The following is a 207,756-nucleotide window of genomic DNA, read 5'->3' on the forward strand; positions in this document are numbered from 1 at the left end:
GGTCGGCGTAGAAGAACGGGCGTCCGTGTTCGGGCCTGAGGTAGAGGATCTTCACGGCGGGGCGAGGACTCCTGGGGGCCGCCGGGCGTCGACGATCCCTTGAGGAATAGGACGCCCCAAGGCTCCAGGATAGCGGCGAATCCTCCCCGGCGCGAAGGCGGCGGGCCGGATCAGGGGGTCTTCGGGGATCGTCCGGTCCGATCGGGGACCAGTCCGAACCGGAGTTCGATGACCTCCGCCTTCTCGTCGACCCGACCGGCGGCGTAGACCGCCTCGAACGGCTCGGCCAGGTCGAGGATCTGGTCGAGGTCGTGGGCGACCTCGGCCGCGGAGCGGTCTTTCCGCCGGGCGGCGGCGGCGACGAGCCGGTCCTTATGACGGGCCGCGAGGGAACGGAGCTTGAGGAGATCGGCGAAGGCGTAGGATGAGAGATCCGAGATCGCCGCCTCGCGCAGCCTGAGGAAACGGGCTCCGGCGTCCGCGCGGAGCCCGGCCTCCAGGTAACGGGCGACGGCCGCACGCGACGAACCCACGACCAACCGCCGCGCCTGGGCGCCGATCGCGAAGGCGAACGGGAACGGAACGTCCAGCGAGACGACGCCTTCGCGGGCGAGGACCTGGGCGTTCGCCGGCGCCCACTTGGACTCAAGGGCCAGCGCGGCCAACGCGGCCTTCAGGGCGTTCTCCAGCGCGGCGGCCGTCGGCGGTCGCTGGTCGCCGGATCGGTCGTTGAGGCCCGCCTCGTCGTTGATCTCGATGGCGGCGACGATCGGGAAGAGCGGGCCGACGCCGTTCGGTTCGGGAGCGTCCGCGTACACGACGGTCCGCGGACCCAGCGCCGGCAGGATCCGGTCGTGCAGATTCTGACCCAGCAACAGAGCGCTCGCGATGGCCTCCAGCTTGGCGAGTCGTCCCCGCTCGGCGTCCGGGACCAGTGCGGTCAGGAGCTTGTAGAGCGTCGGGAAATCGATGTTCATCGCCGCCGCCGCCACGGCGGTCGACGGCGGCGTCATGAGCTGTGGCCCCGGTCCGAGCCGTTCGTCCTGCAAACGGAACGGGGCGAACGCGGCGTCGTCCATGCGCTCGAACGAGCCTGTCTGGAACGCCTGCACGATCTGGAGCTGAATCTTGGTCTCGCCGACGGTCAATCCGGCCGCCGTCATGTCCATCGCGCCGAAGTAGGTCCGCAGCCCTTTGAGCAGTTTCCTGGCCGCGGGATCTGGATTCGGGGGAAGAGCCTGGAGCGTTCGAACCAGCAAGGCGGGCGAGATGAACGCCCGCGCGATCGGCCGATCCGCCAGCAACTGGGAGGCTTCCACGAACCCCGCGGCTTCGGCGAACGACGGCCCTCGGCCGGCGTCGCCGGCCTTGCGGTCGATCGCCTCCTGAATCGGCGATTCGGCGTTCGAGAAGGCGAAAACGCCGTCCGGGAAGAGGACGTAAAACTCCGTCAACCTCCCCGAGCCGTCGGGAAACCGCCTCGTGAAATAGCTGACGGCGCCCCGGCGGGTTTCCACGATCTCCGCCAACTCGCCGCTCTCGCGCTGGGCCTGGTTGATCCGGTTCACCAGAACTCCAAGGAGGTCCGGCCGGCGAGCCTTCAACGCCAGCAGACCGCGTGCGTGCGAGGCGTCGAGGGTCGGCTCGTCGGGGACGAGGATGGCCAGGATCACGGCGTCGCCCAGCAGGTCGTCGCGGACCTCGGCCGGAGTCGTCCCCAGGAAGCCGAGGATCCGGTCGCGGGCCTGGAAGAAATCGCGGGCGTTGCGCGAGTTGAGCCAGGCCTGGATCGAGGGCCTTTCGAGGAGCGATTTCGTCAGTTGCAAGCCGGTGATCTCGCCCCAACGGCCCCGGAGGTCGTCAAGCGCCAGGACCGCCCCGGCGTCCGCGGGGACCAGCTTCAGCAGGGCGTCGCTGGGGGCTTCGCCGCCGCGGAGGTTGGGGACGAGCCAGAGCGTCGCGAGCAGGGCGAAAGTCGCGGATCGGGAGGCGAGCGGCGTGGCGGTCATCAGTCTCAGGCTCCCTTCGGTGCGGCGGACGGCGCGGGGGCGTTGCGGTCGGGCGCTTCCAGGGCCGGCGAGCGGAGGAATCCGAACGCCTGACGCGCGGCGTCGGAGAGAGGCCGGGCGCCGGCGGCGGCGTATCCTCCCACCCGGTCGAGCAGCGTGGAAGAGTCGAGTTCCGTCGACGCCGTCGGCTCGGCTTCAGCGACGGGCTGCTCGTCGGCGAACGAGGCGTCGAGCATGAGTCTCGCCGCCGGTTCCGAGGCGGTTTGAGCCAGCCGCCATGAGGCGTCGCGGGCGTCGGCCACGGCGAGGCTCAGCGAGACGGGCTGCGGCGCGTCCAGCGGCTGGGGCGGCTCGTTCGTGGCAGGTCGGATCGCCAGGAGAACCGCCGCGGCGGCGAGTGAACCCGCGGCCAGGGCGGCGATCCCCGCCCCGGGGCCGAAACGCCGGGGCGCGGGCAGGACCAACGGTTCGACGGCGGCCTGGAGGATCCGATCGGCGATCTCCGGTTCCGGGGTCGGTCGGGCCGACCAGGCCCGCATCGCGGTGCGGAGAGTCTCGAACTGGTTCTGACTCAGGCGGCATGCGGGGCATTCGGCGGCGTGCTCGCGGAGGCTTGACTCAAAGGCGAGACGCGCGGCCGTCGCTTTCGGACCGTCGTCGCGGCGGGGGCCGGACTCGGCGTCCAGCAGCCGGTTCCAGATCTGGTCGAAGTCGCGGCAGTTCATGGGGTTCGTCCGGTTCGACGGCCTCCGGTTCGGGTCAACATTGGACGCCTCGGCTCGCCAGATGGGCGGCCAGTTCGGCTCGGGCGCGGTGGAGCCAGGTCTTGATCGTCCCCACGGGACGCCCGAGCGCGGCGGCGACCTCCTCGTAAGACAGGCCCTGCTCGTGGAACAGCGTGAAGACCCGGCGGTATTCGGGACGGAGCCGAGAAAGGGCCAGCTCCAACTCCCCGGCCAGGTCGTCGGGATCCGAAACGGCGGGGCGGGCGTCGGGGCGGTCGACGATGTAGGCGGGCCCGGCCGGAGCGGGCCGCTTCGCCCGCGCGGCGAGCGCCGTGCGGCAGCGGTTGGCGGCGATCTCCAGGAGCCAGGGCCGGATGGGCCGGTCGGCGTCGAAACCGAAGATGCCGCGAAGCGCCCGGACGAACGTCTCCTGCATCGCGTCTTCGGCGTCGTGCCGATGGTCGAGCATCCGGAAGCAGAGACCGAACACCACGCCCTGGAATCTCGCGATCAGCTCGCGAGGGGCCTGGGGGTCTCCCGCCCGGATCGCCTCGACCAGAAGGCGGTCGTCCATCGTCGCCCTTGCCCGCCCGACGTTCCGGCCCGTCGTTTCCCCCGGTTCCGCCGAGTCCGCGCCGGTCGAGGGGTGATACCCGGGGGATGGGGCCTTCGTTTCAACGTCTCGATCATTCTCGCCGAAATGACGGCTCGGGGTCGATCGGAGAACCGCGGAAACGCCGATCGGCGGCGTCCCACCCCCAGAGGGGCGAGGCGTCGCCGATCGAGAGGCGCAGGTTTTGGGAGGGGCGGAGTCGGATCAGGATCCGACGACCGCGCCGGTCCCTTCGAGGTCGAGAAGCGCGGCCAGCTCTTCGGCCGAAAGGTCGAGGAATTCTCTCCCCTGGCGTTCCAGGCCTTCCTCCATCCGGACGGCGAGCTCGTGCAGTTCGGGGAGATCGACCCGGAAGGCCAGGTCGGCCAGGTCCTGGGGATTCAGGTCGCTGAGCCGCCGTTGCATCGTTTCCAGCTCGAGCTCGATACGGGTCATGGCCTCGCGCATCTCGGCGTGGGTCTCCGCGGAGCCGCCGACGACCAGGCACTGAGCGCTTCGCGTCAGACGCTGGAGGTCGTCGCCGCCGTCAAGCCCGATGCCGATGACGGCGGCGCGGAGACGGCGGGTGGGCGGCGTCGAGGTTTGGGTCGTGCTCATCGCGCAAGGGGCCTTTCGCGTGGGGTCGCCGATGTGCAGAGGGACGTCGAACGGGGGCGAATCCCTCGGGCGTCATCGGCCAGGTTCGTCACGCTTGTTATCGGCTCCCGCGCGGCGGTCGAACAGGGCCGGGGTTCGGAATCCCGGCCCGCTCGGGATGCGACCGGCAACGGTCTTACGACCCGCTCAGGCATTCCTTCGCGACGTTGCGGGCGACCCGGTAGGCGATTTTGATCGTCAGGCCGCGACCCTCGATCTGGTCTTCGGTGAACGGCCGGCCCTCGCTCGTGTGCAGCCCCGCCAGAGCGATGGTCAGTGGGAGCAAATCGAGAAATTGGCGGTACTTCTGCTGAAGATCGGGCGAGGCGGGGATGGGTTCGGCCACGGCAGGCTCCTTTCGCGAAGTCGGGGGTCGCGACCGCCCGAGGGGCGGGCCGTCCGGCCCGTTCCGTGCGCCCCGCGGCGTCGCCGCCGGGCCGGTCGCAAGTCCCTCGATTCTCTCCCCGCCGACCTGCACCGGGCAAGCGCGTACACCGTCAGAACGACGCTTTTCGTGGCCGGGTCGAGCGCGACTTGAGGGAAAACGAGTCCTTTCCTCGAGAAACTTTGTTCTCCTTGGGCCGCGACCTCGCTACAGTAAGGCACCCCCCTCTCCGGTTCCTTTAAACCAAGAGATTCTGAAGTCCCGCTCTCCTCTCTGGGACTTTCTGATGATGCGTGATCGGGTGTTTCTCTCGGCCCGGTGTACGTTCCAGACGGAGTATCACACGATGACGCGCCGATTCCATCCATGCGTCCGCATGGGGTTGGTTCTGACGTTGGCGTTTCTGATCCCCGTCGGATGCAGCGAGGGGGATGGGCTCCCTCGTCAGGAGATCACGGGCAGCGTGCTCTTTGACGGGAAACCCCTGGCGACGGGCTCGATCCAGTTCCAGCCTGGCGGCGGCCCCGGAGAGGGTTCCGTCGGCGCCGGCGCCGTCATCCAGGACGGCAAATATCAGATCGATCGCGAGAAAGGGCTGACTCCCGGCTCGTACAGGGTCGTCATCCTCTCGCACGACTCGTCCATCCAGCCCGTCCAGGAAGACGTCCCTGGCGGCGGGGTTCGTCTCGCTCCCGAGTTGATTCCTCCCCAGTACAACGTCAAGACGACGCTCACCGCCGAAGTCGTCGCCGAAAAGCCGAACGTCTTCGACTACGACCTTCAGAAGAAGTGAGCCAGACGACCTCGCCTCGCCATTCCCACCCCCCCCAATTCCGCCCGCTTTCTTTTCAAGGGAGGTATTTCACCGATGAAACGTCGCCGTGGATTCACCCTGATCGAACTGCTGGTCGTCATCGCCATCATCGCCGTGCTGATCGCTCTGCTCTTGCCCGCTGTGCAGGCGGCCCGCGAGGCCGCTCGTCGGATCCAGTGCACCAACAACCTGAAGCAAATCGCACTGGGGATGCACAATTACCACGAGACGATGGGATCGCTCCCGCCCGGGATTAAGGGATGCTGCTACGGGACCTGGATGGTCTACAGCCTGCCGTTCGTCGAACAGGGGGCGATGTACAATTCCTGGAACTCGCTGGGGAACAGCAACCCGGCGGGGAACGCCTTCGACACTCTCCTCCGATACGGAGGGGCGGTGAACCTCACCGTCACCCGCAGCCACATCAGCGCTTACAAGTGCCCGTCCGATCCGAGCGCCTGGACGATCACGAACACTGCGAACAATATCACGTCGCACAACTACGTCGTGAACTTCGGCAACACGAACACGAGCCAGGCCACAACCTACTTCGGCGTGACGTTCGGCGGGGCGCCGTTCAGCGACATCGGCTCGCCGACGGGAAATCAGAACGTCGTCCAGAACGGGGCGATCACCCCCAGCGCGATCCTTGGGACGTTCAACTTCAGCGCGATCCCCGACGGCCTGAGCAACACGCTGCTCGTCTCCGAGATTCTCATCGGCACCGGCGGCGACCTCCGGGGGTTCTCCTGGTGGGCCAACGGCTCGACTTTCAGCGCCTGGGGCGGGCCGAACAGCTCCGTGTTGGACATCCTCCCCAGCGGCAGCTACTGCAAGCCGGCGATCGCCACCAACCCCCCGTGCGACCCCAACGGCCAGTCGTCCACCTCGGGGCTGATCACGACGGCCCGCAGCAAGCATCCCGGCGGCGTCAACACGGCGATGGCCGACGGCAGCGTGAGGTTCTTCAAGAACTCCATCAGCCTGCAAACCTGGCGGGCCCTCTCCACCAGCAAGGGGGGCGAGGTCATCAGTGCGGATTCGTTCTGACCGCCGTTCTTCGCGACTCGCCCCGTCCGGCCTCGCGTCGGGCGGGGCGATCGTTGCTCTTGCAGCGAGCCCTCAGGAGACGACGCGCATCATGATTCTCTTCAGACCCGCGGCGGTGATCGCGGCCCTTCTGGCTCTGATCGCCGCAGCGCCGACCGCCGTCGCCGACGATCGGATGAACGTCCTGTTCATCATCTCCGACGATCTCACCGCGACGGCTCTGAGCTGCTACGGCAACCCCGTCTGCAAGACGCCCAACATCGACCGCCTGGCGGCGCAGGGCGTTCGGTTCAGCCGGGCCTACTGTCAGGCGACCTTCTGCGGGCCTTCGCGGGCGTCGTTCCTCTCGGGGTATTACCCGCACGCCTCGAAGGTCTTCGGCTATGTCAGCGGGCGGCAGGCCATCGGCGACGCTCGCGCCACCTGGCCGCAGCACTTCAAGAACGCCGGCTACCACACGGCGAGGGTCGGCAAGATCTTCCACATGGGCGTCCCGGGGGATGTTGAGAAGGGCGTCGACAGCGCCGACGACCCGGCCTCGTGGTCAGAGAAGCACAATTGCCAGGGCCCGGAGTGGAAGGCCCCCGGCGCGGGCGAGACGCTGGAGGGAAATCCTGACGGCAAGAAGCCCGTGGTCGGCGGCAACACGTTCGTGGTCGTCGCGGCCGACGGCGACGACCTCGTCCACGCTGACGGCAAGGCGGCGGCGAAGGCCGTGGAACTCATCGACGATTTCAAGGGGCGTGCCGACCCCTTCTTCCTGGCCGTCGGGTTCGTCCGTCCCCACGTCCCGTTCGTCGCCCCCAAGAAGTATTTCGACCTCTATCCCTGGGAAACGATCGAGCTGCCGCCGGGCGCTGAGAGCGACCAGGACGACATCCCGAAGGCCGGCATCAACTACAAGACCGGCGCGAACATGAAGTTCGACGACGTTCGCCGTAGGAAGTCGATCGCCGGTTATTACGCGGCAGTCAGCTTCATGGACGCCCAGGTCGGCAAGGTGCTTGACGCGCTGGAGCGATCCGGCAAGGCCGATCGGACGATCGTGATCTTCACCTCGGACCACGGCTACCACCTGGGCGAGCACGACTTCTGGGCCAAGGTCAGTCTGCACGAGGAGTCGGCGGCCGTCCCGCTTATCATCCGTAAGCCGGGAGGCAAGCCGGGCGTCAGCCGCTCGCTCGTCGGCCTGATCGATCTCTACCCGACCGTCTCGCGCCTCTGCGGCCTGGAAGTCCCAACCCGGATCCAGGGGCTCGACCTCGGGCCGGTCCTCGACGACCCTGCGCGGACCGTCCGCGACGCGGCGTTCTCGATCAACGGCCCCGATTTTCACAACGGACTTCTGCTCCGCGAGGACCGCTGGGCCTACATCCAGTATGGCGAGGACGCCAGGGACGGCGTGGAGCTGTACGACATGGAGGCCGACCCGGGCCAGCACCGCAACCTGGCCGTCGAGCCCGGCCGTCGAGAGCAGCTTGAGGCATTCCGGCAGAAGGTCGCCGACCGACTCCGCGAGGTCCGCGCCTGCGACCTGCATCCCCGTTGACCACCTGCGCCATGAGGTCCGAAATGCCTCGACGTCTCCGATGCGCGGCGATGATTCCGGCTGTGTTCGCTTTCCTCCTGGCGATCGCGGCCCCGTCGACGGCGCTCGGAGTGGACGAGCGGCCCAACGTCCTGTTCATCATCGCCGACGACCTGACGAGGACGGCGCTGGGGTGTTACGGCAACCCGATCTGCAAGACGCCCAACATCGATCGCCTGGCCTCGCAGGGCGTTCGGTTCAGCCGGGCGTACTGTCAGGCGACCTACTGCGGGCCATCGAGGGCGTCGTTCCTCTCGGGATACTACCCGCACGCGACGAAGGTCTTCGGCTACGTCAGCGGGCGGCAGGCCATCGGCGACGCTCGCGCCACCTGGCCGCAGCATTTCAAGAACGCCGGCTACCACTCCGCGCGGGTTGGCAAGATCTTCCACATGGGCCTGGCCGACGTCGAAAACGGGACCGACGGCGCCGACGACCCGGCGACGTGGTCCGAGCGTCACAACAGCAAGGGGCTCGAGTGGAAGGCTCCCGGGACCGGGGCGACGCTGGAGAACAACCCCGACGGCAAGAAGCCCGTGATCGGCGGCAACAACTTCGTCGTGCTTGCGACCGAAGGCGACGATCAGGTCCTCGCCGACACCCAGACGGCCTCCACGGCGGTGCAGTTGATCGAGAAGTTCAAGGATCGCGCCGACCCCTTTTTCCTGGCCGTGGGTTTCATGCGTCCCCACGTCCCGTTCGTCGCCCCGAAAGCGTACTACGACCTCTACCCGTATGAGTCGATCGAACTCCCTCCCGATGCCGAGGCGGATCAGGAGAACATCCCCCCGGCCGGCATCAACTACCGGACCGGCTCCGGGATGCAGTTCAACGACGACCGCCGGAAGAAGGCGATCGCCGGCTATTACGCTTCGGTTACTTACATGGACGCCCAGGTCGGGCGTGTGCTCGATGCGCTGGAACGATCAGGTCGGGCTGGGAATACGATCGTGATCCTCACGTCCGACCACGGGTTCCACCTGGGCGAGCACGACTTCTGGGCGAAGGTGAGCCTGCACGAGGAATCGGCGACGGTCCCGCTCATCATCCGCAAGCCGGGAGGCAAGCCGGGTGTCAGCCGCTCGATCGTGGGCTTGATCGATCTCTACCCGACCGTCTCTCGCCTCTGCGGACTGGAGGTCCCCTCGCGACTTCAGGGGCTCGATATCGGACCGATTCTCGACGACCCCTCTCGGTCGGTCCGCGACGCAATGCTCTCGATCAACACGCCCTCGTATCACAACGGCTTCCTCTGGCGCGACGATCGTTGGGCCTTCATTCAATACTCCGAGGACGCATCGAAGGGCATCGAACTCTACGACATGGAAGCCGACCCGTTGCAACGTCGAAACCTGGCCCGCGACCCGGCCCATCGCGAACAGGTCGATTCCTTCAAGGCGAAGATCGCCGCCCGGCTGCGCGAGATCCGGACCAACGATCTGGGGCTGAATTGAGAAGGTGGATGCCCGGCTTGGCGCGACGTCGGCGTCCAATCACTCTTGGCTTTGACGACCGCGCTCGGATCTGATAGATTGGATCTTGAAGAATTGAATAGAAACGGAACGATGGTCGGAGCGGATCGGCCGCCCGGCGCACGCATTCGTCATTTGAACCAAGTCGCATTCGCAGGAATTTTTCGGAGGACTGTTTGATTCGCCCAGTTAAGGAGGAACCCGCCTCGGGCTTCCGCTCGATGGGCCTGAGCCCGACCATGCTGAAGGCCCTGGCGCTCGCCAGGTATCACACCCCCTCGCCGATCCAAGCCGAGTTCATCCCCCACGCCCTTGACGGTTCCGACGTCCTGGGTCAGGCCCAAACGGGGACCGGCAAGACGGCCGCCTTCGGTATCCCTCTCATCGAGATGCTTGAAGCACGAGGCCGCGGGCCCCAGGCCATCATCCTGGCGCCGACCCGCGAACTCACCCAGCAGATCGTCGTCGAGCTGAAGAAGCTGTGCGCCAATCGCGCCGACGTCTCTGTCTGCGGACTCTACGGCGGCGAGCCCATCGAGCGTCAGATCCGCGCGCTGAGCCGCGGGATCGACATCGCCGTTGGGACGCCCGGCCGGGTGCTCGACCATATGGAGCGCCACACGCTGTACCTTGGGGACATCTTCCACCTGGTCCTCGACGAGGCCGACCGGATGCTCGACATCGGGTTCCGGCCGGACATCGAGCGGATCATGAAGAAGCTTCCCGTCCCCCACCAGACGCTGCTCCTCTCCGCGACCATCAGCCCGGAGATTCGCACGCTCACCCACCGCTACATGCACGACCCGGTCGAGCTGAACCTGTCGACGGACGAGCCTTCGGTCGAGAAGATCCAGCAGTTTTATATCTCGGTCAACCACGACCGGAAGATGGAGCTGCTCGTCCACCTGCTGAAGCGTGACAAGCCCCGCCAGTGCATCGTCTTCACCCGCACCAAGCGCGGCGCCGACCGGCTGGCCGAGCGGTTGCGGCGGACGGTTCCCGGCGTGGCGGCCATCCACGGCGACCTCGCCCAGACGGCCCGCGACCGCGTCATGTCCGGCTTCCGCGCGGGGACGATCCCGATCCTGGTCGCCACCGACGTCGTCGGCCGCGGCATCGACGTCGCCGGTATCAGCCACGTCGTCAACTACGACATCCCCGACGACCCGGAGAACTACGTCCACCGCATCGGCCGCACCGGCCGCATGGGTAAGGACGGCGTCGCCTACCTGTTCGTCGGCCCCGATCAGGGCGATCCCTTGACCGAGATCGAGGCGCTCATCAACAAGGTGATCCCGGCTCACAACGTCGAGGGTTTCGAGGTCGTTCGGCCTTCGGCCGGCGCCCCCAAGGCTCGCGAACTGTTCAACACCGTGACCAACCGCTCGTTCGCCGGTCGCTGAGCTTCCTCGCTTCGTTCATTCCCACCATCGGCCGCCGGAGCGCCCGAGGGCTTCAAACAGCTCCCGGGCGTCGTCTTGCAGGCGGCCCGCCTCCTCTGGTTTCTCGCCGCCGGCCGTTCCTGGGGCGGCGAAGAGGGCGTGATCGCAACGCGCGGCCATCACCGCCGCGCGGCGAGCCATCTCGTCCGACCTGCTGACGCGCGCCACCGCCTCGGCCGCCTCCCTGGGCGTCAAGGCCCCCGGCGGCCGGCCGACGCCGATCCGTGCGTATTCCGCAATCGCGTCGAGCGTTTCACGCGCCACATTTTCCTCAGACGCTTCCCCCAGCTTTCGCGCCGCTTCGACGGCGAACCGTCTCGCGCCACGGCGATGACCGGGGAACGACTTCCGCAGGACATCGGCCACTCGACGGCGCAAGACGATCGCCGTCAGGATCATGGCCGCCATCGCAGCCGCCGTTGAGATCGTCGCGATCCGGCCGGCCGACATCCCCGGCGCAGGGGGGCGGTAGTCGATCCCCTCGGGATTGAAGGCCGGCGCGGCGACGACCTTGAACGGAACGCCCCCCGAGACGTGGGTGACGTATCGTCCGACGCGAGGATCGTACGACGCGATCGAGACCGGCGGCAGGACGACCTCGCCCGCCTGCATGGCGCGGATGCGATAGACGAACGCCCGCGACGGAGGCTCGTCGACGGTCTCGTCCGGCAGGTCGCCGACGCGGGGCTCGATCGCCAGCGCGCGGAGCCGGTCGAGATCCGGGCGCGTGGTCATCCCCCACGCGCCGGGGCCTTCGACGCGGATCCGATAGAGAGCTTCCTGACCGACGCGGACCTGCGCCGGTTGGACCTCGGCGGAGGCCTTGAAATCGCCGACGCCCCCGAGGAACCCGGGCGGTCGGCCGGCGATCGGGGGAGGGTCGATGGTCAGGCGGATCGGCGCGCTGCGACCCGTGCGATCGCCCAGCCGAGCGGTGATCGGCGGGACGTCGAGCCGGCCGGGGGCGGTCGCGACCAGTCGCAGCCGAGTCGTGAACAGGTTGTCGCTGGCCACGGCGCCGCCGATGGCGGTCACGCTGGTGGGCCGGAACGTCTCCTCCACGACCCACATCCGCGCGTCTTTGAGCGCGGGCCACTCTAGCTTCGGCCGCTTGTCCTGCGCCGGGACGTCGACGAAAACGTCCGCCCCCTGCCCCGCCAGCACGCGGTCGGAACGGACCCGGACGCGGACGAGCAGGTCTTCCCCGAGGCAGCTAGGGGCGAGGGCAAGGAATGCGAACACCGCAAGCACCAGGCTGTGGCCCGGCGTCGGCGAGAACCAAACGCCGCCGGCAGGTCTGCGGCCGGCGGGCGTCGTGTTCACTTGTCGCCAGGCTTGGCCTTGCCCCCCTTCTTGGGAGGCGCGGGAGCCGGAGCGGGAGCGGGAGGGTGGGCTTTCTTGGCATTGGCCGGCGGAGCCTTTTCGGGCTCCTTGGCCTTGGGAGCGGCCTTGGGCTTCTCCTCGGCCGGGGCCGCCGTCTTGGCCGCCTTGGGGGCGGGCTCGTCCTTGGCGGGGGCGGATTTGGCCGGCTTCCCCGTGTGGATCCATCGGGGGGCCTTGGGGTCGTTGGCGATGGCCGGATCGTGGGCCATCTCTTCGAGGAGGTCGACGAACTCGGCGCCGCGGTTCTTGGGGATGGCTCGTTCGACGAGCCCACGGAGTGCGGCGACGTCCTCCTCGTGGAGGCCGAGACTCTCCAGCGCCTGGCGGGCGGCGTTGTCGATGGGGATGGCGTGGCCGCCCAGGGCCTGCTGGATGACGGTGGCGACGACGTAGTCCGAGCCGAACGCCTCGTAGACCTGAAGCGTCTTGAGGGCCTCCTTCAGAGGCTTCTTGGCGAGCGCTTCCAGCGAGGTGAAGCTGTAGGTCTTCTCGAAGAGCTGGCGGAGGAACTTCCGGATGCGATGGGCGCGGCCGGTCGGGTCGGGGACGTCGGCGAGGGTTTCCTGGACTTCCTCGATCGGGCTGACGCGGACCTCGTTCCAGTCGAAGAACTGGTCCTTGAAGCGCGAGAGGGCCTGGTTGGCCTGCTCGCGAGTGGTCCCTTCGTGGCAGATCCCATAGACGACCGCGTCGATCACCGGGAGCCGGCTCGGCGCGGGGCCGGCCTTGGGCTTGTACCGCTTCTTGAGATAAGCCTGGAGATCGGCGAGATACTGGGTCTTGCTTTGAGTCGCCATGAACCTGTCGGGGGTTGAATGCGCTTGCTTCGAGATGTCTCGTCAGTGAGCGGCCGGTCGGAGGGGCGGTGCGATCAGGAGTGGTCGTCCTGATCGTCGTCTTCCGATCCGTCGTCGGCCTCGGGAGGCTCCACGGCCTCATCGGAGTCGTCGTCGTGGTCGTGGGACTCGGGTCCGGCGCGGGCGTCGGAGGCCACGGCCTCCTCGATCAGTCGGCCCATCTCAACGGATTTCTTGACGCTCTCGTCGAGCTTGAAGCTGAGGATCGGAGTGTATCGGATCTGGAGCCGTGCGGCGACCTTCGCCTGGAGGAATCCCGAGGCGCTTTTGAGGCCTTTCATGGCTGTGCTGCGTTCGCCCGGCGTCCCCATGACGGTGACGTAGACGGTCGCGTTGCGAAGGTCGTGGGAGACCTCGACGCGCAGGATCGTGACGCCCTGCACGCGTGGGTCGGACACCTCGAACAGGACGGCCGAGGCGACCACCTCGCGAATGGCTTCGGCGATGCGGAGGCTGCGGTGGGAGGGCATCGGGATGGAATTCCTGGGTCGGTCGATCAATCGGCGGCGCGCGGGGCGCGGCCCCCGCGCGCCGATCGGGCCGGCCGGTGAGAAACCGGCGGGCTCGGTCGGCGGCGGGGGCCGCAACCGTGGGCGTTACAGGGTGCGACGGATCACGTCGACGCGATAGGCCTCGATGACGTCGTCGAGCTTCACGTCGTCGAAGTTGGCGATCTTGATGCCGCACTCGAAGTTCTGCTGGACTTCCTTGGCATCGTCCTTGTGCCGCTTGAGGGCCTCGACGGCACCCTTGTAGATTTCGCGACCCTCGCGGATCAGGCGAACCTTGGCCGAGCGTTCGATGACGCCCTGGGTGACGAAGCAGCCGGCGACGACGCCGACCTTGGAGATCCGGAAGACCTGACGGACGACCGCCCGGCCCAGGTGGACCTCCTTGATCTCGGGCACGAGCATGCCCTCGACGGCCTTCTTCACGTCGTCGGTGACCTGATAGATGATGTCGTAGCGGCGGATCTCGATGTCCTTCTCGTCCGCCATGGCGATCGCCCGGTCTTCGGGAGCGACGCGGTAGCCGATGATGATCGCCTGCGAGGCGTCGGCCAGGATGACGTCGCTTTCCGTGATCCCGCCCACGCCCCTCAGGAGGATGCGGATGGGGACCTCGGCGTTTTCCAGCTTGTCCAGCTCCTTGACGATCGCCTCGATGGAGCCCTGGACGTCCGCCTTGATGATGAGGTTGAGCGACTTGACCTTCCGCTCGGCCATCTTGTTGTAGAGGTTTTCGAGCGTGACGGTCTGACGTTCAGCCTGGGCGGCGTCGCGGGTGCGGAGGCGGCGGGCCTCGGCGACCTCGCGTGCGCGGGTGACGTCGTCGACGACGGCGAAGTTCTCGCCGGCGACGGGGACGACGTCGAGGCCGGAGATCTCGACGGGGAACGACGGCGGGGCCTCGGTGACTGAGCGGCCGGCGTCGTCGAAGAGGGCCCGAATGCGGCCGTAGCCGTCGCCGCAGACGACGACGTCGCCGACCTTGAGCGTCCCTTCGCGGACCAGCACGGTGGCGATGACGCCGCGGCCCTCGGAGATCGAGGCTTCAAGGCAGGTGCCGGCGGCCGGACGGTTGGGGTCGGCCTTCAGCTCGTGCAGCTCGGCGATGGTTTCGAGCGTGGCGAGCAGGTCGGAGACGCCCAGGCCGGTGGAGGCGGACGTCTTGACGACCTCGACGTCGCCGCCCCATTCCACGGGGTTGAGCCCCTGCTGGGAGAGCTCGCCGTAGATCTTGCTGATGTTGGAGACGTTGTCGACGTTGGGCAGGTCGATCTTGTTGAGGGCCACGACGATCGGGACCTCGGCCGCCTTGGCGTGGGCGATGGCCTCGACCGTCTGGGGCATGACGCCGTCGTCGGCGGCGACCACCAGGACGACGATGTCGGTGACGTTGGCGCCGCGGGCCCGCATGGCGGTGAACGCCTCGTGGCCCGGGGTGTCGACGAAGGTGATCGGCTTGTCGTTGTACTCGACCTGGTAGGCGCCGATGTGCTGGGTGATGCCGCCGCTTTCGCTCTCGACGACCTTGGACTTGCGGATCCGGTCCAGCAGCGAGGTCTTGCCGTGGTCGACGTGGCCCAGGATCGTGATGACCGGGGGCCGGGGCTGAAGCTCAACCCCTTCGACGGCGCCTTCGTAGGCCTCGTTGAAGTCGTCTTCCGCCGTGCGGGCGTAGACGACCTCCAGGGTGATGCCGTACTCCATCGCCAGCATGGTCGCCAACTCTTCGTCGAGGTTGGCGTTGATGGTGGCCATGTGGCCCATGGCCATCAGCTTGCGGAGGATGTCGTTGGCCTTGACGCCCAGGGCCTCGGAGAGGGTCCGGACGTTGATCGGGGCCTCGATCTCGGCGTGCGATTTCCGCGGTTGGATCGCGGACGCGTGACGGCCGCCCCCCTTGTGGTGGGACCTGCGTCCGCCCCGCCCGCGACGCGCTTCGTCGTCGTCGTTGAGCAGCGCGGCGGCCGGCATGGGGGAGCTCACGCGGCGGTCGGTGGCGCGCTCGTTGCGGCGGGCGCGGCGGCCGGCGCGGTCGGCGGAGGAGCCGACGCCCTTCTTCTTGCGATCGTCGTCGTCGTCGGTCTGCGGCGGGGCGACCGGGGCCGGAGCGTGGCCGAGCGGGCCGGGGACGGGCCCCCGGGCGACGGGGCCGCGGTTGGGACCGCTGGGAGGGACTCCGGGACGGCCTGGAGCGGGACGGGCGGCGAGCCCGCCAGGGCCGCCCGGGCGAGGAGCGCCAGGGCGAGGAGCCGCCGCCGGGGCGTTGGGGCCGATCTGGCCGGAACGCATCAGCGCGAGCATGTCCTCGCGAGTCATCCGCTTCTCAGGGCGCTGAATCTTGCCCTCGGGAGCGCTCGGCTGAGGTCGCGTGGGGCCGCCCTGCGGGCGGGGCCCCTGGGACTGCGAGGGGGCCACGGGGGGGAGCGGCCGGCGCGGGCCGGCGGCGTCTCGGCGCGGGCCCTCGCCCGCCTCGTCGCCCGGCCGTCGGGCTTCATCGCCGGGGCGGCGGCCCGAGGCCGGGGGGCCTTGGTTGGCCCCGGTCCTGTGGACCGGGGGGCGGATTCCCGCCGAACTCATGTATTCGCTCCGCTTGAGAGGTTGGAAGGAGGGCGAGCCGCCCCCGGGGGTCGAGGGGGGGGGCGTGACTGGGCCTTGGTGAGTCGAGGTGGGGTGCTGCGGCCGGACCGCCGGGTGGGGTTCGCCCGGGCGGGACGTCGGCGGGGGGCCGCTGGGGCGGCTAGAGCCGGCGCCGCCGACTCCGCTGCCGCCGCGATGCGGCGTATGACCAGAGAGCGGCCCGCCCGATCGCGACAACGGCGCAGCCCCGCCGGGGGCGGGAGCATGAGCGGGGCGGCTGTGAATGGGCGCCTGGGCCGGCTGCGACGTCGGCGTCGCAACGGGATTCGGCCGGGGGGACGTCGGGCTCCCGGAGGTCGGCGGAGCCGGGGGCTGCGTCGAGGCCGGGGGCCGAGGCGCGACGGCCGCGGCCTCACTCGGGGCGCGGTGCGTCGGGGTCGGCGAAGGCGTCGCGACCGGGGGCTTGGCGGCCGGGGGCGTCGCCGGCGGCTCGACCCGCCGCGCGGGCTCGGCGGCAGGGGGGGACGTCGGCTTGGCCGCGACGGCGGCCTGGCTTGAATCGCGCGCCACCAAATCCCGGATCTGCTCCACGGTTGGGGGATCGATGACGGCCAAAGCGTTGGCCTTCACGTCCAGGTTCCAGCCCTGGATCCGATCCAGCAGCTCCTGGCTCTTCAATCCTAGTTCTTTCGCCAACTCGTGAACACGCGTGGACAAAGGCAACTCCTCCCGGAACCGGCTCCGGCCGGCCGCGTGGGTTCGCGGCCCGAAACGAATTCGTCGTGTAGTGCGATTGTAGCGGTACAGCCGGCCTCGCCGCGAGCCCGATCGGGGCGTTGCGGCCGCGTTTGCGGGAATTTCACCGTTAGGTGGGGGCGCGGTGACATCCCGTGGCCGGGGGTCAGGGGCCGACGCGGGGGGCGTCGGGTCGTGTGTACGTCGGTTCGGTTCGGGTCGGGGAGTCGGGTGCGGCGGTCCTCGATTCAGATCCTATGGATGGATGTCGGCTCGGTTCGGCCTCGATCAGACGTCCTCGTCGTCGGCCGTCTCGGCGATCTTGGGATCGCGGCCGGGATCGGCGTCGAGGGTCGGGGGCTCCTCCCCGTTGACGACGACGTCGTGGACCAGCCGCATGGTTTCGGACTGGTCGGCGTCGCTGGGCCGGGACGTGACCTCGCGGCCGTTGGACCGGCGGCCGGTCTCCTCGGCCAGGGCGACGTCGCGCGCCTCTTCCTCGTTCTCCTCGGCCGGGTCGGCCTCGGAGTCTTCGTCGTCGGTTTCGATCGCGCCGCGAGGTTCGGCGGGCAAGGCCGACTCGCGTTCGCCGTCCGACTCATAATCTGATTCTTCTTCGGACTCGAGCGGCGGGCCGCCTTCGACCTCGCCTTGATCGACGATCGCTTCGCCTTCGGCGAGCGCCGGAGAGGGTTCCTCGGCCAACGCGGCGGCGTTGCGCCCCGACTTGCGGCGGGGCAGGTCTTCCGACTGCTCCTCGGCCAGTTCCTCGGCGCGGGAGACGACCTCGGTCGCCAGCTCCTCGGTCAGGCCTTCGATCGTGTTGACCAGATCGGCGATCTCCATCACCGACAGGTCGTCGTAGCTGAGGATCCCCTGCTCGACGAGCCGTTCGGCCAGCTCGACGTCGACGCCCTCGATCTTCGAGAACGCGGTGACGGCCTTCTCGATGACCTCGTCCAGCTCCTCGGCCGTCATGATCTCGACGTCCCAGCCGACGAGCTTCGACGCCAGGCGGACGTTCTGACCGCGGCGGCCGATCGCCAGCGAGAGCTGGTCGTCGCGCACCAGGACGATCGCCCGGCCCAGCAGGTGGCAGAGCATGACCTCGTCGATCTCGGCCGGCTGCAAGGCGTTGGGGATGAGCACCTGGAGCGATTCGTTCCAGCGGACGATGTCGATCCGCTCGCCCCCCAGCTCATCCACGATGTTCTTGATGCGGGTCCCTCGGACGCCCACGCAGGCGCCGACGGCGTCGATCTTGGCGTCGATCGAGGTCACGGCCACCTTCGAGCGGTAGCCGGCTTCGCGGGCCAGGGCGCGGATGGCGATCGTCTGGTCGCCGATTTCGGGGATCTCCAGCTCGAAGAGCCGGCGAACGAAATCGGGGTGGGTCCGGCTGAGGATGATCTTCACCCGCTGGCCCACCTTGCGGACGTCCAGGATCACGGCCCGGATCCGCTCGTTGGGGTGGTAGCTCTCGCCGGGGATCTGCTCGCCGCGCGGGAGGATCGCGTCGGTCTTCCCCAGGTTGACGATGACCGCGCCGCCTTCGAACCGCTGGACGGTCCCCGTCATCAGCTCGCCGCGCTGGTCTTCGAACTCGTCGAAGAGGCTGTCGCGCTCGGCCTCGCGGATCTTCTGGATGATGACCTGCTTGGCGGTCTGGGCGGAGATCCGGCCCAGCTCCGCGGGGTCCATCCGCTGTCCGTCCTTGGTGGCCGAGATCGCGCCGCTGTCGCGGTCGATGAGGACCTCGATGTCGGCCGCCTCGGGATAGTGCTTCCGCGCCGCGGTGGCGAGCGCCGACTGGATCCCGTCGAACAAGATCTCCTTGGAGATGTTCTTGTCGCGATGGATGCTGTCGACGATGCGGACCAGATCGACGCTCATTCAATCCTCCGAGGCGTGCTGTCAGGGGGTTCGCTCGACGATGGCGCGGCGGATTGGGGGCGGCCCTCGGCGGAAGGCCCAGCCCTATTTCGAAGGCGAGCCTCACCCGGGGTCGGGCGGGGCTCGGGTTTGTCGCCGCGATACCATCGAGGGGCGAAGCCCCTCTGGGTCGTCCCACCCCGCTGGCCGCACGAGCCGAACGGAGGTGCAGAGACGAACCCCACCCCGCATGGCCTGAGTCCGAATCCACCGAACTACCGAAGACCCCGGCCCGGATGCATCCTATCCGGATGTTGACAGTTCTGTCAAGCGTTCCGACAATGGAGAAGCGTCCCGGCCGAACGGTCAGGACGCGGCGTCGGAGGGCGTCGAGGCGGCCCGACCGCGCGGTCGCTTACGTCGCCCCACGGACCCAATCGTCCCGGAATCGCGATGACCTCGAACCGCCTCACCACTCAGGACCTGCGCGACGCGCTGGAGGCCGCCGGACTGCGGCCGACGCCCCAGCGTCTGGCGGTCTACGACCAGCTTGCGGCGATGCCCAGTCATCCCACCGCCGAGCAGGTCTTTCAGGCGGTGCGCCCGCGCCTCCCCCGCATCAGTCTGGCCACCGTCTATAAGGCGCTTGAGGCTCTGGTGGCCGTGGGCGTGGTCGACCGCCTTGGCGCCGAGTCGGCCGCCGGCTCCGCCCGCTACGACGCACGCGGCGACCGCCACTACCACTTCCGCTGCATCCGCACGGGCGCAATCCACGACCTGCCCACCGAATACGACCCCCGCCTGATCGACCGCCTTGACCCCGCCCTCGCCGACGACCTGCGCAGCCGAGGCTTCCAGGTCACCGGATACCGCCTGGAGCTGCTGGGTTACCGCCTCCCCGGCCGCGACGCCGAACCCCGAGGCGGCCCCGACGAATGAGCCCCGACCCCATGTCGACGTCGAAGCAGACGAGCAAGCCCGGCCCGCCGCCCCCCCTGGAACCCCTGGTCGACACCCACGCCCACCTCGACGACGCCCGTCTTCGTACCGAGTTGGGGGAGATCCTGGGCCGGGCCCGACGAGCGGGAGTGGTTCAGGTCGTCGCGATCGGCACCACGGCGGCTGACTCCGCCGACGTCGTCGCCATCGCCGGCGAGCATCCCGGCGTCTTCGCCGCCGTCGGATTCCAGCCCAACAACGTCGTCGACGCCGTCGACGGCGACTGGGAGCGGATCGTCGGGCTGGCCTCCGCCCCCCGCGTCGTCGCGCTGGGCGAGACGGGCCTCGACCGCCACTGGGACCGCACGCCGTTCCCGCTCCAGCAGGAATGGTTCCAGCGCCACATCGACCTGGCCCGCGAGCGCGACCTGCCGCTGGTGATCCACTGCCGCGAGTGCGAGGCCGACGTCGCCGCCCAGTTGGCTGCGGCGGGAGGGCCGGTCCGCGGGGTGCTGCACTCGTTCACCGGCACCCCCGAACAGGCCGAGACCTTTCTGTCCCTGGGCCTGCACATCTCGTTCGCCGGCATGCTGACCTTCGCCAACAAGGGGCTGGAAGCCCTCCGCGAAGCCGCCGCCGCCGTCCCGCTCGACCGCCTCCTGGTCGAAACCGACAGCCCCTACCTCGCCCCCCACCCTCTCCGAGGCCGGGGCAACGAGCCCGCCTTCGTCACCTGGACGGCGCGCAAGCTCGCCGAACTTCGCGGCATCCCCGAGCGCGACCTCGCCCTGGCCGTCACGGCCAATGCCCGCAGCCTCTTCCGCCTCCCCGAATCCGACGCCCTCGCGCCGACGGCTGCGGGACGCACTCGGTGATTTCACGCGCTACCCAGCCGGCCGGCTTCCTGGGTGGAGAATCCAGCCTCAGGCTCTGAGGTTGGCGTGTCGGATATCTCGCGGTTATCGCCGGTTCGAGACCCGTCGAGTTCCGGACGCCAGGCCGCGCCTTCTATCGATAAGGATCGGAAGTATCGGTCTGGGTCGATCGTCGAGGCGATGAGGATGCCGAGCCCAGCACCCCTCGAAGGGCTTCGATCGTTTCGGGCGACGGCTTGAAATTGCCTGGCCGATTGCCTTCAGCGATGGAGAGCGGCGTCCATCCGTACTTATCCACGCGATTCCACACGTCGACCTTCGCACCCTTCTCGGCGAGGAGTTCGACGACTCTCGGAAGGTTCTTATAGGCTGCGCCGTGCATCGCGGTCTCGCCGTTGTCGTCGACTGCGTTGATGTCGTTTCCGAGTTCGAGCGTGAGTTTGACGGCTTCCAGGGCCTCCTCCTCGGTGCCCGCGTACTCGCTCGGCGCCAGGCAGCCGAGGCCGGCGGCGGCCATTAAAGGCGTGCTCTGCGCGGCGTTGGCGAGCTTGGGGTCCGCGCCGTGCTTGAGGAGGGCCCGCATCAGCGGCACGTCGGCCGTCATTGAAGCGAGGAGGAACGGTGTGGCCCCCGCCCGGCTGAGGACGCCGCGCCCGGAAGGGCCGCGCCGCAGGCGGGCGTTCACGTCAGCACCGTGACTCGCGAGTTCGTCGACGAACTGGAGGCTTGTCAGGTTCCCCGACCCGGCGGGTGCGGGGTCGCCGTCCGCTTCGTCTCCCCGGTTCGGCTTACGGACCCACGTCAGCGTGTGGAGGGGCGTGTAGCCGGAGCGCTGGTCGTTCGGATCGGCGCCCGCCTTCAGTAGGACGACCGCGAGTTCGAAGTGACCGTTTTCGACGGCAAGGATCAGCGGTGCGGTCCCCACGGCGGGGCTGCGGCCCCCGGCCCCCTTCGGCTTCATGGCCTCGTTGACGTCGGCGCCGGCGTCGAGCAGCATCCGGACGACGGACGTCCGGCCCTCGCGCACCGCGAAGGCCAGGGGCGTGAAGCCGGAGGCCAGAGGCGTCCGGAAGTCGGCCCTCGCGTCGAGAAGCGCGCCGACCACGTCGGCGTGGCCCTCGGCCGCGGCCCACATGAGGGCTGTCTGCCCGCGCCGTTCTTTCGCATCGACGTCGGCCCCGCGCGCGATCAGAGCCTTCACCGCCTGGACCTTCCCGGTCCTCGCGGCGATCATCAGCGCCGTCTCGCCGCCCTGGAGCGTGGTGTTCGGGTCGGCCCCGGCCCCGAGCAGGAGCTCGACCATGGCCGCATCGCCGCTCTCGCAGGCGAGCGGCAGCGGTTTGACGCCGAAACGATTGGCGGCCCCAGCGTCCGCCCCGGCTCGGATCAGCAAGGTTGCTGTTTCGAGGTCGTCAAGGTAGGCCGCCCAGTGCAGGGCCGTCATGCCGTCGGGCTGAGCCTGACCCACGTCCTCGCCGCGATCGAGGAGCCTTCGGACCGCAGCCCGGTCCCCTCTCTCGGCGGCGTCGGCCAGGGCCGATCCGGCCTCGGCGGCCGACGAATCGGTCGACAAGAGGACCATGGCCAAGACCGTGACGATCGACCTCATGACGCTCGACCCCATCGCGGACTTCCTTGGCAATCGGTTCATTTCACGTCGTCAGACGGCCAGGGGCTCGAACAACTCGTCGACCTTGCCCTTGCTGTCGGCGAACGAGTCGAGCCGCACGCCGACCCTGTCGAGCAGCGTTAGGTGGAGGTTGGCCAACGGCGTGGGTTCGGCGAATCGGATGTGACGCCCGCCCCGCATTCCTCCCGCCGCGCCGCCGGCCACGAGGATCGGGAGGTTTGTGTGGTCGTGGAGGTTGGGATTGCCCATGCCGCTGCCGTAGAGGTAGAGGCTGTGGTCCAGGAGCGAGCCTTCGCCCTCTCGGGTCGCCGCCAATTTCGCCAGGAATTCGGCGAAGAGCGAGACGTGGAACTGGTTGATCTTGGCCATCTTGGCGATCTTCGCCGGATCGTTGCCGTGGTGTGTGAGCGGGTGGTGCGAGTCGGGGACGCCGATCTCCGGGTACGTTCGACCGCTCGTCTCTCGGGCGAGCTGAAACGTGATGACGCGGGTGACGTCCCCCTGGAGAGCCAGCACCTGGAGGTCGAACATCAGGCGGGCGTGGTCGGCGTACGATGCGGGGACGCCCGCGGGCCGGTCGAGGTCGGGCAAGACGTGGTCCTTGGCGTCCGCCTCGGCCTTCTGGATGCGACGCTCCACCTCGCGGACGGTCTCCAGGTACTGGCCGACCCGGGCGCGGTCGGCGGGGCCGAGCTGGGTTCGCAGCCGAGCCATCTCGTCCGTGACCGCGTCGAGGAGGCTGGCCCGCTTCTTCAGGGCGGCGCGGCGATCGTCTGGGGTGCCGCCCTCGCCGAAGAGGCGTTCGAAGACGATGCGAGGGTGGGCTTCCGACGGCAGGGGCGTCGTGGGTGACGACCAGGAAAGGTTGTTCTGATAGACGCAGGCGTAGCCATTGTCGCACTGGCCGACGGTCGAGAGCAGGTCCATCGACATTTCCAGCGAAGGGAGCTGGGTGTCCCAACCGATCGACTTCGCGGCGATCTGGTCGACGGTGGTGCCGAGGTGGTAGTCGGTGCTCTCCGTCAGCTTCGCCCGGGCCGCGCTCAGGAAGGAGCAATTCGACGTGGCGTGCGTGCCGGGGTACGCGTTCCGCAGCTCCAGGCCCGTGATGGCCGTGACATGCTTCTTGACTGGCGCGAGCGGAGAAAGGATCGGCGAGAGTTCGTCGAGGGAGTCGGCGCCGGGGGGCGTCCACCGTGTGATGTCGCACCCCATGGGCATGTAGACGAACCCCAGACGGCGCAGGCGGGCCGGCGCCGCGACGGTCGCGGCGCTGGCCGTCATGGCCGGGACCATCGCGTCCAGGAGGGGGAGTGCCAGCGTCGTCCCCAGGCCGCGGAGGAACGTCCGGCGCGGCAGGGCCTTCTTCGTGACGATCATTCGGCTCTCCTCATCTGGAACGGCGTGCTGGCGGCGACCGCCTCGACGATCGACGAGAAACGATAGTCTCGCCCGCGGGCTTCGCGGACGATTTTGCGGACGGCCGGCGCGTCGGACGGATCGACTCCCCGACCCAGTGCGAACGTCAAAAGCTTCTCGGTCAGAGTCCCGACGAACAGCTCGGGACGCTTGCGAAGAGCCTGCTCAAGCCCCTCCACTCCCTCGAAACGGCTCCCGTCCGGCAAGCCGCCCGTCGCATCGACGGGCCTCCCCTCCTCCATCGTCCGCCAGCGGCCGACCGCGTCGAAATTCTCAAGGGCGAAGCCGACGGGGTCCATCCGGTCGTGGCAACTGGCGCAGGCCGTATTGGCGCGATGCTCGGCGAGGCGTTCTCGGACCGAGAGCGAGGACGAGATCGAGTTCTCCTTCAGCGCCGGTACGTCCGCCGGCGGGGGCGGCGGGGGCGTCCCGAGCAGGTTCTCCAGGACCCACTTGCCGCGAATCACGGGGGACGTGCGGGTCGCGTAAGACGTGGCCATCAGGACGCTCCCCTGCCGGAGCAAGCCGCCTCGGACGTGGTTTTCGCCGAGGTCGACGCGACGAAATCGACTCCCCTGGACGTGGGGAATGCCGTAGTGCCTGGCCAGCCGCTCGTTCAGGTAGGCGTGATCCGAGGCGATCAGGTCGATCACGCTACGGTCCTCCCTCACGATTTCCTCAAAGAGCAGCTCGGTCTCGCGACGAAACGCCTGCCGCAAGTTGTCGTCGAAGTCGGGGAAAAGGCGCAGGTCAGGGGTGATCGAGTCGAGGTTGCGCAGGTGCAGCCACTGGCCGGCGAAGTTCGTCGTCAGGCTCCGCGATCGCGGGTCGGCCAGCATGCGGCGGACCTGGGCGCGGAGCACCTCGGGACGGCCCAACTCGCCCCGTTCGGCGAGGTCGAGCAATTCGTCGTCCGGTATGCTGCTCCAGAGGAAGAACGAGAGCCGGGAGGCGAGCGGCACGTCGGGGAGGCGAGCCGTCGAACCCGCCGGGGCGCCGGGCGGACTGGTCTCGATGCGGAAGAAGAACTGGGGGTTGACCAGCACGGCGCTCAGCGCGGCCTCGATCCCGGTTTCGAAGTCGCCCGACTCGCGGGCCTCGCGGTAGAGTTCCAGGGGTTTGCGGAGGTCGGCGTCGGCGACGGGTCGCCGATAGGCCCTTCGCGTCAGCGTGGCGAGGATCTCCCGGGCGCACGTCTCCTCATCCTCGGGCCCGCTCGGACGGCGGACGAAGATGAGGCGTCGGCTGGGCGTCTCCCCTCGATCCGAGGCGCCGAGCGGGCCGATGATCGAGATCTGGTAGAGCGCCGGCGTCAGGCGGGGATGCCGGTGCATGTTGTAATGGGCCTGATACGGTTGGCGCTTCGTCTCCATCAGCGACGACGCCTGCTTCACGAACGCCGTCCCCACACGGTGCGTTCCGGCCGAGATGTGGATGCGCGCCTTGAGGTGGGCGTCGGCCGTCTGGTGGTCTGCGTCGGACTTCGGCGGATCCACCGTGAACCTTGCCTTCGATTCACGATCGATCATCAGCTCCAATTCTTGCGGCTCGCGCAGGCCCTCGACGTGCTCGTTGCGGTCTCTCGCCAGGCGGAGCTGCACTTCGTATTCGCCGTCTCGCGGGAAGACGTGGGTGATCAGCGCCCCGCCTCGAGTGCCGAGCGGCAGCCCCTCGACGTGCTCCTCCTGGGTGACGTCGGCCCGGATTCGGATTGTCTCGCCGTCGGCCGAGCCGCCAGGGCTCCCCACGGCCAGCCGGCTGATCTTCTGCGCCGCCGTGAGGTAGCGATCGAGGAGCGTCGGCGACAGGTCGCCGACCGTGATGTTGTCGAATCCTCGGCTGGATTCGTCGGGCGGCAGCAGGGCCGAGGCGTCGATTTCAAGCCCCAGCAAGTCGCGAATGGCGTTCTGGTATTCGGTCCGTGTAAGGCGGCGGAACGTTTCGGCTTTTCCCGGGTTCGGGTGCTCCTCAGCAGCGCGATCGAGGCCGCCGACGAGGGCCGAGAGGACCGAATCGTATTCGCTCTCGGACGGTCGAGGGCGTTTCCCCGGCGGCATCTCACGCGCGGCCAGTCTGCGAACCACTTTTTCCCAGGCGTCGGAATTCCGCGCTACCTCGCCGGAGTCCAACTCATCGAGGTTGAAGTCCGCCGTCCTGAGCCCGGCGTTATGGCAATCGATGCAATAACGCTCGAGGAACCGATCGGCGACCTCGTGCGGGGTCGAAGGAGGCTCGACCGCGCGTCGTTCCTGGCCCGACCCCGTGGACGCGACGACGATCAAGAGGATCGACGCGAGACAGCCGACCCATGTCCTCCGACGTCTCATGAGGCCCGGCTCCATCAGAGAAGAACGTGGACGGCGTGTGGGAGATGCGTGAGGCGACTCCGAGACTCGTGGCTCCCCTGGCAGCCTATGGGTGCCCGCTCGCTCAGGAATCGCGACTCGCCCTTCGTCTCGCGGTTCCATCATAAATCGGCATGCGGCTTATGGGAAACATCCCTCGGAAGAAATACCCCCCTTGGCAGCTCACGAGAGGCCCTGCCCCTCTCGCCCCGGATCGAGCGCCCTCCAGGCGGACAGGGATTGCAAGCACTGGCGTCCAACCGCAAGCGCGACCCTGGAGATGGCGAGCGGGCTGATGTGCTGGACGAACCGGTGGGCCAAATGGGCCGGTTTCCGCGTGTGGGCCCAGCAGATGTCTGTATCCAGAGGAAGTTCATGGAGGACCAGGGTCGGTAGGCTGCTCCCTCTGTCGAGACGCCGTAAGATGGGTGCTTCTCGATGACGTTCCCGCGCTCGGCCCAGACGCTCACCGGAGTCTTCCTCTGATGCGAAGAAGCTGGCCTCTCCTCGTCCTGATGTGCCTGACGTCCGCTCCGCTGTTCGCCGAGGAGCGGCGGCCGAACGTCCTCTTCCTCATCGCCGACGACCTCAACAATTTGCTCGGCGCTTACGGCGACCCGCTCGCGAAGACGCCGAACCTGGACAAGCTCGCGGCGCGGGGCGTGCGGTTCGACCGCGCGTATTGTGCGTTTCCTCTTTGCGGTCCGAGCCGAAACGCCTTCCTCACCGGGCTGTATCCCAACAGCACGGGCATTCTGGCCAACGGACAGCTCTTCCGGCAGACGATCCCCTCGCACCGGAGCCTGCCCCAGGCGTTCCGCAATTCCGGCTACTTCGCCGCGCGGATCGGCAAGCTCTATCACTACAACGTGCCCAACTCGATCGGCACGAACGGCCATGACGACCCTGGGAGTTGGGAGTTGGAGGCGAACCCGGCGGGGGTCGACCGGCTGGAGGAGGAGCCGCGGATCACGACCCTGACTCCCGGCCAGTTCGGGGCGACGCTCAGCTGGTACGCCTCGCCGAAGGGGGACCGCGACCACACCGACGGCCTGATGGCCGACGACGCCGAATGGGTCCTTGAACGGTGCGCCCGGCGGAAGGATCGTCCGTTCTTCCTCGCCGTGGGTTTCTTCCGTCCGCATACGCCTTACGTCGCGCCGAAGCCGTACTTCGACCTCCACCCCGAGTCGGAGATGCCCGTCGTCCAGGGCGTGAAGGAGGACCGTGCCGACATCCCCGCCCCCGCCCTGGCCAGCGGCAAGGCGGAGCAGGACCGGATGGACGACGCGAAGCGCCGCGAGGCTCGGCAAGGCTACAACGCCGCCATCAGTTTCATGGACGCCCAGGTTGGTCGCGTGATCGACGCGCTGGATCGACTCGGGCTCGCCGACGAGACGATCATCGTATTCACCAGCGACCACGGCTATCACATGGGCGAGCACGGTCTCTGGCAGAAGATGAGCCTCTTCGAGGAGAGCGCCCGCGTGCCGCTCCTGATCGCCGCGCCGGGCCTTGCGACCAAGGGACGCGTTGCGAAGACTCCCGTCTCCCTCATCGACCTCTATCCGACCCTCGCGGAACTGAGCCGGGTCGAGCGGCCCGCAAACCTCCAGGGTCAGAGCCTTGTGCCGATCCTCAAGGACCCCGAAGCCGTCGGACGAGGCTGGGCGCTCACCCAGGTCGTCCGCGGGGGCGCTCAGGCGGCGGCCAACCGTTTCTTCGGCTATAGCCTCCGGACGCCTCGCTGGCGCTATACCGAATGGGACGAGGGGCGCAAGGGCCGCGAACTGTACGACCACGACGCGGATCCGCGTGAGCTGACGAACCTCGCCGAGAAGCCGGAGCACGCGAGCACGGTCGACACGCTCTCGCAGCAACTCCATGCCGCCGTGAAGACGACGTTCCCCCCGTCCGGCCAGACGCCCGAAATCCGCCCAGGGATGTGGCCGCCGAACCTGACGAATCCCTGATCGCTCGCGCGTTCGGAAGGTTGGTTTCGTCTGGCTCGACAAGGTGGGGTTTCCCACGTCTGAATGACTTTGCGAACATGGGTGTGAGGAATGGCGGGCGGCGCCTACGCTGCCAGGCTCAGGAGATGTTCTGATATGGGAACGCCGATCGTCGTCGCCTTTCTCGCCGCGTTGATCGTGGCGGCCGATGAACCCGGGTCGAAATCTCCTGCATCGCCCCGGCCGGCGATCGTCACCGCGAACGAGTGGGGCTCGAAGCCCCAGCCGATTCCGGACTCGCGGAAGCACACGCCGAAGTTCGTGACGATCCACCATGCCGGGGTGGTCTGGACGGCCAAGGTTTCGCCGGACGTGTTCGTGCGGAACATGCAGTCCTGGGGGCAGCGGGATAAAGGGTGGCCCGACCTCCCCTACCACTTCCTCATTGCGCCGGACGGTCGGATTTTCGAGGGCCGGCCGTTGACCTATGAGCCCGAGTCGAACACGAAATACGACCTCCAGGGGAACATCGGGGTCGAGATGATGGGCAGCTTCGAATCCCAACGCCCCGACCCGCGGCAGGTCGCGTCCTGCGTCAAACTGACCGCCTGGCTCTGCGATCAGTACGGGATCGACCAGTCGCTGATCCGAGGGCACAAAGACGCGGCCTCAGGTCAGACGACCTGCCCCGGCAAGGACTTCGATCGCTACCTGAAAGACGGCCAGTTCCGCCGCTGGGTCCAGGAGACCCGAGAAGGCAAAACCCCCGTGATCGAACTTGGGCCCCCCCTGCCCGACGGCCCGACCGAGACGATCCCATCGACCGCTCCGAAGGAGTAAGGTCGTTCGGCGACCTGGCTTCTGGTCCAAGACCACGCCCCATTCCCGGACGATGCAGATCCTGTCGTGAGCCGGGGAATGGGCGCCGAATTTTCTGGTCTCGACGGATCGAGCGACTTCGCGTTTAATGCGGAGGCGCGACCTCATGGAATGGCCTCATCGTTACCGCCGCGCAGGACGGCCGGGAGCGTGCCTGAGATGGACCTCAAACAGTTCCTCACCGTCGCCGTCGTGGTGGCGCCGATCCTCTGTCTGCTGTTGGGCGGCGCTTTCATCGCGGCGGGAAGCGGGGTCGAGCGGCTCTCCTCGACTCGCGACTACGTTCAGGTGGCTGGCAACTTTTCCGCGATGCTCCTTCGCGTGGCCGGCTACGTCGTCGTCCTGTTGCTGGTGCAGCACTTCATCGGGCTGCGATCGACGTTCGGCTGGTGAGCGATCAGCCGGTCGGCTTGACGCCCCGGACCAGGAAGCCGGTGTACGAGCAGAAGAAGCGGCCCGAGGCCGAAGCTTCGCGAAGGGCCAGCAACCAGGCGTCGGCGTCCTTCCGGTCGACCGTTCCAGCGGCGACCAGGCGCTCGATCGTCGCGAAGAAAAGGTAGAGTTGGTCCGCCACGCCCAGATCCTGGAGAACCAGGGTTTTCGGCGTCGCCACGACGTCTCGGAGCCCCGCGTCCAGGAACAGCGGGACCAGGTGTCGACCGATCCATCCTGAGGGGAAGCGGTCGCACCAGGCGTTCAGGGCCGTCCGCGTCAGGGGCCGGTCGGGCGAGTCGACGGTGAGGGTTTCCCAGTCGTTGTCAAAGGCGACCATCACGCCGCCGGGCTTCAGGATGCGGGCCATCTCACGGACCACCGGCGCGGGATCGGGGATGTGCTGCAGGACGCGGTCGATCCGGCAGGCGTCGAAGCTCGCGTCGTCGAAGGGGAGCGCGGCCGCGTCGGCGACGCTGAAGGAGAGGCCCGAAACCCCGCCGTGCCGACCCCGGGCCGCCTCGATCATCGCCCGGCTGCCGTCCACGCCGACGACCTTGCCGGTCGGCGCGGCGAGCTTCGCCATCGCCGCGGCGTCGTCCCCCAGGCCGCAGCCGACGTCCAGGATCCGTTTGCCCGGCGCGGCGTTGAGGAGGAAGAAGCTATCGCGCTTGCAGGCCGCGAAGAAGGGGATCGAATCGACGAGGGTGAGGCACTTCGAGAAGACCTCGAAGTCCTCGGCGCGGTCCACGTTTTTGAAGCCTGAAGCCAGGTCGTCGGCCATCGAGGAGGCTCCGTTCAGACGCCTCGCGCCTGGGGATCCCAGAGGATCTTGTGGAGTTGCACTTGCAGGCGGATCGGCAGGCCGGTCTCCAGCACCCAGGCGGCTAGATCGGTCGGGTCGACCCGGCCGAAGACCGCGCTGAAGAGGACCGGGCAACGTCGCGCCAGGTCATAACGGCGGACGACCTCGACGGCCCAGTCAAAGTCGGCGCGGTCGCCGAGGACGAACTTGACCTCGTCGGTCGGCCGGATCCTGTCGAGGTTCTCCCAGACGTTGGCGTCGACCTCGCCCGAGGCCGGCGTCTTGACGTCGAGGATGATCCGGACGCGCGGGTCGACCCGGTCCGTCGCGACCCCGCCGCTCGTCTCCAGCAACACGGTCCAGCCGAGGTCCGCCAGCCTCGACATCAACGGATAGGCCTCTTCCTGAAGCAGCGGCTCGCCGCCGGTCAGTTCCACGAGCCCCCCGCCGAGCTTCTCCACGGCCGCAACGACGTCGTCCAGCCTCATCGTCTCCCCATGGTGGAAGGCGTGGGGCGTGTCGCAGTAGGTGCAGCGGAGGTGGCAGGCGGTCAGTCGGATGAAGACGCAGGGGAGCCCGGCGAACGTGCTCTCCCCCTGGATGCTCCGGTAGACCTCGTGGACGACGAGATCCCCGGCCGCCTTCCCATTCAGGGGCCGCAGCCGACGCGCAAGGGCCTTCTCATCAGGCGCGGGGATGGATCGGGAATCAGCGGGGGGAGCGTCGTTCATGGGGGCGGCGGCGTCTTGGTTGGTCTGAAGGGGGCGAAATCGCTCGTCCCATGGTAGCCGCCCTACGGGCCAGCCGCCCAGAGCAAGAGCTTGGTCGGAAAGGCTGATCAGAGGCGGCGTCTTTATTTTGTGCCTGAAGTCGTTTCAAAAACGTGGGAAATCAATCGAAGTCGGCTTGCGTCTCTTGGGTTTTTTTCGTTCGATGTCGTCTCGAGAGCATTGTGGTCCGCCGCGGGCTCGATGGACGAGGCTTCGGGCGGCTTCACCGACGAAGGGATTGCAACCTATGGATGGGACGAAGCGGTCCGCATGGATCTGGGTGATCGGGTCGGCTCTCATTGCCGGACTGACTCTGGGCGATGAAGCCGTAGCTGGGCCATATACTGGCCTCATTGTCTTCGGAGACAGCCTCTCCGACGTCGGCAACACGTATGCAGCCGCGGGTATGCCCCCGGCGCCGTATTACGGTGGGCGTTACTCGAACGGGCCGATCTGGGTCGAGTACCTGGCTCAAAAACTGGGGATCGCGGCCCCTACCCCGAGCTATCTGGGTGGGACCGACTACGCCTGGGGATTCGCCCAGTCGAGCGGCGGCTTCACCTATCCTCCGGAAGCCGGCGGCGCAGGCGTCCCGAATCTGCTGACCCAGATCGGCGGGTTCGTGCAGGCCGGGGGGACGTTGGATTCGACCAAGCTGGTCTCGATCTGGGCTGGCGCCAACGACTTCCTCAACAACGGCGTGACCGATTACAACCAGGTGGCCGACAACATCGTTACGGCGATCACGAGTCTGGCGGCCGTGGGGGGGACTCAGTTCCTGGTGGGCGGGCTGCCGCTGCTGGGAACGCTGCCTGCGACCCTTAGCCAGCCGCCCCAGGTGCAGGCCCTTCTCAACCAACTCACGCTGGCCTTCAACATGACGTTGGAGGCGAAGCTCCAGGCTCTTGAGATGAGCCATCCGAGCCTGCACATCTTCTTCAACGACGTGAACAGCGAGTTCCAGAAAATCGTCGCCGATCCCTCGGTCTATGGGCTGACCAACGTCACCGGCTCGGCGCTTGCCGACGGCGTGTACGACGGGAAGGGCTACCTGTTCTGGGACGGCGTTCATCCCACGACGGCCGTTCACGAGCTCATCGCCCAGATGGCCTTTCAGGAAGTCGTCCCGGAGCCCTCTTCCCTGGTGCTCGCGGCGATCTCGGGTGTGACGGTCCTCGTCGCCAGCCGGCTTCGACGCGCGGCGTAATACGGTCGAACGACCCGCCTGGGGGCGACTATCGAGGGCAACTCCCCTGGCGGGCTCTGAACGGGATTGATCAGGAATAGGCAAAGCGACTGGATCCGAACGAGAGCGACGCTGAGGGGCTCCGTACGAGACGCCGACGAACGCGAGCCTCGGCCCCCTGGCTCGGTCTAACCGACCGAACCGTCCTCCTTTCGGACGACCCCGACAAGGTTTCCAGTCGGCGACGGCGAGTCGACGGCCGACGACCAGGTCGGCTTCAATCGGCTCTCCTGCGCGTTGTGGGCGTCGATCCTGATGGATCGCCGCATCACGCTGGCGATCCATGCGGGCCTGGGTTATTCTTGGCGATCTTGTTGCGTCATGCTCGGGGACCGTCCGAGGGTCGTCTTCATGAAGCTCGCGAACCTTCTCCGAACGGCCGCTCCCGTGGCGGCGCTGGTCCTCTGCTCGGGAGAGGCGTGGGCTCAGTCCGCCTCCCCCGCGAACTTCGGTCGCACCAGGAGCGGCGTCTCGGCCAACCCGGCCGCGGCGGCGCGATCCGGGCGAGCCCCTGCGGTCGAGCGGACCTCCACGTCGCGACTCGGGGCGGATCCGCTGGCCCCCTACACGTCGAAGCCCCCCATCGGCACCTATACCGCGAAGCCCATCGAGAAGCCCGCTCCGGCCGCTCCCGTCGCTCGGAACTACTTCCCGACGGCGCGAACGGGTCAATACCAGGCCGTGCATCATTGCACCCCGTCGCGGGCGATGGTCTCCGGTCGAGGTCGTTGACCGACCATGCCCACCGACCGCTACAACGACCTCGCCGCCTTCCGTGCCTTCCTCGACGCCAAGCTCGCCGATCCGGGCAACGATCTGTCGCTCGCCGAGGTGCTCGCGCTCAGGGAGGCTGAGAACCAGACCGTCGAGGAACGTGAGCAGGTCCACCTTCGGATCGGCGACGGCCTCTCCGTCGCGGCCTTGCATCGCCGGGCTGAGCCGCCGACCGGGGCGTGAACCTGGTTCCGTCATTCCAGGACCCCGGAGTCGATCGGGGCTTCGAGCGGGTCGGCCGGTTTCTTCGTCTCCCGACGCGTCATGAGGAGGGCCGTCAACGGCCCGGCCAGCGGCGTCAGCGAGACGGCCAGGAAGATCCGCGAATGCCGATGGATCGTTTCCCACGTCCGAAACCCTCCGTCCCCCTCCTGGATCGCGAAGATGACGGCCGTCGTGGCGGTCAGCGCCACGCCCAACCACGTCACCGTCCAGCCCATGCGGTCGGCGAAGGTTCGCGGCTTCTTCCGGGGTTCGCTCCAGATCCGCCAGAGGAAGTAGGGGAGGAACAGCAAGCCGATCATCGTCAGCCAGCAGAGCAGCGACACGGCCATAGTCGCGAGGACGCGAATCCAGAGAGCCGGTTTCGCCCCGCCGGCCTGGAGCGTCGGCCTCCAGATGACGAGGGCGGCGACCCCGAAGATCGGAAGCCCGATCAGGCCGAAGACAGCGAGAAAGCTCTGCATCGTCCGACCTCCTCCAACGCCCTCGACGCGCGATCGGCGGCCTTGCCGACCATGAGTCTATCTGGGTCGTCTGCTCTCGAAATAGGGGGTAAGACCATCGGGACCGGCACGGACCTTGCCTGTTCGAAGAGTGAAAATCCACCCGCCTCAGCGGGATCGACCGATAGATCCAGATCGACGGCTCCGAACCGGTAGGAGAAGGTTCCATGCCTGAACACCCCGTACCCGATGCGATCCCCAATCCCCACGAGCCTTCCCCTGCGCCGGACCCGCCGCCGGAGGTCCCCTACATGCCGAAACCCGAGGAGCCGCGGTCGCCGTTTCCGCCGCATCCGGATCCCTCGCCGTTTCCGCCGCCTCCCGGCCCTCGCAAGCCGAGGCGGTGAACCGAATCGCCGCAGCCGTCTGGGCATCTGAGCCGTCGCGGTCGATAATAGAGAGATTGAGTCGGAGGACTCGCCTCCACGACCGCGATACGCCTCGAAGGCCTGATGGAACACATGGTCAAACTCCAGGAACAAGCCGACGCGTCCCCTCCCCTGGTCGGCGTGGTGATGGGGAGCAAGTCCGACTGGGAGACGATGCGGCACGCCTCCGAGTTGCTGACAGAGCTGAAGATTCCCCACGAGACCCGCGTCGTCTCCGCCCACCGGACTCCCGAACGCCTGTTCGCATACGGTCGTGAGGCCGAGGGGCGGGGGATTGAGCTGATCATCGCCGGGGCTGGGGGTGCTGCGCACCTACCGGGGATGCTGGCGGCGATCTCCATCCTGCCGGTGCTGGGCGTTCCGGTGGAGAGTCGCACTCTCAAGGGGGTCGACTCGCTGCTGTCGATCGTCCAGATGCCGCGCGGGGTGCCTGTCGGGACGCTGGCCATCGGCGCGTCGGGCGCGGCCAACGCCGCGCTGCTGGCGGCGGCGATGCTCGGCCGCAAGTACCCCGAGATTCGCGAGGCCCTCGCCGCATTCCGCGAGGCCCAGACCGACGCCGTGGGGGAATCCCCCCAATGACGGCCGTGGACGATCAGATCCTCTACCCGCCGGCATCGATCGCGGTCGTCGGCAGCGGGCAACTCGGCCGGATGTTCATCCAGGCGGCCCAGAGCATGGGCTACCAGGCGGGCGTCCTGAGCGCCACGGCTGAGACCCCCGCGGCGCAGGTCGCCGACTGGTCGGTCCTCGGCCCGCCCGACCACCTGCCGGCCCTCCGCGCCCTGGCCGAGCGCGCTCAGGCGGTGACGGTAGAGTTCGAGAACGTGTCGGCCCCCGCCCTGCGCTGGCTGGCGAAACGCCGGATCGTCCGTCCTGGCTGGCGGACATTGTGGGTCAGCCAGAACCGGATCCGGGAGAAGTCGTTCCTCACCCGCCACGGCATCCCGCACGCTCCCTGGCGACCCGTCCGCACTCCCGAGGAACTGGCGACGGCCGACCGCGAGCTGGGCCGGCCGATGATCCTGAAGACGGCCGACTCCGGCTACGACGGCAAGGGCCAGGTCCTCGTCGGTCCCGGCGACGACCCGGAAGACGCATGGTCGAGCCTGGGTCGGGCGTCCTGTGTGGCCGAGGGCTGGGTCGAGTTCGCCGCCGAGGCGTCCGTCGTCGTCGCCCGCGGCCGCGATGGTCAGGCCGCGGCGTTTCCGATCGCCCTGAACCACCACGAGCGCCACATCCTGGCGACCTCGGTCGCCCCCGCGCCGGTCGGCCCGATCGTCGCGCAGGAAGCCCGCGACGTGGCCCTCGCAGTGGCCCAGGCCCTCGACGCGGTCGGGGTGCTCTGCGTCGAGTTCTTCGTCACGGCCGACGGCCGCCTGCTGGTCAACGAGATTGCACCCCGGCCCCACAACTCGGGCCATTTGACGATCGAGGGGGCTTACACGAGCCAGTTCGAGCAGCAGGTGCGAGCCCTCTGCGGCCTGCCGCTGGGCTCTTGCGACCTCGTCACGCCGGCGGCGATGGTCAACCTGCTGGGCGACCTCTGGGCCGGCGGCGAGCCCCGGTGGGACAACGCTCTCCGCGACCCCGGCGTGAAGCTCCACCTCTACGGCAAACGGACCGCCAAGCCCGGCCGCAAGATGGGCCACATCACCGTCCTCGACTCCACGGCTGAAGGCGCCCTGGCGCGGGCCCTCGCGGCGAAGCAGGCGTTGACGGAGCGGTGAAACCGTCGGTCGGCTCAGAGTTTGTCCGGTGCCTTGAGGCCATCGGGCAAGGGTTGCGGTTGCTGAGCGGGTCGCGTCTCTGACGAGGGCTTCACGGTCTGATCCATCTTGCCGGGCATCTCCGCCGGGACGTTCTCCAGAGGAGCGATGCGGGTGGGCATGGGGAAGTCGATGTCGTCGATCTCCATGGCCTTCCACACAAGGGCTTCGCCCGGGTCGGTCGGGTCGGGCTCTGGGGTCTCCCACGGGAAGGACGCCGCCCTGCGATACTTCTCCTTGAGCGCCATGTGGTAGGGAACCCGAACGCGATGCGAGGCCTCCGCGTTCGCCCAGGATCGGCTTTTCGCCGGGATCTTCCCTTTGCTCCTGAGCTGCTCGATGATCGCCAGTTGCTGGCGTTCTTCGGCCTCTCTTCGCTCGTGGTAGGCGGCGTCCGCCAGGTAGCTCCGCCGCCGCGCGGGGAGGTCTTTGGCCCAGATCGCGATCAGGACTGCGGCTACAGCCACGGCGATCATTGCGCGTCGAATCGTCATCGTCGGCCGCCGCATCGCGAAGATCCTCCCTGAACAATTCCGAGTTCACGAGGGTGTCGAAGATACTTCTTTCGCGTGGCGTCGCAAGCGGATTCGCCATCTCGTTCGAACGATCAACGAGGTCTGGAGCATTCGCTCGGCTCTGGAGGTTATCATGGACGAGCGGCGCTTCACGAAGCCCACATTGATGGTCGTCCGAGTTTAAGTGCGGGGTGGCTAGGCGACTGCCGTGATGTGACCGCGAGTCCGTCGCCGATCGCATGCCCACGACAAGCGTGGGCATGGCACCCGAAGTATTCGCTGTTCCCGATGCGAGTCCGTCTGCTCTCATGCGATTCTCCCAACCTTTCTGGCTCGCGTTGATCGCCCTGGCGGTGCTGCCGCTGTGGCGAGAGTGGACGCGTGGGCGGATCGCCTGGCCGGATCTCGGGATGTTCCGAGGAGGTCGCGCGGGCGTTTCGCCGTGGGTCTGGGTCTCGCGGTTGCCGGCCCTGTTGCAGGCGCTGGCGATCGCCGCGCTGGCGGTGGCGATGGCCCGGCCGCAGACCGTCGGCGGGGTGGTGCGGATCGCGTCGCAGGGGGTGGCGATCGTTGTGGCCATGGATCAAAGCTCCAGCATGAGTACGGTCGACTTCCCGGCCGATCAAGGCTCGCGACGGATCAGCCGGTTGGAGGCGGCTCGCGAGACCTTCGCCCGGTTCGTGGCCGGCCGTCGGGATGACTCGATCGGGCTGACGACGTTCGCGAACTACCCGGACCTCGCCTGCCCTCCGACGCTCGACCACCGCTTCCTGATCGAGGCCGCCGACGCCGTCCGGCCCGCTCGACCGGGGGACGACGGGACCAACATCGGCGACGCCGTCGCCTGGTCGCTGGACGCTCTCCGCCTCGCCTCGCCGTCGAGGAAGGTGCTGATCCTCCTGACCGACGGCAACAACGCCCCGGCCGTCCCGAACCCGCTCGACCCGATGCGGGCCGCCGAGCTGGCTCGCGACCTGGGTGTGACGCTGCACACGATCGCCATCGGCCGCGAGGGGGGCGTGACGCACGGCGTCGACAAGTCGGGCCGGCTCGTCGCGGCCGAGCGTGAGGGGCCGAACTTCGAGCTGCTCGACAAGCTGGCCGAGACCACCGGGGGCCGATCCTTCCGCGCCACCGACGCCGACGCCCTCGACGACGTCTTCCGCACGATCGACGCAATGGAGAAGTCGCAGATTCATGAAGAAGTCCGCACCCGTTACGACGAGCGGTTCGCCCCCTGGGCGGCCGCGGCCCTCGGCCTTCTGGCGATCGACCGGCTCCTGACCTGCGGACGCCTGCGGCGGCTCCCCTGACGATTGAGAACGCCCCGATGGACTTTGAACACCCCCGCCTCCTCTGGCTGCTGCTCGGCCTGCCGCCGTTGGCCCTCTGGGCCTGGCGAGGCGCCCGGCTCCGCGCCCGAGGGTGGGACGCGCTCGGCCAGTGGGGGGCCGCCCCGAGCGATCGGTCGATCGGCGTCTTGCTGGCGATGGCGCTGGCCGTTCTGGCGCTGGCGAGACCCCGGATCGGCTTCGGGCCGGACGACCAGGTCGGGCCGGGGCGGGACGTCGTGCTGGCTTTTGACGTCAGCCGGAGCATGGCCGCGGAGGACGCCGCGCCCAACCGCCTGGGCCTGGCCGTGGAGACGGCGAAGACCCTCGTCGACGTCCTGGCCCGCGAGTCCTCCAACCGCGCGGGGGTCGTCGCGTTCGCCGGTCGGGGCGTCCTGCGCTGTCCGCTTACGCAGAACATGGGGGCGGTCGTTGATGCGATGAATCGCCTCCGCCCCGGCGACGTCAAGCCCGGCGGGACCGACCTGGCCGCGGCGATCGACGCGGCCGTTGACGCCTTCGACCCCAACGCCCCCGAGGACGAGCCGCGGACGGTCGTGATCTTCTCCGACGGCGAGGACCACGAAGGCCGCTGGGAACAGGCCGTCGATCGGGCTGAGGCGAAGGGGGTGGTGGTCCACACGATCGCCCTTGGCGATGCGAAGGCCGGGGCCAGGCTCTCGTTCACCTACCGGGGGGAACCGGTCGTCTCGAAGCGGATTGACGAGACCCTGGCGGCGATCGCCGAGCGTTCCGGGGGGGCCTCGCTGAAGCTGGGGCTCTCGGCCGCCGACCTGGGCCTGCTCTACCGCGAGCGGATCGAGCCCGTGGCCGAGGCCCGCCGCCGCGCCGCGAGGGCCGCCGACCGCCCCGAGCGTTTCCCCCTGCTCCTGGCGGCCTCGCTGGGCGTGCTGGCCGCGGCGCTTCGTCCGGGCGTCGGCGCCAGGCGGCCGAGGCGAGCCCGGGCCGTCGCGAGGCTCGCCGTGCTGGCTCTGGCCGTGTCTCAGGTCGCCGCCGAGTCTCCCCCCGAAACCGCCCCTCAGGCCGTCGCCCGGGGCCAGTCGCTGTATGAGGCCGGCCGCTTCGAGGACGCCCTCCACGCGTTCCAGGACGCCGCCGCCAGGGCCCCCGGCCGACCGGTCCCGCTCTACAACCTCGGCGCGACGCTCTACCAGCTCGGCCGTTATCCCCAGGCCGTCCTGCGTTACCAGGAAGCCCGCCTCACCGCCGACCCCGCGCTGCGGACGAAGATCGACTACGCCCTGGGGAACGCGATCCTCAGCCTGGGGGACCTCGCCGCGGCGGTGCGGTGCTACGACGCTTGCCTGAGTTCGACGGCCTGGGCTCCAGGGCTGGACGTCATCCGCCGCGACGCCGCCGTCAACAGGGCCTTCGCCCTCCAACGGCTGCGCGAAGCCCTCGCCCAGCAGGACCAGCCGAACCCCGAGGACGGCAACCAGCCGACCCCCCCCGACGCGAATCGCGGCAGCGGCGACGCCAAGCAGGAGGAAGGCCCCGGCGACGGTCCCGACGGCCGGTCCGACGCCCCGCCCCCCGGCCCGGGCGAGACCCGCGAGACCGACTCCTCCAGCCCCCGCAAGCGCGGAGGCGCCGGCGGCGACGCCCCCAACCCGCCGGGCGCCAACCCCGACGACCGCCTCGACGCCGCCCTCGACCGGATCCGAGACGCCCGCCGCCGTCGCCTCCCCGACCAGCCCCCGCCCGACGAATCCCCCCGCGGCGACGGCAAGGACTGGTAAGGCGGCTTCGTCTGCGAGCGAAGCCAACGAAGCCGATGACGCAATCGATTATTCATCAAGGTGTTGCGTTTTAGCCCGTCGGCTTCGTTCGGCGAAAATCAACACGCGGCGCCGCGATGCTTTCTCCGAGATCGACCGGGGGCAGCCAGCCTGGAGTGGCGTTCAATCCGGTCGGCCGGACGGCCCGTCCACACGTTGCGAGCCGATCGTAGGCCCATCGCCGCCGGCTTCCTTTTGGCTTCGGTCGCTGCTGTTCGGGGGCTGTTTTGTTGAGGTTAAGGCCTTGGTGTCATGGTGTTTGCGACGACGACTGAGGTTGGCTTCGTTCGGCGAGATACGACGCGGTTTCTCGCTCGCGTTCTTCGAGTCAGGTCGAATTGAGAAAGATCCGGGGACCATCGTCCTCTATCTTCACGATGGCCCCCGCTGGCTTTCCCAGTCATCGGCCAAACGGGTTTCGAAATAAGCTCCGTTGGTGCAATCGCTTCGATTGCTGCACAGGGTGCAGGCGTTGCGATCGGCCCCTGTCGAGAGCGGTCTCGAACGCCGACCGTTTAAATTGCGCCTGGCGGAGAGGCGTAGGGCCACGCGATTGGTCGGCGTCCAGGGAGGGCCACCCAGGCAACGACCCTCCTCGAAGCCGTCGCATCAATCCTTCTTCTCGGCGGGTTGCCCGGTGTCGGCGTTGAAGGTGCCCAGGTCGACGGGCTTGCCGGGTTCGATCGTGAGGTCCTTTGCCGCGAGGAAGCCGGCGAAGCCGCCGGGGGCTTTCTCGGAACTATATCCCCGCGATCCGTTGGGGCGCTCGTACGTCAGGTTCAGGGCATACAGGACATAGGGACCGCCGACGACGGCCCAGCAGTGGAAGGCGCCGGTTTCGTCGATGTCGTCGGATGTGCTGTAGGACGAGAAGGTCGCGGGATGCTGTTCGGAATCTCGGACGGTCATGTTCACTCCCCCCCGCGCCGGCCTGCCGTCGCCGTGGACGATCTTTCCTGTGACGAGGACTCGCGGATGAAGCGTGACGACGCGGTCGGGCCCGGCCTGGACCTTGACGATCGCTGCGGACGCATCCGAGGCCGAATTGACATAGACCCGTCGCGACTCGCCGGGCGCCAGCTTCTCGACGCGGACCTCGGCCGCTGGCTCGTTGGTCGTGGGATGAAGGCCCGTCCACGACGGCGGCGGCGGCACTCGGCCGATGACGGTCGCCTTGAGAGGTTCGCCCTTCTCATCGACGAACTTCAACAGGACCGAGCCGCCGTGGCTGAGGGACAGGTCGCAGGCGAACGGCGCATCTCCGGCGGGGACGTCCACGGGCCTGGCCGCCTGATAGGCGGTGGAGTCGGTTTGAAAGGCCGTCGGCAAGGGCTTCGGAAACGGGTCTCTCAGCAACGCGGGGGCCCACTTCACGCCGTAGCTCGACAGGTAGGAGGGATCGTCCGTCCGAGCCAGGACGAAGCCGGCCCCGGGGATTCCCAGCACGCGGAACGTCCCGTCCGCGGCGGTCTGGAAGCGGTCTCGGTGCAACCCGTTTCGATAGATCATGCCCGACGGTTGACCGAAATACGCGGCGGCCAGCGGATTGTCTTTCGCCGGCGCGTAGTCGACGACGGCCGCGACAGGTTTGCCTTGGTCCTCGTCGATCAGCTTGCCGACGATCCATCGGCCGCGCCTGAGGTCGAAGTCCCAGGTCGTCGGGCCGCTTGGACCTTTCGCCTTGGTCGGGACGGAGGCGAAGTAGGGCTGATTGACGAGCGGATGGGTTGAGATCCAGGGCCCGGCGCCGTCGTACGCCGAGGGGGCGATGAGGCGATAACGGCCCTGGGCGTCGGTCGTCGCGGTGATCCGCGCGGGCGTCTCCCGGCCGTCGTGCTGGTTTCGCGAGGCCGCCACCACGACCCCGGCGATCGGCTCGCGGGATTCGGCGTCGCGGATGGATCCCTCGATGATCCACGACGGCTCAAGCGTGGTGGTGAAATCCGAGCCGTAGAGGGTCGTCTCGCTCTGGTGAGATCCGAGTTCCGGCCAGAGTTCGGAGCCGCGGAGGGGTTTCTCGTCCGCCTTGTTGAGGAAGTCCGACATCTCGTGCAGGGCCGCCTCCAGGTTGATGTCTCGCCGCTGGTGCGGCTGCATCGGTCTGGCGACGACGCGGACGAGGTGCGGGGCCAGGTCGGGCCGAAGGATCTCGAAGATCGCGAAGCTGTCATAACCCAGGCCCGAGAAGCGGAACCGGCCGTCGGCGTCGGTGGTCAGGTCGCCGAACCCAAGAGCCTCCTGGATTGGTCCGCCGTCATGCCTTCGCCGTCCTCCCGGGATTGGGAGGGAGGCGTCGGCGGGGGGAGTTCCCGGCTGGGGCAAGTAAGCCTGACGCAGCTTGACCCTGGCACCGGCGATTGGCCCCCCTTGCGGGTCGACCACGCGGCCGAGGATCGGCTGATCCTTCTTCGAGAGTTGGATGTCGCCGCTGAGCGAAGGTCCGCGGCTGGAGCTTTTCCAGACCGTTGCACCGGCGACGTACCCCGGCGCGGCGGCGTAGATCCGGGTGTAGCGGGCCTGGTCGTCCCACTCTGGAGCCGGCTCGAAGTCGGGCATCGAATAACGGCCGTCGGCGTCGGTCTTCGCGGACCGTGAGTCGAACCGGCGGTTCGGCAGGTATTCCTGGAGACTGACGGCCGGGACAGGACTTCGCCTCCACCGCCAGGCGACGACCGTCGCGCCGGGGATCGGCTTACCCTGCTCGTCGACCACCCGTCCCTTGATCATGGCCGGCGGCGGCTGCTGGGCCGCTTCGGGATCCTCGATGCGCCGGCCGGCCTCAGCATTGAAGGTTCCCAGGTTGATCGGCTTGCCGGGCTCGATCGTAAGCGCGTTGGTGAGGTAAAAGGCGTCGAGGCCGCCTGGAACCTTCTTCGTGGAGGTGCTTCGGGAGTGGCCGCCGGGATCGCTCGATGTGAGGTTGACGGCGTGCAGGAGATAGGGGCCGCCGACGGGGACCTGGTGTTCGAACCGCCCCTCCTCGTCAAGCTCGAGCACAAGATGCGCTTGACCCGTACTTCCCATCCGCCCGTTCGGGGCGAGGTCCAGTTGCACGTCTCCCTTCGCGGGTTTCCCGTCGGCGAGGAGGAGCCGGCCGACGACTTTCACCGGCCAGTGGAGGGTCACGGTGCGGTCGGAGCCAGCGGTCACCGGGAACGCTGCGCTCAGGAGTCCGCCGTTCCTGGCGCGGATCCAGACCGGGCGGGCTTCGTTCCTGGCGAGCGCCAGGATCCGCACCTCGGTAGCGGGGACGTCGCGAGCATGCCGGACCGGGGCGCCGTAAAACGAGGTGGGAGGGACGCGGCCCGAGACGGTCGCCTCGACGGGTTCACCCTTCTCGTCGACGAACTTCAGGAGGGCTGAGCCGCCGGAATCGATGGCCAGGTCGCATGCGAAGGGGGCGTCGCCCGCCGGGACGTCCACGGACTTCATAACGTGAAAGTCGTTGGGCATGGTCCGGAACGACGTCGCCAGGACCATCGGGGCCTGCGGTTCGCGGGCGACAGTCTCTGCGCCAGTTCCCACCAGGTACAACGGTTCATCCGCGCGGGCCAGAACGACCCCAGGTCCCGTGAGACCCAGGACCCGGTAGGCCCCGTCCGCGGCGGTCCGGAAGCGCTGACCGTGATATCCGTACAGGAACTTCATGTTCCTCAACGGCAATCCAAAGTACTCGGTGGCGAGCGGGTTGGCCGCCATCGGGGCGTAGTCGATCGAGCCCGCGACCGGGCGGCCGTCCGGGTCGAGGAGCTTGCCGACAATCCAGCGGCCCCGCTTCAAGTCGAAGTCATACGTCGCCGAGGCGTTCGGCGGCTTCGTTGCGGCGCCGGGGAGGAAGTAGGGCTGATCGACCTGGGGGTGGACCGAGATCCACGGCGAGCCGCCGTCGAACGCGGGCGGGGAGATGAGTCGGTATCGGCCCTCGGCGTCGGTCGTCGCCGTGATCCGCGCCGGGAGGTCGCGGCCATCGGTCCGACGGCGCGAAGCCGCCACCACGACCCCCGAGATCGGTCGGTGCGTCTCGGCGTCGCGGATGACGCCCTCGAAGATCCGGCCGGGTTCCAGCGTCGTCGTGAACTCGGAGCCGTAGACCAGTTGCTCGGGCCGTTCGGCCGACGTCGTCGATCCACTGGTCGTCCTCGACACCCCATCCCCAGTGATGAAGTCGGGGATGGCTTCCAGGTCTCCCTCCGCCGTTGAGAAGGAGGACTTCACGGGGGTCATCGGTCTGGCGAAGACCCGGATGACGTGCGGCGGCATCCCGGGACGGTCGATCTCGAAGATCGTCTCAGCGTCGTGAGCCAGCCCCGGGAAGCGAAAGCGTCCGTCGGCGTCCGTGGCCAGGCCGTCGAGGCCCAGCGCCTGCTGGATCGGTCCTCCGACCGCACCCTCTCCGGGACGGTTGAGTGAGGCGTCCGGGACGCGACCTGCTGCGACGGGATTGGCGACCTGCGCCAGGCTCATCAGCCTCAGCCGCACGCGCGCACCGGCCACCGGCCGACCCTGGACGTCGAGGACCCGACCGACGATCGGGTGGTCTCCCTTTGCGAGACGGATGTCCCGCCCCATGCTGGCCGGGCCGAACTGGGACCTCCAAACCGACGCACCGACGGCATGACCGGGCGCCGCCGCGCGGAGCAGCGTCAAGCGGGCCTGGTCGTCCCACTCCGGCGCCGGGTCGAAATCCGGCATGGAGTACCGCCCCTCCGCGTCGGTCGTCGTGGTTCTGGAATCGAACCGACGATCCGGCAGGAACTCGCGCAGGCCGACGCCCGCGCCCTGCCCTCGCCTCCACCGCCAGGCGACGACGGTGGCGTCGGCGACCGGCTTGTTCTGCTCGTCGGTGACTCGACCTTGGATCGGACCCGCCGCGGGGGGCTGCGCCTGGGTGGTCTTCGGCTCCTCGATCCGCTGGCCCGTGTCGACGTTGAACGTACCCAGGTCGGCCGTCTGGCCGGGATCGACTTTCAGGTCGCGGCCCAGGGGGAACGATTTGAAGCTCGGGCGGCCGCCTTGGATTGGGGGCGACGCCGTCACGTCGTAGCCGTCGCCGGGGGGCACGTCCTCGATCCGGAAGCGGCCCTGGTCGTCGAGATTCTCGGAACCGACCCCAAACCCTAACGAGGTGCCGTCCTTGAAGGTGGCCGAGTGGCCGAGTCGGACGCGGCCCTGCGTGGGCTTGCCGCCGGAGTCGACGAGCCTGCCGGTGACGACGCCCAGCGGTCGCAACGTCGCGACGACGGGCTGACCCTCGGGGACGGCGTCGGCGTCGAGCAGCACGATCGCCCCCAACTTCCGCGTCGGTTGCCGGATCCGCACCACCCGGCGTTCGCCCGGCGCGAGGCCCCCGATTCGCGTCTCTCCCCGGGCGTCGACGATGAGGGTATTGGACGTCGTGTTCGGCTCGGCGCCGAGGACGACCACGTCTGGGACCGGCCTTCCGGCCTCGTCGACGGCCCGCAGGAGGATCGACCGGCCGTGGTCGACGCCCAACTCGCAGGCGAACGACTCGGCCCCGTCGGGGACGACGACGGCCTTCAAGGTGTTGTAAAATTGCGGCGTGATGCGACCGTAAGTCAGCAATGTGTTTTTGTTGCCGGTCGTCGCGTGGGCGATGCCCTCGGCGCCGACGCCGGTGCGGTAGTCGGTTGCGGGCCTGCACCGGGCCGCGACCACGCCGTCGCCGGGGAGGCCGGGCACGCGGAAGCGACCCTCGGCGTCGGTCGAGTATCGTTCTTGCCAGGGGAGCGTGTAGGCTTTCGGGAATTCGGGCCGGTTCTCGGCGTGGGGGTTCGAGAGCATCGGGTAGTAGTCGATCAGCGCGGAGACGGGCTTGCCGCTCTTCGCGTCCACGACCCGGCCCTCGATCCAGATCCCGCGTCGGAGGGCGATGTCGAACGTCGTCGGGGCGATGCCGGGCGATGGGGGGACGGTCTGACCGTCCCGCGTCAAGAACAAGAAGTAGGGGCGGTCGAGCGGCGGATAGACGGCCAGCCGATGTCCCTTCTCGCCCTCCTTGGGAAGCCCGTCGAGCCGATATCGGCCCTGGGCGTCGGACTGCGCCCAGATGTGGCCGGCCACCAGGGAGCGTGCGTCGGAGATCGATCGAGCCGTCACGATCGCGCCGGGGATCGGTTCGTTCGTCTCCATGTCGCGGATGGTCCCCTCGACGAGCCGCGAGGGCTCGAGGGTGATGGTGCAGGGCGTGCCCTGGAGTTCGCCGTCGTCGAATGCGGGGGCGACGCCGACCCCCGGGGCCGCGGCGATCCTGGGCATCGTCCTCAGGAAGACGGTCGTGGCCTTCCGCACCGTCCCCGGCGCGGAGACTTCCAGGACGGCCGCGTCTTCGCGAGAGAGGCCGTCGATTCGGAAGCGGCCGTCGGCGTCGGTCGTCGCGGGCTCGGGCTGAACCGCCCAGCCGGTGATTCGCGTGGCGAGGGAGAGGTCCGGGAGCATCTTCCCGACCAGGTTGGAACGGTCGATCAGATAGGCGTGGCTGACCCGAACGCGGGCCCCGGCGACCGGGCGGCCCTCATGGTCGACGATCCGGCCCTCGATCGGCGCCGGATCGGCCGTCGACATCCTCACCGGGACGCCTTCGGCGAGCCGTTCGGACAACGGGGCCGCGGGGCGGAATCCCGTCGCCTTGACGACGTACGTGACTTCCTTGCCCAGACCGGCGACGTCGTCGGGCACGCGGAAAAGGCCCTCGGCGTCGGTCGTCATGCGGGCGACCTCGTGGCCGACGGGGAGGAGTTCCGAGCCGTTCCGCTGGAAACCGCGCGCGATCACGGTCGCCCCAGCGAGGGGCTTGCCCTCCGCGTCGACGACGCGGCCGTGGGTGGCGTCGAGCTTCGGCGGAGCCGGCTCCTCGGGATCGGGGGCCTCCGGCGCTTCGGCCCGGGCGGGAGGCTCGGGATGGGGACGATTGCCGATGCTGAGCAGTCCGGCGAGAGCCGTCGAGGCCAGGCCGGCGGTCAGCACGGCGAGGAACGCCAGCCGGCCGGCGCGAGTGGAGAGGGGGCGTGAGGCGTCGAGGATCCGCGCGATCCGGCGCCTCAGCGGGGAGCGTCGGCCGATCATGTGGACGGCGGCCGGCGACGAAGGCGGCAGGGAGCGGCCGGCGATGGTGACGAGGAGTTCGGCGTAGCGCGTCCGGTCGGCGCCAAGGTCCACCGCCACATCGTCGCAGACCTCCTCGGCCGTCGTCTCGACGCGTCGCGAGAGCACCCACGAGAGGGGCTGGAACCAAAGCGCGGCCGTCGCCAGCCGCCTGGCCAGGTTCCACCAGCCGTCGCGGCGGGCCAGGTGCGCCAGCTCGTGGACGAGCGCGTCGCGTGGGTCGTCGTCCATCTCCTCGGGCAGCAGGATCATCGGCCGGATGAGGCCGTCGAGGCAGGGGCTCGACAGGAACGGGCTTCGCCGAGCGGGCGGCGGCGGCACGCCCAGCCGTCCGGCGATCGCGTCGCACGCAGCCTGCACGCCGGGCTCGACGGCGACGGCCTTCGCCCGGACCCGAGACATCCTCGCCTGCTGGACGAGCATCCGGGCCAGCAGGAAGAGCGTGCCGAGGACCCAGAGCGCTACGCCGGCCGTCGGGGCGATCGTTAGGAGATCGTACCCCGGGAGTTCGTCGATCGCAGCGGTGGCCGGCGGCAGCGATGTTTCCGGAGTGACAGGCGACGACGACTCGGAGCTGACGGGGACCGGGCCGGCGGGGATCGCGACCCGCCATTTCACGTCGTTGTAGGCTGGGGGGATGAACACCCCGGCGGATTCGGCATCGACGAACTCTGCCAGGCTCGGCTTCAGAGTTTCTTCTTTGGCCTGGGGCAGCCGGATGGCGAGGCCCTCGACCCCCATCACCGAAAGCAATGTCGATGCGAGCGGGCAGAGCAGCACGGCCGCGAGGGTCGTCCGGTAGACGGCCGATTGCAGGGCCGGGCCTCATCGTCGCGCGGCGCGGCCGGCGATCAGGCCCAGGATCAGGAGGACCGTCGACTGCGCCAGCCAGGTCAGGCCGAATCCGCCGGCGGTCAGGGCGAACCGAGTCAGGGCGTCGCTCATTCCGCACCCCCCTTCCCTTCCTTGCGGGCCGCGTCGATCAGCCGCTTGAGTTCGTCCAGCTCCTGGCGAGAAAGCCCCTCGTCGCGGATCAGGTGCGCGACCAGCCCGCCGACGTCGCCGCCGAAGACGCGGTCCAGCAGGTCTCGGGTGGCCGACCGCTTGACCCGGTCTTCCTTCAGCTTCGCGAAGAAGACGAACGTGCGGCCGTCGGCCTCATGACTGACCGCCCCCTTCGCCTCCAACTGCCGCAAGAGCGTCTGCACCGTGCTGTGGGCCACGTCCTCGCCGCGCTCGTTGAGCGCGTCGGTGACCTCGCGAGCGCCGATCCGACCCCGCTCCCACAGCACCTGCATGATCCGGAACTGCAACCGACCGAGCTGCGCCTCCGCCATCGCCGAGTTCCTCCCTGGGGCCGCCGTTTCGTCTACCAGAGTAGATTTACTCAAGTAGACGATCCTGTCAAGGGGCTGTGATGACGTCTTGGCATGTCTGGGCGGGGACTGCTAGGATGGTCTGGTAATCTCGGTGAAGATCGCGCCGAGAGGGGATGTGGACGAAGGATCGACATCCTGGCAACAACGAGGACGGGGGGTGCACATGGTCGGGCCGATCCGTTGGTCTGCGACGAGTCGGGCGTGCTGTGCGACGATCGCGCTGGCGTGCAGTTCGGCCGGCGTGGGGCGGTCGTGGGCTCAGGCCCCGGCTCCTAACGTGGCCGAGGAGCCCAAGGCGCAGGCTCCGGCCGCCGAGCAGGCCAAGCCGAAGCCGGATCTCTCGGAGTTGTTCGACCGTCCGGGGAACGACCCGCCGAAGCCGTTCGTGCCGATGAACCCGCAGACGGTCGAGGACCGCAACCGGGTGGAGGCCGTCCGGCTGTACTCGGCCGCCCGGGCGCTCGAGGATCGTCGCGCGTTCAACGACGCGGTCGACACGCTGCTGCAGGCGTACAAGCTCGACCCGGAATCGGTGGCGATCGCGCGGCGGCTGAGTCGGCTGTACGTCGGCCCGCTGGCCCGTCCCGACCTGGCCGTCGAGTACGGTCGCAAGGCCCTGGCCGCCGACCCCAGCGACACCGAGACCCTCGACCGCCTCTTCCAGTTCTACGTCCAGCGCGACGAGCTGCGGCAGTGCGAGACGCTCCTGCAAGACGTTCTGAACAACCCCAAGCTGGACGCCCACGCGCCGGGGCGGATCGTCGCCTGGAACGAGCTGGGACGTCTTTATTCGACCGGCCTGAACGACCCAGCCAAGGCGGCCGACGCCTTCGCCAAGGTGATGGCGGAGCTGGACGAACGCCAGTCGATGAAGCTCACCCCGGCCGACGTCACGCGGATCCTCGGCCCCGAGCCGGCCGCCGCATACCTGGCCTTCGGCCTCGTCTTCCTCTCCGCCAAGCGCGACGACCTGGCGATCAAGGCCTTCGAACGCGGCCTGGTCTACGACGATTCCAATCCCCAGATCCCTCTGCTGCTCTCCGAGACCTACCTGAAGGCCAACCAGGGCCCGAAGGCCCTGGCGCTCGTCGACCGCTTCCTCAAGCGGCAGCCCCAGGGGATTGAGGGCTATGAGCTTCTCGCCCGCGTGCTGAAGGCGCTGAACCGAGAGGACGAAATCACCCCCCGGCTGGAGGAAGCCGCCCGGCTCGACTCCAAGAACGTGCCGCTGCAATACGTCCTGGCCGACCGCTACCGTGAGACGGGCCAGGTCGACAAGGCTGACGCCCTCTACAAGGCGCTCCTGGCCAGCCAGCCGACGCCTCAGACCTATCGCGCGCTGGCGGCCTCGCTGGTGAAGCGGAAGAAGGTCGGCGAACTGCTGAAGGTGCTCTGCGAGGCCATCGGCCAGCGCCAGGGCGTGGAGGCCGTCGGCGGCCAGATCGAAGCCGTCGCGTCCGACGATTCACTCGCCGAGGAGATTCTCGACGAGGGGCTCAAACAGCTTTCCGCCGACCCGCCGGGCCTCCCCCAGGCGCCGGCCTTCGCGATCCTCGCCCGGATCGCCATGCCCGACCGTCGCGACCTCAAGCCGAGCCGGCTGGAACGGCTGCTGAAGCTCCAGCGGATGATGCTGGCGAAGTCGCCGAACCCCATGCTCTACCTGGAAGTCATCGACACCGAGCAGCGGCTCAAGAACTACACCGAGGCCGCCGCCACGCTGGAGGAGATGCTCGCCAAGTACCCCGGCGAGCGCAAGGCCCGGACCCTCGCCTTCCTGTCGAGCTTCTACCGCAAGGGCGGCAAGGACGAAAAGGCTCTGGAGGTCGCCCGCGAGGCCCTGAAGCTCAACTCCCCCGAACCCGACGAACGCATCCAGATCGCCAACACCCTCGCCGAGCTGGGCAAGCTTGACGAGGCCGTGCCGGTCTACCAGAAGCTCATCCAGGACGAGCCCGGCAACGCCGCCTATGAGTTCATGCTCGGCGGCCTGCTGACCAAGTACGGCCGCAACGACGAGGCCGTCAAGCTCTTCCGCGAGATGCTCAAGCGCAACGCGGGCAAGGACGAGCTGGCCAAGCTGATCCACTCGAACCTGTCGATCGTCTACGTCAACCAGGGGGACTTCGCCAAGGGCGAGGCCGAGTTGGAGACCGCTCTGGAGCAGTTCCCCGACGACCCAGGCGTCAACAACGATCTTGGCTACCTCTACGCCGACCAGGGCAAGAACCTGGAGAAGGCCGAGGCCATGATCCGCAAGGCCCTCAAGGACGAACCGGACAACTACGCGTATCTCGACAGTCTGGGCTGGGCCCTGTTCAAGCAGGGGAAGTACAAGGACGCCGTCGAGCCGCTCCAGAAGGCCGTCGACCTGCACAAGGAGGCTGAGAAGCGCGGGGCCGCCTCCCCGGACGCCACCCTGCCGGACCACCTCGGCGACGTCTTCCTGAAGCTGCAGGAGATCGAGAAGGCCCGCACCCTGTGGAAGGAGGCCGAGGAGGCCGCCTCCCGCAGCGAGCCCCCCGACAAGAAGCTGGGCGAGATCCGCAAGAAACTCGCCGACCTGGACGCCGTCGAGCAGGCTCCCAAGGCTTCCAACGGCCTCAAGCCCTGACCGACCGCCGACCTTCACCATGATTTCAACCGGGCCGGCGCGCGAGCGCCGGCCCTGGTCGTCGATACTCTGACCCGATTCGATTCGACCCGAGTAGGAGCCGAGACCCGAGATGGCAGGACACTCACACTCCGCGAACATCGCCCACCGTAAGGGTCTGGTCGACGCCAAGCGCGGGAAGCTCTTCAGCAAGCTCTGCCGCGCGATCTACGTCGCCGCCCGCAACGGCGGCCCCGACCCCACCGCCAACCTGCGGCTCCGCTACGCCATCGACAAGGCTCGTTCGGTCTCCTGCCCCAAGGACAACATCGAGCGCTCCATCAAGAAGGCGACCGGCGAACTGGGCGCCGAGAACTTCGAAGAGATCGTCTACGAGGGCTACGGACCCTCCGGCGTGGCCATTCTCTGCGAGGTTCTGACCGACAATCGCAACCGGACGGCCGGCGAGCTGCGGCGGCTCTTCGACAACGCCGGCGGCAACCTGGGCGCGACCGGCTGCGTCAGCTACAGCTTCGCCTTCAAGGGCCTGTTCGTCGTCGACCCCAAGGTCGCGACCGAGGACAAGCTGATGGAGGTCGCCCTGGAAGCCGGCGCCGACGACGTCGAACTGGTCGAGGAATACTACGAGGTCACCTGCGCCCCCCAGCAGTTCGAGGCCGTCCGCAAGGCCCTCGAAGAGGCCAACATCCCCACCGAAAGCGCCGAGACCAGCTACATCCCGTCCACCTACGTCGACCTTGACGTCGAGAACGGGAAGAAGATGCTCAAGCTCCGCGACCTGCTCGAAGAAAACGACGACGTCCAGAACGTCTACGCCAACGACAACATCCCCGAGGAAGTCCTCGCGGGCTGATCGGCCGCCTCCAAGAGATGCGCGGCGATCGGATGGACGGCCTTCCCCCCTCGCGGGGGAAGGTGGCCGCAAAGCGGCCGGATGAGGGGGGATCGGCGTCGCTTCCCAGGTGAACGGTCGGACCCACTCGGGGGGCCGGCGTCCCCATCATCAGAACCCTGCCGAGGGAAAGACGCCGGTCAGACCGACATTCGACCTTCGTGGGACAGACTCTCATCGCGGAGCCGACCTTTGCGTGAGTTCGTCAAGGTCGTCGACGTCGCCGCCTCCCCCGAGCGAGCCTGGGAGGTCCTGGCCGAGTTCTCCCGATGGCCCGAGTGGACGGCGTCGATGACCCGGCTCACGCCGCTCGACGCCGGCCCGCCGGGCGTCGGCTCGCGCGTGCGTGTCGAGCAGCCCAAGCTGCGGCCGATCGTCCTGGAAATCGTCTCGTGGGAACCCGGCCGCGGCTTCGCCTGGCGCGGTCGCCAGCCGGGCGTCACGGTCTTCGCCGACCACCGCCTCGCACCCACGCCCGGCGGCTGCCGGATGACCCTCTCCCTCCGCTACGGCGGCCTCCTCGGCTCAGTCGTCGGCCTCCTCGCCCGCCGTCTGACCGAGCGTTACATGGCCATGGAAGCCGAAGGCCTCAAACGCCGCTCCGAGGGTCGCGGTTGATCTCGTAGCTTGCATCGGCCCTGAAGACGAACCGAACGAGTCTCGGGGTTGGATTCGGCCATCGGGTGCTACCTACGAATGCTCGTCCGCCCCTCACCGTCGCCGGGTTGGAGAGGTGAAAGCCCTGCCTCATAGGTCCGGTTTGCACAGGAGGTTCCGAGGATGCTTAATAAATTCTTCGCACTTTGATTATAGCAAGGTGCTCAGTCGCGTTGTGGCTTCATGCAACACGGGCCCTCCGTGCTTGCGGCGCACAAGCGGCTTGATACGATCTCGATGCCATCCCCCGCGGCGTCGCAGGCGGCTCTCCGCCCTCGTCGAAAGAGGTTCCCGCGAGACGATACATCCGCGCGATTCCGGCCCTCGGCCTCCTCGAACTCGCGACGTGACCGTTGGTCCGCTCGGGTCGTGAAGCGGAAGGTGTCCGAGTGGAAGAAGCAAGGTCTGCAACTCAGACGACTACCACGGCCGACGAGACTCTGCCATGAGTCGTTAGCTCTGCCTATCCAACGGCCATTGGAATTAATCCTGATTCACGACGCTCTGCAGAGCAATGCGTTCGAGGGCCTCGGCGAAGAGGAGTCCAAGGTGTCGCCCGTGAGAGGCCCCAATCTGTCAACCGTCTCTGGAGCCGCCCGTAGTGTCTTGCCGTCGATGGCGATGTGCGCTAGCTCAGCGGTTTCGCGCACTTCCTCTTGCGGCATCGTCTGGGCTTATATCAGGGATAGTTGCGATTGATTAGGTGCGCCGCCTGGAGCGTTTCGAATACGGTACGCTGGCTGATCGAAGGCTTGCCCTTAAAAAAGGCGAGGCTCATCACGTGATAGCCGCTCGCCGAGGCCGCTTCCTCAGCGTCGGGACCGAGGCTATCGACCAGGCCGGCCGCCTTAGCATCGAATGCGAACCGCAGGCTTCGCTTCACATTCGCAGCGGACGCGTGGGCCAGGGCGAAGGTCCGCCCAGGGGTAGTCAAGTGGCAGCTCACGCAGTCCTCGGTCTGAACCGCGGCCATCGTCGGGTTTTCCAGCAGGTCGGAGATGTCCACGCCGGTCTGAAGATCGGCCGGGTTGGCTGGGCTGCGGTCATCGAGGAGCTTCAACAGATCGATATTCTTGATCGTTCCATGCTCGAGGCTCGGGCGTGCACTTAGGGTGGCCCCGGCGCGGCGGTCGCTGTCGGCTGTGAAATTCTGGAAGGTGAGCGGCTTCCCTCCGTCTGCAATTCCGGGGACTGGGGCCAGCATGAGCACGGGGGCCGGGAGCGGCTTGCCGTCCTTTCCGAAACGCACCACAAACGCCTTCTCCCACTCCCAACGTTCCTTGCCCTCGAGTGCTTTCGCGTCGGGCGTGCTCGACGGGTCCACCGTGTACATGATGGCCGTCACGAAGTAGCTCGACTCCAGGGCGTATTTCCGGATGAATCGCTCGAGATCGGCGACGAAGCCGGCCGCCGCTGGACCGTCGAGCGTCTTTCCCGCGAAGGCTGGATGCACGTCTACCGGCACGCCGGCCGTGGACACCCCGCGCTCGAGGTTGCGGGCCTTCATCCGCTTCAGTTCGGCGACCGCGCCGTCACGCACGCCCGGGTCGAACCCGATTCCCTTGAAGATCGCCTCGGGGGCCTGGTCGGTCTTCACCCCTAGTGCGAACACCATGTGCAGCGCCGCCGTAGTGGGCCTACCGTCGACTACCGGCTGGGCAATCAGCCGAAGGTTGGGCTGGGTGCAAAGCGTGTCCTTGATGTCGTAGTTCTCTGGATATCTCGGCCCGCACGGATCGAAGCGCACCGCCGTGATCACCATAGACTCGTACAGGTTCGCGACCTTCGGATGCCCCTTCTGCCGGAAGTCGACGAACATATCGAAGAGCCGTCGGCTGAGAATCGGTAAGAATTCCCCGGGCTTTTCCTTCGACAGAGAGATCGACAGCGGGCCCGGCGGAATCAGGAAGCTCAGGTCGCATACATCCAGGTGGCTCGATGTCGCGGGCGTCGCGGGCGGATCTCCCAAGATTGCGTCAGGGCGGGCCAGCACCAGGCCGGCCGCAGGGGCCGCGAGCAAGAGTGAACCTAGGGTTAGAGTAGGGAGGAATCTCGATCTCATGGTGCCCCCGAAAAAAGATGCTCTCGTAAGAGTAACGCCTCGGAATTTCATCGCCGACAGGTTCGTCCAAGATGATCTAAGATTTGGGGCGATCGCTGCTGGATGGATGTTGCATCCAGTACCTATGCTACGCACATTATGGACAGAACTGATCTACGATGTTCTTCAACGCATTAAACCGAGTCAAGAAATTTCTCGGCGGAACCTTGGATGTTGGATGGTCGCGGCCCCCGTGGACTAACAAGAGACGACGAGTGGCCTCAAGCGGATCGATGATCGATCGAGTCCTTGACTGGCAATACGATCGTACGTATTCTTTCCCGATGGGTCGTGACGACCATTGGTAGAGAGATAGGACCTCTTCACACGCGGGGACTACGATGAGCAAGCTGACGAGCAAGGCGGCGTTGGTCACGGGTGGGTCGCGGGGCATCGGGGCGGCCATCGCCAAGCGGTTGGCCGGCGACGGTGCGCAGGTGGCGATCACCTACACCAAGGGGGCGGACGCCGCGGCGGCGGTCGTCAAGGAGATCGAGTCCGCCGGCGGCAAGGCCGTCGCCATTCAGGCGGACGGCACGGACGTAAAGGCCGTGCAGGCCGCCGTTGAGAAGACGGTCGCGACCTTCGGCCGGCTCGACATCCTGGTGAACAACGCCGGCACAGCGATTCCCAAGCCGTTCGAGGAGACGAGCCTCGAAGAGATCGACCACATGATCGATCTCAACGTCCGGGGCGTGTTCGTGACGACGCAGGCGGCGCTCAAGCACATCCAGGATGGGGGGCGGATCATCAACATCGGCTCGTGCCTCGGCGAGCGCGTCCTGTCTCCCGGCATCGCGGCCTACTCCGCGACGAAGGGGGCCGTGAAGATCTTCACGCAGGCGCTGGCTCGCGAGGTCGGCGAGCGCGGGATCACCGTCAACAACGTCCAGCCGGGGCCGATCGACACCGACCTGAACCCCGCGTCCAGCGATTGGGCTCCCTCCCAGGTCGCGGCCACCTCCCTCAGGCGGTATGGTAAGCCGGACGAGGTCGCCGCTCTGGTCGCCTTCGTCGCGAGCCCTGAGGCGTCTTACATTACGGCTGCGAACCTGACCGTCGACGGCGGCACGAACGCATGACGCTCCGGCCCCGGCGGCACGGCGATCGCCTGATCGTCCGCGCCGCTGGCGGAATCGGCGTCGGATGAGGTGGAGGTTGAATTGCCCAGGCCGTCGCACCGAGAAAAGCTTCTGGAGGAAGGGCTGAGGGTCGTGCTCGAGCACGGCTACAACGGGGCCAGCGTGCGCGACATCGTCCGCGCCGCGGGCGTCCCCCAGGGGTGCTTCACCAACCACTTCCGATCGAAGGAGGCTTTCGCGGAGGAGGTCCTCAACCGCTATTTCGACGCCGCCGCGAGCAAGGTCCATGAGACTCTGCTCAACGATAACCTGCCGCCGCTCGAGAGGCTGCGAGCCTGGGTAGACGCACATATCGAGTCCCTGGCACGATCGAACTTCAGGACTGGCTGCCTCGTCGGGAATTTCACCCTGGAGATCGTCGAGAGCGATTCGATCCGGGCTCGGCTCCGGGAGATGATCGAGAGCATCGAGCAAGCGGTCGGGGAATGCCTGACCGCGGCCGTCCAGGCCGGTGAGCTGCCGCCCTCGACCGACGTCCGCGGCCTGGCGAGCTTCGCCTACTTCTCATGGCAAGGCGCGGTGGGCCAGGCGAAGATCGAACGGTGCGTCAGACCGCTTGAATTATACAAGGACATCCTGTTCGGCCGGGTCCTGAGCGGCGACGGACGGTGAAGCCCCTGGCGGCGACCTCGCGACCTCCTACAATGGGCGTCACGGAGGATCAGCCCATGCCGAACGTCCCTCGCTTTGATCGTCGTACATTCCTCGGCGGGACCGCCGCCGCGCTGGCCGCTTCGCGAATGGGACGCGCAGCGGAGGACGCCCCGCTGCCCCCCGTCCGCGCGGTGACGAAAGGGCCGAAGCATCACTGGTTCGGCTACTACGACAAGCTTGAATTCGACCCCTCCGGGCGCTTCCTGCTCGGGATGGAGGTGGACTTCGAGCATCGTTCGCCGAGGCCCGACGACGAGATCGCCGTGGGCATGGTCGATCTGCAAGACGGCGACCGATGGATCGAATTGGGGCGGTCAAAGGCCTGGTGCTGGCAACAGGGCTGCATGCTCCAGTGGCTCCCGGGCTCGCGGTCGGAAGTCATCTGGAACGACCGCGACGGCGACCGCTTCGTCTCGCACGTTCTGGACGTGAAGACGGGCTCCAAGCGCACGCTCCCCGCGCCGGTCTACGCGATGAGCCCGGACTCGACCTGGGCCGTGGCGCCCGACTTCCGCCGTCTGCACGACACCCGTCCTGGGTACGGCTACGCGGGCGTCCCCGACCCCCGTCCGGACGTCCTCGCACCAGACGACGCCGGGATCTGGAAGACCGACCTCAAGACGGGGAAGACCGACCTCATCCTCTCGTTCCGGCAGGTCGCGAGCCTCCCCTACGACGGTCTGCTCGCCAAACCGGCGACGCCCCCCGAACAGGCGAAGCACTGGTTCAACCATTTGCTGGTCGCGCCTGACGGGGCCCGGTTCGTCTTCCTTCACCGCTGGCGAGGCCCCGGCGACAAGTCGTGGCTGACCCGGATGATCACCTGCAAGCCCGACGGCTCCGACCTGTACGTTCTGAACCCCTCGGGGATGACCTCCCATTTCATCTGGCGCGACCCGAAGCACATCCTCGGTTGGGCGCTTCGCGCCTCGCACGGATCGAAGTTTTATCTCTTCGAGGATCAGACCCAGAACGCCGAGGTCGTCGGCCCCGACGCGATGACCGAGGACGGCCATTGCACCTACCTGCCGGGCCTCGACAACCGCTGGATCCTCTGCGACACCTATCCGGATAAGAACCGGCGGCAGCACCCCTTCCTGTTCGACGCTCGCAAAGGGGTCAAGCATCCGCTCGGCCATTTCGAGTCGCCCAAGGAATACACCGCCGAGTGGCGGGTGGACACCCATCCCCGGTTCAGCCCGGACGGGCGTTCGGTTGTCATTGACTCGCCCCATGGCGGGGACGGCCGTCAGCTGTATCTGATTGATGTGTCTGGAATTACAGCGAGCTGAGGCGGGGGATTTCGGAGCCGGTCTGAGTTTTTCTGAAAAAGCGCCAACCGATCGCCCGCCCAGGGACACTCTCATCACGGCCGGCGCGATTGAAGGCTGTGGAGAGCGCCTGATTTCGTCGTCCGGCCGATCATCAACCGGACGTCGAATCAGGAGGCGCCATGAAACATTTCGGGTTATGGGCGGTCGTTCTCATCATCCTCATCGGCCCCGCCGCCAGGGCCGCGATCATCGTCGATTCGACCATCTCGGCTCAGTTCAACGGGACTTCTTACGATTATACGATCAAGCTGACGAACACCGCGGCCAGCACGGTGAACATCGGAACCTTCTGGTTCGCCTGGATTCCCGGTCAGGATTACCTGAAGACCTCGCCGATCTCGGTCACCTCGCCGACGGGATGGGTTGCGGCGATCACCCACGTCCCGAACGTGGCGACCAACGGTTATGCGATCCAGTGGGTAGCCGGCGGGACAGGGGCGGCGTTCAATCCGGGGCTGGCGATCACCCCGGGGAATTCGCTCACATTCGGATTTCAGTCGACGGATACGCCCGCCGAGGTGTTTGGAAACTCGATCTTCTTCAACAACCCGCCCGTGCTGACCTCGTTCGTCTACCAGGGGGCCCCATTCTCGGGGGAGTCTCTCCAGTTCGTCGTGCGGGCCGTCCCCGAACCTTCGTCGCTGGCCCTGGCCGGCTTCGGGGCCCTGGGAGTCGCCGGCGCGACGTGGCGGAGGAAGCGAAGTCGACGGCCCGTGGAGGGGTGATTCCGAACTTCATTACTATCCCGATCCCGGCGGCGCCATTATCCTGAAAGCCATACGACCGCATCCGGCCGCCGGGATCGACACCTTCAAATTCGGACGCCCCGCCTCGGGTTTCGATCCGAGAGCGGGGCCTTGGCGCTCGGGAGGTAGGCCCATGTCGGCATCGCTCGTCGGAGGAGAGGCCCGCTTCGCGCGGGGGGCGGAACGGCTGGACGACGTCGAGGCGTCGGACGGCGAGTTGCTGAGGCGGTTCCTCGCCCATCGCGATCAGGCGGCCTTTGAACGGTTGGTCGTTCGTCACGGGCCGAAAGTCCTGCGCGTCTGCCGAAGGTGGTCGGGACCCGGTCAGGACGCCGAGGACGCCTATCAGGCGACCTTCCTGCTGCTGGCCACCCGCGCCGAGGCGATTCGACGTCCCGAGCACCTGGGGGCCTGGCTCTGCGGCGTCGCGCGCCGCGTCGCCTCCCGCGCCAAGCGTCGGGCCGATCTGCGGCATCGGCGCGAGGGCGCCTCGATCGACCTTTCCGTCGTCGCCGACCGCTCCCGTCCCTCCCCGCTCGACGACCTTCGCCCCGACCTCCGCGCGACGATCGAGCGCATGCCCGAGAAGTATCGCCGGCCGATCGAGCTGTGCTACTGGGACGGATTGAGCAGCGAACAGGCCGCTGCCCGGCTCCGTTGCCCGACCGGCACGCTGAAATGGCGGCTTTCTCAGGCGAGGGAAGACCTCCGCGATCGTTTGGGCCGCGCCGGAATCGGTCTGGCCGCCCTGCTCGTCTGGCTCGGCCGCCCGTCCGCCGCCCGGGCCGAGTCCATCGCCGAGGCCGAAGAGCACCTCCGGCTTGCCGCCGACGCCGTCGACCTGGCAGTGCGGTTCCACGGCGATGCGTCGCCCGTTCCGACGGCTGAAAATGTTGACCTGTTCGTGCGGCCTATCCACGATGGCCCGCCGCCGACGGCCCGTCCCCGATGGCGCATGCGCCGAATGCGAAAGGCGGTCCCCCTGATCGTCGTGACCGCCGCGGCGCTGGCCTACCTGTCCTGGTCGTCGCCAACCCTCGCACGGGTGGCCGACCTGATCTCCGCGGCACTGACCCCAACCCCGACCCAGGGCTGCCACTGAGCCGGGGGGGGGATGCTCCCTCAACTCGCTTTCGCCGGTTCCGCGGCCTTCTCGACGGCCTCGCGAATCGTCGGTGCGTCCACGATCTTCAACGCCTCATCGCGGAATCGTTCGGCCTCGGCCTTGCGATCGCTCCGGACGAGGATCGTGATGATGCGGACGGCGGTGTTGATGAAACGCGAGTCGGCCGTGCGCGGCGCCGTCCTGCCGTTCGGGAGCGGCCGTTCCTGGAGTTTCCGCTCCATCTCACGGCCCTGCTTCATGATGTCGAGCCGCAGCAAGGGATCGCCGAGGTACTTGCCGCAGAGCCGATACTCGCCCGCGTCGGCGAGCACGTCTTCGGCCATGATGGAGCACTCGGCGGCCCTCTTCGGGTCGTTGGCGTCGAGCCACTTGAAGAGCTCCACGCCCTGGGGCGGCCCCGTCAGGTAGCGGTCGATCCCCACGACGTCGTGGTAGAGGTGGGCGTCGCCCCGACCCGCGCGAAGGGTCGCGACGTCTTTCGCTCGGATCTCGGTCAGCGTCTGGAGAGCCTTGGGATATTGCTTGCCGAGAGCCGCCCAGTCGGACAGGGCGAACGAGAGCCGCACGCCGTATTGCCCCGCCCCGTACTTTAGGGCGTTTTCGTGATACCAGACGTGCTTCTGGAGCGCCTCCTCGAACTTCCCCGCGCGGGCCAGCTTGCGAGCCTCTTGCAGGACCTCGTACGGGTCGGGATGGGAATCCTCGGCGGCCGATGCCGTGGCGCCCAGAGACGCCGATTGCCACCGCGTCAGGCCCCACATCGTCGCCAGGACGCCGAAGAACCGCTTGCGGGATATACGCACGCCACAGCCTCCTCAGTCGGCGAGCGACGGAGGAGCGGCCATCGCCCCTCTCCACTGCGACAGCCTACCGATGGGGTTTAATTTTACCAAATAAAAACAAAAAAATCGGCCGATTAGAGTCCCGCTCCGCCTTGCAGCCGGGCCCGGACGGTGGTCACAGCCTTGCCGGCGATGGCGACGCGGTCGCCCTCGAGGCGGACGCGGATGACGCCGCCGCGGGGCGAGACCTGGCGGGCCTGGAGCGCCTTGCGGCCCAGGCGCTCGGCCCAGAACGGGCCGGAGCAGCAGTGCGCTGAGCCGCAGACCGGATCCTCGTCGATCCCGACGGCCGGCGCGAAGAACCGCGAGACGAAGTCGAAGGACGGGTCGGACGAGCGCGCCGTCGCGATCACGCCGCGGACCGGGATCGCCTTGATTCGGCCGTAGTCTGGGGCCAGCTTGCGGACGGTCTCCTCGTTCGCGAACTCGACGAGCATGTCGAACCGGCTCCGACCGGCCGAGACGATCGGGCTTCCCAGCGCCTCGGCGATCACGGCCAACTCGGCCGGGTCGTCCACCGGGCGTTCGATCGGCTTGGCCGGGAAATCCAGCTCGATCCAGTCGTCAACCCGGCGAGCGGCCAGCAACCCGCTGCGGGTCTCGAACTCGGCCGTCGCGTCGAGGGCCAGTCGACCGTCCTCCCAGAGGACGTGGGATGCGGCGATCGTCGCGTGGCCGCAGAGGTCGACCTCGACCATCGGCGTGAACCACCGCAGCCGCCACCGCGGACCGCCGGCGATCGGGCTGAGAAAAGCCGTCTCGGAGAGGTTCATCTCCCGGGCTACAAGCTGCATCCAGTGCTCGGGGGCGGGGGCGTCGAGCACGCAGACGGCGGCCGGGTTGCCGGCGAACGGACGATCGGTGAAGGCGTCGACGGTGGTGACGGCGGTCTCGTTCAAGGGGGCCTCCTCGCGGGCGGGCGTCAGGCGTTGGCCGGGAGGTCGCGGGTCGCGAACACCAGGAACGCCAGGGCGATGCACGCCGAGCCCAAGGCTAGCAGGATCGCCACGTCGTGGTTGTAATTCGCGGCTTCCGCCGTGACGGCGTCCACCGGATTATAGAGGGTGAACAACGACGCATGTTCGGCCCAGGGCCGCCAGGGCGAGTCCTTGAACACCGGGATTACCGCGATCACTCGCGCGATGAACCCCGCCAGCGTCAGCACAGACCCCGCCGTCATCGGCCGCCAACGGACGATGTCGGCCGAGGAAAAGAGCAGCGTGTAGCCGTACATCGGGAACGCCAGGGCCGCCAGATTGAACGCCGGCTTCGCCAGCAGCCAGGCGCTCGGCGGAGTCTTCAGGAAGTTGTAAAACGTCGCCGCGTAAGCGCCTACGGCCAGCGACCCTGCGATCGCCAGCAGGCCGACGATCGTCGTCAGCACCTGCGAGGCCAGGTACGACGACCGCGAGACGGGCCGCGACATCACCATGTCCAGCGTCCCGCGCTCGATCTCGGCGGAGACCGCGTTCGCCCCTCGGCCGATGGCGAACATCACGATCATCAGGATGATGAACGGATGGTTCCAGAAGGCCATCATGATCTGGATCGACGGAGGGTCCGCTTCCAGGCCGAGCTGGCGGACCCAGTTGAACCCCTTGCCGTCGGTCATGGCCTGGCGGATCCTCGACTCCTGGAGCGACGCCACGTGGACCAGCAGCCACCCCAGCGCGAACAACGCCGTCGACGAGAGGAACAGGCTCCAACGCGCGTCGTGCAGGTTTTTGCGGACCAGGGTCCAGAACGGTTTCATCAGGCCGCGTCCTCGTCGACGGCTTCGGCGCCGTGGTACTCGTTATAAAGGCTGTGCAGATCCTCGGTTCCGATCGCCAGGTCCTCCACGGGGACCGTCCCCAGCCATTGCAGCAAAGGGCCCAGTTCGCCGCGATGCTCCAGCAGGAGCGCCGGGCCTTCGGTTTTTCGAATCGACAGACCCAGCTCCTCGGGGAAGACCGACGGGGTTCGGCCATCGGCGAACCGGATCAGGAGCATTCGCAGCCGGCGGCGGGCGTGCATGTCCTCGACGTGGACCAGCCGGCCGCGACGGAGGATCGCCACTCGGTCGCAGATCGCCTCCACCTCGGAGAGGACGTGGCCTGAGAAGACGACCGTCTGCCCCTGGGCCCGCGCTTCACGCACGAGATTCAGCACGTCCAACCGCGCCGAGGGGTCAAGCGCCGAGGTCGGCTCGTCCAGGATCAGGACGTCGACCGGATCGGCGAACGCCTGGGCCAGGGCCAGCTTCTGCTTCATGCCGGTGGAGTACTTGCGGACCTTCCGCCGGAGATCCAGCTTCATCACCTTCTCGGCGATGGCCGCGGCCCGGTCGAGCCCTTCGCCGTCGCGGAGGCCGCTGAGGAACTTCAGGACCCCCAGCCCCGACAGCGAGCCGGGCATCCGCAACTCGCCGGGGAGATACGAGACCAACCGCCGCACCTGAAGCCCGGACTGCCAGCAGTCAAAACCGAAAATCGTGGCGCGACCGGACGTCGGCCGCATCAATCCGAGCCAGAGTCGGATCGTCGTCGTCTTGCCCGAACCGTTGGGTCCGAGCAGCCCATAAACCTCCCCCTGGCGGATCTCCAGGCTGAGGTCTCGGAGGGCGTAAGTCGGCCCGTATGCCTTTGTTAGGCCGTTCGAGACAATGAGCGACTGTGGTTGCATGGATCGGCCCCAGGGAGCAGAGTATGCGAATGCGGCCACTGAGTCTTAATGGATGCGTTCATGAAAACACGAAAGCTTTGGTGCGACGATTTGCCTCAGAGCCTTATTAAGCGCAGAATTAGTAGGCGTCAGGCGATTCCCTCCCGACCATCACGTCTCCGCCGACGCCCGATCCCGGGACGGCCCCGGGTGGTGAATCAATTCAATCCGCGAGGAAGAGAGCGGTGATGCGCAGGCGAGGCAGCCTGCGCGATTGGGTCTGCGTCGATCCATCGGAAGTGGACAATACCCCGCAGGCGTGCGTCCGGTCAACGAAGCCGGACGCGACAGGAGCCCGACAGTGGATCATAAAGGTCGGTTGGTGGGGTCGGCCTTCACGCGTTTCGACGCGCCGGCGACGACACGGATGAGGCCGATGGCGGGCTGGAAGATCAACGGCTACGCGGCGCGGTTGCTGATCTGGTCGGAGGAAGAATGGGAGCATCTGGAAGTTCGGCCGATCGACGCTCAGTATCACCCGTTCGGGTTTTGGTGCGCTCTGAGGCTTCTGGAGTGAAGGTTCAGGGGGTCGGTTTCGGCTTTGGGGGACGGGCGCTGAAGATGATCTGAACCTCGGAGCCGAGCGGTGGGATGTGCTCTGTGAAGGCGACGAAGGTGCGGTTGGCGTCCTCGGCGGAGCTGGCGATGGGGAGGTCGAGTATGGCCGAGGCGAAGTTGGCGACGGTGATCAGGTCGCCTTCCTCGGCGGCGTAGATGGTTTTTTTAGTGACGGGGTCGTCATAGAGGGTGCTGCCGGCGAAGACCCAGTCGACGTCGAGTTGCTTGCGGGTCTTTTCGTCTCGGATCCAGGATCGGGCGTCGGCCTGTTTGATCTCGTCGCCGTTTTTCCAGCGGAGGGTCACGGCGATCGGAGGGCCGTGAGGCGGTTTGAATTCCGGTCGGAAGCGGACGGGCCCGCCGGGTTCAAGTCCGGCGGCCAGGAGGCCGGCGTGGATGAGGGTGGGGGGAGCGTCCGTGGCGAGGACGGCCTCATGCTCCTTGGTGCCTCGGAGGCACAGGAGATGTTCCAGCGGGCCTTCACGCAGAACGACCCGGGCGCGGAGGATCAGGCGACGGGGTTGGGAGACGGGATCGAGCCAGAGGCTTCGGCCCAGGGGTTTCCAGCCGGCTTCGGGCTTGAAGACGGGAGGGGGCTCGGCCGGCTCTTCGGCGGGAGCCTGCCATCCCAGTGCGGACAGCAGCGTCGTGGTGAGGATCAGGCTGTTCATGCGCGGCTCCTTGGTCGTCGCGGCTCCTGAGGTCGGAGCGCCGTCGACACTCAGCATGATCGGCGGCCGCAAGCGTTGCAAGCGGTCGTGAAACGGCGAGGGGCCGCCGGGAGGTGTTCCCGGCGGCCCCAAGGCCGCGTCAGAGGTCGAGGCTCGCTCGGTCAGTAGGCGACCGAGGGGATGCCGAGCCGTTCCTCCTCTTCCTCAAGGATGATGATCCGCGGGGTGACCATCAACATGAGGCTGTTGGTGGTCCGGCCGATGCCGACGTTGCGGAACAGGCGGTCGATCCAGGGGGTCTTGGAGAGGACGGGGACGCCGTACTCCAGACGCTGTTCCTGGAGCTGCTTGACGCCGCCGAGGAGGACCGTGCCGCCGTCGGGGACGGTGACGGTCGTGCTGACGGTGGTGACGGTCGTGTTCGGCAGCTGGATCGTGCCGTTGATGGCCGCCGAGGCGCCGCCGAGGCCGGCGCCGCCGACCGCGGCCGGGACGGTGATCGAGGTGAAGCCGTTGACGACCTGGAAGAACGGGGCCAGGCTCAGTCGGACGTAGCGGCGGTCAGCCGTGACGACCGGGGTGACCTGGAGCTGCACGCCGTTTTGCAGCGGAGCGACCTGCGGCTGGAAGGCCACCGATCCGGGGCCGAGCACCGGGAACAGCGAGGCCACGTAATACTGGAGCTCGCCGTTGAAGATCGTCGCGGCGGCGCCGTTGAAGGTGGTCACCTTGGGCGCCTGGAGGATGTTGTTACGGACGTCGCCCTGAGCGGCCGTGAGGAAGAAGTAGACTTCCAGGTCGCTGAGGAACGCCATGCCCAGCGAGGCGCCAGCCCCGGCGACAGAGTTGAACGGGGCGATCAGGCTCCCCTGGGTGTTCTGGAAGGGGATCTGCAAGGTCGGCGAGAAGTTGTAGAGACCGCCGCCCGCAGTACCCACCACCACCGGGGACTGGCCGCCGGGGTAGTAGTTGGAGTAGTCGCGGATCGGGTTGATCAGGTAGGCGTTGTTCTGCGTCAGCGTGGTGCCGCCGCCGGTGGTTCCGCCGCCGGTGCCGCCCGCCGAGGTGGCGCCGCCGCCGCCGAGGCCGGCGCCGCCGATGCCGCCCGAGCTACCGCCGAGGGTGCCGCCGGTGGTGCCGCCGGTGGTGCCGCCGGTGGTGCCGCCGGTGGTGCCGCCGGTGGTGCCGCCCGTCGTCCCCGCGGTGGTGGTGCCGCCGCCGGGCGCCGTGATGACGTTCGTCACGGAGTTGTTCTGGTAGGCCCAGGTGCTGTGCTTGCCGACGCTCTTGGAGTTGATGGCGAAGTCGAAGTCGACGCCGATCTGCTCGAAGAACGAGTCGGAGACCGTGATGAACCGGACCTCGATGGAAACCTGGAGGTCCTGGAGCCGGCGGAGCTGGCGGAGCAGGTCGGCGATCTGCTCATGCACCTCGGCCGTGTGGCGGATGATCAGGCTGATGCTGAGGAAGAACGGCGTGATCGAGCCGGGGGGACGACCCTCGTCGATGTCGCCGCCCGCCCCGCCGCCGCCGAAGCCGCCGCCCAGGCCGTAAGCCGTGGAGACGTCCCGGCCGTCGCCGTCGCGGACCTGCCAGGTCCCCGGCGCGATCGACGTGGTGATGAGCTGGATCAGCGGAGACATCGCGGCGTCGTCGATGTTCGGCTTCTGGCCGTCGACGATCTGCACCCCGCCGCCCGGCGTGCCACCGATCGGCACGTTCGGGGCCGTCAGCGACTGACCCTGGGGCGTGAAGTTGGTCGTGGTCATCGGATTGAAGGCCGAGCCGTAGGCCTCTTTGGCCTCCTTGCTCTTCACCTTGATAAGGTCGCCCACGTAGTACGTGTGGAAGTACGTGTCCTGGGCGGCCGTCTGCTTGTTGGTCACCAGCAGAACGTTGTCCTCGATCGTGTAGCTCAGGCCCAGAGGGCTGAGGATCATCTTGAGGACCGTCTTGAGCTGGGTGTTGTTCAACTTCAGGTCGACGGGCGTGGACGAGGTGAGACCCTCGTCGACCATCGCCTTGGGGTCGAGCGCGACGTTCAGGCCGGTGTAGTTGCCGATGAACTGCAGGGCCTCGCTCAGCGGCTGCTTCTCGAAGTTGACGCTGATCGGGTCGCGGAGCTTGGCCTCGACGGACATCACCGCCGCGCTCTTGGGGTGCTCCAGCCGCTTGACCATCTCGCGGCGGCTCTTGGTCAGGTCGGCGAACGTCTTGGGGTAAGAGATGCCGTTGGCCTGGACCTCGGGGTCGGCGATCGCGGCCGCGTCGACGCCCTCGAGGAGCTGGACGACGCCCTCTTCCTTGGCCGCCTTGTTGGCCATGTCGGTCTTGTAGCGACGCTCCGCCTTGGCCTTGAAGACCATCATCGGGGCGGCGACTTCCGTCGGGTCGATCTCCATGGCCTGCTTGGCGTAGGCCTCGGCCTTGAAGAAGTCCTGGTCGCTGTAGGCGGCCTGGGCCTTCTCGAACAGCTCCTTGTAGCGGGCCTTCTTGGCGGAGTCCGCTTCAAGGATCCGCAGCCGCTTCCGCTCGATCTCTTCCTTGTAGCCCTTCTCCTTCATCTTCTCGTCGAAGATCTGCTTGTCCTTCTTGGCCAGCTCAAGGGCCACTTCGAGACGGCGGACCATCGGCTTCTGAAGGTTGGGGGCGACCTCGGAGGCCTTCACGGCCTTGAGGGTGGTGTCGTAGATGGTCAGGGCCTTGTCGGGGTCGACTTCCTGGAGGCGGCGAGCCTCGGCGATCTTGGCGCCGACTTCAGCGTTGAGCTTCTGAGCGGCGATCGACTCGACGTCGCTGGCGCCGTCCATGCCGCCGTTGACCACGGCGCGGCCGGCGGGGTCGGAGATCTGCTGGGTGGTCAGGCTCTTGAGCAGCTCCTGGACCTTGGCCTGGAGGCTCTCATCGAGGACGGGGCCGGCCGAGGCGACCTCGGTCAGCAGCGTCTTGGCCCGATCCCGCTCGCCCTTCCGCATGGCTTCAAGAGCGGACTCGTAGAGGCTGAGGGCGCCCCCCTGCTCGGCCAGGCCGATCTGGGCGGACAGTTCCTCGGCTTCCTCGCTGGCGCCGGCGGCCTTGGCCTTGGCGGCGGCCTGACGGGCGGCCGCGTAGTTCCCCTCTTCGTAGAGCGACTGGGCCTGGGAGAGTTCCTGGACGCCCGGGCCGGCCGGGACCGGAGCCGGAGCCGCCGCGACCGGAGCCGGGGCGGGGTCGAGTTCGAGGCTCGGAGCCTGAGCCGGGGCCGGGGTCGGTTCGACCGGAGCCAGGGCCGGCTGCTCGTCTTCGGCGCCGCTCTTCTGGACGTGGGGGTCCAGCCGAGGGGTCGCAGACGCCAGGGGCGTCAGGCCGGACTCGACGCGGCGGAGCTGCTCGGCTTCGGCGAACTTGGCGGCAGCGGCGTTCTGGTCGCCCTTGGAGAGCAGAGCGTCGGCCTGACGTTCGACGGCGTCGGCGGTCGGGCCTTCGGTCGCGGTCGGGGCCGCGGCGACAGCCGCCGGGGCCTCGGCCTTCTCGCGGACCATGGCGATCTCGTGCAGGACGGCCTCGGCGCGGTCGGCGGTGAGGGCCGGCACGACGTTCATCCGCTGGGCCTGGCGGGCCTTGGCCTCAGCCTCGGCGATCTTGCCGGCCTTCATGAGCTGGCGGGATTCCTGCACCAGGACGTCGTAGACGCCCGGGCTGGCCTGCTCACGAGGCGACGTGGAGCGGATGGTGTCGCGCTTGCGGAGGGCGCGAGCGGCGGACGCCACCTTGTCCGGGTTGTCCTCGAACATGCCGTAGGAGAGGTTCCAGCCCTTGACCTCCAGGGCGATCGCCTCGGCGACCTCGAACTTGCGGTCGGCCAGGGCGGTGCGGGCTTCGGCCAGCTTGGCCTTGGCCGTCTTATGGTCGGGGGCGGCGACGGTCTTCACCGCGGCGGGCGCGGACGCCTTGGGGCGGGCCTTGACGAGCGCCTGGCGGGCCTTGGCCGGCGTGGAGTCGAACAGACCCCACTTGATGTTCAGGGCCTCGGCCTCGGCGATCTTCGCCTCGGCTCCGTCGTAGTCGCCCTTGATCATCATCTCGCCGGACTCCTGGAGGAGCCAGCGGGCCTTCTGCTTCCGGTCGGTCTCGTCGCCCGAGGCCGTCTCCGTCCGCGAGGCGGGCGAGGCGGCGGCGACGCTCGCCACCGGCGTCGGCGCCGGGGCGGAAGCGGAAGCCGGGGCGGCGGCGGGAGCCGCGGCCGGTTCGGCGTTCCCCTTGACCTTGCTCAATTCACGCAGGTACTCGTCCAGCAGCGACTGATGCTCGGGTTCGAGCTGGTCGCGATACATCCGAGCCGCTTCGAGATACTTGGCGGCCAGGTCGAACTGTCCGCTGTTGAAGAGGCGCGAGCCGGCCTCCAGATACTTCACCGGCGGCGCCGGTGCAGGCTTGCGGGCCGCCGAGGACGGCGAAGCGACCGCGTCGTCGAGGGTCGCACCTTCCGTGGACGCTCCCCCCGCACCGAGGATCATGATGACTGTGAGCGTTCTAAGCCTTCTCAACGCGACCTCCTTTCGCCGTCATACGGACGGCCGCCGACATCCCTGAGAGCGGCCTCGTTCGAGTCCTAACGGCGAGACACGGTTCTTCTGCGGCTGCTTGCGCCAAACCCACCCGGCACACCGAGGCGGGGTCTTCAACTCGTTTGGTACCTGCCCCCCCCTACCACGACGCTTTGAGATGCTGCTGGAACGATCGCGAGATCCGCGCCGAGGATGGGGAAAGATGGGGCGGTGTGTACCTCTAACAAGAGTTTCGGTCAAGACGGGGGGTCGACTTTTGCGGAATGTTGGGGCTGTGTCTGTTGTGTGGGCGGCGCAAAGAAAAACGCCTCCCCGCGGGGGGAGGCGTTGAGTTCCGTTAAACAGTTAAGTCCACCGACGCGCGACCGAGGCTCAGCGAGACCCCCCCATCATGCCGGGGCCCATCATGCCAGAGCCCATCATGCCGCCCATCATGTCATAGCCGCTTCCCATCGAGCTGGAGCGGACCTTGTCGGACTCCTTGAGTTCCCGTTTGTAGTTGCTCTCAACGTCCTTGCGGACCTCGTTGGAGCGGTCATCGGCCTCGTCGTGGAGTTCAACAAGGCCGTCAGGCCGCAGCAGGGCGGCGCAACTCGGTTGGACGATGATGTTGCCAAGGAAACCGGCGGGGAGCGGCTTAAAGCCGCCGACCACGTCGAGCACCATGAGCTGACTGCTGAAGTCGACGCCCTTGTTCTTGGTCCCGGTCCCGTCGGATGTCGGGATCTGGGTCGTCCGGACCTCCCCCAACAGCTCGCCGGGGGCGGCCTCGAACTGACGGGGGAGCGTCTGGCCGTCGTCCGGATTGAACTTCACGATCTGGAAGACGCCCTTCATCTCCGACTTGGGAGTCGCCTGAAGGACGCCCATGGCGTACGCCGTGACGTCGGGAGGCATATGGACCTCGTCGGTCGACTCGCTCCAGGGGCCTTGCAGCTCCTCGGACTTGGCGTCGACGCCCGGCGCCACGTCCTCGCGGTTGAAGTTCGGGTTGAAGACGACGATGCGGACGCGGTAGCGGTAGCTCTCGTCGGGCTGGGCGGTGAAGTCCAGGGCTCGGACCATCACGGTCTTTTCCTCAGACCGCCAGAAGTTGTCGAGGGTTTCGGTCCCTCCCATCCCCATCCCCATTCCCATGCCCATCCCGTCCATGCCCATCATGCCCGAGCCTTCACCCATCATCATCATGTTCATCATGCCGCCCCGGCCGCCCATCATGCCGGAGTTCATCATGCCGCCGTCCATCCCGGGCATCATCGAACTGCCTTCCATGCCAGGGCCCATCATCATGCCCCCCATCCCCCCCATCATGGCAGGGTTCTTCGTGGGGTCGGGGATGTTCTTGACCTCGTCAGGGACGAGGCTGGCGATGTGAACCTTCTCCCAGAGGCCGGCGGTGAGGAACGGCAGCGGGTCGTTGAGGTCGGTGGGGCGGACGTTGTCGGGCGTCAGTTCCTCGTCTTCCATGGGGAGGTTGTCGAGGACCGTCAGGTTGCGTTCGGCGTCGACGTCGGCCCAATCGGTCCACGTCCCATCCTGCTGCTTGGTCTGGCGCTGGACGTCCAGGCGACGGTAGTGGGGCTGGGCGATCGCCGAGTTCTTGAGGGCCTGGCGATAGTTCTCCAGCATCTGCTCGTGATTCAGCGTGGCGGTGATGGCGACCCAGCGCAGGCCCTTGGTGACTTCCTTGGGCGGAGGGCCCTGGGGCTTGTTGGCGTCTTCGGGCTTCTCTTTCTTGGGTCCGCTGGGGCCGGCGAGCTTGGCCATCATCTCTCGCTTCTTGCGCTCAAACTCGGCCTTGGCCTGCTTCTCCTGGTCGGGGTTGGGCTGGCCGCCCATCCCCATGCCGGGGCCCATCATGCCGCCCATGCCCATGTCGCTGCCCATCATCATGCCGCCGCGCCGCTTACGGCTGCGGAAGATGTTGGACTTGGGGGGCTCCTTCGTCTCGGTCTCGACGATCCGATTGCCCTCGGAGTCAAGCGCGTAGACCAGGGCTCCGCCGCGGCTGGGATAAGCGAAGACGTTCTCCGGCGCGATCAGGTTGGGCTGGTCGCGGATCAGGCCGGCGCCCGGCTCTGGGGTCACCCACTCGCGCCGGGCCTGGAAGTCGGACGCGGCGAGGACCATCTTGGACGACGTCTCGGCCTCCTTCGCGAAGTCAGACTGCTTGATGCCGCCGTCGACGAGAGTCTGGACGATCTCCTCGGTCGGGACCTTGCGTCGCAGGTTCGAGTCGGACTGCTCGGCGGCCTTCTTAATCTGCTCGGGTTGGACGTCGATCGTCTCCCGCGTCAGGGCCTTGAAGAGGCACAGGGCGAACAGCCCCGCGGCCAGGAGGACGGCGATCTTGTCCCCGAATCTCAAGCCGAAGTTCTTCAGCTTCTCACCGGCGGTGGCCATGCCAGGTTCTCCGTGCGAAGGGACGCCCCCCCTGATCCGGGAGGACGGTGTCTCTCGTCGATGTTGGTTCGCGACGCGATGGATCAGGGGGTCGGATTGCCGCTCGGCGCGGGCGCTGGGGCTTCGGCCTTCGGCTCCTCCGTCTTGGGTTCTTCGGGTTTTGCAGCTTCGGCCTTGGGTTCCTCAGCCTTGGGGGCCTCGGCTTTGGGCTCCTCAGCCTTGGGTTCCTCGGTCTTGGGCATGTCGGCCTTGGGCTCTTCGGCCTTCGGTTCTTCAGCCTTGGGCTCTTCGGCCTTGGGTTCCTCGGTCTTGGGCATGTCGGCCTTGGGGGCCTCCGCGCCCGGCTCCTGCGGGGTTTCGGCAGTGGCTTCGCCCGGGGATTCGGCGGCGGCTTCGGGAGCCGGGGGTTCGTTGTAGAAGCGGGCCTGGCCGTAGACGGTCACCTCGACGATGTTGTAGTAGGCGTCGAAGGGGACGGCGGATTTCTTGGACTCGCGAGCCTTCTCGGCGTCCTCACGGGCCTTCTTGCGGTCGGTGCCGCGCTTGTCGACCCCCGTGTTGCGGTTCATGCCCATTCCCATGCCGGGCATCATCATGCCGGGGCCCATCATGCCGGGGCCCATGCCCATTTCCCCTTCCATCCCTCGCATGCCGCCCATCATTCCGGGGCCCATCATGCCGGGCCCCATCATTCCGGGTCCCATCATGCCGGGGCCCATCATGCCGAACCCATAAGCGCCGGTGAACATTTCGCCCTTCTCGGGCTTGACCACCTTCGCGGTAGGACGCAGCAACTCGAAATCGCGGACTTCGATGGACATCGGCGAGTTCTCGAACTCGACGAGGAGGTCCTGGACGTGGTCCTGGTCGACCAGGACGGTGAGCATGATCGGGAGGATCTTGTACTGGGTGGCGTTTTCCGGCTTGAGATAGAAGACGCTCTCAGCGACGCTGACCTTGCCGCCGGGGCCCATGCCCATGCCCATTCCCATGCCGGGGCCCATACCGGAGCCCATCATGCCGGGGCCCATCATCATGCCCATCTCGCCGCCGGCGTCGGCCGCCTCTTCCTCAGGCTCGTTGGGGGCCTTGATCGCTTCGGCTTCTTCCAGGGCTTCCCCCTTCGCCAGAGAGCGCTGGTCCTGGGCGTAGGAGCTGCCGACTTCCAGGGCCTTGATCTCCTTGACGTAGGCGGAGTTCCAGTCCTTGGCGTTGCGGTTGACGGCGGCGATGACTTCCAGGGCGGTGCGCTGAACCCAGAGTCGCTCCTGGGCCGACCAGACTTCGCCGAGCTTGGGAGGCTGGTTGGGAGAGAAGTCGACGACCTTGAGAAGCTGGTCCTTGGGCAACGAGGCGACGACGCCCTCGCCGGTCTCGTAGTTGAAGGGGCGGAAGACCTTGAAGACCCCGTCGACGTATTCGGGGTAGGCCTCGATGTAGTCGATGATCGCGAGCTGGACGGCGGCGGGGTCGACGTCTTCAGGCCACTTGCGACCCCACTTGCGGAACCGCTCGGAGACGGATTCGGGCCAGGTCAGGAGCGGGGCCTGGCGGTCGTACAGATGCCTCCACGCGGTGTCGACGTCGCGGGTGAGGACGGCCGTCTTTTGCTCGACGATGGGAGCGAAGTCGGCGGTGGGTCCGCCGTTGCTGTACTGCTGGACGTCTTTGTAAGCCGACGTGATCTTGCCGGTCTGGTCGGCGGTCTCTTTCTGCACGGGGCCGGAGCCCAGAACGTAGGCCCCGGTGGCGAACAGAGCGGCGATGCAGACCGAGATCCAGAATCGATAGCGGGCGATCTGGCGGAGGATGTCCTTGACCTGATCCATGATGGGAGCCTCGTGGCGTTCGGGACCGTGGAAGGAGGAAGCCGAGACCGGGCCGCCGACGCCCTCCCGGGAGATGGGAGGGGGGCGGCCTGTCGCGTCAGCTTATGACTTGGGGACGGCGGCTCCAGGGGCGGCCGGAGCTCCGGGAGCCGCCGGAGCGGCCGGGCCCGCCGGTGCGCCGGGGGCGGCGCCAGGAGCTGCGGGGGCGGCTCCCTTGGCGGCCGGAGCTTTCAAAGCGTTGCTGATGGCAGTGTCGATGGCGTCGGACTGCTTGGACGACGCCTTTTCGACGTCGGCCTCGGTTGGGATCGTCATGGACCCGGCCTTCGCCTTCTCGGCCTCGTTCATCTTGCCGATGATGTCCTGAAGCTGGGCCTTGCGAGCTTCCAGGAGTTCCTCGGGAGTCTTGGTCGCGTCTTCCTCGCTGGGGGCCGGGGGTTGCCAGACGAACTGGATCAGGAAGTCCGTACGGGTGAGGGTGCGGATCTTCTTCTTGGCCTCGGCGTCCATCCCACCGGGCATCCCCATGCCGGGGCCCATCATGCCGGAGCCCATCATGCCGGGCCCCATCATCATCCCGCCTTCCATGCCGCCCATCATGCCGGGGCCCATCATGCCCCCCATCTTGCCGCTCATCATGCCGGAGCCCATCATGCCGGGCCCCATCATCATGCCCATCTCACCCCCCATGCCGCCGCCGGACTCATCAGCCGGCGGGGCGGCGCGGTCGAGGAGCGGGACGCTTCGGCTGGCCAGGTTGTTGTTGTTGGCGCCCTTGTCGCTGGTCCAGCTCTTGTCGATGTTCATCCAGGCCAGTGCGACGTGGTTGACGCCGTAGAGCCGCAGCGACGGCGAGTTGAGTTTGCGGAGCACCCTGCGGACGAGGAACTCGTAGGGGCCCAGGTCGATCCGCCGGGGGTCGGTGATCGGCAGGCGGAGTTGCTCGGCGTTCGGATACGGGTTGTAGTGGTGGCCGACGAGCTGAACGACCCAGCCCTCGCCGCTGGGAGGATTGGCAGCGTCGTAGGGGTGGATGAGGTTCTTGTAGATCGGCTGGATGTCGTCGAACCACTCGGTGGCCAGGTCGGTCCGCCAGACCGGCATGATCCGGTCGATATGGACGGTCACCTTCTCGATGTTGTACTCGTCCTTGGGCTCGTTGGGCTTCAGGCCGTAGTCGGCGACGGGGTCGGGGAAGTAGCCGCTGATGGTCTTGAGGAAGGCCGGCCACATCCCCTTGTTGGAGGGGTCGATGATCAGCGCCTTGCCCTCGTCGTACTTGGCCTGCCAGGCACCCTTGGCGGCGTCGAGGCCGCTCTTGATCTGGGCTCCGTTCTTGGAGACGCCGCTCGCCTGGTCGACGGCCGAGTTGTACTGGACCGTCGAGACCTTGGCGAGCGCCCGGTAGTCGCCCAGGACGAACAGGGCGCTGAGGCCCAGCATGATCAGGGCCGAGGCCGCCAGCGCCCAGGGCTTCTTGGCCCGGATCAACCGGACGCGTTCAACTTCGGGCGGCAGCAGGTTGGTCCGCAGGGCCGACTTGCCCACTCCTTGCAGCCCCAGGCCGTAGGCCACGGCGAACGAGGCGAGGTTGTCCTGGAACTGGGGGGCGCCCTTGACTTCCTCGCCTTCCAGCCGCTGGAAGACGTCGACCTTCTCGACCTCGTGGTTGAGGTTCTGCTGGAGGAACTTCTGGAGGCCCGGCAGCTTGAAGCCGTTGCCCAGGCCGACCACCTTGCGGATCTTGGCCTGGCGGTTGATGCTCGAATAGAAGCCGATCGAGCGGTTGATTTCGCTGGCGAAGTCGTTGAACACGCCGCGCATGGCCGTGAAGATGGCCCGAGGGTCGGGGGCCTTGGTGGCGTTCCGCTTCAGGTGCTCGGCCTTGGCGAAGGTGAGCTTCATCTCCTTCGTCAGGGCCCGGGTGAAGTGGTTGCCGCCGATCGGCACGTTGCGCTGCCAGATCCGGGCACCGTCGGTGATGATCAGGTCGGTGTTGTCGGCCCCGATGTCCAGGACGACGACCGAATCCTTCGACCCGCTCCCCTTGATCTGGTCGTAGGTGATGTAGTTGTAGAGGGCGATCGGCGCCATCTGGACGATGTCGACCTCGATCCCGGCCACCGTCAGCGGCAAGATCGCGCGGGCGATCTGGTCCCGCTTCATGGCGAAGAGGCCGACCTCGGCCATGGTGAACTCGTCGTCGCCCGCTTCTTCGTCCTCGTCGCCGATCTGCTGGTAGTCCCAGACGACGTCGTTAAGGTCGAAGGGGATCTGCTGCTTGGCCTCGAACTTGACGATGTCGGGGATCCGCTTCTTCTCGACGGGGGGGAGCTTGATGAACTTCACCAGGCCGGCCTGGCCGGGGACGGCGATGGCGACCTTGCATCCCTTCACATCGTTGCGATCGGTGAACGTCGCGAGGGCCTCACGCACCAACTCCTCGGGCTCAGCGTCCGGCTGGCTGAGGAGCTTGGGATATTCAATGAAGTCGAACGCCTCGGCGGTGACGTGCTCGGCGTCCGCTCCGGGGGTCAGCTTGAGCGCCTTGAGGGCGGCTTGGCCGATGTCGATCGCCCAGACGGACTGGATCTTCGCCATGAGGTGAGACTCCTCTACAGGTCGAGTCGGTCGAATCGGGGACGAACGCCGATCCCGACCGGGGTCGGCCCGCCCTATCGTCGAATTGGGTCTTGGTTTCGGTTCGAGAGATCGGGCGACGGACTGAGCGGATCGAGATGCCCAAGGCCGGCTTTCCACCGGGACGGAAGCCCCATTCCTCGATCCGCACCCTTTTCGATGCGTGGCGAGGGTGAAAAGTTCCGCCGACCTAGGGATTTCGGTCCCCCCGGCCGCCGCGCCCTGGAGGGCGCGGAATGTTGGCAAGTCTAGCACAACGCCGGGACGCTGCTTCGACTTCCAGTTCGAGGGGCAAGCCAGTGCATCATCTCAGAGCCCGGCTGTCAACGACGCAGCGGCGCGCGCCAGGACCCACCCTCTCGAAATGGGCTTCGGATGGGATTGAGCCGGGATGCGGCCCTCTCCCTTTCGAACGTCGACTCCGGTGGATTTGTTCACCTGGGCTGAAAGAACTCTGACGATCGGAGTTTGCAGCAGGCATCTCGAGGTCTTAGAGGTTCAATATGGCCGATCATTGCAGATCGGTTTTTCTATGGCTCGATTCTCGGTTTGAGGGGCCATGGATCTCGACTTGCCCTCCGAGGTTGCATCATGGATCTGTCGAATCGTGCTCGTCGCGGACGTCGGCTTCGTCGATTGACTGGCCCCCAGCGTGGGCGTCGTCCATCCATGGAGTTTCTTGAAGATCGGGCCGTCCCGGCTGTAATCCCAGTCACCGTGGCATTGGATTCCGGCCCGGGTTCGCTGCGAGCGGCGATCGCTACAGCGGCCGGGAACTCCGAGGCCGACACGATCGTCTTCGACTCCAGTCTGGCGGGTCAGACGATCACGTTGACCACGAACAGCTCGGACCTCGCGTTCGGGGCGACGGCCCTGACCATCACGAACGACGACGTGACGATCGACGCGGGCGCGGCGAAGGGGTTGACCATCAGCGGGGACGACGCGCGGCGGATCTTCTCCGTCGGGTCGGGGGCGTCGCTGACTCTCCAGAACGTCACCCTCGCCGACGGTCTGGCCCAGGGAGGCCATGGCGGCGACTCGACGGGCCTCAGCGCCGGCGGCGGCGGCGGCGCGGGGATGGGCGGGGCGATCTACGTCTACCAGGGGACGTTGGTCATCCGGAATTCGACGTTTGTCGAGAACGTGGCCCAAGGCGGCCGCGGCGGCAACATCGCCACGGCCAACGGCTCGCCGAATTATGAAGTTGCGACTGGCGGCGGCAGTGCGTTCGGGGCCGGCGGCTCCTACACGGGGTCTGGCGGATCGTTCATGGGCGGCGGCGGGATTGGCGGGGCGGCTCCGAACTCCGATGATACGGACGCGGGGATGGGCGGCACCGGCGGCACGGCGATCTCCGCGGCCCCGGGCAGCGACGGCGTGGACGGCGGCGGCGGCGGTGCCGGCGGATCATCGGCCCGGGGCATGTCGGGGTTGGCCACGAGCGCTGGAGGGTTCGGCGGCGGCGGCGGCGGTGGAACGACCGCCGACTACAGCAGCCCCGGCGGCGGCGACGGCGGGTTCGGGGCCGGCGGCGGCGGCGGCCTCTACGGTGCCGGCGGCGGCGCGGGGGGCTTCGGCGGCGGCGGCGGCGGCGCCATCGGCAGCAACGGCGGAAGCGAGGGCGGCGCGGGGGGCTTCGGCGGCGGTCACGGCGACAACAGCACCAACCATACCGGGCCCGGCGGCGGCGGCGCGGGGATGGGAGGGGCCGTCTTCAACAACGGCGGCACGGTCACGATCGAGAACTCCACCTTCACCGCTAACCAGGCGATCGGCGGCGCCGGCGGCGTCGGTTGGGGGAGCGGCGGCCAGGCCGGTTCCGGTTACGGCGGTGCAGTCTTCAACTACAACGGCTCCCTGACCATCCTCAGCTCGACCCTCTCCCTGAACACGGCCGACCACGGCCTGGCCGTCGTCAGCATGGCCGACGGCGTCTCGGCGACGGCCTCGGCGGCCATCGCCAACTCGATCCTCGGGGACTCGGGCTCGACCGCGCCGACGGTCGCGGACTTCGAGGGCGGCCTGGACATCAACGGCGGGACGAGCACGTCGACGGGCTCGTACAACCTGATCCGTCTCGCCGTCTCCTTCGATGGGACGTCCACGATCTCCGGCGATCCCATGCTGGGCGCCCTGGCCGACAACACCGGCCCCACGATGACCATGGCACCCCAGTCGGGCAGCCCGGTCCTCGGCGCCGGCGACGTCTCGATCAACATGCTAGGCACCGATCAACGCGGCCGGGCCCGGGTCTACGCCGGCGCGCTCGATCTCGGCGCGCTTCAGACCCAGCCTCTCACGACCTCGCCCTCCATCGCCGGCCCCAGTTCGGCCGTCTTCGCCGTGGGGAGCGCGAACTCCTTGGTGGTCACCCCGTCAGGGACTCCCGATCCCGTAGTTCAGGTCTCCGGGACCTTGCCCGACGGAGTTTCCTACGTCATCGGGAGCGACGGCGCCGTCACGATCTCCGGCACGCCGGCCGTGGGCTCGGAGGGAACGTACTCGATCGTCGTCTCCGCCGCCAACGGCGTCTCTCCCGACGCCTCGAAGACGATCACCCTGACGGTTGGTCAGGCGATCGACACGGCCCCCTCGACTCTGCCGCTGGCGAGGACGGGCGACGCTTACAGCGTCCTGTTCGCGGCCGTCGGCGGGTCGGGGGCGGACTATACCTACTCGGCCACCGGCTTGCCCGACGGCCTGACCGTCGCTTCCGACGGCACCCTCTCGGGTACGCCGTCGGCGTTGGCGACCCCTGGTGGTTACACCGTGTCGCTGACGATCACGGACTCGGCCGGGAACGTCCGGGTCGTCACGCGGACGCTCACTCTCCGCGGGCCGCTGGAGATCGCCGACGACTTCCACGCCGGCGCGATCGGCAGCCATTACTCGCAGCAGATCACGGTCCAGGGCGGATCCGGCTCGGGCTACGTCTACAGCGTCGTGGGGCTGCCCCCCGGCCTCACTGTCGACGAGAACGGACTGATCTCCGGAACCATCGGGGATACGACCAGCGGTCCCCATGACTTGACGATCACGGTGACCGACGACGAGGGGGGCACGGTCACCATCAACCGAGTCCTGAACATCAACGACGAGATCGGCCTGGGGGTGGGGCTGCCCGCGCCGAACCCCGTGGTGGGCGTCCCCTACAGTCATCAGGTCGAGGCGACCGGCGGGGCTGGGTCGGGCTATGGATACTCCTCGACCGACCTGCCCGAAGGGTTGACCATCGACGCCACGTCGGGCCTGATCACCGGGACCGCCGTGGGGCCCGCGGGCGCCTACGTCGCCCATGTCACGGTGATCGATTCGGACGGATCAACGAGGTCGATCGCGGTGCCGATCCAGGTCGAATCCGCCCTGGGGACGAATCTGGGGTCGCTGCCGGCACCCACGGCGGGTGTAGGCTTCGAGACGACCCTGGTCGGTTCCGGCGGTTCAGGGTCGGGGTACACGTTCGGTTCGACCGACCTTCCGGCCTGGGTCACGCTGGGCGCGAACGGAGTGCTGACGGGCACGCCCCCGGCGACCGGGTCGTTCACATTTCATATTCAAGTGACGGACGGGAACGGCGCTTCTTCCCTTATCCCATACACCTGGCAGGTCGGTCGCGCGTCGTCGACGGTCGCGCTGGCGACCTCCTCATCGTCGACGTTGGTCGGCCAAGCGGTGACCTTCACGGCGACGGTCTCCGCGCCCGGCGTGGGCGTCGCGGCGACCGGCGAAGTGCGGTTCTACGACGGGCCGACCCTGCTGGCGACGGTCGCCCTGACCGGCGGGGAGGCGTCATTTACGACGTCGGGCCTGGCCGCCGGCTGGCATTACAACGTACGGGCGTTGTACGTCCCGATCGGCGACTCGGTCTACGACTCGGGGTGGTCGGCGAGCGTCGCTCTGTCGATAAAGATGACGCCGACGGGCGATGTGGTCTTGCCGGCCTTGGAGCCGGACTACGGCGGCGGGGCGACCTACACGGTCGTGGTGGCCCCGCAGGGGGGCAGGACGGCCACGGGGCGAGTCGCGTTCTATGACGGCGCGACGCGGATCGGCGTGGCATCCCTGGACGCTTCCGGCAGGGCGGTCTTCTCGACCTACGGCCTTTCCACGGGATCGCACTCGATCTGGGCGGCCTACGAAGGAGACGCCTACTTCCGTGCCTTCGCGACCGCGCCGACGATCGCGACGATCGGTCGCAACGAGGCCGTCGTGGGTGTCGTGTCGACCTCGTCTCCGAACATCTTCCTGGGCCAGGACGCCTCGGTGGCCGTCACACTGACGGCTCCCTCGTGGGGGGGGGCCGTGATGACGGGCGACGTCTGGTTCTATGAGGGGGACTCGTATCTGGGCAAGGCGGTCGTCCAGCCCGGCCCGGCGGCGCAGGCGGGGGGAGGGACGCCCACGGTGGTCTCGCATGCGACGTTGACGGGCCTGTCGCTCGGCCTCGGCACGCACAGGTTGCGGGTGGTCTACTCGGGAGACGCCAACTACGCGCCGACGGCCTCGACGACCGAGGCGACGGTAGTGGTCCGCGAGGTGGCAACGACCACGAGCCTGACTGCATCAGCCTCGTCCGCCGGCACGACTGTTCTGACGGCGACGTCCGCCGCCGTTGATCCATCGGCTCCGTCGGCGCTGGGGACGGTGACGTTCTACGACGGCGATCAGATCCTGGGCGTCGTGCCGCTGGTCGATGGAGTTGCGACGTTCGACGTGGGCGTTCCGGCTCCTGGAACGCATGCCTATCGTGCGGTCTTTTCCGGCGGTGGGTCTTCCTCAACTGCAGCGATCGAGGTCGCCCTGGCGGGGCCGAAGGTCGTCGGCCTGAGCCGCTACGGCGTGCATGCCGCGGCGACGACGTTGGCTTTGACCTTTGACTCGGCGCTCGATCCAACCTCGGCTGCCCGGGCTGCGAACTATCGGATCTACGATTCGGCCGGCCGCCTGATTTCGGTTTCCCACGCGGTGTATGACTCCGCATCGAACGTGGTCACGATTTATCCGTCACAGCGGCTGAATCTCCATCGATCTTATCGGCTGGTGGTTGACGCCCAGTCGCCGAACGGGGTTGCGGGGGTGACGGGCGTTGCGCTGGATGGTTCGGGCCAGGGCGTTCCGGGGACGGACTTCGTCGCCCGGCTCGACTACCGCAGCCTGGCCGACGCAGGCGATTCGCCGGCCGTGACCTATGCTGCCGGCAAGGCCCAGACGACGTCGCTCCGTTTCCAGGCTTACGTCGAATCCGTGTTGCATCGGGCCAGGCGGACAGTCGCAGTCCGCCTGATCGGACGGCCCCGCGGACGCTGATTGATCTCGCGGTCGACGTCCACGGCGAAGGTCGCCAGCCCTCGGGCGGGCGACCTTCGCGTGTGAGTCGATCAGCGGCGGGGGGAAATCTCGGCGGTGGCGGGGAGCCCCGGATTGGGTAGGCGTGGGACGCGGGCCTCGCGGGGGGCGTCGAGTTCAGGGACGGTCGACTCGGCCGCCGGCTCCGACTCGGGCCTGGCCTCGGGGGCCTGTTCGACGAGGTCGCCCCTGGGGGCGGGGCCCGACTGCTCGACCAGCTCGACGCGGAAGTCGTCGAACCAGGCCGGGCCGTAACCGGCGATGCCCAGGGTGACGGTGAAGTCGCAGTCGACGGGGGCCTTGCGGTAGAGGATCACCCGCGACCAGTTGGCGATCCCGTCGGTGGTCCGGAACTGGAGCTGTTCGCCGCCGATCGAGTCGCGGACGATGATCCCGCCGGCGCCGGCGGCGGAGGCGACCGGCCGCCGGACCTGCACGAACACCTTGATGAGGTTGTTGGCTTTCACCTTCACGACCGGCGATCGGATCGCGACCAGCGGGTGATCGACGAACGGCGGCAGGGTGGTCTCCAACTCCTTGGCGTCGACCGGGGTCGCGTTCATGTAGACGGCCTTGTTGCCCTGGCCGCCGCCGACGTAGTTGTAGTCGGGCGGGATGACGGCCATGTTGGCGGTCACCCGATCGGTCTGATAGCTCATGTCCTGCCAGCCGTCCGCCTTCATCGCTTTGGGATCGTTGAACGATCCGGAGGGGACCCGGTTCGGGCCGAACTTGTATCCGGACTTGCCGCTGATCCAGTCGAGCCAGACGTAGAACTCCGGCAGGGTGGCGAACGTCGTGAGCGGCGGGCAGTTGGTCGGCTCGATGATCGAGCGCGTGCCGGGAGGCGGCGGCGGATCCTTGTCGTCCCGGGGGATGGTCGGGTCGGGCTCGGCGTGGGCCAGGGCGACGGCCTTGGTGAACGCCTTCACGGCGACCTCCCAGTGGGCGGAGGCCAGAATCCGCAGCGGTCGATGGGCGCGCCGGGCCTCTTTCCAGGCCAGCGCGAAGTCCTCGCGGTCTCGGGCGTCGCGAGCCGATTGGATGCTGGCCTGGGCCTGCGTCAGCAGAAGCGAGGCCTGATCGATCGGCTTGTTCAGACCGAGCGCTCGGTGCTGGCGAGCGTTCTCCTCGGTGGTGATGGTGACGCCGTCGGCGGCGAGCCGGCCGTTAACGTCGGCGACTTGCTGGTACATCAACTCGGCCTGTTCGATGGCCAAGGCGACGGCGGTCGGCCGCGCCTGCCTGATGGCCATTTCCAGGCGTTCTTTCAGTTCCATGTCGCCGGTGCAGAGGATCATCGAGGTCCCGCCGAACTCGGGGACGTTGATGAAGGTCCCCCCCGGGACTCGCTTGTGGGCCAGCACATCGACTCCGCCGGGGCTCAGCTCGAACGTCTCCCACCCCTCGCCCAGCGAGGCGCGAACCATCAGGTCGCGCGTCGCGAGCTGCGGCGGCTGGAACTGGACGTCGGGCGAGAAGTCCTGGAGCAGCAGCAGAACGCCGCGCCGCTTGTCGAAGTCGATCCCCGCCGCCTTGTAGTTGGGCTTGGGCGCGTATTCCTTGACCAGCCTCACCTTCGTCCCGGCCGTGGAACCCACCGGGGGCAGCTCGGAGGGGTATGGGTCGAAGACGGGGTAGAGCGGATAGGGATCGACGCCCCGGGCGAAGATCGATTCAGCGAGGTCGATCTCCTCGTTGAGGAACCCCGTCTCGATGAGCTGAGGCCGGCCCGCGGGACGGGTGAGGTCGGCGTCCCCCTGGAAGATGAGGCCGCGGTAACCGGTCGCCAGCGCCATGTAGGCCATCGCCCGGATCTGCTCCGGCAGCGGCCGAGGGACGCCCCACGCGGGGGGCGGAGCTTCGCCCCAGATCGCCTGCTGGAACGCCGGCGAGGCCGCGGTCGGGATCGTCGCCCAGAAGAGCTGGCCGGTGTGGGCCTTGGCGGTCAGGTCGCGGCGTTGGAGGAGGTACCGGTAGAACTCGGTCTGGTCCTGAGCCGCGGCCCAGTGGTTGGTCGGGATCGCGATCCCGTCGATGTTGGAGGGGAGCCGCGCGTAGAGAGGCAGTTCGCCGCGGACCTCGCCGATCGTCAATCGTGAGGCCGTCGGCGGCAGCGAGCGGATGTCGCGAATCAGCTTCTGCGTGCGTTTCCGCTCGGCCTCGCGGACCTTCGATTCGCGGTTCCGTCCCAGATCGCGGCCGAGATCCCAGAAGGCGACGGAGTCGGCGAACGGAAACTCGCGGACTTCGGCCAGGCGACGGTCGTCCTCGTCGTCGGGGCCGAGACGCGAGAGCCTGGGCATCAGGACGAAACCCCGCTCGACGGCCTCCTGCAAGCGATCCTTGTCGGCGTCGAAGGAGTCGGCCAGGACGTCGAAGCCGTAGCGCCTCAACTCGGTGACGTCGGCCCCGGGAGCGTCGACGGCGGTCGGGAACCAGTCGCGCAGGCGGCCGTCCTCGCCAAGGCGGCGGAGACGGTCGCCGTCGAGCCGGATCCGGTCGAACTTCGGTCGCGACTCGGGGTCGGCCGCGGCGGCCGGAGAACTGGCGGGGACGTTCGCAGCAGCGACGGCGGCTCTGGCCGGCGCAGCGCCGGGAGGCTTCCACGAGGCGGCGGTCGCCGGCGAGACCGGCCCGACGGTCATGTCGTCGAGGAAGACCTCGGCCCCCCCCTGCCCGCCCATCAGATTGACCACCACGCAGTCGATGTAGGCCCCTTCGAGGGGCACCGGCCGTCTCGAGGACGCCCGCAGCACTCGGGCCTGGCGCTCCACCAACGGCGGCAGGCTGCCGACCGTCAGCCGCTGCCAGCGGTCGACCTGGTCGAAGCTCGTCCCCGGCACCAGCACGAACGACGGCGCCCGGCTAGCCGGGTCGACGTCCTTGGGCAGCACCACGCGGACGAATAGTTGGACCCCTGCCCGGTTCGACCGAACGTACAGGGCCGCTTCAAGTTCCGGGGTGATCGGCACGTTCGGCAGCGGGTAGCTGACGAAGAACTCGCTGCCGGGCTCGGCCTCGAAGGCGAACCGCTCCGACTTCCCGCCGTCGTGGGCGGCGCGGTCGGACCTTTCCTGGGCCAACAGGTTGATGTTGGTGTCGGTGTGCTCGCGTCGCCAGGCGACGCTCGGCCCTTCGAAATCGTCGTGGAGCGACGCGGCCTCGGGTTTGGCCTCATCGACGAGCGTCCCTTCCTCGATCGTCTGGCCGACCGTCGATTGGACCGACGACCCGAGCAGGAACGCACCCAGGACCAACCCCCACGCCCACCGCGATCCTCGCCGGCTTTCCATCGGGCCGAGACCTCCCTGTACTCGGGCCACCGCCTCCAGACTCCTTGAACCGCGAATCCTATCCGGCCCCCCGAAATCGGAGAAGATCAACCGACGGCGGCTTCGATTGGGTTTGAATGCGAAGGCGATTTCGATGTAACTGATTTCTGAAAAGGATTTTGCGGCGGACGTATTGGCTTCGGTCGTCGCTTTTCGTTGAGCCGACTTGATGGGCTGAGCAGTCGTTAAGGTGGGCAAGGCCAGGTTTGGTCGGTGATGGTCGAGCGGTCCTCCCACGCCGGTCGACGGCCCCGGTTCCGTCGCCAGGCTGTCGGCATCGACGACCGATGCGCCGGCACTCTCCCCGAGCGCGGCTTCGATTGGGTTTGACTGCCAGGAGTGGTTCGTCGTAAAGATCAATGGGGTAAGTCGTTGCGGAATCAATGTCGGCTTCGTTCGTCTGCTTTCGCGAGGCGGCGAGGTTCGCATTCGTGCCTTATCACGCGGTCGAAAGGCGCGGCGGCGTATGTCTCTAAAGAAATATGGTTCCGAACGGCCCAGAAGAAACGCCGATTCCTCGCATGGAGGCGGCGTTGCTTTCGCTTTCTGACGCCTGCGGCTTGTCGGTGGCTATATTGCTAGTGAGCGCGTCTGGGAAAGGCTTCACATCACGCCGGGACCACGCACGATGGCCTGGGTCATGCACCAAACGCCGGGGCTGACGTTCGATCAATACCTCGCGACCTTGCGCCAGTTGAGTCGCAGCAAGGGCGGGATCAGCATCATGGCGATGCTCCGAGCTCGCGAGTTGGGCGATCAGGCAAGGACCTTGCTGCCGGTCGCCGAGCGCCTGGCGGATTTCCTGACCGAGTCTCAGCGACGCGCGCTGGGGCGAGACCGTTGGCCCGAGGCCGAATTTCTGGCGGCTGGGACCGGGACGCGGCTCGAAGTGATGGAAGCCTTGATCGCCGACTTCGACGCGACCCTGGAACTGGTCGACCGCTGGTGTCGTCTCAGGCCCCTGGCGAGGCTCCGACTGCTCTTTCGGAACGACCCCGTCGTCGAATCCGTGAAGCGGCACGGACTCTGGGGGAGCTTTCGCCGCATGTTCAGTCGTCAGGTTCGCCGCATGCGGCCCTGACGGAGCCGATCGGCGACCGCCGCGGTCGAATCGCTCTGGCCAGGTTTGCCGAGCGTGCCGTTGTGACTCCCGGGAGGGACGCGCAGGGCCGCCATGTCCGACAACTCGTCAAAGCGCGGCTCGACCTGGTGGAAGCGGAGGACGCTTCGAGTGCGAGAACCGATCGCGATCAGGCCGTATCCGAGGGAGAAGGTGTTTCACCAATCGGATCTTCGGGCGGCCATCGCGCGTGCTTCCTCTCATCCCCTCCTGCCCGCCGCCCGACGAGACGCGGAACGATTGGCTGGAACTCGTCTGGTCGATGCGTTCTGGACGCTCCGTGAGTGGAGTCTCCTGTTCGACAATGGGATGGAGCTGAGGATATGGCCCGAGGAGCCAGAGGTGCGATGGCGCCTGGCGACTCGGCGTGCCGACTCAATGGGCGAGGTTGCCTCGCCCGACGGGAGTCGGACGGAATCGTGCCGATGGCGGCTCTTCGACAGGGTATGCGAGGTCGATTGCTTTGAGTTGATAGCCGAGCGGCGGGGAGCTTGCTTTCACGACCTGTTCATCAACGACTTCGGCCTGTTCGTCTACTTCCAGGAGCACCTAATCCTCTGCTTTCATGCCATGTGTCGCGAGACTGATGGCATGAGCGTGCTCTATGTCTATGAAGACGATTGACTGGTGACCGTCAAGGCCGCTGCACGCGGCCTTGACGGTCACAAACCAGATCAGTTGCCGGCGGCCGGCGTCGTTGCCGGCGCGGGCGTCGACGGCGACGCGGCGACGATCCGGACGGCCCGCTGGTCGACGTGGGTCTTGCCGAACATGTCGGTGGCGCGGACGTGGACCAGGTAGGTGCCGGGGGTTGGGGCGGCGGTCGCCAGCTTCGCACGCCAGAGGTGGGTCGACTTGTGGGCGGCGGGGAGCTTGCGGCCCGGAGGGGGCGTGGGGCCCTCTTCGAGCTTCTTCATGGCGACGAAGTACGGGTCTTCGCCGCGGGCCTGCTCCATCGTCCGCCATTCGCCCGACTCGCCCAGGCGGTACTCGACCTTCTCGCGTTCGGAGCCGGCGAAGACGTTGACGACCACGTCGGTCGTCGGGACGGCCTCGACGGCGACTTCCTCGGGCGTGTAGATGTTCATCTGGTGATCGGCGGGACGGCGGGCCGCGTGGAACTCGACGTCGTAATTGGGGCCGTTGAAGGTGACGATCGAGTAGCCGTTGGGAGCGCCGTCGGACATGGTGGCGTTGGGGATGCCGTTCTCATCCGGAGCGCCCGACCACCACGAGCCGCAGACCGTGGCGTGGATCAGGTGGTGGTGCTTGCCGCCGCCTGGGAAGCCCTCTTCCGAGCCGAGGAATTTGTGCGCCTGCGTATGCGTGTGGGCCGAGATCGACAGCGAGTGCGGCCGGGCGGCCAGCAGCTTGTAGATCTCGGGCCGTTCCTCGATCTCGGTGATCGGGATGTGCATCGTCAGGACGACGAGCTGGTCGTTGGGGATGCTCGCCAGGTCGTTGCGGAGCCACTCCATCTGCTTCGCGCCCAGGCCGCCATGGTACTTCCCCTTGGCCTTTTTGTCCTTGGGATCAGCGGGGACCCAGATCACGTCGTCGAGGGCGATGAAGTGGACCGGGCCGTGGTTGTACGAGTAGTACGAGGGGCCGAAGTAGTGTTCCCAGGTCTCGTCCGAGTAGCGGTCTTCGGTTCCGTCGAAGTTCATGTCGTGGTTCCCCAGCACGTTGTACCAGGGAAGTCCCAGCAGGCCGACCGACTTGATGAGCGGCGGGTAGACCGAGAGGTCGTTGAAGACGACGTCGCCGAGGGTGATCCCCAGAACGGCCCCGTGCTTGCCGGCGGTGATCAGCGGTTCGATCACGTCGTGGGTGATGTACTCGACCTCCTTCACGTCGCGGGGCTGGGTGTCGCCGAAGAGGAGGAGCTTGAACGAGTCCGGCTCCTCGCGAGGAACGAGCGCGAAGTCGACCGACGCCGGCAGCGGGCCGGTCGGCGCGACGCTGGGGAAGTGGACCTTGGGCGAGCCGGCCGGCTTGTGGTTGTAGTAGAACTTCGGCAGGTTGTCGCCGTCGACGGGGGTCATCCAGTTCCGGGGCTTGACGACGAACAGCATGGTGTCGTCGTCGACCGGGAGCGAGTACTTCCCGGTCGCGTCGGTGGGGACGACGTCGCGGCCGTTGGAGACCCGCACGCCCGGGACGCCGGGCTCGCCCTCGTTCCGTCGGCCGTCGCCGTTCTTGTCGTGGAAGACGAAGCCCGTCGCCGTTTGCAGGGCCTTCTCGGCCGGCGCGGCGGCCGGCTTCGCTTCCGCGGGGACGACGGTTTCCGTCGGGTTCTTCGGAGCGCCGGGGGCGGGGGCGTTCGGCGCTTGCTGGGCGACGGCGGCCTGGATCGCCGCGAGGGCGATCACGGTGAATGCGAGGACGAGGCGGATCGGCATGGTGGAAAGCCTCCTGTCGGGTCGGCGGGGGTCGTCCGGGCGGAAGAAAAGCAGGACCCCATTATGAAGCCGACCCGCGAAGGTTTCACGAGGGCGCCGGGAAAGTTCCGGTGTTCCACGCGTCTCGTCGTCAGGCCACGGACTGAAGCGAGCGGGCTTTCAGTGCCTCCGCCAGTCTTTCGGAAAGGTGGGAGTCGTCGTCGATATTCATCAGGCGGTAGCTGGGGACGCCGTGCGCGTGGGCGAAGAACAGGAAGTAGGGGTTCCACCACGCGGTGCTGAACAATTCGACGACCCGCTTCGGCTTCCAGTAGAGGATGTTGCAGATCGCCGAACCGTGATCGGCGACCACCGTCTCGGCATGCTCGGCCAGCCTGATGTACTCGTCGAGCGACGTCTCGCGCGCCATGACGACGCGTCCGCCGAGGCCGCGGACGATCTCGGCGACCTCACGGCTGGGATAGCGTCTTTCGAAGGAGTCCGAGGCTTCGCCTTCGCGAGAGAGGTAGACGATCGATCCCGGCCTGGGCGTGGGGGCGTCGATCTGGAAGGCGCGCTGGAAGTTGCGCATGTCGGCCGGCGTGAAGGCGTTTTCGGGCCGGGTCCGGGGGAGGACCAGGGCGTGACCGATGCGGAGATCGACGTCCGCCGGGATGACCTCGATGCCGAGCCGTTCCAGGTCTCGACGGACGAAGCTGCGCTCATAGAGGCGGAGCGGCAGGACGAGGGGAGCGGTGAGGGGGTAGCGATTGAGGATGGAGATCAGGAGTTGGCTCGTCCAATCGCCGAAGGTGTAAGGCGTCTCGGATTGGGTCACGACGGCCTCGTCGATCACCCGGGCGCGTCGAGCGGAGGGCTTCCGGACCAGTTCTCGGAGCGACGGCTTGCGGATGCTGTACTTCTCGAACAGCCGGCCGTCCGCCCAGGCCATCCCTTCGGGCGTGTAGAGGAGGTTGTTGACGTGCATTGGGACGCGCGGGACGACGAACCGCCTGGCTTCCTGAGCGTGGACGTGGCCCCAGTCGCTGGGGAGATCGCCCTCGAACGGGACGAGCTCGCGCGGAACCGTCCGAAGCTCGTCGGCCGAGAACGGGACGTATCGACCGATCAGGCGTGACGATCCGATCAATGAGGCTTTCGCCAGATTCTTGACGGTCACGGAGCACCTCGAGTCATTCGAGCGCAGGTTCAATCCCAGACGAGCCAGTGACATCGTCACGACTGCGTTGATGCAACCCTTCCGAGGACGAGGCGAAACCGAGTCCGACGTTGCGAGGAAGCAGCACGGCGGACGATCGGGACAGCCGGACTTTCCCGGCCTTCATTGAACTCGCGAAACATAGGCTTCTCTTGGGGAACATCGTCGCAGGAAAACCTCGCGGCGTCAAACCTTGATGTCTAAACGCCACGGAAGTACGAAGGTTCGTGGAACGAGGCTCGGCGGGCTATTGTGGAGGCGGGACTCGGGGGATCGCCGGACGTCGACTCGTCGAGCCGGCCGGCTCCACGCGTTCGGGGAACGGTCGTGGAAGCGGACGGATCCTTCAATACCGACGGCCCGCCGGCGAACACACGTGCGACAGGGAGAGCTTCGAAACTTCTAGCTGACAAGGGAATCCGACGATGGACGCCGAATGGGAGAGCAAGCCGAAGCCGACGATTCAGATGCGCGAGATGCTGATCGTCCCGAAGTCCGGCGCGGGGATGTTGTCGCTGGGCCTGGGGTTGCTGGGCCTGGCGGTGCTGCTCGTGGTCGTCGCGGCGGCGAGCGGGCAGGGTGGATGGGCCGTTCTCGCCGTGGCGTCCGTCGTGACCGCGATCTTCATCTTCACCGGGCTGTTCACGGTGGGGCCGAACGACGCCAAGGTCCTGCAACTTTTCGGCGACTACCGGGGGACCGTTCGTGAGCCCGGCCTGCGGTGGGTGAATCCGTTCTACACCAAGCGTCGGATCTCGCTGCGGGTGCGGAACTTCGAGAGCGAGCGGTTGAAGGTCAACGACCTGGCGGGCAACCCGATCGAGATCGCGGCGGTGGTCGTCTGGCGGGTCGTCGACACCGCGGAGGCCCTCTTCCACGTCGACGATTTCACCGACTTCGTCCACGTCCAGAGCGAGGCCGCCCTACGCAACCTCGCCCTGAACTATCCCTACGACCCGCACGTCGACGGAGAGATCGCGCTGCGGAGCCACACGGCGGAGGTCGCCGAGCATCTCAAGACCGAGATCCAGGACCGGCTCGTGCAGGCGGGCGTCGACGTGCTGGAGGCCCGGATCAGCCACTTGGCCTACGCGCCGGAGATCGCCCACGCGATGCTCCAGCGCCAGCAGGCGTCGGCGGTGATCGCCGCCCGGCAGAAGATCGTTGAGGGTGCCGTGGGGATGGTCGAGATGGCGCTGGACCGGCTCTCGCACCAGAAGATCGTCGAGTTGGACAACGACAAGAAGGCCGCGATGATCGGCAACCTGCTGGTCGTCCTCTGCTCCGACCGCGGCACGCAGCCGGTCGTCAACGCGAGCAAGAGCTAGAGTTGATTCGTCACGGCCTTACGATCAGGGGGCGGACGTCGGCGTCCGCCCCCGCGCCGTCTTCTGGAGACTCGTGATGTCGGAGCCGCGTCGCGTTCGGTCGTTCGCGTCCAACAGCCCGGAGTATCATCGGGCGTTCCAGGCCTTTCTGGATCACACAGACCAGAAGAACAAGGCCATGGCCTGGCTGAATCGCGAGGTCGATTCGCTTCCCAGCCGATCCGTCGGGATCGACGCCGGCGCAGGCAGCGGGACGCTCACGAGGTGGCTCGTTCCGCAGTTCGAGTCGGTGGTCGCCATCGAGCCGAACCCGTCGCTGGTCGCGGAGCTTCGGGGAGCCTGTCCGGGCGTCCTGGTGATTCCAGACGTGATCACTGCCGCGTCGCCGTCGTCGCGGGCCGACTTCGTGCTGTGCTCTCACGTCTTCTACTACATCCCCCGCGCCCAGTGGGATCCGACGCTGCGGACGATGAAGAACTGGCTGGCCCCGGGGGGCGTGCTGGCCGTCGCGCTTCAGAACCCCGCGACCGACTGCATGCGGATGGTCGACCACTTCATCGGCGGCCGGTTCGACCTCGACGAGCTTCGCCGGGCGACCGAGGCCGAGGGCGACCAGTACGAGACGCGCGTGGAGACGGTCCCGGCCCAGATTCAGGCGCCCAGCCTGGACGTCGCCTGCGAGATCTGCGAGTTCGTCCTGAACTCGCTCCCCATGCCTTCGCCTCCGGCCTGGGACGACCTGGCGGATTACGTCGAAGAGCGTTTCAAACAGCCGGACGGCCGCTATCGGTGGTCGTGCGACCAGGATTTTCTGAAGGTGACGAGAGCCAGTTGAGCCGCGACCGCGCCTGGACGGCCTCCACGATTCGGCGATGCACGCTTGCGGGAGGGAGGTCTTGCGGTTAGCCTCAACGCATCGACACCTCCCGATTCGGGTTCCGGATGACCGACGTTCGGAGGCGTCGATCTCCTCTCCTTGCTTCGGGGGTCGACCATGGGCGGATGCTTCGGTCGCGCGGCGGCCTGGTGCGCGTTGGCGTGGGCGTTGACGGCTTCGACGGCCGCGATCGGAGACGAGCCCGAGCTGCGGACCTGGAAGGACGTCAGCGGTCGCTTCAAGCTCGAAGCCCGCTACGTCGGCGTCGAGGGGGAGAAGGTCGTCCTCCGCAAGCCCGACGGGTCGGAGATGCAGGTCGTACTGGATAAGCTCTGTTCGGCCGATCGAACCTACGTGGCCGACCTGCAGAAGAAACTCGCCGAGGAAGACCCGTTCAAGCCCAAGGCGGCCGAGGACCCGTTCAAGCCGGCGGCCTCCGCTTCCGCCCCCGCCTCTCGCCCCGCAGCCGGCGCGATGAACGGACGCCTGGGCTCACGGGCGGCTGCGCTGCCGAGTCCCTCGCCATCCGCCCGGGCGACTGCAGCTTCCGGGGGCGAGCCCTCGGAGATCCGCGCCGACGTCGCGGCGGCTCCTTTCGCCGCACTGCCGCTTGACGGCGCCTGGAAGGTCGACGTGGCCGCGGCCCCCGCGCCGGCCGCCGACTTCCGCCCCCGTGCCGTGGCCGTGCCGCCGACGAGCGACTTCTTCGAGCGCCGCAAGGGCTTCGTCGTGAACGCCCCGGCGACGCACGCGCTGGTCGGCTACACGATGGACAATCCCAAGCCGGGGACGACGCGCGTGGTGTTGCTCGACCTCAAGTCGGGCAGGCCGTTGGGCTCGGCGAAGACCGAGGGCCTGATGGCGCCGCTCGCCCTGTCAGACTCCGGCGATCAGGTGCTGATGCGTCGGGACGAATTCGGCTTCGGCAACTCCGACCGCCTTGAACTGTGGACTCTGACGTCCGATTCGCTGGTGAAGGCCTGGAAGATGGTCCCCTACAGCGACGTGCAGGGGGGCGAGCGCGACGTGAAGTGGGCGGCCTTCCTTGGTCCGAACCGGTTCGCGACGCTTGGCGGCAAGGGGAGGTTGGTGCTCTGGGATCTGGACGGCGTCCGGCCTACGCTGGCGCTCCACGTCGACGACGCCTGTACGCCGGCCGTCTCGCCCGACGGCAAGTTCCTGGCGTTCGTCGGAGACGGCAAAATCGGCGTGCTGGACGTCGACGGCGGGCAGGTCGCCGCCGTGCAGGCTCTCCCCTCCAAGCACAACCCCTGGCCGGCCCTGGCGTTCAGCCCCTCCGGCAAGCGGCTCGCCTGTCTGGCCGGCTCGACGATGTCCGTCTGGAACACGGCCGACGGATCGCTCCATCGCGACCTGATGCTGACGCCGATCGCCGTCGGCCCCAACACGCCGCCGGCCTGGAGCGACGACGATCACGTGCTGGTCGCCAACAAGTACCTGATCGACGTCGACAGCCAGGTGCGACTCTGGGAGTACGACGGGGCCGACGCGGTCGTCGGCGGTCGCGACGGCCTCTGCTGGTTCCTGCTCCCCTCGCGACCCAACCAGACCGGGGCCGTCGTGCCGGCGAAACTCCCGCAGCCCGGCGCGCTGCAGACGCTCAAGCAGGCGCTGGCCGACCCCAACTTCTTCGTCTTCAACGAAGGCGCGACGGTCGCCATCGACCCCAACGGCATCCCCGACGCCTCTCGACGTCAGCAGGTGGTCGACGCCCTGACGCAGAAACTCGCCCAGATGCAGGTGAAGGTCGCGCCCGGCGCGGCGCTGACGCTGGCCCCCTCGGTCGAGCCCGGCAAGGAGCAGGAGATTTCTTACCGCACCTTCGGCCGAGGCTTCCGAACCGACAACTTCAAGGTCCGCCCGCAGATCAGCAAGATCAAGTTCATGTACCAGGGCAAACCGGCCTGGGAGTCGGCCGCGTCCACGCTGCCGATGATGGACTTCGCCCACCTCGGACCCAATGAATCATTGGCCGACCACGTCAAGAAGTTCGAGCAACCCAACTACGCCTTCTTCGAGCAGATCGCGCTGCCCCGCCTTCTGGCGAGGCCCCGCCCCGATGGTTCGATCGCTTTGGGACGATCGCAGGTGTCGACGTCGGGCGTGCGGTGAGAGGGCCAACGGCCGAGGAGCGTCCAGGTTCCCTCTCCCGCCGGGAGAGGGTGGCCCGAAGGGCCGGGTGAGGGTCGCTGCGCTTCGGATCGAGCGAGTCCCGACCCGATATGCCCCCCGAAATCCAACGACCCTCACCCGCCGCTACGCGGCACCCTCTCCCGGCGGGAGAGGGGACTTCAATCGCCGTCCAACTTCGGCGCGAGCCGATCAATCCTCAATAATCTCCAGCCCCGCCCAGGGGACCGCTTCCAACTGGTCGCGGACGTGCTCGGCGTCGGCCACGACGACGGCGACGAGGGCGTGCGGATCGAGCCGGCGCTGGGAGGCGGCGATGATCGAGGGGAGGTCGACGTCCAGCAGCCGCTCGGGGAAGTTCACCAGGTCGTCCATCGGCAGGTCGTGGATGAACAGGTGGGCGTAGCGCTTCACCAGGGCCGACGGCGTTTCGAAGTGCCGCGCGTGGCCCTCGATTAGGGACCGGCGGGCGTCGTCGATCTCTTCCTTCGTGGGAGGACGATCCGACAGCAGGGCGTCCAACTCGCGGCGGACGTCGTCGAAGGCGATCGTCAGCTTGTCGGCCTGCAGCGAGGCGGAGATCGCGAACGGACCCGCGCCCCGGCGGGCGTCATAACTGCTGCGGACGCCGTAGGTGAACCCGCGCTCCTCGCGGAGCTTCTCGTTGAGCCGCGAGGTGAACTGGCCGCCGAGGACCTGGTTCATCAGCATCAGCCGGTCGTGGTCCTCGTCGTCGCGGGCGATGCCGACGTGGCCGAACCGCACCACGGCCTGAGGCGCTCCAGGGCGGTTGAGCAAAAGGATCCGCGGCCTCTGGCCGAGCGGCGGCGCGGTGATGGTCGGTAGCGTCGTCGGCTCGCCCCGCCAGTCGCCCAGGCGAGCCTCCAGCAGCTTCAGCAGGGCGTCCGGATCGACGTCCCCCGCGGCGATCACCCCCGCCTGCGACGGCCCGAGGTGCTTCTTGTGGAAGGCGACGGCCTCCTCGCGGTCCAGCCCGGCGACGACCTGCTCCACCCCGTCGAGCGGGTGGCGATAGGCGTGGCCCTCGGGATAGAGCGTCTTCATCAGGGCCCGATGGCAACGCGCGTCCGCCGAGTCTCGCTCGGAGCGGAGGGCGTCGACGGTTCGTCCCCGCAGGCGGTCCCACTCCTCGGTCGGGAATGCGGGCTCGCGGAGGATGTCGACGGCCAGGTCGAGCGTCCGGTCGAGGATCGACTTCAGGCAGCGGAGCGAGACGAAGGCTCCATCCCACCCGCAAGAGCCCGACATCGCCGCCCCCATCGACTCGATCTCGGACGCGATCGCCTCAGCCGAGCGCTTCTTCGTCCCCTCATCGAGCATCGACGCCGTCAGATCGGCCAGCCCCGGACGGTCGATCGGCTGAAGGGCGCCGCCGCCGCGCATCGCCACGGTCAGGGAGACCGTCGGCAGGTCGCGTCGCGGCAGGATCCAGACCGGCAGGCCGTTGGAGAGGGTGAAGACCTCGGGCTTCGGCGCCCGGAACGTCGCGGGCTTGCCGGCGGGAGGAGGCGTGGCCCGGTCCACCTTGGAGACCCCGCCGACGGCCGGTTTGCGGCCGAAGACGTTCAGGGCGACGTACGGCTTGCGATGAACGTAGTCGACGGCCGCCTCCTGCACGTCCACCAGCGAGACGTCCAGGAATCGTTGCAGGTCCGTGGTGATCCGCGCAGGGTCGCCGCAGTAGACGTTGTAGGCGTTGAGCCGGTCAGCCACGCCGCCGAATCCGCCGGCGTTCTCCAGCGCGAACAGAAAGGCCGACGCCTTGATCGTCTTGACGCGTTCCAACTCCTCGTCGGTCACGCCCTCGGTCGCGATCGCCTCAACCTCGTCGAACAGCAGCTTGCGGACGTCGGCCATGGAGGCCCCCGGCCGCAGCGTGGCGATCAGCCCGAAGGTCCCAGCGAGTTCTCGTCCTGACTGGTAGGCCGTTACGTCCTGCGCCCATTGACGCTCCAGCACCAGCTTCTTGTAGAGCCGGCTGGACCGGCCGCGGCCCAGGACGTCGCCCAGCAGGCTGAGGGCGGCGTCGCGCTCGTGGAACTGGGGGACGGTGTGCCAGATCAGATAGACGCGGTCCATCTCGACCCGGTCGATCAACTCCAACTCGCGCGAGGCGGCGAGCTTGACGGGCGGCGTCCACGGCCGCAACGCCCTGGCCCCGCCGGGGATCGGGCCGAAGTAACGCTCGGCCATCGCGAAGGCCTCGTCCTCGGGAACGTCTCCCACGATCGCCAGGCTGGCGTTGGCCGGGACGTAGAAGCGGCGGAAAAACGCCGCCACGTCGTCACGCGAGGCCGAGTCCAGATCCTCCATCACCCCGATCGTCATCCACGAATAGGGATGTTGGGGGGGATAGAGAGCTTCGAAAAGGATGCGCCAGGCCTGACCGTAGGGGCGGTTGGCGTGGGTTTGGCGGTACTCGTTTTTGACGACGTCGCGTTGGATGTTCAGCTTCTTCTCGTCGAGGGCCGGGATCAGCCAGCCCATGCGGTCGGATTCCATCGCCAGGACCCGCTCGACGTGGACGGCGGGGAGGTCCACGAAGTAGTTGGTGCGGTCGGTCGAGGTGGAACCGTTGACGCTGCCCCCCAGGGGCTGCAGGTGTTTGAAGAAATCACCCGGGTAGTGCTCGGATCCCTCGAACATGATGTGTTCGAACAGGTGGGCGAACCCGCGTTGATTGCGTTCTTCGTCCTTGGAGCCGACGTGGTACCACAGGTTGACGGCGGCCGTGGGGAGGCCGGGCCGGCGTTTGGCGATGACGTCGAGGCCGTTGGCGAGCGTTTGCTTGCGGAATTCGATTGGCGGGGGCGTGGTCAAATCGCTCATCGGACGGGGGCTCGCTTCGGGTCGTACGGGCCTTGAGAATCGCCGGGACGTTCTTCACCTTATCCACTTCAGCGATTTCCGGGGAGGCCGAGGCTTTCGTGCCGGTCTCACCGCGAAGTTTGGTCACAAGCGGTCTGCGACGGGAGTAATATGGCCGTGCTCGGCGGCGCCGGCTTGTCGGCCCGCGGGCTTTTCTCCTAAGCTGACGGCGTGATCCGCCCCGCGACGGACCCGAAGAAAATCGGGAGGCCGCTGGGGGGCGTTGCGTCTCGGCGGTAGAATTGCCGATAGAAGTCGGCACGACGTCGCGCGCCGTCCGGCTCGCGCGGCGTGGCATTCCATGAATCCCAGGTCGTTCGTCCGGCGGTGGGGCGGGCGCCTTTTCCGATACCCTCTGCGAAGGTCGGGATGTGAACTGGGACGATATCATCATCGACGCCTCGGCCTCCGACACCGGCATGCGTCGCCAGAACAATCAGGACAGCCACACGGCCGTCCGGGCGGCCAACAGCGAGGTCTGGCGGCGGCGCGGGCACCTGTTCATGGTCGCCGACGGCATGGGCGCGCACGCCGCCGGAGAGCTGGCCAGCAAGATGGCCTGCGACCTGATCCCGCACAGCTACATGAAGACGAAGGCGGGCGCGCCGGGAGAGGCCATCGCCAAGGCCTTCCGCGACGTCAGCACCCAGATCCACGTCCGGGCCGCCGCCAACCGCGACTTCGACGGCATGGGGACCACCTGCTCCTCGCTGCTGCTCCTGCCTGAGGGCGCCCTGGTCGCCCACGTGGGTGATTCCCGCGTCTACCGGATTCGCGACCATCGGATCGACCAGCTTTCGTTCGACCACAGCCTGGTCTGGGAGCTGGTCCGCCGCAACCACCTGACGCCCGAGCAGGCCAACGTCTCGATCCCCAAGAACGTCATCACGCGCAGCCTCGGCCCGGCCGAGGTCGAGGTCGACCTGGAAGGCCCCCTGGCCGTCAAGGAGGGGGACGTCTACCTGCTCTGTTCCGACGGCCTCTCTGGACCCGTGACGGACCCCGAGATGGGCGCCTTCGCCGGCTCGTTCCACCCGAGGGACGCCTCGCGGTACCTCGTCCACCTGGCCAACCTCCGCGGCGGCCTGGACAACATCACCGTCGTCATCGTCCGGATCGGCCCGTGGGTCGATCCCGAGTCCGGCGAGATCGACCAGCAAGACCCCGACGCCAAGAAGGGCAAGGCCTCCAATGGCGTCCCCAGGTCGTGGAAGGACCGTCTGCTGGAGCGCTTTACCGGCCCCAAGCCGCTTCAGCCCCTGGCCCCCGAGGACGAGCACCGCTACCGATCGGCCGATTGCACCATCGGCGAAGAACTGATCGAGAAGCTGCACCAGCTTGTCGAGGACGTCCGCGAGACGGCCGTTTCCCAGGCCTGGTCGGTCGACTGGCACCAGCTTTCCGAACACCGTCGCAAGCTCGCCCAGGGTCAGGAGTCTGGCAACTCCTGGGTCGTCCTCCGCGAGATCGGCGAGATGGTCGCTCTGCTCGGCCAGGCCGGACGGTTCCATCGCAAACAGGTCCCGATCTGACCTGATCGACCGGCCGACGGCCTCGCTCCCCCGAACCCGACGGACCCCGCCGATGCCCCACGACGAGCCCGCCTCCGACGCGACCCGCTGCGCCCGTTCTCCGGAGGCGCCCCGGTCGATCACCGAGCCCCTGGCGCCGCCGATCCAACTGGCCTCGGTCTACCAGGTCGCCGGGCTGGACGACGCCGACGCCCTCTTCAGCGGCCGCGCCGAGGGCTTCTTCTACGCCCGCGACGGCCACCCCAACGCCGCCCAGCTTGCGGCCAAGGTCGCCGGTCTGGAAGGAGCGGAGGCCGGCTGGGTCTGCGCCTCGGGCATGGGAGCCATCGCGGCGAGCGTCCTGACCCTGGCCGAGCAAGGGGCCCGCGTCATCCTCTCGGAGGGGCTCTACGGCAAGACGACCACGCTGGTCGCCCGCGAGTTGGCCCGCTTCGGCGTCGGACACGACCTGTTCGATCCGTCCGACCCCGATTCCCTTCGCGACGTTTTGGCCGAGCCCCCCGGCGCGTGCCTCGTCGTGGTCGAGACCCTGTCCAACCCGCTCCTGCGCGTCTGCGACCTCGAGGGCGTGGCCTCGGTCGCGGCCGAGGCCGGCGTACCGCTGCTGGTCGACCACACCTTCGCCCCCCTGCTCTGCAAGCCGATCAAGCTGGGGGCGACGCTGGTCGTCCACTCGCTGACCAAGCTGATCGGCGGCCACGGCGACGTCACCCTGGGCGCGGTGGTCGGCCCTCGGGAGTTGATCTCGCGGATCCGGCCGGTCGCCTCGACGTTCGGCCAGACGGGCAACCCGTTCGACTGCTGGATGGCGATTCGTGGCGCCGTCACGCTCCCCCTGCGAGTCGAGCGGACCTCGCAGACGGCCCTCGAACTGGCCCGTCGGCTGGAGGCTCATCCCAAGGTCGAGCGGACGATGTATCCCGGGCTGGTCTCGCACCCCGACCATGCCCTGGCGCGGCGACTCTTCCCCAAGGGGTTCGGCGCGATGGTCTCGTTCGACGTCGGCAGCCGCGAACTGGCCGATCGCCTCATCCGAGGCCTGCGCGACATCCCCTTCGCCCCCAGCCTGGGCGACGCCCGCACCACCGTCAGCCACCCCTGCTCCACCAGCCACCGCGGCCAGGACCCGGAAGTCCTCGAACGCCTGGGCGTCACCCCGGGCCTCGTCCGCCTTTCCGTGGGGCTTGAGGACGTCGAGGACCTCTGGAACGACTTCGCCCAGGCTTTGGAGTTTGCATGAGTTCGAGCCCTCGGTCAGAGCGCTGCTCGATGCCGATCTCTTCAATCAGGACACGGCGCCGACTGCAAGGCAGGAGTTGTGGCCGCCGAATCCGAAGCTCGTCGACAGGGCGTGGCGGACGCGCATCTCGCGGGCGACGTTCGGGACGTAGTCCAGGTCGCAGGTCGGGTCGGGGTTCTCGTAGTTGATCGTCGGGGGGACGACCCCTTGGACGATGGCCAATGCGGAGGCGATGAGTTCGATGGCACCGCTCGCTCCGCAAAGGTGTCCGGTCATCCCCTTGGTGCTGCTGATCGCCACGCGATAGGCGCGGTCGCCGAACGCTTCCTTGATCGCCTGGGTCTCCACCTGATCGCCCAGGACGGTGCTGGTGGCATGGGCGTTGATGTAGTCGATGGCGTCCGGTTCGAGGCCCGCGTCATGCAGGGCCGCCTGGATCGCGCGGACGGCTCCCCGACCGTCCGGATGCGGGGCGGCGATCCCGTAGGCGTCGTTCGTCCGGCCGCATCCGAGCAGCTCGGCGTAGATCCGTGCCCCTCGCTCTCTGGCGTGCTCGAACTCCTCGAGAATGACCAGGCCCGCCCCTTCGCTTAGCACGAAACCGTCGCGGTCGCGGTCGAACGGTCGGCTCGCCGTCTGCGGATCGTCGTTGCGCGTCGAGAGGGCTCGGGCGGCGACGAACCCGCCAAGCCCCAGGGGCGTGATCGTGGCGTCAGAGCCGCCGGAGAGCATGACGTCGGCCTCGCCCCGCTGGATGGCCCGGAAGGCGTCGTGGACCGCGTCCGCCGCGGAGGCGCAGGCCGAGGCCACGGCGCCGCTCGGCCCCATGAGCCCGAACTGGATGGCGACGCACGCCGGCGCGGCGTTGGGCATCATCTTGGGGATGATGAACGGACTCATCCGCCGAGGCCCCCCCTTGAGATAAGAGGAGTGCCCGTCCTCGAACTCGTTCAGGCCGCCGATGCTGCAGCCCAGGATCACGCCGCGGCGATAGGGGTCGCCGACCGAAAGCTCAAGTCCGCTGTCCCGAACCGCCTCGACGGCCGCGTGGACCGCGAACTGCGAGATCCGGTCCATTCGCTTCGCGGCGCGAGGATCGGGAAGGCTCGTCGGGTCGAATCCCTTCACCTCGCCCGCGAACCGGACCGGGAAGGCGCTCACGTCGAACTGCTCGATGGCTCCGATCCCGCTCCGACCGGCGCACAGACCCTCCCAAGTGGCCCCGACGCTGAGCCCCAGCGGGTTCACCGTCCCCATGCCGGTGATCACGACTCGACGTGGACGCTTCATTGATCGCCCTCCATGACTGTCAATTTGGGAAGCACTTGCCGAACGCGACCAGGAGCCGCAGCGGGCCTCGGACGCGGATCTTCCCGCGGAGCATCGCCCAGACGAGGCTCCGTCGCCTGGCCAGAAAGCCCATCCAGGCGTCGCTGTCGGCCGTGATTCGCATCTGGGCTTCGCCGACCAACCCGTCCTGAACGGTCAGCCTGCGATCCTTGATTACGACGGTCGCCTCGGCAGGTTCTCGCCCCGTGAACGTGAAGTGGTAGGCGGCCGACAACCCCCGCGAGGCCTCGCGCTGGAAGGTGAGCCTCATCCCGAAGAGGAACCCGCGGATGGACGCGGGACGCATCCCGCGCACGCGGCGGATCGTCTTCCGCGGGAACCGTTTCGCGACGTGCGCCTCGGCGTCCGAGCCGGGGACGACGTAGATCGGCTCCTCCTTTTGCTTCAGGGGATCGACGACCTGCTCGAGAAAGGTCTTGCGATCGTCGAGGAACGGCCCGATGACGTCCTCGCCCGCGGGGCAGACGGCCAGGCAGTAGGCGGCCTTGTAGTTCGCCTTGAACGACAGGCTCTGCCACATCGACGCCGACTCGTTCGCCGGGACCCGGCGACGATAATCCTCGCCGTCGCGGCTGTCGGCGATCGTCGCGACCCAGTCGGTGAACCCGTTCATGAACTCGCGGTAGTTGTGCGTCACGCAGGCGGAGAAGTTGAAGTCTCCGTCCGCGCCAATGGCTCCGACCGGGCAGGCCGCCACGCAGAGCTTGCAGCCCAGGCACGGGTTGTAGTCGATCGGGGCAGCCTGGGCGGAGACGTCGGCCGCCACCAGGATGGTCCCCAGGTTGATGAAGCTGCCGAAGACCGGGTGGATGACGCAACGGTGCAGGCCCATCTGACCCAACCCGGCCGCAACGGCGACCGGCTTGTGCGCGACGACCCAGATCCGCCCGGGGAAGCGGTCCATCTCCATCGGAAAGGCGGACGTCGGATTCAGGGCCGGCACGCCCGCCTCGCCGAGCGCCCGCACGACCTTGCGCGTCACCTCGTCGAGATGCTCGTAGTTGGCGTGGAACTCCTGGTTGGCGATCGATCGGGCCGGGCTCCGGATCGGCTCCGGGTTGAGGCGGCAGACCAGGCTGACGAGCGTCCGCGTCGTCGGGAAGGCGGAGAGGATCTCGGATCGCTGATCGTCGAGTTCGGTACGCCCGATCGCCACGAACCCGACGTCGTCGGCCCCGGCGTCGAGGCAGAGTTGCCGCAGCCAGGCGGCGTCCAGCGAATCCGGCGCCTCCGCCCTCGCCCGCTCCCGATGGCGAACCACGCTCGGATGCCGATCCAGCTTCGTCACGAGAACTCCTTCTGTTGTAGCTACAACAAATGCGATCGATTGTTCTCGAAGCCCATGAGCCGCCGGCGTTAATCGGCGGCCGCGCCCCAGCCAAGCCTCGACGCGATCTCACGGATGGCTTCCACGCCAGGGTCGCCGATCAACCGTTTCGCCTCGGCTTGGGCCTTCTCCCAGGCGGGCTGGGTCCGGGCGAGCAGGTCCCGCCCCACGGGCGTGACGCGGAGCAACTGGTTCCGCCCGCCGGTCGGCGGGTCCGACTCCAGCCAGCCCTTCTTCTTCATGACCTCCACGTCCCGGCTGAGCGTCGATTTCTCGATCCGCAGGAGTCGGGCGATCTCGGTAGGCCTGGCCTCACCCCGGCGGGCCACCGCCACCAGGATGTTCCCCTGGCTGACCCGAAGCCCACTGGGCCTGAGCGCCTCGTCGTAGATGGCGGTCACAACCCGGTTGATGAGGCGCACCCGGACTGCGATGCAATCCGTCGCCACCGTCTCGAGCATTTCCGGCTTGAGGGGGTCTCGCTTCATACTAACGTTGTATATACTACGAAAGGTCTGGTCAAGGGGGCTCGTCGAGTGAGGCGCCCTGCTGGAGGTTTGATCGGAGGGAGTCATGTCATCGATACTTGAACGGGGCCTCAAAATCCTGGCCGGCGAACTCCCCGCGCCTCCCGCGATGCAACTCCTGGGGATCGTCGCCAGGGAGTTGGAGCCGGGACGGGCGGTGTTCGAGCTTGCCGCGGACGCGAGGCATCACAACCCCATGGGGACGCTGCACGGCGGCGTCTACTGCGACCTGGCCGACGCGGCGATGGCGATGGCCTACGGGGCGACCCTCGCCGACGGCGAGTCGATGACCACGGTCGAGCTGAAGATGCAGTTCCTCCGCCCGGTGCGGACGGCCCTGCTCACGGCGGAGGCCCGGGTGGTCCAGGCGACGAGTTCGATCGGCTACACCGAGTGCGAGATCCGCGACGCGCGCGGCCGATTGATGGCGAAGGCGTCCAGCACCTGCATGCGCCTCTCCAAGACAGGCCGTCGGAGCGAGGGCCGGCCGAACGCTGCGGAAAGCCCGGACGAACTCCCCAGGAAGCCGGACTGATCAGGAGGACGACACCGGCCCTGACGACCATGGTGCTTTCACGATCAGCGCCGTCGGTCGTTCCGCCGCCTCAGGAGTCCGCCTTGGGGGGCGTGGGGATGGTGGCGAAGTCCGGCCCTTTGCGGGTGAGCGGGCTGCGCGGGGAGAGTCGCAGGGATTCGGGCGAGAGCGACTTCGCCGGAAGCGACGGGGCCTTGCGGTCGACGAAGTCGACGTCGACGACGGGGGCGTCGTCGCGGGCCACGAAGTTGTTGAGCCAGTCCGAACGGGTGTAGCGCTGGGGAGGGACGCCGGTCTGGCCGCCGTCGTCCACGCGGTAGACGGCGATGTCGTGGTAGCCGACGTTTTCGCCCGTCCAGCGGATCCGGTCGGCGAGGTCGCGGGTGCGGCCTCGGCCGTCGACGCGGAACAAGGGGGACGAGCCGTCGCCGCCGGTGCTCAGGACCGAGTCCCGGGCTTCGACCTGGGCGAGTGGCAACTCGGTCTCGTCGATCGAGCCTTCCAGGTGGATCAGGCCTCCCTTCGCCCGGGCCAGGGTGCGGTCGAGGCGGAGGCTCAGCGATGGATCCTCGCGAGTCGGCAAGGTCCCGCCCTGGGCGTGGACCAGCGAGCCGTCGGCGGCGGCGACGACGTTGTCCAGCCGGCACTCGAGCCGCTGGTTCGACCCCACCGCGACGACGTCGCCCGCCGTGCGGAGGAAGCCGTCTCGGATTCGGATGACGGCCGGCCGCGGCGGGATCCCATCGGCGGGGAAGCCTCCGGCGCGTTGGGGGACGACGGCCGCGACGGCAAGCGCCGTGGCCTGGCCGACGAGGCTGATCGTGCAGTCGGTCAGCTCGACGGTCGCCCCGGCCGCCGCCACGAAGGCTGCGAGCCGACCCATCGACTGGCGGTCGAAGTCCTGGACGATCACGTCCACGCCCCGCAGTCTCAACTCGCCCGACGGGACGTGGAAGAGCGCGCTCCAGGAGGCCGGCGAGCCGAACGGCGAGGGGTGGAACCGGAGTCGGGGACGATGGCGACGCTCGCCGGGTTCGGCGGCGATCGTCCATGAGCCGGGCGGGAGGTCCAGCGACGCCAACTCCAGATCGACGCCCGAGCCGAGCCGCAGCTCTCCGCCGCCCGCCGGGGCGTGGTGGGCGATCAGAGCCCGCAGCTGCTCGGCACTTCGGATCACGTCCTCTTCCGGAACCGTCGCCTCTTCGTGGGTGGGGGCCGGGCGCGTGGGCTCGGCGGCGGCCTTCGTCGCGGCGGCGTTCGGGACGCCCATCGCGGGGGTCGCTTCGAAGGGGCGTGCGCCGGAGTCGTCCTCGGCGGCGTCCACCGTCTCCATCGGCGGCATCGTCATCGGTTCCGGAAGGTCCCCCTGGGCGAGATCGCCGGGCAGGGAGGTTTCGGCTCGGGGCTCGTCGGGTGATGCGACGGTCGGGGAACCGGGCTCCGGCTCGTCGAGGTCGGCCGCCGCAAGCGCAGACGCGGCGAGTCGCGGGGGACCAGCCGCGACGATCAGGGCGCCGAACGGGCCCTTGCGCGCGCCGACGTTCGTCGCCGAGGCCAGCCGGAACGCCTTTGAGGGAGCTTCGCGGTTCTGGGTCAGCTCGCGGGTTGGGTCGGGGGATTCCCAGACGGGGGTCGCCGCGAGCGAGGAGCGGGCCTCGCGGAGGTCGGCCCGCCAGCGGTCGAAATCGCGGACCGCCTCGTCGGAGTTCGGTTTCCCAGCAACGTCGAGCAGGACGTCGAACTTGCCGTAGAGGTTGGAGCGTCCGTTCCAGGACAGGTCCCGAGGGGCGTCGACCAGGGCCAGGATCCGAGGGCCGACGACGGTCGAGACGTCCGTCGGGGCCAGCACGCAGTCGTCGACCTGGAACCTCGCCTGGGGGCCGCGGACCCGGAAGACGGGGGCCGCGCCGGCCATGAAGCTGGAGCGGACGATCAGGACGTCGCGCGAGGGGGCGGAGGCGGAGGCGTCGCTGTCGTCGTCAAGGGCGACGGCGGTCCCTCCAGGGCCGAAGGTGCAGTCGTGAAGCTGGACGTCGGCGGGGCCCTCGCAGTCGACGGCGACGGCGCCCGGATCGAAGTGGCACTGGTCGGCGATGATCGGCGGCGGTCGGTCGCCGGACGGCGGATCGGGATGGGAGACCCGGCTGCGGACGGCGACCAAACCCGGTCCGGCCGCCGGATCGCCGGGACGCCGGAAGGAGCACCCTTTGAGGCGCAACTCGGCGTCTTCCAACAGGATCGAGGCGAGCCGATCGTCCAGCGCGCGGCCCTCGGCCTCGAAAACGAGGCCCTCGACGTTCAGCCGGCCGCGAGTGAAGGCGATCAGCGAGGTCGCCGGGGATCGGGCGTCGGCGGCGAAACGGAGCACCGGCCGTTTGCCGGCCTCGGCGCGGATCGTGAGGTCGCGCGGAGCCTGATCGCCCCGGGCTGTCGGCGGTCGGCCGCCGACAAGATAGGGGCCGTCCCCGGTGAGCGTGATCACCGCCTTGTGAGGAGCCGAGGCCAGGATCGCGGTCAGGTCTTCGCCGGGACGAACGTCGATCTTCCGCGGCGTCGTCGAGCCCGTCGCCGAGGCGGATGAGGCCGAGACCGCGCCAGGGGGCCCCAGGGCCGGGCCGGCGACGGCCGCCGTCGATGGGACGGGTGACGAAGACCGCGAGGCGCTCAGCGGCGGATACTCGACGGGGGGCGACGCCGTCGGCGGATCGATCAGGTCGCGTCCCCAGAAGAAGAGGCCGGCGCCCAGCATCAAAAAGCCGGCCAGGGTGAGCAGAGCCAGCGGCCGTTCCCACGCCGGCCGCTCGACGCTCGCCGCGACGGCCGTCTCGACGTGCGGCAGTGTCAGGCCGGTTCGGCCGGCGACGTGCAGCAGGTCGCGGACGAGCTGCTCCGGCGACTGGCAGCGCCGGTCGCGGTCCTTGGCCATCAGCTTGTCGAGCACCTTCGCCAGCGCCGGCGGCACGGCGGGGTTCAACTCGCGGACGTCCGGCGGCGGCTCTTCCTGATGCTGCAAGAGCTTCTGGAGCACGGTGCCGCCTGGAAACGGCGGCTGGCCGGTCAGCATGTGGAAGAGCGTGCAGCCCAACGAGTAAAGGTCGCTGCGGACGTCGACGTCCCTGGGATCGCGGGCCTGTTCAGGGCTGATGTAGTCGAACGTCCCCAGGGTCATGCCGGTCTGGGTCAGGCCGCCGCGCTCGCTCTGGCGCTCGAACCGCCGGGCCAGGCCCATGTCCACCAGCTTCGCCCGCCCCTCGGGGGTCAGGATGATGTTCGACGGCTTGACGTCGCGGTGGACGACGCCCCGGAGCGAGGCGTGGACGAGAGCCTGGGCGATCTGGAGCGTGACGTCCACCGCCTCGGCGACGGGCATCGGCCCGTTCGCGTCGACCCGTTTCCGGACCGTTTCGCCGGCGACGTACTCGAAGACGATGTAGTGGTACGGCCCGTCCTGCCCCAGGCTGTAGACTCGCGCGATGTTCTCATGATCGAGCCGGGCCGCCGATTTCCCCTCTTGATAGAACCGCTGGACGACCTCGGGATCGTCCACCTGGTCAGGGGGGAGGAGCTTCAGGGCGACCTCGCGGTCGAGCGTGGTGTCCTGGGCCCGGAAGACGGCCCCCATCCCGCCGGCGCCGATGGCCTCTTCCAGGACGAACGTCCCCAGGACGTCGCCGGCGCGAGGGAGCGGCGGCGTCGGCGTGGACCGGACGACGGCCGACGATCGCTTCGAGTTCGCGCTCGACCCGCGGAGGACGGTCGGCGAGCCGTCGGCCTCGTCGCCGGGCGTCTGTCCCGCGGCCATTCCGCGCGCCGACGCATGGCTCCGCGAGCCCGGGGAGGGCGCACGACCGCTCCGAGGGTCGGGGGGAGGCGTCGGGGTCTCGTGATCGCTCAAAGGGGCTCATCCCCCAAACAGGACGTCCGTGCGCATCCCTGGCGTTTCGAGACGAGAGACGACTGCTCAACCGCGGGACGTGAGGCCCATACGTGCATGCTGTGACGCGGAGCCTATCCAACTATATAGGCCGGAGCCTTCCGCTGTCAATGAGACCCTTGGCGGGCGGCGGCCCGTGAACCTCTCCTTAAACCGACTCAAGCCGAAAAACCCTGGCGGTCGATACAAAACTTCGGACGCTTCGGCCAAGGCCGGACGTGTCGTGGCAGGCATGGACAGGACTGGCGGCGCCAGGAGGCAGCGTATGTGGCACAGGATCCTTCGGAGGAAGCCGTTTCTTGCGTTCCCGCAAGCAAGCGGAACAGCCTGGCGCTCCGCCGCCCGAGCCAAGCGCCGTCCCGCCTTCGAGCCCCTCGAAGGCCGTGAGTTGATGACCGCCTCGCTGGCCGCGATTCCGGACGTCGCCGCGCCGGCCGGGGAAGGTTACCAGCTAACCCTGGACGGCAGCGCCTCCGGGGCCACGGATCAGACGTTCACGGCGACCTCGGACAACCCGAACATCTCGGTCTCCGTGGCGGACGGCCAGTTCTGGACGATCGACGTCCTGCACCTCTCGGCCGGGGGCTCCGACCCCACGATCATCAACGAGCCGATGACGTTCCAGTTCTTCCCTGAAGTCGCCCCGAACACGGTCCAGCGGATCACGAACTTCAGCAACAACGGCTACTACGTCGACACCGGCCGTTACTTCCCCCGGATCTTCGCCGGATTCGTCGCGCAGGGCGGTTCCGACAGCCCCACCAGCACCTCGTCGAGCAGCGGCGTGACGCCGATCGGCACCGAGGTCACTCCGTCGGTCGACTTCAGCAGCTACGGCCAGCTCGCCATGGCCAATACGGGCTCGGCCAACTCCAGCGACGCACAGTTCTTCATCACCTACGGCCCGCAGTCGTCGCTCAACCAGAAGTACACGATCTTCGGCCAGCAGGTCTCAGGCTACGACACGCTGGAGAAGCTCTCGCAGGTCTCCGTCACCACCAACTCCTCGGGCGAGAATTCGGTCCCGGTCAATCCGGTGACCATCACCAGCTCGACGATCTCCGACACGAACCCCAACGGCGCGCTGCTGATCGACACGACCAAGGCCGCGCCAGGGTCCAAGGCCACGATCACCGTGACGGCGACCGACCCGGCCGACGGCACGACGACCTCGCAGAAGTTCACCGTCTACGTCGCCGGCGACACCCAGGCCGTCCGCCAGATCGGCGACGTGCTGATCGCCACGCCGATCGCCCTGGGCAAGTTCTTCGGCGGCACCAACACGATCGAGGTCAAGCAGGTCGCCGCCCCGACGATCCCTGCCTCGCAGCAGGTCCAGGTGTTCGTCAACGGCGTGCTCGACACGACTCAGCCGTCGCCGGACAGCCTCTCCCAGATCATCGTTCAGGGCTCGAAGGCCAACGACAACATCACGGTCGACAACTCCGTCACCGTCCCCACGACGGCCGACGGCGGCCAGGGGGGCAAGAACAGGGTCACGGCGGGGGGCGGCTACTCGATCTCCCACGGCTGGTTCGGCAAGACCACGCTGGTCGCCGGCGACGGTCAGAACAAGCTGATCGGCCGAGCCGGGCGGGTCCGCTTCCGGGCCAACGCCAACACCGACTACGCCTACGCCGGCGAGGCCCGCGGCCGCGCCAGCAACGGCCAGACGCTCAAGCCGACCGGCACGTACTACCGCTACATCAACGGCCACCTGGTCCCCGTTCTCAAGATCCGAAGCTCAAGTTAACCTGGACGGGACCCGTCGAACGACCGCGAAGCGGGGGCGACCCCGCTTCGTCGCGTTTCGAAGCCCGACCGAGTTCCGCCCGCCATGACGCCGCTCCCCATTGACCCGGCCCTGCCCCGGATCCTCGACGACCTGGACGCCCGAGGCGCTCTGGTTCTGGTCGCCGAGCCGGGCTCCGGCAAGACGACCCGCGTCCCGCCGGCGATCGTCCGTCGCGGGACGCCCGGCCGGGTCGTCGTGCTCCAGCCCAGGCGGGTCGCCGCCCGATCGACGGCCGCTCGGATCGCCGACGAGCAGGGCTGGACTCTCGGCCGTGAAGTCGGCTACCACGTCCGCTTCGATCGCCGCGACTCGGCCGACTCTCGACTCGTCGTCATGACCGAGGGGATCCTCTCCCGCCGGCTCCTGGCCGACCCGTTCCTGGAGGGGGTTGGGACTGTCGTCCTCGACGAGTTCCACGAGCGGAGCCTGCACACCGACCTGGCTCTCGCCCTGCTCCGCGAGGTCCGCCGCGAGGTTCGGCCCGACCTTCGGATCGTCGTGATGTCCGCCACACTCGACGCCGAACCCGTCGCCCGGTTCCTGGACGCGCCGGTGGTCCAGGTCCCGGGTCGGACGCATCCGGTTTCGATCCAGTATCGCGACGCCTCCCGGCCGTCCGACCCGGGCGTGATCGCGGCGGCCGTCTCAGACGCCCTGGCCGACTCTCCCGATCGCGGGCACGTCCTGGTCTTCCTCCCAGGCATGGCCGAGATCCGTCGCGCCCAGGCCGAGCTGTCGCCGATCGCCTCGCGGTACGACGCCCGCGTCCTCCCCCTTCACGGATCGCTGCCGCCCGACGAGCAGGATGCGGCGCTCCGGCCTACAGATCGTCGCAAGATCATCCTTTCCACCAACATCGCCGAGACCTCGCTGACGATCGACGGCGTGACGACGGTGATCGACTCCGGCCTGGCGCGGGTCGCCGGCCACGACGCCGTCCGGGGGCTCGATCGTCTGGACCTACAACCGATCAGCCGGGCCTCCGCCGACCAGCGCGCCGGACGAGCCGGGCGGACTGGCCCCGGGTGCTGCATCCGGCTTTGGTCGGAGCAGCGGCACGCCTTGCTCGAACCGTTCGAGGCTCCCGAGATCCGCCGCGTCGACCTGGGCTCGACGCTTCTGACGCTCCACTCCTGGGGCGTGGCCGAGCCCGCCGACTTCGGCTGGTACGAGGCCCCCGAGCCCGACCGCGTCCGCGCCGCCGAAGCCCTGCTGGCGAGGCTCGGGGCGTTCGATCCGGGCACGCGCCGGATCACCCCGACGGGCGAGCGGATGCTGATGCTCCCCGTCCATCCTCGTCTCTCGCGATTGCTGCTGGCTGCGGCCGAGGAAGGGCTCTTGCACGAAGGCGCGGCGCTCGCCGCGTTGCTCTCCGAGAAGGACGTCGCCTCACGTCGGCGGTCGGGAGGTCATCGCGGCCTCTCCGACATGCTCGGCCGCCTGGACCTGTTGGCTGAGGCAGAGAGGGCTCGGTTCTCTCTGTCTTTGACCGATCGGGGGATTGATCCCGGCGCGGCGCGACAGGCTGCGAAGATCCGCGACGACCTCGTTCGCCTGGGCTCGCGACTGGAGGTCGGCGACGCCCCCGCGCTCGACGAATCGGCCCGCGAGGAGGCCCTGTTGAAGCTCCTGATCCTGGCCTATCCCGACCGCGTGGTGAAGCGTCGGGGGGCCGAGGAGACGGGGGTGATGGTCGGCGGCCGGGGCGTGCGGCTGGCGCCGGAGTCGGTCGTCCGCGACGGGGAGTTCTTCCTGGCGTTGGACCCGCGCGAGGACCGTCGCCGGGGGACGCTCGAGTTGCAGGTCTCGCTGGCGAGCGCCGTGAGGTTGGAATGGCTGGAGGAGTTGGAGCCGCAGTCGATCCGCCGCGAGCGGAGCGTCGAGTACGACCCGAGTCGCGAACGCGTCGCCGCGATGAACCGGCTCTGGTATGAAGACATCCTGATCCGCGAGGACCCGGCGAAGCCCCCCGACGCCCGCGAGGCGTCTGTCGCTCTGTTCGAGGCCCTCCGCCCTCGCGCCGGCGAGGTCTTCCGCGAGGATCCGGCGGCGGCCTCGTGGCTGGCCCGCTACGAGTTCGTCCGCCAGGCCGTCCCCGAACTGGAATGGCCCGAGTTCACCGACGAGGCGCTCGCCGGCCCGCTGGAGATGCTCTGCCATTGCAAGACGCGGACGGACGAGGTCCGCAAGGCCCCGAAGGCCGTCTACCTGGAGGGCCTGCTCACGCCGGCGCAGTCCCGCGAGCTAGACGCCTGCGCCCCCACCTCGATCACGATCCCCAGCGGCCGACACGTCCGGCTCGACTACGAGCCCGGCCGCCAGCCCGTGCTTGCCGCCAAGCTTCAGGAACTGTTCGGCTGGCCCGAAGCCCCTCGCCTCGCCCGGGGCCGCGTTCCGCTGCTGCTGGAACTCCTCGGCCCCAACCACCGCCCCGTCCAGGTGACGTCCGACCTTCGCAGCTTCTGGGCGACGACTTACCACCAGGTCCGCAAGGACCTCCGCGGCCGATACCCCAAACACCCCTGGCCCGAAGACCCCACCACCGCCCAGGCGCCAGTGAGGACGCCCCGGCCGAGGTAGCGGCTGAAATCATGATGGCCTTCCCCCCTCGCGGGGGAAGGCGGCCCTTCGGGCCAATACTGTTCGGCACGACTTGCATATAAGCCATCGGAGGCGATTGCCTCCCTTCTCCCCTGGTGGGAGAAGGTGGCCGAAGGCCGGATGAGGGGGATCCCAACGTCCGCCGACGGTTATGACCCCCCTCATCCGCCCCTACGGGGCACCTTCTCCCACCAGGGGAGAAGGGAGGTTTCCATCGCTTCTTCTGAAGCTCAATTCCCGTGCCGAACAGTATTGGCCCGAAGGGCCGGATGAGGGGGGGCCGGCGCGGACGCTGGACCGACTTGCTTCTTACCCACGCTTCAGCCTTCGGAACTCGTACTTCGATTGTGGATATAATGCTGATGCTGGCAGCATGGACGAACCGCGTCGCGGCAAAGGGAGATCTCGGACGTATGAGCGATCGATCACGAAAGCCGCTCTTCGAGCGTTTGAAGCAGAGCCTGGAAGATGGAATCGCGCATGCCAGGGGCGATATCTTTCTTCGGGAACATAGCCTCGGAATGGAGGAATCAAAATCAAAGGACGATGAGAAGGGCTCCCCGGTCTGAGATGACGTCATCGCCGGCATGGACTCCCTGATCGAGGCTTCGGATTCGGACGAGCCGATGGAGAAGCGGGGCGCATTCCCTCAGGTGCAGTGATGTTCTGGAATTATCGTGTCATGGTCAGGGCCGGTCGATACGCCGTGTACTCGGTCTATTACGACGATGATGGGAGCGTCCAGAGCTGGAGCGCTGAACCTATGGTCCTCAACGGCGGAAGCGTAGAGGATCTTACCGAGGAATTTGAGCGATTTCGTAGGGCCTTGTCCGAGCCCGTCCTCGATTACGACGCGCCCCTCCCAGAGCCCGAAGCGACGCGTGAAGACATCTAGCTGGATGATCAGCGTCCTGCGGCGGTCTTCGCCGGTTTGAGGTGCTCGTCGAAGAAGCCGACGACGAGGTCCGTCAGGTCGCGTTGGCGGGGCTTGAGGGCGAAGCTGTGCGGGGCGCCTTCGACGATGACCAGTTGCGAGGGGACGCCGATCTCCTTGAGCTTGGCGGCCATCTTATTGGAGTGCTCGATGGGCGTGGTCGTGTCGGCCGTGCCGTGGAGCAGGAGCATGGGCGGGTCGTCTTTGGTGACGTGCTCGATGGGGGCGGCGAGGCGGTAAGTCTCGGGGTCGTCCTTGAGCTTGGACTTGAACATGGAGTGGTCGCGGTCGAAGCCGGCGGCCATATGGGCGTACATCGGGACGGCGGCCTGGACGCGGGTGGAGATGCCGGGATCCTCGGCCGGCTCGAAGCCGTCGGATGGGTCTGTCACGGCGAGCATGGCCGTTAGGTGGCCGCCGGCCGAGCCGCCGATTGCGCCGATGTGGTCGGTGTCGACGTGCAGCTCGGCGGCGTTCTTGCGGAGCCAGCGGACGGCCCGCTTGCACTCCTTGAGGTTGTCGGGCCAGGTCGGGCTGCCGGGCTTGGCCAGGACGTAGTTGATGCTGGCGCAGACGTAGCCGTGCTGCGCGAGGGTCGTGCCGATCTGGATCTCGCGCTTGGCCCCCTTGTCGCCCCCCGTCCAGCCGCCGCCGTGGATGATGACCACCGCCGGCCGGGTCTCGCCGGGCTTGGGCTCGGCCGCCGGCAGGTACAGGTCGAGCTTCTCCGCGCGGTCGGGGCCGAGGTACGAGACGTCCTTGCGGACGACCACGTCGTCGGCCCACGCGGAAGCAGCCAGGGCGAGGAGCAGGATCGGGGCGTTCATGGAGAGGAGGCTCCGGCAGAGGTCAGAACAACTCGGCGATGGGCTGGCCGTTGTCGGCGACGATGAAGTGAGGGCGGCCCTCGGTGTCCTCGTAGGTCGCGTCGAGCGGTACGCCCATGTGGCGGTAGATGGTGGCGGCGAGGTCGCTGGGGCGGATCGGGCGGTCCTTGATGTGGCCGCCGTCGGCCTCGGTCGAGCCGATGACCTGGCCATGCTTCAGGCCGCCGCCGGCCAGGCACATCGACATGACGGGGTTCCAGTGGTTGCGGCCGTCGGTGCTTCCCTGCGTCCCCATCTGGGGCGTCCGGCCGAACTCGCCCATCGCCACGACCAACACGTCGTCGAGCATCCCGCGCTCTTCAAGATCGGAGACCAGCGTGGTGATGAGGTGGTCGAACAGGGGGAGCAGCGGCTTGAGCCCCTTGCTGATGCCGCCGTAGGGGGGGATGTTGTCGCCGTGGGTGTCCCAGGTGCCGGAAGCCGTGTGGTAGCTCAGGTCGAGCGTCACGAAGGCCGCGCCGGCTTCGACCAGACGACGGGCCAGCAAGGCCTGCTGACACCAGAGGTGCTTGCCGTAGCGCTCGCGGCTCTCCTTCGGCTCGTTCTCCAGGTCGAAGGCCTGCTGGGCGCGACGGCCGACGAGGAGGTCAACGGCTTCCTGGTTGAAACGGTCCATCGCGGCGACGTCGGGGGAACTGTCCAGAGTGCGGCGGAGGTTGTCGAGGTCTTCCAGCAAGGCGCGGCGGTTCTTCAGGCGTTCGTGGGTCAGGCCGCCGGGGAGGTTGAAGAACCCGGCGGGAGACATCCGGCCGGAGTCGACGCCGACGTTGTTGTAGATCGGCAGCTTGCAGGCCTGGTTGGCGATGAACGGGTCGTACCGCTTGCCGAGATAGCCGGCGTAGGCGACGTGGGTCCGCGAGGTCTGGAAGGCGATGTATGGCGGGATCCCCGGCGCGTTGGAGCCGTGGTGCCTGGCGACGATCGAGCCGATGGACGGATAGAGGTCCTTGCTCGGGCTGACGCGGGGCTCGGCGTCCAGGTTGGCGGTCTGGAAGACCTTGTTGGGCTCGTGGTTGCTGTGCTGGGCGTCGACCGATCGGAGGATGGTGAACTTGTCGAGCATCGCGGCCTGCTTCGGCAGGTGCTCGCAGATCAGGACGCCCGGGAGCTTGGTCTGGATCGTCCCGAACGGTCCGCGGTTCTCCAGCGGTCGGCCGGGCTTGGGGTCCCAGGTGTCGATCTGGCTGGGGCCGCCGGCCATCCAGAGGAGGATGACGGCCTTGCCTCCGGGCGGTCGCGTGCCGGAGGCCGTTGCGCGGAGCCGCAGCAGGTCGGGCATGGAGAGTCCGGCGAGGCCGGCGAGGCTCGCCTTGAGCATGCCTCGGCGGTCGGCGACGACGAGGCCTTCGCGTTCGCGGGCGCGGAGGCCCGTGAAGGCGTGTCCCTGGCCGTGGTCATGGGCGTGGCTGTGAGCCGGCTGGCGGGGGCCCGGTCGGTCCATGAGTCGCGTCCTCCGGGGTTGGGCGGCGTTTTGCAGGTGTTACACACTACACTCTCGTGCGGCGGGATCCCACCCAAACTCGAAGTTTGCGAGGGGTTTCCGCGCAGACGGTTCGATTGACAGGGTCGGGGGGAGCGGTAAAATCCACGAATGGCCGCCTCGGGACGGCCCAGCCAACCGGAAGGAGCCTCGATGTCCCATTTCCGCTCGAAGTTCCTCCGGATGCTGGCTGCGCTTGTCTGCCTCTCCGCGGCCGTCGCGAGGGGACAGGACGCCTCGGCGCCGCCGCCGGCTCCCGCCGCCGGCGGGACGTCAGCGCCGACGGTTGAGGCCAAGCCGGCCGTCGATCGCAACGCGATGCGCCGCATGCTCTTGACGGCCAACCCGATGCTCTGGCCGCTGGCCGCGTGCTCGATCCTCACCGTCGGGTTTGCCTTGGAGCGGTTCCTGGCGCTTCGGCGGAAGCGGATCGCCCCGCCCGACTTCGTCGATCGCTTCCTGGAGCGGTTGGCGTCAGGCAAACTCGACCGCGACCGGGCGTTGGAGCTGTGCAAGGCCCACGACTGCGTCGCCGGCCGCGTCTTCGGCCACGCCGTCCGTGCCTGGGGCCGGCCCGGGGCCGAGATCCGCCAGACGGTCGCCTTCGACTCGGCGGGCGAGGTCGTGGAATTGAAGCGGAACCTCCGGGTCCTCTCCGCGATGGCGACGCTCGGCCCGCTGCTAGGACTGCTGGGGACGGTCGTCGGCATCATCCAGTCGTTCGACGCCCTGGGAGGGAAGGCCGGCCCGCAGCGAGGCGAGATGCTCGCCCAGGGGATCAGCCTGGCGCTCGTGGCCACGGCCTTCGGGCTGGGGATCGCCATCTTCGCCGTCGCCGCGTATTACTTCTTGCTCAACCGCCTGGAGGTCCTGACCCGCGAGGTCGACGAGTACGCGCGGCAGGTCGTGGACATGGTCTCCGGCGACGTCGTCCGGCCCGCGGCGCTCGACCGTCGCGTCCCTCAGGGCTTGCCCGGCGACGTCTCTCGCACCCAGGAGACGCGCGTCGTCTGACGCCGTGATTCCCCGAGGCACCCGCATGCTTTCCAGCCGCCTCCAGGCCCAGGACGAGTCGCCCTTCATCAACATGACGCCCATGGTGGACGTCATCCTCTGCCTGTTGGTGTTCTTCATGGCGGCCACTCGTCTGTATGATTGGGACGAGAGCGAGTTCGCGGTGAAGGTGCCGGAAGTCGCCGACGCCGCCCCGCTGACCGCCGCCCCCGACGATCTGGTGCTGACCGTGGTCGCGCCCGGGAAAGTCGCCGTGGGGGAAGACGTTCACGACCTGGGCTCGCTGACCGCCCTCCTCACCCGGGCCCGCTCGCGATACGCCAACCAGGGCGTGATGATCCGAGGCGAGGCGACCCTAGCCTACCAGGACCTGGCCGACGTCCTCTCGGTCTGCGACACGGCCGGAATCCGCAACGTCCGGCTCCCGGTCCGCTCTCGCGACGAATCGAAGAAAACCGGGGGATCGGAAGCCCCCTGACGCCCGACCGCCCTGCCCGACCGCACCACTTTGGAGTCGACGATGGAGCTCGCCCGACAGCTTTTCGAGTTCGTGATCCACTTCAGCCCGGAGTCGCTCAACCAGATGGCCCAGATGGTCGGGCCCTGGCTCTACGTGATCCTCTTCGCGATCATTTTCGCCGAGACGGGCCTGGTGGTGACCCCCTTCCTGCCGGGCGACTCGCTGCTCTTCGCCGCCGGCGCGGTGGCCGCGCACCCGGAGTCGCCGATCAAGCTCCTGCCGCTGACCGTGCTCCTGATCATTGCGGCGATCCTGGGCGACGCCCTCAACTATGCGATCGGCTGGTACATCGGCCCCAAGGTCTTCTCGCGTGAGGACTCTCGGCTCCTCAACCGCAACCACCTGATGCAGGCCCACGAGTTCTACGAGAAGTACGGCGCGGTCACGATCATCCTGGCCCGGTTCATGCCGATCGTCCGGACGTTCGCCCCGTTCGTGGCGGGCATCGGTCGGATGAACTACGGGCGGTTCGCGCTTTACAACGTCACCGGAGGGGTCGCCTGGGTCGCGATGTTCCTGCTCGGCGGCTGGTGGTTCGCCGGCAGTGAGATCGTCCAGAAGAACTTCAAGCTGGTGATTCTGGCGATCCTGGTCGTCTCGGTCCTCCCCGCGGTCGTGGAGTTCATCCGGGCGCGGAGCAAGGCGAAGAAGGCGGTCGAATCTGCGGCGAAGGATGACGAGCCGGCCGAGAAGGGCGCCGAACGGGAGACGGCCGACGTCGCCGAGTGATCCGGCGAAGCCTCCGAGACTCAGTCGCCGCGCTGGTCGAGGGCCCTCTCCAGGTCGTCGAGAGGCACGGCGCCGAGGTCGCCTCCCAAAAGCGCGGTGAGCTGAAGCCCGACCAGCGCCTCGCTCGACTTCTTGCCGTTGAGGATCATGCTGAGGTACGGTTCGGCGCCGACGAGGACCGCGCGGGGCTTGCCGTGGACGGTGAGGACGTAACGGACCTTGTCGTTCTCCAGCTCCCGGAGAATCCCCGGCAGGTTCTGGTGCAGCTCTCGACTGCCGATGATCCGCACGGGTGAGTCCGACGTCTTCTCCGCCATGAACCAGGCCTCCGCCAATCAAGTTGATGCGACGCCCCCGATCCTCGGAGGTCTTCCGCGCGCCGCACGACCGGACGGACGCTCTGGGCGATCCGGACGGATGCGACGAATTCCGAGATCCCTTTTTGAATATGCGTCTTCGGTGCGGGCGACGATCCGCCCTTATGAGATTCTATTAAGCAGGTCCAGCGCCCGACGGCCCCCTGCTGCTTCGGCCGAGACGTGCATTCCGCGCGACTGCGGTCTCACCATTTTACGAGGACGTCCCGCCCATGCAAGGGTCGAAGCCATGGCCTTAAGGATTTGGGTGGACGATTGAGGGCGTGAAGATCGGGCCTTGGGAGTGGGGTGAAAACCCGGGAGAGAACCGCGTGCGGATCCAAATCAGCCTGGCCGTCTTCGGATTCCTGGTCTCGTTCGCAACGGCCGCCGAACCCGGGGGCGCGTTCCGCGCGGGGTTCGCCGCGTGCGACGTGACCCCTGACGCTCCGGTCCCCATGTGGGGCTACGGAGCCCGCCACGACGTCCTCTCGCAGGGCGTCCACGACCGGCTTTCCGCCCGGGTGGTCGTGGTCGAGGCCGGCGAGATGAGGACGGCGATCGTCGGGATGGACCTGGGCCGAGGGCCGACGACCGCCATGATGGCCGAGATCCGCCGGACGCTCGCCCCGCGACGGTTCGCCGGGATCCTCATCGGCGGCAGCCACACCCATCACGGCCCGGTGATCGAGCTGACCGACGCCCCAGGCCGGGGGCGAGGCAAGTTCGACGCGGCCGTCGCCTACGCCCGCGACCTCCCGGCGAAGCTGGCGGCAGCCATCGCCGAGGCCGACGACCGCCTGGAACCCGTCCAGATCCGGGCGGCGGCGAAGGACGTCTCCCTGAACCGCAACCGGCACTCGAAGCGTTCCCCCCAGTCGACCGACCCCCGGCTGACCGTGATTCGGCTCGACCGTCCCGACGGCTCGCCGCTGGCCCTGCTCGTGAACTTCGCCGCGCATCCAGTGATGCGATCGCCCGAACTCCTGGAGTTCTCGGCCGACTACCCCGGAGCGATGCGGGCGACGATCGAGGCCGACCTGAAAGCCCCGGCCGTCTTTCTTCAGGGGGCCGGCGGGGACATGAGCCCCAACCCTCCCGACGAAGCCTCGAAGGGCCCCGACGAGTTCGGCCGCCTGCTGGGCCTGGCGGCTCTCGAAGCGGCCCGGTCGGCGAAGGAGGCCGATCCGATCCGACCGACGATCGCCGTGGCCGTCGAGTCGCAGCGGTTCGGGCTGAGGCTGGACCTGGCGAACCCGATCAACCGGGTCCTCTACGGCCGGGCTTTCTTCCCGGAACTGGTGGAGAACGTCTCCGCCGAGTTCGACGGCGGCATGACCCTGGAATCGACGACCGTCCTGCTGGGCGACTCGATCGGCCTGATCGGCCTCCCCGGCGAACCCTTCCACGCCCACGCCACGCGGCTCCGAGAGCGAGCCGACCTCCCCTTCCCTCTGATCCTGGGTTACTGCAACGGCCACTTCCTCTACCTGCCGACGATCGAGGCGGCCTCCGAGGGTGGGTACGGGGCCGACCCCCGGATGTCGCCCATCGCCCTGGGGGCCGGCGAAGCCCTGCTTGACCAGGCGTTGATCGCCCTCTACCGGATGCGCGGCAAGTTCCCCGGCGAGCGTTGAACTGGCTTCGAAACGGCTTCGTTCGCGACGGGCGAGGAGTGAAGCCGTCGGCCGCAAGGGCTTGATAGTAAGTTAGTTGCGTTCGAGAGATCGCGGCCTGGAATTGGCTCCGTTCGGTCCGATTTCGACGGGCCGACTGCGGGTTCTCCCTTGCGTCTGAACTACCGACCGTCGAATTGTCAGAGAGCAGTCTCCATAAGGGAATGTGGCCTCGGATTGGGGTTTCTGGTCGAGAATTCCGGAAGAAATCGGGACCTATCGCAGCGGCCGGTGCAGTAGCCTCTCTGGGGGGAGACCGAGAGGGAGGCTGCATGCGACGAGTAGCAACGGCCGAACGGGACGTGGAGCGGCTGCTTCGGGACGGGATCGACCCGCCCGATGCTCGATTGCTGCATCGGTTTCTCCACGATCGCGACGAATCGGCCTTCGAGACTCTCGTCGATCGCCACGGGCCGCTGGTGCTGTCGGTCTGCCGTCGCTATCTCCGCGACCCTCGCGACGTGGAGGACGCCTTCCAGGCGACGTTCCTCGTCCTGGTCCGAAAGGGCGGCGACCTGCGCGATCGGGACGCGCTGGCGAGCTGGCTGTACGGCGTCGCCCGCCGGGTGGCGCTCCGGGCCCGGTCGAACGCATTGACGCGTCGCGACCGTGAAGGAGGCCGGTCGGAGATTCTCGACGAATCCACGGTCGAACCACCGCCGCTGGTCGACGACGCATTGGAGACGTTGGACGAAGAACTCGCCCGGCTGCCCGAGAAGTACCGGGCGCCGTTGATCCTCTGTCACCTGAAGGGTCGGACCTACGACCAGGCGGCGGCCGAGCTGGGCTGGCCGCCGGGGACGGTCCGCAGCCGGACGGCCCGAGCGCGGGCGTTGCTCCGCGGTCGCCTGACGCGCCGGGGCGTCAACGCTTCGGCGACTCTCCCCCTGCTCCGTTTGACGCCGGCCGTCCCCGCGTCGCTCGTCGCGGCGACCGTCGCCGCCGTCGGCCGTTTCCCCGCATCCCCCAATGGGCCGGTCGCGGCCCTGGCCCAGGGAGTCATGACCGCCATGAGCCTGTCATCGTCGAAGCTGCTCAAGATCGCCCTCGGACTCTTCGCCGGGGTTTCCGTCGTCGCCGGCTCGATCGCCTTCGGCGGGTATCTGGCCCAAAACGGGCCCGAAAGGCCGAAGGCCGAACAGACGACAAAGGCGCCCACGGCAGAGGTTCAGGATAAGCCCGCCGTCAAAGCCAACGCGGATGAGCCTCGGGAATTGGAGAAAAAGCTCGACCGGATCGCCGAACTCCTGGCTCGACCGTCAGCGGCTCTTCCGCTGTCGACCATCACCTCGGGGAGCCTTGACGACCTGACGTTCAAGGCTTTTGACACCGGGGATGTGCGGGAGATCGAGGCGGAGCTTCTCAATGCATATCCGGCCTACCAGGCTATCACTGACCGATATGAAGGATTGGGCGCGCTGGTGCGACGTGACACGGACCCTGCGGTGCGAGCAGTCGCACCAAAGGTCAAAGCGGACCTTGAAGTCGCCGTGAAGCCCGTCCGCCTACTGATGGCACGTCTCTTAAGGATGAGGGGCGAGCAGGAAAATCTGAATCGGACGCTCCAACAGGATAAGGATAGATATAATAAGCTGGTTTCTGAATTCTTCACCTTGGTTGATCGCGGTAACATCGATCCCAGTCGCTTGGTTCGAGGCCTGCCTCAGATCGAGAAGCCTGTCGAAGACGCCAGGCTGAGTCTTGGGGAGAGCCTGCGTGTCGATCTGCTGCGTCAGGAGATCTCATTGCTGCTGCCGCATGTCAGGCGGCTTGAGGTTTTGCGCGAGCCGATGGACCGTCGGGCAGTGGACGTCGAGCGACTCATCAAGTGGACCCGCGAGCACTTCAAGGAGATCCCGTTGACGATCGACGATGCAGCAGCGGATGCGAAGTGATTCGGCCGACCGAGTTTGAACCTGGCACTCGCTCAAGACCGATCGGGGCAGGCCGATATCGTTTCGAGATGGAGAGATAGCATTTGGGTGCCGTGGCCGCGCAAGCGTGGCCACGAACCGGCGTGGGACGGTTGCTTGACCATCGCCGATCGCATGCCCACGCTTGCGTGGGCATGGCACCCTGGGTCGTCCTTCATCCCATCGATCGCCCTGGTATCGAGGGCCGGCCCACGAGCTTACCGCGAGGCGACGGCGACGTCCTGGAACAGCTCGTGGCGGAGGCGGTGCATGATGGCGAGGAAGGTCTCGCGCTCGTGCTCCGTCCTGAGGCGAGGGGCGAGGCGTTCGATGCGCTGGGAGATCAGGCCCCAGGCGACGCCCATGGGGACGCCGGCCGCCATCGCGGTGCGGGCGAGGCGTCGACAATGGGCGATGAAGAGTCGCTCGCGTTGGTGGGTCATTCCGGGCAGACTCACGACGAAGACGCGAGCCCGAATGTGATCGATCGGCCGACGATCCTGCGCACCCCTCGACGTCCGCATGAATAACGTCTCCAAATCGGCGACTCCCTCGCCGAACAGAATCCTTCGAGCCGCGATCGCAGGGCGATCGCGACGACCGTGGAGAGCTTGGAGATGCTCAGAGCGGCCGTTCCCAGCCGCGAGCCGGTGAACCTGAATTCATGTGTGCAAGGCGTGAGTCGAACGGAGCGATGCGGCGGGTCGATCTGGGCCGAGAGAGGGTCGACGCGGTCATCGTCGTCGAATCGAGGAGCGGAGGATAGGGGATTCGAACCCCTGACCTTTCGCCGTCCCGTGGGGCGGGAAAAGGTCGCCGGGCGGTTGAGAATCGCAGCGATTCCCAGCCAACCTCCCGTCCTCATTCATATCGGCGAATCCAGCATTTGGCAAGAGTCGTCGCCGATTTCCTACGTCTTCTGTGGAACCGGGATTAGGCCCGGCTTCACGTTGTGCGGGGAGGGGCGTCGGAAGCCACTTCCGCTTGCCCCGGATCCGTCGGTTTTGCTAGGATCAGCCCTTCCCACAACGGGTCCTCCTACGGAGCTTCGCCCGCATCCCGACAAAGGGCAACACCATCTCATCGAGGGGCGCTGCGACGGACGCATGGGCGTTCCTGCCAGGCTCGAAGAGGTCGGTCATCGTGCAACGGCGCCCGTTCATTGTTTCAGGAGACTTTGAACATGTCCGCCGTTAACGTTAAGGATAAGCCCGCGACCTTCACCGATTACCACGTCGCCGACATCAAGCTGGCCGACTGGGGCCGTCGCGAAATCGCCATCGCCGAGACCGAGATGCCCGGCCTGATGGCCATCCGCGAAGAGTACGCCGCGAAGCAGCCCCTGAAGGGCGCCCGCATCACCGGCTCGCTCCACATGACCATCCAGACGGCCGTGCTGATCGAGACGCTCAAGGCGCTCGGCGCCGAGGTCCGCTGGGCGTCGTGCAACATCTTCTCGACCCAGGACCACGCCGCCGCCGCCATCGCCGCCGCGGGCATCCCGGTCTTCGCCTTCAAGGGCGAGTCGCTGGAAGAGTACTGGGAGTACACCCACAAGATCTTCGAGTGGGCCGACGGCGGCTTCTCGAACATGATCCTCGACGACGGCGGCGACGCCACCCTGCTCCTGCACCTGGGCGCCCGCGCCGAGGCCGACGCCTCGGTGCTCGCCAAGCCGGGGAGCGAGGAAGAGCGCGTCCTCTTCGCCGCCATCAAGAAGCGGCTGGCCTCCCAGCCCGGCTGGTACTCCGAGCGGCTCGCCGCGGTCAAGGGCGTGACCGAGGAGACGACCACCGGCGTCCACCGCCTCTACCAGATGCACAAGCGGGGCGAGCTGAAGTTCCCCGGCATCAACGTCAACGACTCCGTCACCAAGTCGAAGTTCGACAACCTGTACGGCTGCCGCGAGTCGCTGGTCGACGGCATCAAGCGCGCCACCGACGTGATGATCGCCGGCAAGATCGCCGTCGTCTGCGGCTATGGGGACGTCGGCAAGGGCTCCGCCCAGGCCCTCCGCGCCCTCTCCGCCCAGGTCTGGATCACCGAGATCGACCCGATTTGCGCCCTTCAGGCCGCGATGGAAGGCTACCGGGTCGTCACCATGGAGTACGCCGCCGACAAGGCGGACATCTTCGTGACGACCACCGGCAACTTCAAGGTCATCACGCATGACCATATGAAGAAGATGAAGGACCAGGCGATCGTCTGCAACATCGGCCACTTCGACAACGAGATCGACGTCGCCGCCCTGGAAGACTACCGCTGGGAAGAGATCAAGCCGCAGGTCGACCACGTCATCTTCCCGGACGGCAAGCGGATCATCCTGCTGGCCAAGGGCCGCCTGGTGAACCTGGGCTGCGCCACCGGCCACCCCTCGTACGTCATGAGCTCCTCGTTCGCCAACCAGACGCTCGCCCAGATCGAGCTGTGGCAGCACAACGAGAAGTACCCGATCGGCGTCTACGTCCTGCCCAAGAAGCTCGACGAGCACGTCGCCCGGCTGCAGCTCAGGAAGCTCAACGTCCAGCTCACCACGCTGACCGACGAGCAGGCCGCCTACATCCACGTCCCCAAGGAAGGCCCCTACAAGACCGATCACTACCGCTATTGATCGGCTGAGCGAAGCGAGACGGTGGGGAGCCAGGCTCCTCGATCGTCAGCAGGATCTCGCTTGAACAACAGGCCGCTCGCACCGCTGGTGTGAGCGGCCTGTTGCGTTAACGACGTCCCTTCCCTCCCCATTTCGACGGACCGGAAAGCTCAACGAGGAGGGGCGCTCATTGAGTCCGTCCCGGGCAAGCTGGAAGCGGGGATTTCTTCAGAACCGTCCAGCAGTACCAGAGCATTCTGGGAAGATGGTACGGTCCCTTCCACATGTTCCCTTTGAGCCGCACCGACTGCCGGCCGTCGCGGTGGAGGTAGCCGTACCATTCGCCGAACTCCGGGTCGGGGAAGTGGCGAAAGCTCCAGTCGTGAACCTGTCGGTGCCAGTGGGCGTATTTCTCGTCGCCGGTCAGTGACCAGGCGAGCAAGGTGGCGATGATCGCCTCGCAGTGCGGCCACCAGAATTTCATGTCGTGCCAGTAGTCTTGCACCGGCAGCCCCCGCAGGTCGCGGAAGTAGAGGATGCCGCCGTGCTCATCATCCCAGCCGCGCTTCCACATCCAGTCGAGGATCGTCAGCCCGAGGCGGATGAGTCGCTGGTCGTTCCGCGCTTTGCCTTCGTGCATGACGAACCAGGCGCACTCGATGGCGTGTCCGGGGTTGAGTTGCCGGCCGTCGAAGTGGTCGAGCACGGAGCCGTCAGGCCCGACGACTTCCATCAGGGCTTCGTGTTCGGGCTTGAGGAAGTCCCGTTCGATTTCGCCGATGCTCCAGTCGATCCACTCCGTGCAGGTCCGGCTTCGGACGGTCACGTCCCCCAGGTGTTCGCGGAGTTCTTGCGCCGTGAGCAGGGAGAACATGAGCGGCCCGACGCCCTTCGTGGGGCGGGTCTCGGGTTCGACCTTGGCCGGCATCCGGCCCGGCGTGAACGAGTGGTCGAGGTAGGCGTCGAAGTAGCGGATCGCGTCCTCGGCGGCTTGCTCGTCGCCCGTCGCCTTCGCGTACACCGCGTTCGCCATCGACGCGAACGCCTCGCTGTAGACGTACCGCCTCATCCGCAGCGGTCGGCCGTCACGGGTGACGGTGAAGTACAACTTGCCGCCTGGGCTCTCTCCATGACGGCGCAGGAACTCGATCCCGCTTCGGGCCGCGTCGAGCCACTCCGGGCTCTTCTCAACGGTGTTGTAAAGCGTGGCGAACGTCCACGCCCCGCGCCCCTGGAACCAGATCGACTTGTCCGTGTCGATCACGGTCCCGTCGTGGTCGAGGGCGGTGAGGTAGCCGCCGTGTTCGCGATCCAGGCCGTGCCTCAGCCAGAACGGGATCACGTCGCCGAGCAGCGCGTCTCGATACTGGATGAGCAGAGCGTCCCGGCCTTCGGGGGTCGTGACTGTCACGGCTGCTTCCCCTCCGTCTCAAGAGCGTCTTGACCCTCCGTCAGCCAGTCGAGGGTGAACCGGGCGAACACGATCTTGCTCGTCCCGTTCGCCTCGTAGAGGCATCCGATGGTCCCGTCCGGCAGTGCCGTCAGGCAGGAGTAGGCGAAGGCGTTCTGGCACAGCACCCGTTTCGTCGGCCACGTCTTGCCCTCGTCGTAGCTGACGAAGACCGTCCCGTTTTCCCGCTTGGTGCTCTGCGGCCCCGAGAACAGGATGCGGCTCCTGGCCCCGTCCGCCGGGTCGGTGTATCGCAGGACCGATCCCATGCAGCCCGGATCGGCGAGGTCCGGGGCGTCGTCCACCTTCGACCACGAGACTCCGCCGTCCTCGCTCACGCAGGTCTTCCGCACCGCCTTGCCCGACCAGCGGCGGACGTTGAACCGGATCGAGCCGTCCTTCAACTCCACGAACTGCGCTTCGTTGACCATGCTGGTCTTCTTCTTGTCGTCGCCGGCGTCGAGCAACCCGCCGGGGGCCGCGTCGCCCATCTTCCAGGTCTTGCCTTTGTCGTCGGAATACACGGCGTAGATGTTCCACACGCCGAACGGCCCCTCGTTGAACGGCATCAGAATGCGGCCGGCGTGCTTGCCATGGCGAAGCTGAATCCCGATCCCCGGGCCGCCCGCGATGGTCGTCACCCTGCTCTCTCGCTTCGTCTCCTTCGTGACGTCTCGGGGCTGCGTCCACGTCAAGCCGTCGTCGTCGCTGGTGATGAGCCAGTTCCGCACGACCAGATCACCCGCGTAGCCCGGCTGAATCTTCCCGCTCCGCTCGTTGACCCCGGCTGGGTACGACTGGTAGAGGAGCAGCACCAGGCCGCTCTCCCGCTCGACCGCCGCGCACGGGTTGTTGAGCGCCTTGTCCCCGTCCTCGGCGATGACCTTCGCCTTCTCCCACGTCCTGCCGCCGTCCTTGCTGCGCTTCAGGATGATCCTGTTCTTGGCCTGGTCCGCGTCGTCGGCTCGCCCCTCGGCAAAGGCCAGGACGGTGCCATTCTTGCCGACGACGACCGAGGGGATGCGGATCGACGCGAACCCGTCGGCTTTGGGCGAGAACACGTCCACCAGTTCGGGGTCGCCGGCGCGAACCAGCGACGGCAGAAGCCATAGCAGCAAGAGAGCGAGTCGACCGCGCGTCATGGAACCGACCTTCGTTGTAGGGCTCGCCGGCGGGGACGATCGGTGAGTGGATGACCGAGGAATCTCGCCGCCAAGACTGGCCGACCTCGATCGTAGCCGTTTGCGGACTGTCCCGGAAATGACAAGAGCCTTCGGACAGCAGTGTGTCCGAAGGCTCTTGTTAGTTGAGTGGAGGATAGGGGATTTGAACCCCTGACCTCTTGCATGCCATGCAAGCGCTCTCCCAGCTGAGCTAATCCCCCGTTGAGGCGTATCTGGGATGACGGTCGTGTTTGGCGTTGTCGGCCGTCTCGCACGTCACAGGGGATATACTACCGACCGGGGGGACCCAGTTCAACGCCGATTCGCCACGTTTTTTCGGGGACTTTCAGGCCGGGGGCTCGACGTCGGGGCCCTGGACGGCGAAGACGCCGTCGTAGCCTCGGCTGGGGGTGCCGGCGACCTCCTCGAAGATGATCTGGCAGATGTGCAGGCCCTTCACCAGGCGGACGGTCAACGGGCCGGCGTTCCAGATCTCGAGCTGGATTGGGTTGCCGACGAAGTTCGGGTCCTCGGCGCGGAAGCCGAAGCCGGCGTGGATCGTCGGCGCGGTGACGTGGACCCCTAGGCCGATCCTCGCCAGGCTGCTCTTCCCCTCGACGCGGGCGGCGATTCGCGAGACGTGCGGGAGTTGGAGCTTCTCGATCGTCCAGCCCAGCAGGAACATCCCCGGGGCGACCTCGAAGCCCTCGGTGCAGTCCTCCTCGACGGCGAACGACGAGGCCAGCTCGGTGGCGCTGAAATTGACGTCGGCCGGATCGACGACCAGGCTCGCGCCGTCGGGAGGCTTCCAGACCTGGAGGCGGGCGTCGAGCCGGAGGTCCAGCGCGGTGGACGACCAGGCGTCGGAGGTGAGGTCGTCCGGGGCCGGCGTGATCCGGACCTGGCCCAGGCGGAGGGCGTCGTGGATCTGCCGGTCCGAGAGGATCATGGCGAGGCCTGGGCCTTGGCCGCCTCCATCTTGTGGAGGTTCGCCAGCCAGACCCACAGGCGGTTGGCGCCGCCGTCGGATTCGTGGGGGAGTTCGACCAGGGCCAGCTTGCGGGCCTCGTCGACGCCGATCAGGCCCACGGGGAGGTAGTGGCGGCCGTCGACCTCGCCGATGAAACCGGCCTCCACTCGCAGGTGGTGCTTGTTGCCGTAGACGTCCGGGACCGCCACCGTCCGCTCCGTCGGCCGCAGCCCGGGTCCCACCTCGCAGAGGGCTTCCCACATGTCCCGAGTCCTCCCGCCCCACCGGCCGTCGACCTGAGTGTATGTTCAATACACTACAGGCCCCGGCGCGGGTTGCCAAGAGTCCGCGCCGGGTTTCCGGGCCGGGGAGTTCGGGTCCTGCCGATCAGGCGCTGATGGAGCGTTTGTCGACCGCCAGGGCGGCTTCCTTGACGGTCTCGCTGAGGGTCGGGTGGGCGTGGCAGGTCCTCGCGACGTCCTCGGACGAGCCGCCGAATTCCATCACGGCCACCAGCTCGGCGATGAGGTCGCTGGCCCGAGGGCCGACGATGTGGGCGCCGAGCAGGCGGTCGGTCTTGGCGTCGGCCAAAAGCTTGACGACGCCCTCGGTTTCGTCCATGGCCTTGGCTCGGCCGTTGGCCAGGAATGGGGACTTGCCGACCTTGTAGGCGATCCCCTGCTCCTTGAGTTGCTCCTCGGTCTTGCCGACGCTCGCCAGCTCGGGCCAGGTGTAGACGACGTTGGGAATCGTGTCGTAGTCGACGTGCCCGGGCTTGCCGGCGAGGATCTCGGCGAAGGCGACGCCCTCGTCCTCGGCCTTGTGGGCGAGCATCGGGCCGGCGATCAGGTCGCCGAGGGCGGAGATCGTCGGGACGTTGGTGCGGAAGTGCTTGTCGACGGGGACCTTCCCCGACTTCGGGTCGGCCTGCACGCCGGCCTTGGCCAGGTCGAGGCCTTCCGAGTACGCCCGACGGCCGACGGAGACCAGCACCTTGTCGCAGGTGAAGGTCAGGGTCTTGTTGTCCTTGTCCTGGGCGGTGACCTTGGCGCCCCCGTTCGGCAGGATCTCCGCGCCCGAGACCTTGGTCTCGGTGAGGATCTCCAGCCCCTGCTTCGCCAGGCTCTTGCGGAGCAGTTCGCCAACCTCGAAGTCGGACGAGGGGACGATCCGGGGGAGGAACTCCACGACCGTGACCTTCGCGCCGAGCCGTCGCCAGACCGAGCCCAGTTCCAGGCCGATCGCGCCGCCGCCGACGACCAAGAGGTGCTGCGGGACCTTGTCGAAGGCGAGGGCCTCCGTGGAGCTGACGATCGTCTTGCCGTCGAACTTCATGAACGGCAGGTTGATGGGCTCGGAGCCGGTGGCCAGCAGGATGTGGCCGGCTTCCAGTTCGACGGTCTTCTTGTCGTTGCCGACGACCTTGACGGTGGTCGGCGAGGTGAGGCTGGCGGCGCCGAAGTACGGGGTGATCTTGTTCTTCTTGAACAGGTAGGCGACGCCGTCGGTGAGCCCCTTGACGACGCCGTCCTTGCGCTTGTGCATCGTGGGCAGGTCGATCTCCAGACCGCCGACCTTGATGCCGTGCTTGGAGAACTTGGCCTCGGCCAGGTGGTAGAACTCGCTGGAGTCCAGCAGGGCCTTGCTGGGGATGCACCCGATCCGCAGACAGGTCCCCCCCAGGGCCGCGGCCTTCTCCACGCAGGCCACCTTCATCCCGAGCTGCGCCGCCCGGATCGCCGCCACGTAACCGCCGGGGCCCGCCCCGATCACGACCAGGTCGTACCGTTCCGCCACCGCGGGTTCCTCATTTCTAACTTGAGAGTCATTCGACTGTGGGCCTGGAAGCGAGACCCCAGTTCCTCCCTTCTCCCCTTGTGGGAGAAGGTGCCGCGCAGCGGCGGATGAGGGGGGCTCGACCAGGAGCCCGCGAAGCCGGGATCCCCCTCATCGGGCCTTCGACCACCTTCTCCCACAAGGTGAAGAGAGAGGTGCGCTCAAGGCTGTCTGAGGGTTGGTTCATCTTGCGCCCATATTATGGAGGCTGGGTCGAGACCCAGCCTACCAGACTGCGGGGTACGTCGAAATCCGGGCTGCCCGACTTACCAGGCGCGGCCTGAGAGCGGTCGGTCTCATCGGCTTCAATTCGGCTTCGTTCGCGCGTCGGGAGAATGCCGCAAGTTCTTCGCCAGACGAGCGTTCGAGTCGGTTTCTGCGTCGGCTTCGTTCGCACGTTGAGACGCCCCGCGCGGCGGTCTCCCCGATCCGACCGAATTGTCAAGGAGCCCGACGCCGTACCGAGGCCTACCCTTCGTCGCTCGACGCGATCGGCTCCGAAATGGCTTCGATCGTCGTAACGGCGGGCATTGTTGCGGCGATGCAAAGGATTTCATTCATTGTTCTTGCGTCGAATCGGACTCTGGCTTCGTTCGGCGATTCTCGCGCGAAGCGCTCGTCGCTCTCGTCGTCGTCACGATCGCCGCCGGGCCGATCACGGGTTCATGAGCGACCCCAGCGCCTCCGCCGGCCGTTCCCGCTCGCACCCTCTATCTATAGAGGACTCCTCGACCGCGAAGACGATCCGGAAAATCGAAGCGCGGCTTGCACCGTGGATTCGGCTCTGACGACCTTGGCGGATATACCGGATTGCTCGTGGGAGGACCGTGCCCATGCCAGGGGACGAAGCCGAATTGATCGAGTAAGCGGGGGGCAAGTCCCACGTTTTCAGACGAGCAGACGAGGTCGTCCACGCGAGGGACCATGTGCCTCCGGGACGTCATCCAGGATCCAGGCAGTTGACGGACACTTCGTCGGGGGAGACCAGTTCCAGGACCTATCGATCAGGAACCGACGGAGGGAAACGTCGACACTCGCCAACCGTCATCATTTCGTTCCGAAGTCGAACACGCCGTCACGCCACGCAACACACGGTTCGTGACGGGTGCGCCAAGGAGTCGGGTTCTGTTCCCTTGCAAACGGGAAAGGTCCTTGCCATCGTGAGGTTGACCTCATTAAGATCTTCAAAGCTTAATGGGTATTTACCTCTCACTGACTTCATCGGCGGCGAGTCGGAAACGACGGACCGGGACTCTGCGGGATCCTGCACCAGGCCGCCGATCACTTCACAAACCATGACGCCGCCGCGCCAAAACGGGCGATCGGCGACTTCCCCGGGATTTCAACTTGATGCGCCTTCATATCCATGCCGCCCTCGGCTTGATGGCTGCCCTTGCTTCCTTTGCCGCCGTCGGTTCGGCCCGCGCCGACCTGGTCATCCACGCGACCTTCGACAGTTCGATCGCCAACGATCCCAACGCCGCCGGGATCGAGGCGACGATCAATCAGGCGATCCAGTTTTATCAGACCCACATCACGACGCCGATCACGGTCAACATTACCTTCTCGTCGATGAGCACCGGTCTCGGATCGAGCAGCACCTCGATTGGAGTCATCACCTACAGCCAGTACCTCGCGGCGCTCCAAAGTCACGCGTCGAGTTCCGACGACGCGACGGCCCTGGCGAATCTGTCCGCCGGTCCGAACAACCCCGTCAACGGCGGTACGCAGATCTACGTGACGACGGCCAATCTCCGGGCCCTGGGTTTCAACGCGGCCGTGGCGACGGACAGCCAGATCGGGCTGAATACATCGCTCATGAACTATCAAGGGGTGGCGTCCGACCCGAACAAATACAGCCTCCTTTCGGTGGTCGAACATGAAATCGATGAAGCCCTGGGCCTTGGCTCGGGCCTCAATTTTGGGTCGGGTTCCGGCGTGGTCCGCCCGGAGGATCTCTTCCGCTATTCCGCTCCTGGCGTTCGGAGTTTCACAGCCACGACCAGCGCGTCCTCCTACTTTTCGATCGACGGCGGGGTGACCAACCTGGCGCAGTTCAATCAGACTGGCGGGGGGTCGGATTACGGCGATTGGGCGCCGACCAGCACCGTACGCGTCCAGGACGCCTACGGAACACCGGGGGCTAACGTTTCTCTCGCGGTCGGCTCGCCGGAAACGGTGGCACTCGACGTGATCGGCTACAATTTCGCCGTAGTGCCCGAGCCCTCTTCCTACATAGGCCTCGCGAGCGGGTTGAGCGCCGTCTTCGGTTGGCGATTCCGATCCCGTCGATCGACCGCGACCCGCGCGGAATCCTGAGCCGCCCTACCGGCGGACCGAGGATGAAACGGAGATCGCGAAGGCCCCGGACGAGCTCGCAGGGGGCTGGTCCGGGGACAGGGCGTGGGTCGTTAGGACAGGTCCTTGGCAGCCAGATAAAACCGGCGGTCGCGCGAGTCCGCGGCGTCCAGGACGGTCTCGACCTGGCTGAGCACGGCGAGCTTCTTCTTGAGGACTTCTTCCGTATACCCGTATGGGTTGCTGCCCTGGGCGAGCCAGCCACGATAGAGGTCGATAAGCCCTCGGATCGTCTTCAGCCCCTTCGCGGCAGGCTGCCACTTGGGCCGCTCGTAGGGAGCGAAGGTGAAATCGCCCAGGGGCGTCAAACCGAGTCGCTCGGCATCGTCGTCGGAGCCAAGCCAGGCGAACTCGACCGGATCGACGGCCTTCAGGTGATTGAGGCCAGGGACCGGATCCTCGAGCATCACGAATAAGCGTTCGCAGCGAAAGTTCGCCATCGATCTGCATCGCTCCACAGGGTTCGTAGGCTGGGTCTCGACCCTACATGGCGACGCCGAAGTTCCATGGGACCCGCCTGCGGGTCTCCTCAATTCCCGAGCAGTCGATCGTACTCCGCGTGCGTGCCGTTACGCCGCGGCGTCGAACTCGGCGAATCAGGCGCGAAACGCGGCCAGTTCCTCGTCCGGGAGCTTGCGGATGGCGTCTTCGATCTCGTCGACGGTGCTCATGATGATAACGTGTCGGGTAGTCTCGAATTGGGGCAAGGCTTTCCATCGCCTTGGTCGCTTCCCCCGCGCGAGGAATCAGGCTCGTCCCGACCAGTAGCCCGTGCGTCGTTTGGAGTGGGCTACCGCGAAGATCGTCGCGGATTCCCCTTCGACGCGGTAGATCAGGCTGTAGGGGAAACGCCTCAAGAGCACGTACCGATGAACCTCGTCGCAGCGAGGGAACATCTCCGGATGAGATCGGATCGCCTGGATTGCCTCGTCGAACGCCGCTTCGAATCGCGCCGCCGCCTGGGAGCTCCGATCGAGATACCAGCCAAGGGCATGCTCGTACTCGGCCTCGGCCTCCGGATGGATCTTCACCTCAGTCACGAGACTGACCTTCAAGCCGCCGACGGACCCGCTCGCGGACGACTTCCCAGGTCTCCGGTTGAACCGCGCCCGACTCGACCTCGGCCGAGCGCCGTCGGGCCTCGTCTAGCCATACGGGGTCGAACGGCAACTCATGCGAAGGGGCGTGAGTGGCCAATAACGCCTCAACGAGTTCCAGTCGTTCCTCTTCAGGCAAGGCCAAGGCTGCCTGGAGCACTTCTTCAGTCGCGGGTCCCATCGAATGCTCTCCCAGGGCGATTGGAAGGTTTGGGAGTTCGAAGGAGAAGAAGTAGGGTGGATATCGCCCGCCGGCCGAACCCATTACGAGATCAAGGTTTGAGAGGTGGGTGGTGCCTACCCTACGGGACTATAGGACTGGACAACGCACGCGTTATAAGCAATAAGCGCGGGCGCGCAAGTCATACTTCCAGACGTGGCCGGTGGTCTCATAATCCCATTGAACGATCAAGGGATATTCCAAGCCGTCGCTCACGTCCAAAAGGAATTCATCAACTGATCGCGTGACTTCGTCTATGTACTCGGTTGGTTCGCCGACTTGTTCGGCTGGCTGACCGTCGATAAGTCGGCTTGCCTCTTCCTCTGCGAAATCGCAACTCGGCTTCAGTCCATCGCGAGAGCCAAAATACATAGGCATAGCCGATCTCCCTGGCTCTGGGCAACGGCACCAATCGCTATCGACTAACTGGGGCCGGATTGAACCCCCCAAAGCCCCGGACGGGCCCACGCGGGGCCGGTCCGGGGCCGGGTGTGGTTGATCGGGCTCGGTCGGGTCAGATCTGGAGGAGCAGGCGCTCGGGGTCTTCGAGGCAGTCCTTGATCCGGACGAGGGAGCTGACGGCTTCGCGGCCGTCGATGAGGCGGTGGTCGTAGGAGAGGGCCAGGTACATCATCGGGCGGATGACGATCTGGTCGTCGACGACGACGGGCCGCTTCTTGATCGCGTGCATCCCCAGGATCGCGCTCTGGGGAGGGTTCAAGATCGGCGTGGAGACCAACGAGCCGAAGACGCCGCCATTGGTGATGGTGAACGTTCCGCCCTGGAGGTCGTCGACGGCGATGGCCCCCTTGCGGGCCTTGTCGGCGTAGTGGCCGATGGCCTTCTCGATGTCGGCGAACGACATCGCGTCGGCGTCGCGGACCACCGGCACCATCAGCCCGCGCTCGGTGCTGACGGCCACGCCGATGTTGTAGAAGTTGTTGTAGACGATCTCGTTCCCCTCGATCCGGGCGTTCACCGCGGGGAACGCCTTGAGGGCCTCGATCGTCGCCTTGATGAAGAACGACATGAAGCCCAGGGAAACCCCGTGGGCCTTCTGGAACGCCTCCTTGTACTTGGCCCGCGTGTCCATGACGCGAGTCAGGTCGACCTCGTTGAAGGTCGTCAGGATGGCGGCCGTGTGCTGGGCCTCGACGAGGCGCTGGGCGATCCGCTGCCGCAGACCGCTCATGCGCTCGCGGCGCTCACGACCCGCCTTGTCAGGGGCCGGCCGTGAAACAGCAGGAGCCGGCGCCGGCGCGGGAGCCTTCGCCTCGGGAGCGGGAGCGGCCTTGGCGGCCGCGCCGGACTCGACGTGGGCGAGGACGTCCCCCTTGGTGAGACGGCCCCCCTTGCCGGTCCCCTCGACCTGCGACGGATCGACGCCTTCCTCGGCGACGACCCGGCGGACGGCCGGGGAGAGGTGCTGAGCGCCCTCGGCGGCGGCCGGCGCTGCGGGAGCGGCGGCCGGGGCCGGGGCTTCCGCCTTCGGGCCGTTGTCCGACGCCGGGGCGGCGGGCTTGGCGGCGGCGGGAGCGCCGGAGGGATCGATGACGCCGACGGTCGCGCCGATGGCGACGGTGTCCCCTTCGGCCGCCTGGACCTTGAGGACGCCCGAGGCCGGGGCGGGGACGACGTTGGTCGCCTTGTCGGTCTCCAGCTCGAACAGCGGGTCGCCGGCCTTGACGGCAGAACCGTCGGCGGCGAGCCACTTGGCGAGGATTCCTTCGGAGATCGACTCACCGACTCCGGGGACGTTGATCGGGACGGCGGACGCGGACATCGTTCAACGGGCTCCTTCCCGCGACCCGGCGGCGGCCAGGGCGCGGACGGGGGTTGCACAGACCAGGTGCGGCACCGCGGCGCCGACGGCTGCTTCGACCAACTCGTTCTGCTCGCGGTCGTGGATCAGCTTCGAACCGGTCGCCGGGCTGGCGCTGGCGTCGCGGCCGACGTACTGGAATGGGAAGCCCATCAGCTCCTCCAGCCTCGGCGCGATGAACGACCAGGCGCCCATGTTCTGGGATTCTTCCTGCGCCCAGACCCAGTCCCGGACCTCGGGATAGCCCAGGAGCGTCTTCTTCAGCTCCTCGGCGGGGAACGGGTAGAGCTGCTCGACGCGGACGATCGCCACGTCCTTGTCCTTGCCGGCCTCCGCCCGCTTGGCGGCCAGGTCGTAATAGACCTTGCCCGAGCAGAGGATGAGCCGACGGGCGGCCCTGGGCTGGGTCGGGTCGTCGAGGACGTCGCGGAAGCTGCCGACGACCAGTTGGTCGACGGGCGAGACGGCCTCCTTGCGGCGGAGCAGGCTCTTGGGCGTCATCACGATCAGAGGCTTGCGGAAGTTCCGCCGGACCTGCCTCCGCAGCATGTGGAAGTACTGCGCGGGGGTCGACGGGACGCAGACCTGGATGTTCTCCTCGGCGCAGAGCTGGAGGTAGCGTTCCAGGCGGGCGCTGGAGTGCTCGGGCCCCTGCCCTTCGTAGCCGTGCGGCAGCAGCATGACGATGCCCGAGCCGCGGCCCCACTTGGACTCGGCGGAGGCGATGAACTGGTCGACGATCACCTGGGCGCCGTTGGCGAAGTCGCCGAACTGGGCCTCCCACATGATCAGCATGTTGGGCTCGTCGAGCGAGTAGCCGTAGTCGAAGCCGAGCACGGCGGCCTCAGACAGGAAGCTGTCGTAGACGCAGAACTGGGCCTGGCCGTCGCCCAGGTTGTTGAGCGGGATCCAGGGCTGGGCGGTGAGCTGGTCGATCAGGACGGCGTGCCGCTGACTGAACGTGCCGCGACGGCTGTCCTGGCCGCTGAGGCGGACGGGGGTCCCCTCCTTCAGCAAGGAGCCGAACGCCAGTGCCTCGGCGTGGGCCCAGTCGAGCGACCCCCGCTCATCGACGGTCTTGACCCGGCCCTGGAAGATCCGGACCAGCTTGTGGTTGGGGGTGAACCCCGGCGGCGTGGCGGCGGCGACGGCCGTGATCTGCTTGATCACGTCGTAGGAGACGCCCGTCTCGATCGGCGTGAACGAGAAGTTGGGGGTCAGGTCGGCCCAGGGGCCCGAGGAATAGCCGGGCGAGATCGTCCGGGGCTCGACGCCCTCGCGCTTGACCTCCGCAAGGACCTGGCCGAGCTTGTCGGCGAAGGTCTCGGCGATGGTCTCCGCCTCCTTGCTCGACAGTTCGCCCGAGGTGACGAGCTGCTCGGTGTACATCTCCCGGACGCTGATCCGGTTCTTGATGTTGTCGTACATCAGGGGCTGGGTGAACCCCGGCTCGTCGCCCTCGTTGTGGCCGTGGCGGCGGTAGCAGACCATGTCGATGACGACGTCGCGGCCGAACTGCTGGCGGAAGTCGGTCGCCAGCTCGCCGACGAAGACGACGGCCTCGGGGTCCTCGCCGTTCACGTGGAAGATCGGGGCCTCGATCATCTTGGCGACGTCGGTGCAGTACCGGGTCGACCGGGCGTCGATCGGGGCGGTGGTGAAGCCGATCTGGTTGTTCACCACGATGTGGATCGTGCCGCCGGTGCGGTAGCCCGGAAGCTGGCTGAGGTTGAGGGTCTCGGCCACCAGGCCCTGGCCGGCGAAGGCGGCGTCGCCGTGGATCAGGATCGGGATGCCGAGCTTGCGCTGGGCGTCCTTGGCCTGCCGCTGCTTGGCCCGCATCCGGCCCTCGACGACCGGGTCGACGGCTTCGAGGTGGCTGGGGTTCGGCGTCAGCGTCAGGTGGACGGTCTGCTTGTCGGCCGTGACGTGGTCGGCGGAGAAGCCCAGGTGGTACTTGACGTCGCCGTCGCCGGCGACCGTCTCGGGCATGTTCCCCTCGAACTCGCTGAAGATCAGGCCGTACGGCTTGTGGAGGATGTTCGCCAGGACGTTGAGCCGCCCGCGGTGGGGCATGCCGATGACGATTTCCTGGACGCCCAGGCTCCCGGACCGCTCGATCACGCCGTCGAGCAGCGGGATCAGCATCTCGCCCCCTTCGAGCGAGAACCGCTTCTGGCCCACGAAGTTCTTGTGCAGGAACGTCTCGAACAGCTCAGCCTCATTGAGCTTGTAGATGATCCGGCGCTTCTGCTTGATGTCGAACTGGGGGTGGTTCCGGACCGGCTCCATCCGCTCGAAGAGCCAGCGGCGGATCTCCAGGTCGCGGATGTGCATGAACTCGACGCCGATCGTCCGGCAGTACGTCTCGCGGAGGACGCCGATGATCTCGCGCAGGGTGCCGTGGCGGTTCTGCCCCAGCTTGCTGTAGAACTCGCGGTCGAGGTCGGTCTCGGAGAGGCCGAAGTTGCCAAGCTCCAGCTGCTCGTCGGTCTGACGACGGGGAGTGAGCTTCAGCGGGTCGAGGTCGGCCAGGTTGTGGCCCATCTCGCGGTAGGCGTCGACCAGCCGGGTGACGGCCTTGACGACCTGCTGGGCGGGAGGCGGAGCGTTCGCGAAGGCCTCGGCCTCTGGGCCGGAGTGGGAAACGCCGAGGTCGTATCCCTCGAAGAAGTTGCGCCAAGACGCGTCGACCGACTCAGGGTCTTCGCGCCATCGCCGCTGATACTCTTCGACCAGGTCCAGGTTCGCCCGGCTCACCGCCGACGTGCGTGTCATCGAAATGGATCTCCTGGCCGGCCCGGCCGGTCGTTCGGCGTTGGGCGAGCCGCGGACTTGACGTTGCGTTGGTTGGCCAAACTCCGACGCGCAGCCCGAGCAAGGGGCCGGACGTCGGGATCCGGGGATTCGAATGTTCGTACGGAAACCGAGGCGCAGGGGTTGGCGCGGGCGAGAAAAACGCCCCGTCGGCCGTCGCGAGTCGGCTTCGTCGCTTCACCGCAGGCGACTCCATCGCCAAACCGTCATAATCGCTCGATCCATGATCGGTCCGAGAACTTCCCGACACACAGAGTTTCGAGCAAAACTTGGGGGACATCCGACGCCGTCGTGAGGAGGGCGGGGTGGGGCCACGCCGAGCGGATTGATTCGATGAGAATTCTACGCCCTAACGGAACATTCATCAAGAAGTCCTCGTGCGTACGACTCTCTCGATACCCCGGCTGGCGCTCTGGAATCCGCAGATACCGGGATATCCGCGAAATTGAAAATTCGTGCAAGATCGTTGCGTGGACGAGCGCCCGCCGCCGCAGCCGACGCTGGGCGCTCCCCGAGAACTTCCTGCCCGCGATCGTCAGATCGCCCGACCCCTTCACCTCCACCGCCGGCCCGCGTGCGCGGATCGCCTCGGCGATGCGACCGAGGATATACGTCTGGGTGCCGTCCACCGTGACCATTTCGGGCGCGTAATCCATCGGCAGGACGACCGTGACGTTCAGCGCGCCCGGCCCGATCACGACGGTCCCCCCGCCGCTGGTCCGTCGGGCGATCGTCACGCCGTCCTCGCGGCAGGCGTCCACGTCGACCTCTTTGTGAAGCCGTCGCGACGAGCCCAGAACCACGGCATAATCCGTCTGCTCCCAGAACCTTAGGAGCGGACCCCGGTCGTTCTCATCGGCGTCGACGAGCATCGCCTCGTCGAACGCGAGGTTCTCATGAACGGTGGGGAGGGTGAGGAGAGATGCGTCGGGAGCCACGCCGGCGGATGCTCCGTCGGAAGCGACCGACAGTGGTCGCGCAGATCGTTTTGCGTTGGATTGAGGCCGTCGCGAATCGTCCTTCCCCCCTCGCGGGGGAAGGTGGCCGAAGGCCGGATGAGGGGGCGGCCGGCTTCGGATGGACGTCTAGCGATTTACTCTCGTGCGCCGCCGATTCCCCCTCATCCGGCCGCTTCGCGGCCACCTTCCCCCGCGAGGGGGGAAGGACGTTATGGTCCGAATTCTCGCGACCGCAGCGTCAGAACCCGCCGTCCGCGGAGTCGACCCGGAAGGCCTGGTGGCATTCGGTGCAGGTCTTGTTGACGGTGTTGAGCTGGTCCTTGGCGTCCTTCTGCTCGGAGTCGGCCTTGCCGGCGATCTCGGCGAGTTTCAGGGATTCCTTCGCCCAGGCGTCCATCAGTTCGTCCCACTTCTTCTGGGGTTCAGGGACGTTCTTGGCGGCTTTGACGGCCTCGTTGTGGGGCTTGGATTCCTTGGCGAGCTTGGCCCACTCCTCGGCCGACTTCTTGACGTCTTCCTGCGACTTCTTGTACGCGGCGACGTTTCGGACGGCCTTGGTGAGGGTCGCCTTGTGCTTCTGGACCTTCTCCATGATCTTGCCCAGCTCGGTCTCGTCGTCGGCCGAGCGAGAGAAGGCCGTCGCGCTGAGGCCGAGGCCGACGGTCAGGCTCGCGGCCAGGATGATCCATTTCCGATTCATGGTCGGTTCTCCTCGGAACGAGTCGCTTGGCGTTCAGGTCGCGCGAAGGCCCGAAACGGCCTTTGGGGGGCCGACGGGGCCGGAAAAAGGGGTGGGTGCGGTAAGCCGGCCGAAACCTCGCCGATCGGCTCGGGGATCCTTAATCTATCCCTCGGGAGCGGTTCGATCAAGCTCGGGGGTCGGCGGTTGCGCCTTGCCGCCGCGGCGGTCGCTCGGCGATGATCCACCCTTGGGCGCGTCGGGCGCGGATCGGCGTCCCCCTCCTTGTATACCAGCTTCCGGACGGACATGAGCGAGCCACTGAATTATCGATCGGCGGGCGTGGACCTGAGCACCTATGACGAGACGATGGCCCGCCTTCCCCCTCTGATGCGGCGGACCTTCACCCCGCGCGTCATGGAGTGGAAGGACGGTTTCGCCGGCCTCTTCCGTCTGGACGCTCACATCGGCCTGCTCTCGCGGACGTATCGCGACCCGATCCTGGTGGCCTCCACCGACGGCGTCGGGACCAAGCTGAAGCTCGCCGTGGCCACCGGCCGGCACGACACCGTCGGCATCGATCTGGTCGCAATGTCGGTCAACGACTGCCTTTGCGCCGGGGCTGAGCCGCTCATCTTTCTCGACTACGTCGCCATGAGCAAGGACGATCCCGAGCTGACCGCCAAGGTCGTCCAGGGGATCAGCGACGGCTGCATCGACGCCGAATGCGCCCTGATCGGCGGCGAAACCGCCATCCTCCCCGAGTTCTACCAGCCCGGCGAGTACGACCTGGCGGGCTTCTGCCTGGGCGTCGTCGAGCGCAAGCATCTCCTCAAGGGGGAGGAAATCCGGGTCGGCGACAAGGTGATCGGCCTGGCGTCCTCCGGGCTGCACTCCAACGGCTACAGCCTCGCTCGCAAGATCGTCCTGGACCACGCCAAGCTCAACCTGGACGATCACGTCGAGGAACTCGGCCGGACCGTGGCCGACGAACTCCTCTCCCCCACCCGGATCTACACCCGCGCCCTCAAGGGGACGTATCGCCACTATCGAGTGAAGCGGGTCATCCACGGGATCGCCCACATCACGGGGGGCGGTTTGATCGACAATCCTCCGCGCATCCTCCCTGAGGGCTGTGGGATGCGTCTCACGAAGGGCTCGTGGGACGTCCCCCCCGTCTTCTCCTGGCTCCAGCGCCTGGGAGGGGTGGCCGAGGAAGAGATGTTCCGCGTCTTCAACATGGGGATCGGGCTTGTGCTGGTGGTCGCCGACTACTACGCCGAGGCCGTCGTCCGCCACCTCGCCCGCGAGGCCGGCGTCCCCTCGTGGATCATCGGCGAGGTCGTCCCCGGCAATCGCGAGGTCGAGTGGGCCTGAGGCCGCCCAAAATGGCCGTGGACTGTCCCAATTTTGCGGAGTCCGCGGAGCAAAATGGGACTGTCCCCCTCTCCGAGGCCATTTCCGCGGCGGAGTCCGAGGCCGCCGAAAAGATTCGGTGAAAGGACGTCGTTCTTTCCGGGCCTCGGACACGTATAATAGACGGACCTTTCGCTCGGCACATCTCCGGGGGGTGGACGTCATGACGGTCGGCGCCCAGACGCGGACGCAAGGCAAGCTCCTGGACTATCAGGAGTTCATCGAGCACCAAATCGCCCTCACCAGGCGGCGGATCAAGTACATCGACCTGGTCACCTCTTGCCTCATTTTGGCGGTGGGGGTGGCGGTCACGCTGCTGGTGGAAGTGGTGCTCGACCACGCCTTCGGCCTCCCCGCCTTCGTGCGCCGGATCATCCTGTTCGGCGGTACGGCCGCGGTTTTGATGTTCGTCGCGCTGCGGATCGTCCGCCCGATGTTGCTCAAAATCAACTCGGTCTACGCCGCCAGGACGATCGAGGGGGCCGACCCCGAGATCAAGAACAGCCTGATCAACTACCTGGAGATCAGCCGCGAGCCGGACAAGGTCTCCAAGCGGGTGCTGGCGGCGCTGGAGGCCCGCGCGGTGGCCGACCTGGCGCACGTCGAGATGGACGACGTGGTCGACCAGCGGCGGGCCATGCAGACGGCCTACGCGCTTTGCGGCGTGATCGTCGCTTTCTGCATTTACGCGGCCGTCACTCCCAAGAGCATCCTTGATTCCGCCAAGCGCGCTTTTTGTCTCCCGGACGTCGTCCGTCCGACGAACACGAAGTTGATGAACATCAAGCCGGGAGACGACGCCGAGGCCTCCCAGGTGATCGCCGGCTCGAACGTCGCTTTCACGGTCGACGTCCAGGGCGTCCGGCCCGAGAAGGTCAAGCTGCACTACAGCGCCGACGGCGGCAAGTTCTACGCGGTCAAGGAGTTCGAGGCGGGCAAGAACTACTACGACCCCTGGGGGACTTCGATCGAGAACGTCCAGCAGAGCCTGGACTACTACGTCACGGCCAACGACGCCGAATCCCTCCACTACGAGCTGAAGGTTGTCCCCGCGCCTCGGGTCGAGTCGGTCTCGATCGACTACGACTTCCCCTCTTACACCGGCGCTCCTCCCCGATTGAACGTCGACGGCGGCAACATCGAGGCGATCGAGGGGACGCTCGTCACCGTCAAGGCTCGGACGAACGAACCGGCCCGCGCGGGGTCGCTGAACCTGACCACCGGCGCGTCGGCCCCGATGACCGTCTCGGATTCCGACGCCCAGGTGCTGACGGGCAAGTTCCGGGTCGAGAAGACGGGGATGTACACGATCAACTTCCGGACGACCGGGGGCCAGCTCAACCCCAGCCCGGTGGTCTACGACATCCAGGCCATCCCCGACCGCGCCCCTTCCGCGCGGTTCATCCGGCCCGAGCGTTCCGGGGTGAAGGTCCCGGCCAACGTTCCCGTCGATCTGGTCGCGACCGGCGACGACGACCACGGCGTCAAGGACGCCACGCTCTACGTCCTCAAGGGGGAGGAATCGCTGCTGACGAAGAACATCCTGGACGGCCGCCCCGTTCAGTCGACGTTCACGGCGAGCGAAACCCTGGACCTGGAGAAGCTTCAGATTCCCCCAGGCACGGTTCTCACCTACTGGCTGGCCGTCCGCGACAACCGCGAGCCGACCACCAATCGCATCGAAACCCCCAGAGCGACGATTGAGGTCGGCGATCCCGTCGGCCAGCCCGAGAAGCAGGCGATCGAGCAGAAGCAGGCCGAGGAGCGCGAGCGCCGGGAACAGGAAGCTCGCGAGGCTCAGCAGAACCAGCCTCAGACTCCCCCCGACCAGCAGAAGCCCGACCAGAGCGACGACCGATCCGGCGGCCAGACCGACGAGAACGCCCAGGGCGGGAATCGCCTCCAGAACGACTCCGCGCCCAACGATTCAGGCCGACAGGCGCCCGAGCGCGGCGATAACAACGGCGGCAAGTCTCAGCCGCAGGATGGTCAGAACCAGCCCGGCGAGCCTCGCCCCAACCAGGAGCCGTCTCAGGCCAACCAGCAGCAAGACCCCGCCCGCGACGCCGAGGCCGACGCCAAGATGAAGCGCCTCGAGGAAGCCCTCAAGCAGAAAGGCCTCCTCAACGAGAACCAGACGAAACCCGGTGAGAAGGGCCAGCCAGGACAGCCTCAGGATTCGCAGCCTCGCGCCGGAGACAACCGTCCCGACGAACGTCAGCGCATGCAGCAGCCCGACGGCGCGAACGGTCAGAATCCGGACCGTCAGCCTCAGGCCAACCCCGCCGGTCAGAACCCCGACAATCAGGTCAACCCGGGCGAACGCGCCCCCAATCAGCAGCCCCAGAACGCCGACCAGCGCGGGCAACAGGACCAGCCGGAGCAGCGGAAGGGCCAGCAGGAGCAGCAACAGGGGCAGCAGGGCCAGCAAGGCCAGCAGAACGGCCAACAGGGGCAGCAGGGTCAACAGAACGCGCAGCAAGGCCAGCAGGGACAGCAGGGGCAACAAGGTCAGCAGGGACAGCAGAACGGCCAGCAGGGACAGCAGGGGCAACAGAACGCGCAGCAAGGCCAGCAAGGCCAGCAGGGGCAGCAAGGCCAAGAGGGCCAGAACGGCCAGCAGGGGCAGCAAGACCAGCAGGCCGGTCAACAGAACTCGCAGCAAAGCGATCAGCGCGGGCAGCAGGGACAGCAGGGTCAACAGAACGCGCAGCAAGGCCAACAGGGCCAACAGAACGGTCAACAGGGCCAGCAAGGTCAGCAGAACGCGCAGCAAAGCGATCAGCGCGGGCAGCAGGGACAGCAGAACGCGCAGCAGGGCCAGCAGGGGCAACAAGGTCAACAGGGCCAGCAGGGTCAGCAAGGTCAGCAGCAAGGACTGCAAAACGGCCAAGGCCAGCAGGGGCAGAAGACGGAACAGAATGATCAGCAGGCTCAGCAAGGCGGCCAGCAGGGACAACAGAGCGAGCGCGATCGGCAGGCTCAGCAAGGCGGTGGCCAGCGTGGGCAGCAAGGGCAACAGAACGCCCAGCAAGGTCAGCAGAACGGCCAGCGTCAGCAGGGCCAGCAAGGCCAGAATGGTCAGAGCGGCCAGCAGCAGGATCAACGAAGCGATCAACGCGGACAGCAGAACGGCCAAGGTCAGCAGAACGCGCAGCAAGGCCAGCAGAACGGCCAACAGGGACAGCAAGGGCAACAGGGCCAGCAGGGCCAACAGAACGGCCAGGGACAGCAGAACGGCCAACAGGGCCAGCAAGGCCAGCAGAACGGCCAACAGGGCCAGCAAGGGCAACAGAACGGCCAACAGGGCCAGCAAGGGCAACAGAACGCGCAGCGAGGCCAGCAGGCTGGCCAGAATGGTCAGAACGGCCAGCAGCAGGCTCCGCAAGCCGGTCAGCAGAACGCCCAGCAAGATCAGCAGGGCGGACAGGGGCAGCAGAACGCCCAGCAAGGCGACCAACGCGGCCAGCAGAATGGTCAGCAAGGCCAGCAGGCTGGTCAGCGGACTCAGCAGAACGGCCAGCAAGGCCAGCAAGCCGGTCAGCAGGGCCAACAAGATCAGCAGGGGCAACCGAACGGCGCCAGGCCGTCGAATGCGAACGATGCTCAGAGGACGGGGCGTCCCGATCAGAACGCCTCACCCGATCAGCAGCTGTCCGACGCTGGGATGAAGAACCCGTCGTCCAACGATTCCAAGGCCCCGTCGCAAGGTCGTGAAGCGCAGGGGGCGGACGGCCGTCCGCTGCCCGACGGCGCGAAGCCGCAGCCGGGGCAGGAACCTCGCGCGGGCTCCGGCGACGCCCAGAGGAAGGACCAGACCGGCGAGGCGTCCAAGGACCAGCGGGAGGGCCAGGCTTCAGGAGAGCCTCGGGCCGACCAGAAGAACGCGATGACGCCCGACGGTCGGAACTCGCAGCAGGGCGAGAACCGCGAAGCCGCCCAGACCAAGGACCAGGCCGACAAATCCGCCGCCGCCGACGCCCAGCGCAAGGAGGGGACGCGGCAGTCGGATCAAAACTCTCGTGACGGTCAGCAGTCGCAAAACACGAACGCCCAGCGCGACGCTTCCAGCAACAAAACGGGCGAGAAGTCCCAGGACGGCCGCACCGACGCCCAGGCCCAGGACGCCGCCCGGAAGGACGCCCAGCAGAAACAGGACGCGACCCGCGATCAGACCAAGTCCGCGCCTGGCCAACGGCCCGACGCCAAGGACGAGGCGACGAAGGACCAGGCCAAGGCCGAGTCCAAGAAGGAGGAAGACGCTGAGCACAAGTCGCCTCCCATGAAGTTCACCCGGAAGGACGAGGAGAAGCCGACCCGTCCCGAAGACCGTCCCACGGACAACCCCGAGGACCAACCCTCCGAGCGTCGGCCCGAAGACCGGCAACAGCCCGGCCAGCCCTCGCGCGCCAACGACCCGTCCATGTCCTCCTCCCCGAACGGTGGCCAGGACCAGCAAAACCAGCAAAACGGTCAGCAAGGCCAACAGAGGCAGCAGGGCCAGCAGGGTCAGCAGAACAATCAGCAAGGCCAGCAAGGGCAACAGAACAATCAGCAAGGCCAGCAGAACAATCAGCAGGGTCAGCAAGGCCAGCAGAACAATCAGCAGGGTCAGCAAGGCCAGCAGAACAATCAGCAGGGTCAGCAAGGTCAGCAGGGGCAGCAGCAAGGACAGGGCCAGCAAGGTCAGCAGCAAGGACAGCAAGGTCAGCAGGGACAAGGCCAGCGGGCTGGCCAACAGGGGCAAGGTCAACAAGGACAGGGTCAGCAGGGTCAAGGTCAGCGGGCTGGCCAACAAGGTCAGGGTCAACAAGGTCAGGGTCAGCAAGGTCAGGGCCAACAAGGACAAGGCCAACAAGGACAAGGCCAACAAGGACAAGGCCAACAAGGACAAGGCCAACAAGGTCAGGGCCAACAAGGACAAGACCAACAGGGTCAGGGTCAGCAAGGCCAAGGCCAACAGGGTCAGGGTCAGCAAGGCCAAGGCCAACAAGGACAAGGTCAGGGCCAGCAGGGACAGGGTCAGCAAGGTGAAGGCCAGCAAGGACAGCAAGGGCAAGGACGGCAGGGTCAGGGCCAGCAAGGACAGCAGGGGCAACAAAGCGGCCAGCAAGGTCAGGGCCAGCAAGGACAGCAAGGCGGCCAGCAGGGGCAACAGAACGGCCAGGATTCCCAGCAGGCCGAGGGTAGTCAGGCGAACGAGGGCCGGCAGGGCGGCGCCACGGGAGCGAAAACGCCGACTGGCGCCGGGCGGCCTGGAGCGGCTGGCAGTCCTCTGCCGAAGGCCGCACCCCAGGACGAAGAGCCGACGGCTCCGGTCTCTCAGCGCGACGACGTGGGCGCTGGCGACGCGGTCGCTCCGCGGAATCAGCCGCAGTCGGATCTGGTCCTCCGGACCATTCGGGACCTCCTCGACAAGAAGGCCGACACGTCCGACCTGGAAGCCGCGACCGGCATGAGCCGCTCTGAGATGGAGCAGTTCGTCAAGCAGTATGAGAAGATCCAGTCAGGCCCCGCCGGCCCCGGTCGCGAGATCGAGGTCAAGCCCGGCTCCGGCGAGTCCGCCCGAGCCACGCCGAACCTGCCGGGCCTCGACCCCCGAGTCTCGTCGACCCAGTCGATCAAGGAACGCGGGGTAGCCGTTCAGGACGAGGTCCGCGACAATCAGGAGGGCGTCCGCTTCGTGCCCCCCGCGGAGTTCCGCGGCAAGCTCGAAGGCTACAAGAACGCCCTGTCGCGTTCCCGCCCGTCTTCCCCGGCTCCCGCGACGAAGCCGGCCTCCGGCGGGTCGCGGTGAGGACGCTCGCTGAATGCGTGGCGTTGACGAGTCCCCTCTCCCGCCGGGAGAGGGCAGCCGCGCAGCGGCGGGTGAGGGTTGTGGGGGTTCGGAGGAGACGTCGGTCTTGCGAGCGGCGAATCCGGGCTATGCCTACAGGTCCAACGACCCTCACCCGGTCCTCCGGGCCACCCTCTCCCGCCGGGAGAGGGGACGTGTGTAGGGCTCGCCGCCTGGAATTTGGTCTCTTCACGAAACTGCGATTGCCCGCTTCCAGCAAACGCTCCTACTCCCGCTCAGGCGATTCTTAGCGATGACGACCCCCCTCCCCTTGCCCCGCCGCTATCTCGTCGGCTTCGATCCCCGCGAGCTTCCCCACCACTTCGCGGACGTTGTGATCGTCGGCGGCGGCATCGCCGGCCTTCGCGCGGCGCTCGGCGCGCCGGCCTCCGCGCGGGTGCTCGTCGTGACCAAGGACGAGGTTCGCGAGAGCAACAGCAGCTACGCCCAGGGAGGCATCGCCGGGGTGATGGACCCCGAGGACCGCGTCGAGGACCACATCGCCGACACCCTCGCCGCCGGCAAGGACCTGTGCGACCCCCACATCGTCGACGTGGTCGTCCGCGAGGCCCCCGAGCGGATCCATGAGCTGATGGAGCTGGGAGCTCGGTTCGACACCGTCGACGGTCACGTCGCGCTGGGGCGTGAGGGGGGCCACTCTCACGCCCGGATCGTTCACGCGATGGGCGACGAGACCGGCCGCGAGATCATGCGGGCGATCATCGCCAACGCCCGCTCGCGCAAGAACGTCCGCATCTGGCAGAACTGCCCGACCGTCGATTTACTGACGCACGAAGGCCGCTGCCGGGGAGTGCTCGTCTGGGACAAGAGGCGCGGGTTCGCCCTGGTCTGGGCGCGGGCCGTCGTGCTGGCCGCCGGCGGCGCGGGGCAGTTGTTCCGCGAGACCACCAACCCTTCGATCGCCACGGCCGACGGCCATGCGATGGCCTATCGCGCCGGGGTCGAGCTGCGCGATATGGAGTTCATGCAGTTCCACCCCACGGTCCTGTACCTCGCCGGCTCAGCCCGATACCTTTTGACCGAGGCCCTCCGCGGCGACGGCGCGTACCTCCGCGACTCCAACGGCCACCGCTTCATGCCCGACTACGACCCCCGCGCCGAGCTTGCTCCGCGCGACGTCGTCTCGCAGTCGATCGCGGCCCAGATGGCGAAGACGCAGCATCCCAACGTCTACCTCGACCTGACCCACCTGGACGGGGAGTACATCCGCAATCGCTTCCCCGGCATCGACCGCGTCTGCCGAGGGTTCGACCTGGACGTCACCCGCGACCTGATCCCCGTCTGCCCTGGCGCCCACTACATGATCGGCGGCGTCACGGTCGACGACCGCGGCCGAAGCTCGCTCGACGGCCTCTGGGCGGCCGGCGAGGTCTCCAGCACCGGCCTCCACGGCGCGAACCGGCTGGCGTCCAACAGCCTGCTGGAGGGGCTCGTTTTCGGCGCCCGCGTGGCCGAGGACGTCGCCGACCGGCTTGAATCGGAAGGCCCCTGGCGGCTGGAAGTCCCGCCGATCGCCGTCGAGGCCCCGCGCGTTCGGCGGCCGTACATCGACCTGGACGACCTCCGCAAGTCGCTCCGCGCCCTGATGTGGCGGCGGATGGGGATCACCCGCGACGCCGCCGGCCTGGCCGACGCCGCCCACCAGGTCGACCGCTGGTGCCGCTACGTCCTGCCTCACGTCTTCGACGACCCCGGCGGTTGGTCGATTCAGAACATGCTCACCACCGCCCGCCTGATGATCGCCGCCGCCGCCGGGCGGACGGAGTCGCGGGGCGTCCACTACCGATCCGACTTCCCGAACACAGACCCAGCCTGGCGTCGGCACATCACGATCCAGGCGGTCGAACCGGAATCGACCGCCCGATGAGGCGGCGCGTTTTGCGGTGTATAATCGCCGCGTCGTCCCCTACGCCCGAAAGGAATCTCCCATGAATGCCGGTCCCCTTCACTTCGTCGCCTGCCCTTCCTGCAAGGCGTTCGCCTGGTATGCCATGTCGTTCTCGGGGAACACCTTTGGGGCGAAGCGCTGGACCGACGGCAAGATGATCGCCCCGATGTGCCCGCAGCCCCCGTCATTCATCCGTTGCCGTTCCTGCACCTCGCTCTACTGGCTGGACGAGGCCCCGCGGCTGGGGACGCTCGATCCTCTGAGCCCGGCCGGGAACGACCCCCGATTTCGTTCCGCCCCCAGCGTTGAGGAACCGTCCGAGGCGGAATACTACGAGGCCCTCGAGAATCCCCCGAAAGACCCGCACCGCGAGCGCGAGCTGCGGACCCTCGCCTGGTGGAAGAGCAACGACGCCCGCCGGGGGACCGAAGGAGGCCAGGCCATCCAGTTCGGCGACGACGCCGCTCCTCTAAAGCAGGACGACGCCGAACCGGCGTCTTCCCAAGAGGGCCGCGTCGCCAACATGGAAGCCCTCGCGGCCATGCTCGACGAGTCCAACGACAGCGCCCTGCTCATGAAGGCCGAACTGCTTCGCGAACTCGGCCGATTCTCCGAGTCCGTCGCCCTCCTGGACCGCATCCAGGATCAGCGGCTTCAGAAGATCGCCGAACTCTTCCGAGGCTACTGCAAGGCCGAGGACGCCAAGCTGCACGTCCTGCTCTAAGGCCTGCGGCCGGCCTCGGCTGGCAACCGTTTCTTCGCGGGAGCCATCGAGGATCGTCGGAAAAAAACATGGGTCCCAGACGACGGCCTGGGACCCAACCCACCGAAAACGAGTCGTTAAGCCTGACCCCAAAGGGACTCGGGGGGCTCCGGCTCAGAGAGCCTCTGAAGAGATTCACGTCCTCGGCAGGGGCAGGCTTTCACGGGCGCTCGGTCGCCGCTCAAGCGGGGAGCGAGATCAGGCCTGCGACCTACGACGACGCAAGACGGCGGCCAGCCCGCCGAGCGAGCCAAGGCCCAGCAGCGCGATCGACGAGGGCTCGGGCACGACCGCCGTGACCTGAACATTGCCCTGGAGGACGCCGTCGAACAGGGAGCCAGGCCCCGTCGAGGGCTTGATGGAGAGCGTGTAGGTGTAGCCCGCCAACGTGAGCGTTTTCGGGGCGACGTCGTAATTGACGATCATGCTGTTGATGCCCCGAGGGGAGCCCTGCGCGCTGCCGGTCACCTGGCCGGTGAAGTTGATCGTGCCGGTGAGCCCGCTGGGGCGGTCGGTGATCGTGAGCTGGTAATTGAAATTGACGGCGTAGCTCACCACCGTGTCGCTGCCCGAGGCGTTGAAGATGATGTTGCCGTAGTTGATGTCGGCTCCACCGGGCAGCCCGCCATTGATGCTCGTGCCCGTGTTGGTCGTGAACGTCAGGGAGTTGCCGGCCCCAATGCTGATGACGGCGGCGCCGAACCCCGGCGGATTCCCAGGCAGCGTCGGGGCCGTGGCCACGTTGACCGTCGAGACGTAGTCGAAGATCGGTCCAGCGACGGTCGCGGGAGCGTGCGTCAGTCCGAGGGCTAGGGCAAAGGCCGAGGCGGCCAGGAATCGGGCGGATAGCTTGATCACGACTGGCTCCGAGGAGGGTGAGTGGGAGGGACGATCGATCCATCCCGGCGAGACTGAGTGCGTCGATTCACGTGTCATGCGGATGGACTGTAGTCAAATCACCCACGATAAACAATCGGTGACGAATAAAATCGGCATGATGCGACGACGCACGAACGCGTTCCGAAGATCGGTTGCGTATGGGAGGTCAGAAGTTAGGTGCAGATTCGTCTGCAAAAAAAGGTGGCGCGATGGTGAGGGGAATTGGGTCTGCGCCGGGAGGGGTCGCTCACCTTACGAAAGTGAGATCCACTCGAAAAGGCCAATCAGCCCTCTGGCGTGACAGGAGTCGGAGAGGTGTCATCCTGGTGAGATGTGTCGTTGGGGCCTTGCTGGCCCCATTGGGGGGCGGGCCTAGTTAGGTAGGTCAGGGAAGGGCAAGACTCAGGCGTCCCTGAGCCCATCGGCGGCCGGTGGTCAGGCTCGAAAGCGAATTGGGGACCTTGCTTCGGGGGGCGGACTTCACGACAGACGAAGGTCGACCTTCAGCTTCACTGGGCTCGAACGACCTGCAACCCGTGCGCCGGTCCGGCCGGCGCGCGTTGCGAATCAATCGACGGGGCGGTCTCATTCGATGCCGAGCACTTCCCCTGACGCCGAAACCTCGACCTCGCGGACCTTGCCCCGCTTATCTTTGCCCCGGATCTCGTAGGCGTCTGCGCCCTCAACCTTCATCTTGTAAACGGTGTCGAACGTGTAACCCGGCAATTCCTTGCGGGCGATCTCCATGATCGACGGCGGAACCTGATCCAGGGGGACGATCTGATCGGCCGTCGGCTCATTCTCGCAGCCGCAGACAAAGACGATGAGAGTTAACGCAAATTGTGCTTTCTTCATTTCAGTAATCTCCCGGAACGGCCTCGCCCCCGGCCCTCGTGGCGAGCGCCCTGAACGTCCGGTAGGGCATCGTGGTTTTCAGGAAGCCGACATGGCCGTCGGCGAAGACGAAGTTCACGCCACCTGGGTGGAGGCTGTGGAACTGGTTGACCTCGCCGTTCGGGTCGCCAGGTCCGAGCCGCCCGCCTGCATGGCCCAGGATCATTCCTGGGCCGCCTTCGGCTCGCGGATAGCCGACGCCGTCGTCGTCGGTTGGGAAGAGGACCGCGTTGGTGACCGAGCCGACCCAGGTCGCCTCACCCAGCCGGTGCGACCGCTCGCCCACGGCGAGCGTTTGGGCGGTGCCGTCGGTGACGTCGCTGACGCCGATCCGGCTGTTTCGGAAGAACATGCCGTCGCCATCGATGCCGGGGTCGCTCGTGCCGTAAACGCCGATGTAGTTGGCCGGGGCGATCTCGCAGATCCGCTGAGTCGGGATGCCGCTCGCGTCTCGGACCATGGCCCACCAGGTTGGTTTCACCGTGTCCGACGGGCAGAGGTATGGCCCGACGAGCGGCAGGCGACACGTCTGGTTGGACGGGGTCTCGATGGCCAGGAGGAAGTTGATGGTGTTGAAGAGGGGGGCCTGCTCCATCTGAGGCAGGAGCATCGCGGCCCATCCCCAGCCGGGGCCGGTGTCCGTGCCGTCGGCCAGGAAGTTTGAGATGTAGCCTGGCGGAAAGACGCGGTGCGCGCCTTCGTAGCTGTGGAGGGCCAGGCCGAGCTGCTTCAGATTGTTGATGCACTGGACGCGACGGGCCGCCTCGCGCGCCGCCTGGACGGCCGGCAGGAGCAAGGCGATCAGGACGGCGATGCAGCTGATCACGACCAGCAGTTCGATCAGCGTGAATCCGCGGGATGAGCCCGTCGTGCAGCGTGAAGCAGGCATGGGATGTCTCCGGCGGATTCGATCCGCGGAGAGCACGGTACCTCGGCGAGATGGCGGCGCCGTGGCTCGAAGATGACAGCTCTGTAATTTTCGGCGCCGAAGGACGGCCGGCCTCTAGAATGGGCCTGATCCCGCGAAACGAGCGCCCCCGGAGGGACGACCGATGCGAGTGCTGGTGGTCGAGGACAATCCGGAGATGGGCGCCCGCCTGGAGCAGGGACTCCGCGAGCAGGGGTTCGCCGTCGACCTCGTCGGGGACGGCGGCGAGGCGTACCGTTATGCGTCGGCCGGGGTTCATGACCTGCTCATTCTCGACCGCATGCTCCCCGGCCGCGATGGGCTCGACGTCCTCCGGGGCCTGCGAAAGGTCGGCGTGACGGCCCCGGCCATCTTCCTCACCGCCCGAGACGCCGTCGCCGACCGCGTGGAGGGCCTGGACGCCGGCGCGGACGATTATCTCGTGAAGCCCTTCTCGTTCGCCGAGCTTCTGGCCCGCATCCGAGTCGTCCTGCGTCGGGGGAGCGAGCCGCTTCCCACGATCCTGCGTGTGGCCGACCTCTCGCTTGACCCGGCGGCTCGCGTCGTCGAGCGCGGGGGCCGGAGGGTCGACCTCTCGCCGAAGCAGTTCGCCCTGCTCCATTACCTGATGCGTCACGTCGGCCAGGTCGTCAGCCGCACCATGATCCAGGAGCACGTCTGGAATTTCGACTTCGACGGTCTCACCAACGTCGTGGACGTTCACATCAACCGGCTCAGGAACAAGGTGGATCGGGAGTACGACCGCCCGCTCATCCACACCCTGCGGGGGGTCGGCTATGTCCTCCGCGAGGAATAGGCCGTTTGGGCTCTGGACGAAGCTGACGCTCTGGTCGAGCCTCGTGCTCGCCGTTTCGCTCGCCGCCGGCTTCGCCTGGGTCCATCACGGCCTCGCCGGCGTCCTGGAGGCGAGGGACGACGCGTTCCTGGAGAGAAAAGCCGACGAGCTGGTCGCCGCGCTGGCGGGCGGCGCGGCCGAGAGCCGGGCCTCGCTCGACGCGGAGATCCGCCGCGAGGTCGCGGCCTATGAGGACGACGGCCTCATCATCGCGGTCCGGGAGCCGGGTCGGATCGCGGCCACGCCCAACGAGTCCACGGCACGGCGACTGGCCGAATCCCCGCCTGCCGTCGGAACTCCGACGACCGTGCAGGTCGTCCCCCAGGGCGGGCGGTTCCGGGTCCTCGCCACCCCGCCGGACGACGAAGGACTGTCGCTCGTGCTCGCCATCTCGCTCGACGAGACCGAGGCGACGCTCGCGGCGTTCGACCGCCGGGCGGCCTGGGGGGCCGTCGCTTTCCTCGCCCTGGCCGTCGTCGGCGGACTGTTCCTCTCGAGGCAGGCCCTGCGCCCCGTGACCGAGAGCATCGCAGCCGCACGACGCCTCGACCCCGCGAACCTGTCGGAACGCCTGCCGCTCACCGGGGCGGGGGACGAACTCGACGAACTGGCGGGGACCATCAACGGGCTCCTCGATCGGCTCGCAGCCTATCACACCCAGGTCATCCGCTTCACGGCCGACGCCTCCCACGAGTTGAGGAGCCCGCTGGCCGCGATGCGGGCCGCCGTCGAGGTCGCCCTCCAGCAGCCGCGAGACGAGGCCGCCTATCGCGACGTGCTCGCGTCGCTGGGCGAACAGTGCGAGCGGCTCACCGCCCTCGTCAACGGCCTGCTCCTGCTGGCCCAGGCGGACGCGGGGGAGGTGGTCGTCGGGCGAGACGTCGTGGATCTGTCGAGCCTGGCCGAGGATGCGGCCGAGATGTACGAACCGCTGGCCGAGGAACGGCGGCTTGCGTTTCGCTGGGAATGCGCCCCGGGGACCCAGGTTGCGGGGGACGCCCTGCGCCTCAGGCAACTCGTCACGAATCTACTCGACAATGCGATGAAGTTCACTCCGCCCGGCGGATCAGTCCGGCTGGCCGTTCGGCGAGACGGCGGCGAGGCGATGCTCTCCGTCGCGGATACGGGGGGCGGGATCTCCTCTGAGCACCTGCCCCACGTCTTCGAGCGATTCTATCGCGCCGACCCCGCCCGCCCTTCGTCCGGCACGGGGTTGGGGCTGAGCATTTGCCGCTGGATCGTCGAGGCTCACGGCGGGACCATCTCAGTTGAGAGCCGGCCGGGTGCCGGGACGACCTTCCGCGTGACGCTCCGATGACGCGCGGTCCCATCCCCATCGTGGCCCGCCTATCCCACAAGGCCGAGGACGACAAGCTGCATATCCTGCTGTGAGACCGGCGTACGGCCCGGCCCGAGGCTCTCGAATCAGAACGAACCGTCGACGTCCTCCACAAGATGGGCCCAAGGTCGAATCAGGGCCCAAAGCTCACTGAGGAGTGATGAACAGGGAAGACGAAGGTCCTCGAACACCCTTTATGTTTCACAGTCTGCTCAGGCGGAAGCGGCTTCTTCGCTCGGCGGGTGAGGATGTGTCGTTTCAAGCCCTGCCGAGTTTCACCGACCGACGGGCCATGAATCGCATCATCGCACTCCACCCTGAATCGCCGAAGAGGCGACGCATCAGAAAGTATTGCCAGGCGATGACCGGGTAGCGGAGTCGACGCGATGGGTCGGTCGCCGCACGGTAGATAGTCGCCGCGACCTTCTCGGGCCCCGGGAGACGCTCCGCCTGGGCCTTGGTCATCGCCTCGAAGCCGTCGGCCAGCTCGCGATAGGCCGGGTGCTCGGCCCGGGTCATGCTGCTGCCGCCGAAGTTGGTCTTCGAGCCGCCCGGCTCGACCAGCTTGAGGCGGATGTCGAACTGGTCCAGTTCGTATTGCAGCGACTCGGTGAGCCCCTCGACGGCGAACTTGCTGGCGTGGTAGGCCGACAGCAGGGGGAAGGTGAGGCGTCCCCCCATCGAGGAGACGTTGACGATGGTTCCGTGCCCGGCCTTCCGCATGACGGGCAGGACTTCCTTGGTGACCTGGGCCAGCCCGATGACGTTGGTGTCGAACTGGCGTCTGAGGTCTTCCTGCGATACGCCTTCGAGCGGCCCCATGACCGCGTACCCGGCGTTGTTGACGAGCACGTCGACGCCGCCGAACTTCTCGACGGTCGCCGCCACGCCCGAGCGGACCGATTCCGGGTCGGTTACGTCGATTCGCGGCGTGAACAACCCCGGCTGGGACCACGATTCCGCCTTCTCGGGGGTCCGCATGCTTGCGGCGACGTTCCACCCCTTCTCGTGGAACAGCAACGCGACGTCCTTGCCGAACCCGCTCGACGCCCCCGTGATGAGCACCGTCTTGGCCATGCTATGATTCTCCCTTTCGATGAACCCACGCACCCGGAGGACTATTGACACTTTTACTCAATTTGTCAATAGTCGGAATATGGCAGACGACAAGAGGGAACGCCTGCTCTCGGCGGCGAAGGACGTGTTCCTCCGCTACGGGTACAAGCGGGTCAGCATGAACGACATCGCCGAGGCGGCCGGCATCTCCCGGCCGAGCCTCTATCTGGTTTTCAAGAGCAAGGAGGACGTCTTCCGGGGCGTCTACCGGCGGTGGGTCGAGGAGACCGTCGACGAAATCGAGCGGGGTGCCTCGGCCTTCCCGACGTTGGAGGAGAAGCTTCGCTTCGCCTTCGACCTCTGGGCGGTGCGTGCGTTCGAGGCGGCCCGGCGGTCGACCGAGGCCGAGGAGCTGATGAGCTGCACCCTGGAGTTCGCCAAGGACGAGGTGAAGGCGAGCGACGAGGCGTTCGGACGATGTCTGGCCGCCCTCATCGCCTCGGCCCGCAAGGGGCGACGCACGAAGGAGGCTCTGCCGCCGGAACGGACGGCCCGCATCCTGGCGGGGAGCGTCCGGGGCTTCAAGCAGACGGCGACCGATGCGGCGGAATTGCGTCGGATGGTCGCCGACCTGCTCACGCTGGTCCTCGATTGAACGCGAAGACGGGACGCGTCACCGCCCGGCGGTCGGGCGGTACGTCACCTTGGCGTCGAGTTGTTTCGCATCCCCCGGGGTTCCGCTCGTGGCGAGCGTGAGCCCCCGATATTCGACCAACGCTTTGGAGCAGTCGTCGATCACGTAATACGACGGTTCCGAGAGGGCCCGGACGATGGGGTTGGGGGACTCCATCTTGAATTCGGCGAGCGTCCGGCCTCCCTGGCTCCAGGTCCGCTCCTTGGTCACCTTGAAGGTGAACGACTGCCGCATCACCGGGACCGGGACGTCGAACTTCACCGCACGGCCAGCTTGCAGTTCGTCCCATCTCGCCGCGATGTGCTCCGGGACAGCGTTGTAGGCCACCATGACGCCCGAGTCGTTCTCGCTGCTCCGCTTCGTCTTGCCTCCCTGGTTGGCGGCGTAGAACGCCTTGCCCTCCTTGAACTCGACGGCCGCCGACTCGCCGGTCTGGGCCTGCTCGTACCGCACGCCCGCGAGGCGGCCTCCCGCGTAGGTCGCTTCGAGCGAGGCGACAACCCGGCCGCCACGGTCTCGGTAGTGTTCGAAGAGCACCCGGCCCCCGCCCACCTCCTTCCAGCCCCGCTCGACGGTGTAGGCGACGCCCCCGCCCGCAGCCGGGACGACGTCGCCCACCGTGGTCGGTTCGGACGCCCGCGTCGCCTCGGCGAGCCCCAGGGACGCGGCCAGCATGAAGCCCATGACCTTCTGCATCGGAATCCTCCCTCGTTTCGGTCGTCCGTGGTCCGGACCGCCGTTCCCCGGCGGGCCTTCGCGACGAGCTAGGACCGGGGACGCGGCGTCCGATTTGTCAATTAGACATTTTGTGTCTCTGTGTCTGTTGTTGACAATATTTGTCTAAATGTCAATACCGGCGAGGGACTACCCCGAACGGCGTCGCCAGCCGCCGGTCAATCGAACGGTTCCATGTACACGAGGTCTTCGGCCGCGTTGAGTACGGCCGAGCGGATGGCTTGCCGCTCATGGACGTGGACATCTCAAGGACGCCACGGGGACGTCAGCAGGCCGAGCAGACTGCCGGGAGGTTTTGTGCAGGATAACCCCCCCTTATCCTTCTCTGCCCTCGTGCCGATTTCCGGACATAACGCCCTTTATATCCGTCAAAGGAATGCTTGGCGTGGTCGCGGATATGCAGTAGCGGTGTCGAACCCTGATCGGCGGTTCGCATGAACTAGGGATAGGTCGGATCCGCGCTCATGCCGTCGGTGCATCGAGCTCGGACAGCCGCCGATAGCCTGTCCCGACTTGAACCGGCGGGTCGATCCGGCGCTGTTTGGGGGCGGTGCGGGGGATGTAACCTTCGGCGTAGGAGGGCTTGAAGCGGCGGATGCGGGCGAGGACGGCGTCGACGTCGGGGAGTTGGGCGGCGTCGAGCTTGGCGAGGACCTTGTCGTCCTCGCTGAGGAGGTCGTCGTCGTTGATGATGCCTTGACGGAAGGCTTCGCGGAGGGCTTCGGCGAACTCGTTGTAGATGTACGCCTCGATCCCGCTGGCCCACCAGTCGCGGTTCATCACGTCGAACAACCGGACGGCCAGGCGGGCGACGGCCGGGTCGGTGAAGACGATCGTGGAATCGACGACGGCGACTGCCCCCAGGATCCGCGCGACGTCGTCGCGGCGGACGACCTGGCAGGCCATGCCGTCGCGGAGGAAGTAGTCCAGCCGATCGGCGCAGAGCCACGGCAAGGGACGCTCCAGCAGCGGGTAGCGGGAGTCGTCGAAGAACTCCTCGGGGGCGAAGCCCAGCCGGTCGAGGGCCGCGACGACGTCGGGCCGGCGCAGGAGGATCGGCTTGAGCGTTTCGTGGTGGTCCTGCTCTTCCGAGGTCACCAGGAAGTCGACCGCGTGCGAGAAGGCCGTATGCGAGACGTCGTGCAACAGGCCGGCGATCTGCTCCTGACGGTCCGCCCCCAGGCTGCGCAGGAGGACGAAGACGCCCAGGCTGTGCTCGAACCGCGAGACGTTTTTGAAGGGGAATGCGATCGCCGACGGCCCCGCCTGGCGGATGCCTCTCAGTCTCTGGAACGTCGGCCCCTCAATCAAGCTCAGGATCGCGGGGTCGTCGATCTCGACGTGCCCGTAGACCCTGTCGTGCCAGTGCATCAGACGTCGACCCTCTCTTCGGTGGCGGGCGTCGTCGACCCGCCGAGAGCGCCCATAACTTCATGATCCGAACCGGGCCGGGGATTGACAAGGGCGCGCAGGGCTGTGGGATGATCGTTGCCGTCGGGATTTCGATGATCCGGTTTCACCATCGCCCCGAATTGGGGCGGGAGGACGACATGCTTCGACGGATCGCGCTTCTGGGACTGGGGATCGCGGCAACGACCACGTTCGCTCAAGCGGCCGAGCCGAAGGTCGGCGACCCCGCGCCGGCGTTCGCGATGCAGGGTTCGGACGGCAAGACCCACGCCCTGGCCGACTACAAGGGCAAGAGCGCCGTGGTGCTGGCCTGGTTCCCCAAGGCGTTCACCGGCGGCTGCACCAAGGAATGCCAGTCGTTCGCGACGGCCGGCGACACGCTCAAGAACCTGAAGGTCGCCTACTTCACGGCGAGCGTCGACGAGGCCGACCAGAACAAGAAGTTCGCCGAGTCCGTCAACGCCGACTACCCGATCCTCAGCGACCCGTCCAAGAAGGTCGCCGAGGCCTACGGCGTCGTGCATGAAGGCCGCCCCGTCCCCGAGCGCTGGACGTTCTACATCGACAAGGAAGGGATCATCCGCGAGATCGACAAGAAGGTCGACGTCGCCAAGGCCGCCGAAGGCGTCGCCGCCAAGGTCAAGGAACTGAAACTGGCTCAGTGAGCATCAAAGACGGCGACCCCGCCGAGCCCCTCTGGTCCCCTCTCCCGCCGGGAGAGGGTGGCCCGAAGGGCCGGGTGAGGGTCGTCGGACTGGAGACATCGCGACGAGACGTCGATCGCCTACAGCCGACATGCCCTCCGCGCTCCCACGACCCTCACCCGCCGCTGCGCGGCTGCCCTCTCCCGGTGGGAGAGGGAACTTCAATCGCGGCCCGATCGCTCCCACCGGCCCCTGATTCCCTGCCTGTCTTCCCCCCTCTCGCCCCACCTCGCATTCAGGTCATTTCCTCGATCGCGCAAAACCTCTCGGGAAAGCTCAAGGCCCGGGAGGAATTCGTCGATAACTGCTCTGGTACTCCTGAATCACCTCTAGTAAAAGGGGCCCACCGCGGTGAACGCGATCCCCTCCGATCGTCGTATACCCTGGGCGGGACGCCCCGGGTTTTCGGACATCAGGGAGGACGCGGACGCTGCGGGACTGCCGGCCGACCTCGACGGGTCGTCGGCCTCGTCTCCGCTTCGACGGAACCACGGGGCCTTGATTTCACGTCGCTCTTCGACTGGTGGGACGCGGACGGCCATGAGGGTCGTTCGTGGGGCCGATTTCGCGAGGCCCGCCGCCCAAGGAAGGTCCGGGGGAAATCCCCGGCACGTCGCTCCACCCCTCGAATTTCATCTTCTTCTTTCGGCCCCCACGCTCTCCTCCGAGAGCGCGGATCGTGCGCGCCGAGGGTCGCCCCGAGCTTCGGGGATGGACCTTGGCGGAACGAGGCGGACCGGACTCTCGCGACAATCAGCCCGGTCGACCTCCTCCTTGGCTGAAGCCGGGGCGGAGAGCGGCAAGCTGGTCCCGGGTCCCGCCCGCGCCCGAGGCGCATCGGCGGACGGACGCCCACGAGGGAAAGGAGTCCTTGCGGCATGAAACTCGCACCTGCGCTGCTCCTGTTCGTCATCGTCGGTCAGGCCGCGGCGGGAGAGTCCCAGCCGCTGATGCTCGACTTCCACGCCGACTGGTGCGGCCCCTGCCGCCAGATGCGCCCAGCCGTCGACGCTCTCGTCGCCAAGGGCTATCCGGTCAAGTCGGTCGACATCGATAAATCCCCCAAGCTGGCGGCGAAGTACAAGGTCGACGGCGTCCCCACGTTCATCGTCGTCGACGAGAACGGCGGCGAGATCGCCCGGACCTCCGGCGCTCAGCCCGTCAAGCAACTGGCCCAGTTCTACCTCGACGCTCGCGAGCAGGCCGTCGCTCACTCCGGTGATCGCGGCGACGCCGACGCCGACGCCGACGAGGAGCCCGCCGCCGATGAGGCCGAGGAAGCTCCCGCCGCGGAAGCCGACCAGTCGGAAGACGCCCTCACCGAAGAGGAGATCGCCGACCGCGCCCGCCAGAAGCCGGTCAATCCCAAGCCCTGGGAGACCGTCGTCCGGATCAAGGTGTACAACGGCAACTCGGTCGGCTTCGGCTCGGGGACGGTGATCTACAGCTCGCAGGAAGAGTCGATCATTCTCACCTGCGCCCACATCTTCAAGGTGGACGGCGAGCGGAAGATCCCGCCGGCGAAGTTCACCAACAAGATCGGCATCGACCTGTTCAACGGCCGGATCAAGGTGGTGGACGGCAAGGCCCAGTTGTCCTGCGTCGAGGAAGGGATCCCCGGCAAGGCGATCGACTACGACTTCGCCTCCGACGTCGGTCTGATCCGGATCCGCCGCGGCAACCTCCCCTACGCCCACGTCGTGCCGTCGCACTGGACTCCGCTGGTGCGGATGAGCATGACGACCGTGGGATGCTCCGAGGGGCACGACGCCACCGCCTGGAGCACCAAGATCACCCGCTCCCCCAGCCGGATGTTCCCCAAGAACCCCGAGCACCTGGCGCTCGAGTGCGAGTTCGCCCCGCTTCAGGGGCGGTCGGGCGGCGGCCTTTTCACCGACGACGGTTTCGTCGCCGGCGTGTGCAACTTCGCCGAGCCGCAGGGCGACAAGGGGCTCTACGCCGCCCCGGAGTCGATCTACAAGATGCTCAACCGCAACAAGCTGGCGGATCTTTACGCTCCGCCGTCGCTGGGCGGCTCGAACACCTTGCTGGCCTCCAACTCCGCCGGCCGACGCGCCGCCGCGGGAACCGTCCGCGGCCAGTCGCCCGACCGCGACGAGGCGCCTCGCAAGCCGGTCCGTCCGGGGCAGGTGACGATCCCCGGGCCGGAGATGCTCCTGGCCGACGAGGATCTGCCGAGCCGGTCGAACTCGCGCAGGCCTCAGGTTCAGCCCGCCAGCAACAAGGTCGGCGACCGCCGCCTCGCCTGGTCGCCGACCCGTTCGGCCGATCCGTCCCCGCGGTCGATGGACGACAACGTCGTCCAGCAGACCGACCTGGACCTCGACCCCGCTGTGGACAACTCGCGGTTCGAGCCTCCGGCCTACGAGGACGACGAACCGGTCGATTCGAGGGTCAACGACGAGGACGTGGTCGCTCCTCGCAAGGAGTCGCGCAAGCCGACCCGAAACGCCCCCGTCCGGTCCTCCTCCGAGGGTTGGCGGCCCGCGGGCTCCGGTCGCTGAGTCGCCGAAAAAGGCCCATCCGAGCCTCCAGGAGGCCGACGCCCTCTCGCACGCGAGGGCGTCGGCCTCTTGTATTTTTGACGCGAGCCTGATCGAGTGGGATTCGCCGGATTTCCCGATCGAGTCCCCCAAAGGCCGACCCGCCATGAACCGCCTGGCCGCTTTCGCGCTCGCCGTCGCGCTTTCCATTCCGATGCTCGCCGCGGCCGACGATTCGCCCGTTCCGCCGGGCAAGGCGCTGGTGTTCACCTCGTTCCGGGGCAACGGCGAGGACGGTCTCCATCTGGCGGTGAGTCGCGACGGCTACACCTGGACGCCCCTCAACGGCGATCGGCCGATTTTTCAGCCCAAGGTGGGGGGCGGACTCGTCCGCGATCCCAACATCGCCCAGGGGCCCGACGGCGTCTACCACATGGTCTGGACGACGGGGTGGACGCGTTCCGGGATCGGCTATGCAAGCTCGCGCGACCTCGTCCACTGGTCCGAGGCGAAGCACATCGACGTCATGAAGGACGAGCCGAAGACCCGCAACGTCTGGGCGCCGGAAATCTTCCACGACGACAAGGACGGGCGGTTCCTCATCTTCTGGGCCTCCACGATTCCGGGGAAATTCCCCGAGACCCAGGAAGGGGGCGACGAGGGCTACAACCACCGGACGTACATGACGTCGACGAAGGACTTCCAGACGTTCACGCCCACGAAGCTGTTCTACGACCCTGGTTTCAACTCGATCGATTCGACGATCATCCGCGACGGCTCGCGCTACGCGATGATCATCAAGGATGAGACTCGCACGCCCCCCGCCAAGAACCTGCGGGTCGCCTTCGCCGAATCGCCCGCCGGCCCGTTCGGCCCCCCTTCTCCGCCGATCACCGGGAAATACTGGGCGGAGGGTCCCTCGGCGATCAAGCTGGGGGATCGCTGGTTCGTTTACTTCGACAAGTACGTCGACCACCGTTACGGGCTGGTCACCTCGCCCGACCTGGCCCACTGGACGGACGAGTCCGATCGGGTCCATTTCCCGAAGGACTTCCGCCACGGCAGCGTCCTGCTTGTCCCTGATTCCATCCTCTCCGGCTTTGAAACGGCCGGCCGCTGAGCCGGTTCCCGCCTCGACACCGCCGAAAAGGACCGTCCATGAAGCGTTCGCTCCTGATGTTCGTCCCCGCCTTGTCGGTTTCGTCCGTCGTCTTTGGGCAGGCTCCCACGGAAACGCCCGATCTTGAACCGCCGGCCGCCGCCGTGCAGTCGATCACCGCGCCGGAGATCGGCGGGCACTTGAACTTCCTGGCGTCGGACGTGATGCGAGGCCGCGAGGCCGGCTCGCCCGAGGCGAAGATCGCGGCCGAGTACCTGGCGTCGCACCTGAAGGCGATCGGGGCCGTGCCGCTCGGTGATCCCGAGCGCGGCAGGCGGTCGTACTTCCAGAAGTTCTGGCTTGAGGCCGCGACGCCCTCCTCGGAGGGGGCCGAGCTGAGCCTGACTCTCGAACTCGACGGCGCGACCCGCAGCATCCCCTGCAAGCTGGGGACGGACTACATGTACGCTCCCCATGGCGTCGTGGCCGGGGAGTTCGACGCCCCTGCCGTGTTCGTCGGCTACGGACGCGTTCAGCCTGATCGGAGCATCGACGACTACGCGGGCCGTCCCGACGTGAAGAACCGCTTCGTCCTGGCCTACCGCGGTCTGCCGGACGGCCGGCCCGGGAACGACTTCTTCTCCTCCCAGGCCAAGAGCCAGACGGCCCGTGAGAAGGGAGCGCTCGGGCTCATCCTGATCGACCCCCCGGGCGCGTCTCCGGCCCGTCCCGCGCTGCCGATGTCGCCCGCGGAAGTCGGCTTCGACCGGCCGCGAGTCACCCTCGGACCGGCCCCGGCCGAGATCCCCGTCATCGCCCTGTCCGATCCCATCCGCGACGTCCTGGTCGCCTCGCTGGGGCTCTCCGGGCCCGACGTCTCCCCGCCGCGAATGGATGCGGTCGGCGACCTGCGCGTTCGGCTCGTCCACGCCGCGACTCGCGAACCCCGCGAAGACCGCAACGTCGTAGGCTACCTCCCCGGCTCCGACCCCGAGAAGAAGAAGGAGCTGATCGTCTTCAGCGCCCACTTCGACCACGAGGGGGTCAAGAACGGCGAGATCTACAACGGCTCGGACGACAACGCCTCCGGGACCAGCGGTGTGCTGGAGGTCGCCCAGGCGTTCGGGGCCGCGGAGCGTCCCGCCCGTAGCATCGCCTTCCTGTGGGTCTCCGGCGAGGAGAAGGGCCTGCTGGGGAGCAAGTGGTTCGCCGACCACCAGGCCCTCCCCAACGGCTGGAAGATCGTCGCCGACATCAACATGGACATGATCAGCCGCAACGACTCCATGAAGATCGGCGCGACGCCCTCGCCCGACCACAAGGAGTACAACACGCTGGTCGTCGACGCCGCCGCCGCCACCAAGGCCGAAGGCCTGGAGATGATCTTCGACTCCGACCCGTATTTCGGCCGGACCGACAGCTACAACTTCGCCGCCAAGGGCGTCCCCGTCATCTTCTTCTTCGCCGGCCTGCACGACGACTACCACAAGCCGACCGACGACGTCGAAAAGGCCGACCTGGAGAAAGCCGCCCGCGTCGCCCGCGCCGCCTTCCGCCTGGGCTGGAAGACCGCCCAGGCCCCCGAGCCGCCGAAGAAGGTGGAAGGCAAGCCCTGACTCAAGAGACACACGAGTAATCAAGTGTGCAAAGTCCCCTCTCCCGCTGGGAGAGGGTGGCCCGAAGGGCCGGGTGAGGGTCGTCGGACCTGTAGGCATAGCCGACTTTTGCGGCTGACCCCACCCGAGACGCCCTCTGAAATCCGACGACCCTCACCCGCCGCTGCGCGGCCGCCCTCTCCCGGCGGGAGAGGGGACGAGGAGAGCCTGCGCCGGCTCGATCAGGATCGTCGTGAAGCCTGCCACGCCCCCATGGCAACCAGCGCAAAAACCAGCCACGCCGCGGGCTCGGGCGTGTTGGTCGCCAGGCCGGAGACGAGCTGGGCGGTCATCTCGATCTCTTGCGGCGAGGAGAGGTCGAGCATCCCCCCCGTCGAGCCGTCGCTGGAGCCCAGCAGGTAGTTCGAGACGCCGTCGTACGTGAAGACGCCGGCGACCTCGCCGGGAGGGTTGTACGGGGCTTCCATCGAGGGGAACGCGCCGAAGGCGTTGTGGAACTGAAGTGAGTCGGGATCCGCGGCGTTGGCGATCAGGGCTCCCTGGATGACGGTGGTGATCGGCGACGCCAGCGCGACGCCGTCCACGGCGTCGATCTGGATGGTGATCGCGTATTCGGCCGCGTGGTAGCCCGACGCGCCGGCCGACGCGGCGCCGATGATCAGCTTCCCGATCGGGAAATCGACCGTCGAACCCTCGGGCAGTTGGTTCGGAAACGCCGCATAGCCAAACGGCGAGGCCGTCTCGATGGTCTGGTCCTGCACGCCCTGGAATGAGATCGACGGAGCCGACACGGACGTCGCCCCGAGGCTCGACTCGTACGTGCTGTACGTGATCGTGTGGGTGGCGCCGGTGATCGGCGAGGCGTCGGCCGAGGGCAAGCCGGCGACGGAGAGGACGACGGCCGCGAGGATCGGCAGGCGGGCGAGTCGACGGTGCGGGCTCATGACTTCCTCCTTGGCGTCCCCGAGGATCTCCGATCCCCGGCCGAGAGTTTGGCCGACTGCGCAAACTCCAGCGTTCAGGAAGTTAGTGACATGTTGCCCGGCCGTCAATGCGTTCCCTCGCCTCCTCGCCGTTTTTATAAAGCCGAAGTCGACTGGGCGTCGGCGGCCGACGCTTGCCCGAGGCCTCGGTCCGTTTCACAATGACGGCCTGCGACGCTTCGCCAACCCTGCTGCCCAGAGGAGCCCGGCCGTGATCGCCACCTCTCGCCTCAGCCGCCCCCGGCCGTCGTTCATCGCCTCCTGCATCGCCCTCGCGCTGGCCGCAACGGCCCATGCTCAAACATCGACGCCGAAGGACAAGGCAACCGATTTGAAGCTCGTCTGGTCCGACGAGTTCGACGTCGACGGCCCTCTCGACCCGGCGAAGTGGACCTATGAGAAGGGCTTCGAGCGCAACGAGGAACTCCAGTGGTATCAGCCCGAGAACGCCCGCTGTGAGAAGGGGCTTCTTGTGATCGAGGCTCGCAAGGAGTCGCGGCCCAACCCGCTGTTCGTGGAGGGGGCGAAGGACTGGCGGAGGTCCCGGCGCGACATCGAATACACCTCGGCGAGCGTCACCACGCGGGGGCTCCATTCGTGGACGTTCGGTCGGTTCGAGATGCGCGGACGGATCGACGTCCGCCCCGGGATCTGGCCCGCCTTCTGGTCGCTGGGGACCTCCGGCCGATGGCCCGCCAACGGCGAGATCGACATCATGGAATATTATCGCGGCATGCTCCTGGCCAACGTCGCCTGGGGCAGCGACAAGCCGTACAAGGCGATCTGGCGCGACCCTCGGATCAAGCTGGAGGACCTCGGCGGCGAGGCCTGGGCGAAGGAGTTCCACGTCTGGCGGATGGACTGGGACGAGAAGGCCATCCGCCTCTCGGTCGACGATCGCCTCCTCAACGAGACGCCCCTCTCCGAGACGGTCAACCAGGACGGCTCCAACAGGAATCCGTTCCTCCACCCGCAATACATCATTCTCAACGTGGCCGTCGGCGGGATGAACGGCGGCGACCCCTCGAAGACGGAGTTCCCCGCGCGGATGGAGGTCGACTACGTCCGGATTTATCAACGGCCGGCGACTCCGTGACCCGGAAGGGTCGGAGAGTATAATAGGTTCAGCGGTTAGGACCCAGAACGACGCACGCGAGGGAAGGGCCAAGCGCCAACGGCGGCGAAGCCCGGGAGGTTGAGTATGTCGGAGCACCAGAGCCACAAGCACGGACACCATCAGCCGGAACAGTATCGCCTGATCGACGCAGACGGTCGCGAGTTGGCCTACGGGGATACCATCCAGTATTTCAAGGGCGTCGTCACCGACCTCAAGCCGGGGAAGTACACGATCCAGGAAGTCATCGCCGATTCGCTGGGGCACGCCCACGAGGTCCGGAACTGGGGCTCGATCCGCCACATGGACGACGGGTCGGTCCTCCTCCATCCCGACGAGCAGAGCGCCTGAAACTCGTCGCCGTCGACCGCCGCGGCGCTCGGGCCGACGTCCACGGCCTGAGGCGCTGCGGCGTTTCTCCTTCCTCGCTGGAACCACCGTCATGAAGTCGCCTCAAGCGGCCGTGCTCGCGCTCGTCCTGGCCTGCTCGTCGGGCTCAATCACCGTCGCTCATGCCGAGGAGGGCGTTCGCGACACGTTCAGCGACACCTGGGTGGCCGTCGACGGCCTGGGCCGGCGGGTCCCCACCGCGGCCGAGGTCGGGCCGCCTCGACCCAACAAGACGGTGGCGATCTTCTACTTCCTCTGGCTGGGCCGCAGCGGCGAGGACGGCCCGTTCGACATCACCAAGATCCTTCAGGCGTCGCCCAACGCCATGAGCGAGCCGAACAACCCGTTGTGGGGGCCCAAGCAATACCCCCACCACTGGGGCGAGTCGATCTTCGGCTATTACCGCAACGACGACCCGGCCGTCCTGCGCAAGCACGCCCAGATGCTCGCCGACGCGGGCGTGGACGCCGTCTTCTTCGACGTCACCAACCAGTTGACGTACCCCGAGAGCTGGAAGGCGCTCGGGGCGACCTTCGACGAGATGCGCAAGCAGGGGCTCCGCGTCCCCAAGATCGCCTTCCTCACCCCATTCTGGGCGCCAAAGAAGGTCGTCCGCGAACTCTATGATCAACTCTACAAGCCCGGCCTGTTCCCCGATCTCTGGTTCCAGTGGAAGGGAAAGCCGTTGATCCTGGCCGACCCCGACCTGCTGCGCGACGTCGTCCTGAAGCGCGAGTCGCATCGGACGTCGGTCCCGCTCGCGGCCGGCGAGAAGCTGGGGACCGCCTTCAAGGTCGATGCGCCGTTCGACTCCGCGGCTTTCTCCACGCCGACCTGGGGCGAGCACGGCTCGTCCGCCCTGCTGACCCTCCGCCGAGGCAGCGCCAACGGCGAGGTCGTGGCGACCCAACGGGTTGAGGACGTCCGCGACAACGCCTGGTCCGGCGTGGTCCTCGACGCCCCCGCGGCGGCGGGCGACTACTACCTGGAGATCTCCGAACCGAAGGGTCGCATCGGCGTTTGGAAGAACGGGAAAGACGAGCCGAACCTGCGGGTGAGCCGGTTCGACGACGCCGACCGCCCCCTGTTCTCCTTCTTCACCTTCCGCCGCCCCCAGCCCGACTATTTCCAGGGCCCGACCGCCCGCGCCCAGTGGAGCTGGCTGGAGGTTTACCCCCAGCACGCCTTCCCCGACGAGGACGGTCGGCCCGAGCAGATTTCCGTGGGCATTGGGCAGAACGCCGTCGACGGCAAGCTCGGCGTCCTGAGCCACCCGCGAGGCCACGGGCGGAGCTTCTCCAACGGCGTCCAGCCGGGGCCGGAAGGATTTGATTACACCGGCAAGAACTTCACCGAGCAGTGGCGGCGGGCCCATGAGGTCGACCCGCCCCTGGTCTTCGTCACCGGCTGGAACGAGTGGATCGCCGGCCGGTTCGACGAGAAGTTCCCCCTCGCCGGCGCGGGGCCGGTCACGTTCGTCGACCAGTTCGACCGCGAGCACAGCCGCGACATCGAGCCCATGAAGGGGGGCCACGGCGACGCCTTCTACTACCAGCTCGTCTCCGAGGTCCGCCGCTACAAGGGGGCTCGTCCCGTCCCGGCGGTCGCTTCGCGTCCGATCGCCGTCGACGGCCGGTTCGACGACTGGGAAGGCGTGGCTCCCGAGTTCCGCGACACGATCGGCGACCCGATGCACCGCGACTATCCCGGCTGGGGCCGGACGCTCCGCTACGTCGATCAGTCCGGCCGCAACGACATCATCGCCGCGAAGGCCAGCCGAGACGCCGACCGCGTCTGCTTCCTGCTGCAATGCGCCGGGCCGATCAGGCAGACGCCCGACATGGGCGGCCCGATGCTTTTCCTGGACGTCGACTCCGACCCCAGGACCGGCTGGCTGGGCTACGACTTCGTCGTCGGCCGCACGCCCGGGCGGAGGATGATCGAGCGGAACGTCGACGGCCGCTACCAGTGGGCCGACCCGCAGCCCGTCGAGGCCGCGATGAACGCCGACCGCCTGGAAATCGCCGTCCCCGCTTCGTCGCTGGGATTGAAGCCGGGCGCGGCCACGATCGACTTCAAGTGGGCCGACGCCGTCGCCGAAACGGGCGACTGGTCCGACTTCACCCTCCACGGCGACGCAGCGCCCAACGACCGGTTCAACTACCGGGCGGTGTTCGGGAGCGGGGACGGACCATCGAAATCGGACCGTTGACGAAAGCCAAGCAGGCAGGCTGGGTCTTGCTCGACACAGCCTGCCTGCTTGTTGTTCTTCCTCGATCGGCGGGTCATTCGTCGTCTTCGGCGCCTCTCAACTCCTCGTCTTCCAGGCCCATCTCCTTGATGACGGCGGAGAGCGTGTCGCGGACCTCGGACATGCCGGCCGGGCGCTTCTCAGGGTTCAGGCTGAGGCAGTCCAGGATCAGCTTGTTGAGCCGGGAGAGGATCCGGGGGTTGATCTGATTGACGGGGACGATCTTGCGCTCGACGCCCGCCCGGGGGATGTCGTTCTGGACGTATCGTCCCGTGAACATGCGGTACATCGTCGCGCCGAAGTTGTAGACGTCGGTCCGTTCGTTGACGATGCGCTCGGCGGCCTGTTCGGGGGCGATGTACTGAGGGGTCCCCTGGACGCGGTTCTTCTCGACGCCGCGGACCCAGGCGGTGCCGAAGTCGATCAGCTTCACCTGGCCGGTCTTGGTGAGCATGATGTTCGACGGCTTGAGGTCGCCGTGGTAGACGCCCCGTCGGTGCATGTGCGCCAATCCTGAGGCCACCTGAGCGAACATCAGGACCAGTTGGTTCAGCTCCGGGGCCTCGATCTCGTCGAGCGTCTTGCCGTCGACAAGCTCCATCAACAGCTCGACGCCCACGGTCTTGACGAACCAGGCCTTCTTAACCCGGATGTCGTAGATCTTGGCGATGGTCCGGTGGTTGAGCTTCTGGGCGGCGTCGTACTCGGTCTTCGCCTGCTCGATGTAGATCTCGTCTTCCGGCTCTTGCTTGCGCACGACCTTGAGCGCATACCGCTTGCCGCCGTTCTTGTCGGCGATCTGGAGGATGGTGCTGCCTGCCCCGGTCCCCAGGGTGCCGACCACCCGGTAATGCAATCCCGAGAACCTGGGCGTTGCCGTGACGCTTGCCATTCTCTGCCTCTTGGATGCTGATGCTTGGTCGGACCGACGGCCCTCTTCACGAGGGCCCGTCTCGGCGCGCACCATCGGAATGGTTGGGGGCCGACCGAATCAGGTCACTTGATTTCCAGGAGTTCGACTTCGAAGATCAGCGTGGAATTGGCGGGGATCTTCTTCTGCTCCTGCGCCCCGTAGCCCATCGTCGGCGGGATGACCAGTTTGCGGAGTTCGCCGACCTTCATGCCCGGGATGCCGTACTCCCAGCCCTTGATGAGTTGGCCGCTTCCCAGAGTGACCTCGAAGGGGGCGCCGCGATCGCGGCTGGAGTCGAACTGACTGCCGTCGCTGAGCGTGCCGACGTAATGGAGCTTCGCCACCCGACCCGACTTGAGCTCCTCGCCGGTTCCCTCTTTCAGCGTCGTGTACTGGATGTCGCCGGTGAGGGTTTTCGTTTCGCCGATCGCCGTGGAAGGGGCCGGCGGGTACGGCTCCGCGCCCTTGACGGCCGCGGTCGAGGACGAGGATCGGGCTCCTTGCTCGCCCAGGGCCTCCGCGGCGTTCTTCTCGTCGACCTTGTGGACCGGGGTCGCCCCCGGCGGCATGACCGGCACGATCTGGCCCGGCTCGCCGCAGCCGGCCAATGCCACGGCCAGCGACAGGAACCCCAGCAACCCTCGCCTCATCGGAAGAATCCCCCAGACAGACCGAGACTAAAGTATAAACGAATCGGACAAAGATGGCGTAAAGAACGGCCAGCGCCCCGCGCACCGATCCATGCTCTAGATTATGCCACGCCCGTAAAGGCTTCGGCCAGACCTCAGCCGTTCGCCGCGCCCGGTTCCGGTTCGAACAGGCGGATGAGGCTGACGGCGATTCGGCCGCCGAAGCAGGCCGCCACGTCGCATCCCTCGCGGCGAGGACGCTGCTGATAGTCGCCTCGGTACAGGGCGCGGTCGCCGTCGACCTCAAAGTGCAGAGGCAGCGGCGAGGGGTCGAGCGGGCAAAAAACAACCTCGGGGTCGGGGGCGTCGGCCGGGGGGTGGGGGAGGTTGACGTTCCAGAGCGTGCCAGGTTGCCAGGGACGCGACAGCAGGTCCACCAGCACGGGCCGAGCCCAGCGCGCCGCGCGGGCCCAGTCGATGGTCCGCCCTCGGGCGATGTAGTGCGACACGGCGATTCCCGGCACGCCGTGCAGGACGGCCTCGCGGACGGCGGCGACGGTCCCGGAGTGGAAGACGTCCACCCCCAGGTTCCCCCCCGCGTTGATCCCGGCGATCACCCACGAAGGCCCCGGCGCCAGATGATGCAGCCCGACACGGACGCAGTCGGCCGGCGTACCGGAGACGGCGACGACGCCTCCTTCGTGGGTCGTGGCGTGGAGGTGCGCATGGGTCGTAACCCGGTGTCCGCAGCCTGATTCGGCCGCCAGCGGCGCGATCGTCTGAAGGGTTCCCAGGCCTGCGGCGGCCTCGCGCAGGGCGGCCAGGCCGGGGGCGTCGTAGCCGTCGTCGTTGGTCAGCAGCAGCGTTCGCGCAGCCTGTTCCGCCATCCTCATCCTCGTTTCAGCAGCCTCGCCCGTCGTCCAGGGGATTGTCGGCCGGGGGGCCGGCGTTGTCAAACCCGCGCGGAGTTCGCATTTTCGCCGATGCGCTCGACGTGATAGAGTGTCGTGGAACCTCGATCTCGCTTCGGACGTCGAACGTCCTGTCGCCGACGTCGGCCGGACTACGAAGAAGACATCGAGGAAGCCCGTCCGTTCGACCGCCTCGTTCCTTCGCCCGCGACTTCCCGAACACGCATGGACCGAAACTCAACCAGCCCCCCTCGCGCCCGCGCGGCCGCACGTAAAAGCGGCGTCGACGGGCTGTCGACGACGACGGAAATCCGCAAGCCGGCGCACCTTCCCAGCCGGTTCGACGTCCCGGTCTCGGCGATCGGCCCGCTCTTCCGGGCCCGCCTGGAGCGGATCTTCCGCTGTCGCGTCGAGTTCGACCTGGACGTCAACGCCCGCGCGACGGTGCGCGTGCTCGGCGGCTATTACCGGACGCGCCGGTTGATCCGCATCTACGCCCACGACCGCGACCAGGGCCGCCGCCCGCTGGAGGAACTGTTCGACACGTTCCTCCACGAGGTCGCCCATCACCTGGAATACACCGAGCCCGGCAGCTTCTCCGCCCGCGCCTGCGGCCGAGTCCCCGGCCGCATGCACAGCCGCCTCTTCTGGCGGATCCTCGGCGAACTGAAATACCGCTGGGCCGACCTGCAACGCCAGGCCGTCGTCCGCGACGACGATTGATGAAGTTCTCAGTCGGGGCCGACCTGGTATCGTCCCTTCTCCCCCCGGGAGAAGGTGGCCCGAAGGGCCGGATGAGAGTCGTCGCGCTTCGGAGACAGCCGCCCGCTCAAGATCAGCTGTCGCTGGACGGGCCGCCGTCCGGGAGGACGCAACTCGACTCGTCTCGACCAAATCCTTCGATGAAAAGCGATCCGTAAAGTTCGCATCCCCGAGAAGTGGTATCGATCGGGTGGGAATAGACCTTGGCGATCGTGATGACGACGCCGGTCAGGTTGATGCCGTAATGGTCGTGCAGCCTCTGCCAGCCAAGGGCTATCCCTTGGCGGACATCTGGAAACCATCGCGTCGTTTCCTCGTCGGCGATCTCACCGATCAAGACCTTCACGGTCTCGACAGAAGGGTCGTGCCGACTCGTGTAATCAAAGCTACACCAAGGTCCGCGACCGCCGTTGTTGATGTGGATACGGCAGCGACCTGTCCGTGGCTCGCGTACCGTCCGTCGTTCCACTCCTCGCCTCCTCTTTCAGCCCGTTTTCGATCAGTCGGCGGTCCTCCGGAAGCGGAGGACCGCCGCACCCATTCAGGGCAATTCCTCGATCTCAACGTCCTTGAACCGGACCTCCATCGGCGGGCCGGCGTGGACCTGGAAGGCGATGATTCCCTCGTCGGGGAACTTCTCGTCCTCGCGATCGATGACGGTGACGCCGTTGAAGACGATGGTCAGGTGCTTGCCCTTGAAGGTGATGACGTAGTCGTTCCAGTCGTCCTTCTTGACGACCGGCGCGGCCTTCTCGATGCCGGTCGTGTCCACCATGCCCCGGCCGCGTTCTTCGTAGAGCAGGCCCCAGTACTTGTCGGCGGCGTCGGCCTGGGGGCCGGAGACGGCGCCGTCGGGAGCGCGCTTGCTGCGGACCTGGATGCCCGAGTTGTGGTTGCGGAGCTTGAGCTTCACCTTGAGGACGAAATTCTTGTAGCTCTTGTCGCTGACCAGGAACTCGTTCTTCTTGAGCTGCTTCTCGGCGGTCCGGCCGACGATCACGCCGTCCTCGACCGAGAAGAGCGACTTGTCGTCGGGCGTGATCCAGCCCGTCAGGTCCTTGCCGTTGAACAGCGGCTTGAAGGCGCTCTGGGCGCGGGCGGTCTGGCCGGCGGCCGTCAGCGCCAGCGATGCGGCGAGCAGGCCCGCCAGTCGGATCGTCGTCGTGCGCATTGGTCATTCCCCTGGATGTTCGAGACCCGCCGCGCGGCCGAAGGATTCGGAGGGAGTTCGGGCCGGCGGCGACGCGCCGATTGTCGATGCGCGGCCGGGCGCGGTCAATGGGCCGGGTGGCGGGAGTCGACCCCGGCCGTTAGAATCGATCGCGACCGACCGTCACGGGATCAGGTGTCGACCGGCTCCGCGATCAGAGCGGCCGCCGGATGCTCGTCCGCCGCCGGTCGTCCCCCTCATCTGACCCTGCGGGGTCTCTCCTCCCCCCCAGGGGAGAAGACGTTTCATCGACCGCGGAGCGATAGGGAATGACGTTCGAGGCGGATCTCCGGCGATTCGGCCCACCGGCCTGCGAGACCCTCGCCCGCCGGGACGCGCTCGACTATTGCGCGAAGTTGACCGCCAGCCACTACGAGAACTTCAGCGTCGTCACCTGCCTCACCCCTCGCGAGCATCGCCCCGCCTTTCAGGCCGTTTACGCCTTCTGCCGATGGTCCGACGACCTGGGCGACGAGGTCGGCGATCCTGAGCGCTCGCGCGAACTCCTCGCCTGGTGGCGCGGCGAGCTGGACGCCATGTACGAGGGCCGCGTCCGACACCCCGTCATGATCGCCCTGGCCGAGACCGTCGAGCGTTACGGCATCCCCCCCGAGCCGTTCCACGCCCTGATCGACGCCTTCGTCCAGGACCAGGACGTCACCGACTACCAGACCTTCGAGCAGCTTCGCGACTACTGCACCCGCTCCGCCGATCCCGTCGGCCGGCTGGTCCTGTACGTCGCCGGAGCGTTCGACGAGGAGAACGCCCGACTTTCCGACTTCACCTGCACGGCCCTGCAACTGGCCAACTTCTGGCAGGACGTGGCCCGCGACCTGGACATCGGCCGGATCTACCTCCCGCGCGAGGATCGCGACCGCTTCGGCGTCCGCGACGACGACCTGCGGGCGAAACGGTTCACGCCGGCCTTTGCCGATTTGCTCCGCTTCGAGGTCGCCCGGACCCGCGAACTCTTCGCCGCCGGCCGCCCGCTGATTCCGCGAATCCCCGGCGAGTTCGCCGTCGACGTGGATCTCTTCTGGCGTGGAGGAATGGCGATCCTCGACCGGATCGAAGCCTGCGGCTACGACGTCCTCACCGCGAGGCCGAAGCTAGGTAAGACGGCGAAGGTTTTCCTGTTGACCCGCGCAGTGGTCGGTCTGGCCCGCGTTCGCCTGCTCGGTCGCAGCCAACGGCCCGAGGCGGCCGCGATCGGGGGGGCCTCGCGGTGACGACCGACGCCCGGCTCGCGGAGAGCTACCGATTCTGCGGCGAGGTCGCTCGCCGCGAGGCTCGCAACTTCTACCTGGCGTTCCGGCTGCTGACGGCGGAACGTCGCCAGGCCATGTGCGCGCTCTACGCCTTCATGCGCCATTCCGACGACCTGGCCGACGATGAGGCCCCGGGCGTTGACAAGGCCGCCGCCCTGGCCGGTTGGCGGGCCGACCTCGACTCCGCCCTGGAAAGCCGCGAGTCGACGTGGCCGGGCCTTCCCGCGCTGGCCGATTCCGTCCACAAATTCGCGATCCCCCCCGCCCTGCTCCACGAGGTCATCGAAGGCGTGGAGATGGATCTGTCGCCCCGTCGGTTCGATCACTTCGACGAGCTGGTGGATTACTGCCGGCACGTTGCGTCGGCCGTCGGCCTCTGCTGTATTCATATCTGGGGATACGACTCCGACGGCGGCCGCGCCGAGCGCCTGGCCGACCGCTGCGGGCTGGCCTTGCAGCTTACCAACATCCTCCGGGACGTCCGCGAGGACGCCGGGCTCGGCCGCGTCTACTTCCCCCGCGACGACATGGAACGCCACGGCGTGACCGACGCCGACCTGCACGCCGACCACGCCGGCCCCGCCCTGCGAAACCTGGCGGCCGACTACGCCGCGCGGGCCTACGCCTGCTACGATGAGGCCGCCGGGCTGGTCCCGCTGGTCGAGCCGATCGGCCGACCGGTCTTGTTGACGATCGCCGGGATTTATCGCGCGGTACTCGACGAGATCGTCCGTCGCGATTACGACGTGCTCGCCGGCCGGGCGTCGATCCCCAAGCGGCGGAAGATCGCGATCGCCCTTCGGTCGCTCTCCTCGCGATTCCGCCGGACGGAGAAGCCCCGGGAGAGGGACCTCGTCTCGTGAGTCGGACGCCCCCTCCCCCGCCCAGCGTCGTGATCGTCGGCGGCGGTCTCGCCGGCCTGGCGACGGCTGCGACGCTCGTCGACCGCGGCCTGCGGATCACCCTGCTGGAGAGCCGCCCGAGGCTCGGCGGCCGGGCCAGCTCATTCAACGATCCCACGACCGGCGAACTGGTCGACAACTGTCAACACGTGAGCATGGTCTGCTGCACGAACCTCGCCGATTTCTGCCGGCGGGTCGGCATCGACGGCCTCTTCCGCCGCGAGCCGGCGATCACGTTCCTCGGCCCCGACGGTCGCACGTCCGAGCTTCGCGCGGGAATCGGCCCTGCGCCGTTCCACCTGTCGGGGAGCTTCCTGCGGGCCAAGTACCTGAACTGGCGGGACAAGATCCGCGTCGGCTACGGCCTGGCCCGGCTGGCGCTCGATGAGCAGGCCGCCGAGTCCAACGAGCCCTTCGCCGATTGGCTGATCCGCAACGGCCAGAACGTTCGGACGATGGTGCTCTTCTGGGGGACGGTCCTCGTCTCCGCGCTCAATGAGCGGCTCGACCAGATGGACGTCGGCCTGGCGCGCCAGGTCTTCGTCGACGGCTTCCTGATGAACCGGGAAGGCTTCCAGATGGAGGTCCCCTCCGCCCCGCTGGGCGAGTTGTACGGGCTTCGGCTGGAGTCCTGGCTGCGCGAGCGCGGAGTCGACGTTCGGTTGACGACGGGCGTCCGCACGATCGACGGCGACGATGGCGCATCGGTGCGCGGCGTCACCCTCCGCAACGGCGAAACCATCCCCGCCGATTTCGTCGTGGCGGCCGTCCCGTTCGATCGCATCCCCGGCCTGCTCGATCCGACCCTTCGGCCCCTCGTCCCGGGGCTCGACAGCCTGGGCCAGATGGAATCCTCGCCGATCACCGGCGTCCACCTCTGGTTCGACAAACCGGTCTGCCCGTTCGACCACGTCGTCGCGCCGGGGCGGTTCGTCCACTGGGTCTTCAACCACACGGCGCTCCAGGGCCGGGGCGGCGACAACGGCGGCCAGTACCTCCAGATCGTCATCAGCGCTTCGTATGATCTCCTGTGGATGAACAAGGAGATGATCCGCGACGCCGTGCTGGCCGACCTGGCCGCGATGTGGCCCGCCGCGAAGGCCGCGACCCTCACGCACTGGCGGGTCGTCACCGAGCACGGCGCGACGTTCGCCGCGAGACCCGGCGTGGACGCGCTCCGCCCCTCGCAGCGGACCCCCGTCGACGGCCTCTTCCTGGCCGGCGATTGGACCGACACCGGCTGGCCCGCCACGATGGAGGGGGCCGTCCGCAGCGGCTATCTGGCCTCGCAGGGGATCCTGGAAGACCTCGACCGCCCTGCCCGGCTCCTCCGTCCTGATCTCCCTCCCGACCGCCTGGCCAGCCGGCTGCTGTCACGCAGGACGGCTCTTCGGTTCGCGCCCGACTTCGAGGAGTGCGCCGTTGAACCGAGCGAGGGGCCCCAGACGTGACCGAGATTGAGGCGAAGGCTGAAGCGCCCTCGGATCGAAGGCGTCGGATCGTTCGACTCGTGACGCTCGTCGCGGCGTGGGGCCTGCTCGCGCTGGACGTTCTGGGGCTCGTCGGTTTCGCGGTTCGGGATCGCACGGTCCTGCTGGCGCTTTTGATGTATTTGCCGCTGATACCCCTCGGGTTGGCGTCGCTGGTTCTGGACCTCCTTCATCGCGGCCGTGCGGTGCGAGGGCCGCGGTGGCTGCTCGCGTTCGTCGGGCTCGCGGGGGCGGCCGCGTCCAGCACGGTGATGATTGGGAGGGGCCCGCAAGCCGTTTCGGCGGTCGACGCAGCCGCGCAGGATGAGGTCGTCGTTCTCCACTGGAACGTTCTGTGGGGAGGCCGACCGTCCGGCGAAGCGACCTGGACGGGGATGGAAGACGCCATCCTCGGGAGAACGCCGGACGTCGTCGTACTGAGCGAGGCTCCTCCCGGCGAACAGCTTGACTCCCTCAAGAAGAGGCTCGGTCCTGAGTGGTCGTCGACGTGGGGCGAGCACGATCAGACGAGCGGCTACTGGTACAGGATTGCGGCGTTCTCGAGATGGCCGGTCGGCGAGGGCCGACGCGTTCCCGTGAGGAACGGCACGGCGCTGGATGTGCGGATCGAGCGCCCCGGTCGGCCGATCCGGCTGCTGGTCGTCGACGGCCAGAGCAAGATCACCCAACTCCGCACGCCGTTCCTGCACGACGTCGCCGAGGCCTGCCGGAAGGCGGCCGACGAGGGAGCGCCCTATGACCTGATCGCCGGCGATTTCAACGCCGTGGGCCGCAGCCTGGGGTTCGACGCCCTCCGCGCGACGGCCGGCGGCTACGAGCCGGCCGCGGCGTCCTCGATCGGTTGGCGCGCGAGCTGGCCAATGCCGCTCCCCGTCTTCGACATCGACCACGTCTGGGTTCACGACGGCTGGCGGATCCGTTCGTGTTCGCTGTTCGCCAGCCTGTCATGCGATCACCGCGGGCAGGTCGTGCGGCTGACGAGCCCGCCCGGTCAGTGATCGCGGGATGGGCCGACGATTCTGAGTCAGGCCCGGGTCGGTTCCGGGGCGGGCCGGCCTTCGGGTTTGGCGGCGGGCTTGCGGTTTTCTTCGGGAAATGCCGCGCGGAGCCAGGTGGCCGCGAGCGCCCGCGACCACGGGTCGCCGAGGACGTCTCGTGAGGCGGCGACGAGGTACTTCTTCGCTTCCTGCTCCTTGCCGTGGTCGAGCAGGAATCGAGCGACCATGAGTCGCTGATAGTCGGGCGACTCGGGGAGGATCGAGTCGATCACCTCGTCGGCCGCCTTGAAGTCGAAGCCCTTGTCGGGCGCGGCCAGGGCGTTGTGGAAGAGGTCGCACAGGGCCTTCGTCTTGGGGCCGACGTTCTCCATGCCGTCGAGCATCTTGTCCAGGAGGGCGTCCCGCTTCGCGTCGGCGCCAATCTGGTCGTAGATGAGCAGCAGCGGAACGCCGAACGCCCCGTTGGGCTTGGCTTCGTTCTGGGGCTCCAGCACGCGGACGGCCTGATCCAGGTCCCCCTCCAGCCAGTGGACGTACGCGACCAGGGTCGGTTCGTTCGCGGCGCCCTGCCCCCGGATGACGGCGGTGGCGAAGTCGCGGGCCTCGTCGAGGTCGCCCCGGCCGGTCCGATGGCAGAACAGGTACCAGTTCGTCCAGGAGTTCGGATACCGGACGGCGTTGCGATGGAGCCAGACCTCCGCCGAGTCCAATTCGCCGAGCCGCTCGTCGACCTCGGCGGCGCAGCTCATGGCCCACTGGGCCCAGGTCTCGGCGGCGGCGTCGGAGTAGGGCTTGGCCAGCTTGGGCTCGTTTCGTTTGAGGTAGTAGTTCGCGAGCTTGACCTGCACCCGAGCATGGCCCAGGCCGGCGTCGTCCGGGTTCTCCAGGTAGGTGTTCAGCGTCTCGAGCCAGCGGTCCTCATCCCCCAGGCCCTCGTAGCAGGCGGCGAGTTGCTCGTAGGCGTAGCGATCGGCCGAGACGGCGATGTACTTCTCCCAGATCGGCAGGGCGTCCTTGAAGCGTTTCTGCTCCAGGAACGTCTTGCCCAACTGCTGAAGGAATGCGGGGGACTCGCCGGCGTCCTTCTTCCATTGCTCAAGCTTCGCCTGCGAATTGGCCCAGTCGTACTTCAACAACAACGCTCGGGCGTAGGGGTTGTAGGGGCTGATCTCGAGGAGAAATTTCGAGTAGGCGAGGCGCTGGGGAGCCACATCGTAAATGGATCGCGAGATGTCGCAGGCGTTTAGCCCGCCGTGCGAAGCGGCCCTCGACCAAAGGAAAGAGTACTCCTGCATCAGGCCCATGCGCGTCAACCGCATGGCGAAATCCAGGTAGGTCGGCAGAATGTCGGTCGGGTCGTAGTTTGCCACCAGCTTGCGGAACTCGGCGGTCTCGTCGGCCTGTCCGGCCACGGTCCCGAGGAAGGAACGCAGGCGATGGGTGGCGACCTGGGGGCGAACTTCTTCCCAGTACTCGTCGACGGGGACGCTCCATTTAACCGTCATGAACATGAGGCGTCGCTCAACCTGGACGAAACGGAATTCACGGGCGAGCAGGCCGAGCACCCCCCAGTCGAGTTCGCCGTCGTCGACCTTGGGGCGGCCGGCGTCTGAGAGGGCCTCGTCGAGGGCCTGATCGTCGGCCTGGCGTTCCAGGGCCTTGCGGACGCGTTCCGGAAGTCCCGGGACGGCTGCCAGCTTGGTGCGGTAGAAGTGCTGAAAGCTCTGCGGCCCCAGGACCGTGGCCCGATGCAGGTCGTTGATGTCGCCGTTGGCGCAGATCACGTCGAAGGCTCGCCCGCAGTCCGGGTCGCGCTTCACAACGTCCTCGGCGGCGTGGACGACCTGGCGCGTGCTGGTCGGATATTCCACGTCGGTCAGCTTGAGGAATGCGGCCAGGCGGTCGTATGGGGCGGCGACGCTTTCCAACCGCTTGACGTCGTACTTCATGCCGGCTTCGATCACATCGACCCATTCGGGAGCCGGGGCGGCGTTCGGCGACTTGGCGTCAATCGCGGCGGCTGTTTCCAGGTCTCGCAGTGCGGCGGCGTGGACGCCTCGGAGGGCTCCGACGAACGCGCGATGGCGGAGGGCCCACGACGAGTTCGGATCCCGCGCAACCATCCGCTGGGCGTAAAGCCAGGCCCTTGCCTCAAAGGCCAAAGGAGCAGCGCTCCAGAGGTGGGACGTGAGGGCGGCGAGCTGCGCGTAAGCCCTCGTGAGGGCACCCAGCCGCGCGGGGGATTCGCCGTCGGTCCGGATGGCCTTGTGCAGCATGCGGACGGCCTCGAAGTGGTCGACCAGGCCGAGGGTTTGCAGCTTCTCCTCAACGCCCGCCGGGACCGGCGCGTCGGCCTTGTAGGTGTTGGGCTTTCCCTTGACGCCCAGGCCGTCGAGCACGGCCGGGATCTTGGTCCGGGACAGCTTCTCAAACCGCGAGACGTGCCGGATCTCGTGGCCGATCAGATGTTCCTCCTGCGAGAGCTTGGCGTCATCGACCTCCAGGTCCTCGTCCAGGAGAGGTTTCGTCTCGGCGACGGGTCGCAACTGCATCTGGGGGTGGTCGCCCATCTCGGGCGTGGCGACGATCAAGCCGGGAGCGTCTTCAGGTGCATCCGGCGGGGCGTCGTCGAGCAGCTCGTCGCGGGTGGCGAGGCCTCGCTCGTCACGCGCCGCAATCAGGACGGCCTGCCGCGCGTACTCGCGGAAAAGGACGTCCTCGCACTCGCCCGACCGCATCCCCACGTTCTGAGGTGCCAGGGGCCGACCCATCATCGCGGTCATCGGACCGGCCTCACCCGATCTCGCCAGGACCAGACGGCTCACCACGGCCGGCTCAATCGTCGGTTGTGGGGCTGCGGGGCCAGAGGCCGGCGGCGCGGCCGCCGTCTGAGGGGGCGTCGGCGGAAACCAGGGCCTCGGCGGCAGGTTCTGGAAGATCACGACCCCGGCGACCGCGATCACGGCCAGAGCCACGCCCGCCGTCGCCCGGCTGCTCCTCGACCGCGCTGGCGTGGGACCGGCCGTCTCGACCTGATTCGTCGTCGAATCACTCGACGCGAGGCTCGACCCTTCTCCTTCGCTCGAAGACATCGCCGCGCCCTCCCGGCCCGCCGCGACGGGCCTCGACCCTGGATTATGAAGCCGCGTTCATGTTTTGCTGTGAAATGCCCCGAGGATCTTAGTTCACCTCTCGGGGCGTTGCAAGCATCATGTGTTGGGGTCGAGAGGACGTCGGATTCAACGGATCTCCACGGCGTCGAGGGCCGCGCGGAGGGCGGCGGCGGCGGCGCGAGGGCGGTCGGCCTTGACGACGGCGGCGCTGACGGCGATCCGGCTCGCGCCGGCTTCCAGCACGCGGTCGACGTTCGTCTCGTCGACGCCGCCGATGGCGAACCAGGGGAGGTTCGTGGCCTCGGAAACGGCTCGGACGTAGGCCAGGCCGGCCAGTTCGGGCTCGGCGAAGTCCTTCGTCGCGCTGGGGAAGACGGGCCCGACTCCGAGATATCCCGCGCCGGCGAGGACGGCGGCGTCGAGCTGGGCGCGTTCGTGGGTCGAGACGCCGATGACGAGGTTCGGCCCGACGATCCGGCGGGCGTCGCGGACGGTCACGTCGTCCTGGCCCAGGTGGACGCCGTCGGCCCCGGCGAGGCGCGCCAGGTCGGGGCGGTCGTTGAGGATGAACCGCGCCTTGGCCTGGGCGGTCATGATGCGGACCTCGCGGGCGCGGCTGAGCAACTCGCGGTCGGAGAGGTTTTTCTCGCGGAGCTGGATCACGTCGGCGCCGCCGGCGAGGGCCTCGCCGACGATCCAGGTCAGGTCGCCGAGCGTCGGCAGGCCGCCGATCAGCACCATCAGGCGGCAGTCGGCCAGCGAGCGATAGGCGTGGACGGCCGTCATCACCAGCTTTTCGAGCGTGTAGACGTCGTAGCGGAGGACCTCGAAGCGGCCGGCGAGCCAGACGTCGACGAGCTTGCAGTACTCCTCCAGCGACCGCAGGGCCTCGCCGGTGCGCTTGAAGTTGGCGGCGAGCACGGCGCGGGGGTTCTCGCGCACCTGCTCGGAGGGGGTCATGATGTGCGTGCCGACGTCTTCGCGGGTGTCGCGGGCGGAGAGGAGGAAGTCGAGGTCGAAGCCCTTCAAGGCGTCGGCCAGGCGGTGACGGGTCTCCTTGAGCCGGCGGGTCAGCCCGGGGTCGTCCAGGACGAACCGGGCGTAGTCTTCGACGACGCGGAGGCCTTCTCGGGCGCGATTGCCCGAGGCGTCGATGACCCGGGCCAGGTCGACCGATCGGGTCGAGTCGGAGAGGTCCAGCGGCGGCCCTTCCAGGGGGGGCAGCGGACTGGCGTCGACCTCCGGGCGGGTGAGCAGTTCGCGGAGGCCCTCCAGGTCGAGGCCGGCGTCGCGGAGGGGCTCCAGCGCGAAGGCCGCCTCGACGACCAACCCGGCCAGCAGGTGCTCGGTGCCGACGCTCTCCTTGCGGCCTCCTTCGCGGGCGCGGGAGGTCGCCTCGGAGACGACGGCCCGCATCGCCTGGGAGCGGAGGGCTTCCTGGGGGATCTCGTCGAGCAGGTCGTAACCGCCTGATTCGGTCTCTTCGAGGGGGACGACGCCGAGGGCTTCGCGCACGCCTCCGGGGGCCAGGCCGAACTCCTCGATCAGTTCCGAGGCGCGGGATTCGGGCTCGTCGACCAGGGCGGCGACGAGGTCTCCAGGCTCGACCGTTGCGGCCCCTCGCGAGCGAGCCCGTGACGCGGCTCTGTCCATCGCGCGCCGGGCGCCCGGAGTCAGCGTTTCATCCATCGTTTCCTCGATCCTCGCGCCCCGGCCGGCCGCCGGGATGTTGAACTGTTGATCGATGTCCCTTGAAAAGACCGTCGCGGGACACCAAGATGAACGGATCGGCCTCGCCTGAATGGCCCTCCGGAAGCCGCCCGCCCGAACGACCCCAGCAGAGGACCCCCACCGTGCCCGGACGCATCCTCATTGCCGCGACGACCCTCCCGATCCTGGCCTTCTTCGCGGCTTTCGCCGTCGGGGCCGACGACAAGAAGCCGACCTCGGTCCTCGACTTCAAGGTCAAGGACATCGACGGCGCCGAGGTGGCGCTGTCGAAGTACCAGGGGAAGGTGCTGCTGATCGTCAACACGGCCAGCCAGTGCGGCCTCACCCCGCAGTACAAGGGGCTCGAAGAGCTCTACAAGAAGTATAAGGACCAGGGCCTGGAAGTGCTCGCCTTCCCGGCCAACGAGTTCGGCAAGCAGGAGCCGGGCACGAATGCAGAGATCAAGGAATTCTGCACCTCCAAGTACAACGTGACGTTCCCCGTCTTCTCCAAGATCGTCGTCAAGGGGCAGGGGATCCACCCGCTCTACTCCTTCCTGACCGGCGAGGCCACCGACCCCAGCTTCGCCGGGCCCATCGGCTGGAACTTCGCCAAATTCCTGGTCAATCGCAAGGGCGAGGTGATCGCCCGCTTCGACCCCAAGACCACCCCCGAGTCGGCCGACGTCGTCAAGGGCGTCGAGAAGGCGCTGGCGGAGAAGTGAGCCGGTAGGCTGTTCGACGGTCTTCCCCCCTCGCGGGGGAAGACAGATCGCGAAGCGATCAGATGAGGGGGACGACCGCCGGCGGACGAGGATTCGACGATCGCCTTTTACGCGAAGCCGATCCCCCCTCATCCGGCCCTTCGGGCCACCTTCCCCCGCGAGGGGGGAAGGCCGTTGTGGTTCGGACCCAAACGATGCGAGGATCTGTCTTCCCCCCTCGCGGGGGAAGACAGATCGCGAAAGCGATCAGATGAGGGGGACGACCGGCGTCGCACGTGCATCCGGTGCATTGCTCTGAGAGCCTCGCTGGTCTCCCTCGTCGGGCCTTTCGGGTCGCCTTCCCTTGCGAGGGAAGGCCGTTGTTGCTGCTGGCGATCCACGCCCACAACCGATCGAACGACCAGAAGATCGAAGTCGCTGCGTTCCCCGCCATGGGGACGGGATTCGGAGGCGTCCCCTTCGACGAGGCGGCCCGCCAGATGGCCGCCGCCTACCGCCACTTCCTCGAGCCGCCCCACCGCATCGACTGGGACTTCGTCGTCGACCGCCAGCGCGCCATCCAGTACGACGGCGACCGTCAGGTCGCACGCTGACGATGGGCGCGATTCATTATCGGGACGATTCGACCGGCCTCACGCCTGGAGGTAGCTTGAAGATGGTTCGATCACGATGGTTCCGACTCGTACTTGGAATTGTCGTTTTGTGGCTGGCGATTACAGGAGGCCAGCCCGGTCGAAAATTCTGGCGGGCGACCTCGAATCTTTTCGTGATGGAGGGGCCGTCGGGGCTCATCGTTCTGACGCCGGTCTATCGGTCATCAAGGGGGGGGCCGTTCTCAGATACCTTCATGGGGCCTGTTGATTATCTGTTCCGGTCCGACGTCGGCCCCGACGGTTTGGTGCTCTCCCGGGAGTATCGCCCGAAACGTTATCTCGCCCTACGGATCGCTGAACCCGGAATCCTAGGCTCCGACCTCTTCCTCATGGAATCGCCAGAAGGTCCGAAAGCGAAGCTCATGAAGTTCGATCCAGGGGGGCAAATCGTCGCCGCGAGCCCCGCCGAGTGCGACGCCTTTCGCGATCCCGGCCCCTCGCCCGAGTGGATTCGCCTCGACGAATACCAATCCACGCGGCATGCGATCGCGATCAACGTGGAGAGAGAAGGCGACCACACGAGGATCGTCGCCGAATCGACCTTGGAGGGAAAGCCCTGGCGGCGCGTGCTGGTCGACGTCGATACCCGCCCCTGGTATGCCCGCAGGCGTTACGATGATCTTGAGGACCGCTGAACTCGGCTCGGGTCTCTGATTCGAATCGCCAGCAACCCTCGCGCCTGACTTCTGGGTGTCGGGATCAGCAAGAACGGGGCGTGCTCGGCATGCGAACGGAGCCGCTCTGATGGAGACTTTGGAACCGAAGCAAGAGCCGATCACGGCCGAGGAGTTCTACTGGTTCCCCGACACGCCGTGCATCGAGGAGTTGGTACGCGGCCGAGTCGTCTCGTGGCCGTTGCCGGGAATGATGCACGGCCTCGTCTGCGTTAACGTCGGGACGGAGCTTTCCCGACACGTTCGTGCCCATGATCTTGGGCGGGTCTTGAGCCGTTCCGGGCTCATCACCGAACGCAATCCCGATACGGTCCGAGGGCCGGACGTTACCTACTACAGCTACGCCCAGTTGCCGCGAGGCAAGATTCCCGACGGCTATTCCTCGACGCCCCCCGAGTTGGTCTGCGAGGTTTTTTCGTGGAACCACCGATGGGTCGAGCATCTGGAAAAGACCGCCGAATACCTGAAAGCCGGCGTCCTCGTCGTTCTCATTCTGGACGCCGACACACGCAAAGCGCACATCTTCGAGGCCGACAAGCCGCCGATCGTGCTGAACGCCGAGGATGTGCTCCGGTTCGAGTCGATCCTGCCGGGCTTCGAGGTCGTCGTCGGCCGGCTGTTCGCGTGACGGGAGCGGCGTTCAGCGTTCAGCCCGGCTTGGGAGGGTCGAGGGCGGGGAGGCCGTCTTCCGGGTCTTCGGGGAGGCTGGGTTTGTCGTAGAGGCGGAGGTAGCGGTAGTAGACCTCCAGCGTGAGGGCGGCGAAGGTGGTGCAGTAGATCCGGCCGCCGCGGGAGCCGTAGACGCTGTCGTCGGGGTCCCAACTGCCGGCCTGGTGGCCGGACGTGCGTTGGAGCGAGACCAGGCGGTCGCGCACGCGGTCGTTCCAGCGGGCCCAGGGGCGGCCGCCGTGCTGGTACATGGCGAGGGTCGCGTAATACCAGTAATACACGTTGGTCGAGCCCTTGTCGGATTCGTGCTTGAGCAGGAACTCGGCCGCCTCCGTGCTGGCCGGGCCGGGGCCGCCCCCGCCCAGGAACTGGCGGCAAACCCAGGCCTCGGCCGTCATCGTGGGGGTGACGTCCTCCCAGGGTTGGTACTTGGCCAAACCCTTGGCGTCGCCGTCGGCGACGCGCTGGAGCCAGGTCGCCGCTCCTTTCTCCAGCGACGCCTGATCGGGGATTGGCACCCCGGTCTCCCGGGCCGACTTGAGGGCCATCACGACCCAGCCCAGGATGCTGGTATCGCCCACCGTCGCCCCGGGGGCGTACCTCCAGGAGAGGCCGTCCTTGGCCCGGGCTTTCGCCAGGAACGCGACGGCTTTCTCGGCCGGTTCGCGGAGGCGAGGGTCGAGCGACAGGGCGTAGGCCTCGCAGAGGGCCAGCGTGGCCATCGCGTGGCAATACATGCCGACGGTCTTGGCGACGCCCCGCAGGTCGCCGTCGGGCTTCTGCTGGCGGAGGAGGAACGTCAGGCCCTTGGCGACGGTCGTCGCGTACTTGCCTTCCTTGTGCGTGTAGCCCGCACCCAGGTAGGTGAGCAGGGCGAGGCCGGTCAGGCCGGTGTCGGCCTCCCAGTAGGCGCACTCGCCGAAGCAGACCTGGCCGGCCGGGCAGTGGACGGTGAAGTCATCGTCCCCATCGACGACCTCGCCGTCGTCGTAGCGGGCGGTGCCGCCGTCCCAGCGGCCGTCGGCGTCCTGATGGCGGGCAAGCCAGTCCAGGGCCCGCTCCACGGCCTGCTCGCTGGCCGGGCTCGCCCCCGATCGCTGGGCGCGGGTCGAGCGGTCGGCGTCGAGGCGGGGGCGGTAGATCTTGGGGACCTCGGTGATCGGCCCGCGAGGCGTGGACGACAGGTCGGCGAGCGGAGGCGCGGCGGGGGCGGTGGGCGTCGGCCGAGGCGTCGCGACGGCCAGCGGCGGCGGCTCGGGCCTGGAGACCGGCTTCTCCGTCCGCTCAGGAGTCGGCCGGGTCGTCGGCCGGCCGGATCGCAGCCTCGTATCGCCTGCGAGGGGGACGTTCCCCGGGCGCGGCTCGGCGTCGGGCGTGATGTCGAGCCTGGGGATCTCGGGGGCGTTCAGGGTTTTGTCGTCGGTTGCGGCGATGGCTTCCGGGGCCGCGGCGGGGACGGCGGGAACGGAGTCCGGGGGCCTCGGGGCCTCCTCCGGAGCGGCCGGCTTCGGAAGCTCGGGCGCGGCGGGAGCGGCCGACTCCAGGGCCAATGGAGGAGCCGGTGAAGCTTCTGGCGCCGCCGCATGAGCCTCCAACTCAGGACGAGTCGGGTCGAGGCGGCTCGCAGCCAGCGCGACGGGAACCTCCAGGCGGTCCACCGGCGAGGGGACGCGACCGGGCCGACCGTCGGTCGAGGCGAACGGCTGGACCTCGGTCGTCGGGCCTCCCGGCTCGACGACCGGCGAGACCCGGATCCGGCGGATATGCTCGCCTTCGTCGTCCGCGGAGCGGCTGGGGTTCAGGGCCCGCATCACGGCCGGAACGCCGCTGCCGCCCAGTAGAAGGGCGGCGTGCGCGGCGATCGAGAGGGCCAGGCAGCGGCGGATCGCCTGGCGCGATCCCCAACTCACCCAGACGAGGATCGCCAGCGCCAGCAGGCCCACCGCCCCCAGCGCCCACGCGCCGAGATCGGCCCTGAGCAGCAGCAGGAACGATTCCAGGTCCAATCCGGTCATCGCGCCCCTCGTCCCCTCGGCCCGTCCGTGCCCCCCCGTTCATCCACATCCCAGCATAGTCGAAACGCCCGGAGACCGCACGCGGTTCACGCGCCGGCCGAGGAGTCGTCCCTGAGCTTGCGCGGGGCCGATTCCCGCACCGGGATCACCATGATCGGCCGTCGCGGGCTGGAGGCGTCGCCGATCCGGATGTGCGGCGTCGAGGGATACGAGGGGGCGATCGGCTGCGGCGACGGGGCGGGCGGCGGCGCGACCGTGAGCGTCGGCGCATGGGCCTTCGTGGTCATGGCGACGGCGTCGATGGTCTCGGCCCCGATCCGGTCGAGCGTCGCGCCCAGGCGTTCGACGCGGGTGGCGAGCAGGTCGTAGAGGACGAGAGCCGCCACGCCCAGCGCCGCACCGGCGATCAGGGGAGCCAGGGCGTCGGCCGTCGCCGGGCCGGTGACGGGGGCGTCGCCTGAGAAGCGGAGCAAGCGATCCGCGGCCAGGAGGGCGCCCAGCAGGCCCAGCAGCGGAGCCAGCACAGCGATCCTCCGCAGCGTCCCGACGTTCCGGCGCAGCCGGTCGGACTCCCAGCGGTGGGCCAGGCCCACGGCGCGTTCCATGTCGACGGCCGGCCGTCCCCAGCGTCGGACGGCCGCCAGGGCCACGCGGGCGGCGGGGCTGGGGTGCATCTCGCAGTAGTCGAGCGCCTTGCCGCCGTCGAGCTTCCCTTCGTGCAGGCGGTCGAGGAACTTGGAGAGGAAGTCCCTGGGGACGACGGCCCGGCGTCGCAGACGGAGGAGCCGTTCCAGCGTCACGCAAACGCCCAGGGCCGCGCAGGCCGCGAGGCCGCCCCAGGTCATGCGCTCGGCGGGGGGCGTCCGCTCGTACCAGGCGAGCGTCTGGGCCCCGGCGCGGGCTGCCAGTCGCTGGGCCTGGGCCGAGAGATCGGCCGCGTTCGGCCCGGCAGCCGTCGCCGACGCCGAGGCGATCACAATCGCGGCCGCCGCTGCGGCGATCCGAGTCATCACGATCATGGACGGGCTCCTTCCCAGAGAACCGTCTTCCCCCCTGGAGGGAGAAGACAGACCCCGCAGGGGTCAGATGAGGGGGAGATCGGCGCGGCGCGGTCGACGATCCGTCGGATGCGAGTCCGACGGCGGTCGTCCCCCTCATCCGGCCCTTCGGGCCACCTTCCCCCTCCAGGGGGGAAGGCCGTTACGATCGCTTCCTTGCGAATCATGGCGGCTATTTCTTTCCGGACGGATGTTCGGCCAGGACCTTGTCGCGGCGGGCTTTCGCCTCGGCGGCGTGGGGGTCGTCGGAGAAATCTTTCGTTAAGCGTTCATACGTCTCGGCGGCTTCGGACCAGCGTCCCATGCGTTCGTAGACCTTGCCGGCTTCCAGCAGGGCGGCGGCTCGACGCCTTGGGGAGTCGTAATTGATATCGACACGGAGGAACTCCCGGAGCGCCTGGAGGAACTTCTCCTCGTGGAAGAAGGTTTCGCCGATCATGAGCTGGGCCTGCGCCGCCAGGTCGCCCTGCTGCCGGCGGGCGTCGATCACCGCCTGGAAGGCCGTGCGGGCGTCTTCCGGGCGGCCCAGGCCGAGCAAGGCACGGCCTCGGGCGAACTCGACGGGGTCACGCTCGGCGGGGACGGTGATCGAGCCCTTGAGCGCGTCGGCCTCGTCGAGCGCCGGCTGCCAGCGCTTGAGGCCGAGGAGGCACTCGATGCGACGCTCCTTCGCCAGTTTCAGGAGGTCCGGCGGATCGTCGGGGGCCGCTGGGGCGGCGATCAGGTCGGCCAGGGTCTTCTCGGCCGTCTCGAACTGGTCCTGTCGTAGTGCGGCCTCGGCGCGGAGGAATTTGGCCTCTCGGATGCGAGGATTGGCCGGGGTTTCGGCGATCAGGCGGTCGAGCGTCGTCGCGGCCTGGGGCCATTCGGCTCGTTCGATGCGGGTGCGGCCCAGGCGGTAAAGGACGTCGGCGGCGAGCCGTTCCGGGAGCTTGGGGGCGTCTGGGCCTGTATCGTCGACGAGCGGTGCGAGCAGCTTCTCGACCTCGGCGAAGTCCTTCCGCGCGTTGGCCGATTCCGCCAGGTTGAACCGGGCGTCGGCCGCGTAGGGGCCGTTCGGGAAGTCGGCGAGCAGGCCGGCGAAAACCTTGTCGGCGTCGTCGAGTTTGCCGTCGTCGACGAGGTCCCAGCCGCGTTCGGCGAGCAGAGCGTCGATGGGCTGGTTGATCGCCTTGAGGCGGTCGCGGGCGGCGTCGCCGTCGAGGAGTTTGCCCAGCAACACGGCGGCCTCGCCGGGCTTGTCCTTCGCCAGCAGCCGAGAACGGGCGAGCGCCGCGAACAGGGCGGCGTCCTGCTTCGGCGCGCGAGTCTCGACCTGCTCGTAGGCGGCGAGGGCCTCGTCGAGCTTGCCGGACGCCTCGACGGCCCTGGCTTTCTCCAACAGGAGGTCGGCGGTCTTCGTTTCATCGGTCGTCCGGGCGAGGAGGGCGTCGAACGCCTTCGCGGCCGAGGCGGCGTCCCCCTGTTTGGCCAGGGAGCGAGCGAGGCCCAATTCGGCCCGGTCGTGGATGTTCGGGTCGGTGGAATCGGCCAGGGTGCGGAATCGCTCGACGGCCTTCGGGAGTTCGCCGGCGTTCACGAACGCCTCGGCCAGCCGGAGTTGGGCGGGGGGCAGTGCGGCGCTCCTCGGAAAGCGCGTTGCCAGGCGGTCGACGGTCTCGGCGGCGTCATCGCGACGGTTCAGCGCCAACAGGGCGGCGGCGCGATTGGCCAGGGCGTGATCGGCGATCGGACCGTCGGGAGCGGCTTCGAGATACTGGGCGAAGGCGGCCTCGGCCTCGGCGAAGCGGCCGGCGTCCAGATGGGAGCGGCCCAGCAGGAAGGCGGCGTCGGCCCCGGCGCCCTTGCGGGAGGACTTCGCCAACTCGGCCAGCATGGCGTCGGCCTGCTCGGTCTTGCCGACGGCCCGGTAGGCCTGAGCCAGCTCATATCGGGCGGCGTCGACGACTTCCGGCGAAGGGGCGAGCGGCTTCGCCCCCTGGCCCAGGATCGCCTCCAGCGCCGGGATCGCGTCGGCGGGACGGCCGTCGGCGACTGCGGCTTTCGCCTGCACGAGCAGGACGTCCGCGTGCAGCTTGCTCTCGGGGAACTTCACGGCGAAGTCCTGGGCGAGCTTTTCCGCCCCGGTCTTGTCGCCGGCCTGGAGCGCGAGCCGGGCGGCTTCAAGCCAGGCGTCGTCGGCCCAGGGGCCGGACGGAGCCGTCTCCGCGACCTTCAGGAACCGCTCCCGCGCGTCGGGAAGCCGCTTCAAGGCCCGCAAGGCCTCGGCCGAGCGGAAGAGCAAGGCCGGCAGCAGCAGCGACTTCTCGGCCCGGGGGATCGCGTCGTCGAGCGTCTTCAACGCGGCTTCGGCCTGGTCGCGGCGGAGATCGGTCGAGGCCAGATCCAGGCTCGCTTCCAACGACGTCGCATCGGCCGGGTCGGCGGCGAGCGGACGCAGCAGGTCGGCCGCCTCGTCGAGCCGGTCGAGCTTGAGCAGCGCCTGAGCGCGGCGAAGCCGGGCCTCGGATCGCAGAGGGCCCGAACCGCCGACGTCCCCCAGCGCCTTCTCCGCGACCTCGTAACGGCCGGCGGCCAGCTCGATCTTGCCGACCTGAAGTCTCGCCTTGTCGATCCATTCGGGCGGATTGCGGCGGATCAGATCGTTCAGGACGTCGAGCGCGGCCTGGGTCTCTCCGGTCGCCGCGAGGGCACGCCCCAGGCCGTAGCGGGCGCGATCGGCGAGCCGTGCGTTGGGGAAACTCTTGAGCGCCTGTTCATAGGCTGAGCGGGCGGCCTTGGGGTCGTCCAGGGCCGACCGCACGTCGCCCAGGTAGGTCCAGGCGGTTTCCAGATTGGGGTGTGCTTCGGGAGCGTCGGTGAACCGTTCGAGCGCCTCGCGCGCAGCGGGGAGATCCCCCAGCATGTACGAGAGTTCCCCCAGCCGATACCAGGCCGTTCGCGCCCGGGCATGCTCAGGGGCCCGGCGGAGGAACTCGCGGAAGGCGTCGCGAGCCTCGCGGTAGTGGCCCTGAAGCAGCTCCGCGCTGGCGAGGCCGAAGCGGGCGTCGTCGCCGTGGGGAGGCTTGGGATCGGTCTCCAGGAACTTGGCGTACTCGTCGGCCGCCAGGTCGTACTTGCGCTGGCGAAAGAGTTCGTGCGCGAATCGGAGGGCCCGGGGCATTGGGCTGGGGGCCTCGGCGTCCTGTCCTGTCGCGACGCTCGCCGCGGCCAGCAGCAGGAGGCCCGCCAGGGCGCGCAAGGGCGCCGGGCCGCGTCGACGACCCGCTCCTCTTCCCTCCCTGTCCCAGCCGAGGCCGATCAATCGCACCTCCCGCTCCGCGGATCCACACCAACAATCGGCGATCGTCGTCGGATCAACCGTCCTGATCTTCGGTTTTCGCCGTCCGCGACAGACGCCCTCTCCGTCAATCTATCGTCGGCCGGACGCGCCGCTCAAGCCTCGGAGGCCGCCGTTCGACCGTCGGAATCGCGCAGGAACATCCCTACCACTGGATCGGCATGTTAGACTTCGGACAACAACAGCAACTTCGGGACCCGCCCAATCCACGCGCGGCGGACCACTCGCCGATTGCCTAGCTCGCTGAAACGCTATAAGTTGGCGCAGTTGTTGCGGTCAGCTCAACCTGCGAGGTCGGCTTAGGCGATTGAGTCCAGAAAAACTGTTGGGTGGATCCTGGACTCGGCGTTAAAGTCGGTATAGTCTGCTGGAAATTCGCAAAACACCCAAAGCTCGCAGTTGGTGAGCTAGTATAGTAGAGCGAACTCTGCCTCCTGTACCGCCTCCGGCGTGTAAGCGAGTCTTCAGCAACTTTTGTTCGGCCCCCGTGGAGATTGCAACAATGCTTCGCTCTTCGTTGTTCGGCGCGGCCGCGCTAGCCTTCGCGGCTTCTCCGGCCTTCGCTCAGGCTCCGTCCAAGCAGGCCCCCGTGCCGGTCGCTCCGGCCAAGGTCGCGCCGGTCCCCGTCGCTCCGACCAAGGTCGCGCCGGTCGCTCAGGCTCCTGTGGCCCCGACCAAGGTCGCGCCGGTCGCCCAGGCTCCTGTCGCTCCGACGAAGGTCGTCCCGGTCGCGCAGGCTCCTGTGGCTCCGACGAAGGTCGTCCCGGTCGCCCAGGCTCCTGTGGCTCCGACGAAGGTCGTCCCGGTCGCCCAGGCCCCTGTGGCCCCGACCAAGGTCGCGCCGGTCGCCCAGGTCCCTGCCGCTCCGGCCAAGGTTGAGCCGACTCCGGTTGCTCCGACGAAGGTCGTGCCGGTCGCCCAGGCCCCGGTTGCTCCGACGAAGGTTGTGCCGGTCGCCCAGGCTCCTGTGGCTCCGACGAAGGTCGTCCCGGTCGCCCAGGCTCCTGTGGCTCCGACGAAGGTCGTCCCGGTCGCCCAGGCTCCTGTGGCCCCGACCAAGGTTGTTCCAGTCGCCCAGGCCCCGGTCGCCCCTGCCAAGGTCGCCCCGGTTGCTCAGGCTCCTGTGGCTCCTGCCAAGGTCGCGCCGGTTGCTCAGGCTCCTGTGGCTCCTGCCAAGGTCGCCCCGGTCGCTCAGATCCCGGCCACGCCTGCCAAGGTCGTCCCGGTCGCTCCGGCTGCCCCGGCTCCTGCCGCTCCGGCTGACGAGCCGCCGCCGGCCCCCGCCCCGGCTCCTGCCGCTCCGTCGATCCCGGCGGCTCCGACGATCCCGGCCGTCCCGCCGGTCCCGACCGCCAAGTGAGTCTGGGTCGAGTCGAGACGCGAAAATCACCGAAGTCCCCGGCCGTTGCTGGTCGGGGACTTTTTTTGCGCGCACGAACGAAGGAAATCGGCGATTCTCAAGACGGGGCCGCGCGAGGCGTCGCCTGAGTATAGGCAGGAAACGCGCTCGGCGCCTGGCGGATTCGCCCGGCGTGCCCCTAGAATGGACGAGCAACCCGGGACGGTGACGCCACCTCGATCCAACCGAGTCCCCCCATGAGGCTCCGCGATCTACCGCAGCGAGTCGTCGACCGCGTAAACCGTTCCAGCGCGGCCTGGGAGGGGCGGGACATCAACCCCCACACCCTTCGCTCCGTGCCTTCGTGGGGCGTCAGCCTGTTGTTGCATGCCTTGTTCCTGCTGTTGATGGCGCTCCTGATCCGTCATGGCGCTGGAGACATCCACGATCGCTCGTTCAGCGGCGAGATTTCCCCCCCCGGCGACCTTGGCGACGTCACGTCGCTCGTCGATGCCGATCGTTCGGGAGATCCGTTTACGAACCTGGATTCGCCCAACCCGCCCTCGATGGGCTTCGGCCAGCCTGACCCCGAGTTGAAGCTCACGAACCAGCCGGAGATCGCCGGCCTGTCGATGTTCGCCGGCGACGCGGCGGGCCCGACGCCCAAGCTGAACGCCACCCCCTCGCTGATGGGGACGGCCCCGATGCCGGGACTCTCCGTGAACATCCAGGCCCCCTTCTCCGGCCGCAGCGGCATCGCCCGCGCGGAGTTGGTTCGTCGCGAGGGGGGGACGGTTCATTCCGAGAAGGCCGTCGAGGACGGCCTGGCCTGGATCGTCCGCCATCAGAAGGCGGACGGGTCGTGGGTGCTGAACGTCAATGAGGTCTGCCAGACCTGCTCGCCCAATGCGTCGATCCTTTCTCAAACCGGGGCGACCGGCCTGGCCCTGCTCCCCTTGCTGGGCGCCGGCTACAGCCACACCGTCAAGAGCCGGCATCAGGCCGCGGTGCGACGGGGGCTGGAATGGCTCGTCGCGCATCAGCAGGAGAACGGCGACTTCTACGTCGGCGGTACGCCCATCGGCTGGCTCTACAGCCACGCGATCGCGTCGATGGCTCTCTGCGAGGCCTACGGCCTTTCGCGCGACCCCCAGCTCAAGGAGCCCGCGCGTCGCGCTGTAGCGTTCATCGTGGAGTGCCAGGATCCCCAGACCGGCGGATGGCGATATCGCCCTGGTCAGGCCGGCGACACCTCGGTCTTCGGCTGGCACATCTTCGCTCTCCGGAGCGCGAATCTCGCCGGATTGACGGTTCCCAAGCAGACGATTCGCGGCTGCACCGACTACCTGAACCTCGCCTCCACGGACGGCAAGAAGATCCTCTACGCCTACCAGCCCGATCGACCGGCGACGCCGGTGATGACCGCCGAGGCGCTCGTCGGCCGGCAGATCCTGGGGTGGCCCCGGGAGCATCCCTCGCTGGTCAAGGGGGCCGGCCGGGTCGCCGCCGACCTGGAGACGAACGAGGATCGGAACATCTATTACTGGTATTACGCCACCCAGCTCCTGCACAACATGCGGAACAAGGACTGGGAGCGCTGGAACCCCCACGTCCGCGAAGCCCTGATCCGCAGCCAGATCCACGCCGACGGCTGCCCCAACGGCAGTTGGGACCCCCAGTTCCCCAGCCCCGACCGCTGGGGCGTCGGCGCCGGCCGGCTCTTCCAGACCTCCCTCTCGATCCTGACCCTGGAAGTCTACTACCGCTACCTCCCCCTCTACCGCACGTCCGACGAAGACGGCATGGAAGGCATCACCCCGCCGCTGACGCCGAACGCCACGCCCAATCCGGTGAAGCAGCCGTGAATTGAAGCTGAAGGCGATCGAGGAGTGCAGGTTACGCCCATGTCTCAGCTACGGCGACCACTCAGTAACCTCTTGACGAGCCTCATGATAGCGATGATGTTCATCGCCTTCCTCCTTGCATTAGCCGACCAGATGAGTTCGGCCGAACTTACGGAGTCGGCCTTGAGGAAGGAGGCGTGGAACTTTCGGCCGAAGGATATCACCCTGGAATTCATGGTCCAAGTTCTGGGCGACCGTGGGATCGACGTCCTCAAGCAGGCGACGGACGTCGAGTTGCTGCGAGTAACCAGGGGTTCAGAGGAGGACAAGGTGGTGCCGACCGGCGTCATGCTGGGTGAAGCCGTTGCCTTGAGGACTGCCTCCCTGCTCATGGATCACAGGAACTACCTGGGCGCGCACCACCATCCCGTTCTGGACGACGCCTCGCTCCGCTTGGTCGGCTTGCGGTTCCGCAACGGTTCCTCAATCCTTGACGTCGTCACAGAGGTGGGAGGTGTGTGGTTCAGATTCGCCCTCCACGATCAGGCCGGAAGGAAGGTGCAATCGTCTGGTGGGCTTCAGTTGATGACCGACCCTGAATTAGTAGAGCTGTCCATGTGGCTTTCCCGCCAGGGATACACCGTCCGGGATGGCTGATCATTCGAAAGTTGTCCATCGGTTGCGATAGTTCGTTCGACCCCCTGGAGGAAAGACAGGCCGCGAAGAGGTCAGATTAGCGGGACGACCGCCGAATCGATTTCAGTTGCCGGTTCTCAGTCGTCAGAGCGGATCGTGGGGTGCCGTGGTTGAGAACTGGAAACTGCCAACCCACAACACCTGAGCGGCCGCCCTTACCTCTGATGATGGATGAAATTATGATGGTATTTTTGTGATTCACATATGAAACTATGTATGAACATCAGTCAAGTCGGAGGGCGATCGAGAGGCAGCGTTCATGTCCCAGCCCCGCGTAAGATTGACGAGCCTCATGATCGCTATGGTGTTCATCGCCTTCAGTCTGGCGCTGTTTAACCAGGTCAGATCGGCCGCGTTTCGAGAGGCGGCCTTGGAGCAGCAGTTGAGGGAGAGTCGGTCGGGAGCCTTCACCCTGGAAGTTATGCACCTCTTATTGAGCGACCGAGGGATCGAAATCCTCAAGCAGGCGTCAGATGTCGAGGTGCTTCGGGTCTCATGGCTCCCAGATGAATACGACGTCGAGGTGGCACCGACTGGAGTCATGCTGGGCGAAGCCATGGCTGCCAAGGTCGCTTGTGCGCTGATGGACCACAGGAACTACAGGCCCGGACACCGGGAGCCATTCATGGACTCGTCGCCACCGCCACCGCCGCTGGTCGGGTTGCGTTTCCGAAGGGGGGGGATCCTCGACGTCCTCGTCGAACCAGGATTCTCTGAGACTGCCTTGGGGGAGGTCCGGTTCAAGATTTATGATCAGGAGGGAAAGATAGTGCATTCATACGAATCGCCAATTGACATATGCAATCCTGAATTGCAACGGGTAATCAAGCGGCTGTCCCGTCAGAAAAACCCGGGTAAATAAGTGCGTCTCGCGCGCTATCGGGCCAACAGCGGCCTGCTATGAGGCCCTTGCCGGTCGAGAGGCAACTTCCATGTTCTGGCCCCGCATCAGTCCGAGAAGCTTCATGATCGGTCTGGCGTTCATTGCTTGCGCCCTGACGCTTCTCGGCGTGAACAGGCTGGCCGAGAGCCGGGAACGGGATTTGAGGATGCAGGTGGCCGAGTCCAGGTCGAGAAAACTTGCCCTGGAGGGGATGACCAGCCTCCTAAGCGACCGTGGGATCGACATCCTTATGCAGGCACCGGACGCCGAGTTGCTCAAGGTTTGTCAAGGCAGGTCGGAAGACGGTACCGCTCTCAACCTGGTCACGCCGACCGGCGTCATGCTGGGCGAGGCCGTCTCGCGGAGGATGACCTGCGTGCTGCTGGATTACCGCAACTACCGGTCAATAAACGCCGATGACCTGCCCGAGCCTGGATTCGGCCTGCGCCTCCGTAGCGGCTTCGGGACGGTCGACGTCCTCATGGACGCAAGCGAAGGATCTTCGCATCAGAATGTTTGGATAAACCGAACTCGGGATGGAGAGTTGATGCATGCGTCCGGTTGGAGATGCATGAACGACCCCGAGCTGCAAAAGCTGGTTGAGTCGATCCTCAGTCGGTGAGTTCCGAGCGGTCGCGAAGGAGACCTCGTTTGGCGAGCCAGCGAATCACAGTCGCAAAGATCGGCGGCGTCGCGGCCGACGTCGTCCTGGTGCGGTTGCGGGGATGGGCCGAGGCTCGCCAAAGCTCCGACCCCGATGAATGGTCGAGCGAGCAATGGCTTGCGAGCGTCCGAGTCGAGGTCGACGCCTTCGCCGAACGGCTGCGTGCCAACTCGCTCGCGCCGCCCGTGATTTTCTTCGTAGAGTGGTCGGACCTGTGGTCGATGGGCGATCTCTTCCGCCGTTGGCTCTCGCCGCCCGGCGGTCCGTCGCCGATCGAGATCCACGCCGATCGCGTCTCGGTCTTCGGCTACTCTCTCCCCGACGGCTACCGCCTGGCGTGCCACCTATCATCGGCCGGTCCGCAGCTATGCGACGAGTCGAACCAGTTCATCGCTCGGCTCCGCGAATCCCTCGAAGCCCGCCGCTCCCTGGCGGAGAAGTCCGCGTTGATCGTGGTCCGCGAGGTCGTCGGCGGCCTGGTCACGGATGAAGAAATGGAGGCTTCCCTGGCCGTCGTTCCGGAGTGGCTCCAAGGGTAGCCCGAACGCCAACCCTTATGGGCTGGGTCGAGACCCAGCTCAAGCAGGCCAGGGATTTTCCAGGCTGGGTCACGACCCAGCCTACGAGAACCGGAACGGCTTTTTACTTCGCGTTCGGGTTGAACTGCCGCAGCGGGATCGACTTGTAGACCACCAACTGGGCGACGCGGAGGCCGCGGAGGCGGGCTTCGATGGGCATGAGGAAGGCGTAGTCCCCCTTGCGGACGTAGTTGGAATTGCCGCGGGTGATCTGGGTGACGCTGACGCCGCTGGCGTCCTCGGGGAGGATCGTGGCGACGTTGTTGCCGGGGATGGCCAGCCGCATCGGTTGGGGCAGCATCAACGCGCCCACGACGTGGAGCCGCGCGGGGTTGCCGGTGATGCCGGGGGGGATCGGGTAGGCCCAGCCGTAGAGGAGGTTCTGGCCGCCGTAGTCCCAGGCGTTCATGAACCGGTTGAAGCCGGGGTCGATCGTGGTCACCGCCATGTTGTTCGGCAGGACCTCGGCGTACGTCGGGGCGACGAGGTTGCGGTCGGCGCCCTCGAAGTAGTCGACGTGGTTCGTTCGGATGATGTTCGAGCCGGGGCTGAAGCCGATCGCCTCCACCAGGGCTTCGTTCGAGATCAGGTCGGCGCGGGAGGGCCAGCGGATCAGGAACTCCTGGATGTCGTCGATCGCGATCGGGAACTGCTGGCCGACGTGGTTCTGGAGGACGATCCAGCGGTCGGTGGCGTTGATGACCTCGCCCCAGGCGCCCTCCGGCGGCGCAGGGGGAAGCCCGGGCGCCCCGCCGCCCATCGGCCGGCCGGCGATCGCGTCCTCCAGAGCCTGGCGGAGCGGATCCGGCTCCTGGGCCTGGAGCGTTCGAGCGTTCGGGCCCCATGAGGCCAGGATCGCGAGGGCCAGGCAGGCGGCGATCGAGATCTGGCGTCGTCCGTCGAAACGTCCCGTTCCGCTCATGGCCTTCGCTCCCCCGCTCTTCCTCTCGATTCATCCGATCGACGTGGCGCGCATGGCTCCAACTCCAAGATAGCGCCTCGGAGTGATTCGATCAACTCGGGAGAGATCGGATTCGGCCTGCACGCGTCGTTCGGATGGACCCTCAAGGGGAGTCGGAAGCCCCGAACAACGTCACCGGGACGACGATCCGAGGCACGCCGGGATTGTTCGTGCCGAGGATCAGGCCGGCGTCCAAGCGTCGATCGAGATCCGAAGGGTGACGGCCGCCGAGCCGCTGGCGCAGTCGCCATCGCCAGCAGAGCCGGCGCGAAGGCCGGCAGGACCCTCCGATTCATGGTGCCATTTCCCCTCAATACTCCGCGGAGGAGACGGCCTCGCCGCCGTTGCGAGTTCCCAAAGCCATCCACGTGCTTCGATGGATGCTGTTGGTGATGAATCGAACCGAGCCGTCGCAGAAGGCGGTCTGGACGCCGCCAGGATGATTGCTCCGGGCACCCACCAGGCCCGCGAGTGGGTGATAGCCGGCCCCGACGCAATCGGGAACGACGTCGTTCGGGATCATCACATGGTTGTAGCAGGTCTGCGAAAGGGTCCCGACCAGCCATGTAACGCCGCCGGACGTCGCGGACGCGGATTGCCGGTTCAAGGACGCGGCGCACTCCTCATACGCTTGAACTGGAAAGTTGGGGAGCCCGATCGGGCCGTAGTACATGTCCCTTCGCGGGTCGGCGGGCATCTTCCCGGAGCCGCGCAGCTTCTCGCCGAACGCCGCCGTGTTGCTCAGGCCGTCCGTCACGGCGGCGATCGGGATCGAGAAGACGTAATCGGAGAAGGGCCCGTTCAGGCCGGCCCCCGATCGCTTCGTCCCCTGGTTGCATCGATAACTATTGCCCCTGTTCCCCGAGGCACCGTCCGAGGGGCACAGGAAAGTCGAAACGACCGCCCCGACGACCGTCAGGTTCGCCTCCTGTCCCACGGGAGGGGGGGCTCCATTCGGTGAGAGCATGAACTCGTCGAGGCCCACTTCGAAGTTCAACGCGGCGAAGAGGTTCGCCTGGTCCAGATGGGGGAGCATCTGGGCGTGCGACGAGTAGGCCCGTATCAACAGGATCGACTTGTCGGGGCGAAAACTGGTGTTCCCCGTGCAAGACGGCATTCGGTTCCACTGCGCGGCGTAGGCACTCAGGGCGAGCCCCAGTTGCTTCAGGTTGTTCGCGCACGTCGCGCGGGACGCGGCCTCCCGCGCGCGGGAGACCGCGGGCAAGAGGATCGCCGCCAGGATGCCGATGACGCCCATCGCCACCAGGGTCTCCACGATCGAATACCCCGGCGAGCGAGAGAAGGGGAGCTTGGTCATGGGATGTAGATCGTTTTGCAGTCGTCCAGGGGGGCGTAGGGAGCCACGTTCTCGATGATTTCGGCGGGCGAGGCCGGCCGCGGCGCCCTGCTAACTCCGTAAGCTCACGCTCGGCGGCGATGCACGAAGATCGAGGCGAGTAAGAGGAGCCCCGAGACCCCCAGGATCGGAACGACGGGCCATTCAGAGGGAGTCCGCTCAGCCCGGAGAGGTTCGAGCGACTTGACGTCGTCCTTCATCGCGCCTGTCTTGGGCTTCGGATAGTATCGTTCCAGGAACGCAAGTCGCGTCCGCGCATTTCCCTCGTGGATCCGTGATTTTCCGGTGTCCTCGTCGTCGATCTGCGTCCCGGCGACGAGGCCCTTCGGCTTGAAGATCCCAGGGTCGAGATCTCCGTTGACCGACACCGAGCGCAAGAGGAACCGGCTCGACGACTCTTTTCCCGATGGGCTTTTGTTGAACACATCGGCTTCGGAGGGGATGAACCGGCCCTCCACCAGCTTGTAGCGAGTGACGTGAATTTGGAGGGCCTTGCGCGGCTTCCCCACCTCGACCACGCGCGGCAGCCAGTCGTGAGCGGGGTCGAGCTCGCATCGGACGGGATTCGATTTGAATCGGAAGGTGAATTCGACGACGTACCTGTCGGAACCGTCGTCGTTTCGGTCGACGGTCAACTCCGCTCCGTCGTCGAGCGAGCGGTTCAGCCGTTTCCCTCCGGGCATGAGGAGCCAGAGGAGCTCGTCCATTCCGCCCACGTAGGTGTCGTTCGTGCATGGAGAGTTGAGGACCGTCACCGTGTCGGCGATGTCGGGCTTTCCAGGTAGGGGGGTGATTCTGAAGGCCTTGTCTCCGTCGGCGCCTTGATTGGTGGCTTGTACTCGCTGGCCATCCCTGCCGATGAAGAAGGAACGGACGAAGTATTTCCCCCCGGAGGCGATCGCCACGCGGTCTTCCTGATACACGCGCTCCGGACCGTCATCGGATCTGGTGAGCTCGAACGTCGCGTCGATCGAATCGGTGGAATCCCACCAACGCGCGATCGCGTCGCGAATCTCTTCTCGGCTCGCCGGCTCTTTCGCGGACGAATGAGGAACGACGGCGAACATGACGACGCCCACCGCCAGGATGACCGCGGAACGCGAAGGGTAACCCACGATGACCTCGCTGGGAGGGAGGATGTCTGGATTACGACTGCCGTTTGGGAGAGTTGGATAGAGACTACCGTGAGAGCGGCCGGCGAGGCATGCGAAAAATCCATAAAAGATTTAAACATTGAGGAAGGACGAGAGGCTTTTTGGCCGGCGTGGCACGGAGGTTCTCGTGAAATCCATCAATAGCAATAGAGCGATCGGGGCGTCCGCGATTCGCGTCATCGAATCTGCAAACAGGATCCGAACGGCTTCCTGCTCCCTGGCGTACCTTCCTGTACTAGAATGGTGGAGGGGGTCGCGGCCGTTGCGTCGGCGGGGCGGATTTACGCCTTCCGCGCTCGCATGCATCTCCCTTAAGCTACACGGGACGCATCCACGGTCGCGGCCGACGGGCCGCGACGATCCACCGGGCCCACGGTCGTCGCGATGAATTCGGATTCCCAGATCGCCAACGAACATACCAGCGACTGGTCGGAATCCCCGGCGAAGTCGGATAAGCCCGCGCCGAGGGACCTCACCGGCCTGGTGCTGGGCGATTTCCGCGTCCAGCGGCTGATCGGCCGCGGGGGGATGGGCGAGGTTTATCTCGCCGAGCAGATCAGCCTGCGCCGGCCGGTCGCGCTGAAGGTGCTGCTGCCCGAGTGGACCTCGCGGCCCGCCTACCTCAGCCGGTTCTCGGTCGAGGCCACGGCCGTCGCCAAGCTCAACCACCCGAACATCGTCCAGGTCTACGCCCTGGGCGAGGCCGACGGGATCCACTACATCGCGATGGAGTACGTCGAGGGGACGAACCTCCGCGAGTACCTGATCCGCAAAGGGTCGCTGGAGATCCCCCTGGCGCTGTCGATCATGCGGCAGTCGGCCTCGGCCATCGGCGCGGCCGGCGAGGTCGGCCTGATCCACCGCGACGTCAAGCCGGAGAACCTCCTCCTCACCCGCAAGGGACGGATCAAGGTGGCCGACTTCGGCCTCTGCCGCGACTCGGAGTCGGACCGGCTCCACGTCACGCAGCAGGGGACGACGATGGGCACTCCCCTGTACATGAGCCCGGAACAGGCCCAGGGGCACTCGCTGGACCCCCGCAGCGACCTTTATTCGCTGGGCGTGACCTACTACCACATGCTGGTGGGCGAGCCCCCGTTCCGGGCGGAAAACGCCCTGGCGCTGGCGATGAAGCACGTCCGCGAGCCCGTCCCCAGCATGAGGATCCGCCGGCCCGACATCCCCGTCGAGCTGGATCGCCTGGTCCTGAAGCTGATGGCCAAGAGGCCCGCCGACCGCTACCAGTCGGCGGCCGAGATGCTGGCCGACCTGGCCAAGATCCGCAGCCAGATGACGACCGTCGCCGGCGCGGCGGCGGCCGACTTCACGATCCCGCCTCCCTCGATGGAGGCCGACGCCGACGAGCCCGCCGTCCCTTCGGGAGCGGCGTCGCGGTCGTCCTCGGCCGTCTCGTCGCGAGGGGTGGACGTCGGGGGGCTGATGCGGGCGCTCTCGGCCGGCGGGGAGGCGTGGTTCCGCCCCGGCGTTCTGGCCGCCCTCTCCGTGGCCGGCCTGACCCTGGGCGGGCTGCTGGGCTGGCGAAGCGTTGCGGACGCCCGGGCCGCCGAGCAAAAGCGGTTCGCCGCGACCGCCCCCGCCCTGGGCCTCGGCCCGCGCTGGACGTCGACGCCCAGGATGGACGACGCCGAGGCTCAGTTCCGCCACGCGCAGCTCGTCGCGCCGCCGAGTCGACTGGCCGCCGCCTGGCTGGCCGTCCCGGGATACTTCCCCGACTCGTACGACTGGTCGTCCGCGGCCTACCTCCAACTCGGCCGGTTCCTCTACCGCGAGCGCGACCCGGAACGGATCGAGACCCTGGCCCAGGAGCTTCGCGGCTGGCGGTCGAAGCAGTCCCGCGACGAACAGCTCGCCGACCTGCTGGAGATCTCCGGGATGCTCCTGCGGGGGGACGTCGACGGCCTGATCAACAGCCTGAACCGGACGGTGGACGTGAAGGACCGGGTCCTGTCCGACCCGGGGCTCATCGACTTCGGCGTGGAAGTCGTGGCCGATGCGCTGTGGACGCTCGACCGCCCGGGCCAGACCGGGGCCGAGGCCCAGCGGCCGAAGCTCCTCCTCCTGCGGCACCGCCTGCTGCTTTTGCGGAATCGCGTTCTGGCGACCGATCTCGCCGTCCGATGACGGCGGCCGACGGGCGTGATACTCTGGGGGGGCGAGTCGCGAAGGGTTCGGTCGCGCGAGAGCCGGGGAGAGGACGGGGATGGCCTTCCTGAAGCGAGCCAACGGCGAATCCGCCGGACAAATCATTGAGTTGAAGCAGGAGCGAACGGTGATCGGCCGTTCGCCCGAGCAGTGCCACGTCGTGCTCGGCCTCAACGGCGTCAGCAGGCTCCACGCCGCGGTCTACCGACGCGGAGACGAGTTTTACGTCTCCGACCTCAAGTCGCGGAACATGACCAAGGTCAATAACGTCAAGCTCGTCCCCGGCTCCGACCGGAGGCTGGCCACGGGCGACCGCATCAACATCTGCGACGTCGAGTTCGTCTTCCACGCCGCCGAGCCCAGCGACGAACGCAGCAACGACGGCGACCTCGTCATCGTCGGCGACGGCGAGGCCTTCGAGGTCCCCCCGCTGCACACGCTCGACGCCTCCCGGTCCAGCTCGGTCGCCAGCATGGTCAAGCCGGAGGTCAAGCTCAAGGCGATCCTGGAGGTCGCCCGCGACCTCTCCAGCGAGCTGAAGATCGATCAGGTCGCCCCTCGCGTGCTGGAATCGCTCTCGCAGCTCTTTCCCCAGGCCGAGCGTCTCTTCCTCGTGCTGGTGGATCCGGAGACCAAGCGCCTGGTCCGCAAGGCGACGAAGCTCCGTCAGACTCGCGGCCGGATCAACTTCAACCCCGCCATCCCGGCCGACGAAGCCCCGATGCAGATGAGCCGGTCGCTCGTCGAGCACGTCCTCGGCCAGAAGAAGGCGGTGCTCAGCCAGGACGCCGGGGCCGACAAGGACCTCCCCACCAGCGCCTCGATCGCCGACCTGAAGATCCGATCGGTGATGTGCGTGCCGATGGTCACCCCCAACGGCCAGGCCGTGGGGATCATCCAGCTCGACACCAGCGACCGCAAGCAGTTCCATCAGGAAGACCTGGACGTCCTGGCCGCGGTCGCCGGTCAGGCCGCGATCGCCATCCAGAACGCCCAGCTTCACGAGTCGCTCCTGGAGCGCGATCGGCTCGACCGCGACCTGAAGCTGGCCGAGCAGGTCCAGAAGCGGTTCCTCCCCCAGGAGGTGCCGGACATCTCCGGCTACGAGTTCTTCGCACACTACGAACCGGCCTACGAGGTCGGCGGCGACTACTACGATTTCGTCCCCCTGCCGGGCGACCGCCTGGCCGTGGCGCTGGGGGACGTCTCGGGCAAGGGAGTCGCCGCCGCCCTGATGATGGCCAAGTTCTCCGGCGACACCCGTTATTGCATGATCACCGAGAACGCCCCCGGCCCCGCCGCGGCCGAGCTCAACGCCCTGCTCTTCTCGGCGGGCATCGAGGAGAAGTTCATCACGTTGAGCCTGAGCGTACTGGACCCCCGCCGCGGGACCTTGCAGATCGCCTCTGCCGGCCACCTGCCGATCCTGATCCGACGCGCTGACGGCCGTGTCGACGAGATCGGCGCCGACGCCGCCGGCTTCCCGCTGGGGATCGTCCCCGGGGCCGAGTACCAGCAGGTCGAGGCCCGCCTGGGGCCCGGCGACGTGGCCGTCGTCTACTCCGACGGCGTCACCGACGCCCGCAACCTCCGCGAGGAGTTGTACGACTGCCGCGACAAGCGGCGGTTGATCGAACGGCTGGCAGAGACCGCCGGCGGCCCCGACTTGATCGGCAAGACGATCCTCCAGGACATCCGCGAGTTCTCCCGAGGCCACGTCCAGGCCGACGACATCACCTTGATTTGCTTCGGCCCGGTCGTCGCCCGCCCGGGCGTCGAATCGACCGATCCCGAGGACTCCTCCTCGCCATGAGTACGTCGCTGCGGCTCAACAACCTCCGGCTCGACCTGGACGACCCCGAGGAGTCCCTCCCCGCCCGCGCGGCGGGGACCCTGGGTCTGGGCCCCGACGCCGTTCTGGGCTGGCGGATCCTCCGTAAATCGCTCGACGCCCGCCGCGTCGACGACCTACATTTCAGTTATGCGATGGAAATCCAGCTCCCCCAGGCCGAGGCCGACCGGGCGCTGGCTCGCACGCCTTCCGGCGGCGCGGGCGTCGAGGTCCGGCCCTTCCAGGCCGAGGCCTTCGAATGGCCCGAGCCGGGATCGAGCCCTCTGGAACATCGTCCGGTGGTGGTTGGGGCCGGCCCCGCGGGGCTGATCGCCGGCTACCTGCTGGCCCTCAACGGCTACCGGCCGCTGGTCCTGGAACGCGGCCGGGCCGTCAAGGACCGCGTCGCCGACGTCCGCCGGTTCGACGCCGGCGGGCCCGTCGACCCCGAAAGCAACTACCTGTTCGGCGAAGGGGGGGCCGGAACCTTCAGCGACGGCAAACTCACCTCGCGCGGCGGCGGCCCGGACGTCCACCGCGTCCTGGAGATCCTGGCCGACTGTCACGGCAAGCCGTCGATTCTGTATGAACATCGCCCGCACCTCGGCTCGAACCGTCTGCCGCTGGTCGTTAGAACCCTTCGCAAGAAGATGGAGGAACTCGGCGGCGAGATCCGCTTCTCCTGCCGGGTCGAGGATCTCGACGTCGTCGACGGTCGGCTCCGAGGCCTGGGGACCAGCTCCGGTTACATCCCGGCCGACGTGGCGGTCCTCGCCGTCGGCCACAGCGCTCGAGACACCTACGACATGCTCCTGCGGCGGGGCGTCCCGCTGCAGGCCAAGCCGTTCCAGTTCGGCGTCCGGATTGAACAGCCCCAGGAGCAGATCAACCGCGCCCAGTACGGTCCCAAACAGGGCCACCCCGCGTTGGGGGCGGCCGACTACGGGCTCTCGGTCCGGGCCGGGGCCTGCGACCTGTTCACCTTCTGCATGTGCGCCGGCGGATACGTCATGCCCAGCGTCAGCGAGCCCGGTTACTTCTGCTCCAACGGCATGAGCGAAAGCCGGCACGACTCGCCGTTCGCCAACAGCGGCCTGGTCGTCACCATCGACCCGGCCGAGTCGAGCCCTCATCCGCTGGCCGGCGTCCACTTCCAGCAGCGCTACGAGCGCGCCGCCTACGTCGCGGGAGGCCGGTCGTACGCCGCCCCGATTCAGTGGGCGCGGGACTTCCTGGCCGGCCGTTCCAGCCGGGGGAAGCTTCCCTCAAGCTACACCCGAAACGCCGTGAAGCCGATGGACCTGGGCATGCTCCTCCCCGACAAGGTGGTGCAAGCCCTGGTGAAAGGGTTGCCGATCATGGACCGGCGGCTCGACCGGGGCTTCCTCCGCGACGCCACTCTGACCGGCCCCGAGTCGCGCGGCAGCTCCCCCGTCCGGATCCCCCGGGACGCCGGCAGCCGTCAGAGCCCGGCCGTGGTCGGCCTCTACCCCTGCGGCGAAGGCGCCGGCTACGCCGGGGGGATCATCAGCGCGGCCGTCGACGGTCTCCGAACCGCCCGCTCCCTGGTCGCCTCCTTCGCCCCCCCCGGTTGAGCCGAGGCGGCCTGCCGCCGTCGATTCTTGCAGGACGCCGAGCGGTTTTTCTTTTGAACTTTGCGGTCAAGTTTTTAACATGACGTTGCTTCGCTGCGTTTCATCTTTCGGGACGTCGATGCGCCCATGATCATCGCATGCCCACAATGCGGCTTCTCGGGCAAGGTCCCTGACCACGCGGCTCTCGCGCCCCACCAGGCGCGTTGCCCGAAGTGCCGTTGCCGGTTCGATATCGGCGATCCCGACGTGCAAATCCCGGAGCCGGTCGGCCGCACGGACCTGCGCCACGACCTGGCCCGCCCTCGTCTGGACCCGAGCGACTCCTCGTACGAGTTGGACCCCATCGTCGACGGCTTCGAGGGGGTGTGGGACGTCCCCCTGGGCGAGGAATTCGAGGACGACGAGCACGTCCCTGCGCCGACCGCGACCTCGCGAGCGGTGATTTCCGAGGTTCCTCCGCCTTCCGGGAAGCGAGTGCCCGAGTGGATGCTCCGGCCGTTTCGCATCTCGATGTGGCGAATCCGCCTGTTCCAGGTCTGGGCGATCCTGCTCCTCGTGTGGGCGGCCTGGATCGTCGTCCGAACGGCGATCGCGTTGTCGCGGATGGACGACGCCCAGTTCCTCTCCAACGACGATCTCCTCCGGCCGATCCTCGCGGTGGTCGTGCTGGTTTCGACGTCCGCCCTCCTCTGTCTCTCCGTCGACGTCAGCCGCCGTCTCATCCGCCTGACCTACGCCCCCACGTCGCCTCCACCCGTGTCGGCGCCGGTGGCACCCCCTTCTTCCGGAACCCTCGGCGCTGTCTCCCGCCGCGTCAATGGGAATGGGGTCGACTTCACGCAACGACGCAACGGCTCTCACGGTTGACCGCCGGCGGCCTGCGGCGGAAGCCCTAAGGCCTCGTCGATCATAGAGATGGGTGCCGTGGCCATTCTTGCGTGGCCATGAACCGCCGTGCGACCGGCACATGCGGATTTGTCGGCCGAAGCGGCGCGTGAAAAGTCTCGGCAATCGGAATCACCTCGCTCGTCGTGCGGATCGTCTCTCCCAGGTGACATTCCCGCCGCGACGATCGAGGAGACTCCGCCATGGCCGCTACCGAGGCTCAGATCCGCGCCAATCGCGCGAACGCGCAGAAATCGACCGGGCCGAAGTCCGACGCCGGCAAGGCGCGGGCTCGGATGAACGCGCTGAAGCACGGGATGAGGTCGAAGAAGCCGCTCGTGCTGCCGCAGGAGGATTCGGCGGAGTTGGAGGCTCGGATCCAGACGTGGGTCGAGGATTGGGAACCCGCGAACGCGATCGAACGGGCGCTGGTCGAGCGCGGGGCGCGGGCTTCGTGGGCGCTGGAGCGTGCGGAGCGTTACGAGGCGGCGCTGCTGGCGAGGCGGGTGCGGAGAGCGATGCTGACCTCGCGGGCGAAGGGGGCGGCGAAGGTCGCCGCGCTGGGGCGGAGGCTGTTCGCGATCGTCGGCAGCTTCGCCTCCGGCAAGGCGGCCCCGCCGTCGGACGACGAGCCGGCGGCGATCGTCGCGACGCTGGAGGATTCAGCCGAGGGCGTGCGCTGGATGCTCGACCGCTGGGGAGAGATCCGCTCATTAATCGACAGCGACCATGTGTTCACGTATTGTGATAAGTACAGGTTCGTCCGGCTTCTGGGGAAGCAGGCGGGCGACGCCGCCGAGGATCCGGCCCTGAACGCGATCTTCCTGGCCTGGGAGGCGCTGGAGGAGGACGGCGGCGTCGGGTTCTGGAAGCGGTTGCGGCGGGACTCGCCGTTCCACGACCCGACCTACAGCCAGTGGCAGCACTGGCGCGAGCTGGCCCCTCCGCCCGCCGACGAGGACGAGGCGCGGGCGACGTTGCGGGCGGTCGTCGACGGCGAGGCCGACCGCCTGGGCGAGCGGTTGGCCGAGTTGGAGGAGGTCGAGGGGGACGACGCTCTGGAGCGAGCGGAAGCGGCCTCGTTCCTGCCCGGCGTCGAGGGCGAGCGGCTTCGGCGATACCAGTCGGCGCGGGCGCGCGAGCTGTTCCGGGCGGTGCAGACGCTGACGAAGATGCGGAAGGACGCGGCCTCCGATCGAGACCATAACGGCCTTCCCCCCTCGCGGGGGG

The 207,756-nt window shown here is 67.5% G+C and carries 153 protein-coding genes, 2 tRNA genes, 1 pseudogene and 1 riboswitch (1 of these 157 cut by a window edge); of the genes and pseudogenes, 80 read left to right on the plus strand and 76 right to left on the minus strand.

Annotated elements, in window-relative coordinates:
• The 6 genes from G5C50_RS13565 to G5C50_RS13590 all read right to left on the minus strand — a co-directional run.
• Nucleotides 1–55 carry the start of a hypothetical protein gene (locus G5C50_RS13565; RefSeq protein WP_165070162.1) on the minus strand. The gene continues 677 nt to the left of window position 1, outside the view, so the window shows 55 of its 732 coding nt (coding positions 1–55); it begins with the start codon at nucleotides 53–55; its stop codon lies beyond the left edge, outside the window.
• A 115-nt stretch (nucleotides 56–170) separates the two neighbouring features.
• Complete coding sequence (locus G5C50_RS13570) at nucleotides 171–2,009, minus strand: hypothetical protein (RefSeq protein WP_165070164.1); 1,839 nt, start codon at nucleotides 2,007–2,009, stop codon at nucleotides 171–173.
• Nucleotides 2,010–2,014: 5 nt separating this feature from the next.
• A complete protein-coding gene (locus G5C50_RS13575; protein ID WP_165070166.1) occupies nucleotides 2,015–2,734 on the minus strand; it encodes a hypothetical protein in 720 nt (239 codons plus the stop codon).
• A gap of 34 nt (nucleotides 2,735–2,768) precedes the next feature.
• Nucleotides 2,769–3,308, minus strand: coding sequence for an RNA polymerase sigma factor (locus tag G5C50_RS13580; RefSeq protein ID WP_165070169.1), 540 nt, complete (start codon nucleotides 3,306–3,308; stop codon nucleotides 2,769–2,771).
• Between the two features lie 243 nt (nucleotides 3,309–3,551).
• On the minus strand, nucleotides 3,552–3,944 hold the full coding sequence (locus tag G5C50_RS13585) for a hypothetical protein (protein ID WP_165070172.1): 393 nt from the start codon (nucleotides 3,942–3,944) through the stop codon (nucleotides 3,552–3,554).
• A gap of 175 nt (nucleotides 3,945–4,119) precedes the next feature.
• A complete protein-coding gene (locus G5C50_RS13590; protein ID WP_165070174.1) occupies nucleotides 4,120–4,329 on the minus strand; it encodes a hypothetical protein in 210 nt (69 codons plus the stop codon).
• 385 nt (nucleotides 4,330–4,714) lie between these two features.
• Here G5C50_RS13590 and G5C50_RS13595 point away from each other — a divergent pair, with 385 nt between their 5' ends.
• The 5 genes from G5C50_RS13595 to G5C50_RS13615 all read left to right on the plus strand — a co-directional run bounded on the left by G5C50_RS13595 (nucleotide 4,715) and on the right by G5C50_RS13615 (nucleotide 10,695).
• Complete coding sequence (locus G5C50_RS13595) at nucleotides 4,715–5,161, plus strand: hypothetical protein (protein WP_165070177.1); 447 nt, start codon at nucleotides 4,715–4,717, stop codon at nucleotides 5,159–5,161.
• Between the two features lie 75 nt (nucleotides 5,162–5,236).
• Nucleotides 5,237–6,232 (plus strand): DUF1559 domain-containing protein, encoded by a 996-nt coding sequence (locus tag G5C50_RS13600; RefSeq protein ID WP_165070180.1) that lies wholly within the window; start codon nucleotides 5,237–5,239, stop codon nucleotides 6,230–6,232.
• A gap of 91 nt (nucleotides 6,233–6,323) precedes the next feature.
• On the plus strand, nucleotides 6,324–7,781 hold the full coding sequence (locus G5C50_RS13605; protein ID WP_165070183.1) for a sulfatase: 1,458 nt from the start codon (nucleotides 6,324–6,326) through the stop codon (nucleotides 7,779–7,781).
• A gap of 23 nt (nucleotides 7,782–7,804) precedes the next feature.
• Nucleotides 7,805–9,274, plus strand: a complete 1,470-nt coding sequence (locus G5C50_RS13610; protein WP_206107694.1) for a sulfatase — start codon at nucleotides 7,805–7,807, stop codon at nucleotides 9,272–9,274.
• Nucleotides 9,275–9,468: 194 nt separating this feature from the next.
• Nucleotides 9,469–10,695 carry a DEAD/DEAH box helicase gene (locus tag G5C50_RS13615; protein ID WP_240907073.1) on the plus strand — a complete coding sequence of 409 codons (1,227 nt, stop codon included), beginning with the start codon at nucleotides 9,469–9,471 and terminating at the stop codon, nucleotides 10,693–10,695.
• A 15-nt stretch (nucleotides 10,696–10,710) separates the two neighbouring features.
• Here G5C50_RS13615 and G5C50_RS13620 read toward each other — a convergent pair whose 3' ends face one another.
• The 5 genes from G5C50_RS13620 to nusA form a co-directional block, all read right to left on the minus strand.
• Nucleotides 10,711–12,057: a BatD family protein gene (locus G5C50_RS13620; RefSeq protein WP_165070185.1), complete on the minus strand. Its 1,347-nt coding sequence runs from the start codon at nucleotides 12,055–12,057 to the stop codon at nucleotides 10,711–10,713.
• Entirely contained in the window at nucleotides 12,054–12,914 is an 861-nt protein-coding gene (locus tag G5C50_RS13625) for an endonuclease (RefSeq protein ID WP_165070188.1), read from the minus strand. Before G5C50_RS13625 ends, G5C50_RS13620 begins: the two co-directional genes overlap by 4 nt.
• A 74-nt stretch (nucleotides 12,915–12,988) precedes the next feature.
• Complete coding sequence (gene rbfA, locus G5C50_RS13630; protein WP_165070191.1) at nucleotides 12,989–13,444, minus strand: 30S ribosome-binding factor RbfA; 456 nt, start codon at nucleotides 13,442–13,444, stop codon at nucleotides 12,989–12,991.
• 126 nt (nucleotides 13,445–13,570) lie between these two features.
• Nucleotides 13,571–16,777 carry a translation initiation factor IF-2 gene (gene infB, locus G5C50_RS13635; RefSeq protein WP_220369758.1) on the minus strand — a complete coding sequence of 1,069 codons (3,207 nt, stop codon included), beginning with the start codon at nucleotides 16,775–16,777 and terminating at the stop codon, nucleotides 13,571–13,573.
• 306 nt (nucleotides 16,778–17,083) lie between these two features.
• Nucleotides 17,084–18,688 (minus strand): transcription termination factor NusA, encoded by a 1,605-nt coding sequence (gene nusA, locus G5C50_RS13640; protein WP_165070193.1) that lies wholly within the window; start codon nucleotides 18,686–18,688, stop codon nucleotides 17,084–17,086.
• 432 nt (nucleotides 18,689–19,120) lie between these two features.
• Here nusA and G5C50_RS13645 point away from each other — a divergent pair, with 432 nt between their 5' ends.
• Nucleotides 19,121–19,606 carry a Fur family transcriptional regulator gene (locus tag G5C50_RS13645; RefSeq protein ID WP_165070196.1) on the plus strand — a complete coding sequence of 162 codons (486 nt, stop codon included), beginning with the start codon at nucleotides 19,121–19,123 and terminating at the stop codon, nucleotides 19,604–19,606.
• 11 nt (nucleotides 19,607–19,617) lie between these two features.
• Nucleotides 19,618–20,481: a TatD family hydrolase gene (locus G5C50_RS13650; RefSeq protein ID WP_165070199.1), complete on the plus strand. Its 864-nt coding sequence runs from the start codon at nucleotides 19,618–19,620 to the stop codon at nucleotides 20,479–20,481.
• Nucleotides 20,482–20,614: 133 nt separating this feature from the next.
• Here G5C50_RS13650 and G5C50_RS13655 read toward each other — a convergent pair whose 3' ends face one another.
• The 3 genes from G5C50_RS13655 to G5C50_RS13665 are packed head-to-tail and all read right to left on the minus strand — an operon-like array spanning nucleotide 20,615 to nucleotide 25,857.
• Nucleotides 20,615–22,105: an ankyrin repeat domain-containing protein gene (locus tag G5C50_RS13655; protein ID WP_240907074.1), complete on the minus strand. Its 1,491-nt coding sequence runs from the start codon at nucleotides 22,103–22,105 to the stop codon at nucleotides 20,615–20,617.
• A 36-nt stretch (nucleotides 22,106–22,141) separates the two neighbouring features.
• A complete protein-coding gene (locus G5C50_RS13660; RefSeq protein ID WP_165070201.1) occupies nucleotides 22,142–23,491 on the minus strand; it encodes a DUF1552 domain-containing protein in 1,350 nt (449 codons plus the stop codon).
• On the minus strand, nucleotides 23,488–25,857 hold the full coding sequence (locus G5C50_RS13665) for a DUF1592 domain-containing protein (RefSeq protein WP_165070204.1): 2,370 nt from the start codon (nucleotides 25,855–25,857) through the stop codon (nucleotides 23,488–23,490). The genes G5C50_RS13660 and G5C50_RS13665 overlap by 4 nt, the downstream gene beginning before the upstream one ends.
• A gap of 503 nt (nucleotides 25,858–26,360) precedes the next feature.
• On the opposite strand from G5C50_RS13665, the gene G5C50_RS13675 reads away from it, so the two are divergent.
• The 3 genes from G5C50_RS13675 (at nucleotide 26,361) to G5C50_RS13685 (ending at nucleotide 29,099) form a co-directional block, all read left to right on the plus strand.
• Nucleotides 26,361–27,848 (plus strand): sulfatase, encoded by a 1,488-nt coding sequence (locus tag G5C50_RS13675; protein ID WP_165070207.1) that lies wholly within the window; start codon nucleotides 26,361–26,363, stop codon nucleotides 27,846–27,848.
• A 135-nt stretch (nucleotides 27,849–27,983) separates the two neighbouring features.
• Nucleotides 27,984–28,667 carry a peptidoglycan recognition protein family protein gene (locus tag G5C50_RS13680; protein ID WP_165070210.1) on the plus strand — a complete coding sequence of 228 codons (684 nt, stop codon included), beginning with the start codon at nucleotides 27,984–27,986 and terminating at the stop codon, nucleotides 28,665–28,667.
• A gap of 198 nt (nucleotides 28,668–28,865) precedes the next feature.
• Nucleotides 28,866–29,099, plus strand: a complete 234-nt coding sequence (locus tag G5C50_RS13685) for a hypothetical protein (RefSeq protein ID WP_165070213.1) — start codon at nucleotides 28,866–28,868, stop codon at nucleotides 29,097–29,099.
• Nucleotides 29,100–29,103: 4 nt separating this feature from the next.
• Here G5C50_RS13685 and G5C50_RS13690 read toward each other — a convergent pair whose 3' ends face one another.
• Both G5C50_RS13690 and G5C50_RS13695 read right to left on the minus strand, forming a co-directional pair.
• Nucleotides 29,104–29,922, minus strand: a complete 819-nt coding sequence (locus G5C50_RS13690) for a methyltransferase domain-containing protein (protein WP_165070216.1) — start codon at nucleotides 29,920–29,922, stop codon at nucleotides 29,104–29,106.
• 14 nt (nucleotides 29,923–29,936) lie between these two features.
• Entirely contained in the window at nucleotides 29,937–30,674 is a 738-nt protein-coding gene (locus G5C50_RS13695) for a radical SAM protein (protein WP_165070218.1), read from the minus strand.
• A 286-nt stretch (nucleotides 30,675–30,960) separates the two neighbouring features.
• On the opposite strand from G5C50_RS13695, the gene G5C50_RS13700 reads away from it, so the two are divergent.
• The 3 genes from G5C50_RS13700 (at nucleotide 30,961) to G5C50_RS13710 (ending at nucleotide 32,916) form a co-directional block, all read left to right on the plus strand.
• Nucleotides 30,961–31,920: an SGNH/GDSL hydrolase family protein gene (locus tag G5C50_RS13700; protein ID WP_165070221.1), complete on the plus strand. Its 960-nt coding sequence runs from the start codon at nucleotides 30,961–30,963 to the stop codon at nucleotides 31,918–31,920.
• 390 nt (nucleotides 31,921–32,310) lie between these two features.
• Nucleotides 32,311–32,691 carry a hypothetical protein gene (locus G5C50_RS13705; protein WP_165070224.1) on the plus strand — a complete coding sequence of 127 codons (381 nt, stop codon included), beginning with the start codon at nucleotides 32,311–32,313 and terminating at the stop codon, nucleotides 32,689–32,691.
• Between the two features lie 6 nt (nucleotides 32,692–32,697).
• Complete coding sequence (locus G5C50_RS13710; protein ID WP_165070226.1) at nucleotides 32,698–32,916, plus strand: hypothetical protein; 219 nt, start codon at nucleotides 32,698–32,700, stop codon at nucleotides 32,914–32,916.
• 11 nt (nucleotides 32,917–32,927) lie between these two features.
• Here G5C50_RS13710 and G5C50_RS13715 read toward each other — a convergent pair whose 3' ends face one another.
• Nucleotides 32,928–33,419, minus strand: a complete 492-nt coding sequence (locus G5C50_RS13715) for a hypothetical protein (RefSeq protein ID WP_165070229.1) — start codon at nucleotides 33,417–33,419, stop codon at nucleotides 32,928–32,930.
• 206 nt (nucleotides 33,420–33,625) lie between these two features.
• On the opposite strand from G5C50_RS13715, the gene G5C50_RS13720 reads away from it, so the two are divergent.
• The 3 genes from G5C50_RS13720 to G5C50_RS13730 all read left to right on the plus strand — a co-directional run bounded on the left by G5C50_RS13720 (nucleotide 33,626) and on the right by G5C50_RS13730 (nucleotide 35,577).
• Nucleotides 33,626–33,805, plus strand: a complete 180-nt coding sequence (locus G5C50_RS13720; RefSeq protein WP_165070231.1) for a hypothetical protein — start codon at nucleotides 33,626–33,628, stop codon at nucleotides 33,803–33,805.
• Nucleotides 33,806–33,910: 105 nt separating this feature from the next.
• On the plus strand, nucleotides 33,911–34,429 hold the full coding sequence (gene purE, locus G5C50_RS13725) for a 5-(carboxyamino)imidazole ribonucleotide mutase (protein ID WP_315852318.1): 519 nt from the start codon (nucleotides 33,911–33,913) through the stop codon (nucleotides 34,427–34,429).
• Entirely contained in the window at nucleotides 34,426–35,577 is a 1,152-nt protein-coding gene (locus G5C50_RS13730; RefSeq protein ID WP_165070233.1) for a 5-(carboxyamino)imidazole ribonucleotide synthase, read from the plus strand. The genes purE and G5C50_RS13730 overlap by 4 nt, the downstream gene beginning before the upstream one ends.
• Before the next feature lie 14 nt (nucleotides 35,578–35,591).
• Here the strand turns inward: G5C50_RS13730 and G5C50_RS13735 are convergent, their stop codons facing one another.
• Nucleotides 35,592–36,125: a hypothetical protein gene (locus G5C50_RS13735; RefSeq protein WP_165070235.1), complete on the minus strand. Its 534-nt coding sequence runs from the start codon at nucleotides 36,123–36,125 to the stop codon at nucleotides 35,592–35,594.
• 314 nt (nucleotides 36,126–36,439) lie between these two features.
• Here G5C50_RS13735 and G5C50_RS13740 point away from each other — a divergent pair, with 314 nt between their 5' ends.
• Nucleotides 36,440–37,444 (plus strand): VWA domain-containing protein, encoded by a 1,005-nt coding sequence (locus tag G5C50_RS13740; protein ID WP_165070237.1) that lies wholly within the window; start codon nucleotides 36,440–36,442, stop codon nucleotides 37,442–37,444.
• A 17-nt stretch (nucleotides 37,445–37,461) separates the two neighbouring features.
• Entirely contained in the window at nucleotides 37,462–39,222 is a 1,761-nt protein-coding gene (locus tag G5C50_RS13745) for a VWA domain-containing protein (protein ID WP_165070239.1), read from the plus strand.
• Nucleotides 39,223–39,870: 648 nt separating this feature from the next.
• Here the strand turns inward: G5C50_RS13745 and G5C50_RS13750 are convergent.
• Both G5C50_RS13750 and G5C50_RS13755 read right to left on the minus strand, forming a co-directional pair.
• Complete coding sequence (locus G5C50_RS13750; RefSeq protein ID WP_165070241.1) at nucleotides 39,871–47,163, minus strand: M56 family metallopeptidase; 7,293 nt, start codon at nucleotides 47,161–47,163, stop codon at nucleotides 39,871–39,873.
• Between the two features lie 161 nt (nucleotides 47,164–47,324).
• Nucleotides 47,325–47,720, minus strand: coding sequence for a BlaI/MecI/CopY family transcriptional regulator (locus G5C50_RS13755; RefSeq protein ID WP_165070243.1), 396 nt, complete (start codon nucleotides 47,718–47,720; stop codon nucleotides 47,325–47,327).
• 205 nt (nucleotides 47,721–47,925) lie between these two features.
• Between G5C50_RS13755 and G5C50_RS13760 the strand changes: the two genes are divergently transcribed.
• The 3 genes from G5C50_RS13760 (at nucleotide 47,926) to G5C50_RS13770 (ending at nucleotide 51,886) form a co-directional block, all read left to right on the plus strand.
• On the plus strand, nucleotides 47,926–50,376 hold the full coding sequence (locus G5C50_RS13760) for a tetratricopeptide repeat protein (RefSeq protein ID WP_240907079.1): 2,451 nt from the start codon (nucleotides 47,926–47,928) through the stop codon (nucleotides 50,374–50,376).
• A 112-nt stretch (nucleotides 50,377–50,488) separates the two neighbouring features.
• The gene (locus G5C50_RS13765; protein ID WP_165070247.1) at nucleotides 50,489–51,229 is read left to right on the plus strand and encodes a YebC/PmpR family DNA-binding transcriptional regulator; all 741 of its coding nucleotides are present in this window, start codon (nucleotides 50,489–50,491) and stop codon (nucleotides 51,227–51,229) included.
• A 231-nt stretch (nucleotides 51,230–51,460) separates the two neighbouring features.
• A complete protein-coding gene (locus G5C50_RS13770) occupies nucleotides 51,461–51,886 on the plus strand; it encodes an SRPBCC family protein (protein WP_206107695.1) in 426 nt (141 codons plus the stop codon).
• Between the two features lie 718 nt (nucleotides 51,887–52,604).
• Here the strand turns inward: G5C50_RS13770 and G5C50_RS13775 are convergent.
• Nucleotides 52,605–53,945, minus strand: a complete 1,341-nt coding sequence (locus tag G5C50_RS13775; protein WP_165070251.1) for a hypothetical protein — start codon at nucleotides 53,943–53,945, stop codon at nucleotides 52,605–52,607.
• Nucleotides 53,946–54,367: 422 nt separating this feature from the next.
• Between G5C50_RS13775 and G5C50_RS13780 the strand changes: the two genes are divergently transcribed.
• The 5 genes from G5C50_RS13780 to G5C50_RS13800 all read left to right on the plus strand — a co-directional run bounded on the left by G5C50_RS13780 (nucleotide 54,368) and on the right by G5C50_RS13800 (nucleotide 59,004).
• Nucleotides 54,368–55,108, plus strand: a complete 741-nt coding sequence (locus G5C50_RS13780; RefSeq protein ID WP_165070253.1) for an SDR family NAD(P)-dependent oxidoreductase — start codon at nucleotides 54,368–54,370, stop codon at nucleotides 55,106–55,108.
• A gap of 81 nt (nucleotides 55,109–55,189) precedes the next feature.
• The gene (locus tag G5C50_RS13785) at nucleotides 55,190–55,780 is read left to right on the plus strand and encodes a TetR/AcrR family transcriptional regulator (protein WP_165070255.1); all 591 of its coding nucleotides are present in this window, start codon (nucleotides 55,190–55,192) and stop codon (nucleotides 55,778–55,780) included.
• 56 nt (nucleotides 55,781–55,836) lie between these two features.
• Entirely contained in the window at nucleotides 55,837–57,114 is a 1,278-nt protein-coding gene (locus tag G5C50_RS13790; RefSeq protein WP_165070258.1) for a TolB-like translocation protein, read from the plus strand.
• A 161-nt stretch (nucleotides 57,115–57,275) separates the two neighbouring features.
• A complete protein-coding gene (locus G5C50_RS13795) occupies nucleotides 57,276–57,881 on the plus strand; it encodes a PEP-CTERM sorting domain-containing protein (protein ID WP_165070260.1) in 606 nt (201 codons plus the stop codon).
• 154 nt (nucleotides 57,882–58,035) lie between these two features.
• Nucleotides 58,036–59,004 carry an RNA polymerase sigma factor gene (locus tag G5C50_RS13800; RefSeq protein ID WP_165070262.1) on the plus strand — a complete coding sequence of 323 codons (969 nt, stop codon included), beginning with the start codon at nucleotides 58,036–58,038 and terminating at the stop codon, nucleotides 59,002–59,004.
• 20 nt (nucleotides 59,005–59,024) lie between these two features.
• Here G5C50_RS13800 and G5C50_RS13805 read toward each other — a convergent pair whose 3' ends face one another.
• From G5C50_RS13805 to G5C50_RS13820, 4 genes are all read right to left on the minus strand, one after another.
• A complete protein-coding gene (locus G5C50_RS13805; protein WP_165070264.1) occupies nucleotides 59,025–59,831 on the minus strand; it encodes a hypothetical protein in 807 nt (268 codons plus the stop codon).
• 113 nt (nucleotides 59,832–59,944) lie between these two features.
• Nucleotides 59,945–60,769, minus strand: a complete 825-nt coding sequence (locus G5C50_RS13810) for a PhzF family phenazine biosynthesis protein (RefSeq protein WP_165070266.1) — start codon at nucleotides 60,767–60,769, stop codon at nucleotides 59,945–59,947.
• Between the two features lie 23 nt (nucleotides 60,770–60,792).
• Entirely contained in the window at nucleotides 60,793–61,623 is an 831-nt protein-coding gene (locus G5C50_RS13815; protein WP_165070267.1) for an ABC transporter permease subunit, read from the minus strand.
• A complete protein-coding gene (locus G5C50_RS13820) occupies nucleotides 61,623–62,534 on the minus strand; it encodes an ABC transporter ATP-binding protein (protein ID WP_165070269.1) in 912 nt (303 codons plus the stop codon). Before G5C50_RS13820 ends, G5C50_RS13815 begins: the two co-directional genes overlap by 1 nt.
• A gap of 415 nt (nucleotides 62,535–62,949) precedes the next feature.
• On the opposite strand from G5C50_RS13820, the gene G5C50_RS13825 reads away from it, so the two are divergent.
• The gene (locus G5C50_RS13825; protein WP_165070271.1) at nucleotides 62,950–63,090 is read left to right on the plus strand and encodes a hypothetical protein; all 141 of its coding nucleotides are present in this window, start codon (nucleotides 62,950–62,952) and stop codon (nucleotides 63,088–63,090) included.
• 4 nt (nucleotides 63,091–63,094) lie between these two features.
• Here the strand turns inward: G5C50_RS13825 and G5C50_RS13830 are convergent, their stop codons facing one another.
• The 5 genes from G5C50_RS13830 to pilM all read right to left on the minus strand — a co-directional run bounded on the left by G5C50_RS13830 (nucleotide 63,095) and on the right by pilM (nucleotide 75,182).
• Nucleotides 63,095–63,802, minus strand: a complete 708-nt coding sequence (locus G5C50_RS13830; RefSeq protein WP_165070273.1) for a YdjY domain-containing protein — start codon at nucleotides 63,800–63,802, stop codon at nucleotides 63,095–63,097.
• A 161-nt stretch (nucleotides 63,803–63,963) separates the two neighbouring features.
• Nucleotides 63,964–68,328 carry a type II secretion system protein GspD gene (locus tag G5C50_RS13835; RefSeq protein WP_165070275.1) on the minus strand — a complete coding sequence of 1,455 codons (4,365 nt, stop codon included), beginning with the start codon at nucleotides 68,326–68,328 and terminating at the stop codon, nucleotides 63,964–63,966.
• 393 nt (nucleotides 68,329–68,721) lie between these two features.
• Nucleotides 68,722–70,752 (minus strand): hypothetical protein, encoded by a 2,031-nt coding sequence (locus tag G5C50_RS13840; RefSeq protein WP_165070277.1) that lies wholly within the window; start codon nucleotides 70,750–70,752, stop codon nucleotides 68,722–68,724.
• An 83-nt stretch (nucleotides 70,753–70,835) separates the two neighbouring features.
• Nucleotides 70,836–72,581 carry a hypothetical protein gene (locus tag G5C50_RS13845; protein WP_165070280.1) on the minus strand — a complete coding sequence of 582 codons (1,746 nt, stop codon included), beginning with the start codon at nucleotides 72,579–72,581 and terminating at the stop codon, nucleotides 70,836–70,838.
• A 102-nt stretch (nucleotides 72,582–72,683) separates the two neighbouring features.
• Nucleotides 72,684–75,182, minus strand: coding sequence for a type IV pilus assembly protein PilM (gene pilM, locus G5C50_RS13850; RefSeq protein ID WP_165070282.1), 2,499 nt, complete (start codon nucleotides 75,180–75,182; stop codon nucleotides 72,684–72,686).
• A 708-nt stretch (nucleotides 75,183–75,890) separates the two neighbouring features.
• Between pilM and G5C50_RS13855 the strand changes: the two genes are divergently transcribed.
• Nucleotides 75,891–80,531, plus strand: a complete 4,641-nt coding sequence (locus tag G5C50_RS13855) for a beta strand repeat-containing protein (protein WP_165070285.1) — start codon at nucleotides 75,891–75,893, stop codon at nucleotides 80,529–80,531.
• Nucleotides 80,532–80,602: 71 nt separating this feature from the next.
• On the opposite strand, the gene G5C50_RS13860 is transcribed toward G5C50_RS13855, so the two are convergent.
• On the minus strand, nucleotides 80,603–83,866 hold the full coding sequence (locus tag G5C50_RS13860; protein ID WP_165070287.1) for a hypothetical protein: 3,264 nt from the start codon (nucleotides 83,864–83,866) through the stop codon (nucleotides 80,603–80,605).
• 679 nt (nucleotides 83,867–84,545) lie between these two features.
• Here G5C50_RS13860 and G5C50_RS13865 point away from each other — a divergent pair.
• Together G5C50_RS13865 and G5C50_RS13870 are read left to right on the plus strand one after the other, a co-directional pair.
• Entirely contained in the window at nucleotides 84,546–84,986 is a 441-nt protein-coding gene (locus tag G5C50_RS13865) for a hypothetical protein (protein ID WP_206107696.1), read from the plus strand.
• A 507-nt stretch (nucleotides 84,987–85,493) separates the two neighbouring features.
• The gene (locus G5C50_RS13870; RefSeq protein WP_165070292.1) at nucleotides 85,494–85,649 is read left to right on the plus strand and encodes a hypothetical protein; all 156 of its coding nucleotides are present in this window, start codon (nucleotides 85,494–85,496) and stop codon (nucleotides 85,647–85,649) included.
• Nucleotides 85,650–85,699: 50 nt separating this feature from the next.
• Here the strand turns inward: G5C50_RS13870 and G5C50_RS13875 are convergent, their stop codons facing one another.
• A complete protein-coding gene (locus G5C50_RS13875) occupies nucleotides 85,700–87,427 on the minus strand; it encodes a calcineurin-like phosphoesterase C-terminal domain-containing protein (protein WP_165070295.1) in 1,728 nt (575 codons plus the stop codon).
• Nucleotides 87,428–87,557: 130 nt separating this feature from the next.
• Entirely contained in the window at nucleotides 87,558–88,586 is a 1,029-nt protein-coding gene (locus G5C50_RS13880) for a glycosyltransferase 61 family protein (protein ID WP_165070298.1), read from the minus strand.
• Between the two features lie 506 nt (nucleotides 88,587–89,092).
• Between G5C50_RS13880 and G5C50_RS13885 the strand changes: the two genes are divergently transcribed.
• The 3 genes from G5C50_RS13885 to G5C50_RS13895 all read left to right on the plus strand — a co-directional run bounded on the left by G5C50_RS13885 (nucleotide 89,093) and on the right by G5C50_RS13895 (nucleotide 92,963).
• Nucleotides 89,093–89,953 (plus strand): SPFH domain-containing protein, encoded by an 861-nt coding sequence (locus tag G5C50_RS13885; protein ID WP_165070522.1) that lies wholly within the window; start codon nucleotides 89,093–89,095, stop codon nucleotides 89,951–89,953.
• Nucleotides 89,954–90,029: 76 nt separating this feature from the next.
• Nucleotides 90,030–90,788, plus strand: a complete 759-nt coding sequence (locus G5C50_RS13890) for a class I SAM-dependent methyltransferase (RefSeq protein WP_165070300.1) — start codon at nucleotides 90,030–90,032, stop codon at nucleotides 90,786–90,788.
• A 159-nt stretch (nucleotides 90,789–90,947) separates the two neighbouring features.
• Entirely contained in the window at nucleotides 90,948–92,963 is a 2,016-nt protein-coding gene (locus G5C50_RS13895) for an SHD1 domain-containing protein (protein WP_165070303.1), read from the plus strand.
• Nucleotides 92,964–93,173: 210 nt separating this feature from the next.
• Here G5C50_RS13895 and G5C50_RS13900 read toward each other — a convergent pair whose 3' ends face one another.
• A complete protein-coding gene (locus G5C50_RS13900; protein WP_165070306.1) occupies nucleotides 93,174–95,831 on the minus strand; it encodes a M16 family metallopeptidase in 2,658 nt (885 codons plus the stop codon).
• A 410-nt stretch (nucleotides 95,832–96,241) separates the two neighbouring features.
• Here G5C50_RS13900 and G5C50_RS13905 point away from each other — a divergent pair, with 410 nt between their 5' ends.
• Complete coding sequence (locus G5C50_RS13905) at nucleotides 96,242–97,402, plus strand: PP2C family protein-serine/threonine phosphatase (protein ID WP_165070309.1); 1,161 nt, start codon at nucleotides 96,242–96,244, stop codon at nucleotides 97,400–97,402.
• A gap of 52 nt (nucleotides 97,403–97,454) precedes the next feature.
• Nucleotides 97,455–98,642: a trans-sulfuration enzyme family protein gene (locus G5C50_RS13910; RefSeq protein WP_165070312.1), complete on the plus strand. Its 1,188-nt coding sequence runs from the start codon at nucleotides 97,455–97,457 to the stop codon at nucleotides 98,640–98,642.
• A gap of 45 nt (nucleotides 98,643–98,687) precedes the next feature.
• Here the strand turns inward: G5C50_RS13910 and fabF are convergent, their stop codons facing one another.
• From fabF to G5C50_RS13925, 3 genes are all read right to left on the minus strand, one after another.
• Complete coding sequence (gene fabF, locus G5C50_RS13915) at nucleotides 98,688–99,932, minus strand: beta-ketoacyl-ACP synthase II (RefSeq protein ID WP_165070314.1); 1,245 nt, start codon at nucleotides 99,930–99,932, stop codon at nucleotides 98,688–98,690.
• Between the two features lie 19 nt (nucleotides 99,933–99,951).
• Complete coding sequence (locus G5C50_RS13920) at nucleotides 99,952–101,280, minus strand: 4Fe-4S binding protein (RefSeq protein WP_165070316.1); 1,329 nt, start codon at nucleotides 101,278–101,280, stop codon at nucleotides 99,952–99,954.
• A 68-nt stretch (nucleotides 101,281–101,348) separates the two neighbouring features.
• On the minus strand, nucleotides 101,349–101,807 hold the full coding sequence (locus tag G5C50_RS13925) for a MarR family winged helix-turn-helix transcriptional regulator (RefSeq protein WP_165070319.1): 459 nt from the start codon (nucleotides 101,805–101,807) through the stop codon (nucleotides 101,349–101,351).
• Nucleotides 101,808–101,892: 85 nt separating this feature from the next.
• Here G5C50_RS13925 and G5C50_RS13930 point away from each other — a divergent pair, with 85 nt between their 5' ends.
• A complete protein-coding gene (locus G5C50_RS13930; RefSeq protein ID WP_165070321.1) occupies nucleotides 101,893–102,381 on the plus strand; it encodes a PaaI family thioesterase in 489 nt (162 codons plus the stop codon).
• A 70-nt stretch (nucleotides 102,382–102,451) separates the two neighbouring features.
• Here G5C50_RS13930 and G5C50_RS13935 read toward each other — a convergent pair whose 3' ends face one another.
• Complete coding sequence (locus G5C50_RS13935) at nucleotides 102,452–106,183, minus strand: serine/threonine-protein kinase (RefSeq protein WP_165070324.1); 3,732 nt, start codon at nucleotides 106,181–106,183, stop codon at nucleotides 102,452–102,454.
• Nucleotides 106,184–106,580: 397 nt separating this feature from the next.
• On the opposite strand from G5C50_RS13935, the gene G5C50_RS13940 reads away from it, so the two are divergent.
• From G5C50_RS13940 to G5C50_RS32335, 3 genes are all read left to right on the plus strand, one after another.
• A complete protein-coding gene (locus tag G5C50_RS13940) occupies nucleotides 106,581–108,068 on the plus strand; it encodes a peptidylprolyl isomerase (RefSeq protein ID WP_165070326.1) in 1,488 nt (495 codons plus the stop codon).
• An 84-nt stretch (nucleotides 108,069–108,152) separates the two neighbouring features.
• The gene (gene hrpB / locus G5C50_RS13945; protein WP_165070329.1) at nucleotides 108,153–110,690 is read left to right on the plus strand and encodes an ATP-dependent helicase HrpB; all 2,538 of its coding nucleotides are present in this window, start codon (nucleotides 108,153–108,155) and stop codon (nucleotides 110,688–110,690) included.
• 377 nt (nucleotides 110,691–111,067) lie between these two features.
• Complete coding sequence (locus tag G5C50_RS32335) at nucleotides 111,068–111,280, plus strand: hypothetical protein (RefSeq protein ID WP_206107698.1); 213 nt, start codon at nucleotides 111,068–111,070, stop codon at nucleotides 111,278–111,280.
• Nucleotides 111,281–111,614: 334 nt separating this feature from the next.
• On the opposite strand, the gene G5C50_RS13950 is transcribed toward G5C50_RS32335, so the two are convergent.
• Together G5C50_RS13950 and G5C50_RS13955 are read right to left on the minus strand one after the other, a co-directional pair.
• Entirely contained in the window at nucleotides 111,615–112,472 is an 858-nt protein-coding gene (locus G5C50_RS13950) for an alpha/beta hydrolase (protein WP_165070332.1), read from the minus strand.
• Between the two features lie 22 nt (nucleotides 112,473–112,494).
• Nucleotides 112,495–113,973 (minus strand): DUF1501 domain-containing protein, encoded by a 1,479-nt coding sequence (locus tag G5C50_RS13955; protein ID WP_165070335.1) that lies wholly within the window; start codon nucleotides 113,971–113,973, stop codon nucleotides 112,495–112,497.
• Nucleotides 113,974–114,165: 192 nt separating this feature from the next.
• Here G5C50_RS13955 and G5C50_RS13960 point away from each other — a divergent pair, with 192 nt between their 5' ends.
• The 3 genes from G5C50_RS13960 to G5C50_RS13970 are packed head-to-tail and all read left to right on the plus strand — an operon-like array spanning nucleotide 114,166 to nucleotide 116,275.
• A complete protein-coding gene (locus tag G5C50_RS13960; protein WP_165070338.1) occupies nucleotides 114,166–115,026 on the plus strand; it encodes a MotA/TolQ/ExbB proton channel family protein in 861 nt (286 codons plus the stop codon).
• A gap of 25 nt (nucleotides 115,027–115,051) precedes the next feature.
• Nucleotides 115,052–115,504, plus strand: coding sequence for an ExbD/TolR family protein (locus tag G5C50_RS13965; protein WP_165070341.1), 453 nt, complete (start codon nucleotides 115,052–115,054; stop codon nucleotides 115,502–115,504).
• 42 nt (nucleotides 115,505–115,546) lie between these two features.
• Nucleotides 115,547–116,275: a DedA family protein gene (locus G5C50_RS13970; RefSeq protein WP_165070343.1), complete on the plus strand. Its 729-nt coding sequence runs from the start codon at nucleotides 115,547–115,549 to the stop codon at nucleotides 116,273–116,275.
• Between the two features lie 20 nt (nucleotides 116,276–116,295).
• Here G5C50_RS13970 and G5C50_RS13975 read toward each other — a convergent pair whose 3' ends face one another.
• Nucleotides 116,296–116,592: a type II toxin-antitoxin system Phd/YefM family antitoxin gene (locus G5C50_RS13975; protein ID WP_165070345.1), complete on the minus strand. Its 297-nt coding sequence runs from the start codon at nucleotides 116,590–116,592 to the stop codon at nucleotides 116,296–116,298.
• A 371-nt stretch (nucleotides 116,593–116,963) separates the two neighbouring features.
• Here G5C50_RS13975 and G5C50_RS13980 point away from each other — a divergent pair, with 371 nt between their 5' ends.
• Both G5C50_RS13980 and G5C50_RS13985 read left to right on the plus strand, forming a co-directional pair.
• Nucleotides 116,964–118,268: a neutral/alkaline non-lysosomal ceramidase N-terminal domain-containing protein gene (locus tag G5C50_RS13980; protein ID WP_165070347.1), complete on the plus strand. Its 1,305-nt coding sequence runs from the start codon at nucleotides 116,964–116,966 to the stop codon at nucleotides 118,266–118,268.
• A gap of 311 nt (nucleotides 118,269–118,579) precedes the next feature.
• Entirely contained in the window at nucleotides 118,580–120,202 is a 1,623-nt protein-coding gene (locus G5C50_RS13985) for an RNA polymerase sigma factor (protein WP_165070349.1), read from the plus strand.
• A gap of 236 nt (nucleotides 120,203–120,438) precedes the next feature.
• Here G5C50_RS13985 and G5C50_RS13990 read toward each other — a convergent pair whose 3' ends face one another.
• On the minus strand, nucleotides 120,439–120,744 hold the full coding sequence (locus tag G5C50_RS13990; RefSeq protein WP_165070351.1) for a hypothetical protein: 306 nt from the start codon (nucleotides 120,742–120,744) through the stop codon (nucleotides 120,439–120,441).
• A gap of 232 nt (nucleotides 120,745–120,976) precedes the next feature.
• A tRNA-Ser gene (locus tag G5C50_RS13995) sits at nucleotides 120,977–121,076 on the minus strand.
• 223 nt (nucleotides 121,077–121,299) lie between these two features.
• Nucleotides 121,300–121,384: riboswitch (S-adenosyl-L-homocysteine riboswitch) on the plus strand.
• A gap of 19 nt (nucleotides 121,385–121,403) precedes the next feature.
• Here G5C50_RS13995 and ahcY point away from each other — a divergent pair.
• Entirely contained in the window at nucleotides 121,404–122,831 is a 1,428-nt protein-coding gene (gene ahcY, locus G5C50_RS14000) for an adenosylhomocysteinase (RefSeq protein ID WP_165070353.1), read from the plus strand.
• Between the two features lie 166 nt (nucleotides 122,832–122,997).
• Here ahcY and G5C50_RS14005 read toward each other — a convergent pair whose 3' ends face one another.
• The 6 genes from G5C50_RS14005 to lpdA form a co-directional block, all read right to left on the minus strand.
• The gene (locus tag G5C50_RS14005; RefSeq protein ID WP_165070355.1) at nucleotides 122,998–124,221 is read right to left on the minus strand and encodes an AGE family epimerase/isomerase; all 1,224 of its coding nucleotides are present in this window, start codon (nucleotides 124,219–124,221) and stop codon (nucleotides 122,998–123,000) included.
• Nucleotides 124,218–125,402 carry a sialidase family protein gene (locus tag G5C50_RS14010; protein ID WP_165070357.1) on the minus strand — a complete coding sequence of 395 codons (1,185 nt, stop codon included), beginning with the start codon at nucleotides 125,400–125,402 and terminating at the stop codon, nucleotides 124,218–124,220. The genes G5C50_RS14005 and G5C50_RS14010 overlap by 4 nt, the downstream gene beginning before the upstream one ends.
• Nucleotides 125,403–125,571: 169 nt before the next feature.
• A tRNA-Ala gene (locus tag G5C50_RS14015) sits at nucleotides 125,572–125,644 on the minus strand.
• Between the two features lie 125 nt (nucleotides 125,645–125,769).
• Nucleotides 125,770–126,372, minus strand: coding sequence for a dCTP deaminase (dcd, locus tag G5C50_RS14020; protein WP_165070359.1), 603 nt, complete (start codon nucleotides 126,370–126,372; stop codon nucleotides 125,770–125,772).
• Nucleotides 126,369–126,656: a hypothetical protein gene (locus tag G5C50_RS14025; RefSeq protein WP_165070361.1), complete on the minus strand. Its 288-nt coding sequence runs from the start codon at nucleotides 126,654–126,656 to the stop codon at nucleotides 126,369–126,371. Before G5C50_RS14025 ends, dcd begins: the two co-directional genes overlap by 4 nt.
• A 124-nt stretch (nucleotides 126,657–126,780) precedes the next feature.
• Entirely contained in the window at nucleotides 126,781–128,190 is a 1,410-nt protein-coding gene (lpdA, locus tag G5C50_RS14030) for a dihydrolipoyl dehydrogenase (protein WP_165070363.1), read from the minus strand.
• A gap of 1,389 nt (nucleotides 128,191–129,579) precedes the next feature.
• On the opposite strand from lpdA, the gene G5C50_RS14035 reads away from it, so the two are divergent.
• Nucleotides 129,580–130,548 (plus strand): NF038122 family metalloprotease, encoded by a 969-nt coding sequence (locus G5C50_RS14035; protein WP_165070366.1) that lies wholly within the window; start codon nucleotides 129,580–129,582, stop codon nucleotides 130,546–130,548.
• A 92-nt stretch (nucleotides 130,549–130,640) separates the two neighbouring features.
• Here G5C50_RS14035 and G5C50_RS14040 read toward each other — a convergent pair whose 3' ends face one another.
• From G5C50_RS14040 to G5C50_RS14070, 7 genes are all read right to left on the minus strand, one after another.
• On the minus strand, nucleotides 130,641–131,027 hold the full coding sequence (locus G5C50_RS14040; RefSeq protein WP_165070368.1) for a hypothetical protein: 387 nt from the start codon (nucleotides 131,025–131,027) through the stop codon (nucleotides 130,641–130,643).
• 306 nt (nucleotides 131,028–131,333) lie between these two features.
• Entirely contained in the window at nucleotides 131,334–131,627 is a 294-nt protein-coding gene (locus G5C50_RS14045; protein WP_165070370.1) for a type II toxin-antitoxin system RelE/ParE family toxin, read from the minus strand.
• Nucleotides 131,620–131,865 carry an addiction module protein gene (locus G5C50_RS14050; RefSeq protein WP_165070372.1) on the minus strand — a complete coding sequence of 82 codons (246 nt, stop codon included), beginning with the start codon at nucleotides 131,863–131,865 and terminating at the stop codon, nucleotides 131,620–131,622. The genes G5C50_RS14045 and G5C50_RS14050 overlap by 8 nt, the downstream gene beginning before the upstream one ends.
• A 553-nt stretch (nucleotides 131,866–132,418) precedes the next feature.
• Nucleotides 132,419–133,687 carry a 2-oxoglutarate dehydrogenase complex dihydrolipoyllysine-residue succinyltransferase gene (gene odhB / locus G5C50_RS14055; RefSeq protein WP_165070374.1) on the minus strand — a complete coding sequence of 423 codons (1,269 nt, stop codon included), beginning with the start codon at nucleotides 133,685–133,687 and terminating at the stop codon, nucleotides 132,419–132,421.
• A 3-nt stretch (nucleotides 133,688–133,690) separates the two neighbouring features.
• Entirely contained in the window at nucleotides 133,691–136,504 is a 2,814-nt protein-coding gene (locus G5C50_RS14060) for a 2-oxoglutarate dehydrogenase E1 component (RefSeq protein ID WP_165070376.1), read from the minus strand.
• A 245-nt stretch (nucleotides 136,505–136,749) separates the two neighbouring features.
• On the minus strand, nucleotides 136,750–137,481 hold the full coding sequence (locus G5C50_RS14065) for a lipoate--protein ligase family protein (RefSeq protein ID WP_240907075.1): 732 nt from the start codon (nucleotides 137,479–137,481) through the stop codon (nucleotides 136,750–136,752).
• A 259-nt stretch (nucleotides 137,482–137,740) separates the two neighbouring features.
• Entirely contained in the window at nucleotides 137,741–138,202 is a 462-nt protein-coding gene (locus G5C50_RS14070; RefSeq protein WP_165070378.1) for a cytochrome c, read from the minus strand.
• A 288-nt stretch (nucleotides 138,203–138,490) separates the two neighbouring features.
• On the opposite strand from G5C50_RS14070, the gene purM reads away from it, so the two are divergent.
• From purM to G5C50_RS14090, 4 genes are all read left to right on the plus strand, one after another.
• Nucleotides 138,491–139,558 (plus strand): phosphoribosylformylglycinamidine cyclo-ligase, encoded by a 1,068-nt coding sequence (gene purM / locus G5C50_RS14075; RefSeq protein WP_165070380.1) that lies wholly within the window; start codon nucleotides 138,491–138,493, stop codon nucleotides 139,556–139,558.
• A 202-nt stretch (nucleotides 139,559–139,760) separates the two neighbouring features.
• Entirely contained in the window at nucleotides 139,761–145,394 is a 5,634-nt protein-coding gene (locus G5C50_RS33030) for a DUF4175 family protein (RefSeq protein ID WP_165070382.1), read from the plus strand.
• A gap of 292 nt (nucleotides 145,395–145,686) precedes the next feature.
• Nucleotides 145,687–147,321 carry an L-aspartate oxidase gene (gene nadB / locus G5C50_RS14085; RefSeq protein ID WP_165070384.1) on the plus strand — a complete coding sequence of 545 codons (1,635 nt, stop codon included), beginning with the start codon at nucleotides 145,687–145,689 and terminating at the stop codon, nucleotides 147,319–147,321.
• 61 nt (nucleotides 147,322–147,382) lie between these two features.
• Nucleotides 147,383–148,066, plus strand: coding sequence for a hypothetical protein (locus G5C50_RS14090; protein WP_165070385.1), 684 nt, complete (start codon nucleotides 147,383–147,385; stop codon nucleotides 148,064–148,066).
• Nucleotides 148,067–148,303: 237 nt separating this feature from the next.
• Here G5C50_RS14090 and G5C50_RS14095 read toward each other — a convergent pair whose 3' ends face one another.
• The 3 genes from G5C50_RS14095 to G5C50_RS14105 all read right to left on the minus strand — a co-directional run bounded on the left by G5C50_RS14095 (nucleotide 148,304) and on the right by G5C50_RS14105 (nucleotide 150,767).
• A complete protein-coding gene (locus tag G5C50_RS14095; RefSeq protein WP_165070388.1) occupies nucleotides 148,304–148,963 on the minus strand; it encodes a PEP-CTERM sorting domain-containing protein in 660 nt (219 codons plus the stop codon).
• A 606-nt stretch (nucleotides 148,964–149,569) separates the two neighbouring features.
• Nucleotides 149,570–149,839: a PepSY domain-containing protein gene (locus G5C50_RS14100; protein WP_165070390.1), complete on the minus strand. Its 270-nt coding sequence runs from the start codon at nucleotides 149,837–149,839 to the stop codon at nucleotides 149,570–149,572.
• 1 nt (nucleotide 149,840) lies between these two features.
• Nucleotides 149,841–150,767: a DUF1559 domain-containing protein gene (locus G5C50_RS14105; RefSeq protein WP_165070392.1), complete on the minus strand. Its 927-nt coding sequence runs from the start codon at nucleotides 150,765–150,767 to the stop codon at nucleotides 149,841–149,843.
• Nucleotides 150,768–150,930: 163 nt separating this feature from the next.
• Here G5C50_RS14105 and G5C50_RS14110 point away from each other — a divergent pair, with 163 nt between their 5' ends.
• A complete protein-coding gene (locus tag G5C50_RS14110) occupies nucleotides 150,931–151,602 on the plus strand; it encodes a winged helix-turn-helix domain-containing protein (protein ID WP_165070394.1) in 672 nt (223 codons plus the stop codon).
• The gene (locus G5C50_RS14115) at nucleotides 151,583–152,959 is read left to right on the plus strand and encodes a heavy metal sensor histidine kinase (protein ID WP_165070396.1); all 1,377 of its coding nucleotides are present in this window, start codon (nucleotides 151,583–151,585) and stop codon (nucleotides 152,957–152,959) included. Before G5C50_RS14110 ends, G5C50_RS14115 begins: the two co-directional genes overlap by 20 nt.
• Before the next feature lie 279 nt (nucleotides 152,960–153,238).
• Here G5C50_RS14115 and G5C50_RS14120 read toward each other — a convergent pair whose 3' ends face one another.
• Complete coding sequence (locus G5C50_RS14120) at nucleotides 153,239–154,057, minus strand: SDR family oxidoreductase (RefSeq protein WP_165070398.1); 819 nt, start codon at nucleotides 154,055–154,057, stop codon at nucleotides 153,239–153,241.
• 79 nt (nucleotides 154,058–154,136) lie between these two features.
• Between G5C50_RS14120 and G5C50_RS14125 the strand changes: the two genes are divergently transcribed.
• The gene (locus G5C50_RS14125; protein ID WP_165070400.1) at nucleotides 154,137–154,691 is read left to right on the plus strand and encodes a TetR/AcrR family transcriptional regulator; all 555 of its coding nucleotides are present in this window, start codon (nucleotides 154,137–154,139) and stop codon (nucleotides 154,689–154,691) included.
• Nucleotides 154,692–154,709: 18 nt separating this feature from the next.
• On the opposite strand, the gene G5C50_RS14130 is transcribed toward G5C50_RS14125, so the two are convergent.
• Both G5C50_RS14130 and G5C50_RS14135 read right to left on the minus strand, forming a co-directional pair.
• On the minus strand, nucleotides 154,710–155,426 hold the full coding sequence (locus G5C50_RS14130) for a hypothetical protein (protein ID WP_165070402.1): 717 nt from the start codon (nucleotides 155,424–155,426) through the stop codon (nucleotides 154,710–154,712).
• 501 nt (nucleotides 155,427–155,927) lie between these two features.
• A complete protein-coding gene (locus G5C50_RS14135; RefSeq protein WP_165070404.1) occupies nucleotides 155,928–156,836 on the minus strand; it encodes an HD domain-containing protein in 909 nt (302 codons plus the stop codon).
• A gap of 179 nt (nucleotides 156,837–157,015) precedes the next feature.
• Here G5C50_RS14135 and G5C50_RS14140 point away from each other — a divergent pair, with 179 nt between their 5' ends.
• The 4 genes from G5C50_RS14140 to G5C50_RS14155 all read left to right on the plus strand — a co-directional run bounded on the left by G5C50_RS14140 (nucleotide 157,016) and on the right by G5C50_RS14155 (nucleotide 162,798).
• Complete coding sequence (locus G5C50_RS14140) at nucleotides 157,016–157,540, plus strand: peroxiredoxin family protein (RefSeq protein WP_165070407.1); 525 nt, start codon at nucleotides 157,016–157,018, stop codon at nucleotides 157,538–157,540.
• 917 nt (nucleotides 157,541–158,457) lie between these two features.
• The gene (locus G5C50_RS14145) at nucleotides 158,458–160,104 is read left to right on the plus strand and encodes a thioredoxin domain-containing protein (RefSeq protein WP_165070409.1); all 1,647 of its coding nucleotides are present in this window, start codon (nucleotides 158,458–158,460) and stop codon (nucleotides 160,102–160,104) included.
• A 145-nt stretch (nucleotides 160,105–160,249) separates the two neighbouring features.
• Nucleotides 160,250–161,203, plus strand: a complete 954-nt coding sequence (locus G5C50_RS14150; RefSeq protein WP_165070412.1) for a glycoside hydrolase family 43 protein — start codon at nucleotides 160,250–160,252, stop codon at nucleotides 161,201–161,203.
• Nucleotides 161,204–161,241: 38 nt separating this feature from the next.
• Nucleotides 161,242–162,798 carry a M20/M25/M40 family metallo-hydrolase gene (locus tag G5C50_RS14155; RefSeq protein ID WP_165070414.1) on the plus strand — a complete coding sequence of 519 codons (1,557 nt, stop codon included), beginning with the start codon at nucleotides 161,242–161,244 and terminating at the stop codon, nucleotides 162,796–162,798.
• Between the two features lie 221 nt (nucleotides 162,799–163,019).
• Here G5C50_RS14155 and G5C50_RS14160 read toward each other — a convergent pair whose 3' ends face one another.
• The gene (locus G5C50_RS14160) at nucleotides 163,020–163,742 is read right to left on the minus strand and encodes a hypothetical protein (RefSeq protein ID WP_165070416.1); all 723 of its coding nucleotides are present in this window, start codon (nucleotides 163,740–163,742) and stop codon (nucleotides 163,020–163,022) included.
• A 250-nt stretch (nucleotides 163,743–163,992) separates the two neighbouring features.
• Between G5C50_RS14160 and G5C50_RS14165 the strand changes: the two genes are divergently transcribed.
• The 3 genes from G5C50_RS14165 to G5C50_RS14175 all read left to right on the plus strand — a co-directional run bounded on the left by G5C50_RS14165 (nucleotide 163,993) and on the right by G5C50_RS14175 (nucleotide 167,497).
• The gene (locus tag G5C50_RS14165; RefSeq protein WP_206107699.1) at nucleotides 163,993–164,877 is read left to right on the plus strand and encodes a glycoside hydrolase family 16 protein; all 885 of its coding nucleotides are present in this window, start codon (nucleotides 163,993–163,995) and stop codon (nucleotides 164,875–164,877) included.
• A gap of 105 nt (nucleotides 164,878–164,982) precedes the next feature.
• Nucleotides 164,983–165,246, plus strand: a complete 264-nt coding sequence (locus tag G5C50_RS14170; RefSeq protein WP_165070420.1) for a hypothetical protein — start codon at nucleotides 164,983–164,985, stop codon at nucleotides 165,244–165,246.
• A gap of 91 nt (nucleotides 165,247–165,337) precedes the next feature.
• On the plus strand, nucleotides 165,338–167,497 hold the full coding sequence (locus tag G5C50_RS14175) for a hypothetical protein (RefSeq protein WP_165070422.1): 2,160 nt from the start codon (nucleotides 165,338–165,340) through the stop codon (nucleotides 167,495–167,497).
• 73 nt (nucleotides 167,498–167,570) lie between these two features.
• On the opposite strand, the gene G5C50_RS14180 is transcribed toward G5C50_RS14175, so the two are convergent.
• From G5C50_RS14180 to surE, 3 genes are all read right to left on the minus strand, one after another.
• Nucleotides 167,571–168,428: a serine/threonine protein kinase gene (locus G5C50_RS14180; protein WP_165070424.1), complete on the minus strand. Its 858-nt coding sequence runs from the start codon at nucleotides 168,426–168,428 to the stop codon at nucleotides 167,571–167,573.
• 104 nt (nucleotides 168,429–168,532) lie between these two features.
• Nucleotides 168,533–169,099: an FKBP-type peptidyl-prolyl cis-trans isomerase gene (locus tag G5C50_RS32340; RefSeq protein ID WP_240907076.1), complete on the minus strand. Its 567-nt coding sequence runs from the start codon at nucleotides 169,097–169,099 to the stop codon at nucleotides 168,533–168,535.
• A 134-nt stretch (nucleotides 169,100–169,233) separates the two neighbouring features.
• Nucleotides 169,234–169,965, minus strand: coding sequence for a 5'/3'-nucleotidase SurE (gene surE / locus G5C50_RS14190; RefSeq protein ID WP_165070425.1), 732 nt, complete (start codon nucleotides 169,963–169,965; stop codon nucleotides 169,234–169,236).
• 249 nt (nucleotides 169,966–170,214) lie between these two features.
• Between surE and G5C50_RS14195 the strand changes: the two genes are divergently transcribed.
• The gene (locus G5C50_RS14195) at nucleotides 170,215–170,712 is read left to right on the plus strand and encodes a hypothetical protein (RefSeq protein WP_165070427.1); all 498 of its coding nucleotides are present in this window, start codon (nucleotides 170,215–170,217) and stop codon (nucleotides 170,710–170,712) included.
• Between the two features lie 112 nt (nucleotides 170,713–170,824).
• Here G5C50_RS14195 and G5C50_RS14200 read toward each other — a convergent pair whose 3' ends face one another.
• Together G5C50_RS14200 and G5C50_RS14205 are read right to left on the minus strand one after the other, a co-directional pair.
• Entirely contained in the window at nucleotides 170,825–171,220 is a 396-nt protein-coding gene (locus G5C50_RS14200) for a hypothetical protein (protein WP_165070429.1), read from the minus strand.
• Between the two features lie 72 nt (nucleotides 171,221–171,292).
• Nucleotides 171,293–171,922: a 3-keto-disaccharide hydrolase gene (locus tag G5C50_RS14205; RefSeq protein WP_165070431.1), complete on the minus strand. Its 630-nt coding sequence runs from the start codon at nucleotides 171,920–171,922 to the stop codon at nucleotides 171,293–171,295.
• 308 nt (nucleotides 171,923–172,230) lie between these two features.
• Here G5C50_RS14205 and hpnC point away from each other — a divergent pair, with 308 nt between their 5' ends.
• From hpnC to G5C50_RS14225, 4 genes are read left to right on the plus strand one after another with little or no spacing between them, the layout of a single operon-like run.
• The gene (gene hpnC, locus G5C50_RS14210) at nucleotides 172,231–173,190 is read left to right on the plus strand and encodes a squalene synthase HpnC (protein WP_165070434.1); all 960 of its coding nucleotides are present in this window, start codon (nucleotides 172,231–172,233) and stop codon (nucleotides 173,188–173,190) included.
• Nucleotides 173,187–174,092, plus strand: a complete 906-nt coding sequence (locus tag G5C50_RS14215; RefSeq protein ID WP_165070436.1) for a phytoene/squalene synthase family protein — start codon at nucleotides 173,187–173,189, stop codon at nucleotides 174,090–174,092. The genes hpnC and G5C50_RS14215 overlap by 4 nt, the downstream gene beginning before the upstream one ends.
• Nucleotides 174,089–175,582, plus strand: a complete 1,494-nt coding sequence (gene hpnE, locus G5C50_RS14220; RefSeq protein ID WP_165070439.1) for a hydroxysqualene dehydroxylase HpnE — start codon at nucleotides 174,089–174,091, stop codon at nucleotides 175,580–175,582. Before G5C50_RS14215 ends, hpnE begins: the two co-directional genes overlap by 4 nt.
• On the plus strand, nucleotides 175,579–176,619 hold the full coding sequence (locus G5C50_RS14225; RefSeq protein ID WP_165070442.1) for an endonuclease/exonuclease/phosphatase family protein: 1,041 nt from the start codon (nucleotides 175,579–175,581) through the stop codon (nucleotides 176,617–176,619). The genes hpnE and G5C50_RS14225 overlap by 4 nt, the downstream gene beginning before the upstream one ends.
• 26 nt (nucleotides 176,620–176,645) lie before the next feature.
• Here G5C50_RS14225 and G5C50_RS14230 read toward each other — a convergent pair whose 3' ends face one another.
• On the minus strand, nucleotides 176,646–179,711 hold the full coding sequence (locus tag G5C50_RS14230) for a tetratricopeptide repeat protein (RefSeq protein WP_165070444.1): 3,066 nt from the start codon (nucleotides 179,709–179,711) through the stop codon (nucleotides 176,646–176,648).
• Between the two features lie 147 nt (nucleotides 179,712–179,858).
• Nucleotides 179,859–181,421 (minus strand): thiamine phosphate synthase, encoded by a 1,563-nt coding sequence (locus tag G5C50_RS14235; RefSeq protein WP_165070446.1) that lies wholly within the window; start codon nucleotides 181,419–181,421, stop codon nucleotides 179,859–179,861.
• Nucleotides 181,422–181,585: 164 nt separating this feature from the next.
• Between G5C50_RS14235 and G5C50_RS14240 the strand changes: the two genes are divergently transcribed.
• From G5C50_RS14240 to G5C50_RS14255, 4 genes are all read left to right on the plus strand, one after another.
• Nucleotides 181,586–182,167: a glutathione peroxidase gene (locus G5C50_RS14240; RefSeq protein WP_407673547.1), complete on the plus strand. Its 582-nt coding sequence runs from the start codon at nucleotides 181,586–181,588 to the stop codon at nucleotides 182,165–182,167.
• Between the two features lie 359 nt (nucleotides 182,168–182,526).
• The gene (locus G5C50_RS14245) at nucleotides 182,527–182,760 is read left to right on the plus strand and encodes a macro domain-containing protein (RefSeq protein ID WP_206107700.1); all 234 of its coding nucleotides are present in this window, start codon (nucleotides 182,527–182,529) and stop codon (nucleotides 182,758–182,760) included.
• 254 nt (nucleotides 182,761–183,014) lie between these two features.
• The gene (locus G5C50_RS14250; RefSeq protein WP_165070450.1) at nucleotides 183,015–183,455 is read left to right on the plus strand and encodes a hypothetical protein; all 441 of its coding nucleotides are present in this window, start codon (nucleotides 183,015–183,017) and stop codon (nucleotides 183,453–183,455) included.
• Between the two features lie 109 nt (nucleotides 183,456–183,564).
• On the plus strand, nucleotides 183,565–184,122 hold the full coding sequence (locus G5C50_RS14255) for a Uma2 family endonuclease (protein WP_165070452.1): 558 nt from the start codon (nucleotides 183,565–183,567) through the stop codon (nucleotides 184,120–184,122).
• A gap of 19 nt (nucleotides 184,123–184,141) precedes the next feature.
• Here G5C50_RS14255 and G5C50_RS14260 read toward each other — a convergent pair whose 3' ends face one another.
• The 3 genes from G5C50_RS14260 to G5C50_RS14270 form a co-directional block, all read right to left on the minus strand.
• Nucleotides 184,142–186,178, minus strand: coding sequence for a hypothetical protein (locus tag G5C50_RS14260; protein WP_165070454.1), 2,037 nt, complete (start codon nucleotides 186,176–186,178; stop codon nucleotides 184,142–184,144).
• 86 nt (nucleotides 186,179–186,264) lie between these two features.
• The gene (locus G5C50_RS14265) at nucleotides 186,265–187,197 is read right to left on the minus strand and encodes a MotA/TolQ/ExbB proton channel family protein (protein WP_165070456.1); all 933 of its coding nucleotides are present in this window, start codon (nucleotides 187,195–187,197) and stop codon (nucleotides 186,265–186,267) included.
• A 211-nt stretch (nucleotides 187,198–187,408) separates the two neighbouring features.
• Nucleotides 187,409–190,546, minus strand: coding sequence for a tetratricopeptide repeat protein (locus tag G5C50_RS14270; RefSeq protein ID WP_165070458.1), 3,138 nt, complete (start codon nucleotides 190,544–190,546; stop codon nucleotides 187,409–187,411).
• A 532-nt stretch (nucleotides 190,547–191,078) separates the two neighbouring features.
• On the opposite strand from G5C50_RS14270, the gene G5C50_RS33095 reads away from it, so the two are divergent.
• From G5C50_RS33095 to G5C50_RS14300, 6 genes are all read left to right on the plus strand, one after another.
• Nucleotides 191,079–191,936: a hypothetical protein gene (locus G5C50_RS33095; protein ID WP_165070460.1), complete on the plus strand. Its 858-nt coding sequence runs from the start codon at nucleotides 191,079–191,081 to the stop codon at nucleotides 191,934–191,936.
• Nucleotides 191,937–192,172: 236 nt separating this feature from the next.
• Nucleotides 192,173–193,780, plus strand: coding sequence for a prenyltransferase/squalene oxidase repeat-containing protein (locus G5C50_RS14280; RefSeq protein WP_165070462.1), 1,608 nt, complete (start codon nucleotides 192,173–192,175; stop codon nucleotides 193,778–193,780).
• Between the two features lie 84 nt (nucleotides 193,781–193,864).
• A complete protein-coding gene (locus tag G5C50_RS14285) occupies nucleotides 193,865–194,416 on the plus strand; it encodes a hypothetical protein (RefSeq protein WP_165070464.1) in 552 nt (183 codons plus the stop codon).
• Nucleotides 194,417–194,714: 298 nt separating this feature from the next.
• Nucleotides 194,715–195,317 (plus strand): hypothetical protein, encoded by a 603-nt coding sequence (locus G5C50_RS14290; RefSeq protein WP_206107701.1) that lies wholly within the window; start codon nucleotides 194,715–194,717, stop codon nucleotides 195,315–195,317.
• Between the two features lie 103 nt (nucleotides 195,318–195,420).
• A complete protein-coding gene (locus G5C50_RS14295; protein WP_165070470.1) occupies nucleotides 195,421–195,960 on the plus strand; it encodes a hypothetical protein in 540 nt (179 codons plus the stop codon).
• 29 nt (nucleotides 195,961–195,989) lie between these two features.
• Nucleotides 195,990–196,541 carry a hypothetical protein gene (locus tag G5C50_RS14300; protein ID WP_165070473.1) on the plus strand — a complete coding sequence of 184 codons (552 nt, stop codon included), beginning with the start codon at nucleotides 195,990–195,992 and terminating at the stop codon, nucleotides 196,539–196,541.
• Nucleotides 196,542–196,644: 103 nt separating this feature from the next.
• Here G5C50_RS14300 and G5C50_RS14305 read toward each other — a convergent pair whose 3' ends face one another.
• The 3 genes from G5C50_RS14305 to G5C50_RS14315 all read right to left on the minus strand — a co-directional run bounded on the left by G5C50_RS14305 (nucleotide 196,645) and on the right by G5C50_RS14315 (nucleotide 200,013).
• Entirely contained in the window at nucleotides 196,645–197,502 is an 858-nt protein-coding gene (locus G5C50_RS14305) for a hypothetical protein (protein ID WP_165070476.1), read from the minus strand.
• Nucleotides 197,503–197,851: 349 nt separating this feature from the next.
• Nucleotides 197,852–198,859 carry a DUF1559 domain-containing protein gene (locus G5C50_RS14310; protein ID WP_165070479.1) on the minus strand — a complete coding sequence of 336 codons (1,008 nt, stop codon included), beginning with the start codon at nucleotides 198,857–198,859 and terminating at the stop codon, nucleotides 197,852–197,854.
• 104 nt (nucleotides 198,860–198,963) lie between these two features.
• Nucleotides 198,964–200,013 carry a LolA family protein gene (locus tag G5C50_RS14315; RefSeq protein WP_165070482.1) on the minus strand — a complete coding sequence of 350 codons (1,050 nt, stop codon included), beginning with the start codon at nucleotides 200,011–200,013 and terminating at the stop codon, nucleotides 198,964–198,966.
• A 423-nt stretch (nucleotides 200,014–200,436) separates the two neighbouring features.
• Between G5C50_RS14315 and G5C50_RS14320 the strand changes: the two genes are divergently transcribed.
• The 5 genes and pseudogenes from G5C50_RS14320 to G5C50_RS14340 all read left to right on the plus strand — a co-directional run.
• A complete protein-coding gene (locus G5C50_RS14320; RefSeq protein ID WP_165070484.1) occupies nucleotides 200,437–202,194 on the plus strand; it encodes a protein kinase domain-containing protein in 1,758 nt (585 codons plus the stop codon).
• 79 nt (nucleotides 202,195–202,273) lie between these two features.
• Nucleotides 202,274–204,028 (plus strand): SpoIIE family protein phosphatase, encoded by a 1,755-nt coding sequence (locus tag G5C50_RS14325; RefSeq protein ID WP_165070486.1) that lies wholly within the window; start codon nucleotides 202,274–202,276, stop codon nucleotides 204,026–204,028.
• Nucleotides 204,025–205,641, plus strand: coding sequence for an NAD(P)/FAD-dependent oxidoreductase (locus G5C50_RS14330; RefSeq protein WP_165070488.1), 1,617 nt, complete (start codon nucleotides 204,025–204,027; stop codon nucleotides 205,639–205,641). The genes G5C50_RS14325 and G5C50_RS14330 overlap by 4 nt, the downstream gene beginning before the upstream one ends.
• Nucleotides 205,642–205,767: 126 nt before the next feature.
• A complete protein-coding gene (locus G5C50_RS14335; protein WP_165070490.1) occupies nucleotides 205,768–206,508 on the plus strand; it encodes a zinc ribbon domain-containing protein in 741 nt (246 codons plus the stop codon).
• Nucleotides 206,509–206,729: 221 nt separating this feature from the next.
• A pseudogene (locus tag G5C50_RS14340) lies at nucleotides 206,730–207,756 on the plus strand (hypothetical protein); the annotation flags it as partial.

Origin of the sequence: Paludisphaera rhizosphaerae (assembly GCF_011065895.1) — a bacterium.
GTDB lineage: Bacteria > Planctomycetota > Planctomycetia > Isosphaerales > Isosphaeraceae > Paludisphaera > Paludisphaera rhizosphaerae.

What these genes read in the sequence shown, in the direction of transcription:
- G5C50_RS13940 (WP_165070326.1), top strand. Translation starts at nt 106,581, where the DNA reads ATGTGGCACAGGATCCTTCGGAGGAAGCCGTTTCTTGCGTTCCCGCAA.
- G5C50_RS14175 (WP_165070422.1), top strand. Translation starts at nt 165,338, where the DNA reads ATGAAGTCGCCTCAAGCGGCCGTGCTCGCGCTCGTCCTGGCCTGCTCG.
- G5C50_RS13680 (WP_165070210.1), top strand. Translation starts at nt 27,984, where the DNA reads ATGGGAACGCCGATCGTCGTCGCCTTTCTCGCCGCGTTGATCGTGGCG.
- G5C50_RS13585 (WP_165070172.1), bottom strand. Translation starts at nt 3,944, where the DNA reads ATGAGCACGACCCAAACCTCGACGCCGCCCACCCGCCGTCTCCGCGCC.
- G5C50_RS14305 (WP_165070476.1), bottom strand. Translation starts at nt 197,502, where the DNA reads ATGAGCGGAACGGGACGTTTCGACGGACGACGCCAGATCTCGATCGCC.
- G5C50_RS13910 (WP_165070312.1), top strand. Translation starts at nt 97,455, where the DNA reads ATGCCCCACGACGAGCCCGCCTCCGACGCGACCCGCTGCGCCCGTTCT.
- G5C50_RS13875 (WP_165070295.1), bottom strand. Translation starts at nt 87,427, where the DNA reads ATGCCGATCCGCCTCGTCCTCGCATTCACCGTGATCGCCCTCGCGGCG.
- G5C50_RS14290 (WP_206107701.1), top strand. Translation starts at nt 194,715, where the DNA reads ATGTCCCAGCCCCGCGTAAGATTGACGAGCCTCATGATCGCTATGGTG.
- G5C50_RS32335 (WP_206107698.1), top strand. Translation starts at nt 111,068, where the DNA reads ATGCTGATGCTGGCAGCATGGACGAACCGCGTCGCGGCAAAGGGAGAT.
- G5C50_RS14100 (WP_165070390.1), bottom strand. Translation starts at nt 149,839, where the DNA reads ATGAAGAAAGCACAATTTGCGTTAACTCTCATCGTCTTTGTCTGCGGC.
- G5C50_RS13645 (WP_165070196.1), top strand. Translation starts at nt 19,121, where the DNA reads ATGACCTCGAACCGCCTCACCACTCAGGACCTGCGCGACGCGCTGGAG.
- G5C50_RS13820 (WP_165070269.1), bottom strand. Translation starts at nt 62,534, where the DNA reads ATGCAACCACAGTCGCTCATTGTCTCGAACGGCCTAACAAAGGCATAC.
- G5C50_RS13865 (WP_206107696.1), top strand. Translation starts at nt 84,546, where the DNA reads ATGCACCAAACGCCGGGGCTGACGTTCGATCAATACCTCGCGACCTTG.
- G5C50_RS14180 (WP_165070424.1), bottom strand. Translation starts at nt 168,428, where the DNA reads ATGGCAAGCGTCACGGCAACGCCCAGGTTCTCGGGATTGCATTACCGG.
- hrpB (WP_165070329.1), top strand. Translation starts at nt 108,153, where the DNA reads ATGACGCCGCTCCCCATTGACCCGGCCCTGCCCCGGATCCTCGACGAC.
- G5C50_RS13660 (WP_165070201.1), bottom strand. Translation starts at nt 23,491, where the DNA reads ATGATCGTCACGAAGAAGGCCCTGCCGCGCCGGACGTTCCTCCGCGGC.
- nadB (WP_165070384.1), top strand. Translation starts at nt 145,687, where the DNA reads ATGACGACCCCCCTCCCCTTGCCCCGCCGCTATCTCGTCGGCTTCGAT.
- G5C50_RS13740 (WP_165070237.1), top strand. Translation starts at nt 36,440, where the DNA reads ATGCGATTCTCCCAACCTTTCTGGCTCGCGTTGATCGCCCTGGCGGTG.
- G5C50_RS14035 (WP_165070366.1), top strand. Translation starts at nt 129,580, where the DNA reads ATGCGCCTTCATATCCATGCCGCCCTCGGCTTGATGGCTGCCCTTGCT.
- G5C50_RS14280 (WP_165070462.1), top strand. Translation starts at nt 192,173, where the DNA reads ATGAGGCTCCGCGATCTACCGCAGCGAGTCGTCGACCGCGTAAACCGT.
- G5C50_RS14070 (WP_165070378.1), bottom strand. Translation starts at nt 138,202, where the DNA reads ATGAATCGGAAATGGATCATCCTGGCCGCGAGCCTGACCGTCGGCCTC.
- G5C50_RS14330 (WP_165070488.1), top strand. Translation starts at nt 204,025, where the DNA reads ATGAGTACGTCGCTGCGGCTCAACAACCTCCGGCTCGACCTGGACGAC.
- G5C50_RS14125 (WP_165070400.1), top strand. Translation starts at nt 154,137, where the DNA reads ATGGCAGACGACAAGAGGGAACGCCTGCTCTCGGCGGCGAAGGACGTG.
- G5C50_RS14130 (WP_165070402.1), bottom strand. Translation starts at nt 155,426, where the DNA reads ATGCAGAAGGTCATGGGCTTCATGCTGGCCGCGTCCCTGGGGCTCGCC.
- G5C50_RS14110 (WP_165070394.1), top strand. Translation starts at nt 150,931, where the DNA reads ATGCGAGTGCTGGTGGTCGAGGACAATCCGGAGATGGGCGCCCGCCTG.
- G5C50_RS14115 (WP_165070396.1), top strand. Translation starts at nt 151,583, where the DNA reads ATGTCCTCCGCGAGGAATAGGCCGTTTGGGCTCTGGACGAAGCTGACG.
- G5C50_RS13700 (WP_165070221.1), top strand. Translation starts at nt 30,961, where the DNA reads ATGGATGGGACGAAGCGGTCCGCATGGATCTGGGTGATCGGGTCGGCT.
- G5C50_RS13595 (WP_165070177.1), top strand. Translation starts at nt 4,715, where the DNA reads ATGACGCGCCGATTCCATCCATGCGTCCGCATGGGGTTGGTTCTGACG.
- G5C50_RS13960 (WP_165070338.1), top strand. Translation starts at nt 114,166, where the DNA reads ATGTCCCATTTCCGCTCGAAGTTCCTCCGGATGCTGGCTGCGCTTGTC.
- dcd (WP_165070359.1), bottom strand. Translation starts at nt 126,372, where the DNA reads ATGATCCTCTCGGACCGGCAGATCCACGACGCCCTCCGCCTGGGCCAG.
- G5C50_RS13795 (WP_165070260.1), top strand. Translation starts at nt 57,276, where the DNA reads ATGAAACATTTCGGGTTATGGGCGGTCGTTCTCATCATCCTCATCGGC.
- G5C50_RS14205 (WP_165070431.1), bottom strand. Translation starts at nt 171,922, where the DNA reads ATGCGCACGACGACGATCCGACTGGCGGGCCTGCTCGCCGCATCGCTG.
- G5C50_RS13965 (WP_165070341.1), top strand. Translation starts at nt 115,052, where the DNA reads ATGCTTTCCAGCCGCCTCCAGGCCCAGGACGAGTCGCCCTTCATCAAC.
- G5C50_RS13655 (WP_240907074.1), bottom strand. Translation starts at nt 22,105, where the DNA reads ATGGGGTCGAGCGTCATGAGGTCGATCGTCACGGTCTTGGCCATGGTC.
- hpnC (WP_165070434.1), top strand. Translation starts at nt 172,231, where the DNA reads ATGACGTTCGAGGCGGATCTCCGGCGATTCGGCCCACCGGCCTGCGAG.
- G5C50_RS13570 (WP_165070164.1), bottom strand. Translation starts at nt 2,009, where the DNA reads ATGACCGCCACGCCGCTCGCCTCCCGATCCGCGACTTTCGCCCTGCTC.
- G5C50_RS13790 (WP_165070258.1), top strand. Translation starts at nt 55,837, where the DNA reads ATGCCGAACGTCCCTCGCTTTGATCGTCGTACATTCCTCGGCGGGACC.
- G5C50_RS13730 (WP_165070233.1), top strand. Translation starts at nt 34,426, where the DNA reads ATGACGGCCGTGGACGATCAGATCCTCTACCCGCCGGCATCGATCGCG.
- G5C50_RS13765 (WP_165070247.1), top strand. Translation starts at nt 50,489, where the DNA reads ATGGCAGGACACTCACACTCCGCGAACATCGCCCACCGTAAGGGTCTG.
- G5C50_RS13990 (WP_165070351.1), bottom strand. Translation starts at nt 120,744, where the DNA reads ATGCGGACGTCGAGGGGTGCGCAGGATCGTCGGCCGATCGATCACATT.
- G5C50_RS14325 (WP_165070486.1), top strand. Translation starts at nt 202,274, where the DNA reads ATGGCCTTCCTGAAGCGAGCCAACGGCGAATCCGCCGGACAAATCATT.
- G5C50_RS14025 (WP_165070361.1), bottom strand. Translation starts at nt 126,656, where the DNA reads ATGTGGGAAGCCCTCTGCGAGGTGGGACCCGGGCTGCGGCCGACGGAG.
- G5C50_RS13970 (WP_165070343.1), top strand. Translation starts at nt 115,547, where the DNA reads ATGGAGCTCGCCCGACAGCTTTTCGAGTTCGTGATCCACTTCAGCCCG.
- purE (WP_315852318.1), top strand. Translation starts at nt 33,911, where the DNA reads ATGGAACACATGGTCAAACTCCAGGAACAAGCCGACGCGTCCCCTCCC.
- ahcY (WP_165070353.1), top strand. Translation starts at nt 121,404, where the DNA reads ATGTCCGCCGTTAACGTTAAGGATAAGCCCGCGACCTTCACCGATTAC.
- G5C50_RS14160 (WP_165070416.1), bottom strand. Translation starts at nt 163,742, where the DNA reads ATGAGCCCGCACCGTCGACTCGCCCGCCTGCCGATCCTCGCGGCCGTC.
- G5C50_RS13760 (WP_240907079.1), top strand. Translation starts at nt 47,926, where the DNA reads ATGGTCGGGCCGATCCGTTGGTCTGCGACGAGTCGGGCGTGCTGTGCG.
- G5C50_RS33030 (WP_165070382.1), top strand. Translation starts at nt 139,761, where the DNA reads ATGACGGTCGGCGCCCAGACGCGGACGCAAGGCAAGCTCCTGGACTAT.
- G5C50_RS13600 (WP_165070180.1), top strand. Translation starts at nt 5,237, where the DNA reads ATGAAACGTCGCCGTGGATTCACCCTGATCGAACTGCTGGTCGTCATC.
- G5C50_RS13705 (WP_165070224.1), top strand. Translation starts at nt 32,311, where the DNA reads ATGAAGCTCGCGAACCTTCTCCGAACGGCCGCTCCCGTGGCGGCGCTG.
- G5C50_RS13575 (WP_165070166.1), bottom strand. Translation starts at nt 2,734, where the DNA reads ATGAACTGCCGCGACTTCGACCAGATCTGGAACCGGCTGCTGGACGCC.
- surE (WP_165070425.1), bottom strand. Translation starts at nt 169,965, where the DNA reads ATGGCGGAACAGGCTGCGCGAACGCTGCTGCTGACCAACGACGACGGC.
- purM (WP_165070380.1), top strand. Translation starts at nt 138,491, where the DNA reads ATGAGCGAGCCACTGAATTATCGATCGGCGGGCGTGGACCTGAGCACC.
- pilM (WP_165070282.1), bottom strand. Translation starts at nt 75,182, where the DNA reads ATGGCGAAGATCCAGTCCGTCTGGGCGATCGACATCGGCCAAGCCGCC.
- G5C50_RS14090 (WP_165070385.1), top strand. Translation starts at nt 147,383, where the DNA reads ATGAATGCCGGTCCCCTTCACTTCGTCGCCTGCCCTTCCTGCAAGGCG.
- G5C50_RS13720 (WP_165070231.1), top strand. Translation starts at nt 33,626, where the DNA reads ATGCCTGAACACCCCGTACCCGATGCGATCCCCAATCCCCACGAGCCT.
- G5C50_RS14150 (WP_165070412.1), top strand. Translation starts at nt 160,250, where the DNA reads ATGAACCGCCTGGCCGCTTTCGCGCTCGCCGTCGCGCTTTCCATTCCG.
- G5C50_RS13900 (WP_165070306.1), bottom strand. Translation starts at nt 95,831, where the DNA reads ATGAGCGATTTGACCACGCCCCCGCCAATCGAATTCCGCAAGCAAACG.
- G5C50_RS13745 (WP_165070239.1), top strand. Translation starts at nt 37,462, where the DNA reads ATGGACTTTGAACACCCCCGCCTCCTCTGGCTGCTGCTCGGCCTGCCG.
- G5C50_RS14135 (WP_165070404.1), bottom strand. Translation starts at nt 156,836, where the DNA reads ATGCACTGGCACGACAGGGTCTACGGGCACGTCGAGATCGACGACCCC.
- G5C50_RS13735 (WP_165070235.1), bottom strand. Translation starts at nt 36,125, where the DNA reads ATGCGGCGGCCGACGATGACGATTCGACGCGCAATGATCGCCGTGGCT.
- G5C50_RS14295 (WP_165070470.1), top strand. Translation starts at nt 195,421, where the DNA reads ATGATCGGTCTGGCGTTCATTGCTTGCGCCCTGACGCTTCTCGGCGTG.
- G5C50_RS13825 (WP_165070271.1), top strand. Translation starts at nt 62,950, where the DNA reads ATGGCGGGCTGGAAGATCAACGGCTACGCGGCGCGGTTGCTGATCTGG.
- G5C50_RS14170 (WP_165070420.1), top strand. Translation starts at nt 164,983, where the DNA reads ATGTCGGAGCACCAGAGCCACAAGCACGGACACCATCAGCCGGAACAG.
- G5C50_RS13840 (WP_165070277.1), bottom strand. Translation starts at nt 70,752, where the DNA reads ATGGCCACCGCCGGTGAGAAGCTGAAGAACTTCGGCTTGAGATTCGGG.
- G5C50_RS13710 (WP_165070226.1), top strand. Translation starts at nt 32,698, where the DNA reads ATGCCCACCGACCGCTACAACGACCTCGCCGCCTTCCGTGCCTTCCTC.
- G5C50_RS13935 (WP_165070324.1), bottom strand. Translation starts at nt 106,183, where the DNA reads ATGGCCGCGGGACAGACGCCCGGCGACGAGGCCGACGGCTCGCCGACC.
- G5C50_RS13890 (WP_165070300.1), top strand. Translation starts at nt 90,030, where the DNA reads ATGTCGGAGCCGCGTCGCGTTCGGTCGTTCGCGTCCAACAGCCCGGAG.
- G5C50_RS14060 (WP_165070376.1), bottom strand. Translation starts at nt 136,504, where the DNA reads ATGACACGCACGTCGGCGGTGAGCCGGGCGAACCTGGACCTGGTCGAA.
- G5C50_RS14155 (WP_165070414.1), top strand. Translation starts at nt 161,242, where the DNA reads ATGAAGCGTTCGCTCCTGATGTTCGTCCCCGCCTTGTCGGTTTCGTCC.
- G5C50_RS13685 (WP_165070213.1), top strand. Translation starts at nt 28,866, where the DNA reads ATGGACCTCAAACAGTTCCTCACCGTCGCCGTCGTGGTGGCGCCGATC.
- G5C50_RS13780 (WP_165070253.1), top strand. Translation starts at nt 54,368, where the DNA reads ATGAGCAAGCTGACGAGCAAGGCGGCGTTGGTCACGGGTGGGTCGCGG.
- G5C50_RS13690 (WP_165070216.1), bottom strand. Translation starts at nt 29,922, where the DNA reads ATGGCCGACGACCTGGCTTCAGGCTTCAAAAACGTGGACCGCGCCGAG.
- G5C50_RS13610 (WP_206107694.1), top strand. Translation starts at nt 7,805, where the DNA reads ATGCCTCGACGTCTCCGATGCGCGGCGATGATTCCGGCTGTGTTCGCT.
- nusA (WP_165070193.1), bottom strand. Translation starts at nt 18,688, where the DNA reads ATGAGCGTCGATCTGGTCCGCATCGTCGACAGCATCCATCGCGACAAG.
- G5C50_RS13755 (WP_165070243.1), bottom strand. Translation starts at nt 47,720, where the DNA reads ATGGCGGAGGCGCAGCTCGGTCGGTTGCAGTTCCGGATCATGCAGGTG.
- G5C50_RS14260 (WP_165070454.1), bottom strand. Translation starts at nt 186,178, where the DNA reads ATGACCGGATTGGACCTGGAATCGTTCCTGCTGCTGCTCAGGGCCGAT.
- G5C50_RS14335 (WP_165070490.1), top strand. Translation starts at nt 205,768, where the DNA reads ATGATCATCGCATGCCCACAATGCGGCTTCTCGGGCAAGGTCCCTGAC.
- G5C50_RS13950 (WP_165070332.1), bottom strand. Translation starts at nt 112,472, where the DNA reads ATGAACGCCCCGATCCTGCTCCTCGCCCTGGCTGCTTCCGCGTGGGCC.
- G5C50_RS13715 (WP_165070229.1), bottom strand. Translation starts at nt 33,419, where the DNA reads ATGCAGAGCTTTCTCGCTGTCTTCGGCCTGATCGGGCTTCCGATCTTC.
- G5C50_RS14195 (WP_165070427.1), top strand. Translation starts at nt 170,215, where the DNA reads ATGGACCGAAACTCAACCAGCCCCCCTCGCGCCCGCGCGGCCGCACGT.
- G5C50_RS13830 (WP_165070273.1), bottom strand. Translation starts at nt 63,802, where the DNA reads ATGAACAGCCTGATCCTCACCACGACGCTGCTGTCCGCACTGGGATGG.
- G5C50_RS13885 (WP_165070522.1), top strand. Translation starts at nt 89,093, where the DNA reads ATGCGCGAGATGCTGATCGTCCCGAAGTCCGGCGCGGGGATGTTGTCG.
- G5C50_RS13605 (WP_165070183.1), top strand. Translation starts at nt 6,324, where the DNA reads ATGATTCTCTTCAGACCCGCGGCGGTGATCGCGGCCCTTCTGGCTCTG.
- G5C50_RS13955 (WP_165070335.1), bottom strand. Translation starts at nt 113,973, where the DNA reads ATGGACCGACCGGGCCCCCGCCAGCCGGCTCACAGCCACGCCCATGAC.
- G5C50_RS14310 (WP_165070479.1), bottom strand. Translation starts at nt 198,859, where the DNA reads ATGACCAAGCTCCCCTTCTCTCGCTCGCCGGGGTATTCGATCGTGGAG.
- G5C50_RS13845 (WP_165070280.1), bottom strand. Translation starts at nt 72,581, where the DNA reads ATGGATCAGGTCAAGGACATCCTCCGCCAGATCGCCCGCTATCGATTC.
- G5C50_RS14255 (WP_165070452.1), top strand. Translation starts at nt 183,565, where the DNA reads ATGGAGACTTTGGAACCGAAGCAAGAGCCGATCACGGCCGAGGAGTTC.
- G5C50_RS13800 (WP_165070262.1), top strand. Translation starts at nt 58,036, where the DNA reads ATGTCGGCATCGCTCGTCGGAGGAGAGGCCCGCTTCGCGCGGGGGGCG.
- G5C50_RS14285 (WP_165070464.1), top strand. Translation starts at nt 193,865, where the DNA reads ATGATAGCGATGATGTTCATCGCCTTCCTCCTTGCATTAGCCGACCAG.
- odhB (WP_165070374.1), bottom strand. Translation starts at nt 133,687, where the DNA reads ATGTCCGCGTCCGCCGTCCCGATCAACGTCCCCGGAGTCGGTGAGTCG.
- G5C50_RS13650 (WP_165070199.1), top strand. Translation starts at nt 19,618, where the DNA reads ATGTCGACGTCGAAGCAGACGAGCAAGCCCGGCCCGCCGCCCCCCCTG.
- G5C50_RS13625 (WP_165070188.1), bottom strand. Translation starts at nt 12,914, where the DNA reads ATGGCGACTCAAAGCAAGACCCAGTATCTCGCCGATCTCCAGGCTTAT.
- G5C50_RS14230 (WP_165070444.1), bottom strand. Translation starts at nt 179,711, where the DNA reads ATGTCTTCGAGCGAAGGAGAAGGGTCGAGCCTCGCGTCGAGTGATTCG.
- G5C50_RS13580 (WP_165070169.1), bottom strand. Translation starts at nt 3,308, where the DNA reads ATGGACGACCGCCTTCTGGTCGAGGCGATCCGGGCGGGAGACCCCCAG.
- G5C50_RS14140 (WP_165070407.1), top strand. Translation starts at nt 157,016, where the DNA reads ATGCTTCGACGGATCGCGCTTCTGGGACTGGGGATCGCGGCAACGACC.
- G5C50_RS13930 (WP_165070321.1), top strand. Translation starts at nt 101,893, where the DNA reads ATGTCATCGATACTTGAACGGGGCCTCAAAATCCTGGCCGGCGAACTC.
- G5C50_RS13985 (WP_165070349.1), top strand. Translation starts at nt 118,580, where the DNA reads ATGCGACGAGTAGCAACGGCCGAACGGGACGTGGAGCGGCTGCTTCGG.
- G5C50_RS14265 (WP_165070456.1), bottom strand. Translation starts at nt 187,197, where the DNA reads ATGATCGTGATGACTCGGATCGCCGCAGCGGCGGCCGCGATTGTGATC.
- rbfA (WP_165070191.1), bottom strand. Translation starts at nt 13,444, where the DNA reads ATGCCCTCCCACCGCAGCCTCCGCATCGCCGAAGCCATTCGCGAGGTG.
- fabF (WP_165070314.1), bottom strand. Translation starts at nt 99,932, where the DNA reads ATGAAGCGTCCACGTCGAGTCGTGATCACCGGCATGGGGACGGTGAAC.
- G5C50_RS13855 (WP_165070285.1), top strand. Translation starts at nt 75,891, where the DNA reads ATGGAGTTTCTTGAAGATCGGGCCGTCCCGGCTGTAATCCCAGTCACC.
- G5C50_RS13860 (WP_165070287.1), bottom strand. Translation starts at nt 83,866, where the DNA reads ATGGAAAGCCGGCGAGGATCGCGGTGGGCGTGGGGGTTGGTCCTGGGT.
- G5C50_RS14120 (WP_165070398.1), bottom strand. Translation starts at nt 154,057, where the DNA reads ATGGCCAAGACGGTGCTCATCACGGGGGCGTCGAGCGGGTTCGGCAAG.
- G5C50_RS13925 (WP_165070319.1), bottom strand. Translation starts at nt 101,807, where the DNA reads ATGAAGCGAGACCCCCTCAAGCCGGAAATGCTCGAGACGGTGGCGACG.
- G5C50_RS14235 (WP_165070446.1), bottom strand. Translation starts at nt 181,421, where the DNA reads ATGGATGAAACGCTGACTCCGGGCGCCCGGCGCGCGATGGACAGAGCC.
- G5C50_RS14145 (WP_165070409.1), top strand. Translation starts at nt 158,458, where the DNA reads ATGAAACTCGCACCTGCGCTGCTCCTGTTCGTCATCGTCGGTCAGGCC.
- G5C50_RS13665 (WP_165070204.1), bottom strand. Translation starts at nt 25,857, where the DNA reads ATGAGACGTCGGAGGACATGGGTCGGCTGTCTCGCGTCGATCCTCTTG.
- G5C50_RS13695 (WP_165070218.1), bottom strand. Translation starts at nt 30,674, where the DNA reads ATGAACGACGCTCCCCCCGCTGATTCCCGATCCATCCCCGCGCCTGAT.
- G5C50_RS33095 (WP_165070460.1), top strand. Translation starts at nt 191,079, where the DNA reads ATGCTTCGCTCTTCGTTGTTCGGCGCGGCCGCGCTAGCCTTCGCGGCT.
- G5C50_RS13975 (WP_165070345.1), bottom strand. Translation starts at nt 116,592, where the DNA reads ATGGCGGAGAAGACGTCGGACTCACCCGTGCGGATCATCGGCAGTCGA.
- G5C50_RS14050 (WP_165070372.1), bottom strand. Translation starts at nt 131,865, where the DNA reads ATGGGACCCGCGACTGAAGAAGTGCTCCAGGCAGCCTTGGCCTTGCCT.
- G5C50_RS32340 (WP_240907076.1), bottom strand. Translation starts at nt 169,099, where the DNA reads ATGAGGCGAGGGTTGCTGGGGTTCCTGTCGCTGGCCGTGGCATTGGCC.
- G5C50_RS14040 (WP_165070368.1), bottom strand. Translation starts at nt 131,027, where the DNA reads ATGGCGAACTTTCGCTGCGAACGCTTATTCGTGATGCTCGAGGATCCG.
- G5C50_RS14105 (WP_165070392.1), bottom strand. Translation starts at nt 150,767, where the DNA reads ATGCCTGCTTCACGCTGCACGACGGGCTCATCCCGCGGATTCACGCTG.
- G5C50_RS13815 (WP_165070267.1), bottom strand. Translation starts at nt 61,623, where the DNA reads ATGAAACCGTTCTGGACCCTGGTCCGCAAAAACCTGCACGACGCGCGT.
- G5C50_RS13895 (WP_165070303.1), top strand. Translation starts at nt 90,948, where the DNA reads ATGGGCGGATGCTTCGGTCGCGCGGCGGCCTGGTGCGCGTTGGCGTGG.
- G5C50_RS14010 (WP_165070357.1), bottom strand. Translation starts at nt 125,402, where the DNA reads ATGACGCGCGGTCGACTCGCTCTCTTGCTGCTATGGCTTCTGCCGTCG.
- G5C50_RS13675 (WP_165070207.1), top strand. Translation starts at nt 26,361, where the DNA reads ATGCGAAGAAGCTGGCCTCTCCTCGTCCTGATGTGCCTGACGTCCGCT.
- G5C50_RS14250 (WP_165070450.1), top strand. Translation starts at nt 183,015, where the DNA reads ATGGGGCCTGTTGATTATCTGTTCCGGTCCGACGTCGGCCCCGACGGT.
- G5C50_RS14320 (WP_165070484.1), top strand. Translation starts at nt 200,437, where the DNA reads ATGAATTCGGATTCCCAGATCGCCAACGAACATACCAGCGACTGGTCG.